Source organism: Marmoricola sp. URHB0036 (assembly GCF_000426045.1).
Taxonomy (GTDB): Bacteria; Actinomycetota; Actinomycetes; order Propionibacteriales; family Nocardioidaceae; genus Marmoricola.
Genome location: NZ_AUEP01000005.1, coordinates 114,252 through 343,155, shown reverse-complemented (window position 1 = coordinate 343,155; position 228,904 = coordinate 114,252). Strand labels below are relative to the sequence as shown.

General features: G+C 70.0%; 219 protein-coding genes, 4 tRNA genes and 1 other RNA gene (2 of these 224 only partly in view). 137 read left to right on the top strand and 87 right to left on the bottom strand.

Going from position 1 to position 228,904, the window contains the following annotated elements:
- On the top strand, positions 1-1,086 hold the 3' portion of the coding sequence (gene clpX, locus H976_RS0106595; protein ID WP_027860901.1) for an ATP-dependent Clp protease ATP-binding subunit ClpX. The gene continues 198 nt to the left of window position 1, outside the view; only the last 1,086 of its 1,284 coding nucleotides appear in the window; its start codon lies beyond the left edge, outside the window; it ends in the stop codon at positions 1,084-1,086.
- A 208-nt stretch (positions 1,087-1,294) separates the two neighbouring features.
- Positions 1,295-2,104: a hypothetical protein gene (locus H976_RS0106590; protein WP_027860900.1), complete on the top strand. Its 810-nt coding sequence runs from the start codon at positions 1,295-1,297 to the stop codon at positions 2,102-2,104.
- Between the two features lie 6 nt (positions 2,105-2,110).
- Here H976_RS0106590 and valS read toward each other — a convergent pair whose 3' ends face one another.
- Positions 2,111-4,726 carry a valine--tRNA ligase gene (valS, locus tag H976_RS0106585; protein ID WP_027860899.1) on the bottom strand — a complete coding sequence of 872 codons (2,616 nt, stop codon included), beginning with the start codon at positions 4,724-4,726 and terminating at the stop codon, positions 2,111-2,113.
- A gap of 68 nt (positions 4,727-4,794) precedes the next feature.
- Between valS and H976_RS0106580 the strand changes: the two genes are divergently transcribed.
- Entirely contained in the window at positions 4,795-6,180 is a 1,386-nt protein-coding gene (locus tag H976_RS0106580; RefSeq protein WP_081682708.1) for a folylpolyglutamate synthase/dihydrofolate synthase family protein, read from the top strand.
- A complete protein-coding gene (locus H976_RS24905) occupies positions 6,180-6,545 on the top strand; it encodes a DUF4233 domain-containing protein (protein ID WP_051276316.1) in 366 nt (121 codons plus the stop codon). Before H976_RS0106580 ends, H976_RS24905 begins: the two co-directional genes overlap by 1 nt.
- 3 nt (positions 6,546-6,548) lie before the next feature.
- Here H976_RS24905 and H976_RS0106570 read toward each other — a convergent pair whose 3' ends face one another.
- Positions 6,549-7,151, bottom strand: a complete 603-nt coding sequence (locus H976_RS0106570) for a TetR/AcrR family transcriptional regulator (RefSeq protein ID WP_051276314.1) — start codon at positions 7,149-7,151, stop codon at positions 6,549-6,551.
- 89 nt (positions 7,152-7,240) lie between these two features.
- Here H976_RS0106570 and H976_RS0106565 point away from each other — a divergent pair, with 89 nt between their 5' ends.
- From H976_RS0106565 to rodA, 7 genes are all read left to right on the top strand, one after another.
- Positions 7,241-8,770: an MFS transporter gene (locus H976_RS0106565; RefSeq protein WP_027860896.1), complete on the top strand. Its 1,530-nt coding sequence runs from the start codon at positions 7,241-7,243 to the stop codon at positions 8,768-8,770.
- 14 nt (positions 8,771-8,784) lie between these two features.
- Positions 8,785-9,195, top strand: a complete 411-nt coding sequence (gene ndk, locus H976_RS0106560) for a nucleoside-diphosphate kinase (protein WP_027860895.1) — start codon at positions 8,785-8,787, stop codon at positions 9,193-9,195.
- A gap of 273 nt (positions 9,196-9,468) precedes the next feature.
- On the top strand, positions 9,469-10,494 hold the full coding sequence (locus H976_RS0106555; RefSeq protein ID WP_027860894.1) for a rod shape-determining protein: 1,026 nt from the start codon (positions 9,469-9,471) through the stop codon (positions 10,492-10,494).
- Between the two features lie 3 nt (positions 10,495-10,497).
- Positions 10,498-11,463, top strand: a complete 966-nt coding sequence (gene mreC, locus H976_RS24900; RefSeq protein ID WP_231388807.1) for a rod shape-determining protein MreC — start codon at positions 10,498-10,500, stop codon at positions 11,461-11,463.
- A complete protein-coding gene (mreD, locus tag H976_RS0106545) occupies positions 11,460-11,972 on the top strand; it encodes a rod shape-determining protein MreD (RefSeq protein WP_027860893.1) in 513 nt (170 codons plus the stop codon). The genes mreC and mreD overlap by 4 nt, the downstream gene beginning before the upstream one ends.
- Positions 11,973-11,986: 14 nt before the next feature.
- Entirely contained in the window at positions 11,987-14,122 is a 2,136-nt protein-coding gene (mrdA, locus tag H976_RS0106540; RefSeq protein ID WP_027860892.1) for a penicillin-binding protein 2, read from the top strand.
- Positions 14,122-15,306: a rod shape-determining protein RodA gene (rodA, locus tag H976_RS24895; RefSeq protein ID WP_036224927.1), complete on the top strand. Its 1,185-nt coding sequence runs from the start codon at positions 14,122-14,124 to the stop codon at positions 15,304-15,306. The genes mrdA and rodA overlap by 1 nt, the downstream gene beginning before the upstream one ends.
- 6 nt (positions 15,307-15,312) lie before the next feature.
- Here the strand turns inward: rodA and H976_RS0106530 are convergent, their stop codons facing one another.
- The 3 genes from H976_RS0106530 to H976_RS0106520 all read right to left on the bottom strand — a co-directional run bounded on the left by H976_RS0106530 (position 15,313) and on the right by H976_RS0106520 (position 20,508).
- Complete coding sequence (locus H976_RS0106530) at positions 15,313-17,268, bottom strand: ATP-binding protein (protein ID WP_196803983.1); 1,956 nt, start codon at positions 17,266-17,268, stop codon at positions 15,313-15,315.
- A gap of 166 nt (positions 17,269-17,434) precedes the next feature.
- Positions 17,435-18,535, bottom strand: coding sequence for a calcium:proton antiporter (locus H976_RS0106525; protein ID WP_027860890.1), 1,101 nt, complete (start codon positions 18,533-18,535; stop codon positions 17,435-17,437).
- Positions 18,536-18,579: 44 nt separating this feature from the next.
- Positions 18,580-20,508 carry a HAMP domain-containing sensor histidine kinase gene (locus H976_RS0106520; protein WP_196803982.1) on the bottom strand — a complete coding sequence of 643 codons (1,929 nt, stop codon included), beginning with the start codon at positions 20,506-20,508 and terminating at the stop codon, positions 18,580-18,582.
- 113 nt (positions 20,509-20,621) lie between these two features.
- Here H976_RS0106520 and H976_RS0106515 point away from each other — a divergent pair, with 113 nt between their 5' ends.
- Entirely contained in the window at positions 20,622-22,559 is a 1,938-nt protein-coding gene (locus H976_RS0106515) for a TIGR03960 family B12-binding radical SAM protein (protein ID WP_027860888.1), read from the top strand.
- Positions 22,560-22,663: 104 nt separating this feature from the next.
- Here H976_RS0106515 and H976_RS28565 read toward each other — a convergent pair whose 3' ends face one another.
- The 4 genes from H976_RS28565 to H976_RS0106495 all read right to left on the bottom strand — a co-directional run bounded on the left by H976_RS28565 (position 22,664) and on the right by H976_RS0106495 (position 26,886).
- The gene (locus H976_RS28565; RefSeq protein ID WP_155918020.1) at positions 22,664-23,209 is read right to left on the bottom strand and encodes a hypothetical protein; all 546 of its coding nucleotides are present in this window, start codon (positions 23,207-23,209) and stop codon (positions 22,664-22,666) included.
- A complete protein-coding gene (locus tag H976_RS0106505; protein WP_155918018.1) occupies positions 23,209-23,460 on the bottom strand; it encodes a DUF4242 domain-containing protein in 252 nt (83 codons plus the stop codon). Before H976_RS0106505 ends, H976_RS28565 begins: the two co-directional genes overlap by 1 nt.
- 111 nt (positions 23,461-23,571) lie before the next feature.
- Positions 23,572-26,166: an AAA family ATPase gene (locus H976_RS0106500; RefSeq protein WP_027860886.1), complete on the bottom strand. Its 2,595-nt coding sequence runs from the start codon at positions 26,164-26,166 to the stop codon at positions 23,572-23,574.
- A 45-nt stretch (positions 26,167-26,211) separates the two neighbouring features.
- Entirely contained in the window at positions 26,212-26,886 is a 675-nt protein-coding gene (locus H976_RS0106495; protein ID WP_027860885.1) for a hypothetical protein, read from the bottom strand.
- Positions 26,887-27,028: 142 nt separating this feature from the next.
- On the opposite strand from H976_RS0106495, the gene H976_RS28560 reads away from it, so the two are divergent.
- The 3 genes from H976_RS28560 to H976_RS24875 all read left to right on the top strand — a co-directional run bounded on the left by H976_RS28560 (position 27,029) and on the right by H976_RS24875 (position 30,046).
- A complete protein-coding gene (locus tag H976_RS28560; protein WP_155918016.1) occupies positions 27,029-28,144 on the top strand; it encodes a sensor histidine kinase in 1,116 nt (371 codons plus the stop codon).
- On the top strand, positions 28,141-28,830 hold the full coding sequence (locus tag H976_RS24880) for a response regulator transcription factor (protein ID WP_036224924.1): 690 nt from the start codon (positions 28,141-28,143) through the stop codon (positions 28,828-28,830). The genes H976_RS28560 and H976_RS24880 overlap by 4 nt, the downstream gene beginning before the upstream one ends.
- 139 nt (positions 28,831-28,969) lie before the next feature.
- Positions 28,970-30,046, top strand: a complete 1,077-nt coding sequence (locus H976_RS24875; RefSeq protein WP_051276308.1) for a ScyD/ScyE family protein — start codon at positions 28,970-28,972, stop codon at positions 30,044-30,046.
- A gap of 41 nt (positions 30,047-30,087) precedes the next feature.
- Here the strand turns inward: H976_RS24875 and H976_RS0106475 are convergent, their stop codons facing one another.
- Positions 30,088-31,284, bottom strand: a complete 1,197-nt coding sequence (locus H976_RS0106475) for an MFS transporter (RefSeq protein ID WP_027860884.1) — start codon at positions 31,282-31,284, stop codon at positions 30,088-30,090.
- A 57-nt stretch (positions 31,285-31,341) separates the two neighbouring features.
- On the opposite strand from H976_RS0106475, the gene H976_RS0106470 reads away from it, so the two are divergent.
- The 3 genes from H976_RS0106470 to H976_RS28555 all read left to right on the top strand — a co-directional run bounded on the left by H976_RS0106470 (position 31,342) and on the right by H976_RS28555 (position 36,420).
- Positions 31,342-32,511: a winged helix DNA-binding domain-containing protein gene (locus H976_RS0106470; protein WP_027860883.1), complete on the top strand. Its 1,170-nt coding sequence runs from the start codon at positions 31,342-31,344 to the stop codon at positions 32,509-32,511.
- Positions 32,512-32,536: 25 nt separating this feature from the next.
- Complete coding sequence (locus H976_RS24870; protein WP_036224920.1) at positions 32,537-33,313, top strand: TIGR03936 family radical SAM-associated protein; 777 nt, start codon at positions 32,537-32,539, stop codon at positions 33,311-33,313.
- A 71-nt stretch (positions 33,314-33,384) separates the two neighbouring features.
- Positions 33,385-36,420, top strand: coding sequence for an Rne/Rng family ribonuclease (locus H976_RS28555; protein ID WP_081682705.1), 3,036 nt, complete (start codon positions 33,385-33,387; stop codon positions 36,418-36,420).
- Between the two features lie 4 nt (positions 36,421-36,424).
- On the opposite strand, the gene H976_RS24860 is transcribed toward H976_RS28555, so the two are convergent.
- Complete coding sequence (locus H976_RS24860; RefSeq protein WP_036224917.1) at positions 36,425-38,155, bottom strand: MFS transporter; 1,731 nt, start codon at positions 38,153-38,155, stop codon at positions 36,425-36,427.
- Between the two features lie 143 nt (positions 38,156-38,298).
- On the opposite strand from H976_RS24860, the gene rplU reads away from it, so the two are divergent.
- From rplU to H976_RS0106395, 12 genes are all read left to right on the top strand, one after another.
- Positions 38,299-38,601: a 50S ribosomal protein L21 gene (gene rplU / locus H976_RS0106450; RefSeq protein ID WP_027860882.1), complete on the top strand. Its 303-nt coding sequence runs from the start codon at positions 38,299-38,301 to the stop codon at positions 38,599-38,601.
- A gap of 31 nt (positions 38,602-38,632) precedes the next feature.
- Entirely contained in the window at positions 38,633-38,890 is a 258-nt protein-coding gene (gene rpmA / locus H976_RS0106445; RefSeq protein WP_027860881.1) for a 50S ribosomal protein L27, read from the top strand.
- An 88-nt stretch (positions 38,891-38,978) separates the two neighbouring features.
- Complete coding sequence (obgE, locus tag H976_RS0106440) at positions 38,979-40,490, top strand: GTPase ObgE (protein WP_027860880.1); 1,512 nt, start codon at positions 38,979-38,981, stop codon at positions 40,488-40,490.
- A complete protein-coding gene (gene proB, locus H976_RS0106435) occupies positions 40,487-41,599 on the top strand; it encodes a glutamate 5-kinase (protein ID WP_027860879.1) in 1,113 nt (370 codons plus the stop codon). Before obgE ends, proB begins: the two co-directional genes overlap by 4 nt.
- Before the next feature lie 106 nt (positions 41,600-41,705).
- Complete coding sequence (locus tag H976_RS24855; protein WP_155918013.1) at positions 41,706-42,023, top strand: hypothetical protein; 318 nt, start codon at positions 41,706-41,708, stop codon at positions 42,021-42,023.
- 42 nt (positions 42,024-42,065) lie between these two features.
- Positions 42,066-43,313 carry a glutamate-5-semialdehyde dehydrogenase gene (locus H976_RS0106425; protein ID WP_027860878.1) on the top strand — a complete coding sequence of 416 codons (1,248 nt, stop codon included), beginning with the start codon at positions 42,066-42,068 and terminating at the stop codon, positions 43,311-43,313.
- Positions 43,310-43,768: a hypothetical protein gene (locus H976_RS24850; protein WP_051276304.1), complete on the top strand. Its 459-nt coding sequence runs from the start codon at positions 43,310-43,312 to the stop codon at positions 43,766-43,768. The genes H976_RS0106425 and H976_RS24850 overlap by 4 nt, the downstream gene beginning before the upstream one ends.
- 26 nt (positions 43,769-43,794) lie before the next feature.
- The gene (locus H976_RS30300) at positions 43,795-43,938 is read left to right on the top strand and encodes a hypothetical protein (RefSeq protein ID WP_196803994.1); all 144 of its coding nucleotides are present in this window, start codon (positions 43,795-43,797) and stop codon (positions 43,936-43,938) included.
- 38 nt (positions 43,939-43,976) lie between these two features.
- Positions 43,977-44,579, top strand: coding sequence for a nicotinate-nucleotide adenylyltransferase (gene nadD, locus H976_RS0106410; RefSeq protein WP_027860877.1), 603 nt, complete (start codon positions 43,977-43,979; stop codon positions 44,577-44,579).
- Positions 44,576-44,956: a ribosome silencing factor gene (gene rsfS, locus H976_RS0106405; RefSeq protein WP_027860876.1), complete on the top strand. Its 381-nt coding sequence runs from the start codon at positions 44,576-44,578 to the stop codon at positions 44,954-44,956. The genes nadD and rsfS overlap by 4 nt, the downstream gene beginning before the upstream one ends.
- Positions 44,946-45,581 carry a histidine phosphatase family protein gene (locus H976_RS0106400; RefSeq protein ID WP_027860875.1) on the top strand — a complete coding sequence of 212 codons (636 nt, stop codon included), beginning with the start codon at positions 44,946-44,948 and terminating at the stop codon, positions 45,579-45,581. The genes rsfS and H976_RS0106400 overlap by 11 nt, the downstream gene beginning before the upstream one ends.
- 88 nt (positions 45,582-45,669) lie before the next feature.
- Positions 45,670-45,742: transfer RNA gene (locus tag H976_RS0106395), tRNA-Ala, on the top strand.
- A 267-nt stretch (positions 45,743-46,009) separates the two neighbouring features.
- Here the strand turns inward: H976_RS0106395 and H976_RS0106390 are convergent.
- Genes H976_RS0106390 through H976_RS0106360 form a run of 7 tightly spaced genes read right to left on the bottom strand, consistent with a single transcriptional unit; the run spans position 46,010 to position 51,139 of the window.
- The gene (locus tag H976_RS0106390) at positions 46,010-46,996 is read right to left on the bottom strand and encodes an LLM class F420-dependent oxidoreductase (RefSeq protein ID WP_027860874.1); all 987 of its coding nucleotides are present in this window, start codon (positions 46,994-46,996) and stop codon (positions 46,010-46,012) included.
- Positions 46,993-47,661 (bottom strand): HAD family hydrolase, encoded by a 669-nt coding sequence (locus H976_RS0106385; protein WP_196803981.1) that lies wholly within the window; start codon positions 47,659-47,661, stop codon positions 46,993-46,995. The genes H976_RS0106390 and H976_RS0106385 overlap by 4 nt, the downstream gene beginning before the upstream one ends.
- A 43-nt stretch (positions 47,662-47,704) precedes the next feature.
- Entirely contained in the window at positions 47,705-48,343 is a 639-nt protein-coding gene (locus H976_RS0106380) for a class I SAM-dependent methyltransferase (RefSeq protein WP_027860872.1), read from the bottom strand.
- A complete protein-coding gene (locus H976_RS0106375) occupies positions 48,340-48,534 on the bottom strand; it encodes a CDGSH iron-sulfur domain-containing protein (protein ID WP_027860871.1) in 195 nt (64 codons plus the stop codon). The genes H976_RS0106380 and H976_RS0106375 overlap by 4 nt, the downstream gene beginning before the upstream one ends.
- Positions 48,531-49,508 carry an iron-containing redox enzyme family protein gene (locus H976_RS0106370; RefSeq protein ID WP_036224911.1) on the bottom strand — a complete coding sequence of 326 codons (978 nt, stop codon included), beginning with the start codon at positions 49,506-49,508 and terminating at the stop codon, positions 48,531-48,533. Before H976_RS0106370 ends, H976_RS0106375 begins: the two co-directional genes overlap by 4 nt.
- Before the next feature lie 55 nt (positions 49,509-49,563).
- A complete protein-coding gene (locus H976_RS0106365) occupies positions 49,564-50,268 on the bottom strand; it encodes a GAF and ANTAR domain-containing protein (RefSeq protein WP_027860869.1) in 705 nt (234 codons plus the stop codon).
- Positions 50,269-50,305: 37 nt separating this feature from the next.
- Positions 50,306-51,139, bottom strand: coding sequence for a sigma-70 family RNA polymerase sigma factor (locus H976_RS0106360; protein ID WP_027860868.1), 834 nt, complete (start codon positions 51,137-51,139; stop codon positions 50,306-50,308).
- Between the two features lie 234 nt (positions 51,140-51,373).
- On the opposite strand from H976_RS0106360, the gene H976_RS24845 reads away from it, so the two are divergent.
- On the top strand, positions 51,374-53,275 hold the full coding sequence (locus H976_RS24845) for a SpoIIE family protein phosphatase (protein ID WP_051276300.1): 1,902 nt from the start codon (positions 51,374-51,376) through the stop codon (positions 53,273-53,275).
- Here H976_RS24845 and H976_RS0106350 read toward each other — a convergent pair.
- Together H976_RS0106350 and H976_RS0106345 are read right to left on the bottom strand one after the other, a co-directional pair.
- Complete coding sequence (locus H976_RS0106350; RefSeq protein WP_027860867.1) at positions 53,265-54,713, bottom strand: NAD(P)/FAD-dependent oxidoreductase; 1,449 nt, start codon at positions 54,711-54,713, stop codon at positions 53,265-53,267. The genes H976_RS24845 and H976_RS0106350 overlap by 11 nt on opposite strands.
- Positions 54,714-54,728: 15 nt before the next feature.
- Positions 54,729-55,214 carry a general stress protein gene (locus H976_RS0106345; protein WP_027860866.1) on the bottom strand — a complete coding sequence of 162 codons (486 nt, stop codon included), beginning with the start codon at positions 55,212-55,214 and terminating at the stop codon, positions 54,729-54,731.
- A gap of 47 nt (positions 55,215-55,261) precedes the next feature.
- Here H976_RS0106345 and H976_RS0106340 point away from each other — a divergent pair, with 47 nt between their 5' ends.
- Entirely contained in the window at positions 55,262-55,645 is a 384-nt protein-coding gene (locus H976_RS0106340; RefSeq protein WP_027860865.1) for a DUF1304 domain-containing protein, read from the top strand.
- A 260-nt stretch (positions 55,646-55,905) separates the two neighbouring features.
- Here the strand turns inward: H976_RS0106340 and H976_RS0106335 are convergent, their stop codons facing one another.
- Entirely contained in the window at positions 55,906-57,198 is a 1,293-nt protein-coding gene (locus H976_RS0106335) for an HNH endonuclease signature motif containing protein (RefSeq protein ID WP_027860864.1), read from the bottom strand.
- A gap of 405 nt (positions 57,199-57,603) precedes the next feature.
- On the opposite strand from H976_RS0106335, the gene H976_RS0106330 reads away from it, so the two are divergent.
- Positions 57,604-57,795 carry a hypothetical protein gene (locus H976_RS0106330; protein ID WP_027860863.1) on the top strand — a complete coding sequence of 64 codons (192 nt, stop codon included), beginning with the start codon at positions 57,604-57,606 and terminating at the stop codon, positions 57,793-57,795.
- On the opposite strand, the gene H976_RS0106325 is transcribed toward H976_RS0106330, so the two are convergent.
- The gene (locus tag H976_RS0106325) at positions 57,788-58,552 is read right to left on the bottom strand and encodes an SDR family NAD(P)-dependent oxidoreductase (protein WP_027860862.1); all 765 of its coding nucleotides are present in this window, start codon (positions 58,550-58,552) and stop codon (positions 57,788-57,790) included. The genes H976_RS0106330 and H976_RS0106325 overlap by 8 nt on opposite strands.
- 20 nt (positions 58,553-58,572) lie before the next feature.
- Positions 58,573-59,535, bottom strand: a complete 963-nt coding sequence (gene galE / locus H976_RS0106320; protein WP_027860861.1) for a UDP-glucose 4-epimerase GalE — start codon at positions 59,533-59,535, stop codon at positions 58,573-58,575.
- A 109-nt stretch (positions 59,536-59,644) separates the two neighbouring features.
- On the opposite strand from galE, the gene H976_RS0106315 reads away from it, so the two are divergent.
- The 3 genes from H976_RS0106315 (at position 59,645) to H976_RS0106305 (ending at position 62,448) form a co-directional block, all read left to right on the top strand.
- Complete coding sequence (locus H976_RS0106315) at positions 59,645-61,333, top strand: sodium:solute symporter family protein (RefSeq protein ID WP_369759002.1); 1,689 nt, start codon at positions 59,645-59,647, stop codon at positions 61,331-61,333.
- 9 nt (positions 61,334-61,342) lie between these two features.
- Positions 61,343-61,612, top strand: coding sequence for a hypothetical protein (locus H976_RS0106310; protein WP_027860859.1), 270 nt, complete (start codon positions 61,343-61,345; stop codon positions 61,610-61,612).
- Between the two features lie 89 nt (positions 61,613-61,701).
- Entirely contained in the window at positions 61,702-62,448 is a 747-nt protein-coding gene (locus H976_RS0106305) for a triacylglycerol lipase (RefSeq protein ID WP_036224908.1), read from the top strand.
- Here the strand turns inward: H976_RS0106305 and H976_RS0106300 are convergent.
- From H976_RS0106300 to H976_RS0106290, 3 genes are read right to left on the bottom strand one after another with little or no spacing between them, the layout of a single operon-like run.
- Positions 62,438-63,250, bottom strand: a complete 813-nt coding sequence (locus H976_RS0106300; protein WP_027860857.1) for an ABC transporter permease — start codon at positions 63,248-63,250, stop codon at positions 62,438-62,440. The genes H976_RS0106305 and H976_RS0106300 overlap by 11 nt on opposite strands.
- Positions 63,247-64,134 (bottom strand): ABC transporter ATP-binding protein, encoded by an 888-nt coding sequence (locus tag H976_RS0106295; RefSeq protein WP_027860856.1) that lies wholly within the window; start codon positions 64,132-64,134, stop codon positions 63,247-63,249. The genes H976_RS0106300 and H976_RS0106295 overlap by 4 nt, the downstream gene beginning before the upstream one ends.
- Positions 64,131-65,258, bottom strand: a complete 1,128-nt coding sequence (locus tag H976_RS0106290) for a hypothetical protein (protein ID WP_027860855.1) — start codon at positions 65,256-65,258, stop codon at positions 64,131-64,133. The genes H976_RS0106295 and H976_RS0106290 overlap by 4 nt, the downstream gene beginning before the upstream one ends.
- A 199-nt stretch (positions 65,259-65,457) precedes the next feature.
- Between H976_RS0106290 and leuS the strand changes: the two genes are divergently transcribed.
- The gene (gene leuS / locus H976_RS0106285; RefSeq protein WP_155918010.1) at positions 65,458-67,956 is read left to right on the top strand and encodes a leucine--tRNA ligase; all 2,499 of its coding nucleotides are present in this window, start codon (positions 65,458-65,460) and stop codon (positions 67,954-67,956) included.
- 7 nt (positions 67,957-67,963) lie between these two features.
- Here leuS and H976_RS0106280 read toward each other — a convergent pair whose 3' ends face one another.
- Positions 67,964-68,608, bottom strand: a complete 645-nt coding sequence (locus H976_RS0106280; RefSeq protein WP_027860853.1) for an SDR family oxidoreductase — start codon at positions 68,606-68,608, stop codon at positions 67,964-67,966.
- Between the two features lie 58 nt (positions 68,609-68,666).
- Here H976_RS0106280 and H976_RS0106275 point away from each other — a divergent pair, with 58 nt between their 5' ends.
- The 5 genes from H976_RS0106275 (at position 68,667) to holA (ending at position 74,670) form a co-directional block, all read left to right on the top strand.
- Entirely contained in the window at positions 68,667-69,536 is an 870-nt protein-coding gene (locus H976_RS0106275) for a DegV family protein (protein WP_027860852.1), read from the top strand.
- Positions 69,537-69,623: 87 nt separating this feature from the next.
- Positions 69,624-70,502, top strand: a complete 879-nt coding sequence (locus H976_RS29870) for a ComEA family DNA-binding protein (protein WP_051276298.1) — start codon at positions 69,624-69,626, stop codon at positions 70,500-70,502.
- On the top strand, positions 70,499-72,775 hold the full coding sequence (locus tag H976_RS0106260) for a ComEC/Rec2 family competence protein (RefSeq protein WP_027860851.1): 2,277 nt from the start codon (positions 70,499-70,501) through the stop codon (positions 72,773-72,775). Before H976_RS29870 ends, H976_RS0106260 begins: the two co-directional genes overlap by 4 nt.
- A 22-nt stretch (positions 72,776-72,797) precedes the next feature.
- Complete coding sequence (locus H976_RS0106255; RefSeq protein WP_027860850.1) at positions 72,798-73,646, top strand: PhzF family phenazine biosynthesis protein; 849 nt, start codon at positions 72,798-72,800, stop codon at positions 73,644-73,646.
- Positions 73,647-73,689: 43 nt separating this feature from the next.
- Positions 73,690-74,670, top strand: a complete 981-nt coding sequence (gene holA, locus H976_RS0106250) for a DNA polymerase III subunit delta (protein ID WP_027860849.1) — start codon at positions 73,690-73,692, stop codon at positions 74,668-74,670.
- 78 nt (positions 74,671-74,748) lie between these two features.
- Here holA and rpsT read toward each other — a convergent pair whose 3' ends face one another.
- Positions 74,749-75,006: a 30S ribosomal protein S20 gene (gene rpsT, locus H976_RS0106245; RefSeq protein ID WP_027860848.1), complete on the bottom strand. Its 258-nt coding sequence runs from the start codon at positions 75,004-75,006 to the stop codon at positions 74,749-74,751.
- Between the two features lie 191 nt (positions 75,007-75,197).
- Between rpsT and H976_RS0106240 the strand changes: the two genes are divergently transcribed.
- Entirely contained in the window at positions 75,198-76,781 is a 1,584-nt protein-coding gene (locus tag H976_RS0106240) for an FMN-binding glutamate synthase family protein (RefSeq protein ID WP_027860847.1), read from the top strand.
- A 33-nt stretch (positions 76,782-76,814) separates the two neighbouring features.
- The gene (locus H976_RS0106235; RefSeq protein WP_027860846.1) at positions 76,815-78,539 is read left to right on the top strand and encodes a thiamine pyrophosphate-dependent enzyme; all 1,725 of its coding nucleotides are present in this window, start codon (positions 76,815-76,817) and stop codon (positions 78,537-78,539) included.
- Between the two features lie 3 nt (positions 78,540-78,542).
- Here H976_RS0106235 and H976_RS0106230 read toward each other — a convergent pair whose 3' ends face one another.
- On the bottom strand, positions 78,543-79,178 hold the full coding sequence (locus H976_RS0106230) for an NAD-dependent epimerase/dehydratase family protein (RefSeq protein ID WP_027860845.1): 636 nt from the start codon (positions 79,176-79,178) through the stop codon (positions 78,543-78,545).
- Between the two features lie 59 nt (positions 79,179-79,237).
- Here H976_RS0106230 and H976_RS0106225 point away from each other — a divergent pair, with 59 nt between their 5' ends.
- Genes H976_RS0106225 through H976_RS0106215 form a run of 3 tightly spaced genes read left to right on the top strand, consistent with a single transcriptional unit; the run spans position 79,238 to position 82,626 of the window.
- Positions 79,238-79,768 carry a GNAT family N-acetyltransferase gene (locus H976_RS0106225; RefSeq protein ID WP_027860844.1) on the top strand — a complete coding sequence of 177 codons (531 nt, stop codon included), beginning with the start codon at positions 79,238-79,240 and terminating at the stop codon, positions 79,766-79,768.
- 15 nt (positions 79,769-79,783) lie between these two features.
- Positions 79,784-81,697 carry a translation elongation factor 4 gene (gene lepA, locus H976_RS0106220; RefSeq protein WP_051276296.1) on the top strand — a complete coding sequence of 638 codons (1,914 nt, stop codon included), beginning with the start codon at positions 79,784-79,786 and terminating at the stop codon, positions 81,695-81,697.
- A gap of 23 nt (positions 81,698-81,720) precedes the next feature.
- Positions 81,721-82,626, top strand: coding sequence for an aminoglycoside phosphotransferase family protein (locus H976_RS0106215; RefSeq protein WP_027860842.1), 906 nt, complete (start codon positions 81,721-81,723; stop codon positions 82,624-82,626).
- Here the strand turns inward: H976_RS0106215 and H976_RS0106210 are convergent.
- Positions 82,623-83,843 (bottom strand): RNA polymerase sigma factor, encoded by a 1,221-nt coding sequence (locus H976_RS0106210; RefSeq protein ID WP_027860841.1) that lies wholly within the window; start codon positions 83,841-83,843, stop codon positions 82,623-82,625. The two genes, H976_RS0106215 and H976_RS0106210, sit on opposite strands and share 4 nt — an antisense overlap.
- Positions 83,840-84,187, bottom strand: coding sequence for a YciI family protein (locus H976_RS30575; protein WP_027860840.1), 348 nt, complete (start codon positions 84,185-84,187; stop codon positions 83,840-83,842). Before H976_RS30575 ends, H976_RS0106210 begins: the two co-directional genes overlap by 4 nt.
- 172 nt (positions 84,188-84,359) lie before the next feature.
- On the opposite strand from H976_RS30575, the gene H976_RS30295 reads away from it, so the two are divergent.
- The 5 genes from H976_RS30295 to H976_RS0106175 all read left to right on the top strand — a co-directional run bounded on the left by H976_RS30295 (position 84,360) and on the right by H976_RS0106175 (position 90,412).
- Positions 84,360-85,145 carry a DUF4328 domain-containing protein gene (locus H976_RS30295; protein WP_027860839.1) on the top strand — a complete coding sequence of 262 codons (786 nt, stop codon included), beginning with the start codon at positions 84,360-84,362 and terminating at the stop codon, positions 85,143-85,145.
- 67 nt (positions 85,146-85,212) lie between these two features.
- The gene (locus H976_RS0106195) at positions 85,213-85,893 is read left to right on the top strand and encodes a DUF4328 domain-containing protein (protein ID WP_231388806.1); all 681 of its coding nucleotides are present in this window, start codon (positions 85,213-85,215) and stop codon (positions 85,891-85,893) included.
- Between the two features lie 123 nt (positions 85,894-86,016).
- The gene (locus H976_RS28550; RefSeq protein ID WP_155918008.1) at positions 86,017-88,722 is read left to right on the top strand and encodes a phytase; all 2,706 of its coding nucleotides are present in this window, start codon (positions 86,017-86,019) and stop codon (positions 88,720-88,722) included.
- Between the two features lie 32 nt (positions 88,723-88,754).
- The gene (locus H976_RS0106180) at positions 88,755-89,393 is read left to right on the top strand and encodes an MOSC domain-containing protein (RefSeq protein WP_027860837.1); all 639 of its coding nucleotides are present in this window, start codon (positions 88,755-88,757) and stop codon (positions 89,391-89,393) included.
- 41 nt (positions 89,394-89,434) lie between these two features.
- Positions 89,435-90,412, top strand: a complete 978-nt coding sequence (locus H976_RS0106175) for a sulfotransferase (RefSeq protein ID WP_027860836.1) — start codon at positions 89,435-89,437, stop codon at positions 90,410-90,412.
- Here the strand turns inward: H976_RS0106175 and H976_RS0106170 are convergent.
- Positions 90,390-91,286: a hypothetical protein gene (locus tag H976_RS0106170; RefSeq protein ID WP_027860835.1), complete on the bottom strand. Its 897-nt coding sequence runs from the start codon at positions 91,284-91,286 to the stop codon at positions 90,390-90,392. The genes H976_RS0106175 and H976_RS0106170 overlap by 23 nt on opposite strands.
- Before the next feature lie 139 nt (positions 91,287-91,425).
- Here H976_RS0106170 and H976_RS0106165 point away from each other — a divergent pair, with 139 nt between their 5' ends.
- The 4 genes from H976_RS0106165 to H976_RS0106150 all read left to right on the top strand — a co-directional run bounded on the left by H976_RS0106165 (position 91,426) and on the right by H976_RS0106150 (position 95,335).
- On the top strand, positions 91,426-93,252 hold the full coding sequence (locus H976_RS0106165) for a long-chain fatty acid--CoA ligase (RefSeq protein ID WP_036224903.1): 1,827 nt from the start codon (positions 91,426-91,428) through the stop codon (positions 93,250-93,252).
- A 10-nt stretch (positions 93,253-93,262) separates the two neighbouring features.
- Positions 93,263-94,402, top strand: coding sequence for a radical SAM family heme chaperone HemW (gene hemW, locus H976_RS0106160; protein WP_231388805.1), 1,140 nt, complete (start codon positions 93,263-93,265; stop codon positions 94,400-94,402).
- Positions 94,403-94,557: 155 nt separating this feature from the next.
- Positions 94,558-94,767, top strand: a complete 210-nt coding sequence (locus H976_RS0106155) for a hypothetical protein (RefSeq protein WP_027860832.1) — start codon at positions 94,558-94,560, stop codon at positions 94,765-94,767.
- Positions 94,768-94,789: 22 nt separating this feature from the next.
- Positions 94,790-95,335, top strand: coding sequence for a Clp protease N-terminal domain-containing protein (locus H976_RS0106150; RefSeq protein WP_027860831.1), 546 nt, complete (start codon positions 94,790-94,792; stop codon positions 95,333-95,335).
- Here H976_RS0106150 and H976_RS0106145 read toward each other — a convergent pair.
- A complete protein-coding gene (locus H976_RS0106145) occupies positions 95,332-96,195 on the bottom strand; it encodes a DUF3097 domain-containing protein (RefSeq protein ID WP_027860830.1) in 864 nt (287 codons plus the stop codon). The genes H976_RS0106150 and H976_RS0106145 overlap by 4 nt on opposite strands.
- Positions 96,196-96,478: 283 nt before the next feature.
- Here H976_RS0106145 and H976_RS24820 point away from each other — a divergent pair, with 283 nt between their 5' ends.
- Positions 96,479-97,048 (top strand): PadR family transcriptional regulator, encoded by a 570-nt coding sequence (locus tag H976_RS24820; RefSeq protein ID WP_196803979.1) that lies wholly within the window; start codon positions 96,479-96,481, stop codon positions 97,046-97,048.
- Entirely contained in the window at positions 97,048-97,416 is a 369-nt protein-coding gene (locus H976_RS0106135; protein ID WP_036224897.1) for a DUF1707 domain-containing protein, read from the top strand. The genes H976_RS24820 and H976_RS0106135 overlap by 1 nt, the downstream gene beginning before the upstream one ends.
- Here the strand turns inward: H976_RS0106135 and H976_RS0106130 are convergent.
- Positions 97,413-97,973, bottom strand: coding sequence for a GNAT family N-acetyltransferase (locus H976_RS0106130; RefSeq protein WP_027860828.1), 561 nt, complete (start codon positions 97,971-97,973; stop codon positions 97,413-97,415). The two genes, H976_RS0106135 and H976_RS0106130, sit on opposite strands and share 4 nt — an antisense overlap.
- Positions 97,970-98,743: an MBL fold metallo-hydrolase gene (locus tag H976_RS24815; protein ID WP_036224894.1), complete on the bottom strand. Its 774-nt coding sequence runs from the start codon at positions 98,741-98,743 to the stop codon at positions 97,970-97,972. Before H976_RS24815 ends, H976_RS0106130 begins: the two co-directional genes overlap by 4 nt.
- 61 nt (positions 98,744-98,804) lie before the next feature.
- Here H976_RS24815 and H976_RS0106120 point away from each other — a divergent pair, with 61 nt between their 5' ends.
- The 4 genes from H976_RS0106120 (at position 98,805) to H976_RS0106105 (ending at position 103,200) form a co-directional block, all read left to right on the top strand.
- On the top strand, positions 98,805-100,175 hold the full coding sequence (locus H976_RS0106120; RefSeq protein ID WP_196803978.1) for an MFS transporter: 1,371 nt from the start codon (positions 98,805-98,807) through the stop codon (positions 100,173-100,175).
- A 67-nt stretch (positions 100,176-100,242) separates the two neighbouring features.
- On the top strand, positions 100,243-101,265 hold the full coding sequence (gene hrcA, locus H976_RS0106115; RefSeq protein ID WP_027860826.1) for a heat-inducible transcriptional repressor HrcA: 1,023 nt from the start codon (positions 100,243-100,245) through the stop codon (positions 101,263-101,265).
- Positions 101,266-101,301: 36 nt separating this feature from the next.
- Positions 101,302-102,465, top strand: a complete 1,164-nt coding sequence (gene dnaJ / locus H976_RS0106110; RefSeq protein ID WP_027860825.1) for a molecular chaperone DnaJ — start codon at positions 101,302-101,304, stop codon at positions 102,463-102,465.
- Between the two features lie 3 nt (positions 102,466-102,468).
- Entirely contained in the window at positions 102,469-103,200 is a 732-nt protein-coding gene (locus tag H976_RS0106105) for a 16S rRNA (uracil(1498)-N(3))-methyltransferase (RefSeq protein ID WP_027860824.1), read from the top strand.
- Here H976_RS0106105 and H976_RS0106100 read toward each other — a convergent pair.
- Complete coding sequence (locus H976_RS0106100) at positions 103,186-103,440, bottom strand: peptide methionine sulfoxide reductase (RefSeq protein ID WP_196803977.1); 255 nt, start codon at positions 103,438-103,440, stop codon at positions 103,186-103,188. The two genes, H976_RS0106105 and H976_RS0106100, sit on opposite strands and share 15 nt — an antisense overlap.
- 36 nt (positions 103,441-103,476) lie before the next feature.
- Between H976_RS0106100 and H976_RS24810 the strand changes: the two genes are divergently transcribed.
- Positions 103,477-104,190 (top strand): hypothetical protein, encoded by a 714-nt coding sequence (locus H976_RS24810; protein WP_196803976.1) that lies wholly within the window; start codon positions 103,477-103,479, stop codon positions 104,188-104,190.
- 41 nt (positions 104,191-104,231) lie between these two features.
- Here the strand turns inward: H976_RS24810 and H976_RS0106090 are convergent, their stop codons facing one another.
- Together H976_RS0106090 and H976_RS0106085 are read right to left on the bottom strand one after the other, a co-directional pair.
- A complete protein-coding gene (locus H976_RS0106090) occupies positions 104,232-105,197 on the bottom strand; it encodes a Gmad2 immunoglobulin-like domain-containing protein (protein WP_027860822.1) in 966 nt (321 codons plus the stop codon).
- Positions 105,194-105,730, bottom strand: a complete 537-nt coding sequence (locus tag H976_RS0106085) for a SigE family RNA polymerase sigma factor (protein WP_036224892.1) — start codon at positions 105,728-105,730, stop codon at positions 105,194-105,196. The genes H976_RS0106090 and H976_RS0106085 overlap by 4 nt, the downstream gene beginning before the upstream one ends.
- Positions 105,731-105,799: 69 nt before the next feature.
- Here H976_RS0106085 and H976_RS0106080 point away from each other — a divergent pair, with 69 nt between their 5' ends.
- The 17 genes from H976_RS0106080 to H976_RS0106000 all read left to right on the top strand — a co-directional run bounded on the left by H976_RS0106080 (position 105,800) and on the right by H976_RS0106000 (position 122,356).
- Positions 105,800-106,162 carry an HIT domain-containing protein gene (locus tag H976_RS0106080; protein ID WP_027860820.1) on the top strand — a complete coding sequence of 121 codons (363 nt, stop codon included), beginning with the start codon at positions 105,800-105,802 and terminating at the stop codon, positions 106,160-106,162.
- Complete coding sequence (locus H976_RS0106075) at positions 106,159-107,370, top strand: hypothetical protein (RefSeq protein WP_036224888.1); 1,212 nt, start codon at positions 106,159-106,161, stop codon at positions 107,368-107,370. The genes H976_RS0106080 and H976_RS0106075 overlap by 4 nt, the downstream gene beginning before the upstream one ends.
- Positions 107,371-107,569: 199 nt before the next feature.
- Entirely contained in the window at positions 107,570-108,523 is a 954-nt protein-coding gene (locus H976_RS24805) for a PhoH family protein (RefSeq protein WP_231388816.1), read from the top strand.
- A complete protein-coding gene (gene ybeY / locus H976_RS0106065; protein ID WP_027860818.1) occupies positions 108,520-108,999 on the top strand; it encodes an rRNA maturation RNase YbeY in 480 nt (159 codons plus the stop codon). The genes H976_RS24805 and ybeY overlap by 4 nt, the downstream gene beginning before the upstream one ends.
- 23 nt (positions 109,000-109,022) lie before the next feature.
- The gene (locus H976_RS24800) at positions 109,023-110,360 is read left to right on the top strand and encodes a hemolysin family protein (protein WP_051276290.1); all 1,338 of its coding nucleotides are present in this window, start codon (positions 109,023-109,025) and stop codon (positions 110,358-110,360) included.
- Between the two features lie 10 nt (positions 110,361-110,370).
- A complete protein-coding gene (locus H976_RS0106055) occupies positions 110,371-110,709 on the top strand; it encodes a cytidine deaminase (protein WP_027860817.1) in 339 nt (112 codons plus the stop codon).
- A 102-nt stretch (positions 110,710-110,811) separates the two neighbouring features.
- On the top strand, positions 110,812-112,188 hold the full coding sequence (locus H976_RS0106050) for an FAD-binding oxidoreductase (protein WP_231388804.1): 1,377 nt from the start codon (positions 110,812-110,814) through the stop codon (positions 112,186-112,188).
- Positions 112,185-113,489 (top strand): class I SAM-dependent methyltransferase, encoded by a 1,305-nt coding sequence (locus H976_RS0106045; RefSeq protein ID WP_051276288.1) that lies wholly within the window; start codon positions 112,185-112,187, stop codon positions 113,487-113,489. Before H976_RS0106050 ends, H976_RS0106045 begins: the two co-directional genes overlap by 4 nt.
- Before the next feature lie 100 nt (positions 113,490-113,589).
- Positions 113,590-114,681: a glycoside hydrolase family 43 protein gene (locus H976_RS0106040; protein ID WP_081682700.1), complete on the top strand. Its 1,092-nt coding sequence runs from the start codon at positions 113,590-113,592 to the stop codon at positions 114,679-114,681.
- 31 nt (positions 114,682-114,712) lie between these two features.
- Positions 114,713-115,471, top strand: a complete 759-nt coding sequence (locus tag H976_RS0106035; RefSeq protein WP_027860813.1) for a siderophore-interacting protein — start codon at positions 114,713-114,715, stop codon at positions 115,469-115,471.
- Positions 115,468-116,391, top strand: a complete 924-nt coding sequence (gene era, locus H976_RS0106030; RefSeq protein ID WP_027860812.1) for a GTPase Era — start codon at positions 115,468-115,470, stop codon at positions 116,389-116,391. The genes H976_RS0106035 and era overlap by 4 nt, the downstream gene beginning before the upstream one ends.
- A gap of 262 nt (positions 116,392-116,653) precedes the next feature.
- Entirely contained in the window at positions 116,654-117,622 is a 969-nt protein-coding gene (locus tag H976_RS0106025; RefSeq protein WP_027860811.1) for an ABC transporter ATP-binding protein, read from the top strand.
- Positions 117,619-118,407, top strand: a complete 789-nt coding sequence (locus H976_RS0106020; protein WP_027860810.1) for an ABC transporter permease — start codon at positions 117,619-117,621, stop codon at positions 118,405-118,407. The genes H976_RS0106025 and H976_RS0106020 overlap by 4 nt, the downstream gene beginning before the upstream one ends.
- 20 nt (positions 118,408-118,427) lie before the next feature.
- Positions 118,428-119,540, top strand: a complete 1,113-nt coding sequence (locus tag H976_RS0106015) for a sensor histidine kinase (RefSeq protein ID WP_051276355.1) — start codon at positions 118,428-118,430, stop codon at positions 119,538-119,540.
- Positions 119,537-120,154, top strand: a complete 618-nt coding sequence (locus H976_RS0106010) for a response regulator transcription factor (protein ID WP_027860808.1) — start codon at positions 119,537-119,539, stop codon at positions 120,152-120,154. Before H976_RS0106015 ends, H976_RS0106010 begins: the two co-directional genes overlap by 4 nt.
- A gap of 16 nt (positions 120,155-120,170) precedes the next feature.
- Positions 120,171-121,445 (top strand): deoxyguanosinetriphosphate triphosphohydrolase, encoded by a 1,275-nt coding sequence (locus H976_RS0106005; RefSeq protein WP_027860807.1) that lies wholly within the window; start codon positions 120,171-120,173, stop codon positions 121,443-121,445.
- Complete coding sequence (locus tag H976_RS0106000) at positions 121,442-122,356, top strand: 2-hydroxyacid dehydrogenase (protein ID WP_027860806.1); 915 nt, start codon at positions 121,442-121,444, stop codon at positions 122,354-122,356. Before H976_RS0106005 ends, H976_RS0106000 begins: the two co-directional genes overlap by 4 nt.
- 4 nt (positions 122,357-122,360) lie before the next feature.
- On the opposite strand, the gene H976_RS24795 is transcribed toward H976_RS0106000, so the two are convergent.
- From H976_RS24795 to H976_RS0105980, 4 genes are all read right to left on the bottom strand, one after another.
- Positions 122,361-122,684 carry a YtxH domain-containing protein gene (locus H976_RS24795; RefSeq protein WP_155918006.1) on the bottom strand — a complete coding sequence of 108 codons (324 nt, stop codon included), beginning with the start codon at positions 122,682-122,684 and terminating at the stop codon, positions 122,361-122,363.
- Positions 122,681-123,790, bottom strand: coding sequence for a YihY/virulence factor BrkB family protein (locus tag H976_RS24790; RefSeq protein ID WP_051276286.1), 1,110 nt, complete (start codon positions 123,788-123,790; stop codon positions 122,681-122,683). Before H976_RS24790 ends, H976_RS24795 begins: the two co-directional genes overlap by 4 nt.
- A complete protein-coding gene (locus tag H976_RS0105985) occupies positions 123,787-124,023 on the bottom strand; it encodes a DUF3618 domain-containing protein (protein ID WP_027860805.1) in 237 nt (78 codons plus the stop codon). The genes H976_RS24790 and H976_RS0105985 overlap by 4 nt, the downstream gene beginning before the upstream one ends.
- A gap of 67 nt (positions 124,024-124,090) precedes the next feature.
- Positions 124,091-124,504 (bottom strand): phage holin family protein, encoded by a 414-nt coding sequence (locus H976_RS0105980; protein WP_027860804.1) that lies wholly within the window; start codon positions 124,502-124,504, stop codon positions 124,091-124,093.
- Positions 124,505-124,591: 87 nt separating this feature from the next.
- Between H976_RS0105980 and dnaG the strand changes: the two genes are divergently transcribed.
- The 4 genes from dnaG to H976_RS0105960 all read left to right on the top strand — a co-directional run bounded on the left by dnaG (position 124,592) and on the right by H976_RS0105960 (position 127,546).
- On the top strand, positions 124,592-126,445 hold the full coding sequence (gene dnaG / locus H976_RS0105975; protein WP_027860803.1) for a DNA primase: 1,854 nt from the start codon (positions 124,592-124,594) through the stop codon (positions 126,443-126,445).
- A complete protein-coding gene (locus H976_RS24785; RefSeq protein WP_036224880.1) occupies positions 126,442-126,966 on the top strand; it encodes a hypothetical protein in 525 nt (174 codons plus the stop codon). The genes dnaG and H976_RS24785 overlap by 4 nt, the downstream gene beginning before the upstream one ends.
- 48 nt (positions 126,967-127,014) lie before the next feature.
- Positions 127,015-127,087 (top strand) — tRNA-Asn (locus H976_RS0105965).
- Positions 127,088-127,183: 96 nt separating this feature from the next.
- A complete protein-coding gene (locus H976_RS0105960) occupies positions 127,184-127,546 on the top strand; it encodes a VOC family protein (RefSeq protein ID WP_027860802.1) in 363 nt (120 codons plus the stop codon).
- A 6-nt stretch (positions 127,547-127,552) separates the two neighbouring features.
- Here H976_RS0105960 and H976_RS0105955 read toward each other — a convergent pair whose 3' ends face one another.
- On the bottom strand, positions 127,553-128,302 hold the full coding sequence (locus H976_RS0105955) for a PIG-L deacetylase family protein (RefSeq protein ID WP_231388803.1): 750 nt from the start codon (positions 128,300-128,302) through the stop codon (positions 127,553-127,555).
- Positions 128,303-128,345: 43 nt separating this feature from the next.
- Positions 128,346-129,455 (bottom strand): PAS domain S-box protein, encoded by a 1,110-nt coding sequence (locus H976_RS0105950; RefSeq protein ID WP_027860800.1) that lies wholly within the window; start codon positions 129,453-129,455, stop codon positions 128,346-128,348.
- A 126-nt stretch (positions 129,456-129,581) separates the two neighbouring features.
- On the opposite strand from H976_RS0105950, the gene H976_RS0105945 reads away from it, so the two are divergent.
- The 3 genes from H976_RS0105945 (at position 129,582) to H976_RS0105935 (ending at position 132,404) form a co-directional block, all read left to right on the top strand.
- The gene (locus H976_RS0105945) at positions 129,582-131,282 is read left to right on the top strand and encodes a DEAD/DEAH box helicase (protein WP_027860799.1); all 1,701 of its coding nucleotides are present in this window, start codon (positions 129,582-129,584) and stop codon (positions 131,280-131,282) included.
- Positions 131,283-131,345: 63 nt separating this feature from the next.
- Positions 131,346-132,293, top strand: coding sequence for a triacylglycerol lipase (locus H976_RS24780; RefSeq protein ID WP_036224878.1), 948 nt, complete (start codon positions 131,346-131,348; stop codon positions 132,291-132,293).
- Positions 132,294-132,330: 37 nt separating this feature from the next.
- Positions 132,331-132,404, top strand: a tRNA-Met gene (locus H976_RS0105935).
- Here H976_RS0105935 and H976_RS28545 read toward each other — a convergent pair.
- A complete protein-coding gene (locus H976_RS28545) occupies positions 132,402-134,030 on the bottom strand; it encodes a CHAP domain-containing protein (protein WP_155918004.1) in 1,629 nt (542 codons plus the stop codon). The genes H976_RS0105935 and H976_RS28545 overlap by 3 nt on opposite strands.
- Before the next feature lie 141 nt (positions 134,031-134,171).
- On the opposite strand from H976_RS28545, the gene H976_RS0105925 reads away from it, so the two are divergent.
- Positions 134,172-134,972, top strand: coding sequence for an HAD-IIA family hydrolase (locus H976_RS0105925; protein ID WP_036224875.1), 801 nt, complete (start codon positions 134,172-134,174; stop codon positions 134,970-134,972).
- 10 nt (positions 134,973-134,982) lie between these two features.
- Here the strand turns inward: H976_RS0105925 and H976_RS28540 are convergent, their stop codons facing one another.
- Positions 134,983-135,429, bottom strand: coding sequence for a DUF5994 family protein (locus tag H976_RS28540; RefSeq protein ID WP_051276282.1), 447 nt, complete (start codon positions 135,427-135,429; stop codon positions 134,983-134,985).
- A gap of 131 nt (positions 135,430-135,560) precedes the next feature.
- Here H976_RS28540 and H976_RS24765 point away from each other — a divergent pair, with 131 nt between their 5' ends.
- Positions 135,561-136,628 (top strand): DNA adenine methylase, encoded by a 1,068-nt coding sequence (locus H976_RS24765; RefSeq protein WP_036224872.1) that lies wholly within the window; start codon positions 135,561-135,563, stop codon positions 136,626-136,628.
- A 194-nt stretch (positions 136,629-136,822) separates the two neighbouring features.
- On the opposite strand, the gene H976_RS0105910 is transcribed toward H976_RS24765, so the two are convergent.
- Together H976_RS0105910 and H976_RS24760 are read right to left on the bottom strand one after the other, a co-directional pair.
- The gene (locus H976_RS0105910; protein WP_027860797.1) at positions 136,823-137,869 is read right to left on the bottom strand and encodes a hemolysin family protein; all 1,047 of its coding nucleotides are present in this window, start codon (positions 137,867-137,869) and stop codon (positions 136,823-136,825) included.
- Positions 137,866-139,254 (bottom strand): hemolysin family protein, encoded by a 1,389-nt coding sequence (locus H976_RS24760; RefSeq protein WP_051276280.1) that lies wholly within the window; start codon positions 139,252-139,254, stop codon positions 137,866-137,868. Before H976_RS24760 ends, H976_RS0105910 begins: the two co-directional genes overlap by 4 nt.
- A 101-nt stretch (positions 139,255-139,355) precedes the next feature.
- On the opposite strand from H976_RS24760, the gene H976_RS24755 reads away from it, so the two are divergent.
- The 3 genes from H976_RS24755 (at position 139,356) to H976_RS0105890 (ending at position 141,816) form a co-directional block, all read left to right on the top strand.
- Positions 139,356-140,165 (top strand): PP2C family serine/threonine-protein phosphatase, encoded by an 810-nt coding sequence (locus H976_RS24755; protein ID WP_196803975.1) that lies wholly within the window; start codon positions 139,356-139,358, stop codon positions 140,163-140,165.
- A 32-nt stretch (positions 140,166-140,197) separates the two neighbouring features.
- On the top strand, positions 140,198-141,133 hold the full coding sequence (locus tag H976_RS0105895) for an alpha/beta fold hydrolase (protein WP_027860796.1): 936 nt from the start codon (positions 140,198-140,200) through the stop codon (positions 141,131-141,133).
- A 179-nt stretch (positions 141,134-141,312) separates the two neighbouring features.
- Entirely contained in the window at positions 141,313-141,816 is a 504-nt protein-coding gene (locus H976_RS0105890; protein ID WP_027860795.1) for a DUF3145 domain-containing protein, read from the top strand.
- Here H976_RS0105890 and H976_RS0105885 read toward each other — a convergent pair.
- Entirely contained in the window at positions 141,813-142,082 is a 270-nt protein-coding gene (locus H976_RS0105885; RefSeq protein WP_051276277.1) for an acyl carrier protein, read from the bottom strand. The two genes, H976_RS0105890 and H976_RS0105885, sit on opposite strands and share 4 nt — an antisense overlap.
- A gap of 163 nt (positions 142,083-142,245) precedes the next feature.
- Between H976_RS0105885 and H976_RS24750 the strand changes: the two genes are divergently transcribed.
- Together H976_RS24750 and H976_RS0105875 are read left to right on the top strand one after the other, a co-directional pair.
- Entirely contained in the window at positions 142,246-143,229 is a 984-nt protein-coding gene (locus H976_RS24750) for an alpha/beta fold hydrolase (protein WP_231388802.1), read from the top strand.
- 309 nt (positions 143,230-143,538) lie between these two features.
- Positions 143,539-144,381, top strand: a complete 843-nt coding sequence (locus H976_RS0105875) for a hypothetical protein (protein ID WP_231388801.1) — start codon at positions 143,539-143,541, stop codon at positions 144,379-144,381.
- A gap of 42 nt (positions 144,382-144,423) precedes the next feature.
- Here H976_RS0105875 and H976_RS0105870 read toward each other — a convergent pair whose 3' ends face one another.
- Both H976_RS0105870 and aceE read right to left on the bottom strand, forming a co-directional pair.
- Entirely contained in the window at positions 144,424-144,672 is a 249-nt protein-coding gene (locus H976_RS0105870; protein ID WP_027860792.1) for a hypothetical protein, read from the bottom strand.
- Entirely contained in the window at positions 144,669-147,479 is a 2,811-nt protein-coding gene (gene aceE, locus H976_RS0105865; protein ID WP_051276275.1) for a pyruvate dehydrogenase (acetyl-transferring), homodimeric type, read from the bottom strand. The genes H976_RS0105870 and aceE overlap by 4 nt, the downstream gene beginning before the upstream one ends.
- Positions 147,480-147,701: 222 nt before the next feature.
- Here aceE and H976_RS0105860 point away from each other — a divergent pair, with 222 nt between their 5' ends.
- The 4 genes from H976_RS0105860 to H976_RS0105845 all read left to right on the top strand — a co-directional run bounded on the left by H976_RS0105860 (position 147,702) and on the right by H976_RS0105845 (position 150,541).
- The gene (locus H976_RS0105860; protein WP_027860790.1) at positions 147,702-148,121 is read left to right on the top strand and encodes a DUF3052 domain-containing protein; all 420 of its coding nucleotides are present in this window, start codon (positions 147,702-147,704) and stop codon (positions 148,119-148,121) included.
- Positions 148,122-148,148: 27 nt separating this feature from the next.
- Entirely contained in the window at positions 148,149-149,783 is a 1,635-nt protein-coding gene (locus H976_RS24745) for an AMP-binding protein (protein ID WP_036224868.1), read from the top strand.
- A gap of 34 nt (positions 149,784-149,817) precedes the next feature.
- Positions 149,818-150,279: a peroxiredoxin gene (locus tag H976_RS0105850; RefSeq protein ID WP_027860789.1), complete on the top strand. Its 462-nt coding sequence runs from the start codon at positions 149,818-149,820 to the stop codon at positions 150,277-150,279.
- A 190-nt stretch (positions 150,280-150,469) separates the two neighbouring features.
- A tRNA-Val gene (locus H976_RS0105845) sits at positions 150,470-150,541 on the top strand.
- A gap of 6 nt (positions 150,542-150,547) precedes the next feature.
- Here H976_RS0105845 and H976_RS0105840 read toward each other — a convergent pair.
- Complete coding sequence (locus H976_RS0105840; protein ID WP_027860788.1) at positions 150,548-152,035, bottom strand: PAS domain-containing sensor histidine kinase; 1,488 nt, start codon at positions 152,033-152,035, stop codon at positions 150,548-150,550.
- A gap of 141 nt (positions 152,036-152,176) precedes the next feature.
- Here H976_RS0105840 and H976_RS0105835 point away from each other — a divergent pair, with 141 nt between their 5' ends.
- From H976_RS0105835 to H976_RS0105810, 5 genes are all read left to right on the top strand, one after another.
- A complete protein-coding gene (locus H976_RS0105835) occupies positions 152,177-153,700 on the top strand; it encodes an AMP-binding protein (protein WP_231388800.1) in 1,524 nt (507 codons plus the stop codon).
- Between the two features lie 2 nt (positions 153,701-153,702).
- Positions 153,703-154,134 carry an NUDIX hydrolase gene (locus tag H976_RS24740; RefSeq protein ID WP_036224864.1) on the top strand — a complete coding sequence of 144 codons (432 nt, stop codon included), beginning with the start codon at positions 153,703-153,705 and terminating at the stop codon, positions 154,132-154,134.
- An 84-nt stretch (positions 154,135-154,218) separates the two neighbouring features.
- Positions 154,219-155,355 carry a Nif3-like dinuclear metal center hexameric protein gene (locus tag H976_RS0105825; RefSeq protein ID WP_027860786.1) on the top strand — a complete coding sequence of 379 codons (1,137 nt, stop codon included), beginning with the start codon at positions 154,219-154,221 and terminating at the stop codon, positions 155,353-155,355.
- Positions 155,356-155,629: 274 nt separating this feature from the next.
- Positions 155,630-156,121 carry a zinc ribbon domain-containing protein gene (locus H976_RS0105815; RefSeq protein ID WP_231388799.1) on the top strand — a complete coding sequence of 164 codons (492 nt, stop codon included), beginning with the start codon at positions 155,630-155,632 and terminating at the stop codon, positions 156,119-156,121.
- The gene (locus tag H976_RS0105810; RefSeq protein WP_027860783.1) at positions 156,118-157,287 is read left to right on the top strand and encodes a bifunctional RNase H/acid phosphatase; all 1,170 of its coding nucleotides are present in this window, start codon (positions 156,118-156,120) and stop codon (positions 157,285-157,287) included. The genes H976_RS0105815 and H976_RS0105810 overlap by 4 nt, the downstream gene beginning before the upstream one ends.
- Before the next feature lie 6 nt (positions 157,288-157,293).
- Here the strand turns inward: H976_RS0105810 and yaaA are convergent, their stop codons facing one another.
- Positions 157,294-158,073, bottom strand: a complete 780-nt coding sequence (yaaA, locus tag H976_RS0105805) for a peroxide stress protein YaaA (RefSeq protein ID WP_027860782.1) — start codon at positions 158,071-158,073, stop codon at positions 157,294-157,296.
- 42 nt (positions 158,074-158,115) lie between these two features.
- Between yaaA and H976_RS0105800 the strand changes: the two genes are divergently transcribed.
- The gene (locus H976_RS0105800) at positions 158,116-159,549 is read left to right on the top strand and encodes an RNB domain-containing ribonuclease (protein ID WP_051276271.1); all 1,434 of its coding nucleotides are present in this window, start codon (positions 158,116-158,118) and stop codon (positions 159,547-159,549) included.
- On the opposite strand, the gene H976_RS28535 is transcribed toward H976_RS0105800, so the two are convergent.
- Positions 159,536-161,332 (bottom strand): GAF domain-containing sensor histidine kinase, encoded by a 1,797-nt coding sequence (locus tag H976_RS28535; RefSeq protein ID WP_051276269.1) that lies wholly within the window; start codon positions 161,330-161,332, stop codon positions 159,536-159,538. The genes H976_RS0105800 and H976_RS28535 overlap by 14 nt on opposite strands.
- Positions 161,333-161,469: 137 nt before the next feature.
- Between H976_RS28535 and rnpB the strand changes: the two genes are divergently transcribed.
- Both rnpB and H976_RS0105790 read left to right on the top strand, forming a co-directional pair.
- Positions 161,470-161,873: RNase P RNA component class A (gene rnpB, locus H976_RS28585), an RNA gene on the top strand.
- A 1,290-nt stretch (positions 161,874-163,163) separates the two neighbouring features.
- On the top strand, positions 163,164-163,940 hold the full coding sequence (locus tag H976_RS0105790) for a hypothetical protein (RefSeq protein ID WP_027860780.1): 777 nt from the start codon (positions 163,164-163,166) through the stop codon (positions 163,938-163,940).
- Positions 163,941-164,210: 270 nt separating this feature from the next.
- Here the strand turns inward: H976_RS0105790 and H976_RS29855 are convergent, their stop codons facing one another.
- Positions 164,211-164,456, bottom strand: a complete 246-nt coding sequence (locus H976_RS29855; protein WP_155918000.1) for a hypothetical protein — start codon at positions 164,454-164,456, stop codon at positions 164,211-164,213.
- Positions 164,457-164,581: 125 nt separating this feature from the next.
- Here H976_RS29855 and H976_RS0105780 point away from each other — a divergent pair, with 125 nt between their 5' ends.
- Complete coding sequence (locus H976_RS0105780) at positions 164,582-164,953, top strand: VOC family protein (protein ID WP_036224859.1); 372 nt, start codon at positions 164,582-164,584, stop codon at positions 164,951-164,953.
- A gap of 3 nt (positions 164,954-164,956) precedes the next feature.
- Here the strand turns inward: H976_RS0105780 and H976_RS0105775 are convergent, their stop codons facing one another.
- From H976_RS0105775 to map, 4 genes are all read right to left on the bottom strand, one after another.
- Positions 164,957-165,802 (bottom strand): transglutaminase family protein, encoded by an 846-nt coding sequence (locus tag H976_RS0105775; RefSeq protein WP_027860777.1) that lies wholly within the window; start codon positions 165,800-165,802, stop codon positions 164,957-164,959.
- Positions 165,799-166,725 (bottom strand): alpha-E domain-containing protein, encoded by a 927-nt coding sequence (locus tag H976_RS0105770; protein ID WP_027860776.1) that lies wholly within the window; start codon positions 166,723-166,725, stop codon positions 165,799-165,801. The genes H976_RS0105775 and H976_RS0105770 overlap by 4 nt, the downstream gene beginning before the upstream one ends.
- Complete coding sequence (locus tag H976_RS24730) at positions 166,719-168,287, bottom strand: circularly permuted type 2 ATP-grasp protein (protein WP_036225039.1); 1,569 nt, start codon at positions 168,285-168,287, stop codon at positions 166,719-166,721. The genes H976_RS0105770 and H976_RS24730 overlap by 7 nt, the downstream gene beginning before the upstream one ends.
- A 64-nt stretch (positions 168,288-168,351) precedes the next feature.
- Positions 168,352-169,191, bottom strand: a complete 840-nt coding sequence (gene map, locus H976_RS0105760; RefSeq protein WP_027860775.1) for a type I methionyl aminopeptidase — start codon at positions 169,189-169,191, stop codon at positions 168,352-168,354.
- A gap of 33 nt (positions 169,192-169,224) precedes the next feature.
- On the opposite strand from map, the gene H976_RS0105755 reads away from it, so the two are divergent.
- The 3 genes from H976_RS0105755 (at position 169,225) to H976_RS24725 (ending at position 170,205) form a co-directional block, all read left to right on the top strand.
- A complete protein-coding gene (locus tag H976_RS0105755) occupies positions 169,225-169,404 on the top strand; it encodes a hypothetical protein (protein WP_027860774.1) in 180 nt (59 codons plus the stop codon).
- Positions 169,405-169,408: 4 nt separating this feature from the next.
- Positions 169,409-169,699: a DUF1330 domain-containing protein gene (locus H976_RS0105750; protein ID WP_027860773.1), complete on the top strand. Its 291-nt coding sequence runs from the start codon at positions 169,409-169,411 to the stop codon at positions 169,697-169,699.
- Positions 169,700-169,881: 182 nt separating this feature from the next.
- Positions 169,882-170,205, top strand: a complete 324-nt coding sequence (locus tag H976_RS24725; RefSeq protein ID WP_196803989.1) for a GNAT family N-acetyltransferase — start codon at positions 169,882-169,884, stop codon at positions 170,203-170,205.
- A gap of 73 nt (positions 170,206-170,278) precedes the next feature.
- On the opposite strand, the gene H976_RS0105740 is transcribed toward H976_RS24725, so the two are convergent.
- Positions 170,279-170,713, bottom strand: a complete 435-nt coding sequence (locus H976_RS0105740; RefSeq protein WP_027860772.1) for a VOC family protein — start codon at positions 170,711-170,713, stop codon at positions 170,279-170,281.
- A 48-nt stretch (positions 170,714-170,761) separates the two neighbouring features.
- Positions 170,762-171,571: a crotonase/enoyl-CoA hydratase family protein gene (locus H976_RS0105735; RefSeq protein WP_027860771.1), complete on the bottom strand. Its 810-nt coding sequence runs from the start codon at positions 171,569-171,571 to the stop codon at positions 170,762-170,764.
- A 47-nt stretch (positions 171,572-171,618) separates the two neighbouring features.
- Between H976_RS0105735 and H976_RS0105730 the strand changes: the two genes are divergently transcribed.
- Together H976_RS0105730 and H976_RS0105725 are read left to right on the top strand one after the other, a co-directional pair.
- Positions 171,619-173,277 (top strand): acyl-CoA synthetase, encoded by a 1,659-nt coding sequence (locus H976_RS0105730; RefSeq protein WP_027860770.1) that lies wholly within the window; start codon positions 171,619-171,621, stop codon positions 173,275-173,277.
- Positions 173,278-173,281: 4 nt separating this feature from the next.
- Entirely contained in the window at positions 173,282-174,388 is a 1,107-nt protein-coding gene (locus H976_RS0105725; RefSeq protein ID WP_027860769.1) for a nitronate monooxygenase family protein, read from the top strand.
- 24 nt (positions 174,389-174,412) lie between these two features.
- Here H976_RS0105725 and H976_RS29850 read toward each other — a convergent pair whose 3' ends face one another.
- From H976_RS29850 to H976_RS0105700, 5 genes are all read right to left on the bottom strand, one after another.
- A complete protein-coding gene (locus H976_RS29850) occupies positions 174,413-176,023 on the bottom strand; it encodes a hypothetical protein (RefSeq protein ID WP_027860768.1) in 1,611 nt (536 codons plus the stop codon).
- 221 nt (positions 176,024-176,244) lie between these two features.
- Positions 176,245-176,733 carry an isoprenylcysteine carboxylmethyltransferase family protein gene (locus tag H976_RS0105715; protein WP_027860767.1) on the bottom strand — a complete coding sequence of 163 codons (489 nt, stop codon included), beginning with the start codon at positions 176,731-176,733 and terminating at the stop codon, positions 176,245-176,247.
- Between the two features lie 14 nt (positions 176,734-176,747).
- Positions 176,748-178,307, bottom strand: coding sequence for an AMP-binding protein (locus H976_RS0105710; protein WP_027860766.1), 1,560 nt, complete (start codon positions 178,305-178,307; stop codon positions 176,748-176,750).
- 1 nt (position 178,308) lies between these two features.
- Positions 178,309-179,427: an acyl-CoA dehydrogenase family protein gene (locus H976_RS0105705; RefSeq protein ID WP_027860765.1), complete on the bottom strand. Its 1,119-nt coding sequence runs from the start codon at positions 179,425-179,427 to the stop codon at positions 178,309-178,311.
- A gap of 10 nt (positions 179,428-179,437) precedes the next feature.
- A complete protein-coding gene (locus H976_RS0105700) occupies positions 179,438-180,652 on the bottom strand; it encodes an acyl-CoA dehydrogenase family protein (protein ID WP_027860764.1) in 1,215 nt (404 codons plus the stop codon).
- A 96-nt stretch (positions 180,653-180,748) separates the two neighbouring features.
- On the opposite strand from H976_RS0105700, the gene H976_RS0105695 reads away from it, so the two are divergent.
- Genes H976_RS0105695 through H976_RS0105685 form a run of 3 tightly spaced genes read left to right on the top strand, consistent with a single transcriptional unit; the run spans position 180,749 to position 183,349 of the window.
- Entirely contained in the window at positions 180,749-181,975 is a 1,227-nt protein-coding gene (locus H976_RS0105695; protein ID WP_304412353.1) for a Rieske 2Fe-2S domain-containing protein, read from the top strand.
- A complete protein-coding gene (locus H976_RS0105690) occupies positions 181,975-182,277 on the top strand; it encodes a hypothetical protein (RefSeq protein WP_027860762.1) in 303 nt (100 codons plus the stop codon). Before H976_RS0105695 ends, H976_RS0105690 begins: the two co-directional genes overlap by 1 nt.
- Positions 182,267-183,349, top strand: a complete 1,083-nt coding sequence (locus H976_RS0105685; RefSeq protein WP_027860761.1) for a ferredoxin--NADP reductase — start codon at positions 182,267-182,269, stop codon at positions 183,347-183,349. The genes H976_RS0105690 and H976_RS0105685 overlap by 11 nt, the downstream gene beginning before the upstream one ends.
- A gap of 90 nt (positions 183,350-183,439) precedes the next feature.
- Here H976_RS0105685 and H976_RS0105680 read toward each other — a convergent pair whose 3' ends face one another.
- Complete coding sequence (locus H976_RS0105680) at positions 183,440-184,135, bottom strand: MBL fold metallo-hydrolase (protein ID WP_036224849.1); 696 nt, start codon at positions 184,133-184,135, stop codon at positions 183,440-183,442.
- A 47-nt stretch (positions 184,136-184,182) separates the two neighbouring features.
- On the opposite strand from H976_RS0105680, the gene H976_RS0105675 reads away from it, so the two are divergent.
- Entirely contained in the window at positions 184,183-184,656 is a 474-nt protein-coding gene (locus H976_RS0105675) for a DUF427 domain-containing protein (protein ID WP_196803973.1), read from the top strand.
- A gap of 1 nt (position 184,657) precedes the next feature.
- Here H976_RS0105675 and H976_RS24720 read toward each other — a convergent pair whose 3' ends face one another.
- On the bottom strand, positions 184,658-185,392 hold the full coding sequence (locus H976_RS24720) for a maleylpyruvate isomerase family mycothiol-dependent enzyme (RefSeq protein WP_051276266.1): 735 nt from the start codon (positions 185,390-185,392) through the stop codon (positions 184,658-184,660).
- Between the two features lie 71 nt (positions 185,393-185,463).
- Here H976_RS24720 and H976_RS0105665 point away from each other — a divergent pair, with 71 nt between their 5' ends.
- A complete protein-coding gene (locus tag H976_RS0105665; protein ID WP_027860758.1) occupies positions 185,464-186,024 on the top strand; it encodes a hypothetical protein in 561 nt (186 codons plus the stop codon).
- A 13-nt stretch (positions 186,025-186,037) separates the two neighbouring features.
- On the opposite strand, the gene pssA is transcribed toward H976_RS0105665, so the two are convergent.
- Together pssA and H976_RS24710 are read right to left on the bottom strand one after the other, a co-directional pair.
- Positions 186,038-186,961, bottom strand: coding sequence for a CDP-diacylglycerol--serine O-phosphatidyltransferase (gene pssA / locus H976_RS24715; RefSeq protein WP_196803972.1), 924 nt, complete (start codon positions 186,959-186,961; stop codon positions 186,038-186,040).
- Entirely contained in the window at positions 186,919-187,626 is a 708-nt protein-coding gene (locus H976_RS24710; protein ID WP_036224846.1) for a phosphatidylserine decarboxylase, read from the bottom strand. The genes pssA and H976_RS24710 overlap by 43 nt, the downstream gene beginning before the upstream one ends.
- A gap of 135 nt (positions 187,627-187,761) precedes the next feature.
- Here H976_RS24710 and uvrA point away from each other — a divergent pair, with 135 nt between their 5' ends.
- The 6 genes from uvrA (at position 187,762) to H976_RS0105625 (ending at position 197,023) form a co-directional block, all read left to right on the top strand.
- Complete coding sequence (gene uvrA, locus H976_RS24705; protein ID WP_036225017.1) at positions 187,762-190,620, top strand: excinuclease ABC subunit UvrA; 2,859 nt, start codon at positions 187,762-187,764, stop codon at positions 190,618-190,620.
- A gap of 25 nt (positions 190,621-190,645) precedes the next feature.
- Complete coding sequence (locus H976_RS0105645) at positions 190,646-192,796, top strand: LuxR C-terminal-related transcriptional regulator (RefSeq protein WP_027860756.1); 2,151 nt, start codon at positions 190,646-190,648, stop codon at positions 192,794-192,796.
- Between the two features lie 97 nt (positions 192,797-192,893).
- Positions 192,894-193,520 carry a DUF1326 domain-containing protein gene (locus H976_RS0105640; protein WP_027860755.1) on the top strand — a complete coding sequence of 209 codons (627 nt, stop codon included), beginning with the start codon at positions 192,894-192,896 and terminating at the stop codon, positions 193,518-193,520.
- Between the two features lie 14 nt (positions 193,521-193,534).
- The gene (locus H976_RS24700) at positions 193,535-194,308 is read left to right on the top strand and encodes a DUF2182 domain-containing protein (protein WP_051276264.1); all 774 of its coding nucleotides are present in this window, start codon (positions 193,535-193,537) and stop codon (positions 194,306-194,308) included.
- Positions 194,309-194,356: 48 nt separating this feature from the next.
- Positions 194,357-196,483 (top strand): alpha/beta hydrolase, encoded by a 2,127-nt coding sequence (locus H976_RS0105630; protein WP_027860754.1) that lies wholly within the window; start codon positions 194,357-194,359, stop codon positions 196,481-196,483.
- A 102-nt stretch (positions 196,484-196,585) separates the two neighbouring features.
- Positions 196,586-197,023, top strand: coding sequence for a Rieske (2Fe-2S) protein (locus tag H976_RS0105625; RefSeq protein WP_231388798.1), 438 nt, complete (start codon positions 196,586-196,588; stop codon positions 197,021-197,023).
- Positions 197,024-197,027: 4 nt separating this feature from the next.
- Here H976_RS0105625 and H976_RS0105620 read toward each other — a convergent pair whose 3' ends face one another.
- From H976_RS0105620 to H976_RS24690, 5 genes are all read right to left on the bottom strand, one after another.
- Entirely contained in the window at positions 197,028-197,435 is a 408-nt protein-coding gene (locus H976_RS0105620; protein WP_027860752.1) for a universal stress protein, read from the bottom strand.
- Positions 197,432-198,298 (bottom strand): ATP-binding cassette domain-containing protein, encoded by an 867-nt coding sequence (locus H976_RS24695; RefSeq protein ID WP_081682695.1) that lies wholly within the window; start codon positions 198,296-198,298, stop codon positions 197,432-197,434. Before H976_RS24695 ends, H976_RS0105620 begins: the two co-directional genes overlap by 4 nt.
- A gap of 67 nt (positions 198,299-198,365) precedes the next feature.
- Positions 198,366-199,403 (bottom strand): ABC transporter permease, encoded by a 1,038-nt coding sequence (locus H976_RS0105610; RefSeq protein ID WP_027860751.1) that lies wholly within the window; start codon positions 199,401-199,403, stop codon positions 198,366-198,368.
- A 25-nt stretch (positions 199,404-199,428) separates the two neighbouring features.
- Positions 199,429-200,523, bottom strand: a complete 1,095-nt coding sequence (locus tag H976_RS0105605) for a substrate-binding domain-containing protein (RefSeq protein WP_027860750.1) — start codon at positions 200,521-200,523, stop codon at positions 199,429-199,431.
- Between the two features lie 70 nt (positions 200,524-200,593).
- Positions 200,594-201,853: a DegT/DnrJ/EryC1/StrS aminotransferase family protein gene (locus tag H976_RS24690; RefSeq protein WP_051276259.1), complete on the bottom strand. Its 1,260-nt coding sequence runs from the start codon at positions 201,851-201,853 to the stop codon at positions 200,594-200,596.
- Positions 201,854-202,025: 172 nt separating this feature from the next.
- On the opposite strand from H976_RS24690, the gene uvrC reads away from it, so the two are divergent.
- The 10 genes from uvrC (at position 202,026) to H976_RS24685 (ending at position 211,801) form a co-directional block, all read left to right on the top strand.
- Entirely contained in the window at positions 202,026-204,002 is a 1,977-nt protein-coding gene (gene uvrC, locus H976_RS0105595; protein ID WP_027860749.1) for an excinuclease ABC subunit UvrC, read from the top strand.
- Positions 204,002-204,895 (top strand): RNase adapter RapZ, encoded by an 894-nt coding sequence (gene rapZ / locus H976_RS0105590; protein WP_027860748.1) that lies wholly within the window; start codon positions 204,002-204,004, stop codon positions 204,893-204,895. The genes uvrC and rapZ overlap by 1 nt, the downstream gene beginning before the upstream one ends.
- A 5-nt stretch (positions 204,896-204,900) precedes the next feature.
- Entirely contained in the window at positions 204,901-205,848 is a 948-nt protein-coding gene (yvcK, locus tag H976_RS0105585; RefSeq protein WP_027860747.1) for a uridine diphosphate-N-acetylglucosamine-binding protein YvcK, read from the top strand.
- Between the two features lie 9 nt (positions 205,849-205,857).
- Entirely contained in the window at positions 205,858-206,844 is a 987-nt protein-coding gene (gene whiA, locus H976_RS0105580; RefSeq protein ID WP_027860746.1) for a DNA-binding protein WhiA, read from the top strand.
- 147 nt (positions 206,845-206,991) lie between these two features.
- Complete coding sequence (gene gap, locus H976_RS0105575) at positions 206,992-207,999, top strand: type I glyceraldehyde-3-phosphate dehydrogenase (RefSeq protein WP_027860745.1); 1,008 nt, start codon at positions 206,992-206,994, stop codon at positions 207,997-207,999.
- 1 nt (position 208,000) lies between these two features.
- Entirely contained in the window at positions 208,001-209,191 is a 1,191-nt protein-coding gene (pgk, locus tag H976_RS0105570; RefSeq protein WP_027860744.1) for a phosphoglycerate kinase, read from the top strand.
- Complete coding sequence (gene tpiA, locus H976_RS0105565) at positions 209,191-209,985, top strand: triose-phosphate isomerase (RefSeq protein ID WP_027860743.1); 795 nt, start codon at positions 209,191-209,193, stop codon at positions 209,983-209,985. The genes pgk and tpiA overlap by 1 nt, the downstream gene beginning before the upstream one ends.
- Before the next feature lie 31 nt (positions 209,986-210,016).
- Positions 210,017-210,253 carry a preprotein translocase subunit SecG gene (secG, locus tag H976_RS0105560; protein ID WP_027860742.1) on the top strand — a complete coding sequence of 79 codons (237 nt, stop codon included), beginning with the start codon at positions 210,017-210,019 and terminating at the stop codon, positions 210,251-210,253.
- 28 nt (positions 210,254-210,281) lie between these two features.
- The gene (locus H976_RS0105555) at positions 210,282-210,641 is read left to right on the top strand and encodes an RNA polymerase-binding protein RbpA (RefSeq protein ID WP_081682692.1); all 360 of its coding nucleotides are present in this window, start codon (positions 210,282-210,284) and stop codon (positions 210,639-210,641) included.
- 182 nt (positions 210,642-210,823) lie between these two features.
- On the top strand, positions 210,824-211,801 hold the full coding sequence (locus H976_RS24685) for a type IV toxin-antitoxin system AbiEi family antitoxin domain-containing protein (protein ID WP_051276257.1): 978 nt from the start codon (positions 210,824-210,826) through the stop codon (positions 211,799-211,801).
- 87 nt (positions 211,802-211,888) lie between these two features.
- Here H976_RS24685 and pgl read toward each other — a convergent pair whose 3' ends face one another.
- Genes pgl through tkt form a run of 6 tightly spaced genes read right to left on the bottom strand, consistent with a single transcriptional unit; the run spans position 211,889 to position 219,977 of the window.
- Positions 211,889-212,617 (bottom strand): 6-phosphogluconolactonase, encoded by a 729-nt coding sequence (gene pgl / locus H976_RS0105545; RefSeq protein WP_027860740.1) that lies wholly within the window; start codon positions 212,615-212,617, stop codon positions 211,889-211,891.
- Positions 212,614-213,522 (bottom strand): glucose-6-phosphate dehydrogenase assembly protein OpcA, encoded by a 909-nt coding sequence (locus tag H976_RS0105540; protein WP_027860739.1) that lies wholly within the window; start codon positions 213,520-213,522, stop codon positions 212,614-212,616. Before H976_RS0105540 ends, pgl begins: the two co-directional genes overlap by 4 nt.
- A gap of 58 nt (positions 213,523-213,580) precedes the next feature.
- Entirely contained in the window at positions 213,581-215,143 is a 1,563-nt protein-coding gene (gene zwf, locus H976_RS0105535) for a glucose-6-phosphate dehydrogenase (RefSeq protein ID WP_027860738.1), read from the bottom strand.
- The gene (locus H976_RS0105530) at positions 215,140-216,777 is read right to left on the bottom strand and encodes a glucose-6-phosphate isomerase (protein ID WP_027860737.1); all 1,638 of its coding nucleotides are present in this window, start codon (positions 216,775-216,777) and stop codon (positions 215,140-215,142) included. The genes zwf and H976_RS0105530 overlap by 4 nt, the downstream gene beginning before the upstream one ends.
- Positions 216,774-217,892, bottom strand: a complete 1,119-nt coding sequence (gene tal / locus H976_RS0105525) for a transaldolase (protein WP_027860736.1) — start codon at positions 217,890-217,892, stop codon at positions 216,774-216,776. The genes H976_RS0105530 and tal overlap by 4 nt, the downstream gene beginning before the upstream one ends.
- Positions 217,893-217,946: 54 nt before the next feature.
- Positions 217,947-219,977 carry a transketolase gene (gene tkt / locus H976_RS0105520; RefSeq protein ID WP_231388814.1) on the bottom strand — a complete coding sequence of 677 codons (2,031 nt, stop codon included), beginning with the start codon at positions 219,975-219,977 and terminating at the stop codon, positions 217,947-217,949.
- Positions 219,978-220,197: 220 nt separating this feature from the next.
- On the opposite strand from tkt, the gene H976_RS0105515 reads away from it, so the two are divergent.
- The gene (locus H976_RS0105515) at positions 220,198-221,139 is read left to right on the top strand and encodes a heme o synthase (protein ID WP_081682690.1); all 942 of its coding nucleotides are present in this window, start codon (positions 220,198-220,200) and stop codon (positions 221,137-221,139) included.
- Here H976_RS0105515 and H976_RS24680 read toward each other — a convergent pair.
- The 6 genes from H976_RS24680 to H976_RS0105485 form a co-directional block, all read right to left on the bottom strand.
- Positions 221,129-222,313, bottom strand: a complete 1,185-nt coding sequence (locus tag H976_RS24680) for a low temperature requirement protein A (RefSeq protein ID WP_036224840.1) — start codon at positions 222,311-222,313, stop codon at positions 221,129-221,131. The genes H976_RS0105515 and H976_RS24680 overlap by 11 nt on opposite strands.
- Positions 222,314-222,326: 13 nt before the next feature.
- The gene (locus H976_RS0105505; RefSeq protein ID WP_027860733.1) at positions 222,327-222,878 is read right to left on the bottom strand and encodes a hypothetical protein; all 552 of its coding nucleotides are present in this window, start codon (positions 222,876-222,878) and stop codon (positions 222,327-222,329) included.
- 134 nt (positions 222,879-223,012) lie between these two features.
- A complete protein-coding gene (locus H976_RS24675) occupies positions 223,013-223,897 on the bottom strand; it encodes a heme A synthase (RefSeq protein WP_051276255.1) in 885 nt (294 codons plus the stop codon).
- Positions 223,888-224,661 (bottom strand): ABC transporter permease, encoded by a 774-nt coding sequence (locus H976_RS0105495; protein ID WP_027860732.1) that lies wholly within the window; start codon positions 224,659-224,661, stop codon positions 223,888-223,890. Before H976_RS0105495 ends, H976_RS24675 begins: the two co-directional genes overlap by 10 nt.
- On the bottom strand, positions 224,658-225,599 hold the full coding sequence (locus H976_RS0105490; RefSeq protein ID WP_027860731.1) for an ABC transporter ATP-binding protein: 942 nt from the start codon (positions 225,597-225,599) through the stop codon (positions 224,658-224,660). The genes H976_RS0105495 and H976_RS0105490 overlap by 4 nt, the downstream gene beginning before the upstream one ends.
- A gap of 9 nt (positions 225,600-225,608) precedes the next feature.
- Entirely contained in the window at positions 225,609-226,115 is a 507-nt protein-coding gene (locus H976_RS0105485; protein ID WP_036224835.1) for a DinB family protein, read from the bottom strand.
- A gap of 198 nt (positions 226,116-226,313) precedes the next feature.
- On the opposite strand from H976_RS0105485, the gene H976_RS0105480 reads away from it, so the two are divergent.
- The 3 genes in view from H976_RS0105480 to sufD are tightly spaced (at most 45 nt apart) and all read left to right on the top strand, a layout consistent with a single transcriptional unit that may run on beyond the window.
- A complete protein-coding gene (locus H976_RS0105480; protein ID WP_027860729.1) occupies positions 226,314-227,000 on the top strand; it encodes a metalloregulator ArsR/SmtB family transcription factor in 687 nt (228 codons plus the stop codon).
- The gene (gene sufB / locus H976_RS0105475; RefSeq protein ID WP_027860728.1) at positions 226,997-228,415 is read left to right on the top strand and encodes a Fe-S cluster assembly protein SufB; all 1,419 of its coding nucleotides are present in this window, start codon (positions 226,997-226,999) and stop codon (positions 228,413-228,415) included. The genes H976_RS0105480 and sufB overlap by 4 nt, the downstream gene beginning before the upstream one ends.
- A gap of 45 nt (positions 228,416-228,460) precedes the next feature.
- Positions 228,461-228,904, top strand: partial view of a Fe-S cluster assembly protein SufD gene (sufD, locus tag H976_RS0105470; protein ID WP_027860727.1) — the 5' end (the start) only. 765 nt of this gene lie beyond the right edge of the window; only the first 444 of its 1,209 coding nucleotides appear in the window; the start codon lies at positions 228,461-228,463; the stop codon falls past the right edge of the window.

The following is a 228,904-nucleotide window of genomic DNA, read 5'->3' as shown; positions in this document are numbered from 1 at the left end:
ATCTTCGAGTTCCTCAACTCCTACGTGATCGGCCAGGAGACGGCCAAGAAGTCGCTCGCCGTCGCCGTCTACAACCACTACAAGCGCGTGCAGAGCGGCGTCACCTCGACCGGCGCCAAGCACGCCAAGGACGACGCCGTCGAAGTCGCGAAGTCCAACATCCTGGTCATCGGGCCGACGGGCTGTGGCAAGACCTACCTCGCCCAGACCCTCGCCCGGATGCTCAACGTCCCGTTCGCCATCGCCGACGCCACCGCGCTGACCGAGGCCGGCTACGTCGGGGAGGACGTCGAGAACATCCTGCTCAAGCTGATCCAGGCCGCCGACTACGACGTGAAGAAGGCCGAGACCGGGATCATCTACATCGACGAGATCGACAAGGTGGCCCGCAAGGCCGAGAACCCCTCGATCACGCGCGACGTCTCCGGCGAGGGCGTGCAGCAGGCCCTGCTCAAGATCCTGGAAGGGACGACCGCTTCGGTGCCGCCCCAGGGGGGACGCAAGCACCCCCACCAGGAGTTCATCCAGATCGACACCACCAACATCCTCTTCGTGGTGGGTGGTGCGTTCGCCGGGCTCGAGCACATCGTCGAGCAGCGCGTGGGCAAGAAGACGCTCGGCTTCACCGCGGAGATGCGCCTGACCAAGGAGACCGAGTCGGACGAGATGTTCGCCCAGGTCCGCCCCGAGGACCTGGTGAAGTTCGGTCTGATCCCCGAGTTCATCGGCCGGCTGCCCCTGATCGCGAGCGTGAACAAGCTCGACCAGGCTGCCCTGGTGCAGATCCTCACCGAGCCCCGCAACGCCCTGATCAAGCAGTACCAGAAGCTCTTCGAGCTCGACGGGGTCGAGCTCGAGTTCACCGACGACGCCGTCGAGGCCATCGCCGACAAGGCCATGGAGCGGGGGACCGGCGCCCGCGGACTGCGGGCGATCATCGAGGAGGTCCTCCTCAACGTGATGTACGACGTGCCCTCCCGTGAGGACATCGGCAAGGTCGTGGTCACCGGCGAGGTCGTCTCCGACAACGTCAACCCGACCCTCGTGCCGCGCGAGGACGAGCCCAAGAAGAAGAAGTCGGCGTAGGTCACGTAGACCACCTCTGCCACGCTGACCACGCTGAACTGGGCCCCTGGGCGGTCTGAGTAGACCAGTAGGGCCCGTAAGTAGACCACCCCGGCAAATCGGGCGAAATGTCCGTATGCTGACATCGGACTTTCGGCCATCGTGGGGCCGATTCTGGTGGGGGAAATCAATGTTGAACGCGGAGCACCGGAGGCCCCTTGCGGCCTTCTTGCTGGTACTCGCATTCGCCAGCGTGGTGATGGCCAACGGACTGCGCGACCAGGTCGTGCGGGTCTTCGTCGACTCCGGCGCGCCGCGTCCCCTGATCAGCGCCGTCGTCCCCGACATCGTGCTCGGCCACGCGCTGCGTCACGACCCGGCCAAGGCGCCGGCGAGCGCCGCCGCCGAGGTGCCGGCCCCGACCGAGAGCCAGTCGATCCAGTCGCGACCGGTGACGCCGCTCGCCGCCAGCGTGGTCGTGACCACACCGACCCACGCCCAGCCGCACCACACCGGACACGTCAAGCACCACGCCGCCGCCGCGCAGCCGGTGCACCTGTCCACGCCGAAGGCCCCCGTCCACGTCGCCACTCCGTCGGCGCCCTCTGCTCCGTCCACTCCGTCGACTCCCGCCACCCCCACGCCGACCACGCCCGGCACCGGGTCCCACGGTGGTGGGCACGGGCACACGGGCGGCACCAACGGGCTCGTCGGCGGTGGCAGCACCCCGCACCACTCCTGGGGCTCCGGGCACCACTCGTCGCACCCCTCCCCGCAGCACTCCTCGCAGCACGGGGTCCGGGGCGGCTCGGGCGAGGTCCGCGGAGTGCAGGCCACAGCAGACAACCAGCACAGCGACCACGGGCACCACGGCGGCTACGGCCACCACGGTGACAACGGCACCCGCGGTGACCACGGCACCCGCGGTGACCACGGCGGGCCCGGCAACCGCGGCGACCACGGGGGCTACGGCAACCACGGGGGCAACGGCGACCGCGGCGACCGGGGTCACGGCGGCTACGGCCACCACCGCCACTGAGCCGGCTCAGCGCTTGGGCGGTGGCTCTCCCAGGACTGCCTCCACGACGATGTCGCTGTCCTCGGCCGCGACCAGCCGCAGCTCACCGGTGATCGAACCGACGGCACGCAGGTCGCGCTCGGCGCTGCGCACCGCCTCGAGAGCAGCAGTCGGACCGGTGATGGTGGCCAGCTCGACCGGAGTCCGCATGCCGACCTTCGCGGTCGACTTGGCGCCGCGGACGCCTGCCAGGACGGCGGCGACGGCCTCCAGGGCGTCGGGGTCGCTGGTCGCGGTGTCGCCGAGCTCCGAGCCGGTCGGCCAGGACTGTCGGTGGATCGACCCGGACTGCCACCACGACCAGACCTCCTCGGTCGCGTAGGGCAGGAACGGCGCGAACAGCCGCAGCTGGACGTGCAGGGCCGTCGCGAGGGCAGCCCGGGCGGACTCGGTCTCGGCGTCGGCGGCCTCGCCGTACGCCCGCTCCTTGACCAGCTCGACGTAGTCGTCGCAGAAGTCCCAGAAGAACCGCTCGCTCGCCTCGAGGGCCGAGGTGTAGTCGTAGGCCTCGAAGGCCCGGGTCGCCTCGGCGATCGTGCGGGCCAGCTTGCCGAGCAGGGCCCGGTCGACCGGCTCGGTGACGGCCGAGGGCTCGATGCGGCTGGCGCCGACGCTGCCGAGCACGAACTTCGAGACGTTGAGGACCTTCATCGCGAGCCGGCGCCCGACCTTCATCTGGGACTCGTCGAACGGGGAGTCCAGGCCGGGCCGTGCCATGGCGGCCCGCCAGCGCACGGCGTCGGCGCCGTACTGGTCCAGGATCTGGGTGGGCACGATGGCGTTGCCCTTGGACTTCGACATCTTCTTGCGGTCGGGGTCGACGATGAACCCCGAGATGAGCACGTGGCTCCAGGGCGCGTCGTGGTTCTCGAAGTGCGCCCGCACCACCCGGGAGAACAGCCAGGTGCGGATGATGTCGTGCGCGTGGGTGCACAGGTCCATCGGGAAGACCCGCTCGAAGAGGTCCTCGTCCTCCTCCCAGCCTCCGGCGATCTGCGGCGTCAGTGACGAGGTGGCCCAGGTGTCCATCACGTCGGGGTCGCCGATGAAGCCGCCCGCCTTGCCGCGCTGGTCCTCGGTGTAGCCGGAGGGCGCCTGGGTCGACGGGTCGATGGGCAGCTCGCCCTCGCGGGGGAGCAGTGGGTGCTGGTAGTCGGGTTCGCCCTCGTCGTCGAGGGCGTACCAGACGGGGAAGGGAATGCCGAAGAACCGCTGCCGGGAGATCAGCCAGTCGCCGTTCAGCCCACCCACCCAGTTGTCGTAGCGGTGCCTCATGTGGGTGGGGATCCACTGCATCTCGGCGCCGCGCGCGATCATCTCGGCGCGCAGGTGGGGGTCGCGGCCGCCGTTGGTGATGTACCACTGGCGGGTGGCGACGATCTCCAGCGGCTTGTCGCCCTTCTCGTAGAAGTTCGCCATCCGCTGGGTCGGCGTCGGCTCGCCCTCGAGATCACCGCTCTCCCGCAGCATCGCCACCATCGCCTCACGGGCGCTGAAGGCCGTCTTCCCCTTGAGCTCCTCGTACGCCGCCGCGGCGGGCGCGCTCGAGAGCCACTCGGGGGTCTCGCGCGACATCCGACCGTCGCGACCGATCAGCGTGCGCACCGGCAGCTGGAGCTCGCGCCACCAGGTGACGTCGGTGAGGTCGCCGAAGGTGCAGCACATCGCGATGCCGGCGCCCTTGTCGGGCTCGGCCGCCTCGTGCGCGAGCACCGGGATCTCCACACCGAAGACCGGTGAGGTGACCGTGGAGCCGAACAGCGCCTGGTAGCGCTCGTCGTCGGGATGGGCGATCAGGGCCACCACCGAGGGGATCAGCTCGGGCCGGGTGGTCTCGATCGGCACCGGGCCGTCGGCACCGTGGAAGTGCACCCGGTGGTAGTGCCCGGCGTACTCCCGCGCCTCGAGCTCGGCCTGGGCGACCGCGGTCTGGAAGGTGACGTCCCACAGGGTCGGCGCCTCCTGGAGGTAGGCCTCCCCACGCGCGAGGTTGCGCAGGAACGCGCGCTGGCTGACCTTCTGTGCCTTGGGCCCGATGGTCGTGTAGTGCTGCGACCAGTCGACCGAGAGGCCGAGGGTGCGCCACAGCTCCTCGAAGACCTGCTCGTCCTCGACCACCAGCCGCTCGCACAGCTCGATGAAGTTGGGTCGGCTGATCGGCACCTGGCGCTTCGGGTCGGGCTTGGCCGGCGGGGTGAAGTCCTCGTCGTACGGCAGGGAGGGGTCGCAGCGCACGCCGAAGTAGTTCTGCACACGGCGTTCGGTCGGCAACCCGTTGTCGTCCCAGCCCATCGGGTAGAACACCTCCTTGCCGCGCATCCGCTGGAAGCGGGCGACCAGGTCGGTGTGGGTGTAGGAGAAGACGTGCCCGACGTGCAGCGAACCGGACACCGTGGGCGGTGGGGTGTCGATCGAGTAGACCTGCGAGCGCGACTTCGTGCGGTCGAAGGCGTAGGTGTCGTCGGCCTTCCACTGCGCCGACCACTTGGCCTCCAGCCCCTCGAGCGCGGCCTTGTCCGGTACGACGGCCGCAGGAGCTGCGGTCGTCTCTTCGGACAGGTCGGTGTGGGGGGCGTCAGTCATGTGCCGAATCCTACGGAGCCATCTCCTCCTGCCGAAAACGAGTTCCCGCACGCCACTAGACTCGCCCAGTGACCCAGACCCCCGACAGCCCCGCCGGGCCAGGGCGCCTGGCCGAGACGTACGCCGAGGTCGAGGACGCGCTGCTGAGCCGGTGGCCCGAGACCAGGCTCGACCCGACCCTCGACCGCATCGAGGCGTTCATGGAGCTGCTGGGCGACCCACAGCGCACCTATCCGTCGATCCACCTCACCGGCACCAACGGCAAGACCTCGACGGCCCGGATGATCGAGACGATCATCGGTGCGCTCGGCCTGCGGGTGGGCCGCTTCACCAGCCCCCACCTGGAGTCGATGACCGAGCGCATCAGCCTCGACGGGGAGCCGATGAGCGAGGAGGCCTTCGTCCGCGCCTTCAACGACGTGGCGCCGTACACCCACCTCGTCGACGACGAGTACGACCACCCGTTGTCCTTCTTCGAGGCCGTCGTCGGGATGGCGTACGCCGCCTTCGCGGATGCGCCGGTCGACGCGGCCGTCGTCGAGGTCGGCATGGGTGGGACCTGGGACGCGACGAACGTGATCGACGCCAAGGTGGCGGTGCTGACCCCGATCGCCGTCGACCACGCGAAGTACCTCGGCGAGACGCCCGCCGCCATCGCCCTGGAGAAGGTCGGCATCATCAAGCCCGGCGCCACCGTCGTCACCGCCGTCCAGACCGAGGAGGTGATGGCTCTCATCGTCGAGCGCTGCGCCGAGGTCGGCGCGACCCTGGTCCGGGAGGGTGAGGACTTCGGCGTCACCAGCCGGGTGCCGGCCGTCGGTGGTCAGGTCATCGGACTGCAGGGCCTGCGCGGGAGCTACGAGGACGTCTTCGTCCCGCTCTACGGAGCCCACCAGGCACAGAACGCGGCGCTGGCCCTGGCGGCGGTCGAGGCGTTCGTCGGCGGCGACGACGCGCTCGATGCCGAGGTGGTGCTCGCGGCCTTCGCCGAGGTGACGTCGCCGGGACGTCTGGAGATCATCCGGCGCTCGCCGACGATCGTGCTCGACGCGGCCCACAACCCGCACGGCGCCGCCGCCACCGTCGCCGCACTTGAGGACTCCTTCACCTTCTCGCCGCTGATCGGAGTGCTCGCGGTGATGTCGGACAAGGACTACGAGGGACTGCTCGCGGAGTTCGAACCGGCGCTCGCGCACGTGGTCTGCACGCAGAACTCGAGCGACCGCTCGATGCCGGCCTCCGAGCTGGCCGAGGTCGCGCGCGGCATCTTCGGTCAGGACCGTGTCAGCGAGACGACCTCGCTCGCCGACGCCATCGACCAGGCGGCCGCGCTCGCCGAGGCCGGGGGTGTCTTCGGGGAGGCGATCGGGTCCGGGGGCGTACTCGTCACCGGGTCGGTCGTCACCGTGGGTGAGGCCCGAGCGATGCTGCGCTCGCGACGGGAGCACAGCTGATGCAGCGGCGGCTGTGCGCGGCGATCCTGCTGCTGGAGGCGATCGCGTTCGGCCTCAGCACACCGGTACTGACCTCGGTCGAGGACGTGGGCACGACCGGGCTCTGGATCGGGCTGGGCCTGACCGTGGCCTGCCTGCTCGCGGCCGGCCTGCTCCGGTTCGCCTGGGCCTACTGGCTCGGCTGGGCGGTGCAGGTGGCGGCGGTCGCGGTCGGCTTCGTCGCGCCCACGATGTTCTTCGTGGGAGCGATCTTCCTGGCGCTGTGGGCGACGGCCTACGTCCTCGGTCGCAAGATAGAGGTCGAGCGGGCGGAGTGGGAGGCGACGGGGGAGTACCCCGGAAAGCCGGGCCAGGTCGGATCCTGACGGTCAGGCCAGGCCGCGGGCGATGTGGTCGAGCATGACCTCGAGGGTGGCGTTGCGCTCCTCGACAGGTGCCGAGGCCCGGGGCCCGTGGACGTGCAGGGTCGCGAACCCGTGCACGGCCGCCCAGCAGATCACCTCGGCGCCCGGTCGGAGGTCGGCGGAGACGGCACCGGCGACCACGGCGTCGTCAAGCACGTGGGTGAGCAGGTCGTAGGGGTCGGTGTCGGCGTCGAGCCCGTCCTCGTCGGGGATGGCCGAGAAGGCGACGTCGAACAGCCCCGGCTCGGCGACGGCGAAGTCGACGTACGCCCGGCCGGTCGCCCGCAGCCGGGCCGCAGCCCGGGTCCGCTCGTCGGGGTGGTCCTCGGCGTCGGCGGTGTCGATCTCACGCTGCATGGCCGCGTGCAGCTCCCGCATCCCGTGCCGGGCGATCTCGGAGAGCAGTGCCTCACGGTCGGCGAAGTGCCGGTAGGCCGCGTTGTGGGAGACGCCGGCCCGCCGCGCGACCTCGCGCAGCACGACGCCGTCGGGGCCCTGAGCACGAGCCAGCTCGATGCCGGTCTCGACCAGGCTCTCCCGGAGGTTGCCGTGGTGGTAGCTGGTCACGGGCGGCAGTCTAGCCCGATGTTGACAGTGGCCACATTCGATGTCACGCTCATGTTGTCACTGTCCACATCGCACCGCTGGAGACCCGCATGAAGGGCAAGCTCGCCATCCTGGTCACGGTCTGCGCCGCCGTGCTCGCGATCAACCTCGACACCACGATCGTCAACGTGGCCCTCCCGACGATCTCCGACAGGCTCGATGCCGGCACCCGGCAGCTGCAGTGGATCGTCGACGGCTACAACCTCGCCTTCGCCGGGCTGGTGCTGGCCGCGGGCAGCCTCTCGGACAAGTTCGGTCGCCGGCCCGCCCTGATCATCGGGCTGCTCGGCTTCGCGGCCGCGAGTGCGGCCGGTGCGATCGTCACCGATGCCGGTGCGCTGGTGGCGGCGCGCTTCGGCATGGGCGCCTTCGCGGCCCTGATCTTCCCGACCACCCTGTCGATCATCAGCAACACCTTCCCCGAGCGCCGCGAGCGCGCCGCCGCCCTGGGCGTCTGGGGTGCCGTCGTCGGCATCGGCGTCGCCGCCGGACCGGTCGTCGGGGGGCTGCTGCTCGAGCACTTCGCCTGGGGCAGCGTCTTCTGGGCGCTGGTCCCGCTGGCCCTCGTGACGGCGGTCGCGGCCTACTTCCTGGTGCCCGAGTCCCGCGATCCCGGTGTGCCGAGGCTCGACCTGCCCGGACTGGCCGTCTCGGTGGTGATGCTCGGGACGCTGACCTGGACGATCATCGAGGCTCCCGAGCACGGCTGGAGCTCGGCGGCCACGCTCGCCGGGTTCGCGGTGAGTGCCCTCGCCCTGGTGGCGTTCGTGGTCCGCGAGCGTCGTACGTCGCACCCGATGCTGGACGTCAGCCTGTTCCGCGACCCGCGGTTCAGTGCGGCCAGTGGTGCGGTGACCATCACCTTCTTCGCGCTGTTCGGCTTCATCTTCCTGATCACGCAGTACTTCCAGTTCGTGCGCGGCTACGGCACCCTCTCCACCGGCGCCCGCATCCTGCCGGTGGCCCTGAGCATCGCCGTGGCCTCCGTCGTCGGCGCCGTGCTGGCGCCGCGCATCGGCACCAAGGCGGTCGTCACGACGGGTCTCGTCTTCTTCGGTACGGCGTTCTGGTGGATCTCGACGGTCTCGGTCGACGCGTCGTACGCCGGAGTGATCGTGCCCCAGATGGTGCTGATGGGGCTCGGCATGGGACTGATCTCGACCCCCGCGACCGAGTCAATCCTGCTGGTGCTGCCACCGGCCCGCGCCGGCGTCGGCTCGGCGGTCAACGACGCCACCCGTGAGCTCGGCGGCACGCTCGGTGTCGCGGTCGTGGGGTCGCTGTTCGCCTCGCTCTACGCCGACCACCTCGCGGACGGGGCCTTCGCCCGCCTGCCCGGGGCGGCACTCGCGCAGGCACAGGACTCGGTCGGTGCCGCGCTCGCGATCAGCGGTGGCGACCCGCGCCTGGTCGTCGCCATGCAGGACGCCTTCATGTCGGGGCTGAGCGTGTCCTGCATGGTGATCGGGACGCTGTGCCTGCTCGGTGCGGTCGGTGCGCTGAAGTTCCTGCCCGGCCGGGTGCCCACCGAGCCGCAGTCCGAGGAGCCCGCCCCCACGGTCGCGGTCGTCCCGGCCTGACTAGGGTGTGCGCCATGGCGCAGCGCACCCTGGTCCTCTTCAAGCCCGATGCCGTACGACGGGGGCTGGTCGGCACCATCTTGTCCCGCTTCGAGTCCAAGGGGCTGGATGTGGTCGCCCTCGAGCTGCGACACATCGACGCCGCCCAGGCCGACGCGCACTATGCCGAGCACGTGGACCGCGACTTCTACCCGCCCCTGCGCGACTTCGTGACCAGCGGGCCGCTCGTGGCCGCCGTGCTCGAGGGCGACGAGGCCATCGAGGTCGTGCGCGCGATCAACGGCGCCACCGACGGGCGCAAGGCCGCTCCCGGCACCATCCGCGGCGACCTCTCACTGTCCAACCGCGAGAACCTCGTGCACGGCTCTGACGGCGAGGAGTCCGCCGCCCGGGAGATCAAGCTCTGGTTCCCCGAGCTCAGCTGAGCGGGTGCAGTTTGGCCGGGCGCCCGGCCAAACTGTCACTGGTGGGGCGAAATTTCACCCCTCCACTGCCAGAACGGCCGGGCGCCCGGCCAAACCGCCGCCACCGCTCGTCCATCGCCCGGGGTAGCCGGAGGTCTCCCGGCGCAAACCGCAGCCCTGGCTGCGCCGCGTGTCGTCGCGGGAACTGGACGTTTCGCTCCTAGTCTGCTGTGACAGGTGAGGCGCATGTGTCGTACCTCTTCCCCCATCGATGCACCCTGCGAGGCGAACCGGATGGCCAACAGTCTCATCGGCCGCGACATGGCGGTGGATCTAGGTACGGCGAACACACTGGTCTACGTGCGTGGCAAGGGCGTGCTCGTCGACGAGCCCTCCGTGGTCGCCATGAACGAGCAGACCCACGAGATCCTGGCCGTCGGCCACGAGGCCAAACGCATGATCGGTCGTACGCCGGACGGCATCACCGCGATCCGTCCCCTCAAGGACGGCGTCATCGCGGACCTCGACGCGACCGAACACATGTTGCGTCACTTCATCCAGCAGGTGCACCGGCGCCGCTACTTCGCCAAGCCCCGGATGATCATCTGCGTGCCGAGCGGCGTGACCGCCGTGGAGCAGCGGGCGGTCAAGGAGGCCGGCTACCAGGCCGGTGGCCGCCGGGTCTACATCATCGAGGAGCCGATGGCCGCGGCCATCGGTGCCGGGCTGCCGGTCCACGAGGCCACCGGCAACATGGTCGTCGACATCGGTGGCGGCACCACCGAGGTCGCCGTGATCTCGCTCGGTGGCCTGGTCACGACCCTCTCGGTGCGCACCGCCGGCGACGAGCTCGACCAGGCCATCGTGGCGTGGATGAAGAAGGAGCACTCCCTGATGCTGGGGGAGCGCACCGCCGAGGAGATCAAGATGACCCTCGGTTCCGCCTTCCCGCTGCCCCAGGAGCGCCAGGCCGAGGTCCGCGGTCGCGACATGGTCTCCGGCCTGCCGCGCACCGTCACCGTCTCCAGCCCCGAGATCCGGCGGGCGATCGAGGAGCAGCTGCACGCGATCGTCGACGCCGTACGCACCACCCTCGACCAGACGCCACCCGAGCTGGCCGGCGACATCATGGACCGCGGCATCGTGCTCACCGGCGGAGGAGCGTTGCTCCTCGGCCTCGACGAGCGCATCCGCCACGAGACCGGCATGCCGGTCCACATCGCCTCCGACCCGCTGACGTCGGTCGCCCTGGGCGCCGGCAAGTGCGTCGAGGAGTTCGAGGCGCTGCAGCAGGTGCTCGTCGCGGACCACAGGCGGTAGCCGGTGGCCAACCAACGACTCCGCAACGTCAAGGGGCCCTCGCTGGGTCGCCCCGTCACCGATGACGGCGGCCGCGGCGGCTTCGGCCGTGACCGCGGACGCTCCTCGAAGGTGGTCATCGGGGTGCTCGTGGCTGCGTCCCTCGGGGTGATCACGATCGACGCTGCGAGCGGTGACTCCTCACCCGTCGACCCCGCGCGCTCGCTCGTGGGCAACGTCATCGGCCCGGTCGAGTCGGGCACCGCCAACGCCGTCCGACCCTTGCGCGAGACCTTCGCCTACTTCAGCTCCAACGACCGCCTGCGTGACGACGTGGCCAAGCTCGCGGCGCAGAACTCCAAGCTGCGCTCGCAGGTCGAGCAGGCACCGCTCGACCGCAACCGGCTGGCCGAGCTCGACGGGCTGACCACCACCGCCAACCAGACCGGCTACGCCCTGGTCGCGGCCCGCGTGGTCGGCATGGGGCCGATGCAGTCCTTCTCGCGCACCGTCACCATCGACGCCGGCACCTCCTCAGGCATCCACAAGGACATGACGGTGCTCAACAACGACGGCCTCGTCGGCCGGGTGATCAGCGTGACCCGCTCGACGGCCGACGTGCTGCTCATCGTCGACACCGACTCGGTCGTCGGCGGACGCCTCGGCTCCAACAACGAGATCGGCTTCCTGCGTGGCCGCGGCGTCACCAGCGAGCGCAGCCGGCTCGGGCTCGACCTCGTCGACCACTCGGTGACGCCGGCCGAGGGTGACGTGGTGGTGACGTGGGGCAGCCAGAACGGCGTGCCGTACGTCGCGGGCATCCCGATCGGCAAGGTCGAGTCGGTGTACTCCACGCCGCGCGAGCTCGCCAAGCACGCCGTCATCGACCCGTTCGTCGACTTCACCTCGCTCGATGTCGTCGGGGTCGTCGTACCCCGCAAGACCCAGGGAGACCGACTCGTGATCAATGGTCAGGGGGAGACCAGGTGAACGTCTCGCGCACCGGTCTCGTGGCCCTTCTCGTCGTACTCGCCGTGACCCTGCAGACAGCGGTATTCAGCCTCTTCTCGGTCAACGGAGTGGTTCCCAACCTCGCCCTGATCGTGGTGGTGGCTGCCGCCATCGCCCGCGGTCCTGCCTTCGGAGCAACTGTCGGCTTCTTCGCCGGCCTGCTGCTCGACCTCGCTCCGCCGGCCGACCACGTGGCCGGCCGCTGGGCGCTCGCCTTCGTGCTGATCGCCGTGCTCGCCGGACGGGTGCGCACCGACGCGCGACGCAGTCCGCTGGCCGGGTTGGCCACGGTGGCCGTCTGCTCGTTCGTGGCCACCTCGGTGTTCGCACTCACCGGCATCGTGCTCGGTGACCACGCCCTGCCGACGGGGGAGATGATGCAGGTCATCTGCATCGCCCTGCTCTGGGACGTGGTGATGACGCCGCTCCTGCTGCCGGGACTGATGGCGCTGTTCGAGCGGACCCGACCGGCTGAACTGGCCTACTGAGGTGACCGCCTGAGATGGCCGCCGTTCTCATCCGGCCCAACGCCTCGGAGAAGAGCCGTCTGCGGCTGTTCGTCGTCCAGGCCATGGTGCTCGCCCTGTTCCTCACTCTGTTCGCCCGGCTCTGGTACATGCAGGTGCTCACGGGCGAGGGCTACCGCGCCGCTGCCGCCGAGCAGTCGGTGCGCGACGTCGTCGTACAGCCGGCCCGTGGGCTGATCGTCGACGACATGGGTCGCCCGCTCGTCGCCAACCGCAGCAGCTGGGTGGTCAGCATCGACCGCACCCTCGTCAGCAAGCTCCCCGAGGCCAAGCGCGAGGCGACGCTGAAGGAGCTGGCGCGCGTGGTGAAGGTGCCCTACGCGAAGATCACCGCCCGCACCCTGCTCTGCGGCCAGCCGGACTCGAAGAAGGGCACCTGCTGGAACGGCTCGCCCTACCAGCCGGTGCCGGTGGCGCGAGACGTCCCGCAGAAGGTGGCGGTGAAGCTGCTCGAGCAGTCCGAGGACTACCCCGGGGTGCTGGCGCAGCAGGAGAGCGTGCGCGCCTATCCCTCGCCCTTCGACGTCAACGGTGCCCACGTGCTCGGCTACCTCAGCCCGATCACGGAGGGCGAGCTCGACGAGGCCAAGAAGAACGAAGACGACTCCGTCAACGGCGCCTCGGTGGTCGGCCGCGCTGGCGTCGAGAAGTCCTACGACGAGTGGTTGCGTGGCAAGCCCGGCTACAAGAAGGTCGCGGTCGACTCCATGGGCCGGGTGCTCGGCGACTCCGGCGAGATCAAGTCGACGCCGGGGGACACCCTGGTGACCTCGATCGACGCGGACGTCCAGTCCTACGTGGAGAAGCAGCTCCACCAGGCGATGATGACCGCCCGCGGGACGATGGACCCGGTGACCCATCGTCACTACGCCGCCGACAGCGGCGCCGCGGTCGTGATGGACCCCAAGACCGGCCGGATCGTCGCGATGGCCAGCCAGCCGACGTACGACCCCGAGGTCTGGTCCGGCGGCATCAGCACCAAGGAGCTGAAGAAGCTCTACAGCGACGCTGCCGGCGACCCGCTGCTCTCCCGCGCCACCCAGGGCCAGTTCGCACCCGGGTCGACGTGGAAGCCGATCATGACCGTCGGCGCGCTCAACAACGGCATGTCGGAGAACACCGAGCTGAACTGCTCCTCCGGGCTCCAGGTCGGCAACCGCTGGTTCAAGAACTACGAGTCCGCGGCCTACGGCAACATCACCTTCGCCAAGGCGCTGGAGCTCTCCTGCGACACCTTCTTCTACCGCGTCGGCCTGCACTTCTGGTCGAAGTACGGCACCGACCCCGACAACGTGAAGGCCAAGGACCCGCTCGTCGCGCAGGCCAAGGACTTCGGCTTCGGCTCCGACCCGGGCGGTGACGTCTCCGGCGCCGCCAGCGGTCGCATCGCCGACCGCAAGTGGAAGCTCGCCTACTGGAAGGCGATGAAGGGCTACTACTGCAAGGTCGACCGCAAGAACACGACCGGTCAGCGCGACTTCCTGCACGTCTTCGCCCACGAGTTCTGCCTCGAGGGCTTCAAGTACCACGAGGGCGACGCAGTCAACTTCGTCATCGGTCAGGGCGACACGATGGTCACCCCGCTCCAGCTCGCCCGCGCCTACTCCGCGCTGTCCAACGGGGGCAAGCTGATGGAGCCGCTGGTGGCCAAGGCGATCGTCAGCCCCGACGGCAAGCTGATCAAGAAGATCAAGCCGCAGGTCTCCCGCCGCATCGACTCCAAGAAGTCCGCGCTGCAGTACGTCGACAACGCGCTCAAGGGGACTCCCAAGGAGGGCACCCTGGCGTGGAAGTTCGGCGGCTTCCCGCTCGACAAGGTGCAGATCCGCGGCAAGACCGGCTCGGCCGAGGTCTACGGCAAGCAGACGACCTCGTGGGTCGCGACGTACACCAAGGACTACGTCGTGATCATGATGATCACCCAGGGCGGCACGGGCTCCGGTACGTCGGGCCCGGCCGTGCGCAAGATCTGGGAGCACCTCTACGGGATCAACGGCGAGAAGGTGAACCCGAAGAAGGCCGCCATCCCCGGCACCGTCCCGCCGTCCGGACTTCCGACCTTCGCCCGCGACGGCTCGATCCTGCCCCCCTCCCGGAAGGACGACGACTGATGACGGTCCTGCCGATCCGCGGCCTCTCGATCGCCCGCAGCCGGGTCACCGTCCCGCGCCTCGACTGGGTGCTGTTCGGCGCCGCCGGCCTGATCCTGGGCATCGGCACCCTGCTCGTCTGGTCGGCCACCTCGAGCAACGAGATCCTCACCCACGGCGACTCGACTGCCTACCTGCACAAGCACCTGGTCAACATCATGATCGGCCTGGTGCTCGCGGCGGCAGTGATGGCGACCGACCACCGCTGGGTGCGCATCGTGACGCCGCTCGTCTACGTCGGCTCCGTCATCGGGCTGCTGCTGGTCCTCGTCATGGGTACGACGATCAACGGCTCGCGCTCCTGGCTGATGCTCGGCGGACTCTCCATCCAGCCGGCCGAGTTCGCCAAGCTCGCCGTGGTCATCGGGATGGCAATGATCATCGCCGAGCGCGTCGAGAACTCCCGCCAGCGACGGGTGGGGGCGGTCGACGTCGCGCTGATGGGCGTCATCGCCGGCATCCCGGCGCTGCTGATCATCCTGCAGCCCGACCTCGGCACGATGCTGGTGCTCACCGCCACCGTGTTCGGCGTGCTCGCGGTCGCGGGCGTCCCGCGTCGCTGGCTGGTCTCGCTGTTCGTCGTCGGAAGCGCGGTGGCGACCATGGCGATCATGGCGGGGGTGCTCAAGCAGTACCAGATCAACCGGTTCATGGCCTTCACCGATCCGGCCCTCGACCCGCGCGGCGCCGGCTACAACACCACGCAGGCGCGGATCGCGATCGGCAACGGCGGCCTGTTCGGGCAGGGGCTGTTCGACGGCTCCCAGACCCGCTCGCGGTTCGTCCCCGAGCAGCACACCGACTTCATCTTCACCGTCGCCGGCGAGGAGCTCGGGCTGATCGGTGCCGGCGTGCTGATCCTGCTGTTCGCCGTACTCCTCTGGCGGGCGCTGCACATCTCGATGCACGCCGATGACATGTTCGGCCGGGTCGCGGCCGCGGGCATCGCCTGCTGGTTCGCCTTCCAGACCTTCCAGAACATCGGCATGTGCCTGGGCATCATGCCGGTCACCGGCGTACCCCTCCCGCTCGTGTCGTACGGCGGGTCCTCCATGTTCGCCTCGATGATGGCCGTCGGCCTGCTCCAGAACATCGCCATGCGCGGCAGCATGGTCTCGCGCGCGGTCAGGCCTCGCTCGAGGTAGCCGCGCTCATGCCTCGGGCAGGGTGAACAGGAACGTCGAGCCGCCTTCGGGGTTGCTACGCGCCAGCATGTGTCCGCCGTGCAGCGCGACGATGCGGCGGGTCAGCGCGAGACCGAGTCCGGTCCCCGCCGAACGACCCTCCTGCGGACCGCGGTGGAACTCCTCGAAGATCAGCTCTTCCTCACCCTCGGGGATCCCGATGCCGCGGTCGGTGACCTCGACGCGGACCCAGCCCGACTCGTCGTCAGGCCGGGAGCTGATCCGCACCCACGGCTGCTGGTCGGGGGCGGTGTACTTGATGGCGTTGCCGACCAGGTTGTCCAGGAGCTGGCGCAGCAGACCGGGATCGGCGAGCACGCTGTGCTCGAGGTCGAGGTCGAACTGAGGCTCGAGGTCGTCGGCCCAGCTGGCGCGGCGACCGTCGACGAGCTCGCTCGCGACGCCGAACAGCTTCACCGGCTCCGGACGCAGCTGTCCGTTCTGGACGACCGTGTAGTTCAGCCAGTCCTCGATCACCTGGCGCATGCGGCGGCTGGACTCCCGGGCCTTGCGGACGGCGTCGTCGACCAGCTCGCCGTCGGTAACCGGGTCGCCGTCCTCCACGACCTCGAGCCAGCCGTCGAGCACGGTCAGGGGCCCACGCAGGTCGTGGGCCACCATCCCGGCGAAGTTGCTGAGCTCGCGCATGCGCGCGCGCTGGGCGGTCGCGTCGTGCAGCAGCACCATGGTCGAACGCTCGTCGGTCGAGCCGATCGCCTGGGCGGTGATGTCGAGGGTGCGTGAGGAGCCGTCGTTCTCGACGAGCACCTGGAGGGTCTTCGCAGGGTCGCCGGCCTCGACCCAGAGGGCGTCGTGGAGCACCGTGTCGCTGAGCCGACCGCCGTCGGCGGCCGCCAGCCCGAAGTCGGCCGCCCACGAGACCGGGGTGCCGGCCGGTACCGGCCGGCCGAGCAGCTGCCGGGCGGCGGCGTTGTACATCGAGACCCGGGCGTTGTCGACGATGACGACGCCGTCGCTCATGGAGTCGAACACGGTCTCCAGCATCCGGCGCTGGTTCTCCGACTCGACCCCCTTGCGGTCGAGCTCGGCGATCAGTGCCGCCCGCTGCTCCCGCATCAGCGTCAGGAGCAGGAAGAAGGAGGTGCAGGCGATCACGAGCAGGTCCATGATCGACGACGCCGGGAAGGCGCCGTCGTACCCGAACTGGTTCTGGGGGAAGTAGGACATCGACGCCGAGGCGAGAGCGAGGGTGATGCACAGGTAGCCGGTGCCCCGGACGGTCAGGGTGAGCCCGCCCCACACGCTGGGGATGATCACCAGCCACGACAGGGGGAGGGAGGGGTCGTGGTAGCTGCCGAAGACGCAGACGAACGTCGTGACCACCAGACCGACGCGGTTGAGCCAGGACGTGGGCGGCAGGGCGCCGTGCCGGGGTCCGTAGAACATGACCATGAAGGTCACGCCCCCGACGAAGCAGAACACCGTGTTGCGCAGCACCCACCACCACAGGAACGCGGTGGGCAGGTCGTTGGGGTTCAGGGTCGGGAAGCCGCCCACGAGGGCCAGCAGCAGCGAGGAGCTGACGGCAGCGAACAGGAGTGCCGCGACGTCGTGCTGGTTCTCCGGCGCCCACCCGGCGTGGTTCAGGCGGCGGCGGTAGAGCCAGGCCATCAGGAACGGCTGGCCGGCCCCGACCAGCGCCATCCACAGGGCCGGTGGCAGGTCGTGCCACATCAGCGCTGCCGAGACGAAGAAGACCAGCGCCATGGCTCCGAGGGTCAGCGCGATCACCCGCCGCCCGGCCCACCAGACCGTGGTGAGCAGCACGAAGCCCACACCGCCGGGGGGCCAGACCTCCGCGATGCGGTGGTCGACGGTGAAGCTGCTCAGGCCGAGGTACGGCGCTGCGAGGTAGCAGACCGCGGCGAAGGTGACGTACGGCGCGGCCTGTGCCCAGGACATGGGTGTGAACGCGCCGGCACCGGTGTGCGAGGGCGCGTGCACTGGTGTCTCGGCTACACGTCGCATTTGTCCCTTTTCCCTGACAGTCAGTGTACGGAGCGGCAGCCTCAGCGTCTGGACATTGCGGCTATTTACGACACTGCGCAAAATGGTCGAAAAAGGGCTCTCAGGGCTGCAGCGTGAGCACCAGGAAGGCCGCCAGCACCACCAGGTGCACGCCGCCCTGGAGCCGGGTGGCCCGGCCCGGGACCACCGTCAGCACGCTCACCACCGAGGTCAGCGCCAGCAGCACGATGTGCGTCGGGTCCAGCCCCAGCCGCAGCGGCCCGTCGAGCCAGATGGAGGCCACGGCGATCGTCGGAATGGTCAGGCCGATGCTCGCCATGGCGGACCCCAAGGCCAGGTTGAGGCTGATCTGGGTGCGTCCCCGTCGGGCGGCGTTGAACGCGGCGATCGACTCCGGCAGCAGCACCAGCAGGGCGATGATGACCCCGACGACCGCCTGGGGGAGCCCGAGCGAGGCCACCGCGTCCTCGATGGGCGAGGACTCGACCTTGGCCAGCCCGACCACGGCCACGAGCGAGACGAGCAGCAGTCCGAGACTGGTCAGGGCGCGTCGGTCCGAAGGGCGCGCGGCGTGCTCGTCCTCCGCCAGCAGGTCTCCGCCGGAGGTCACGGGGAGGAAGAAGTCGCGATGCCTGACCGTCTGGGTGACCACGAACATCACGTACAGGGTCAGCGACGCCACGGCCACGAACGCCAGCTGGCTGCCCGAGAACTCGGGACCGGGCGTGGTCGTGGTGAAGTCCGGCAGCACCAGGCAGGTGGTGGCCAGGGTCACCACCGTGGCCAGGGCCGCGCCGGTGCCCTCGGCGTTGAAGTGGGTGGTGCCGAACCGGATGGCGCCGGTGAGCAGGCACAGGCCGACGATGCCGTTGCAGGTGATCATCACGGCCGCGAAGACCGTGTCGCGGGCCAGCACCGAGGTGTCCTTGCCGCCGCTGACCATCAGGGTGAGGATCAGCGCGACCTCGATGACCGTGACGGCCACCGCGAGCACGAGGGAGCCGTAGGGTTCGCCGACGCGGTGGGCCACCACCTCCGCGTGGTGGACCGCGGCGAGGACCGCGGCCGCGAGTACGACGGCCACGACGCTGAGGCCGACCACGCCGGGGTGTCGCCCCCACACCAGGACCAGCGCCAGCAACGACACCGGCGGCACCACCCGGGTCCAGCTGAGCCGTCGCGGGTGGGGGTCGGCGCTCATGCGCGCAGCCTACGCAGCGGTGGCTGGACGCCCGGCGGGCGCTGTCAGGCCCGGGGGAGCGTCACTGTGATCGTGGTGCCGGGTCCCTCGTTGCGCTGGGCGCTGATCAGTCCGCCGTGGCGGCGCACGATGCGCTTGCACAGCGCCAGACCCAGGCCGGAGCCCTCGTAGCTGTCCTTGACGGTCGAGGCCCGACGGAACGGTTCGAAGATGGTCGCCTCCTCGCCCTCCGGGATGCCGATCCCGGCGTCGACGATGTAGAGCCGGACCCAACCGCGGTCCCCGCCGGAGAAGCTGCGGATGGTGACCGACGGGCGTTCGCCGGGAAGGGTGTACTTCGCGGCGTTGCTGACCAGGTTGACCAGCAGGTGCTGGAGCAGCGTCCGGTCGGCCATCACCGAGTCGGGGGTGCGGATCACGAAGTCGACGTCCGGATAGTTCTTGACCAGCGCGTCCAGCACCGGCTGCAGCTCGACGGGCTCGGGCTGCAGCACGCCTTCCCGGGCGACGTTGTAGGTGAGCCAGTCCTCGATCTCCTGCGACATCCGGTCGGTGGCGTGCCGGCCGCGCTCGAGCGCCTCGGCGGCCATCGTCGGGTCGGTGGCCATCACGTCCTCGGCCACCTCCAACCATCCCTGGACGGCCGTGAGGGGGCTCTTCAGGTCGTGGGCCGCGACCGCGGCGAAGCTGGCCAGCTCCTCGATGCGACGCTGCTCGGTGGTCACGTCGCGGACGATGGCGACGACGCCGTCCGACCCGGCGTACGTCACCCGCGCCAGCTGGACGGCGAGCATCCGCAGGCCGTCCTCGGACCCGTCGCGGTTGAAGCCGTAGGTGAACGAGGGCGCCTCGGCCAGCCGGCGCAGCCAGCGTGAGGGCTCGGTGGTGAGCTTGTCCCGCCCCAGGATCTGCACCGCCGCCGCGTTGTGGAGCTGTACGACGCCCAGCGTGTCCATCAGCACCAGGGCCTCGTTGATCGACTCGAAGACGGTGCCCAGCAGGCCGGCCTGGTCCATCGCCTCCTGGCGTCGACGGACGACCTCGTTGGCGAGGTAGGCGCGCTGGTCGCGGACGAGCGACAGCAGCAGCGCCACGAACACGAAGGCCGTCATCAGGCTGTCCAGCACCAGGATGTTGTCGAGGTCGTACTGGCCCGACGGTGCGTTGATCACGGTGACCGTCTGGGCGAAGACGACCGCGAGGGTGCCTGTCAGGCTGTAGGCCGCCGAGGTCCACGGACCCATCGTCAGGCCGGCCCAGACGGCGGGGAGCAGCACGATCCAGGTCAGGGGCAGGTCGTTGAAGGTGAACACGACGCCCAGCGACGCGGCCGTCACCAGCAGCTGCACGTAGACGTCGAACAGCCGGGTGGGGATCGCCTCGCTCCGCGGCCGGCGCTGGACCAGCAGCATCACGCAGGCGCTGCCGACGAACATGTAGGCGGTGCTGAGCGTGCCCCAGGCGAAGATGTCGTAGCCGTCGCTGGTCAGCCAGATGCCGGGCGCCGGGCCGATCGGCAGTGCGGCGAGCACCCCGACCACGCTGGCCAGGAACAGCGCGACGATGTCGCTCGGCCGGTGCGGGGTGAGGTTGTCGTCACCGATGCGCCATCGGTAGAAGACGAGCGTGACCACCGCCTGCACCACGGCCGCCGCGCCGATACGAGAGGACTCGAGCCAGTCGAAGCCGAGGAGGTAGGTGGTGAGGACGTAGGTGACGACCGCGAGCACCAGGGTGAGCGCCAGGACGCGGCTGCGCTGGGGTCGGACCGGCCACAGCCAGGCCAGCATCAGCCACAGGAAGACGATCAGTGCGCCGGCCCGGATCCAGCCGACGCCGTCGACCTGCCGCGCGGTGAGGTCCTGCAGGATCAGCGCCACGGGAGTGAGCACCAGGCACACCAGCCACAGCACCCACATGGCTCGGGTGGAGAGGCGTCGGGAAGGACGCCATGACATGGCGATGTCGCGCACCCGACCCCCCTTGGACGCTCGGGCATGAGCAGCAGGCATGACAATGCTGGGCAGCACTGGTGTTCTGGGCAAACACGTACTCTGGGTCTCCCCCAAACCTGAAAGGTTCATGCATGCCCGTCTCAACTGGTGAGTCGATCTTCGCCACGCTCGAACCCCACCTCGGGGGAGTGAGCAAGCCGATCCAATACGTCGGCGGGGAGCTCAACTCCGTCCAGAAGTCGTGGCACGAGGCCGACGTCCGTTGGGTGTTGATGTACCCCGACGCGTACGAGGTTGGCCTGCCGAACCAGGGTGTGCAGATCCTCTATGAAATCCTCAACGAGCGCGAGGGTTTGCTCGCAGAACGGACGTATTCCGTGTGGCCCGACATGGAGTCGGTGATGCGAGAGCACGGAATACCCCAGTTCACGGTGGATGGGCACCGTCCAGTACGAGACTTCGACGTCTTCGGCGTCTCGTTTTCCACCGAGCTGGGCTACACCAACATGCTGAACGCGCTCGACCTCGCGGGTATCCCAATGCACTCCGTCGACCGCACCCCGGACGACCCGATCGTGCTGGCGGGTGGACACGCGGCCTTCAACCCCGAGCCGATCGCGGACTTCGTCGACGCCGTCGTCCTCGGTGACGGCGAGGAGATCGTGCTCGCCATCAGCGAGGTCGTCCGGGAGTGGAAGGGCGAGGGCTCGCCAGGTGGTCGCGACGAGCTGCTGTGGCGGTTGGCCGCCAGTGGTGGCGTCTACGTGCCCCGCTTCTACGACGTGTCGTACGACGACGACGGTGCTCTGCTCGCAGTGACGCCCAACCGTCCCGGCGTACCCGACCGCGTGCGCAAGCACACCCTGATGGACCTCGATGCCTGGCCCTACCCGCGCAGCCCGCTGGTGCCGCTCGCCGAGACCGTGCACGAGCGGTTCAGCGTGGAGATCTTCCGCGGCTGCACCCGTGGCTGCCGCTTCTGCCAGGCCGGGATGATCACCCGCCCGGTGCGGGAGCGGTCCATCTCGACCATCGGTGACATGGTCGAGAACGGCATCCGCAAGTCAGGCTTCGAGGAGGTCGGCCTGCTCTCGCTGTCCAGCGCCGACCACTCCGAGATCGGCGAGGTGGCCAAGGGGCTGGCCGACCGCTACGAGGGCACCAACGTCTCGTTGTCGCTGCCGAGCACGCGGGTGGACGCCTTCAACATCACCCTGGCCAACGAGTTCTCCCGCAACGGCCGTCGCTCTGGGTTGACGTTCGCCCCCGAGGGCGGCTCGGAGCGGATGCGCAAGGTGATCAACAAGATGGTCACCGAGGAGGACCTGATCCGCACGGTCTCCGCGGCGTACTCCCACGGCTGGCGGCAGGTGAAGCTCTACTTCATGTGCGGCCTGCCGACCGAGACCGACGAGGACGTCCTGGCGATCGCCGACCTGGCCAAGAAGGTCATCGCCGAGGGACGCAAGGTCGCGGGGCACAACGACATCCGGTGCACCGTCTCGATCGGCGGGTTCGTGCCCAAGCCGCACACCCCGTTCCAGTGGGCCTCCCAGCTCGACGTGGAGACGACCGACGAGCGGCTTCGCAAGCTCCGCGAGGAGGTGCGCTCCGACCGTCGCTACGGCCGCGCCATCGGCTTCCGCTACCACGACGGCAAGCCCGGGATCATCGAGGGACTCCTCTCGCGCGGCGACCGTCGGGTCGGCCGGGTCATCGAGCAGGTGTGGCGCGACGGCGGCCGCTTCGACGGCTGGAGCGAGCACTTCTCCTACGACCGGTGGATCGCTGCGGCCGAGCGCGTGCTGCCGACCCACGGCGTGACGCTGGAGTGGTTCACCACACGGGAGCGGACCTACGACGAGGTGCTGCCCTGGGACCACCTCGACTCCGGCCTCGACAAGGACTGGCTCTGGCAGGACTGGGAGGACGCCCTCGACCCCGACTCGATCGACGTCGAGGACTGCCGCTGGACCCCCTGCTACGACTGCGGCGTCTGCCCCGAGATGGGCACCGACATCCAGATCGGTCCCACCGGGCAGCAGCTGCTGCCGCTGTCGGTCGTCTGAGGGCGTGGGAATCCCCGGACGTCCGGGGAAACCACGGGCTGGCAGGCAAAGTTCTGCCTGCCAGCCCACAGAATCCCCGGACGTCCGGGGAAACCGCACCCCCCTCAGATCCCCGGCGGGCAGTAGACGCGCGGGTTCCACATCGTGAACTGACCCATCGGGTTGTGCTTCCACACCCAGGCGTGCAGGGAGTAGTACTCCGGAAGGCCGAACCGATTGCCCGCGAGGGTCCGGTTGAAGGTGTGGCCGAACAGCTTCGGCCGCGGTGCGTTGGCGCCGTGGACCTTCTCCCAGTCCGCGCGCAGCACGAGGTACTCCAGCGCGGCCAGGCGCAGGTGCCCGTTGCGGGCGAAGCGGTAGACCAGGGCCTCGGGCCGGCGCAGCTGGATGGTGCCGTCGAGGCGCGAGCCGAGCAGGTAGTGCACGCCCATCGCGCCCATGCCGGGCATGGCGATGCAGGCGATCCCCTTCTTGTCCCGCACCAGGCCGAAGCCCTGCTTGATCGCCGGGGCCGGCGTCTGGAAGTGCCGGGTGGCGACGCGAGCGGCGTGCACGTCGTGGCGTACGCCGGCCGTGGCCGGTGGAGCGAGCAGGACCCCCGAGAGGGCGACTCCGGCCGCCAGCGCCGTGGCGAACAGTCGTCCGCGCATCACGACCCCTCCTTGACTTCGAAGATCTCCTCGGCGACGAGCCCGTGCGCCTCCCGGTGCACGGTGGTCGCGGCGTCGGCCGACGGGGCCTCGACCAGGCAGAAGATGGCCCCCTCCTGCTCGTCGACCCAGTAGCGCTGGTAGTCGACGCCGTACTTGTCCTGCGTCTGCAGGTCGGCCATGTGGGCCTTGGCGACATCGTCGACGCTGACTCCGCCATCGAGGCGGTGGACGTCCATGTAGAGCGGCATGTCGCTCCTCCTTCGTTGGTGTTCTCGGACACCAACGACGCTAGGAGTGCGCGCTCCCGGGGGAATCCGGAGAACTCCCCATGTTGTGGGTGGCGGTTCCCTATCTCGGCTCTATCTGGGCAGGGCGTCGAGCCCGAGGCGCCGGGCCTCGCTGGCCGCGGCGCTGCGCGAGCCGACGCCGAGCTTGGCGAGCACTGCCGAGACGTGGTGGTCGACGGTCTTGACCGAGATGACCAGCCGCCCGGCGATCTCGTCGTTGCGGAGCCCTTCCACGAGGAGCTCGAGGACCTCGCTCTCACGAGGCGTCAGCCCGGCGGGGTGCTCGCGGGTGGTGGCCCGGGCACCAACCGGCACGGAACGTACGCCGAGCCGCCGCAGCCCTCGCCGGCACAGGCGTGCCGCTGCGTCGGCCCCGAGCGTCTCGAAGCCGGCCAACGCTTCGCGCAGGGACTCCTCGGTGCCGGCGTCGTAGCGCGCGAGGGCCGCCTCCCACGGGCAGAGCAGCGACTCCCAGGCTCGGGCGGCCGCCTCGTGGTCACCCTGCAGAGACAGCCGGGCCGGTTCGGGCAGGTCGTCGATGTCGAGGGCGACCGGCTGGCCCAGACGACGCAGCCAGACGGCCACCAGACCCCGCCGCCAGCCGTTCATCTTCTCGACGACCGGCCACGCGCCCTGGAAGTCCGCCAACGCCGCTGCGGAGTCGCCGAGCAACCAGTGCACCTCGGCGCGCTCGGGCAGCGTGATCCCGAGCCATCCCGCCTCGCCGGTCTCGGTCGCCGACCCGACGGCCGCGTCGAGGTGCTCCAGGGCGGCCGGGTCACCCCGCCGGCCGAGCAGCTGCCCGAGGGTCTTGTGGGGAGGGATCGCGTTGGCGGGGGAGAGGTAGGGCTTGGCGAGGACCTGTCGGCTCATCGACTCCGCGTCGTCCCAGTGCCCCAGGTCGAGCTCGACCGCCGCCTGCCCGGCGAGCAGGCAGCTGCCGTAGGTGGCGATGTCGTGGTCGTTGCAGTAGGCCATCCCCTCGCGGTACAGGCTGACCGCCTCCGGGAACCGGTGTGCCTTGGCCAGCAGGTCGTGCATGTTGGCGTAGCCGCGCCCGCTCTGGCTGTGCAACCCGTGGTCGCGGGCCATCTCGATGCTGGTGCGCATCACCTCGAACCAGCCGGGATCCTCCATCATCCCGAGCACGCAGGCCCGGGTGTTGAGGGCATCACTGAGCACGTCGGGCAGGTCGAGGCTCCGCGCCAGTCGCTCGGCGCGGTCGAGAACCGCCAGCACCTCCTCGTTGCGGACCTCCTCGCAGAGCAGGGCGGCGAGATCGGTGGTGGCGCGGGCGAGTGCGGGCGTGTCGCCGAGGCCCTCGACGGTGCGGACGGCCTGTTGGGCCAGGGCGAGACCCTCCTGGCCGCGGTTGAGTCGCCACATCACCCGGCACAGGAACGACTCGGTGCCGGAGCGAGCCTCGGCGTCGTCGGCCTCCTCCCAGAGGGCGAGGGCACGCTGGGCGTGCTCGGCGGCGATGTCCCAGCGATCGAGGAGGGAGATCTCGCGGGCGAGGGCGTCGTACAGCCTGGCGCGGGCGGTGACGGGTTCGTCGTCGGCGAACCGGAGGGCGCGCTCGAGCTGCAGGGCGGCCTCGCGGTGGGAGCGGAGGGAAGCGGCACGGCGAGCCGCCTCGGGCGCGTAGCGGAGCACTGCCGCGGCGTCGGCTGCTCCCTCCGCGTGGTAGGCGAGTCGGGCGTCGTCGGCGACGCCACGCTCGACGAGGGCCGCCAGGATCCGCTGGTGCAGGGGCTGACGACGGTGGGCCGCGGTCTCCTGCTCGACCGCGACCCGGGCCAGCTCGTGCTGGAAGCGGAGCCCGGTGCCGTCACTCACCAGCAGCCCGGTGACGACCAGCGCGTCGAGGGCCGAGGGGTCGTCCCCGCCCACCTCGACGAGCAGCGCGGGGTCGATCCGGGTGCCGAGCAGGGAGGCCGCCTCGGCGTACCGCAGGCCGGCGGGAGGCAGCTGCGCCAATCTGGCCAGCACCGCGTCCCGGGCCGAGGGAGGCACCTCGCCCGGAACGCCGCGAAGCACCTCACCGACGTAGAACGGGTTGCCCCGGGTGAGCCGGTAGAGCTCGTCGCCGGAGACCGGTCCGTCGACGGCGAGCTCGGCGACGGCGGCCCGCGTGAGGGGAGGTACGGCGATGCGGCGCGTGCCCGGCAGCGAGGACAGGTCACCCAGCGAGATCAGCAGGGGATCGTTGAACGGCAGGCCCTGGTCGCGGTAGGTCACCAACAGCAGGCAGCGCGCGTCCCGAAGCCGGCGCGCCAGGAAGCGGATCAGATCGAGGGTGGCCTCGTCGGCCCAGTGCACGTCCTCGACCACCGCGATGGTCAGCGGCCCGTCAGCGAGCTCGTCCCTGGCCGCCGCGAACAGGGACTCCCGCGGCGCCACCTCGGCCACCAGCCGACCGAGCGTGCCGCCCGCCTGGACCGCGATGTCGAGCAGCGGGCCCAGCGGCCGCGGCGTGAACTGTCCGTCGCAGGCGCCCGTCAGCACGCGGGCATACGCGCACTCCTCGACGAATGCCTCCACCAGGGCGGACTTGCCGACTCCCGCCTCACCGGACACCAGCACGAGACGGCCGCGGCCCTCGCGGGCCTCCCGGGCGTACTGCTGCAAGGCGGAGAGCTGCCCCTGGCGCTCCCTCAGCTCCATGCAGACAGTCTGACCCGGGACAGGGGGGTGCGTACATGGCCGCCCTCAACCGGAGTGCACCGGTCGGGTCGCCGACGACGTGGTGCTGGCGGTCTCCGATGCGCGGGCCAGTCGCCTCCCGGCGATGCCGAACGCGAACATCACCGGCAGGGCGGCACTGCCCATTGACGTGAGCTGCAGGATGCCGAAGGCCAGGGGAAGCGTCAGGGCCAGCAGCCATGCGGTCAGGCGCGGCACGAAGGCCCTGCGCAGCAGGACCACGCCCAGCAGTGTCGATCCGAGCAGTGTCAGCGCGAACCCGGGCAACGTGATCAGGAAGGCCACGTCGAAGAAGGCGTTGTAGGTGCTCCACTGGGTCCAGTAGTCGCAGAAGACACCCACGCAGGCGAGCACGTAGCCACTCAGCGCCAACCTCCAGGCCCACCTCTCGAAGCCGACGGGGCGCCGGCGACGCCGTACGACGAAGGCGCACAGCGTGAACGCCACGAAGACCGGGAGCCAGATCTTCCCGTAGGTGAGGTAGACCGCGTCGGGGTTCGCCCAGTCGAGAGCCGGGCCGAAGAATTCCCGTGCCGGGTCCGACCACACCCGGGTCGTCCAGATCTGCAGGTCTTCCTTGCCATCGACGGTGTTGTGGCGCGCCATCGCGTGGAACTGACCCGCGACCAAGCCGACCCAGGCCATCACCCAGGCGAGCCGTCCGATTGTCCTGTCCTTCATGTCGTTGCCTCCCGCGGTCGAGGTAGCTGGGGTGGCTCCGACGCTAGGAATTCCGGGCGCCACGGTCGTCAGCCCTCGGATGGGTCCGATCTCCACCCTCGGGTTGACGGACATGGCGCTGCACTCGCCGTAACCTGCGGTGGTGGGCAGGCCGATCCCGCCAGGACGCTTCGACGTTGTGCTCGCCGGCAGCATCTTCGTGCTGGGCGGCGTCGAGATGGCCATGCTGCGCCCCGAGCGCTGGGGCTGGGGAGTCGCCATCGAGCTCGTGACCGCCGTGCTGCTCGCGTTCAGGCGGAGCGCGCCCCTCCTCGTGGGCACGTTGGCGCCCTGCGTCCTCCTCGTGATGCCGTACGTCGGTCCGCAGCTCGACGAGCCCGCCGTGCCCCTGCTGTTCTGGGCCGTCTCGGTGTACACGCTGGCGCGGTGGGTCGCCGACCTCCGCGGCCTCGTCGGCGTGGCCGTGATCGCCCTGGTCACCTTCAGCGACTACGTCTTCGAGGATGCGCGGGACCACAACTTCTCCGATGTCGTGTTCGTCGCGACACTGCTGGTCCCGCCGTACGTCTTCGGCCGGTTGGTGCGACGGCTCGCCGCGCAGAAGGCACTGCTCGAGGAACGTGAGGAGCTGGTCACTCGCGAGGCCGTACGTGCTGAGCGCGACCGCATCGCCCGCGAGCTGCACGACGTCATCGCGCACTCGGTGAGCGCGATGGTGGTGCAGACTGCCGCAGCACAGGACCTTGTGCGCACCGATCCCGAGCGCGCCGAAGTGGTGCTGCGCGATGTCGCCGACACAGGTCGTCGGGCGCTGGCCGAGACGGGCCGGCTGCTGCACGTGATCCGCGACGACTCCGACGAGCTCGGTCTGAACCCGGCGCCGGGTGTGTCCGACCTCGAGCGACTGGTCCGCGAGTTCCGTGCCGAGGGCCTGCACGTGGAGCTGGTCATCGACGAGGAGCTCGTGCGACTGCCCGCAGGGATCGACGTCTCGGCCTACCGCATCGCTCAGGAGGCGCTGACCAACGCGCTGCGCTACGGGCAGGGGACAGCGAGTCTGGAGATCACCGCGACCGGGGCAGGGGTGGCCATCCGCGCCACCAACCCGACGGGACCCGCCCGGCCGTCGATGGGGTCGGGACTCGGTCTGCGCGGGTTGGCCGAGCGGGTCTCGCTGCTGGGTGGCACGCTCACGCACGGCGCCTCTGAGGGGTGCTTCGAGCTGGCCGCGACGCTTCCTGTGGAGCGACAGTCATGACCAGTGTCGTGATCGCCGACGACCAGGACCTGATCCGATCGGGGCTGCGCATGGTGCTGGAAGCGCGGGGGATCGAGGTGATCGGGGAGGCCGCCGACGGGCGCCAGGCGGTCGAGGCAGTCACGTCCCTGCGACCCGATGTCGTGCTGATGGACGTCAGGATGCCGGTCCTGGACGGCATCGCGGCCACGCGCGAGATCGCGGTTCGACGCCTGGAGACGCGTGTCCTGGTGCTGACGACGTACGACGTGGATTCCTACGTCTACGACGCACTGCGAGCCGGTGCCGCGGGCTTCCTGCTGAAGGCCACGGCCCCCGACCGTCTTGTCTCCGGGATCGAGACCGTCCACGCAGGCGAGGCGCTGCTGTCCCCTGCGCTCACCCAGCGGCTCATCGAGCAGCACGTGCGCGGCCCGGCACCGGTCGCAGGCGTGCCGGAGGCGCTCGTCTGCCTGACCGAGCGGGAGCGAGAGGTGCTGGCGCTCGTGGCCACGGGACTCGGCAACACCGAGATCGCGGCGACCCTGGTCGTCTCCGAGGCCACGGTGAAGACCCACATGAACCGGCTGTTCACCAAGCTCGGACGACGCTCCCGCGCTCAGCTCGTGGTGCTCGCCTACGAGAGCGGCTGGGTACGCCCCGGCCAGCCGGCGGTCCGGCAGGACACCGCGGGCGGGACGGCCTAGACCGCGACACGGACATTACGGAACGGGTAGAGACCGGATAGTTGCCCGTCGGTAGCGTCCCGAGGACGTCCGGCGACGGGGAGTTGCCGGGCCGCATCGGGGCCAGCCCGGTGCGGTGCTCACATCCCGGGGAGGACCCATGAGTCTGCGCAACAGGACCCTGATCACCACCACCGTCGCGGCCGTTTCCGCCGCACTGGCGCTGGCCGCATCAGCCGCGGCGCCGGCGTCGGCCAAGCCCACGTCCGAAGCCCGCACGCTCGACTCGTCCGTGCTCGCGCCGTTCCAGATCGCCGTACGCGGCGGCACGGTCTGGTGGACCGACGGCTTCAAGGGCACCGTGACCCGTCTGAAGAGCGGCAAGAAGTCGATCATCGTCAGTGGGGGAGCCGAGGGCGTCGCCGTGTCCGGCAAGAAGCTCGCCTACAGCGTCACCACCGACAAGACCAGTCGCGTGGTCGTGCGCCGTCCCGGGCGCAAGCCGCAGGTCATCAAGGTGCGCCGCTTCGAGGCCGTCCACAACCCTGACGGCAACGTGCACTACGGCATCATCAAGAACTACAACCAGTGCGCGGCGGACTTCTTGACCTCGGAGCCGGGAAGCCCGCCCGCGCGCTACACCGGCGTCGTCGACTCGCACCCCTACCAGCTCGCGTCCCTGCCCGGTGGCGCCTGGGCGGTGGCCGAGGCGGCCGGAAACGACATCCTGCGCATCAGCAGGACGGGCCGGATCTCCGTGGTGGCGCTGCTGCCGCGGCAGCCGATCACCTTCACGCAGGCCCAGGCCGACGCGTTGGGAGCCCCCGACTGCCTGGTCGGCGTGCGCTACGCCTTCGAGCCGGTGCCCACCGACGTCGAGCGCGACAGCCACGGCAACCTGTGGGTCTCCGTGCTGCCCGGCGGTCCGGAGGGTCCTGCCCTGGGCGCTCGTGGCGCGGTCTACAAGATCACCAGGCACGGCAAGGTGATCCGGATCCACGGCGGGTTCAACGGTGCCACCAACCTCGCGGTGTGGAACAACCAGGTGTACGTCGCCGAGCTCTTCGGCGGCCGCATCTCGACCATCCGCAACGGCAAGCTGGTGACCGTCCGGTCGCTCGCCCAGCCCGTTTCCGTCGAGGCGACGAAGTACAAGCTCTTCGTGGGTCAGCTCGCGCCGACCGACGACCAGGGCAACCCCACGGGTCCGGGGCACGTCCTCCGCTTCCCGCGCTGACCGGCTGAACCGTCGCCCCCAGGTCCTCGGGCCTGGGGGCTTCAGCCTGCGTCCAGCTCGTCCTCGACGTACGCCGGCCGCGAGACCGCCAGGCCGAGCAGCAGCTGGGGGATCGTCACGACCAGCAGCGCGATCAGCGGCACCGTCCAGCCGCCGGAGAGGTCGTTGAGCTGGCCGATCCCGAACGGCCCGATGCCCGCGATGAGGTAGCCGATCGACTGGGCGAACCCCGACAGCGCTGCCGTGCCGGCGGGTGTCCTGGCCCGCAGTCCGATCAGGGTCAGGATCAGCGGGAAGGTCGTCGTACCGATGCCGACCAGCACGGCCCAGGCCCACGCTCCCGAGGCCGGAGCGAAGATCAGGCCGAGGTAGCCGATCGGGTAGCAGCCCATCACCAGGCACATCAGCAGCGTCTGGTTGTGCATCCGGGAGACCAGCCAGGGGATCAGGAAGGACAACGGGATGCTGATCCCGGTGATCACGCCGAGCAGCAGTCCGGCCGTGTGGGCCGAGAACCCCGCGTCGCGGTAGAGCTCGGCGAACCAGCCGAAGATCGAGTACGCCTGCAGCGACTGGAGTCCGAAGAACAGCGCCATCAGCCAGCCGAGTCGGGTACGCGCCACGTCGAGCAGGCCGATGTTGCCCTTCACCTCCTCGGGCCGTCGGTCATGGCCGATCAGGCCCAGCCACGGGAGCACCGCGATCGCGGCGGTCAGCGACCACACGAACAGGCCGGAGCGCCATCCGTCGTACGCGTCGCTGATCGGGACGGTGAGCACGGACGCCGAGGTAAGTCCGATCGCCAGTGCGGTGGAGTAGACGGAGGTCATCAGCCCCACGTGGCGGGGGAAGTGCAGCTTGACCAGCGAGGGCAGCAGCACGTTGGCGGTCGCCATCCCGGCCAGGGCGAGCAGGGAGAGCAGCAGGAACACAAACGGTGAGTGCACCGAGGAGCGCACGCCCAGCCCGGCCACCACGCACAGCAGCGCCACCAGGGTCACCCGGTGCAGGCCGATCATCCGCGCCAGGCGTGGAGCCAGCGCGCCGAAGACGGCGAACGCCAGCACCGGCAGCGAGGTGAGTACGCCGGTCTCGGTGGTCGTCATGCCGAGCCCGGCGCTGACCTCACCGAGGACCGGGCCGACGCTGACCGCGGCCGGGCGCAGGTTGAAGGCCAGCACCACGATGCCGAGGATCACCAGCCCGCGCTGGAGGCGGCGGCGGGTCGGTGCGGACACCCGAGCATCGTGCCGGAGCCGGTCTCGCCTGTCGGCGGCGGGTGCGACGATCTCTCCATGCGCGAGATCTCCGACGGGCAACGGCGGGCGCGGCTGGGTGTCAGGCACGCCCTCGCGGTCCGGGTCGAGACGGTCGAGGAGGCGGTGGCGTCGATCGCCTGCCTGCACGCGACCGAGGCCCCGAGCGTCTACCTGTCGGTGGCGACCCGGTGCGACGCCACCCGCGAGGACATCGCCCGGGCGCTCTACTCCGACCGGTCGGTGGTCAAGCAGCTCGCGATGCGACGCACCCTGTTCACCTTCCCCCGCGACGTGCTGCCGCACGTGTGGGGCAGTGCCTCCGATCGGGTCGCCCAGGTGCTGCGCACCAGGCTCGCCAAGGAGATCGAGGCCAACGGGATCGCCAAGCGCGGCGACGTCTGGATCAACCGGATGTTCAACACCGTGCTCGAGGCGCTGGCCGACACCCCCTTGACCACCGCCGAGCTGCGTGAGCAGATCCCGCCCCTGTCTCGCCGGTTGCACATGTCGCCGGGCAAGTCCTACGGAGGGCACATGCCGATCGCGCCCCGCGTGCTGAGCACGCTCGGCGCCACCGGCGTGGTGCTGCGTGGCGACAACGAGGGCGACTGGCGCACCTCCAGACCGCGCTGGACGCTCACCGAGGAGTGGCTCGGCGAGGCCGTCACCAAGGCGCCGGCCGAGGCCGGCTACCGCGAGCTCGTCCGGCGCTGGCTGCAGCGCTTCGGGCCCGGCACCGAGGCCGACCTGGTCTGGTGGCTCGGGTCGACCAAGGCCGCCGTGCGGCAGGCGCTCCGGGACCTCGACGCGGTGGAGGTCTCGCTCGCCGAAGGGGTCGGCTACCTGCTGCCCGACGACGTCGACGACGTGCCCGAGCCCGAGCCGTGGGCCGCGCTGCTGCCGGTGCTCGACCCGACCACGATGGGCTGGAAGCAGCGCGACTTCTACCTCCACCCCGAGGACCGGCCCTTCCTCTTCGACACCAACGGCAACGGTGGCAGCACCGCGTGGTGGTGCGGACGGGTCGTGGGGTGCTGGGTCCAGGACCCCGACGGGGCCGTGGTCGTCGTACCCCGTGGCGACCCGGGTGCGGAGGCGCTCGCGGCCCTCCAGGACGAGGCCGAGCGGCTCACCAAATGGCTGGAGGGGCAGAAGGTCTCCACGGTCTACGCCTCGCGGCAGATGAAGTCGGCCCTGCTTCCCTGAGTCGGCGCGGGTAGGGTCACGCGACGTGCGTGAACAGCCCCAGCAACAGCCGCCGCCCGTCCAGCGCCTGCGGCTGCGCTACGCCAAGCGGGGACGGCTCCGGTTCACCAGCCACCGTGACTTCAGCCGGGCCTTCGAGCGGGCCGTCTTCAGGGCTCGCATCCCGATGGCCTACTCATCGGGGTTCAACCCGCACCCGCGCATCTCCTACGCCGGTGCGGCCCCCACCGGGTCGGCCAGCGAGGCCGAGTACCTCGAGATCGCGCTCGCCGAGGAGCTCGACCCGGCCCGTGCCCACGAGGACATCGACGCGGCCCTGCCCCCGGGTCTCGACGTGCTCGAGGTCGTCGCCAGCTCCGGCGGTGCCCTGGCCGACCGGCTCGAGGCCTCCTGGTGGCGACTCACCCTCGACGGTGTCTCAGCCGAGGAGGCGGCGGCCGCAGTCCGTGCGCTGCTCGCGACCGACGAGGTCGTGGTCGAGCGGATGACCAAGAAGGGGCTGCGCAGCTTCGACGCCCGCGCCGCCATCGCCTCGGTCGACCTGGTCGACCCGGTCGAGGAACCTGGGGGTGAGCCCGGCGATTCGCGTCCCGGTCCCGGGGCGTGTGCGATACTCGACGTGGTCTTGCGACACGGTTCGCCGTCCGTGAGACCCGACGACGTTCTCGCCGCTCTTCACCAGGCTTCCGGACTCCGGGTCACCGCCGTTTTGCAGCAGCGACTGGCCCAGGGACCGTTGGACGAGAAGAACGGCACGGTGGGTGATCCATTGGCACCCGACCGCGACGCGGCTGGGCAGTGAAGGTGACAGCTTCATTGCGCTAGGCAGCCCGGCGACCGCGGTTGGTGCGAGGGGATCACACATGTGACGCGATGCCGCGGAGGGTGTCGTCGCCGACCGAAGGCTTTGTCGTACGCCGCAGGGCTCGCCCCGACGCCGTACGCCGCGACCAGCACCGTCGCCTGGGTGACAGTCAGGTGAGGTGCACGAAGGGCTCATCAGTGCTCGACAACGACGACACCACCTCCGACATCACCACCCCGGAGACCACTTCGGAGACCACCCCGGAGACCACCGCAGCACCCCCCACCGATCCCGCGCCCGACGCGCCGGTGAAGAAGACCGCGGCCAAGAAGGCCGCGAAGGCGCCGGCCAAGAAGGCCGCCGCCAAGAAGTCCGGCGCCAAGAAGGCCGCCAAGGCGGCCGAGCCGCCCGCCGAGGGCACCGAGACCGACAGCGCGGCCCCTGCGGAGGAGGCTCCGGCCAAGCCCAAGAAGAAGGCCGCCTCCCGCAAGAAGGCGGCCGCCCCCGAGCCGGCCGAGGGCGAGTCGCCCGACGACGGGCCCGACGCCCCGGTCGCGCCGATGGTGCTGTTCCAGGCCCCGGAGAAGAAGACCGCCGCGCCCCGGAAGAAGGCGGCCAAGAAGTCAGCCGCCGCCAAGGCCGACGACTCCGACCAGGAGCAGTCCGAGACGCCTCGCAAGCGCGCCTCGAAGAAGGCCCAGGCGAGCGAGGACACCCCGGCCGACGACACCGCAGCCGAGGAGCCCGAGACCGACGAGCAGGGTGACTCCGACGACTCCGGCGACGGCGATGGTGCCGCTCGCCGCCGTCGCCGCCGTGGAGGCCGCAGGCGCCGCCGTCCCTCCGACGGCAGCGCGGACACCGACGACGACAGCGACGACTCCGAGGACGACAGCGACGAGTCCCGCGACTCGGGCGGCTCCGAGGGTGGTGACGGGGGCGAGGGGACCGGCGCCTCCCGCCGTCGCAGGCGTCGTCGCCGCTCGGGTGACGACTCCGGCGGGTCCGGCGACGACCCGGACAACACCGTCACCCGGGTACGCAAGCAGCGCAACCCCGAGGACGAGATCACCAGCATCGGCGGCTCCACCCGCCTCGAGGCCAAGAAGCAGCGCCGTCGCGAGGGCCGGGAGGCCGGGCGTCGCAGGGCGCCGATCGTCAGCGAGGCGGAGTTCCTCGCCCGCCGCGAGTCCGTCGACCGCGTCATGGTGATCCGTCAGAAGGACGACCTGACCCAGATCGGCGTCCTCGAGGACAAGGTGCTCGTCGAGCACTACGTCGCCCGCGAGTCGCAGACCTCGCTGATCGGCAACGTCTACCTCGGCCGCGTCCAGAACGTGCTGCCCTCGATGGAGGCGGCCTTCGTCGACATCGGTAAGGGCCGCAACGCCGTCCTCTACGCCGGTGAGGTCAACTGGGCGGCGGTCGGTCACAAGGAGGGTCAGCCCCGCAAGATCGAGTCGGTGCTCTCCTCGGGCCAGACCGTGCTCGTGCAGGTCACCAAGGACCCCGTCGGCCACAAGGGCGCCCGGTTGACCGGTCAGGTCAGCCTTCCGGGTCGCTTCCTGGTCTACGTGCCCGAGGGCAACACCTCCGGCATCTCCCGCAAGCTCCCCGACACCGAGCGCAACCGCCTCAAGACGCTGCTCAAGGAGATCGTCCCCGAGAGCGCCGGCGTGATCGTGCGCACCGCCGCCGAGGGCGCCTCGGAGGACGAGCTGACCCGCGACGTCGAGCGGCTCACCGCCCGCTGGAACGACATCGAGGAGAAGGTCAAGGCCGGCAAGTCCCCGCAGCTGCTGTACGGCGAGCCGGACCTCACCCTCAAGGTCGTCCGCGACCTGTTCACCGAGGACTTCGGCAAGCTCGTGGTGCAGGGTGATGACGCCTGGGACCTCGTCGAGAACTACGTCTCGCACGTCGCGCCCGATCTCCAGGAGCGGCTCGAGCGCTTCGAGCCCGGTGAGAACGGCAAGGACCTGTTCGCGACGTACCGCGTCGACGAGCAGATCGCCAAGGGTCTCGACCGCAAGGTGTGGCTGCCCTCCGGCGGCTCGCTGATCATCGACCGCACCGAGGCGATGACCGTCGTCGACGTGAACACCGGCAAGTTCACCGGCTCCGGCGGCAACCTCGAGGAGACGGTCACCAAGAACAACCTCGAGGCGGCCGAGGAGATCGTCCGGCAGCTCCGGCTCCGTGACATCGGCGGCATCATCGTCGTCGACTTCATCGACATGGTGCTCGAGTCCAACCGCGACCTCGTGCTCCGCCGGCTGGTGGAGTGCCTGGGTCGCGACCGCACCCGTCACCAGGTCGCCGAGGTCACCTCGCTCGGACTGGTGCAGATGACCCGCAAGCGCATCGGCACCGGCCTCCTCGAGGCGTTCAGCCACGAGTGCGAGCACTGCAAGGGCCGTGGTGTCGTGATCCAGGACCACCCGGTCGAGTCGGGCGGCAGGTCCGAGGACGACGAGCCCCGTGGCCGCCGCAGTCGCGGTGGCCGCAACCGAGGCGGCGGCCGCACGGGTGCGAGCAGCGGTGGCAACGGCGGCAACGGGAACGGCAACGGGGGAGCGCACGCGACGCCGTCCCCGGCCGACCTCGCCCGCTCCAAGCCGCCGGAGAAGACGACCGACGAGGACGAGTTCCCGGACGAGAGCCCTGACGAGGTCCAGAGCGACGTCACGGACGACACCACGGACGACACGGACGAGGTGCAGGACGAGGGACCCGAGAAGTCGGTGCTGGGCACGCCGTCGAGCACCCCGCCCGAGCCCCAGGACGTGCCGTCCTCTGCCGAGCCGGAGCAGCAGGAGGAGCCAGCCGAGCCGACTCCCGAGCCGAGTCCCGAGCCGCGGCTGGTGACCAGCACCCGCCGTCGTACGGCGCGACGCCCGGCCGGTCCGCCGGCGGCCAGCGATGCCTCGGCCGAGCCGGTCGCGGTGCCGGTCGAGCCGGCCGCTGCCGGACACGCCCCGTCCGCGGACTCCGACCAGGACCCCGATCTGGATCTCGACCAGGACTCCGAGCAGGACGACGACGAGTCCGGGTTCTCCCTGGTGCACGTGCCGATCAAGCGCAAGGGCTCACGCAAGCGCTGACCCGTCACTCGCGGCCGAGTGCCTCGCCCTCGGGCTCTTGGTGCACGAACTTGCCCCCGGCACTCCACGAGGCGGCGGCGCCGACCACGCTCATCACGGCGGCGGCGGTGAACACGATCACCAGGCCGTGGTGGAACGGCTGCGACATCAGGTGCGGGAAGAAGTCCTTGCCGGTGAGCACGTCCGCGTTGTGCTGCGGCAGGTGGTCCAGCGTGCCGGTCGGACCGAGCAACGACTTGATCGGGTTGTAGCCCAGGAACGACGCGAACAGCGAGCCGACCGGCGGCAGGTGCCCGATGTCCTGGGCGACGTTGCTCGGCACGCCCTGGCCGGTCAGTCCCTTGCTCATCGTGTCCGGCAGGACATTGGCCAGGCCGATGATCATCAGGGAGAAGAACACCCCGATGGACAGCGAGGTGCCGGAGTTGAAGACGGTGCCCCGGATGCCGGAGGCGGCCCCGCGCTCGTAGGCCGGGACGGAGTTCATGATCGCGGTCGTGTTCGGCGCGGTGAACAGGCCGCTGCCGATGCCGTTCACGAGCAGGATCAGGGCGAACAGCCAGTAGGCGAAGTCGACCGGGATCGCCAGCAGCCCGATGAAGCTGACCGCCACCACCAGCAGACCGCCGGTGGCGAACAGCCGTGCGCCGAAGCGGTCGGAGAGCCAGCCCGAGGCCGGTCCGGCCACCAGGAACCCGATCGTCAGCGGCAGCATGTAGATGCCCGCCCACAACGGCGTGGACTCGTAGTTGTAGCCGTGCAGCGGCAACCAGATGCCCTGCAGCCAGATGATCAGCATGAACTGCAGGCCACCGCGGCCGACCGAGGCCATCAGGCCGGCCAGGTTGCCCATCGAGAAGGCCCGGATCCGGAACAGGCTGATCGGCACCATCGGGTGCTCGACGTGCTGCTCGACGATGACGAAGGCCACGAGCAGGGCGATCCCCCCGATCATCCCGCCGAGCACCCACGGGTTGGTCCAGCCGGTGCTGTGCTCGCCGTACGGCTGGATGCCGTAGGTGATCGCCACCAGTAGTGCGGTGAGGCCCAGGCCGAAGGTCAGGTTGCCGGGTACGTCGACCTTCGACTCGCGTCGCTCCCCGAGCTCGACCAGGGACTTGTAGCCCCACACCGTGCCCAGGATGCCGATCGGCACGCTCACCCAGAACACCGCCCGCCAGTGCCACTCCGAGAGCAGACCGCCGATGACCAGCCCGAGGAAGGAGCCGGCGATGGCCGAGACCTGGTTGATGCCCAGGGCCATGCCCCGCTGCTCGGCCGGGAAGGCGTCGGTGAGGATCGCGGTGGAGTTGGCGAACAGCATCGCTCCGCCGACACCCTGACCGATGCGCATCACGATCAGCCACATCGCGCCGGAGCCACCCGTGAACGGGTCGACCGAGAGCAGCACGGAGAAGACCGAGAAGACCAGGAAGCCGAGGTTGTACATCTTCACCCGGCCGAACATGTCGCCGAGCCGACCGAGCGTGACCACCAGCACGGCCGAGACGACGAGGAAGCCCATGATGATCCAGAGCAGGTAGCTGACGTTCCCCGGCTCGAGCGGGTTCAGGTCGATGCCGCGGAAGATCGCCGGCAGCGAGATGATCACGATCGAGGAGTTGATCGTCGCCATCAGCACGCCGAGGGTGGTGTTGGACAGTGCCACCCACCGGTAGTGCGGGTGGTCCTTGTCGAAGCGGGAGACTCGGGGTTGCGTCGATGGTTGCGCCACGCAACGAAATCTACTCCAGGCCCCAGGCCGGCTCGTTTTGACCCTGCCACCGGCCAACCAGTAAAGTTGATCCTCGGTGTGCTGACGCGCGCCCATCGTCTTTTTCCCCAGGCATTCGCCAACCCAAGGAGAGTGAACCCGCCGTGTACGCAGTCGTGCGCGCTGGCAGCAAGCAGCAGAAGGTTGCCGTGGGCGACGTCATCGAGATCGACAAGGTCGAGACCGGTGTCGGCGAGTCGCTGACCCTCCCGGTGGTCATGGTCGTCGACGGTGACAAGGTCACTGCGTCCGGCCTGGACAAGGCCGGCGTCACGGTCGAGGTGCTCGCCGCCACCAAGGGCCCCAAGATCGTCATCCAGAAGTACAAGAACAAGACCGGCTACAAGAAGCGCCAGGGTCACCGCCAGAAGTACACCCAGGTCAAGGTCACCGACATCACCGTCTGACGTCAGTCAGCCATCACCTCAAGGACAGCTCATGGCTCACAAAAAGGGAGCAGCGTCGACCAAGAACGGTCGCGACTCCAACGCCCAGCGCCTCGGCGTGAAGCGCTACGGCGGTCAGCTCGTCAACGCCGGCGAGATCATCGTCCGCCAGCGCGGCACCCACTTCCACCCCGGCAGCGGCGTCGGTCGCGGCGGTGACGACACCTTGTTCGCACTCGTCGCCGGCAACGTCGAGTTCGGCACCAAGCGCGGCCGCCGCGTCGTCAACATCGTCCCGGCGGGGGAGTGAACTTCTCACCGGTTTCCTAGCACCACCAACCGAGGGCGTTCCTGAGAGCATCAGGGGCGCCCTTCGTGTTCTGAAAGAAGGAACTCACATGGCCGTCCCGACGTTCGTCGACCGGGTGACGTTGCACGTCGTCGCGGGGCGGGGCGGCAACGGCGTGGCGTCCGTGCACCGCGAGAAGTTCAAGCCGCTCGGCGGCCCCGACGGCGGCAACGGTGGCCCGGGCGGGTCGGTCATCCTGCGCGTCGACCCCGACGTGACGACGCTCATCGACTACCACCACAACCCCAGGCGCCAGGGTGAGCACGGCGGCCACGGTGCGGGGGACCACAAGAACGGCACTCACGGGCACGACGTGGTCCTGCCAGTCCCCGACGGCACCGTCGTCACCGACGAGAACGGCACCGTGCTCGCGGACCTGGTCGGGCCGGGCACCGAGATGGTGGTCGCCCAGGGTGGTCGCGGAGGTCTCGGCAACGCTGCCCTCGCCTCGACCAAGCGCAAGGCTCCCGGCTTCGCGCTCCTGGGCGAGCCCGGGGACGACCTGGTCGTCAACCTCGAGCTCAAGGTCGTGGCAGACATCGGACTGGTCGGCTTCCCCAGTGCGGGCAAGTCCAGCCTGATCGCTGCCCTCTCCCGGGCCCGGCCGAAGATCGCCGACTACCCCTTCACGACGCTGGTGCCCAACCTGGGTGTGGTCAAGGCCGGCGACACCACGTTCACCGTCGCCGACGTCCCCGGACTGATCGAGGGTGCCAGCGAGGGGCGCGGCCTCGGCCACGACTTCCTGCGCCACATCGAGCGCTGCGCCGCGATCGTGCACGTCATCGACCTCGCCACCATGGAGCCCGGGCGCGACCCGGTCGGTGACCTCGAGGTGATCGAGCAGGAGCTGCAGAAGTACGGCGGGCTCGAGGACCGGCCCCATCTGGTCGCCCTGAACAAGATCGACGTCCCCGACGGCCGTGACATGGCCGACATCGTCGCCGAGGACATCGGCAAGCGCGGCTGGCCGGTCTTCCCGGTCAGCGCCTCCAGCCACGAAGGGCTGCGGGAGCTGATGTTCGCGATGGCCGCTGTCGTCGCCGCGCGGCGGGCAGAGGCACCACGCGCGGAGCCGACCAGGATCGTGCTCCGGCCGACGTCCTCGCGGGGCGGCACCGAGTTCACCATCACCGAGACGGGGGAGGGCTGGCGGGTGCGGGGCGAGAAGCCCGAGCGCTGGATCCGGCAGACCGACTTCAGCAACGAGGAGGCCGTCGGCTTCCTCTCCGACCGGCTCAACCGACTCGGGGTGGAGACCCGGCTGGTCGAGCTCGGTGCGGTCGAGGGTGACCCGGTGCTGATCGGCGACCCGGACAACGCCGTGGTGTTCGACTTCAAGCCCGGCATCGACGCGGGGGCGCAGATGCTCGGCCGCCGCGGCGAGGACCAGCGGTTCAACCAGTCGCGGACCGCGGCCCATCGCCGCCGGGCGATCGACGCCGCGATGTCGGACCGGGCGGAGGGGGAGACCCGCGCCGACGTGGCCCGTCGCTACGACGAGGAGCACGGGCTGAGCCACATCGACTTCGAGGACGAGCCCGAGGAAGAGCTGGAATGACGCGCGCGTCGGTCTCCGGCGCGCAGCGCGTCGTGGTCAAGGTCGGGTCGTCGTCCCTGACGACAGCGGCCGGGGGGATCGATCCCGATCGGGTGCGCCTGCTGGTCGACAGCCTGGCCGGCGTACGCCGCAGGGGGGCCGACCTCGTCCTCGTCTCCTCCGGTGCCATCGCGGCCGGCTTGTCCCCGCTGGCCTTCAAGCGGCGTCCGCGCGACCTCGCCCGGCAGCAGGCCGCGGCCTCGGTGGGCCAGGTGCTGCTGGTGCACCGCTACAGCGAGGAGTTCGCTCGCCACGACCAGGTCACCGGGCAGGTGCTCCTGACCGTCGACGACGTGACCCGGCGCAGCCACTACCGCAATGCGCAGCGCACCTTCGCCAAGCTGCTCGAGCTCGGCGTGGTCCCGATCGTCAACGAGAACGACACGGTCGCGACCTCCGAGATCCGGTTCGGCGACAACGACCGCCTCGCGGCACTGGTGGCCCACCTCGTGCACGCCGACCTGCTGGTGCTGCTCTCCGACGTCGACGGGCTGTACGACGCACCGCCCAGCGTCGCGACGAGCCGGCTCATCCCCGAGGTCACCAACGGCGAGGACCTCGAGGGCATCCACCTCGGTCGTGCCTCGGGGGAGGGCCTCGGCACGGGAGGCATGCAGACCAAGCTGGAAGCGGCTCGGATCGCCACCGGCGCCGGCATCCCCGTGGTCCTCACGAGCATGGCGCACGCCCAGGCGGCCCTCGCCGGCGCCGACACCGGCACGTTGTTCCACCCGACCGGGCGCCGCCGGCCGACGCGCCTGCTCTGGCTGGCGCACGCCACCGAGCCCAAGGGCCGCATCGTCCTGGACGCCGGCGCCGTGCGGGCGGTGGCCGAGCGACGGGCCTCGCTGCTGCCGGCGGGAGTCACCGATGTCGTCGGCACGTTCGCGGCCGGTGACCCGGTCGACCTGGTCGACGAGGCCGGCGGAGTGGTGGCGCGCGGCCTGGTCAACTACGACTCCGAGGAGCTCCCCGGGTTGCTCGGTCGTTCCACCCGCGAGCTGGCGCGCGAGCTGGGGGCGGCGTACGAGCGAGAGGTCGTGCACCGCGACGACCTGGTCGTGTTCTGAGCACACTCGTACACCCAAGAATTTGCTTGATTCGGTGCGATCCGCGAGTTAAATCGGACAGACTGACCGCACCGGGTGCCGTGCCCGGATCTCCAAGGGGGAGCGCTTGAACACTCTCACGCGTCACTGGCACGTGACGCTGACCCTCGCGGGCGATCCAGTCGAACCACTGATCGTCCGTGCTGCCATGCAGCGGCTCAGCGAGCAGCACCAGTTCCTGGACTCCGTCTCCTCCACGGGAGACTCCGCGGAGATCCAGTTCTGGGACGAGGGCGAGAACATGCTCGACGTCGCCTCCCTGGCGATGCGGGTGTGGAACGAGCACCGCGAGTCGGCCAGCCTGCCTCCGTGGGAGGTCGTCGGCCTCGAGGTCCTGGAGAAGACCGTCCGCGAGAGCCGGACCTCGGTCGGCCAACGCGCCTGAGGCCGCAAGCGCGCAGCGGCTGCTGCTCGTTACGCTGACGCCATGTCCGAGTCCGCGTTTGGCGCCGTGGCCGTCCGTGCGCGTACGGCGGCCACGGAACTGGCACTGGCCACCCGGGCCACCAAGGACACCGCCCTGCTCGCGATGGCCGACGCCCTCGAGTCGGAGGCCGACGAGGTCCTGAGCGCCAACGCCGCCGACGTGCGGGCCGCCGAGGAGCGCGGGACACCGGCACACCTGGTCGACCGGCTCCGCCTCGACACCTCCCGCATCGACGGCATGGCCCACGGCCTGCGCGACGTCGCCGGCCTGCCCGACCCCGTTGGCGAGGTCGTCCGCGGCTCGACGCTGGCCAACGGCCTCCAGCTGCGTCAGGTCCGGGTGCCGTTCGGTGTCGTCGGCATCATCTACGAGGCGAGGCCCAACGTCACCGCCGACGCGGCGGGCATCTGCCTGAAGAGCGGCAACGCGGTGCTGCTCCGCGGCTCCTCCAGCGCCCGCCGGTCCAACGAGGCGATCGTCGCGATCCTCCGGTCAGCGGCCGCAGCGGCCGGTCTTCCCGAGGACGTCGTCCAGCTGGTGCCGGGGGACAGCCACGACTCGGTCAAGGAGCTGATGCGCGCCCGTGGCCTGGTCGACGTGCTGATCCCGCGCGGCGGGGCCGGGCTGATCCGCTCGGTCGTCGAGGAGTCGACGGTCCCGGTGATCGAGACCGGCGTCGGCAACTGCCACGTGTACGTCGACTCCGCCGCCGACCTCGACATGGCCGAGCGCATCGTGCTCAACGCGAAGACCCAGCGCACCTCGGTGTGCAACGCCGCCGAGTCGCTGCTGGTCCACCAGGACGTCGCCGAGGAGTTCGTCCCGCGGATCGTGCGGGCACTGCAGGCAGCCGGTGTGCGGGTCCACGGGGACGAGTGCTTCGCCGCCCACGACGGTGTCGAGCCGGCCACCGAGGAGGACTGGGCCACGGAGTACCTCGCGCTCGAGATGTCCGCGGCCGTCGTACCCACCCTCGACGCGGCGATCGAGCACATCCGCCGCTACTCCTCGGCGCACTCCGACGCGATCGTCACCGACTCCCAGCCGCACGCGCAGCGCTTCGTCGCGGCGGTGGACTCGGCCGCTGTGCTGGTCAACGCCTCCACCCGGTTCACCGACGGCGGTGAGTTCGGCTTCGGCGCGGAGATCGGCATCTCCACCCAGAAACTGCACGCGCGCGGCCCCATGGGCCTCCCCGAGATGACCTCGACGAAGTACGTCGTCACCGGGGACGGCCACATCCGGTGAGGCTGTTCCTGCTGACCTTCGGGTTCGGCGCCGTCTCGGCGGTCATCCCGATCTTCAACATGGAGGCCTACATCTCGGTGGTGTACGCCAGCACCGACCACTACCCGGCCCTGGCGCTCGCCTTCGTCGGCTCTCTGGGCCAGAACGTCGGCAAGCTGGTCTGGTACTTCATCTGCCGCGGTGCCCTGGACATCCCGTGGCTGAAACGCCAGATGGCCACCCCCAAGCGCCAGGCGCAGTACGAGCGCTGGCGCGACTTCATCCAGGGACGCCCGGTGATGAGCGGGCTGCTCACCTTCGTGTCGGCCGCGATCGGGTTCCCGCCCTTCTTCGCGATGGCGATGGTCGCCGGGACGCTGCGGATGAACGTGTTCGTGTTCTTCACCGCCGGACTGCTCGGCCGGACGTTCTTCTTCTGGGCCTGGCTGCTCGGCGTGGGCCTCATCTTCAACTGAGGCACGCAAAGGCTAGAGTTTGCGCCATGCCGATCCTCCAGATGGTTTCGTTGGCCGCCGAAGAAGGGGCCGGGGCCGGGCCCTTCCTCGTGGGCGGCGGCATCATGGTGCTGCTCGTCCTCGTCCTCCTCGGCATCCTGGCCTTCGGCAAGGGACGCGAGCACTCCTGAGCGCCACGTCCAGCTCCCGTCGCCGACGTGTCGGCGTGATGGGTGGCACCTTCGACCCGATCCACCACGGCCACCTGGTGGCGGCCAGCGAGGTCCAGGCCTGGTTCGACCTCGACCAGGTGGTGTTCGTGCCGACCGGGGAGCCGTGGCAGAAGTCCGACCGGGTCGTCTCTCCCGCGGAGCACCGCTACCTGATGACGGTGATCGCGACAGCCTCCAACCCGCGGTTCGAGGTGTCCCGCGTCGACATCGACCGCGGTGGTCCGACGTACACCATCGACACGCTGCGCGACCTGAGCGCGAGGATGCCCGATGCCGACCTCTATTTCATCACCGGCGCCGACGCGCTGACCGAGATCTTCACCTGGCGCGACGCCGACGAGCTCTTCGGGCTGGCCCGGTTCGTCGGGTGCACGCGGCCCGGTTACGAGATGACCGCGAGCACGCTGGGGGAGATCCCCAGCGACCGGGTGACCATCCTGGAGATCCCCGCCCTGGCCATCTCCTCGACCGAGTGCCGTGAGCGCCGGGCCAAGGGCGAGCCGGTCTGGTACCTCGTCCCCGACGGCGTCGTGCAGTACATCGCCAAGCACGACCTCTACGCGCCGTCGGACCCGACCCGACAGGAAGTTCCGCTGTGACTGCGACCGAACACGCCCTCGAGCTCGTGCACGCCGCCGCGAGTGCCGCCTCGGACAAGCTGGCCGAGAACATCCTCGCCTTCGACGTCAGCGACCAGCTGGTGATCACCGACGCCTTCGTGCTGTGCTCGGCGAGCAACGAGCGGCAGGTCAAGTCGATCGTCGACGAGATCGAGGACAAGCTCCGCGAGATCGGTGCCAAGCCCGTACGCCGGGAGGGCGAGCGCGACGGCCGCTGGGTGCTGATCGACTACGCCGAGATCGTGGTCCACGTGCAGCACACCGAGGAGCGCGAGTTCTACGCCCTCGAACGGCTCTGGCGCGACTGCCCGGTGATCCCGATGCCGGCCGACGTCACCTCGGGCCGTGGCCGCTGAGTCCGACACGGCCCCCGGTCGGCGCATCGTGCTGGTGCGGCACGGCCAGACGGCCTGGAACGCCGTCGGTCGGGCACAGGGCCACGCCGACATCAGTCTCGACGACACCGGGCGCCGGCAGGCCGAGTCGATGGCCGCCGTGCTCGCCGAGCTGGAGCCCGTGCTGCTGATCAGCAGCGACCTCGCACGCGCCCGGGAGACGGCTGCCTTCCTCGAGAAGGCCACCGGGCTGACCGCCGAGGAGGACCCTCGCCTGCGCGAGTACGACGTGGGTTCGCGCACCGGGCTGACCCGCGAGGAGTTCGCCGAGACACTCGGTGAGGACGCCTCGCTGGCCTTCGATGCCCACGCCCACGTCGAGGCTCCGGGCGCCGAGACCGTCAGCGAGGTCGCTGCCCGCATCGTCCCGGCCACCAGGGAGGCGGTCGAGCGCCTGGCACCGGGGGAGACCGCTCTGCTGGTGATGCACGGTGCCGCACTGCGCATCGCCCTGGCCGGCGTCCTCGGCTGGCCGCTGGAGAGCGCCGACACGCTCGAGGCGATGGCCAACTGCGGTTGGGCCGTGGTGGTCGAGCACGGAACAGGGCGACTGCGGCTCTCGGCGTACAACATGACGGCCGGGTGACCCTCCCGACCCTGCCCCCGATTGGCAATCGGTGCGACCCGCCCGCTAAGATTCCCGGCGTTGCCCAGACACGGGCGACACCCGATCTGGGGCTGTGGCGCAGTTGGTAGCGCACTTGCATGGCATGCAAGGGGTCAGGGGTTCGAATCCCCTCAGCTCCACCGAATTGTGACAGCAGTGGCGCCGTGGCGCAGTTGGTAGCGGCTCTGCCATGCAAGGCATGGCATGCAAGGGGTCAGGGGTTCGAATCCCCTCAGCTCCACCAAAATTCTGCCGCACGCGTTACCGTGGTGGCACAGGACGGAGACCCGCTAGCAGGTCACCTTCTTGAGGCTCCGGTCCATCCAAACCGGCGGTGGCCGGGCCGACCCGGGAAAGAATCCCTCCCGTGAGGCTGGTGCCCAGACCCTGCACCGGTCTCACCATCGTCAGCCCGACGCCTGGCGCAGCTTGGCGAGCAGGGGCTCGGCGGCCTCGGCCAGGAACTGCTCCTGGGATTCGCCCCCGACCTGGACCAGCGCGACGTCGGTGAAACCTGCCTCCCAGAACGGCTGCACGGCCTCGACGATCGCGTCGAGGTCAGGCCCGCAGGGGATGTTGTCGGCGACGTCCTCGGGACGGACGAACTGGGTGGCAGCTGCGAATCCGGCCGTGGTCGGCAGGTCGGCGTTGACCGACCAGCCGCCGGCGAACCAGCGGAACTGGTCGTGGGCACGCTCGACGGCCACCTTCTCCTCGGGATCCCAGCAGATCGGGATCTGGCCGACAGCCCGCGCCGAGCTGCCGATGGTCGGTGCGCCCTCGGTGGCGTTCCACTGCTGTACGACGTCGGGCAGCGGCTCGACGGCGATCAAGTGATCGGCCAGTGGCGCCAGCTCCTCGACCGCTCGTTCGCCGGCCACGGCGACCGCGATCTCGACCGGGTCCTCGGGCAGGTCCCAGATGCGCGCCGAGTCGACCTGGTAGTACTCGCCCTGGTGGTCGACGAGGTCACCGGTGTGCAGGCGGCGGATGATCTCGATGGCCTCGGTCAGCATCGCCTGCCGCTCCTGCAGGGCCGGCCAGCCCTGCCCGACGACGTGCTCGTTGAGGTTCTCGCCGCTGCCGAGACCGAGCGTGAAGCGCCCGTCCGCCAGCAGCTGCACCGTGGCCGCCTTCTGCGCCACGACTGCCGGATGGTAGCGGAGCGTCGGACAGGTCACGTAGGTCATCAGGTCGACGCGCTCGGTGGCGTGCGCGACGGCACCCAGCACCGACCAGGCGTACGGCGCATGGCCCTGCGCGCTCAACCAGGGGAAGTAGTGGTCGCTCATCACCTCGAACTCGAAGCCGACGCCCTCGGCGCGGACGGCGAAGTCCACGAGGTCCTTGGGGCCGGACTGCTCGGTCATCAGGGTGTAGCCGAAGCGGGTCATGCGTCTCCTCGCTGCTGCAGGTAGTCGTTCCAGTCCAGGTTCAAAAGGTCCTCGGGGGCATCCACCACCAGGACCGCGCCGGCCTTGGTCAGCTCCGCGTCGCTGTACCCGCCGGAGCGCAGCCCGATGCAGGGCAGCCCGGCGCGTTCGGCCGACTCCACGTCGTACGGCGTGTCACCGACCATCACGGCTCGTTCGACCTGGCCGAGCCGTTCGAGGGTCACGCCGATCAGGTCCGGCTCGGGCTTGGACTCGTCGGCGTCCTCGGAGGTGGTGAGCAGCTCGATGTCGTCACCGATGCCGAGGTGGTCGACGGCCTCGCGGGAGAACTCGGGGTCACCCGACGACGCCAGGGCGACCCGGTAGCCGTCGGATCTCAGCCGCCGGACCAGCTCGGCGGCGCCGGGAAGGGCATCGACCTCGGCCTTGAGCTCGACGTACTCCTCGCGCCAGGCCTTTCGCAGGGCGTCCCCGAGGCGGTCCTCGACGTCGTGGCCGGCCACCTCCGCCACGAGCTTGTCTCCGCCCATGCCCACGGTGCGGTGGATCCGCCAGAGGGGGACGGGCACCTCGTGGCGGTGGAAGGCGCGCTGCCAGGCGATGGCGTGGTGGTACGTCGAGTCGACCAGCGTGCCGTCGATGTCGAACAGGATCGCGTCGGTCATGCCTTCGCCCGTGCCCATTCGGAGGACACGCACACGTGCTGGCCTACGCGTGGTCGATCCGCAGCAGCACGCCGCGGTCGCCGTACTCCCGCAGCTCGCCGGCGACCAGACCGGAGCCGCCGAGCAGCGCGGCCACCGCCTCCGCCTGTTCCTGGGTGCCGAGCTGGAGGAGCGCGACTCCTCCGGGAGCCAGGTGGCCGGAGATCGCCCGGAGGCACTCGTGCACGACGTCCATCCCGCCGTCGCCGCCGTCGATCGCCAGCAGGGGGTCCTCGGGGAAGCGCACCGTCTCGGAGCGCCGCACCCACGGCGGGTCCGCGATGATCAGGGGGAACTGCTCGCCGCGCGGCAACACCTCGCTGATCAGTCCCGTGCGGATGCTCACGCGGTCGATGCACCCAGCGGCCTCGGCGTTGTGCAGGGTGTACGACGCCGCGACCGGGCTGACGTCGACGCAGACCAGGCGGCGTGCCGAGTCGGCCACCGCCAGCAGGCCGATCTGACCGGCTCCCGAGCACAGCTCGAGCACGTCGCCCGCGGGCAGGTCCCGCAACAGCGCGGCGGCCCACCAGGACTGGGCCGTCGTCCAGTCGCGCGGACGGAGGACCCGGGCGTCGAAGCTGATCTGCAGACCGCCGAAGTCCACGGTCTCGGTGCCGGCGGCGACCTCGGTACCGCTCATCGCGCCTGGGCCGGGACGGCCTTGTGGGTGCTGTCGCACCACGGCTTGCGCCCGGACATGCCGCAAGCACACACCGCGACCACCGGCCTCGTCACCGGATGGCGTTCGCCAGCGTCGTCGACGACGACCTCGGCCCCGCGCACCAGCAACGGGCCGCCGGGGCAGACCCGGACGCTGACCTCGCCCGTCACGAGGCCACCTCCAGCTCGCCGGACCAGCGCTCGAGCAGCTCGGCACCCGACAGCGCGGCCAGGTGCAGGCAGGTCGCGGCCCCGAAGAGGACGTCAGCACCGAGCGTCGGGTCCTCCTCGACCAGCCGGCCGCAGATGTCGTGCAGCGCCACCTGCTCGTGGACCGCATCTGCCTCGACGTGCTCGTGGAAGTACGCCGCGACGGCGTCGGGCAGCCCGACCCGTTCGATCCCGGCCGCGATCTTGCGCGCCGGGACCGAGCTGGTGGCCTCGAAGGCCGCCAGGTGACCCATCGCCGCCCCTCGGAGGCGGCGCTGCAGGCCGAACAGGGACATCGCGTTGGCATTGGCCAGGCTGAGTGCCGAGACATCGTCGGTGTAGGCGCCGTAGCTGTCGTCGAGACCCGCGGCGCGCAGCGCATCTGCGAAGAGGGTGGAGTGCAGTCGCTCGGGCCGGCCGCCGCCGTACTCGTCGTACTGCAGCTCGGCCAGGGCGGCCTTGGCGGCTCCGCCGATCCGTGGCAGCACGAACGACTGGGGGTCGGACTCCTTGAGCTGCTGCACGCTGCGTTCGCGCAAGAAGTCGACGATGTGCTCGCGCGAAGCGGTGCGGTGGAGGAAGGCCGCGACCGGAGGGCTGTCGTCAGCAGCGATCAGCTCGAGGAGCTGGGCCGACACGTCGCCGGTGCCCGATGCCACCGGCACCGATCCGACGGCCCGGCGCAGTTCGTGCTCGAAGCGCCGCTCGAGGGTCTTGCGCAGCCGGAGCAGGCCGAGGTCCCACTCGCGGTCCTCCGCGACCTCGTCGAAGCCGCGGTAGTGCAGCTCGTAGAGGATCCACAGCGCGAGCTGGGCGTCGCCGTCGTCGAGGACCTCGGCCGCTCCGATCGCGATGGGGCCGGCCTCGTCCTGGGTGCGGACGAGCGACCCGATGACGTGACGACTGATCGGTCCGCGTTCGCGGGGCAGCTGCATGGGGAAACCTCCGGTGAGTACGGGGGCTCCCAGTACCCCAATGGGCCCGGTGCGATCACCTCAGTTCGGGGTGGGAGTCCGGCAAGGCACCGTGGGTGACGACGTACTCCGCGACGTCGGCCAGCTTGGTGTTGGTATGGCTGGAGTAGCGGCGCAGCAGCTCGAAGGACTGCTCCATGGTCAGCTCGTAGGTCTGCATCAGGATGCCCTGGGCCACCCCGATCATGTGGCGGGAGTGCAGTGCCGTGCGCAGTCCGCTGGACATGCGTGCGGCGGTGAGGGCGTTGGTGGCGTGCGTGGCGTAGATGTCGGCCACGTCCAGGTCCTCGTGGCCGAAGGCGCCGGGCGTGCCGGAATAGAGGTTCAGCGCGCCGAGCACCTCCTCGGCGGTCGACAGCTGGATGCCGAGGATGGCGTGCACGCCGATGTCGGCGGCACGCGGCCCCCAGCGGGGCCAGTCCTGCGAGGTCGCGAGGTGGTTGGAGACTCGGGGTTGGCCGGTGACGGCTGCTTCGAGGCACGGTCCCTCGCCGAGGTCGTACTGCAGCTGGTCGACCTGCACGGCGACGTCGGAGGAGGCAGCGACCGTCTCGGTGCGGTTGCGCCGGCGGCGCAGGGTCACGCTCGCCCAGTCGCAGGCCGGGACCACCTCCACGGCGCGCTCGACCACGTTCTGCAGGGTCGGTGTCTCCTCACCGATCTGCATCAGGTCCTGGCTGACCTGGGCGAAGAACGACGCAGACGGCGGTGTGGTCTCCATGGGCCGCGCCCTCCCGTTGACTCGTGGTGATGCCACCTTAATCACGGACGCCGGGATCACCGACCGAGCCCAGGTCCTGACGGATGTCGCGGAAGATGCGGGTGAGCAGCCGGGAGACCTGCATCTGGGTGACCCCCAGGTCCTCGGCGATCTCGCGCTGGGTCAGTCCCTCGAAGAACCTCAGCTCCAGGATGCGCCGATCACGCTCACTCAGCCGTCGTACGACGGGGGCCAGCACGACTCGTGCTTCGGCGGCCGACTGGTCCCTGTCCTCGTCCCCGATGAGCTCGCCGAGCGAAGCGCCCTGCTCCTCACCGACCGGCTTGTCCAGTGACGTCGGGGTGAAGCAGCCGTGGCCGTCGAGAGCCTCGCGTACGTCGGCCGGCTGCTCGTCGAGGTGCTCGGAAAGCTCGTCGACGGTCGCTGGCCGTCCCAGCGTGATCGCGAGGTCGCGCTGTGCCTGGGAGAGGCGCGCCTGCAGCTCCTGGATGCGGCGTGGAGGACGAACCATCCAGCCCTTGTCGCGGAAGTAGCGGCGTACCTCCCCGCGGATCGTCGGCACGCAGAAGGAGAGGAAGTCGTGTCCGGCCTCCGGGTCGAACCGGCGTGCCGCCTTCGTCAGCGCGAGGTAGGCCACCTGTTGCAGGTCCTCGGTGGCGACACCGCGCGAGCGATAGCGGGAGACCACCGAGTCGGCGACCGGCATGTTGACCGCGGCCAGCTCGTTGGTCAGCTCATGTCGCTCGTCGTCATCCACGCAGTAGGCGAGCCGGGCGACGAGCTCGCGCGTCCGTTCGGTCCGGCCGTATCGTTCATCGGCGCGGTGGGTGTCGTGGGGGGTGCGGGAAAGAACAGCAGAGGGGGGATTCATGCCTCACCAGGCTTGGTCGACTCCCGAAAGAACCCGAGAGTGTCGAACCACCCGCCGTCGTTTCCAGCGAGCGCGGCCCCGAGCACCCTCGCCTCTGCTTCACGCGACTACCCGGCGTTTTCAACGTACACCCGTCACACCCGGACACAACAGCCGAGGTCCGTCCGTGTGTCCGCACCGGATCGGGGTACTGGCACCAACGTCCACGTGCACGCTGTCCACGGAAGGACACAGATGAGTCAAGGCGATGGAGACTCGGGCGACCTCGCCGCCGCACTCGACGCCTATGAGACGGCGCCGGCGATCATGCTGGCCTGTGAAGGCGACGACATGGTGCTCGCCAGTGCCAACGAGGCCGCACGAGAGGCGTTCGGAGATCGGTGCGAGTTCGGTCGCCCACTGCGTGAGATCGCGCCAGAGGTCGACCAGAGGACCAAGGACCTGATGGACGACATGGCCGGCACGGTGCTCGCGACCGGCCAGTCGGTGACCAGACCGGCCCACCGGGTGCAGGTGCAGTCCGACGACCAGGCGCCGTTCGAGGTCGTCTGGGACCTGACCTTCAGCCCGTGGTTCGCGGCTGACGGTTCGGTGCGCGGGGTGCTGGCTCACGGGCTCGACGTCACACAGGTGGCCCGAGCCGGACAGGATCCAGCGGACCACCTGCACGAGCTGATCGCCATGCAGGACGCGTTGCTGCCCGAGTTCCTGCCGGTGCTGCCGGGGGTCGAGATCGCCGGACGCTACCTCCTGGCAGAGGACGAGTTCTCCGCAGGCGGGGACTGGTACGACGCCGTCGCGCTGGCAGACGGTCGGGTCGCTCTGGTCGTCGGAGACGTGGTCGGCCACGGTGTGGCCGCAGCGGCGGCCATGGGTCGGCTCCGCTCTGTCTCGCACGAGCGCCTCCGCAGCGGCGCGGACCTCGTCCAGGTGATGGTGGCACTCGATGCCTTCGCGGCCTCGGTTCCCGACGCGAACGCCGCGACGATCTGCGCCTTGGTGCTGGACCCCGCGGCCGGTCAGCTGGAGTACTGCACGGCCGGGCACCCGCCGCCGCTCGTCGTACGCCCTGACGGCCGGTCGCGATACCTCCGTCACAGCGGCGCCGCCCCACTGGCGACCACCGGTGAGATGACGGTGGCGGTGGACCACCTCGAGCGCGGCGACCTCGTCGTCCTCTACACCGACGGCATCCTGGAACGGCCCGGGCGGACCCCCGCCGGGAGCACGGTGGAGCTCGGCCAGATGGCAGCCGATGCTGCGTCCGGGCCGCACCCCCCACGCTCGCCCGGACCCGCCGAACGGGTGTGCCAGCAGGCGCTCGAGGGGATGACCCGGCGCAGCGGGTACGCCGACGACATCGCGCTGCTCGTGGCCCAGGTGACCGGGCCGCTCGCTCCACTCCACCTGGACCTGGTCGCCGACCATCGGGCGCTGCCGACCGTGCTGGAGGCCCTGGCCACGTGGTTGGAGTCGATGCGGGTGCGCGAGCTCGACCACATCGTGGTCCAGCACGCCGTCGAGGAGCTGGTCACCAACGTGGTGGAGCACGCCTACCCGACCGCGGGAGCGCCCGGGTGGCTCACCGTCGACGCCGCACTGCTCCCTGCCGGCGACGTGGAGATCCGCTTCGCCGACGGCGGAGTCTGGGTGCCGCCGTACGCCGGTGATGGGCGTGGTCGCGGACTCGGCATGGTGCGGGGGATGGTCGACCGTCTCGTCGTCCGTGGCGGCGACGACGGCACCGTCGCCATCGTCCGGCACCGCCTCTCCCGGCCCGCGTGGATGCTCACCGGGACGAGCACACCGGGGGGTCGGCACCGATCGGAGCTGGACGAAGGGTTCACCTTCGCCGCTGATGCGGCCGGTCTGCACCTGACCGGGTCGCTCGACCACACCGCGCTCGACGACCTTCGTGGTGCGCTCGACGATGTCGCGCAGACCGGCCGCGTCGTCGTACTCGACCTCGAGGGCGTGACCAGGCTGCCGAGCTCGGCCGTCCAGGCGCTGCACGTGGCCAGTCGAGACGCAGCCGACCGGGGACAGGACCTCGTCCTCTACGCGCCGGCGGGTACGACGGCCCAGCAGGTGCTGGAGCTGGTCCGGCTGCCCTACGTGCTCACGCTCAACCGGTGACGAAGTCGGCCGGGTCGATCTGGGCGCAGCGCTGCTGGTACTCCGCGACCAGTCCCGGCCAGTTGGTGCTGATGCGCCCGCCGTCCTGGTGGTACCAGTTGTGGCAGGACGCCCAGACGCTGTTCCTGAGGCGGTCCTGGATCTCGGCGTCGAAGCGTTCCTCGACCTCGGGACGCACGGCGACCGAACGTGCCCCCTCGGCCTCGGTGTGGCGGAGCAGGGTGGTGATCGCTCGGGCCGCGGCCTCGAGCATGTTGATGATCGAGCTGCCACCGAGGTTGGTGTTGGGTCCGTAGACGACGAACAGGTTCGGGAAGTCCGGGACGCAGATCCCCAGGAAGGCCCGCGCGCCACCCTTCCACCGGGCGTGCAGGTCGGCTCCGTCGGAGCCGGTGATCTGCATCGGGGCCAGGAACTCGGTCGCGGCAAAGCCGGTGCCGTAGATGATCACGTCGACCTCGTGGACGGTGCCGTCACCGCTGCGCACTCCCTCCGGGAGCACCTCCACGACCGGCTCGGTCACGACGTGGACGTTGGGCTTCGCGAGCGTTGAGTACCAGTCGTTGGAGAACAGCACCCGCTTGCAGCCGAACTCGTAGTCGGGGATCAGCTTCGCCCGTAGCTCCGGGTCGCGCACCTGGGCGAACAGCTGAGCTCGCCAGCCGAGCTTCACCATCGACTTCAGGGGGGTGTCGTCGATCAGGGCCTTGTTGAACTGCTCGGTGATCCGCCAGGTAAGTCCGCGACCGAAGGCCTGGGTGCGGGGGAACCGCTCGAAGACCTTGCCGTGGGTGGCGGTGTACTCGCGGTCGGGCTTCGGGGCGACGTACGGCGCCGATCGCTGGAAGACGGTGATGTTCGCGGCGTCGGACTGGATGCCGGGCACGAACTGGATGGCGCTCGCTCCGGTGCCGAGGACCGCGACGCGCTTGCCGCGCAGGTCGACCGAGTGGTCCCACTCGGCGGAGTGGAAGGCCGGACCCTGGAACGTGCCGAGCCCGGGCAGCTCCGGGATCGACGGTCGGGACAGCTGCCCGACCGCGGTGACCAGCACGTCGGTGTCGATCCGCTCGCCGGCCGAGGTCTCCAGGTGCCAGCCGGCAGTGGTCTCGTCGTACGTCGCCGACGTGACCTCGACGCCGGTGCGGACCAGGTCGAGGACGCCGTACTCCCGGGCGGTCCGCTCGATGTAGCCGAGGATCTCGTCCTGCCGGGAGTAGCGGTGCGGCCACGCGGGGTTGGGTGCGAAGGACCACGAGTAGAGGGACGACGGCACGTCGCAGGCCGCGTTGGGATAGGTGTTCTCACGCCAGACCCCACCGACCCCCTCGGCCTTCTCGAGCACGGTGATGTCGCGGTATCCCGCCCGCTTCAGCTCGACGGCGGTGCCCAGCCCACCGAAACCGGCACCGATGATCGTGATCGAGGGTTGGCGCATGGCAGGACCCTAGTGCTACGTCATGGTGGCGAGGAGCTGACGGCCCTGCTCGGCGAACCTGTGCTCGACCAGCACCTCGTAGCGGGTGGCGACCACCTGGGTGACGGAGGTGAAGTCGCGACGGCCGCGGGTGGCGGCGTACCCCGCCAGCGCCCAGACCAGGCCGAAGACCGCACCGAAGAGCATCGTGCCGAGGATGATCGCGATGGTGCTGCTGCCGGTGCTGAACAGTGAGACGACCAGCCCGACGAACAGGCCCATCCAGATCCCGGAGAGAAGTCCTCCGGTCGCCACCTTGCCGTAGGTGAGGCGACCGGTGACGCGCTCGATCTGCTTGAGGTCGGTGCCGACGATCAGGCAGTTCTGCACCGGGAACTCGTTGTCGGAGAGGAAGTCGACGGCCTTCTGGGCCTGCTCGTACTTCTCGTAGACGCCGAGGGACAGCGGGAACTCGAGGGTGAGCGCCGACGTGGGGATGCGGAAGCTCTGGGACTGACTCATGCGCCCAGTGTCGCAAACGGATGGTCGAAACTGAGTAGCCTGAGCGCGTGCTCGTCGCCGCTTGCGTGTTCGCCGCCCTCGCAGCTCTCGTGCACGTCTACATCTTCGTGCTGGAGTCGCTGCGCTGGACCGAGCCGGCCACGCGGCGCGTGTTCGGTACGACGGAGGAAGCCGCCGCCCTCACCCGGCCGCTGGCCTACAACCAGGGCTTCTACAACCTGTTCCTCGCCATCGGCACCATCGTCGGCATCGCCCTGGTCGGCAGCAACCGCCCCGCGTCCATCGCCCTGATCGTCTTCGCCACCGGCTCGATGCTCGCCGCCGCCCTGGTGCTGATCACCTCCGACTCCTCCAAGGCACGGGCCGCCGTCGTCCAAGGCCTGTTCCCGGCCCTGGCACTGCTCTCGCTGCTCGTCTGGGCTCTCGTCTGACCCTCGGGCTCGACGGGTCGTGGTCGCCTGGGCCTGGGCTTGTTGCTATTGCTTCCGTGTCGGCTCGGGTCTGGTCGGGGATGCGGGTTGACGGGGTACGTGGTCGACGTCCGCGGTGGTTGCCGTGGCGTCCCGATGCCTTCGGTCGGCGTGCGGTCGCTTGGCTCGAGATCCTGTGGTTGCGGCTGCCGGTTGAGGTGGGTTTTCGCCTCAGGGCATGGCTGTGACCCCGGCTGGGGCTGGCCGGGGTGTCGGGGGCTTCAGATTCTTCGCGGTGGGCGGCGGCTGATGGGTGGGACCTCGTACTGGTGGCCGGTCGGGCTGGTCCAGATGTAGGTGCCGTCCTCGAGACGTTTGTAGTCCCAGGCGGTGAAGGTCTTCATCCGGTGATGCGTCCTGCACAACGGCGCAAGGTTCAGCGGGTTGGTCTGGCCGGGTGGGCCGCCGTCGGACATGGGGATGTAGGCGGTGATGTGGTCGAGGTCGCACGACCGGGAGTCGCGGATGCAGCCGGGGAAGACGCAGTAGGCGTCGCGCAGGGTGCAGAGCTCTCGCATCGCACTGGGTGGGTCGTGCTGGTCGACCGCCTGGGTCGAGGAGAGGTCGAGGACGGGTCGGATGATGACCTTGCCGCCGGCGGCGGCGTAGCCGGTGAGCCACTCGGTGAGGAGCTGGTCGGTGGCCGCACCGAGCTTCTCGATCGACACCGCGCCGGGCTGGTCCGGGTCGAGGTGCACGTACAGGTTCACTGCACCGAGACCGCGGCCAACGCTGGGTACTGCGTCGCGTCCGGACATGAGATCGAGGGCGTATTGGGGGTCGGCCAGGATCCCGACCGCCCGGGCTCGGCGGACGTCGACCGGTTCGGTGTCGCCGAGGTCGCGCAGTTCGCCGGCGATCCGGCCGACGGTCTGGTCGAACAACAATGCGTCGGGGGTGTCCAGGGTCATCACCACGTCGGTGGTGGCGGGGTTGCCGCGGTGCCGCAGCCACACGCCTCGGCGGGCGAGCTCTTCTTCTTCGTCGGCCACGGCGCGGTCGGGGTCGAAGTACAGCCGGGCCTCCTGGACCAGCCGGGCGGCGTCGACCAGCCCGATCTTCGAGGGCGTAGCGGAGATGAGCCGGTCGGCGAACGCGACCGCCTCTGGCGAGAGGTCGTGGGTCTCCCTGGAGATCGCCCGGGCTCGCCACACCGGGACCACTCCGGCCTCGACCAACTCCCAGAGCCGAGGAAGCCGATAGACCAGCTCCAGGGCATCGGCCATCCGCTGCTTGGCCGCCTCCAGCGAGATGCCCAGAGCGGCCGCGAACGAGGCCGGCGCGAACTCATCGACCAGCGGCGCACCCGCACCAGCCAACGGCGCGCGAGATGCGGTGGCGAAGATGCCGTGGTCGTCCTCCCAGCCGGCCGGGAACTCATCCCGGCACGGGTGGATCAGCGCCCAGTGGACCGCCATCTGGAGCTGCTCGACTGCACACTGGTGGGCCAGCGCGCGGGCTGCCTGGACACGCTCGATCACCTCAGTGGCGGTGAGGGTGGTGGTGGTGTCCATGCAGAAACTCTAGACGTCGGCACCGACAGTTTCGCCCAGAGATTCGAAGGTGTGGAGAACTCTTCTGACCCCCTCCATCGGGTGGTTTCGAGACGCTCGCTGGCGCTCGCTCCTCAACCACCGAACACCAAGCAAACCGCGACGGACCCACTTGCCAGAACCCTGACCGCCGCAACCACAGGTTCTGGACCCCCGCGGCCGGAAGCCGCACAAAGGCATCGGGACGCCACCGCAACCCCACGCCGACGGAAACCACGACTCTCGTTGGCTCTGACCGGTCGACCAGCCCCGAGTGGTCTCGACTATCCGCTCGCTCCGCTCGCTGCTCGACCACCTTGTCGTCACGGCCAACGGACTGGTCGATCAAGGCGGCTCGTCTCGTCGGCCGCCGCCTACGATGGCCGCATGAACACCGACGGGACGACGGAGAAGCGTGAGGGCATGAGCGTCACCACGCTGGTCCTCGGCTTGTTCGTGCTGCTGCTTCTGCCGACCGCGGGTGGGTTCGGTATCGGTGTGCCGGAGCTGGTCGTCTGGTTCGCGCTGGTGATCGCCTGGGTTGCCTTCTGGGTCCGGAAGCGGCGACCGGTCAGGTGATGGTCATGCCTCCGTCGACGGGCAGGGTCTGGCCGGTGATGTAGCCGGCGGCGGGGGAGGCGAGGAAGACGGCCGTCGCGGCCAGCTCGCGGGGGTCGCCCTTGCGGCCGGCGGGGATGCGGGCCTGCTGGGCCTCGAGGTAGCCGTCGGGGTACTGGTCGGTCATCTCGGACTCGAAGAACCCGGGCGCGATCGCGTTGACGCGGATGCCCTTGCGGCCGGTCCACTGCTGGGCGAGGTCGCGGGTCAGGCCGATCAGGCCGGCCTTGGAGGAGGCGTACGCCGCCTGCGGGAGTCCCGCTGTCGTGATGCCGAGGACCGAGGAGATGTTGATGATCGACGATCCGGGCTCCATCACCCGTCCGCACGACTGGGCCATCCAGTAGCAGCCGTTCAGGTTGACGTCGATGACCTGGCGGAAGTCTTCCGGCTTCTCGCGAGTGGCTGGTGCTGCGGTTCCGATCCCGGCGTTGTTGATGAGTACGTCGACCCGGCCGAAGGTGTCCATCGCGGAGTCGACGAGGTGCTGACAGGCGTCGGGGGAGGCGACATCGGTCTCGACGGCGATCGCACGTCGGCCGGCCGCCTCGACGAGGGCCGCAGTGTCGGCGAGCCGGTCGACCCGGCGGGCGCCCAGCACGACGTCGGCACCGGCCTCCGCGAACGCCTGCGCGAACGCGACGCCGAGACCGGAGGAGGCGCCGGTGACGATCGCCACCTTGCCGTCGAGCGAGAACAGATCGGTGATGGAGGTCATGAGCCGATCATGACAGGGGCTCACGCAGCGTGGCTGCGGGCCTCCCAGGCCGACCGGACCATGTCCTCGAGGTCGTGGCGCATCTTCCAGTCGAGGTCGCGGGCGGCGGCCTCGCCGGTGGCCACGATGCGCGCCGGGTCGCCGGGCCGGCGCGGGCCGATCGTCGGCGTGAAGTCGATCCCGGTGACCGTTCGGATGGCGGACATGATCTCGGCAACCGAGCAGCCGGTGCCGCTGCCGAGGTTGTAGACCGGCTGCAGCTCGTCACCGGCCGCCAGGTGTTGGGCCGCCACGACGTGCGAGAGCGCGAGGTCCGCGACGTGCACGTAGTCGCGCACGCACGTTCCGTCGGGCGTGGCGTAGTCGTCACCGTTGATCCGCGGGGTCTCGCCGGCCAGCAGCTTCTCGAACACGATCGGGAACAGGTTGTGTGGGCTGGTGTCGTAGAGGTCGTCGGCCCCGGAGCCGACCACGTTGAAGTAGCGCAGCGAGGTGTGCCGGAGGCCCTTGGCGCGGCCCTGGTCACGGATGACCCACTCGCCGATCAGCTTGCTCTCGCCGTACGGCGACTCGGGACGCGTCTCGGTCTCCTCGGTGACGAGGTCGACGTCGGGCGTCCCGAAGGTGGCCGCACTCGAGGAGAACACCATCTTGTCTGCCCCGGTGCGCTCCATCGCCTCCAGCAGGTTCACGGTGCCGGTGACGTTCTGCGTGTAGGTGTGCAGCGGCCGCTCCACCGAGACCCCGGCGTACTTGTAGCCGGCGAGGTGTACGACGCCCTCGACGTCGTGCTCGCGCATGGTGCGTTCCATCAGGTCGGTGTCGACGATGGTGCCGTTCACGAACGGGACCTCGTCGTGCACGAACTCGCGGTGCCCGCTGGACAGGTCGTCGACGACGACGACATCCAGCCCGACCTGCTCGAAGGCCCGAACCACGTGGGCGCCGATGTAGCCGGCTCCTCCGGTCACCAACCACGACATACGAGTCCTCCAGATCCGTGGTGTGTCGATTGCGAAGCCGTGGGGTACGGGGTCCGTCGAGGAGTAACGTGCCTCACGGTCCGATCCGATCCCGGGAGGCTCGATGGTACTGGCAGCTGATCTACGTCTCGACGCCAACTGGGTCGACTACCTGTTGGTTGCCCTCTACTTCGGCTTCGTCATCGGCATCGGCATCATCGCTCGGCGCTCGGTCTCCAGCAGCCTTGACTTCTTCCTCTCCGGTCGCTCGCTACCGGCCTGGGTCACCGGGCTGGCGTTCATCTCGGCCAACCTCGGCGCCGTCGAGATCATGGGCATGTCCGCCAACGGTGCGCAGTTCGGCATCCCGACGGTGCACTACTTCTGGGTCGGCGCCGTCCCGGCCATGCTGTTCCTCGGCGTCGTGATGATGCCCTTCTACTACGGCTCCAAGGTCCGCTCGGTCCCGGAGTTCATGCGCAAGCGGTTCGGCACCGGTGCCCACCTCGTCAACGCGCTCAGCTTCGCGCTGGCACAGCTGCTGATCGCGGGCATCAACCTGTTCCTGCTGGCCAAGATCGTCAACCTGCTGCTCGGCTGGAACCTCTACGTCTCGCTGCTCGTGGCCGCCGCCATCGTGCTCTCCTACATCACCCTCGGCGGGCTGTCGGCGGCGATCTACAACGAGGTGCTGCAGTTCTTCGTGATCGTCGCCGCGCTGGTCCCGCTCACCATCGTGGGGCTGCACCGGGTCGGCGGCTACGGCGGGCTCAAGGACAAGATCACGGCTGCCGGCGACGGCGCCGCCCAGCTCAACTCGTGGCCGGGGACCAACCTGACCGGCATCGCCGACCCCTTCTGGTCGGTCGTCGGCATCATCTTCGGGCTCGGCTTCGTGCTGTCCTTCGGCTACTGGACGACCAACTTCGTCGAGGTGCAGCGGGCGATGGCGTCGAGCTCGATGTCGGCCGCCCAGCGCTCGCCGATCATCGGCTCCTTCCCGAAGATGTTCGTGCCGTTCATGGTCATCGTGCCGGGCATGATCGCCGCTGTGCTCGTCTCCGAGGTCGCCAAGGCCAAGGCGAGCGGCGACCCCAAGTTCGACTACAACAACTCGTTGCTCTACCTGATCAACGACCTGCTGCCCAACGGCATGCTGGGCGTCGCGATCGCAGGTCTGCTGGCGTCGTTCATGGCCGGTATGGCGGCCAACATCTCCGCCTTCAACACGGTGTTCTCCTACGACCTCTGGGAGACCTACGTCGTGAAGGGCCGCAGCGACGACTACTACCTGCGGATCGGCCGGGTCGCCACCGTCGCGGCCACGGTCATCGCGATCGGTACGGCGTTGTTCGCCCGCAACTACCAGAACATCATGACCTACCTGCAGACCCTGTTCGGCTTCTTCAACGCACCACTGTTCGCCACCTTCATCCTCGGCATGTTCTGGAAGAAGATGACCCCGACGGCCGGCTGGACGGGCCTGGTCAGCGGCACGGCCGCCGCCGTGCTGGTCGGCATCCTCAGCAAGGACGCGCTCGGCAGTCTCTCGACCGGCGTACTCCCGCTGAAGAGCCAGGGCGCGGCGTTCGCGGCAGCGGGCGCGGCCTTCATCGTGGACATCGTGGTCAGTGTCGCGGTGACGATGGTGACCCGACCCAAACCGGTGTCCGAGCTGCGCGGCCTGGTCTGGTCGGAGACGCCACGCAGCGACTTCCACGACGCCAACGAGGGCACCCTGGCCTGGTGGCAGAACCCGAACAAGCTGGCAGCGGTCGCCGGCGTCATGGTCATCGTCCTCAACATCATCTTCTGGTAGGAGCGCGACATGGCTGAGAACACCAGCGAGACCGGCCACAAGGCGGGGCTGTTCGACATCCGGTTCGTGATCGGCGCCCTGATGGGGCTCTACGGCGTGATCCTGCTGATCACCGGCTTCTTCACCAGCCAGAGCGAGCTCGACCGGGCCGACGGGTTCAACGTCAACATCGTCGGCGGCATCGCCATGATCGTCACGTCGCTGCTGTTCGGGCTCTGGGCCCGGCTCCGGCCTATCGTCGTCCCCGAGCACATCGAGCAGGAGGACGAGCCCGCCTAGACCTGCGCGTCTAGGCTCGACCTCGTGCCGACCGAGGACACCCCAGCCTGAACCTGCGCTCGCTCCCGCGCGCGCGTCGTCGACTGGTGATGGTCGTCGGCGCGCTGGTGATCGTCCTCGTCGTCGGTCTGGTCGCGCTGGTGGTGGCGCGCTCGGTGTCCGGTGGTGGCGCCGCTGACCAGTCACAGCCGGGCGCAGTGATCGTGGTCCCCGGGTACGGCGGAACGGCGAGCGACGTCACCCCGATCGTGGACGAGCTCCGACGCGAGGGACGCACTGCGATCGCCTTCCAGCCGACCGGGGGAGGCACGGGCGACCTGCGGGTGCAGGCGAAGCGGCTGGCCGACCTCGCCCAGCGCACGATCGACCGCACCGGCATCGCGTCGGTCGACGTCGTGGGCTACTCGGCCGGTGGCGTGATCGCCCGTCTCTTCGTGCGCGACGACGGTGGTGACTCCGTCGTACGACGGGTGCTGACGCTGGGTTCGCCGCACCACGGCACCGACGTGGCCGCCATCGCTGCCGACGTGGGCGGTGGCTGTCCGACGGCGTGCGAGCAGATGGCCACCGGCAGCGACCTGGTACGCCGGCTCAACGCCGGTGACGAGACACCTGCTGGGCCCAGGTGGATCACGATCAGGACCCACGGTGACCGCACCGTCACGCCCACCGACTCGGCCGAGCTCGAGGGTGCGCTGAACATCGAGGTGCAGGAAGTCTGTCCGGGCGCGACGACGACGCACGGCGGCCTGCCGTCCGACCCGGTCGTGCTGGCCACGCTGGTCAGCGCCCTCGGCACCGGTCAGCCGCGGGCGCCGACCGGCGTCACTTGTTGATGTCGCGGGTGGCGAAGTTGGCCCAGGCCGCTCCCGCGAACACCACGAGGTAGGCGAGCTGGGCGAGTACGCCGTGCACCACGTCGGTCCACCGGATCGGGTCGCGGAACAGGTCGACGAAGGCGAGCCAGTAGCGCGTCAGCAGGTAGGGGCGCAGCGACTCTGCGGCGTCCAGCCCGAGCAGCACCGTCGAGGCGATCAGGAACCCGATCGTGCCGAGTGCCGCGGCCACCGCCGAGTCGGTCATCGTGCTCAGCAGGAGGGCGATGGCCGCGACCCCGAGCATGGCGAGCACGACGTAGCCGAAGGCGAGCACGGTGCGCTCGAGCATCTCGCCCGAGCTGAGCGTGGTGCCGGAGACGCTCACCACGCCGGTGGCCGGTGCGTTGCCGAGGAACAGTCGACCCTCGACGTAGGCGACCACCGCGACGACGAGCGTGGCGACGACCACGAACGCGACGATGCTGACCAGCTTCGCCACCAGCAGCCGCAGCCGGGAGACCGGACGCACGAGCAGGTAGCGCAAGGTGTCGCTCTGCACCTCACCGGCGATCGAGTCGCCGCCGACCACGGCGACCGCCACCGGCAGGAACAACGGCAGCACGATGCCGAGGGCAGCGAGGGGAAACAGGGTGCCATCGGTGAGCACAGCCGACAGGAACGGCGGCCCGCTGCCGGGACGCGGGCCGATGTCGGTCACTGCGAGCAGCACCGCGACCAGCGTCGGCAGTGCGTTGAGGGCGACGATGGTCACCCAGGTGCGCGGCCGTCGGAGCAGCTTGACCAGCTCGACCCGGATCACGGCGTGGTCGCTTCCAGGACGACCTGCTCCAGCGTGCGGCGTACCGGCTCGAGCCCGGTGACGCGGACACCTGCTGTCACGAGGCGGACGTTGAGGTCGGCGATGTCGTCGGCCCTGACCACGACCTCGCCGGCACCGCGCTCCTGGACGCGTCCGTCGAGGAGTGCGATGGCAGCGTCGGGGTCGGGAGTCCGGACTCGCACCAGACCGGTGACGGCGCGGATGGCGGACATGTCCTCCTGGAGCACGAGGCGGCCACGGTCGAGCACGCCGACCCGGGTGGACATCTGCTCGACCTCGGCCAGCAGGTGGCTGGACAGGAAGATCGTCGTGCCGGCCCGGTTCAGCCCGAGCAGCAGCTCGCGGATGTCCCGGATGCCCTGCGGGTCGAGGCCGTTGGTCGGTTCGTCGAGCACCAGCAAGGGAGGGCGTCGTACGAGGGCGGCGGCGAGTCCCAGGCGCTGCTTCATGCCGAGTGAGTAGGTCTTGGTCGGCCGCTTGTCCGAGGGGTCGAGCCCGACCTGCTCGAGCACCTCTGTGATCCGGGAACGCTGGTCGGCGCGGCGTGCGCGCGCGCCGGCGGCAGCGTCGAACAGCGCGAGGTTGGCGCGACCGGACAGGTGCGGGTAGGCGCCTGGTCCCTCGACCAGCGCGCCGATCCGTGGCAGCACCGACGCGGCCGACTTCGGCATCGGCTCCCCGAACAGCTCGGCCTCACCGGCGTTGGCCATCACCAGGCCGAGCAGCATCCGCACGGTGGTGGTCTTGCCGGAGCCGTTGGCGCCGAGGAAGCCGTAGACGTCACCCTCGCGGACGTCGAGGTGCACCTCGTCGACGGCGCGCACGTCGCCGTACGTCTTGGTGAGGCCGCGGGTCTGGATCATTGCGTCCTCAGCACCCCGTTCTGGAGCTCGACCGCCGCCTGGCGCAGAGCCGCCGGCGTGACGGTCCCCGTGAGCAGGAAGTTTCCCCCGTCGTGCAGACGCGGGTTGGGATAGGCCGGGAGGCCCTCCACGAGCAGCACCGACAGCGGACCGACCTCGAGGGCGACGCTCCGCTCGGTGGTGCGGGCGTTGTGGCTCCTGGCCAGCTGCTTGTGCAGGGGCTTGGCCGTGAAGTCGCGCAGCGGTATGACGAGGAGGGCGGTGGGCCCTCGGCCGTAGATGCCCACGGCTCCCAGCGCCGAGGGAGCACCTTGCCGTTCGAGCCCGATCGTCCGCATCGGCAGCAGGAACGGCGCGAAGGCGTTGGCGGCGGCCACCGAGTCGAGCGAGGCGCTCCGGTGGAAGTCGACGTCGCGGGAGAACTCGAAGCGCAGGGCGCGGTCGGAGGGCGGTTCGTCGTCGAAGGTCGTGACCTCGCTGCTGAGGATCGGGTGTCGCGCGTCGTCCTCGCCGTAGACGTCGATGCGCAGCGGCACGTTGGTCGACTCGTCGGCCCAGACGTCCACGCGCCCGATCGTCGAGACGGGGTCTGACGGCACCAGCCGCAGGCCCGCCGCGCTGCGGCCCGCCACCCGTCGCGGCGCGATCCGGGACAGCTCGCCCGGCTCGGCTCCGGCAAGCAGCCGTCGGGCCAGGGCGACCGGGACGAGGTCGTTGTCGTCGGGGAGGCGGATCGGAGACCAGTCGACCAGCCGCGCTGTGTCGTCCTCGTAGCGCCACCGGGTCGAGAAACCGCCCTGGCGCACCTGGTCGTTCTCGCCGGTGGGGCTGATCCGGTCGACCCGCCAGTCCTCGTCGTCCTGCCACCAGACACGCAGCTGGCTGCTCTCGCCGAGCAGCCTGGCCACGCCTCCGAAGGTCGAGCCGGTCAGCGGGACCGACAGCGAGCCTCGCGTGCGCACCTCGCCGGACCAGCCGGTGTCGATCGCCGCGCGTACGCGTTGGGCCAGGACCGGGGCCGTGACGTCGGTGTCCGAGGCGGGCAGCAGGCGCAGCACGGTCGGGGGCGCGCAGACGGCCAGCGCCAGCAGCGCCACCACCAGCCAGCGCGCCGCGGGGACCATCCTCACAACGTACGTCGGGGTGCCGTGCCGACGTACTGGACGAATGGGCTACGACCTGCGGCGACAGCGTGAGTACCATGTGCCCATGAGGCAGGTCCTGCTCCTTCTCTAGCCGCGTCGACCAGACGACGCGGCCGCCCCTCTGCGCGAGGGGCTTTTTCGTGCCCGAGACAGGACCGACCCGACAAGGATGAGCGAGATGACCGAGCCCCACCCAGAGTCCCACCGGGACGACAGGGAGCAGCAGAGCTACGACGTCCACGCGACGGAGGCCAAGTGGCAGCCCGTGTGGGAGGAGCTCGACCCGTTCCGTGCCGACGACGACAGCCCGCGCGAGAAGCGCTATGCGCTGACGATGTTTCCCTACCCCAGTGGCGACCTGCACATGGGTCACGCCGAGGTGACGGCGCTGCACGACGTGATCGCCCGCTACTGGTGGCAGCGGGGCTACGAGGTGCTGAACCCGATCGGGTGGGACTCCTTCGGGCTGCCGGCAGAGAACGCCGCCATCCAGCGCAACGAGCACCCTGCGACGTACACCTACGCCAACATCGAGACCCAGGCCGCGTCGTTCAAGAAGTACGCCGTGAGCTTCGACTGGTCCCGCCGGCTGCACACCTCCGACCCGGAGTACTACCGCTGGACGCAGTGGCTGTTCCTGAAGCTCCGCGAGCGCGGACTGGCCTACCGCAAGTCGAGCCCGGTGAACTGGTGCCCCAACGACCAGACGGTGCTGGCCAACGAGCAGGTCGTCGACGGCTTCTGCGAGCGCTGCGGTGCCGAGGTCACCAAGCGCGAGCTGACGCAGTGGTACTTCAAGGTCACCGACTACGCCCAGCGACTGCTGGACGACATGGAGGGCCTGGACTGGCCGGAGCGGGTGCTGACCCTGCAGCGCAACTGGATCGGCCGGTCGGAAGGTGCGCACGTCGACTTCGACGTCGCCACCGACGGTGGCGGGTCGCGCTCGGTCTCGGTCTACACGACCCGGCCGGACACGCTGTTCGGCGCCACGTTCATGGTGGTCGCGGCCGACGCGAAGCTGGCCGAGGAGATCGTCAGCGACGAGCAGCGGCCGACCTACGAGGACTACCTGGCCGAGACGCGCAAGGCCTCCGACATCGACCGGATGGCGACCGATCGGCCGAAGACCGGTGTCTTCCTGGGGGCCTATGCCGTCAACCCGGTCAACGGCGAGAGCGTGCCGGTGTGGGCCTCGGACTACGTGTTGGCCGACTACGGCACCGGCGCGATCATGGCGGTGCCCGGGCAGGACCAGCGCGACTGGGACTTCGCCGAGGAGTACGACCTGCCGGTGATCCGGACCGTGCAGCCACCGGAGGGCTGGGAGGGCGAGGCCTACACGGGCGCCGGCCCGGCGATCAACTCCGCCAACGAGTCGGTGTCGCTGGATGGGCTGGAGATCGACGACGCCAAGCGCGCGATCATCGACTACCTGGAGCAGCAGGGGACCGGTCGCGGTGCGGTGAACTTCCGGCTGCGCGACTGGCTGCTGTCCCGGCAGCGGTTCTGGGGCTGCCCGATCCCGGTCATCCACTGCCCGGTCGACGGGGAGGTCGACGTCCCGGAGGACCAGCTGCCCGTCGTACTGCCGGAGCTCAAGGGTGCCGACCTGAAGCCGAAGGGCGTCTCGCCGCTGGCGGCGGCCGAGGACTGGGTCAACGTCGAGTGCCCGAAGTGCGGGGGACCGGCCAAGCGCGACTCCGACACGATGGACACCTTCGTCGACTCCAGCTGGTACTTCCTGCGCTACTGCTCGCCGCACGACGACACCCAGGCCTTCGACGAGGACAAGGTGCGGCTGTGGATGCCGGTCGAGCAGTACGTCGGCGGCGTCGAGCACGCCGTGCTGCACCTGATGTACAGCCGCTTCTTCACCAAGGTCCTGTTCGACATGGGCATGGTCGACTTCACCGAGCCGTTCACCGCCCTGCTGAACCAGGGCGTGGTGATCAACCAGGGCAAGAAGATGAGCAAGTCGCTGGGCAACGGCGTCAGTCTGGGGGAGCAACTTGCCGACTTCGGAGTGGACGCGGTCCGACTGACCCTGGTCTTCGCAGGACCGCCCGAGGACAACATCGACTGGGCCGACATGTCGCCGGCGGGATCGTTGCGGTTCCTGCAGCGGGCGTGGCGCCTGTCCGGCGACGTCGCTTCGGCGCCGGGGACATCGCCCGAGGGCGGTGACGTGGCGCTGCGCAAGGTCACGCACCACACGCTGCACGACGCGGCCGAGCTGGTGGAGTCCCACCGGTTCAACGTGATGGTCGCGCGCACGATGGAGCTGGTGAACGCCACCCGCAAGGCCATCGACTCCGGATGCGGGCCCGAGGACCCTGCGGTGCGCGAGGCAGCGGAGGCCGTCGCGATCCTGCTGTCGTTGGTCGCGCCCTACACGGCCGAGGAGATGTGGGAACGGATGGGCCACCAGCCCACCGTCGCCCGGGCCGGCTGGCCGACGGTCGACGAGGCCCTGCTGGTCGAGGACTCCGTCACCGCGGTCGTGCAGGTGCAGGGCAAGCTGCGTGCCCGGCTGGAGGTGTCGCCCGACATCAGCGACGCCGACCTGGAGGCAGCCGCCCTGGCCGACGAGTCGGTGCAGCGGGCGCTCGAGGGCCGGCAGGTGCGCAAGGTGATCGTGCGCGCGCCGAAGCTGGTCAACGTGGTCGTGGGCTAGCGAGAGGCTAGAGCTTGCCGATGGCCTCTGCTATCGGCACGTCGCCGTTGAGCAGGTCGAAGGTCGTGCCGTGGGTGTTGGCCGACTCGAGCACCTCGGCCAGGACGTGGGCGACGTCGCCCCTGGTCACCGAGCCGCTCTCGAGCTGGCCCACCTGCACCAGGCCGGTCGGTACGTCGTCGGTCAGCCGGCCGGGCCGGACGATGGTCCAGTCGAGGTCGCTCGCCCGCAGGTGGTCGTCGGCAGCCTGCTTGGCGCGCAGGTAGACCTGGAAGACGTCGTCGGAGTCGGGGTCGGCGTTCTCGGTGCCCATGGCCGAGACCATCAGGTAGCGGCGTACGCCGGCGGCCGCGGCAGCGTCGGCCAGCATCACGGCGGCGCCCTTGTCCACGGTCTCCTTGCGGGCGGCGTTGCCGTCGGGTCCGCCGCCGGCGGCGAAGACCACGGCGTCTGCTCCGCGGACGACCTCGGTCAGCTCCTCGACGGTCGTCGCCTCGAGGTCGAGCAGGACGGGCTCGACGCCGTCGGACTGGAGGTCCGGCAGGTGTTCCGGCTTGCGGATGATGCCGGCCGGATCGTGCCCGGCCTGGGCGACGAGCCGCCCGAACTGCCGGGCGATCTGACCGTGTCCGCCTGCTGTGACTATGCGCATGCCTCGACCGTAACGAGCGCGGCAAGGGCACGGGTACCGCCCCGCTAACCTGTGCGCCATGCCCGTCGCCCTGGTCACCGACTCGACCGCGTCCCTGCCTGCGGAGACGGTTGCCGGACGTGGCATCACGGTGGTGCCGTTGCAGGTGGTCATCGGGGCCACGGCGTACGACGAGGGCGTGGATGCGGGTGACGGCCAGGGCGTCACGCCGCAGATGCTGGCCGACGCGCTCAAGGAGTGGGTCCCGGTCAGCACCTCCAGGCCCAACCCGGACGCGATGCTCGAGGTCTACGACAAGCTCGCCGCCGAGGGGTTCGACGAGATCGTCTCGGTGCACATCTCCGCCGAGCTGAGCGGCACCTTCGAGTCGGCCCAGCTCGCGGCACGGCGGGCGTCGGTGCCGGTGACGCCCGTGGACTCCCGCCAGGTCGGGATGGCCACCGGGTTCGCCGTACTCGCCGCGGCGGATGCGATCGACGGTGGCGCCGACGCCGCCACGGCCGCGGCGGCTGCCCGCACCCGGGCGCAGCAGACGACGTCGCTGTTCTACGTGGACACCCTCGAGTACCTCCGTCGCGGTGGCCGGATGGGCGCCGCGGCCGCCCTCGTCGGGTCGGCGCTGGCGGTCAAGCCGATCCTGACCGTGGCCGACGGGCGGGTCGGCCCCTTCGAGAAGGTGCGGACCTCGGCCAAGGCACTCTCACGGCTGGAGGAGCTGGCCGTAGAGGCGGCCGGTGACGCCGAGGTCGACGTGGCCGTCGCGCACCTGGCCAGCCCCGAGCGCGCCACCCAGCTGGCGGCGCGCCTGGGCGACCGGCTCGAGAAGGGCCTCCAGGACCGCGAGGTCTCCCTCGGTGAGATCGGTGCCGTCCTCGGTGCGCACGTCGGCCCAGGCATGGTGGCCGTGGCCGTCGCCCGGCGCAGCTGAACGTCCACAACGGGCGGGACGGCGTAGTTCTCCACAGGCAGGCAGATCGTCCTTCCTCATCCCCTCGGCCGTTCCTAGCGTCGAGGCATGCACAGGCAGTCACACGAGGAGGTCGCCGAGGCCGCGCGTCGGCGGCTCGAGCTCCTCGGCCGCGAGCTCGAGCAGGCGGGGCTGCGCCGGGTCGACGACGAGCCTGAGTCTCCTGATCCCGGTGGCCTTCCTGCGCCGGCCGTGGTGGCACCGGTCGGACGGCATGCACGCACCTCCCGTCCTGGTGTCGCGCAGGTGCTGGCGGCGTGGGTGCGACGACAGGTCCCCGACACACTGCGGGGGCGCACCGAGCTCGGGTCGGGTCCGGTGCTGCTGGTCGTGCTGCTGGTCGCGTTGGCCCTGGCCGGGACGGTGTTCGTGGTGCTGCGCATGCATTCCGACAGTCAGCCGGTCCCGGCGCGAACGGCCGTGGTGGCGCCGGGGACTGCCGCTCCCGCGCTGTCGTCGAGCCCTTCGCCCTCCATCTCCGGAGCACCGTCCGGCGGCAGCGTCACCGTCGACGTCTCCGGGAAGGTCCGGCATCCGGGCGTGGCCACCCTGCCCGTGGGGTCGCGGGTCGTGGACGCCGTGCGCAAGGCGGGCGGCGCTCGTCCGGGGGTCGACCTGGGGTCGCTCAACCTGGCCCGGGTGCTGGTCGACGGCGAGCAGATCCTCGTTGGTCGTGGCATGCCCGGCGGAGGGATCGCGGCCGGTGCGAGCACCACGGCCCCGGCCCCCAGTGCGTCGCTGGTCAACCTGAACACCGCGACCGCGGAACAGCTCGACACCCTTCCCGGGGTCGGGCCCGTCACCGCCCAGAAGATCCTCGAGTGGCGCGCGGCCCACGGCGCGTTCTCGTCGGTCGACGAGCTGCTCGAGGTCGACGGCATCGGGGACAAGACGCTGGCCGACCTGGCGCCTCTCGTCACGCTGTGACCGAGCGTTTCGACCTCCGTGCGCCGGCCCTGGCGGGCGTCGCCTGGCTGGCCGCGGTGGCGGCTCTTCGCGCACCCGTCTGGGTCCTGGGCGTCGCCCTCGGCGGTGCGGTGCTGCACGTGCTGCATCGCCGACGTCGTGGCCGCGAGGTGCTCAGCCGGGTCGCGTGGACCGTCGCCGGGTGCGGGGTGGCGGCGTCGGTGCTGCTGCGGGCCGAGGCGGTGCACGCGACTCCGGTCCAGGCGCTGGCGCGCCAACAGGCCTCGGTCGAGGCACGCGGCGTGGTCACCTCCGACCCGGTGCTGCGGCAGGGACGCTTCGAGCCGTATGTCGTCTACCGGATGCGTACCGAGACGGTGGTGGGGCGCGGCCAGCGACACTGGGTGCGCGCGCCGGTGCTCGTCATCGCTGACGCCAGGTCCGCGCATCTCGAGCTCGGATCCCGGCTGCTGCTCCGGGGCCGGCTCCAGGTCGCCCGCACCCGTGACCTCGCCGGGGTGCTGAGCACCCGCGGGCCACCGGAGGTGCTGGCCAGGCCCGGAGCCCTGCTCCGGGCGGCCGACCGGCTGCGCGACTCGATCCGGGCCGTGGTGGCCTCGCGACCAGAGGGTCCGCGCACACTCGTGCCGGCACTCGTCGACGGGGACGACGCCCGGATGCCCGAGGAGCTCACCGAGGCGTTCCGGACGTCGGGCCTGACGCACCTGCTCGCCGTTTCGGGGACCAACTTGACGCTCGTGGTCGGCTCCCTGCTCCTGCTGGCCCGATGGGCGGGTGTCCGGGCCAGGGGACTGGTCGTGGTGGGGGTGCTCGGGGTCGTCGGGTTCGTGCTCCTGGCCCGGCCGGAGCCCAGCGTCCTGCGGGCCGCGGTGATGGGGTCGGTGGCCCTGCTCGGCATGGGCACCCACGGTCGGCGACGCGGTCCGCGTGCCCTCGGGGCCGCCGTGCTGCTCCTTCTGCTGGTCGACCCGTGGCTTGCGGTCTCGGCCGGCTTCGCGCTCTCGGCGCTGGCCACCGCGGGCATCCTCTGGTTCGCCCCGGCGTGGCGTGACCGGTTGAGCCGCTGGCTGCCCCGGTGGGCGGCCGAGGCGATCGCCGTGCCGCTCGCGGCCCAGCTGGCCTGCACGCCGCTGGTGGCGGCCATCTCCGGGCAGGTCTCCTTGGTGGCGGTCGTGGCCAACCTGCTCGCCGCGCCGGCTGTCGGGCCGGCCACCGTGCTCGGGCTGGCCGGAGGTGTCGTCGGGCTGGTGTCGCGGACGCTCGGCCAGTGGGTCGCGCTCCCCGCCGCCTGGTGCGCCGCATGGATCATCACCGTGGCCGCGAGGAGCGCCGCGCTCCCGGTGGCGGCTGTCGCGTGGTCGTCGGGACCGGTCGGCATCGCCGTGCTCGGCGTGGCCTGTGCGGTGGCCACCCTGTTCCTCGGCGCCCTCCTGGCCAGGCGGGCCAGCACCCTCGCCCTGGGCGCGGTGATGGTGGGGGCATTGCTGGTGCCGCTGCCGAGCCCCGGGTGGCCTCCGCGCGGATGGGTGCTGGTCGCGTGCGACGTCGGCCAGGGCGACGGCATGGTCCTGAACGCCGGGTCCGGCGCCGCGCTGGTCGTGGACACCGGGCCGGAGCCGTCCGCGATGGACCGGTGCCTCCGCAGGCTGGGAGTGCGACGGATCCCGCTGCTGGTGCTGACGCACTTCCATGCCGACCATGTCGACGGGCTGGCCGGTGCGCTGCGCGGACGGGCCGTGGGCGGCATCGAGGTCACCTCGCTGGCCGACCCACCGGCCGGCGCCGAGGAGGTCCGCGCGTTGGCCGAGCGGGCCGGGGTGCCCGTCCGGGTGGCGGCGTACGGCGAGACGGGGCGGCTGGGTCCGCTGAGCTGGCAGGTGATCGCCCCCTCGCACCCGCCACCGGCCGGGTCGGACTCCCCGCCCAACGACTGCAGCGTGGTCCTGCTGGTGCAGACCCGGGGCATCCGGATCCTGATGATGGGCGACGAGGAGGACGACTCGCAGGCCCAGCTGCTCCGCGACACCGGCGGGGTGCGCGCCGACGTGCTCAAGGTGGCCCACCACGGCAGCGCCCGCCAGGATCCCGACCTCGTCCGGGCGACCGGGGCACGACTGGCGCTCATCTCGGTCGGGGTCGACAACGACTACGGACACCCGGCGCCGTCCCTGCTGGCGCTGCTGCGCGACGCTCGCATGCAGGTCGAGCGCACCGACCGCGACGGTGACGTGGCGGTCGTCGTCGACGGAGGCCTGCGCGTGGCCACCCGATGAGCAGCGGTGAGAGGCTGGCGTCGTGGCGACGTACACCTTCTCCCAGGTCGACGTGTTCGGCAGCCGGTCACTGGTCGGCAACCCGGTGGCGGTGGTGCACGACGCCACCGGTCTCGACGACGAGCGGATGGCCGAGCTCGCCCGTTGGACCAACCTGTCGGAGACGACGTTCCTGCTGCCGCCCGAGGATCCGGGGGCCGACTACCGGTTGCGCATCTTCACGCCGGGGGAGGAACTGCCGTTCGCGGGCCACCCCACCCTGGGCAGCGCGCACGCGTGGCTGGAGTCCGGCGGTGCGCCTGCGTTGACGGACCGGGTGGTGCAGGAGTGCGGGATCGGCCTGGTCGAGCTCCGTGGAGAGGGCGACGCGCTGGCCTTCCGGGCACCCGGCTTCCTGCGCACCGGCCCGGTCGACGAGGAGACCCTGGGACGCGTGATCGGGGCGCTGGGCGTGGAGCCCGGGCAGCTGGTGGGGGCGTGGTGGATCGACAACGGCCCCGGCTGGCTCGGGCTGGAGCTGGACAGCGCCGCCAGCGTGCTCTCGTTGCGGCCCGACTTCGGCGCCCTCGACGTGGACACCGGCGTCATCGGCCCCCTGGACGCCGACGAGCGCGCGTCGACCGGTGCCGACGTCGAGGTGCGCGCCTTCTGTCCGGGCATGGGCATCAACGAAGATCCGGTGACGGGCAGTCTCAACGCCGGCTTCGCGGTGTGGCTGACCGACGAGGGTCGGCTGCCACCGTCGTACGTCGCCAGACAGGGCACGGCGCTGGGCCGCGACGGACGCGTGCGGATCAGCACCGACGACGCGGGTGACGTCTGGGTCGGCGGCACGAGTCGCACCGTCGTACGCGGCACCGTGGACCTCTGACCGCATCGGTGTCGCTGTCGGACGCGCATGAGAGGCTGCCGCCATGACCACCCCGCAGGACGTGCTCGGTCGTCTGACGTTGGTGACCGGACCCGAGGAGTTCCTCGGTGAACGAGCCATCACGGGCGTGCGTTCAGCCGTGCGTTCCCACGACGCGGAGGCGGAGTTCTCCGACACCATGGCGGCCTCGCTGACCATGGCCGAGCTGGGCGACCTCGCCTCGCCGTCGTTGTTCTCGGCGACCAGGTGCATCGTCGTGCGGGGACTGGAGGACCTGCCCGAGGAGTCGGTCCCCGGGCTCCTCGAGTACGCCGCAGCGCCGGCCGAGGACGTCGCCCTGGTGCTGGCGCACGGTGGTGGCCCCAAGGGCAGCGGGCTGCTCGGCAAGCTGCGCAAGCTCCCGACCGTGACCGAGGTCAAGTCGGCCCCGCTGACCGCGCGCGAGTTCCCGGGCTTCGTCGTCAATGAGCTCCGCGCCCGCAAGGTGCGCATCGACCCCGACGCCGCCGACTTCCTGATCCAGGCCGTCGGTCAGGACCTGCGCTCCCTCTCGGCCGCGACCAGCCAGCTCGCCAACGACTTCGAGGGCCAACCGCTGAGCGTGGAGATGGTCAAGAAGTACTTCGGTGGCCGGGCCGAGGCCAAGTCGTTCGCGGTGGCCGACCACACGCTCTACGGGCAGACCGCCAAGGCGCTCGAGGAGCTGCGCTGGGCCCTGGACCGCGGCACGCCGCCGGTGCTGGTCACCAGCGCGATGGCAGGCGGTCTGCGCAGCCTGGCCAAGTTCATGTCGGCGCCGCGGGGCATGCGCAACAACGACCTGATGCGCGAGGTCGGCGTGCCCGGGTGGAAGTTGGACACCCTGCGCCGGCAGTCGCACGGCTGGGACGCCGACGGGGTCGGTCGGGCGATCCGCACGGTCGCCAGCGCGGACGCCGACATCAAGGGCCAGGCCAGCGATGCGGCGTACGCCCTGGAGAAGATGGTGCTCGACGTGGTGCGCGCCAGGCCGCGGCACTCCTAGACATCGCTGGTAGACATCGCTGGGGCATGCAAAAGGCGCCGTCCCCGGAGGGTACGGCGCCTCAGCTGAGCGGATGCCTCAGAGAGAGGCAGCCTTCTTCTGGATGGCCGACTTGCGGTTGGCGGCCTGGTTCTTGTGGATGACGCCCTTGGAGGCGGCCTTGTCGAGCTGCTTGCCCGCGGCCACGGCCAGGGTCTTGGCCTCCTCGGAGCCGGCCTCGGCAGCCTCGCGGAACTTGCGGACCGAGGTCTTCAGCGCGGACTTCACGGCCTTGTTGCGCTCGTGCGCAGCATCGTTCTGCCGGTTGCGCTTGATCTGGGACTTGATGTTCGCCACGTCAGGCTCGCCTCTTCGGTGTGGTGGTGCTGGTTCTGTGACAGTTCTGGGGGCGTCCGGAACGGTCCAGACACGAAGGGAAACGATATCAGCGGCGGTCGGAGCGCCCAAATCGGCGAACCGGCCGACGTGTCCGGGGGGTGCGCCGCCGTTCTCAGCATCACGTCAGGTTGGCGGGGTACTGATCGAGGGTGCTGAAGTTCTTCGTACTGGCTGTCCTCGTCGTCCTCGGTGCCTTGACCACACTGGCGGCGGCGATCGGCGGTCCGGGTTGGTGGGTGCTGCTCGCGATCGTGGTGCTGCTGCTCTGCCTCGCGGTGTACGACGTCACCCAGAAGCGCCACTCCATCCTGCGCAACTACCCCGTGCTCGGGCACTTCCGTTTCCTGCTCGAGGACATTCGCCCCGAGCTCCAGCAGTACTTCATCGAGCGCAACTGGGACGGCCGTCCGTTCGACCGCGACGTCCGCAGCTCCATCTATCAGCGGGCGAAGGACGTCAAGACCGAGCAGCCGTTCGGCACCGAGCGCGACGTCGACGAGCCCGGCTACGAGTACCTCGTGCACTCGACGCGGCCGGTCGACCCGGCCCCGGCGCCTCCGCGCGTGCGCATCGGCGGCCCCGACTGCACCCGCCCCTACGACATGGCCCTGATGAACGTCTCGGCGATGAGCTTCGGGGCGCTCAGCGGCAACGCCCTGGTGGCCCTCAACCGCGGAGCCGCCCGCGGCGGGTTCGCCCACGACACCGGCGAGGGCGGCCTGAGCAAGTACCACCAGCAGGGCGGTGACCTCGTCTGGGAGATCGGCAGCGGGTACTTCGGCGCGCGGACCAAGGACGGCGGCTTCGACCCGGGCAAGTTCGCCGACACCGCCACGGGTGACCAGGTCAAGATGGTCTCGCTCAAGCTCAGCCAGGGCGCCAAGCCCGGCATCGGTGGAGTGCTCCCCGGCGCGAAGGTGACCCAGGAGATCGCCGACGCCCGTGGCGTTCCCAAGGGCGAGAAGTGCGTGTCACCGCCTGCCCACAAGGTCTTCTCGACGCCACGTGAGCTGGTCCTGTTCATCGCGAAGATGCGTGAGCTCTCGGGCGGCAAGCCGGCCGGGTTCAAGCTCTGCCTCGGCTCGCGCTCCGACTTCCTGGCCATCTGCAAGGCCATGGTGGCCGAGGGCGTGACCCCCGACTTCGTGATCGTCGACGGGGGAGAGGGCGGCACCGGTGCGGCACCGCTGGAGTACGAGGACCACATCGGTACGCCGCTGACCGAGGGACTGCTCAACGTGCACAACGCCCTCGTCGGGGTGGGCCTGCGCGACCGGGTCAAGGTCGGTGCCAGCGGCAAGGTGGCCACCGGCATCGACATCGTCAAGCGACTCGTGCAGGGCGCCGACTACACCAACTCGGCGCGCTCGATGATGATGGCGGTCGGCTGCATCCAGGCCCAGCTGTGCCACACCAACACCTGCCCGGTGGGCGTCGCCACCCAGGACACCAAGCGCGCCCGCGCCCTGGATGTACCCAGCAAGACCGACCGGGTCTTCCACTACCAGAAGGCATGCGTCGAGCAGGCGCTGCAGGTGATGGGCTCGATGGGCGTGCACGGACCCGACGAGCTGCAGCCGCACATGCTGCGGCGCCGGGTCGACCACGACCGGGTCGCCAGCTACGCCGAGATGTTCCACCACCTGCAGCCGGGTGAGCTGCTCACTGCCGCCCCGCCGGGGAGCTGGGAGCGCGACTGGGCACTCGCCGATCCCGACCGTTTCACCCCCTGACCACCACGCACCGACCAGCCACGAGGAGACCGCATGTCCACTGTTGCCGAGCTGTTGATCGAGTCGATCGCCGACTACGGCGTCGCCAGTGTGTGGGGCGTGGTCGGCGACGCGCTGAACCCCGTCACCGACGCGATCCGTCGCGAGGAGCGCATCGAGTGGGTCGGCGTGCGCCACGAGGAGGCAGGCGCCTTCGCGGCCAGCGCGCAGGCCCAGCTGACCGGCCGGTTGTCGGTGTGCATGGGCACGGTCGGCCCGGGGGCCATCCACCTCCTCAACGGCCTGTACGACGCCAAGAAGTCGCACGCCCCGGTCCTGGCCATCTGCGGACAGGTCCCTCGCGAGGAGATCGGCAGCGAGTTCTTCCAGGAGGTCGACAACGACCGCATCTTCGCGGACGTCGCAGTGTTCAGCCGCACCGTCAGCAGCATCGACCAGCTGCCGTTGCTGATCGAGCAGGCCGGCAACGCCGCGATCCAGGAGTCGGGTGTCGCGGTGCTGACCCTGCCGGGCGACGTCGGTGGCCTCGACCTGCCGAAGGGCACCCCGGTGCCGCGCTTCGTCGAGACCCGGCCGAGCTCGATGCCGGCCCCGGACGCCGTGCAGCAGGCTGCCTCGTTGCTCAACCAGGCCGACAAGGTGACCCTGCTGGTGGGTCAGGGCGCCCGCGAGGCACGTGTGGAGGTGCTCCAGCTGGCCGAGCGCCTGGCCGCGCCGATGGTGCTGACCCTCAAGGCCAAGGAGGGGCTCGAGGACGCCAACGACTACGAGGTCGGCCAGTCGGGCCTGATCGGCAACCACGCCACCGCCAAGGCCTTCGAGGGGTGCGACGTGCTGTTCCTGGTCGGCACCGACTTCCCCTACCGCGACTTCCTGCCGACCGGCAAGAAGGTGATCCAGCTCGACGTCCGCGGCGCGCACATCGGCCGGCGAACACCGGTGGACCTCCCGCTGGTCGGCGACGCCGGTCTCGGTCTCCAGGCGCTGCTCCCGCTGATCGAGCAGAAGACCGACCGGGACCACCTCGACTCGGCCCGGAAGAGCTACCGGCACTGGCAGGAGCGGCAGCAGCAGTTCGTCGATCCGGCGTACGACCGGAAGCCGAAGGGACTGCTGCGACGCAAGGTCGACAACCCCGAGTCCCGGGTGCGACCTGAGCTGCTGGCCGCGGCCATCGACCGGCACGCGGCCTCCGATGCGGTGTTCACCACCGACACCGGGATGGCGACGGTCTGGCTCTCGCGGTTCGTGCGGATGACCGGGACACGTCGGCTGGTCGGCTCCTTCAACCTGGGCTCGATGGCCAACGCGATGCCGATGGCGCTCGGGGCCAGTGTGCTCGACCGGCGACGTCAGGTCATCGCCTTCTGCGGCGACGGCGGGATCTCGATGTTGCTGGGAGACCTGATCACAGCGGTGTCCCACGACCTCCCGGTCAAGCTGGTGGTCTTCGACAACGGCCGCCTCGGGATGGTCAAGCTGGAGATGGAGCAGGTCGGGCTCCCGGAGTTCGGGACCGTGCTGCACAACCCCGACTTCGCCAAGGTGGCCGAGGCCATCGGGATGCGCGGTCTGCGTGTCGAGCGCCCGGACGACGTGGACGCCGCGGTCAAGGAGGCGCTCGCGACCGACGGGCCGGTGCTGCTCGACGTGCTCACCAACCCCGACGAGATCGCAGTGCCGCCGACCCCCACGCTCGAGCAGGGCTGGGGCTTCGCGATCGCGAAGACGAAGGAGTTCGTCGACAGCGCCGAGTGAGGGCTACGACGCCCGCTTGGTGATCTCTCGGGCCGAGACGACGGTGGTGCCGGCGGGCGCCGCCTTGGCCTGCTGCACCATCGCGGACGCGATGTCCTCCGCCCGCGTGGGGCGGAAGGGTCCCAGAACAGGCGCGGAGACCCGCATCACGGACAGGCTCAGCTGCTCGCCGCGTCGCGCCTCGGCCCGGTCGCCGTCGATGATCGAGGGCCGGAACGCCACCGTCGTCGGGATCCCCAACGCCGCCACGTCTCGCTCGGTCTCGCCCTTGACCCGGTTGTAGAAGAGGCGCGAGCGAGCGTTGGCTCCCATGGCGGTCACGTGCAGGAAGCTCCGGGCGCCGGCCTGCTGTCCGGCGGCGGCCAGCGCGACGACGGCATCGTGGTCGACGGCCCGGAAGGCGTCCTGGCTGCCGGCCTGCTTGATGGTGGTGCCCAAGGCACAGAAGGCGTCGTCGACGGCCGGCAGCGCTGGTACGTCGGGCAGCTGCGTCACGAGCTGCTCGAGCCGGTCGTGGCGTACGTCGACCTCGCGGCGCCCGATGCTGACCACGCGGTCCCAGGTGCCGTCCTCGAGCAGGCGAGCCAGCAGGTGGCCGCCGACGAGCCCGGTGGCTCCGGCGAGCAGGGCGGTCCGCATCGCCTCAGCCTACGGAAACCCGCTTGAGAGGGCCGTACGACGATCGCCAGACTCGTGCCATGGCCCAGCTGACCCGCCCCGACACCCGCTTCCGGGTCTCGTTCCTGTCCGCGATGGAGGAGTTCCGTGCGGAGGGCCGGGCCGGCGAGGACAGCATGATCGGCTGGGACCTCACCCGGTTCGGCGACACGTGGGAGAGCGAGGAGGGCTTCGCGGCGTACGTCCGGGAGACGCTCGCCGAGGCCGACCGGCCCCGCGCCGAGGGCTTCGTCTGCCAGACCTCCTGGTGGTGGGTCGAGGGCGAGGAGTACGTCGGTCGCATCTCGCTGCGCCACGAGCTCAACGAGCGGCTGCGCGACTTCGGAGGCCACATCGGCTACGACGTACGCCGCAGCCGCCGCAGGGAGGGCCACGCGACCCGGATGCTGGCCGCCGTGCTCGTCGAGGCGCACGCCCGGGGCATCGACCCGGCACTCGTGACCTGCGACGCCGACAACGTGGCGTCGCGGAAGGTGATCGAGGCCAACGGCGGTGTTCTCGAGGACCGGCGCGGGCACAAGCTGCGGTTCTGGGTGCCGACGCGTGCCTAGCCCCTGCGTGGGAGGATGGGCGCTCGCCGAATCATCCCCTCTGGAAAGCAGTCCGTGTCCGTAGCAGCAGCCGCGCCCGTCCCCGGCGCGACCGACCCCGCGATCATCCGGAACTTCTGCATCATCGCGCACATCGACCACGGCAAGTCGACGCTGGCCGACCGGATGCTGCAGCTCACCGGCGTGGTCGACGAGCGTGCCGCCCGGGCGCAGTACCTCGACCGGATGGACATCGAGCGTGAGCGCGGCATCACCATCAAGAGCCAGGCCGTGCGGATGCCCTGGACGGTCCAGGAGGACAACGACGCGGCCGCCGAGCCCGGCACCTACGTCCTCAACATGATCGACACCCCGGGTCACGTCGACTTCACCTACGAGGTGTCGCGGTCGCTGGAGGCCTGTGAGGCCGCGGTGCTGCTGGTCGACGCCGCTCAGGGGATCGAGGCCCAGACGCTGGCCAACCTCTACCTCGCCCTCGGCGCCGACCTGCACATCATCCCGGTGCTGAACAAGATCGACCTGCCGAGCGCCCAACCGGAGAAGTACGCCGCCGAGCTGGCGGGCATCATCGGCTGCGACCCCTCCGACGTGCTCCAGGTGTCGGCCAAGACCGGCATGGGCGTCGAGCACCTGCTCAACGAGATCGTGGCGCAGACACCGGGCCCGGTGGGTGATGCCGACGCTCCGCCGCGGGCGCTGATCTTCGACTCGGTCTACGACACCTACCGCGGGGTCGTCACCTACGTCCGCGTGATCGACGGCAAGCTCACCCACCGCGACCGCATCAAGATGATGTCGACCGGTGTCGTCCACGAGATGCTCGAGGTCGGCGTGATCAGCCCCGAGCCGGTCAAGGCCGGCGACCTGGGGGTCGGTGAGGTGGGCTACCTGATCACCGGTGTGAAGGACGTGCGCCAGTCGCGGGTCGGCGACACCGTCACCTCGCAGCACCACGGCGCCACCACACCACTCGGCGGCTACAAGCACCCGAACCCGATGGTGTACTCCGGCCTCTACCCGATCGACGGAGACGACTACCCGACCCTCCGCGACGCGCTCGAGAGGCTGCAGCTCAACGACGCGGCGCTGGCCTACGAGCCGGAGACCTCGGGCGCCCTGGGCTTCGGCTTCCGCTGCGGGTTCCTCGGCCTGCTGCACATGGAGATCGTGCGTGAGCGGCTCGAGCGCGAGTTCGGCCTCGAGCTGATCTCGACCGCACCGAACGTGGTCTACAAGGTGGTGATGGAGGACGGCTCCGAGCAGGAGGTCACCAACCCCAGCGAGTACCCCAACGCCGGCAAGATCGCCGAGGTGCGCGAGCCCGTCGTCAAGGCGACGATCCTCAGCCCCAGCGACTACATCGGCGTGATCATGGAGCTCTGCCAGTCCAAGCGCGGCCAGCTCGAGGGGATGGACTACATCTCCGCCGACCGCGTGGAGATGCGCTACACGCTGCCGATGGGCGAGATCGTCTTCGACTTCTTCGACCAGCTGAAGTCCAGGACCAAGGGGTACGCCTCACTCGACTACGAACCCACCGGTGAGCAGGCCGCCGACCTGGTCAAGGTCGACATCCTGCTGCAGGGCGAGACGGTCGACGCCTTCAGCGCGATCGTGCACCGCGATGCGGCGTACTCCTACGGCGTGATGCTGGCCGGCAAGCTGCGCGAGCTCATCCCCAGGCAGCAGTTCGAGGTGCCGATCCAGGCCGCCATCGGCGCCCGGGTGATCGCACGGGAGACCATCCGGGCGATCCGCAAGGACGTGCTCGCGAAGTGCTACGGCGGTGACATCACCCGCAAGCGCAAGCTGCTGGAGAAGCAGAAGGAGGGCAAGAAGCGGATGAAGATGGTCGGCCGCGTCGAGGTCCCCCAGGAGGCGTTCATCGCCGCGCTGTCCACCAGCGGTCCCGGGGAGAAGAAGAAGTAGCCGAGGACGGATCGGGGACGCGGATGCGGTTGCCGGACGGTGTCCTCGGCATGGCTCGCCGGGGCGGTGCCTGGGCCGACTGGGTCGACGCCCTGCCCGGCCTGGTCGACGGCCTGCTGGAGGAGTGGCAGCTGACGACCGACGGCTGGATGATGCACGGCTTCGTGGCCCTCGTCGTCCCCGTGCGTACGACGTCGAACCGGCCGGCCGTGCTCAAGGTGTCCTTCCCGGACGACGAGTCCGAGCACGAGCACCTCGCGCTGCAGCACTGGCACGGGAACGGCGCCGTACAGCTGCTGAAGGCCGACCCGCACCGCTCGGCGATGTTGCTCGAGCGGCTGCACCCGGAGCGGCTCACCGAGCTGTGGGACCTCGAGGCGTGCGAGGTCGTGGCCGGGCTCTACGCGCAGCTGCACGTGCCAGCCATCCCGCAGCTGCGCACTCTGACGGCGTACGTCGACCGATGGGCCGACGAGCTGGCGGGACTGCCGCGCAGCGCACCGTTGCCGCCCCGGTTGGTCGAGCAGGCGGTGTCCCTGTCGCGGGACTTCGTCACCGATCCCGCCAGCACCGGCACCATGATCCACGGAGACCTGCACTACGAGAACGTGATGGCCGGCGACCGGCAGCCCTGGCTGGCCATCGACCCGAAGCCGATGAGCGGCGACCCGCACTACGAGCTGGCGCCGATGCTGTGGAACCGGTTCGAGGAGCTCGCGGGCGACGTGCGCAACGGGGTCCGGGCCCGCTTCCACGCCCTCGTCGACCACGCCGGGCTCGATGAGCACCGGGCGCGCGACTGGGTCGTCGTACGGATGATGGACAACGCCTGCTGGCGCCTGCAGGACGAGCCCGGCACCGAGCGGATCACGCCGGACGAGGAGTACCTCACGACGTGCATCGCGATCGCGAAGGCCGTTCAGGACTAGCCCCGAGGCAGCGCGTCTCGTCGCCCGAGCAGGAAGGACCTCTCCTCCTCGCTGCCGGCCAGCTCGATCGCGCGGTCGTAGGCGGCGCTCGCCTCGTCGTACCTCCTCAGGCGGCGGAGCAGGTCGGCCCGGGTCGCGTGCCAGGCGTGGTACGACGTGAGCTCGAGCGGCTCGACGAGGCCAAGCGCCACGTCGGGGCCGTCCACCTCCGCCACGGCCACCGCCCGGTTGAGCGCGACCACCGGACTCGGCGAGAGGACGAGCAGCTGGTCGAAGAGCGCGACCACCTGCCGCCAGTCGGTCATGGAGGCGTCGAGGGCGTCGGTGTGCACCGCGTTGATCGCTGCCTGCACCTGGTAGGGGCCGGGCCGGTTCAGGGCCAGGCAGGCCCGCACCAGCCGGTGCCCCTCGTCGATCATCGCCGCGTCCCACAGCGTGCGGTCCTGCTCGTCGAGCGGCACCAGCGTGCCGTCGCTGACCCGTGCCCGTGACCGCGACTCGATGAGCAGCATCAGGGCCAGCAGGCCGTCGACTTCTGGCAGTCGACCGAGCGACGGGGTGCCCGTCACCATCTCGCGCAGCTGGCGGGCCAAGCGGATGGCCTCGGCGGTCAGCTCACTGCGCTGCGCCTGGCCCGAGCTGCCCAGGTAGCCCTCGTTGAAGATCAGGTACAGCACCGCGAGCACGGCACCGAGCCGAGCGGGGAGGTCCTCGGCGCTCGGGATCCGGTAGGGGATGCCGGTGACCTTGATCTTGTGCTTCGAGCGGGTGATCCGCTGGGCCATCGTCGTCTCGGGCACGAGGAAGGCAGCAGCGATCTCGGCGACGGTGAGGCCACCGAGCAGCCGAAGGGTCAGTGCCACCCGGTTCTCGGGTGCCAGCGCGGGGTGGCAGCAGGTGAAGACCAGCCGGAGCCGGTCGTCCTCCACCGGTCCGGTGGGTTCGGGTGGGGTGTCAGCTGTGAGCATGACCGCCTCGGCGTACTTGTCCTGACGCCGCTTCTCGCGACGGATGCGGTCGAGCGCCTTGTGGGCGGCGACCGTGGTGAGCCAGCCGCCCGGGTTGGGCGGCACTCCTTCGGTGGGCCAGCGCTCGGCGGCGACCAGCAGGGCCTCGCCGGTGGCGTCCTCGGCCAGGTCGAGGTCGCCGAAGCGGCGGGCCAGGCCGGCCACCACCCGTCCGTGCTCGGCCCGGAAGACCGACGCGAGGTCGGTCACTCGGACTGGAAGGGCCGGACCTCGACCGGTTGCCGGCAGGCCGCCGAGCCGCGGCGGGCGATCTCGAGGGCGGCGTCGAGGTCGGGCGCCTCGACGACCCAGAACCCGCCGAGCTGCTCCTTGGTCTCGGCGAACGGGCCGTCGGTGACGACCGGCTCGGCTCGGGTGGCGTCGACCACGGTGGCGTCGCTCGGCTCGGTCAGGCCGCCGCCGAAGACCCAGCTGCCGTCGGCGATGATCTCCCGGTTGAAGGCGTCGGTGTCGGCGAAGGCCTGGTGCATGTCCTCGTCGCTGGCGTACGGCGTGCCCTCGGCGTGGTGGACGGCGAGTAGGTACTGCGTCATGGCGGTGCTCCTTGTCGTGAGTGTCGGGGCCGGCGTACCGCCCCATCATGTCGGCTCCTCCACGAACGAGCTCCCCTCGATACGACAGCCAACGGGCACCAGTTGTCGGCTGGACCGGGAATTCACAGGATTCGACGTCGAAAAATCGGCATTTCGCTCATAATTCCGAGCCATGAGCACTCCTGGCCTCCAGCCCCAGACCGCCGGCTGGTATCCGGACCCCGCCGGGTCAGGCGGGCAGCGCTGGCACGACGGACAGGGCTGGACCGGCCAGGTCAGCATGGGCATCACGAAGGCCCCGCTCGGCCCCGGGTTCGCCCGGCTGGGCGACTGGCTGGGGCGACTCCTCGGCGTGTGGGGAGTCCTCTACCTCGTGCTGGCGGCCGTACCGACCTGGCTGTGGCTGAACCCGCCGCACCTCGACCTGCCCACCCAGCCGACGCAGGCCGCCGCACCGGCGACGCCCGCTTCGGGGCAGCTCGACGGTGCGCCGGCGGCGATGTGGGTGGCCCTGGCAATCTGCGGGCTCTCGTTGCTGACCGGGGTGCTCTGGTTGATCTGGCAGTACCAGCTCGCCGAGGCCGCACCCGTCGCGTTGCGGCGCTCGCCGGGCAGCCACGTCTGGTGGTGGTTCGTGCCGTTCGCCAACTGGTGGATCCCGCGGAGCAACATCGGCAACCTGTGGCATGCCTACGGACACCAGCGTCGCGGTGAGGTGGCGGATCCCACGCCGGTCGTGTTCTCGCTGTGGTGGACGCTGTGGCTGGCACCGCTCCTGCTGGAACCGTTCTTCGTCCTCGGCCTGCTTCGGGCCTCCGGCGTCGACGAGGCGGTGCGCTCGGTCTTCCTGTACTGGGCGGCCAGCCTGGTGGCCGGCGGGCTCGCCGCGTTCGCGGCCCGGGTCGTGGTGCGCGAGCTCAGCTGGAGGGCGCTCGTCTTCTGGTCCCAAGTGGTGTGACGCGGGTGGTCTAGGGGGGATCGCGGCGTAACGGGCATACGAGATGGATTGTCCGCATAATCCCAGTGTGAGCACTTCCACGACGCAGCCGCACGCCCCGGGCTGGTATCCCGATCCGGCGGGCGGCACTGGCATGCGGTGGTGGGACGGCCAGGGGTGGACCGGCCGGCGGGCGATCGCCTCCACCGGCGCCGCGCTGCCACCCCTGGGTCCGCAGTTCGCGCGGCTCGGCGACCTGCTGGGGCGGCTGCTGCTGGCCAACGTTGCCCTGAGCCTGGGCACCGTGCTCGTCGAGCGCGTGGTGCACCGCGAGGTCGTCTTCCAGGCGCTGGCGGTGGCGGCCATCGTCCTGCTGCTGGTGACCGGCGCGGCCTGGTGCGCGTGGCAGTGGCGGATGGCGGTCTCGGCCCCCGACCGCCTGCGTCGCGAGCCGCACCTGCACATCGGGGCGTGGTTCATCCCCCTCGCCAACCTGTGGCTGCCCATCCAGAACATGAACGAGCTCTGGCACGCCTACGAGCCGCACGACGCGCGCGGCCGCGGGAGCAGCATCAACCTCGTCGTGCCCTGGTGGACCTGCTGGCTCGTCTCGGCCGTGGGCGGGGCGCTGGGCCTGCGCACGCTGCTGCAGGGTGAGGTCCCGGACAGCTACCTCGGCATCGCCTGGGGCCTCGCTGCCGTCCTCGCCTGGTTCGTCGTACGCCGTCTCAGCTGGCGCGCGCTGCTCTACCACGCCGAACTGGGCTGACGCTCTTCCGGTTCGGGTGGATCAGACCGGTTGCACTGATCCGTACCGAATTCGTGGACAACCGTTGCCACCCACGCCGGCCCGACATACGTTCCCGGCACGTCCAGAACGGGGGACCTGACGTTGTCGCTTGCCCGCAGGCGCCGCCTCGCCGGAGCCGTCGCCATCGCCACGATGGCGGCCTTTCTCGGCGTCCTGGCCATGGCCCCGACCTCCAGCGCCGCCGGGGCGCCCGTCCAGGTGCCGTCCACCGGCGAGACCGCCCCGGTGTTCCACTCCGGCGACGCGATGGACGACCCGTCGATCTGGGTCAACCCCACCGACTCCTCCCGCTCGCTGGTGATGGGCAACGACAAGGGCGGTGGCTTCGAGACCTATGACCTGGCGGGCAACCTGGTGCAGCGGCTGGCCTTCGGCACCGGTTTCTGGGGCAACAACGACGTGCGCCAGGGCGTCACCATCAACGGGATCACCCACGATCTCATCGGTGCCGTCCAGGGCAGCGGCATCCGGTTCTACAGCCCGGACCCCGAGACCCGACTGCTCAGCGCGGTCACCGAGGGTGCGGCCCCGATCGGGCCCAACGGCGAGGGCTTCTGCATGTACGTGAGCCCGACCAGCCACAAGGTCTACGGCATCGACGTGAGCATCCAGGGTGTCGTCAAGCAGATCGAGCTGACCGACACCGACGCCGACGGGCTGCTGGAGGCCACCGTCGTGCGCACCTTCTCGGTGGGGTCGGAGGCCGAGGGCTGCGTCGCCGACGACACGACCGGCGCGCTCTACATCAGCGAGGAGAACACCGCGCTGTGGCGCTACTCCGCGGAGCCCGACGGCGGCACGGCCCGTACGGCGGTCGACGTGCTCACCTCGGCCGGGGGACACCTGATCAACGACATCGAGGGCGTCACGCTCGTCGACCAGCCCGACGGCAAGGGCTTCGTCATCGTCTCGGCCCAGGGCAGCAGCGACCCCACCACGTCCTACTTCGGGGTCTACCGCCGCGAGGGCACCAACGACTTCGTGAAGACCGTGCGGATCTCCGACGGGACCAGCTCCGACGACTGCGACCACACCGACGGTGTCACCGCGACGACGGCGAACCTCGGGCCGGCGTACCCGCGGGGCATGTTCGTCTGCCAGGACAACAACAACGACGCCCCGGGCGCGGTCGGCCACCAGGACCTGAAGATGGTGCCGCTGGAGAACGTCGTGAACCTCGACGGCGGTGAGGAGCCCCCACCGCCACCGCCACCACCACCGCCGACGTCCATCAGCTGGGTCGGGCAGGCCACCCGCAACGCCAACGCGACCTCGTTCTCGGTGCAGGTGCCCTCGACGGTGAAGGCCGACGACACCCTGCTGCTGTTCGCCTCGGCAGGCAGTGACCGAGCCTTGACCGGTCCTGGGTCCGGCTGGGTCCAGGCCGGGCGGACGGTCGACGGCAGCCACTCGACGACGGTGTGGCGCCGGCGAGCCGTCCTCGGTGACGCCGGCTCCGCCGTGCAGGTGACGTCGGGGACGACCTTCACCAAGGTGGGGCTGACGCTCGCCGCCTACCGCGGTGTCGACCCGGCCAACCCGATCGTATCGATCAACGGGCTCGGCGAGCCCGCCACGACCGCGTCGCACACCACCCCGGTGGTGCCCAACTCGACGACCAGCGCGTGGCGCGTCTCGTACTGGTCCGACAAGTCCGGGGCGACCTCGAGCTGGACGGCGCCCGCTGGTGAGACGGTGCGCGCCACCACCTTCGGCTCGGGCGGCGGTCGGGTCGCGACGCTGCTCAGCGACCTCCCGTCGGGCCTGACGGCAGGATCCCCGGCAACCACCGGCGGCCTGACCGCGGTGGCCAGCTCCAGCAACAGCACGGCGACGATGTGGACGGTGCTGCTTCGGCCGGTCGACACCACGCCGCCGGCGAACCAACCACCGACAGCGGTCATCAAGCGCACCTGCAGCGGGCTGTCCTGCACCTTCGACGCCAGCGACTCCACCGATCCCGACGACGGCATCGACTCGTGGGTGTGGGACTTCGGTGACGGGGAGACCAGCACCAGCCCGGTCGTGGACCACACCTACGCGCAGGCCGACACCTACACGGCCACGCTCACGGTGACCGACGACAGCGACGCCACCGACGTCGACACCGAGACGTTCGCGGTGTCGACGGCGCCGCCACCGCCGCCGCCGATCACCTTCGTCGGGCAGGCCACCAGCAACCTCAACGCCACGGCCTTCACCGTCCAGGTGCCGGCCTCGGTCCACGCCGGCGACGCGTTGCTGCTGTTCGCCTCCCAGGGAGGCACGACTGCGCTGACCGGACCCGGAGCGGGCTGGGTCCAGATCGGTCGGGTGAGCGACGGCGAGATCACCACCATCTGGCGCAAGGTGGCGACGGCTGCCGACGCGGGATCGACGGTCCGGCTGGCCAGCGGGTCGACGTACACCAAGGTGGCGACGACCCTGGTGGCCTACCGCGGGACCGACGCCACCAATCCGGTGGCATCGGTCACGGGCGCGGGCGAGCCCGGGAGCACCGCCAGCCACGTGTCCCCGTCGGTGGCCAACGGCACCGGCGGTGCCTGGCGCGTGTCCTACTGGTCGGACAAGAACAGCGCGACCTCGACCTGGACGCCCCCCGGCGGGGAGACCTCGCGGGCGACGACCGTCGGCAGCGGTGGTGGCCGGGTGAGCAGCCTGCTCACCGACTCGGCCGCGCCGCTGACAGCCGGGGCGCCCGCCAGCACCGGCGGGCTCACCGCGCAGGCCAACGCCACCTCCAGCACGGCGACGATGTGGACGGTGCTGCTCAAGCCGGGTTCCTGATATCTGCTGGACCGGCCTGAGATGATCCCTCCATGCCCCAGGTGATCTCCGTGAACGTCGGTACGCCGCGCGAGGCGGACTGGGCCGGCATCGGTCGCACTGCCATCGAGAAGCACCCCGTCGCGGGAGTCGTCCCCGTGACGCGCACCGGCGTGGTGGGCGACCAGGTCGGGGACACCAAGTACCACGGTGGCATCGACCAGGCCGTCTACGCGTTCGCCCGCGAGGACCTCGACTGGTGGGAGGGCGAGCTGGGGCGGAGCATCCGCAACGGCCAGTTCGCCGAGAACCTCACCACCCTCGGCATCGACGTCAACGAGGCCGAGGTCGGGGAGCAGTGGCGGGTCGGCACCACGCTCCTGGAGGTCGCGATGGTGCGCATCCCCTGCAACGACTTCAAGAACTGGCAGCGGCTCAACGGCTACGACGACCGCGCCTGGGTGAAGCGCTTCGCTGCGCGGGGTCGTCCCGGCCCCTACCTGCGGGTGCTCGAGGAGGGCGAGGTCCAGGCTGGCGACGAGCTCGTCGTCGTGCACCGACCCGGCCACGGCGTCACCGTCTCGACGATGTTCCGTGCGCTGACCACCGAGCGCTCGTTGCTGCCGGAGCTCGCGCAGGTGGAGAACCTGGCCGCCGTCGCACGTCAGCAGCTGGACGCGTTCGTGGGCTGAACCAGTTTCGCCAATCAGCAGTAACTCGATAGACTTCTGGCATGAGTCGACGCCCTCCCGACTTCTTCCTGGTCGGGGCTCCGAAGGCGGGCACGAGTGCGCTGCACTCCGCGCTCGCCGCTCACCCCCACCTGTTCCTGAGCCGGGTCAAGGAGCCGAAGTACTACATGTGCGGCGACTCTCCGCCGCCGGCGTACAAGGGCCCGGGCGACGCCCACAGCAACCAGGAGTGGATCTGGCAGCGCGGTCGCTACCTCGCGCTGTTCGACGAGGCGCCCGAGGGCACCCTGCGTGGTGAGAGCACGCCGTTCTACCTCTACAACAGGGACGCCCGGCGCCGGATCGCCGTCGACAACCCCGACGCCAAGCTGATCGCCGTGCTGCGCGACCCGGTCGACCGGGCCTACTCCAACTGGATGCACCTGTGGATGGACGGGCTCGAGCCGCGCGCCGACATCGTCGAGGCGGTGGCGCACGAGCAGAAGCGCATCGACGCCGGGTGGGCGCCGTTCTGGCACTACCGGGGGCTGGGCATGTACGGCCGCCAGGTCAAGGACCTGTTCGACCACTTCCCCCGCGAGCAGGTGCTGCTGCTCCGCTACAAGACCCTGGTCGACGAGCCGGACCAGGCACTGAACCGGGTGTGCGACTTCCTCGGCGTGGAGGGGCAGGAGCTCGAGAGCATCCCCTCGGACAACTCGCGGCCCTTCGTCCGCGACGGGGTGCGGGTGCGGGCGCTGGGTCCCGTGATCCGCGCCGGCGCCGCCGCCGGACAGTTCCTGCCGCCGAAGGTGTGGCGCAAGGTCAGCAAGCCGCTGATCAGTCAGCTGCACAAGGGCGGCGACCCCTCGCGCCCCAGGTTGACCCCCGAGCAGCGAGAAACGCTGCTGGCGCCGCACCTCGAGGACATCGCGCTGCTCGAGGAGCTGACGGGGGAGTCGTTCGAGCAGTGGAAGACCTACCGCGAGGGGAGCTCCTTCGTGAGCCGACGCACCCTCAGGAGCGAGTCAGCGTCGTGACCAGGTCGTGCGCGCCGTCGGGGCGGGCCAGCTCGAAGTAGAAGCGGGTCGAGCCGTCCGGCTGGGGCACGGCGCTGGCATAGCGGAGGGCCCCGTCGGAGTCGGGGGAGCGCAGGACCGGTGCATCAGGGTCGGCGTGCAGCACGCCGGTCGCGTCGGCCCGCGCGATCGAGGTGGTCTCGTGCCAGTTGTCCTCGGCGGTCGGGCGTCCGTCGTACAGCACCACCAGCGGGTCGTGGGACAGCACCGTGGTCACCCGGGCGCCGCGCGCGTCCCAGGTGCCGGGCGTCGGCTCCAGGACGGTGCCGTGACGAGTCCACGCCAGGCCGTCGGTGCTGGTGAGGTACGACGTGGTCATCCGGTCCTCGTGGCCTGGCTCGGTCAGCGGGTGCTCGCACAGCCACATCTCCCACAGGCCGTCGCGCACCGTGATCACCGGGTCCTTCACTGCGACCTGCTCGTCACCGGGGAGTACGACGGTGCGGGTGCCCTCGGGGAGGTCCTCGGGCCGGTCGGCGTCGAGGGCCTCGATCCACCAGTGCTTGGAGTCGGGTGTCGCGCACGAGAGATAGAGACGCCAGCCGCCGTCGGGGCGCCGCAGCACCACGGGACGCTCGAAGGACTCGGCACCGAAGTCGTCGCGGAAGACCTCGCAGACCGGCTCGAAGTGGATCCCGTCCTCGGCCCGCACCACCACCGTGGCGACCCCGCGCCCGTCGGGCAGCGGGCGGCGTACGCGGTAGGCGAGGTAGGTCACGCCGTCGACCAGGACCGCCGACGCGGCGCCGGCCCAGTTGCCCGGACCCTCACCTGGCGCTGGTACGACGACGCGCGGCTCGTCCAGCGTGGGCAGCGGGGTCTCGAGCAGTTCCATGGCTTTAGTCTACTGAATGACTCGGGTTTTCGCTGCGGACGGCGCGTGCCCACGCTTGACCAGTGATCTAGGTTACTGCCAAGTCACCGCACTCCCAGGCCCTCCTCCGGGGCCGGTCCGAGCCCACCTTGGAGCACGCATGTCGCCCGTGAACACCGACACCTCCTTCATCGAGAACCGCGCGCCCAACGTCGCGGTGCAGTTCCGGGACCGGGTGCACACCAGCCCCAGCCGCACGGCGTACAGCTACCCGACGGTCGATGGCGAGCCGTGGACGACGATGACCTGGAAGGAGACCGGGGACCGGGTCGAGAAGCTGGCTGCCGGCCTGCTCGCACTGGGCCTGGAGTCCGAGCAGCGGGTCGGCATCGCGTCCGGCACCCGGGTCGAGTGGATCCTGGCCGACCTGGCCGTGATGTGCGCCGGCGGTGCGACCACCACGGTGTACCCCTCGACCATGTCCGAGGACGTCGCCTACATCGTGGCCGACTCCGAGTGCCGGGTCGTCTTCGCCGAGGACGAGAGCCAGGTGACCAAGCTCCGCGAGCACAGGTCCGAGCTCCCGCACCTCGACAAGGTGGTGCTGTTCGACGGGGCTGCTGACGGTGACTGGGTGATCACCCTCGAGGACCTGAGCACGCTCGGGGAGAAGCACCTCGCCGAGAAGGCCGACGCGGTGACGCAGGCCATCGACGCGATCCAGCCCGACCAGCTGGCCACCCTGATCTACACCTCCGGCACGACCGGCAAGCCCAAGGGCGTGCGGCTGCGCCACTCGTCGTGGACCTACGAGGGCGCGGCCATCCAGGCCCAGCAGATCCTCACCGAGGACGACGTCCAGTTCCTGTGGCTGCCGATGGCGCACTCGTTCGGCAAGGTGCTGCTCTCCACGCAGCTCGCGTGCGGCTTCGCGACCGCCGTCGACGGCCGCGTCGACAAGATCATCGACAACCTGGCCGTCGTGAAGCCGACCTTCATGGGGGCTGCTCCGCGGATCTTCGAGAAGGCGCACGCGCGCATCGTCACCATGCAGGCCAGCGAGGGTGGTGCGAAGGAGAAGATCTTCAACGCCGCCTTCTCGGTCGGCAAGAAGGTCGACGCGCTGAAGCGCGAGGGCAAGTCCGTGCCGCTCCCGCTGAAGCTGCAGCACGCCCTGTTCGACCGGCTGGTGTTCTCCAAGATCCGGGAGCGCTTCGGCGGACGCGTGCGGTTCTTCATCTCCGGCGCAGCCGCGCTCAACCGCGACATCGCCGAGTGGTTCCATGCCGCGGGCATCCTGATCCTCGAGGGGTACGGCCTGACGGAGTCCTCGGCCGGCTCGTTCGTCAACCACCCCGAGAGCTACAAGTTCGGCACCGTCGGCCCGGTCTTCCCGGGCAGCCGGGTGCGCCTCGGCGAGGGTGACGAGATCCAGATCGCCGGACCGGGCGTGATGGACGGCTACCACAACCTGCCCGACGAGACCGCCAAGACGCTGACCGAGGACGGCTGGCTGCGCAGCGGTGACAAGGGGGCGATCGACTCCGAGGGCTTCCTGACCATCACCGGCCGCATCAAGGAGCTGTTCAAGACCTCGGGCGGCAAGTACATCGCCCCGCCCGCGATCGAGGCCAAGTTCAAGGCTGTCTGCCCCTACGCCAGCCAGTTCATGGTGTTCGGCAACGAGCGCAACTACTGCGTCGCCCTGGTCACCCTCGACCCGGACGCCGTGGCCGACTGGGCCAAGGAGAACGGCGTCTCCGGCGACTACTCCGCGATCGTGGCCGACGCGAAGACGCGCCAGATGGTGCAGGGCTACGTCGACGAGCTGAACAACCAGCTCAACCGCTGGGAGACGATCAAGAAGTTCGAGCTCCTCGACCATGACCTCTCCGTCGAGTCCGGCGAGCTGACCCCGTCGATGAAGGTGAAGCGCAACGTGGTCGAGGACAACTACGGCGGCCTCATCGACAAGATGTACGCCTGATACTGGTCTGGTGCCTGCAGCTCCCTCCGGCGTCCCGTTCGGCTTCTACGTGCACGTGCCGTTCTGCGCGGTGCGGTGCGGCTACTGCGACTTCAACACCTACACGGCGACCGAGCTGGGCGGGGGCGGTTCGCAGGCGGCGTACGCCGGACACGCGGTCGCCGAGGTTGCGATGGCAGCGAGCGTGCTTGGTCCGGACCTGCCGTCGGTCGAGACCGTCTTCTTCGGCGGCGGCACGCCGACGCTGCTCGTCGCCGACGACCTGAACCGGATCCTGGCCGCGATCGACACCGAGCTCGGCCTCGCCCCCGGAGCCGAGGTGACGACCGAGGCCAACCCCGACAGCGTCACGCCGGAGAGCCTGGCCGCCCTGCGTGCGGGCGGTTTCAACCGCATCTCGTTCGGGATGCAGTCGGCGGTGCCCCACGTGCTGCAGGTGCTCGAGCGGACCCACGACCCGGCGCGGGTGGCCCAGGCGGTGGGCTGGGCCCGCGAGGCCGGCTTCGCCCAGGTGAGCCTCGACCTGATCTACGGCACGCCGGGGGAGAGCCTCAGCGACTGGCAGGCGTCGGTCGATGCCGCCCTGGCCTGCGAGCCGGACCACGTCTCGGCGTACTCCTTGATCGTCGAGGACGGCACCCGGCTCGCCCGCCAGGTGCGCACCGGAGTGATCCCCGCGCCCGACGACGACGACCTCGCCGACAAGTACGTCCTGGCCGACGACGCCTTCTCGGCGGCCGGGTTGGAGTGGTACGAGGTGTCCAACTGGGCCCGCGACGAGCAGGCGCGGTGCGGGCACAACGAGCTCTACTGGACGAGCGCGAGCTGGTGGGGCATCGGCCCCGGCGCGCACTCGCACGTCGCGGGGGAGCGGTGGTGGAACGTCAAGCACCCCAGCGCGTACGCCGCCCGCATCACCGCCGGTGAGTCGCCGGCCCAGGACGGCGAGGTGCTCGACGAGCAGACCCGCGCGATGGAGCGGGTGCTGCTCGAGATCCGCCTGCGCGACGGACTGCCGCTGTCGCTGGTCTCCGCCGCCCTGGTCGATGGGATCGTCTCCCGGGGCCTCGCCGAGCGCGAGGGCGACCGGCTCGTGCTCACCCGCCGGGGTCGGCTGCTCGGGGACGCGGTGGTGCGCGAGCTGGTGTGAGGTGGGGAGCGGTTTCCCCGGGCGCCCGGGGAAACTGCCACCGGTCGGCCGGAACTTCACCCCTCCGGGTACAGAGTTGCCCGTCCGCCCTGGTCGATTCGTCCCCCGCGTCAACTGATGTTGACAAAGGCGAACCGTCAACCTACATTGACACCATGACCACCGAGTCGGATCTCGCCACGGCTGCCAGTGCCTCGGACCCCCGGGTCGGGCTGCGCGCGGTGCGGGCCCTGCGTCGGTTGCTCGAGGAGCTCGAGCGCACGCAGGTACGACGGGCCAGGGCGCAGGGGTGGTCGTGGGCCGAGATCGGGGACGCGCTCGAGGTCAGCCGGCAGGCCGTGCACAAGAAGCACGGCAAGGACTGAGTGGAGAGGCAGGGGAGTGGCGATGCTGGAGAGGTTCACCAAGCGGGCGCGTGAGGTGGTCGAGCGGGCGCAGTCGATCGCGATGGAGTCGCGGGCGAGCCAGGTCCGTCCCGAGCACCTGTTCGCCGCGATCCTGTGGGACGACCAGTGCCTCGCCGTACGCGTCCTCGTCGCGCAGGGCGGCACGACCGACCGCCTGCACGCCGAGCTCGACCGTCGGCGGGCGCGCTACGTCGACGGGCTCGACGAGGAGGACGCCGCCGCCCTTGCCAGCATCGGCATCGACCTCGAGGAGGTCGTCCGCCGTCTGGGCGACGAGCCCCTGCAGCGCAAGCGGTCGCGGTTCACGCGCGTCTCCCGACGCTTCTCGCGCCCGGCCAAGAAGGTGCTCGAGCTCTCCCTGCGTGAGGCCGTCTCGCTGCGTCACAACTACATCGGCACCGAGCACCTCCTGCTCGGGCTGGTGCGCCAGGGTGACGTCATCGTGCGCGACACCCTGGTCGCAGCAGGCGTGGACACCAGCACCTTGCGCGAAGGAGTTCAGGAAGCGCTGCGCCAGGCCGGTTAGCGAGCGCCTTCCTGCGTCACGAAGTCGATCAGCTCCTCGACCCTGCCGAGCAGCGCCGGGTCGAGGTCCTGGAAGCCGCGGACGCCGCCCAGGATGTGTTTCCACGCGCGGGCGATGTCGGCCTGGTCGCGGTGCGGCCAGCCCCACTGCTGGCAGACGCCGTGCTTCCACTCGACGTCGCACGGGACCTTCGGCCACTCCTTCTTGCCCAGCCGCTCGGGCCGTACCGCCGCCCAGATGTCGATGAACGGGTGGCCGACGATCAGCACGTGCTTGCCGATCGGTGACTTCGCGACCGACTGGGCGATCCGGCTCTCCTTCGAGCCCGGCACCAGGTGGTCCACGAGTACGCCGACCCGCCGCTCAGGCCCGGGCTGGAAGTCGCGCAGCTTCTCGCCGAGGTCGTCGACGCCGTCGAGGTACTCGACCACCACACCCTCGATGCGCAGGTCGTCGCCCCACACCTTCTCGACCAGCTCCGCATCGTGCCGGCCCTCGACCAGGATCCGACTGGCCCGGGCGACCCGTGCCTTGACTCCCTGCACGGCCACCGAGCCCGAGGCGGTCCGCGTCGGCGCGGCGGGACCCGCACGGGTCGGCGCGACCAGCACGACCGGACGCCCCTCGAGCAGGAAGCCGGGCCCGAGCGGGAAGGTGCGCCGCTTGCGCCGGCGGTCCTCGAGGATGACCGTGCCGAGGTCACGCTCGACGCGCACGATCTCGCCGCACCAGTCGGTGGTCACCTCCTCGACGACCAGCCCGAGGTCGGCGTCGATCTCGGTGGCGCGGCCGTTCTTCGGCTGCCGCCAGTCGGTGGCGAGGACGTCACTGCCGTAGCGATCGTGTGGGGGAAGGGACACCCCGCCAACGCTAGGCAACCGCCCGGCTGAGCGTCCCGACGGCGCGCCAGAGATGTTGGCACTTGCGTGAGCGACCATCGCGATATATCGTCAACATATCGAGACAGTGTCGTGAGGTTCCGTGAACAGTCCGGACCCCGGCACCGCAGGAAAGGAGATCTCGATCATGAGACACCCAATGTGGACTGAAGATGCAGAACCGAACCGCCGCCAGCGCGGCGGGCGTGGAGGCCGTGGACGCCACGGCCATGGCGGCCCCTGGGGTGGACCCTGGGGTGGTCCGATGGGCGGTCCGCCGCCCTGGGTCGGCCAGATGTTCGGCCCCGACTTCGTCGGTGGACCGGGCGGACGCGGCGGACGGCGGCCACGGGTACGACGGGGCGACGTACGCTCCGCGATCCTGGACGTGCTGTCCACCACCGAGGAGCCGATCAACGGCTACCAGGTGATCCAGCAGATCGCCGACCGCACGGACGGTGTCTGGAAGCCGAGCCCCGGCTCGGTCTACCCGACCATCGCCCAGCTCCAGGACGAAGGACTCGTCGAGGACGCCCCGACCGGCCGCAAGGCCATCCAGCTCACCGCTGAGGGTCGGGCCTACGTCGAGGCCAACCCCGACGAGCTCGCCGCCGTCTGGGCGCCGTTCGCCGAGCAGGTGGACGACGACGAGGCGGTCAACTTCAAGCAGGTGATCGGGCAGACGGTCGGCGCCATCGTCCAGGTGGCCACCACCGGCACCCCCGACCAGCGACAGAAGGCCATCGAGATCCTCGGCGACACCCGCCGGCGTCTCTACGGCCTGCTGGCCGAGGGCCCGGACACCACCGAGGACGAGTCACTCGAGGAGGAGTGATGGACCAGCTGCGCATCAGTGACGCCGACCGCGAGGCGGCGGTGAACCAGCTCAGTGAGCAGTACGCCGTCGGCCGACTCACGCGCGACGAGTTCGACGAGCGCAGCGACGCGGTGTGGTCGGCGAAGACCCAGGGCGATCTCGCCCCGATCTTCGCCGACCTCCCGGTCGGGTCCCCTCGACCACGCCCGCTGCCGGCGGGGGCGCCTCACCGCCCCCGCTGGTGGCCGGTGCCGCTTGCCCCGGTGGTGGCCGCACTCGTCGTCCTGACGGTGCTGACCCATCTGCCGTTCGTGCTCCTGCTGGTGCTCGGCTTCTGCTGGTTCGGTCGCCGGCACCATCACGCCGGCTGGGCGACGCGGCGCTAGCCCCGAGCAGCCCAACGCTGTCGCGACAACCGGTGCAGCACGGCCGACCGAAGCGGGTCGCCGACGGGCTTGTGCTCCTGCTCGAAGTCATCGGCCGGGTCTCGCGTCATCCCCAGTCGTCGCATCACCGCCTGCGAACGCACGTTGCTCGCTGTCGTGATCGAGACGACCTCGTCGAGCTCCAGCACGCCGAAGGCGAAGTCGAGCGCCGCGTGCGCTGCTTCGGTGGCGTACCCGTGTCCCCAGGCCTCGCGAGCGAGGCGCCAGCCCACCTCGACCGAGGGGTTGAACGGCGCCTCAAACGTCTGCAGGGCGAGCCCGGTGAAGCCCACGAAGGCACTGGTCGCGCGCACCTCGACGGCCCACAGCCCGTAGTCGTCGTTCTCGAGGTGTTCCTCGATCCGAGCCGCGAAGGCATCGCTCTCCGCGCGCGAGAGCGGGTCCCGGATGTGCCCCATCACCTCCGGATCCGCGTTCAGCTCGGCGAACGGTGCGAGGTCTGACTCCCGCCACCGACGGAGCAGAAGGCGCTCCGTGGTCAGCGCTGGCGCGCTCATGCGAGCGGAAGTCGCTTCTCGGACCTCGGCAGCTGCTCGTACCCGCGGCGTACGGCGTCCGCCAGGTGCTCCTTCGGGTACGGCCACTCGGTCGTTCCCAGCGCCTGGTCGACCGGCACTCCGCGTGCCGCGAGGTCGCGGATCGTCTGGGCCACCACCCCGATGGCGGAGCGCTGGTCCTGCACGAAGTCGCGTCCGACCGGCGCGCCGTGCCCGGGCACGACGACCGTGTCCGGCCCGACGAGCTCGAGCACGAGGTCGAGCGACCAGGGCCACTCGAGCGGATAGCTGTCGTCGCCGTACGACGGCATCCCGGACTCCTCGACCAGGTCGCCGGCCAGCAGCACGTCCGCGTCCCCCAGTCGTACGACGAGGTCGCCGCCGGTGTGGCCGCGGCCGGGATGCACCAGCTCGACCGCACGGTCGCCGAGGTCGACGGCCGTGACCGAGGAGAAGGTGGTGTCGGCCGGGACCGAGGCCCTCATGTGGGCGGCCGCGGTCTCGTGGGCGATCACCGGGACGGCACGTTCCTCGACGAACGCCTCGTTGCCGAAAGTGTGGTCGAAGTGCTCGTGGGTGTTCACCACCGCGACCAGGGGCCGCGACGACAGCCGCCGCAGGTCGGCGAGCACCGCGCGTCCCTCGTCGAGCGAGGCGCGGGTGTCCACGACCAGCAGGCCGGCCTCGCCCTCGACGAGGGTGACGTTCACGTCGTACGCCTCGTAGCGGGCCACCCACACGCGGTCCGCGATCTCTCCGAACGGCTGCACCGCTCCACCCTAGGGACGTGGCGGATACGTGCTGTCGGTGGCACCGGGCACAGTGCCCGTCGTGACCTCTCGAGACCGCGGGATCGTGCTCGGCGTCATGTGCGTCGGCTACTTCCTCGTGCTCCTGGACGTGACGATCGTCAACGTCGCCCTGCCCTCGATCGACCGGGACCTCGACCCGGGGGTGTCGGGGCTCCAGTGGGTGGTGGACGGCTACGCCCTGCCGCTGGCGGCGCTGTTGCTCGCCGGTGGCACGACCGGCGATCGTCGTGGCCACAAGCAGGTGGCGCTGCTCGGCCTGGCCGTGTTCGGTGTCGGCTCGCTGGCCTGCGGGCTCGCACCCGGCACTGTGGCGCTCGTTGCCTCGCGCGCCGTCCAGGGAGTCGGCGCGGCCATGCTTCTGCCGACGACCCTGGCGGTCATCGGGCGCGCGTTCCCGGGTCGAGCCGAGCAGGCCCGTGCCATCGGCATCTGGGCGGCCGTCGGCAGCGCTGCCTTGCCGGCCGGCCCGTTGGTGGGCGGGGCGTTGGTGGAGTGGCTGGACTGGCGCGCAGTGTTCCTGGTCAACGTGCCCATCGTCATCGTGGCTGGCGTCGTGGCCCACCGAACGGTCGTCGAGAGCCGCGACCGCTCGACCCGGCCCCTCGACGTCCCTGGGGTGCTGTCCGGCGCCGGCTTCCTGGCGGCGTCGACCGCGGCTGTGATCGGGTCCGAGCGCGGTGGACTCAGCCCGCTCGTCACCGCGATGGCGGCGCTCTCCCTCGGACTCCTGGTCTGCTTCGTCCTCGTCGAGGGCCGCGCGGCCGATCCAGTCCTCCCGCTCGGGCTGCTGCGTCGCCCGGCCTTCACCGTCGCCAACGCCACGGCCGGGGTGATGAACTTCGGCACGCTCGGGCTGCTGTTCCTGCTGACGCAGTACCTCCAGTCGGTGCAGGGACGCCCTCCGCTCCAGTCGGGCGTCGCGCTGCTGCCGCTGTTCCTGCCGCTGACCCTGGTGGCGCCGTACGCCGGTCGCGTGGTCGCTCGCGTCGGACCCCGAGGTCCGGTGGTCGCGGGGCTGATCACGGCCGCGGTCGGCGTCTCCCTGTTCGGGGGACTGGGCAGCGACTCGTCGTACGCCAGGCTGCTCCCGGTACTGGTGCTCTGGGGTGTCGGCCTGGCAGTCCTCACCCCGGCGATCGTCGCGGCCGCGCTGGCTGCCGTCCCGGGCGATGCCGTGGGGCTGGCGTCGGGCGTCAACAACACCGCGCGTCAGGCCGGCGGGGTGCTGGGGATCGCGCTGTACGGCGTGGTGGCCGGAAGCCCCGACCAGGTTCACGAGTTCGTCCGAGGACTCGGTCGGACCGGTCTCGGCACCGCGGTGCTGTTCCTGCTGGTGGCCGGGCTCTGCCTGAGCTTCGTGCCGAGGCAGGTCTCGCCACCCGACTCCTAGTATCCTTGGCACTCTGGACAAGGGAGTGCCAAGAGGCCGGTGGGCCACGACGACGCGAGGAGGCGACATGCAGGAGGACCGCAGGCTCGCCGTGCTCCGGGCGATCGTGGAGGACTACGTCTCCACCCGCGAACCGGTCGGCAGCAAGGCCCTCGTCGAGCGGCACCGCCTCGGGGTCTCCCCGGCGACCGTGCGCAACGACATGGCAGCACTCGAGGAGGAGGGGCTGATCGCCCAGCCGCACACCAGCGCCGGCCGCATCCCCACCGACAAGGGCTATCGCTTCTTCGTCGACCGGCTGACCCAGGTCAAGCCGATGTCGGCCGCCGAGCGCCGCGCCATCGCCACCTTCCTCGAGGGTGCCCACGACCTCGACGACGTGATCGGTCGGTCGGTGCGCGTGCTGGCGCAGCTGACCCAGCAGGTCGCGATCGTGCAGTACCCCACCCTCGCCCGCTCCACCGTGCGCCACATCGAGCTCGTGGCGCTGAGCCCCGAGCGGCTGCTGGTGGTGCTCATCCTGTCCACCGGGCGCGTCGAGCAGCGGGTCGTCGAGATGGCCGGCGAGCTGGCGGCCGACACGCTCGCCGACCTGCGGGCCCGCATCCTCACCGCCGTGGTCGGTCAGCGGATCACCGACGCCGCCGCCGCGCTCGGTCAGCTGACCGAGCAGGTGGCCCACGACGACCGGACCCAGATGGCGGTGATCGCCGCGGCGCTGGTCGAGGCGATGTCCAACGAGCGCAACGACGAGCGCGTGGTCGTCGGTGGCACCGCCAACCTGGCCCGGTTCGGCGACGGGTTCGACCAGTCGATCAAGCCGATGCTCGAGGCGCTCGAGGAGCACGTCGTACTCCTCAAGCTGCTCGGTGAGGCGACCTCGCCCGACTCCCTGACCGTCCGCATCGGACACGAAGGGCCCTACCAGGAGCTCGCGACGACCTCCGTGATCGCCACCGGCTACGGCCCCGGCGAGGAGGCTGTGGGGTCCCTTGGCATCGTGGGTCCCACCCGCATGGACTACCCGGGCTCGATGGCCGCGGTCCGCGCGGTCGCCCGCTACGTCTCCACCATCCTCGACCAAGCCTGATTCCAACCACGTTCAGCGCAGGAGCAAAGACCACCAGTGAGCCAGGACCCCTACGAGATCCTCGGTGTCTCCCGGGACGCCGATGCCGACGAGATCAAGAAGGCCTACCGCCGCCTTGCCCGTCAGCTGCACCCCGACGTCAACCCCGATCCCGAGACCCAGGAGCGGTTCAAGGAGGTCTCGGCCGCCTACGAGGTGCTCTCGGACCCCGAGAAGCGCCGCATGTACGACCTCGGCGGCGACCCGTTCGGTCGTTCAGGCGCCGGCCAGGGCGCGGGCTTCTCCTTCACCGACATCATGGACGCCTTCTTCGGCGGCACCGGCGCGGCCGGGCAGGGCCGGGGTCCGCGTCCCCGCACCCGCCGCGGCCAGGACGCGCTCGTCCGACTCGAGGTCGAGCTCGCCGAGGCCGCCTTCGGCGTCACCCGCGAGCTCAAGGTCGACACCGCCGTGCTGTGCACGGTCTGCCACGGCAGCGGCGCGGCCGAGGGATCGCACCCGATCACCTGCGAGACCTGCCACGGACGTGGCGAGGTGCAGCACGTGCAGCGCTCGTTCCTCGGCGAGATCCGCACGCTGCGCCCGTGCAACGCCTGCCGCGGCTACGGCGAGATCATCCCCGAGCCCTGCCGGGAGTGCTCCGGCGACGGCCGGGTGCGCTCGCGCCGCTCGATCACGGTGAAGATCCCGCCGGGTGTCGACACCGGCACCCGCGTCCAGCTCGCCCACGAGGGCGAGGTCGGGCCCGGGGGTGGACCGGCCGGTGACCTCTACGTCGAGATCCACGTCGCACCCCACCCCGTGTTCACCCGCGATGGCACCGACCTGCGCTGCCACATCACGGTGCCGATGACGGCGGCCGCGCTCGGTACGACGATCAAGCTGCCCCTGCTCGAGGCCGACGTGGCCGAGGCAGAGTCCGACATGGAGCTGTGGATCGACGTCGAGGTCAAGCCCGGGACGCAGTCCGGCATGGAGCAGACCCTCCGCGGTCGCGGCGTACCCCACCTCCGCTCGCAGGTCCGTGGCGACATCGTCGTCACCATCGACGTCGAGACCCCGGGCCGGCTCGACGACCGGCAGGAAGAGCTGCTCCGCGAGCTGGCTGCGCTGCGCAACGAGGAGTCGCCGGACGGCCACATCCAGAACCCGCACAAGTCGGTGTTCGGTCGGCTGCGCGACGCGTTCAACCCGCGCTGACCCGTGTCGCTCCCCGTCTTCCTCGGCCCGGTGACCGGTGTCGCTGCCGGCGCGACGGTGGTCGTGGAAGGCGACGAGGCGCACCACGCCGTCGTCGTACGACGCACGCGGGTCGGTGAGCAGGTGGTGCTGGTCGACGGCAGTGGCACGTCGGCCACCGGTGTCGTGACCGAGACCTCGAAGTCGGCCCTGACCGTGTCGGTCTCGTCGGTCGAGGTCGCGGCGGCGCCGAGCCCGTCGCTGACCGTCGTGCAGGCGATCCCGAAGGGCGACCGAGCCGAGCTGGCCGTCGAGGTGCTCACCGAGATCGGCACCGACCGCATCGTCCCGTGGGCCGCGTCGCGCTCGGTCGGGGTGTGGCGCGGAGAGCGAGCCGCGAAGTCACTGGCGAAGTGGCGTGCCACCGCGCGCGAGGCCGGCAAGCAGTCGCGGCGCGCGTGGCTGCCCGAGGTGACCGAGATGGCGACGACGGCCGAGGTGGTCGCGCTGGTCGAGGCGGCCGACCTCGCGGCCGTGCTGCACGAGTCGGCGACGACCTCACTCGCCTCGGTCTCCCTCGACGGTGTCTCGTCGATCGTCGTCGTGGTCGGTCCCGAGGGCGGGATCACCCCCGAGGAGCTGGCCGCCTTCGGAGCCGGTCACGTCGTACGGATGGGGGAGCCGGTGCTGCGTACGTCGACCGCCGGGGTCGCGGCCGTCGCCGCGCTGCTCTCGCGCACCTCACGCTGGAGCTAGTCCTTCCAGGAAGTCGAGCACCTTCGCCTCGGGCATCTCGCACGGCTTGAGCACGGCTCGGCCGTCGAGACGGTAGAGGTTGGCGCTGACCAGATCGGTGCCACCGAGCTCCTCGGCGAGGACGGACTCGCTGCGTCCGTCGCCATGCACGGTCCGGGTGACGCCCCACCTGCGGCCGTCGTACTCCACCTCTGACCAGCCCTCGGGGAGGCGGGCGAAGAGGGCGCTGAGGTCGTTCACCCCCACATCGTCGCCGACGGGTCTAGCCTGTCGCGCGTGAGCACGGCCCAGGAGACCCCGCGGCTCGAGGCGTGGTACATCGCCAACGCGGCGGCCAAGCTCGAGGCGCGCATCCGGGCACGACTGCCCGGACGACGCCTCGCGGATGTCGCCGGGCGGCTCTCCACGATGGTGCCGGAGATCCACGACGGGTTCGACACCTCCTACCACCGCTACCAGGTGACCCGCTGGTGGTCGCGCGCGCTGAGCACGCTGATCGTGGTGGGCACGGTCGTCACCCTGGTCTTCGCCTTCCGGGACCAGGTCCGCAGCGGCACCCTGCACGCCCGTGACCTCGTGCCGCTGGCGGAGAGCACCATCAACGACGTCGTGTTCGCCGCGATCGCGGTCTTCTTCCTGTGGGCGCTGCCGGAGCGGCGCGAGCGTCGTACGCTCGTCGGCCTGCTGCACCAGCTCCGCACCCTCGCCCACGTCGTCGACATGCACCAGCTCGACAAGGACCCGGAGCAGGCTCGCGCCGACTACGTGCCGACCGACAAGAGTCCACCCAACCGGATGAACGCCGAGGAGCTGCACCACTACTTCGACTACTGCAGCGAGCTCGTCTCGTTGATCGCGAAGACCGCAGCACTCTGCGCCGAGCGCACCTCCGACCCCGTCGTGCTCGGCACGGTCAGCAACCTGGAGACCCTGGCCGCCCAGATGAGCCAGAAGATCTGGCAGAAGATCTCGCTGCTGCCGGACCACTGAGGGCTGCAGGGATACCCGGTTGACCGGGTACTCCGACACCCCTACTCCACGGTGATGTCCTTCGTGTCCTCGCTGGTGCCAATACCCTCACCGTCGGACTCATCCGTGTCGTGCACGACGAGGGTGTAGTCGCCGGGCGGAGCGTTCACGGTGAAGGAGTACGGCGCCAGGGTGCAGCACTCCTGCGCGGTGGTGAAGCCGTTGCGCACGGTCGCGTCACCCCGCTTGAGCTCCCAGACGACGTTGGCCTCGAAGGTCGCAGCACGTCCGGTGACGGTGAACTGGGTCGGCACGGTGGCGCCCTGGGCCGGTGCCTCGATGAGCACCGTGGCGAGCACGGAGTCGGCGCTCGCCTTCTCGATCGGGGCGGTGGCGTCGACGTCGAGCAGGTTGCCGGGCTGGCCGTCCACGGTGAACTGCACCGGCAGGTCCTTGCCCACAGCCGCGTCCGCGGTCCACACGAGGGCCTGCAGGGCTCGCTCGCCGGCGCCCTTCTCGAGATCGACCTGGGTCGAGGGGAGCGTGAGGTCCACCGTGATCAGCGTCGAGTCGGTGGTGACCTTGGCCGTCGTGCCGGGCAGCGGCCAGGCCGACTCGTAGTCGGGGTCCTTCGGAGTGCCTGTCAGGGCCTCGTCGACCGCCACCTGCACCTTGCTGTCGGTTGCGTCGGTCACGTGGCGAGCCTCGGGGTACAACCGCGGACCGGCCGCCGTGGCGCCGACGTAGTAGACGGTCGCGTCCACCGGGTGGCCGGCCGGAGCCTGGGAGGCGGACCGGTCGTCGTTGCCCGCTGCGGCGGCCGGAGCATCGCTGTTGGGCCCGCGCTGCGCCAACCAGGCACCGCCCGCGATGACGACCGCGGTCGCCGCGGCGGCGGCCACGGTGATCGGCAGCCAGCGCATCGCGGAGGGGCGGCGGGCGCGTGCCCGGATGTCCTCTGGCCCGCCCTCGGGGTGGACGTCGGACACGGCGTCGTCGAGCAGGCGACGGAGGTCGGAGTCGGTCATGAGGTCTCCTCCAGCAGTGGGGACAGGGAACGTCGCAGGGCGTCGGCGCCCCGGGACGCGTGACTCTTCACCGCGCCCTGGCTGATCCCCAGGGTCTCGGCGATCTCGCGCTCGGACAGGTCGAGGTAGTAGCGCAGTGCCAGGACCTCCCGCTGCCTCCGGGGGAGCCCGAGCATGGCGTCGATGACCGCCTGCCGCTGTGCGCCGCGCAGCACGTCGTGGTCGGCGCCGGGCTCGTCCACCGGAGCGTGCTCCGGGTGCTTGTGTACGACGGCGAGGTGGCGCAGCACCGATCGGGAGCGGTTGACGACGGTCTGCCGCAGGTATGCCGGGACGTTCGCCTCGGCCAGCTCGTCCCAGCGACGGTAGATCGCCACGAACGAGTCCTGCACGACCTCCTCGGCGCGACCGGCGTCGCCGAGCAGGAGCACGGCAAGCCGGACCAGCCGCACGTAGTGCTCGTCGTACAGCCGTTCCAGGGAGACATCGGCGTCGGTGTCGATGGACACCCCCTCGATCAGTTGACTTGTCACGTTAGTAGGACGTTCCGGTCATCCCGGGGGTTTACACGCCCTTTTCGGCTTCTGAGGCATGCTGGCCCCATGACTGCTGACGAGGTGTTGGACGACGACTGCCTGTTCTGCAAGATCGTCGCCGGAGACATCGAGGCCGACGTGGTGCACGAGTCCACCACGACACTGGCGTTCCGCGACCTCGACCCGCAGGCACCCACACACGTGCTGGTGATCCCCCGCAGCCACTACCCCAACGCCGCCGCGTTGGCCTCGGGCGAGCCCGAGACCGCCGCGCACCTGTTCGACGCCGCGGCGGCCATCGCGGAGAGCGAGGGGCTGGGCGAGGGCTACCGCCTGGTGTTCAACACCGGCGCGCAGGCCCACCAGAGCGTCTTCCACGCGCACATGCACCTCCTCGGTGGCCGCGCGATGACCTGGCCGCCGGGATGAGCCCCGCCCGGCGTACGACGGCCGCAGCGGTCACCGCCGTACTCGCTGTCCTGGCGCTGCTCCTCGCTGCCTGCGGCACGGGTGGCGACGGGGGAGGGGCGCAGTCCGCCCCGAAGGCGACGCCGAAGCCGACGCCGGCGCACACCGACCACTCGGAGCCGGCCCAGGCCGCTCCCGTCAAGGACAAGCCGCTCCGGCCCGGCGAGCATCGCGTGACCGTACGGATGCCCGAGGACTACACGCCGTCGGCCCCCACCGGCGTCGGTACCGACGACTACCGGTGCTTCCTGCTGGACCCCGGGGTCGCCAGCGACCAGATGATCACCGGCTTCAACGTGCTGCCGGGTAACCCCGACGTCGTGCACCACGTGATCCTGTTCCGGGTGCCGGCCGACCTCGTGGCCGAGGCCGAGCAGAAGGACGCCGACACCCCCGGCCAGGGCTGGACCTGCTTCGGCAACTCCGGCCTGCGCAGCAGCGGTGCCGAGATCGACGACGCGCCGTGGCTCGGGGCCTGGGCCCCCGGCGGCAGCGGCGAGCAGGTCTACGCCAAGGGCTACGGCGAGCAGCTCGGCAAGGGCTCGCGGGTGATCATGCAGGTGCACTACAACCTGCTCGCCGGCAAGGAGCCCGACCGCAGCGCCGCCGAGCTCCGCCTCGCGCCCGCCACGGGCAACATCAAGACGCTGCAGACGCAGCTTCTCCCGGCGCCGGTGGAGCTGCCGTGCCGGCCCGAGCACAGTGACGGCCCGCTCTGCGACCGGGCCGCCGCGCTCGCGGACGTGAAGAAGCGCTTCGGCGACGGTCCGGGATCGACGGCCGACCTGCTGCACTTCCTGTGCGGACCGGTCAGACCGGGGCCGGTCCAGTCGTGCCAGCGGACCATCAACCAGCCCGAGACCGTGCGCGGTGTGGCCGGCCACATGCACCTGCTCGGCAAGTCGATCAAGGTCGTGGCCAACGCCGGCCGGCCGGACGCCCGGACGCTGCTGGACATCCCGGTGTGGGACTTCGACAACCAGGGCAGCAAGCCGATCAAGCCCGCGGTCCTCAAGCCTGGGGACACCGTGACGGTCACCTGCCGCCACAGCCAGGAGCTGCGCGACCGGCTGCCGTCGTTCGAGGGCCAGCCCGACAAGTACATCGTCTGGGGCGAGGGCACCACCGACGAGATGTGCCTCGCGATCCTGCTGGTGACCCGCCCCTGAGGCGTCGGGTGAAACGTCGAGGCGTTCCCACCCGCCTCTCCCGTAGCATTGAGCGGTCAGCACCAACCGATAAGAAGGGGCGCCCCACACCGGGGCATCCATGACCGAGTCCAGCAAGACGGGCACCTTGGCCAGCACCGGCCACCGCGAGCCCCCGGACGCGACCCTGCACACGGTCGTCGTGCCCAACAGCATCAACATGGTCGCCCTCCTCGGCCCCCGTGACGAGCACCTCAAGATGATGGAGCAGGCCTTCGAGGCCGACATCCACGTGCGCGGCAACCAGGTCACCCTGCGGGGCGAGCCGGCCGAGGTGGCGCTGGCGGAGCGTGCCCTCGACGAGCTGGTGACGATCATCCGCACCGGCCAGGGCATCAGCCCCGAGACCGTCGAGCGGGTGATCTCGATGCTCCGGGCCGAGACGACCGAGCGCCCGGCCGACGTACTCTCGCTCAACATCCTGTCCAACCGCGGGCGCACCATCCGCCCGAAGACCCTCAACCAGAAGCGGTACGTCGACGCGATCGACAAGCACACCATCGTCTTCGGCATCGGACCTGCCGGCACCGGCAAGACCTATCTCGCGATGGCCAAGGCCGTGCAGGCGCTGCAGGCCAAGAAGGTCAACCGGATCATCCTGACCCGGCCGGCGGTCGAGGCCGGCGAACGGCTCGGCTTCCTGCCCGGCACGCTGAGCGAGAAGATCGACCCCTACCTGCGCCCGTTGTACGATGCCCTGCACGACATGCTCGATCCCGAGACGATCCCCAAGCTGCTCGCAGCCGGGACGATCGAGGTCGCCCCCCTGGCCTACATGCGCGGCCGCTCGCTCAACGACGCGTTCATCATCCTCGACGAGGCGCAGAACACCTCGCCCGAGCAGATGAAGATGTTCCTGACCCGCCTGGGCTTCGGTTCCAAGATCGTGGTCACCGGTGACGTCACCCAGGTCGACCTGCCCAGCGGCGTGAAGAGCGGGCTGCGCGTGGTGGAGGACATCCTCGACGGCGTCGAGGACCTGAGCTTCAACCGGCTCACCGCCCACGACGTCGTGCGACACCGGCTGGTCGGCAAGATCGTGGCGGCCTACGACGAGTTCGACGCCCGCCAGCAGTCGCGCGAGAACCGTGAGGGACGCGAGCGCCGGTCATGACCATCGAGGTGCAGAACGAGTCCGGGGTCGAGATCGACGAGCTCCGCACCCAGCGCCTGGCCCGGTTCGTGATGGATCGGATGCGGGTGCACCCGCTCGCCGAGCTGTGCGTGACCGCCGTCGACGAGGACACCATTGCCGAGCTCAACCAGCGGTGGATGGAGAAGGACGGCCCCACCGACGTGCTCGCCTTCCCGATGGACGAGCTGCGGCCCGGCCTGGTCAACGAGGAACCCGAGGAGGGTGTGCTCGGCGACCTCGTGCTGTGCCCGACCGTCGCGGAGAAGCAGGCGCGGACCGCTGGTCACTCCACGGCCGCCGAGCTCGACCTGCTCACCGTGCACGGCATCCTGCACCTGCTCGGCTACGACCACGCCGAGCCGGACGAGCACAAGGAGATGTTCGGCCTCCAGCACCAGCTCCTGGGCGAATGGGTCTCCCACGAGGCCGACCGGGTCTCGTCCGATCGGGCGTGAGCCAGAGATGAGCGGACCCTGAGATGAGCGGGCACAGTCCGGGCCTGATCCTGCTGGTGGTGGCGCTCGTCGTGCTCGCTGCCGTGCTGACCACCGTCGAGGCGGCGCTCTCGTCCTTCTCGCGAGCCCGCGCGCTGGAGTTGGCCCACGAGCAGCGGCCGGGCGCCGTACGACTGCTCCGCGTGCTCGACGACGCTGCCCACAACCTCAACGCCGTGCTCGTGCTGCGACTGCTGACCGAGACCTCGGCCGTGGTGCTGGCCACCGCGATGGTCTTCGACGTCGTCGGACAGCACCGCTGGGCCTCGGTGTTCGTCGCCATCGGCCTGATGTTCGTGGTGCTGTTCGTGGTGGTCGGGGTCGGACCGCGCACCATCGGCCGGCAGCGGGCCGAGGCGATCTCGCTGGCCTCGGCCGGCGCGGTGCTCGGTCTCGGTCGGGTGCTGGGACCGCTGCCGCGGCTGCTCATCCTGATCGGCAACGCGCTCACCCCGGGCAAGGGGTTCTCCGAGGGGCCGTTCTCCTCCGAGGCCGAGCTGCGCGAGATGGTCGACCTCGCCGAGGCCTCGAGCGTGATCGAGTCCGACGAGAGCAAGATGATCCACTCGGTCTTCGAGCTCGGCGACACCTTCGTGCGCGAGGTGATGGTGCCGCGGACCGACGTCGTCTACATCGAGCGGACCAAGACCCTGCGCCAGGCGATGTCGCTGTTCCTGCGCAGCGGTTTCTCGCGGATCCCGGTGGCGGGGGAGGACCTCGACGACATCGTCGGCTTCGTCTACCTCAAGGACGTGAGCAAGCGCGTCTTCGACCGCCAGGCCGCCGAGACCACCGAGCACGTCGACTCGGTGATGCGCCCGGTGTTCCACGTGCCCGACTCCAAACCGGTCGACGACCTGCTGCGCGAGATGCAGAAGCAGCGCCGCCACATCGCCGTCGTGGTCGACGAGTACGGCGGCACCGCCGGCATCGTCACGATCGAGGACATCCTCGAGGAGATCGTCGGCGAGATCACCGATGAGTTCGACACCGAGGAAGCCGGCATCGAGGAGCTGCCCGACGGCTCCAGGCGCGTCTCGGCCCGGTTCCCGGTCGACGACCTCGACGAGATCCTCGACGGTGACTTCGAGGACGACGAGGTCGACTCCGTCGGCGGGCTGATGGCCAAGCACCTCGGCAAGGTGCCGATCCCGGGCTCGACGGTCGAGGTCGACGGCTGGCTGTTCCTGGCCGAGGAGACCAAGGGCCGCCGCAACCGGATCGGCACGGTGCTGATCACCCCGGTCGTCCAGCCCGAGGCCTGGCCGCCCGTCCTCGACAAGGGCGACCGCGCGCTCCCGCAGAAGAAGCTGCAGCACTAGATTCCTCGCTGTGAGTTCGTTGCCACCGGAGGACACCAAGCTCGTCGTGCTCGCCAAGGCGACGCGCGCCCGCACCGGCGCGGCCGAGGGGGCCGCACTGCGCGACCTGGACGGCCGCACCTACGCCGGCGCCACCGTCGACCTGGCGTCGCTCCAGGTCTCCGCCCTCGGCGTCGCCATCGCGATGGCGGTGGCCAGTGGCGCGAAGGGCGCCGAGGCCGCGGTGGTGCTCACCGAGGGTGAGGTGTCGCCGGCCGATCTCGACGCGCTGCGCGACTTCGCGGGCACTGGCGTCACCGTCCACCAGGGGACGCCTGCAGGCGCGGTCGAGAACACGCTGACCTCCTAGGAATACCCCGACGACTTCTGTCGCTGGGAAGTGGCAGGATCATGGCTGTCGGATCTGGACTATGGTTGCCAAGAGCAACCAGCGCGGGAGGAGTACGCCGGCTTGACCGTCACAGTGACCGGCTCGACGCAGCACCAGGAAGCGGTGCGTCGCCTCCGTGCGTCGTACGCCGCGCTGGCTCCCGGGTCTCCCGTGCGGCTCGCCAAGCGCACCTCCAACCTGTTCCGCCCCCGTGACGCGATCGCGGTGGCCGGGCTCGACGTCTCCGGCCTCGACGGCGTGATCAGCGTCGACGTCGAGGCGTGCACCGCCGACGTGCAGGGGATGTGCACCTACGAGGACCTCGTCGACGCGACGCTGCCCCACGGGTTGATCCCGATGGTCGTGCCGCAGCTGCGCACGATCACCCTCGGCGGGGCCGTCACCGGCCTCGGCATCGAGTCCACGTCGTTCCGCAACGGCCTGCCGCACGAGTCAGTGCTCGAGATGGACGTGTTCACCGGCGCCGGCGAGGTCATCACCTGCACGCCCGACAACGAGCACGCCGACCTGTTCGCCACCTTCCCCAACTCCTACGGCTCGCTCGGCTACGCCACCCGGCTGCGCATCGAGCTGGAGCCCGTCCGCTCCCACGTCGCGGTGCGGCACGTCCGGTTCACCGACACCACGGCCCTCCAGGACGCGATCGCCGCCATCACCGAGACTCGCGAGTGGCACGGCGAGCGCGTCGACGCCCTCGACGGCACGGTCATCGAGCCGGGGGAGGTCTACCTCACGCTCGGGCGGTGGGAGGACGCGAGTGGGCCGGGCAGCGACTACGTCGGGCAGCAGGTCTACTGGCGATCGATCCAGCAGCGCGAGGTCGACCTGCTCACGACCTACGACTACCTGTGGCGCTGGGACACCGACTGGTTCTGGTGCTCGCGGGCGTTCGGTGCGCAGAACCCGCTCGTGCGTCGGTTCTGGCCCCGCCGCTTCAAGCGGTCCGACGTCTACCACAAGCTCGTCGGGCTCGACCTCCGCTACGGCATCGCCGACCGGCTCGACCGCCGCGCTGGGAGGCCCAAGCGTGAGCGGGTGATCCAGGACGTCGAGGTGCCGGTCGAGCGGCTCGGTGAGTTCCTCGAGTGGTTCGACGACGTCGTCGGCATGCGGCCGGTGTGGTTGTGCCCGCTGCGGCTGCGCGGCGAGACCTCGTGGCCGTCGTACCCCCTGGCGCCGGGACGCACCTACGTCAACGTCGGCTTCTGGGGCGCGGTCCCCGTCGGCGACGACGCCCCCACCAGTCCTCTCAACCGCGCCATCGAGCAGAAGGTCTCCGAGCTCGACGGTCACAAGTCGCTCTACTCGGAGTCGTTCTACGACCGCGAGACCTTCGACCGTCTCTACGACGGACCCCATCTCGCTGCGGTCAAGCAGCGTTACGACCCCGACGACCGGCTGACCAGCCTCTACGACAAGGCGGTGCGACAACGATGACCCAGACCAACAACCTGACGCAGAACAGGTCCGGCACCAAGCTCACCCTCGCCGAGGTGTTCGAGTCGCTCCTCGCCCGGCCCGTCCCGGTGCGCTTCGAGGCCTACGACGGCAGCAGCTACGGCCCCGAGGACGCCTCCATCGTCCTCGAGCTGAAGAACGAGCGCGGCCTGGCCTACCTCGTCACCGCGCCCGGAGACCTCGGCATGGGGCGCGCCTACGTCTCCGGCGACCTCGACATCCACGGCATCCACCCGGGCGACCCCTACGAGGGGATGGTCCTGCTGCTCCGGGCGATGCGCTTCCGCCGTCCGTCGCCCGCCCAGGTCGTCCAGCTGCTCCGCTCCATCGGCCTGAGCCACATGGTGCCGCCGGCCCCGCCGCCGCAGGAGCACCTGCCCCGCTGGCGCCGGATGGTCGAGGGCCTGCGGCACAGCCCCGAGCGCGACGGCAAGGTGATCCAGCACCACTACGACGTCTCCAACCGGTTCTACGAGATGGTCCTCGGGCCCTCGATGACCTACACGTGTGCGGTCTTCGAGAAGGAGGACGACACCCTCGAGCAGGCGCAGTGGAACAAGTACGACCTGGTCGCCCGCAAGCTCGACCTCCAGCAGGGCCAGCGGCTGCTCGACGTCGGCTGCGGCTGGGGCGGCATGGTGCGTCACGCGGCGCGCGAGTACGGCGTGCGCGCCCTCGGCGTCACGCTGTCGCGGGAGCAGGCGGTGTGGGCCCAGGAGAAGATCAAGGAGGAGGGCCTCGACCACCTCGCCGAGGTCCGCCACCTCGACTACCGCAAGGTCCCCGAGACCGGGTTCGACGCGGTCAGCTCGATCGGCCTGACCGAGCACATCGGCATCGACAACTACCGCTTCTACTTCAGCTACCTGCGCGACAAGCTCCTCCCGCACGGCCGGTTGCTCAACCACTGCATCACCCGCCCCGACAACAAGCCGACGGCGACCGGGGCGTTCATCGACCGCTACGTGTTCCCCGACGGCGAGCTGACCGGGTCCGGGAAGATCATCGTCGAGGCCCAGAACGCCGGTCTCGAGGTGCAGCACGAGGAGAACTTCCGGGTCCACTACGCCAAGACGCTGGCGGGCTGGTGCCACAACCTGGAGGAGAACTGGGACGAGTGTGTCGCCGAGGTCGGCGAGGGCACGGCCCGGGTCTGGGGCCTCTACATGGCCGGGTCGCGGATGGGCTTCGAGCGCAACGAGATCCAGCTCCATCACGTGCTGGCGACACGCACCGACGACGAGGGAGTGAGCGGCTACCCGCTGCGGCACACCTTCTGAGACGGGCGTCCGGGTGCTGACCCGGTTCGGCGGTTCGGCGTACGGGAGGCGACGGCTCGGGGGATAGTGCCTGCAGCCAACGAACCTCCCGGGAGCCACCATGTCCGCTGCGCCTGCTGTCCGCGCGCGACTCGTGGCGACCTGGTGCGGGATCGCACTGATCGCGCTCGTGACCGGTCTGCTTCCGGCCGACATCGCCAGCGCCCGGGACGCCGGCTCCACTCCAGCACGGATGGACCGCGGCAGGACGATGGGCAACCAGCCGTTCCGGCCCGGGACGCCGTACACCGGCAACTTCCCCGACCCCACGGTGCTCCGCGTCGGCAACGTCTTCTACGTGGCCTCGACCACGCTCGGTGGGCTGAGCCTGCCGATGATGACCTCGACCAACCTGCGTACCTGGATGCCGCACGACGACGCCATGCCGGCCGGTGCGGCGTGGGCCTCGACCAAGACCACCAAGTCTGGGCGCGCGTACTGGCCGACGTGGGCGCCGTCGATAGCCGGGGTGTCACCGGGCCACTACGTCGCTGCTTACGCCGTGCCCCAGGCAACCGACGGCCGCCGGTGCATCAGTGTCGCCCAGGCGGGAGGACCACTCGGGCCGTTCGTCGACCGGACGACCGGGCCGCTGACCTGTGGGATCCGCGCGGCGATCGACCCGCAGATCTTCCGTGACCGAGGCGTCACCTGGCTGCTGTACAAGTGGGCCGCGTCGCCCGACCGTCTCGTCGTACGTCGGATGACGTCGAGTGCCACCGCCTTCGCGCCGGGAAGCCGCAACTTCTCGTTGCTCGCGCCGCGGCTGGCCTGGGAGGGCGACACCGTCGAGAACCCGGCGATGATCCGGTTCCGCGGCCGGCTCTACCTGTTCTACTCGGCCAACAAGTTCGCAACCTCGAAGTACGCCACCGGCTACGCCATCTGCACGACGGTCACCGGACCGTGCCGGCGGATGGGCCGGTTGCTCGACACCGGTCCCTACCTCGCGGGTCAGGGCGGCGCCACCCCGTTCGTGGACCGGGCGGGACGACTGCGGCTGGTCTACCACGCCTGGCGCACCGGCAACGTCGGCTACCCGAGCGACGACAGCTGCCTGAGCACGTCGGCCGGATGCCCTCAACGCCGGATGTACGTCGCCTGGCTGGCCGTGGGCAAGAAGGGCAAGCTCGTCGTACGCCAGCGGTTCTGAGGGCGACGACCCTCACGGCTAGCCTTGGTCGGTGATCTCCCGGACCCCCTTCGACGCCGTCGTGCGCGAACGCAGGGTGCTCAGCGAGCACCTGGTCCGACTGGTGCTGGAGGCGCCCGACGGCCTGGTCTCGACCGGCATGCCCGACGAGTGGCTGGCGCTGACCGTGCCGGGGCAGTTCCAGACCCGCTACTACACGGTGCGAGCACTGGACGAGGCGCTGCTGACCATCGACGTGGTCGTGCACGAGCAGGGGCTGGTCACCGAGTGGGCGCAGACCGACTGCGTCGGCGACGTCGTCGGGATCGCGGCGCCCAAGGGGTCCTTCCAGCCCCCGCCCGACGCCGGCTGGGTGGTGCTGGCCGGTGACCTGACCGCGCTGCCCGCCATGGCGCGCATCAGCGAGACCGTGACCACCCTGCCGGTGACCGTGCACGCCGAGATCTCCGACGACCCGGTGCAGGACTACTTCGCCCGTCCGGTGGAGTGGCACCACGCCGAGCCGGGAGAGAGCGCGCTGGCCGACATCGTGCGTGGACTGGAGTGGCCGGCCGGCCCCGGCTACTTCTGGATGGGCGGCGAGTCGGCCCAGATGCGCGAGATCCGGCGCCACCTGCGCCACGACGTGGGCTGGGACACCCGGCACTACGACGTGATGGGCTACTGGAGCGGCAGCCGGGGCCGGCAGGTGCGTGCGGTCGACCCCGGTCCGATCTACGCCGCGGGGAAGGTGGCCGGGAAGTCCGACGAGCAGATCTGGGCCGACTACGACGAGGCGAGGAACACATGACCACACCCGAGCACCGCTCCGGGTTCGCCTGCTTCGTGGGACGACCCAATGCCGGGAAGTCGACGCTGACGAACGCGATCGTCGGCACCAAGGTGACGATCACCTCCTCGAAGCCGCAGACCACGCGGACCGTCGTACGCGGCATCGTGCACCGTCCGGACGCCCAGCTGGTGCTGGTCGACACTCCCGGGCTGCACCGACCGAGGACGTTGCTGGGCGAGCGGCTCAACGACCTCGTGACGACGACGTGGTCCGAGGTCGACGTCGTGGCGGTGTGCTTCCCGGCCGACCAGAAGCCGGGTCCGGGCGACCGGTTCCTGGTCAACGAGCTGGCCAAGGTGCGTCGTACGACCAAGATGGCGGTGGCCACCAAGACCGACCTCGTGTCCTCGGAGGCCCTCGGGGATCACCTGCTCGCGATCCAGGCGCTCGGCCAGGAGACCGGCACCGAGTGGGCCGAGATCGTGCCGGTGTCGGCGACCAGCGGCCACCAGATCGGGCTGCTCACCGACCACCTGGTCGCGCAGCTCCCCGAGGGACCGCAGCTCTACCCCGACGGCGAGCTCACCGACGCTCCCGAGGAGACCCTGATCGCCGAGCTGATCCGGGAGGCCGCCCTCGAGGGGGTCCGCGACGAGCTGCCCCACTCGATCGCCGTACTCGTCGAGGAGATGGGCCTGCGCGAGGGCCGCCCCGCCGACAAACCGCTGCTCGAGATCCACGCCAGCCTCTACGTCGAACGCGACTCCCAGAAGGGCATCGTCATCGGCCACAAGGGCTCCCGCCTGCGCGACGTCGGCATCGAGGCCCGCAAGCAGATCCAGGCCCTCCTCGGCACCCCCGTCCACCTCGACCTGCACGTGAAGATCGCCAAGGACTGGCAGCGCGACCCCCGCCAGCTCCGCAAGCTCGGTTTCTAGCCCCGCGACCGGGCACTTTTGGTGGTCCCGAGCACACCGAGAGGGCGCTTGTGGCCGCTCAGATGACGTCGAGCGGGCACTCTTGGTTGCTCTCCGGTCACCAGAACTGCCCTCTCGACGTACGACGATCAACCAGAACCGCCCGGTCAGCGAACTGCAAGCAACCAAAACTGCCCGGTCGGCGACTTGCCTGACAGATGTCACGGGTGAGTCGTGACGGGCGATCGGGGGGTGGGGGACGCGGCTCGACCATGCTGGTCGCATGACGACACAGAACACTCCCGCGGTGCGGCTGGGCGGAGTCACCAAGGACTTCGGGCGCGTGCACGCGGTTCGGGGCATCGACCTCGAGATCGAGCCTGGCGAGATGGTGGCGTTCCTGGGGCCCAACGGCGCCGGGAAGACGACCACGATCGACATGATCCTGGGCCTGTCCCGGCCCACCACCGGCGACGTCGAGGTCCTCGGGATGCAGCCGCGCCAGGCGATCGCCCGTGGGCTGGTGGCCGCGGTGATGCAGACCGGCGGCCTGCTCAAGGACCTCACGGTGCGGGAGACGGTGCAGTACACCGCGAGCCTGTTCGCGGACACCAAGCCGGTCGACGAGGTGCTGGAGAGCGCCGGCATCACCGGCATCGCCGACCGTCGGGTGGCCAAGTGCTCCGGCGGTGAGCAGCAGCGGCTCCGCTTCGCGATGGCGCTGCTCTCCGACCCCGCGCTGCTGCTCCTCGACGAGCCCACCACCGGCATGGACGTCGAGGGTCGCCGGTCGTTCTGGTCCGCCATCCGCGAGGACGCCCAGCAGGGCCGGTCGGTGCTGTTCGCGACGCACTACCTCGAGGAAGCCGACCAGTACGCCGACCGGATCATCCTGATCAGCAACGGGCTGGTCGTGGCCGACGGCACCGGCAGCGAGATCAAGGCGCTCGCCACCGGCCGGGTCGTCCGCGCCACTCTCCGCGACGCGGACACCGACACGCTGGCGGCCATCGGCGGGGTGGACACCGTCGAGGTCCGGGGCGAGCAGATCTACGTGCACGCCAAGGACAGCGACGCCGTCGCCCGCTACCTGCTCAACGAGACCGGCGCCCGTGATCTCGAGATCGTCGCCCGGGGCCTCGAGGACGCGTTCCTCAGCCTGACCGGTCGCACCGACACCGACGCCGAGACCGGGAACAGCCAGACCGACGACCCCACCACGAACCACGAGACCGAAGGAGCGCTGCGATGAGCGCCATCCAGGGCATCGACCCCACCGCCCGACGCGTCCCGCCCATGGGCGGCTTCAACCTGACCGTGCTGCGGATCGAGATGCGCCGGATGATGCGCAACCGCCGCACGATCATCTTCGCGCTGATCTTCCCGGCGGTGATGTTCCTCGTCTTCGGTTCCGGCGACCAGGGCGCCGAGAAGGTCGGCGACGGCAACGTCTCGGCGTACGTGATGGTCTCGATGGCGTTGTACGGCGGTGCGTTGATCGCCGCTGCCACCGGGGCCGGCGTGGCGGTCGAACGTGCCCTCGGCTGGTCGCGACAGCTGCGGCTGACCCCGCTCCACCCGACCGTCTACATCCTGATCAAGGCCTTCGTCGCCCTCGTGATGGGCGCCGTGGCGATCACCGCCGTCAACGTGGTCGGCCTGATCAAGGGTGACCCGCAGATGCCGACCGACACCTGGATCTACTGCGCGCTGGCCACCATGGCCTGCGTGATGACCTTCGCCGCCCTCGGGGTCTTCGCCGGGTACGTCGTGCCGGGAGAGAACGTGATGCAGATCCTCGGCCCCGGCCTCGCGCTGCTGTCCTTCCTCGGCGGCCTGTTCATCCCGCTGAGCCAGTACAGCGGGACCGTCCGCGACATCGCTTACTGGTCCCCGATGTACGGCGTCGCCGAGGTCGCCCGCGCACCCCTCACCCACGAGCTCCCGTGGTACGCCATCGTCAACGCGGTGGGCTGGTTCGCCATCTTCGTCCTCGGCGCGGCCTGGCGGATGAGCAAGGACACCGCGCGCGTGTGAGTGCCACTACCGTGGCGGACATGTCGGAGAAGCGGCTCCTGCCGGGTGAGCTGGACAGCCACCTCACCCGGCGGGGGCCGCTGTTCGCCGCCGTCTGGCTGTTCTTCCTGCTCGATCCGCTGCGGCACGGCTGGGCCGAGCGGGACACCCTCGCCGGAGTCCTCGGCATGCTCGCCACGGTCGCCTTCGGCGCCGTCTACATGCTGTCGTGGCTCCGGCTCCGTCGCGACCGGCAGCAGCTGGTCCCGCGACCGTCGATCCAGGCGGCGATCCTCTGGTTCCTCGGCCTCGTCGCACTGGGCGTGGTGATGGTGCTCTGCCTCGGCGAGGTGGGGACCGCGTCCACCGTGTACATCTCCGTGCTCGCGGTGATGCTGTTCCCGGCACGGGTGGCGCTGGCCCTGGTGCTGGCGGACGCGGTCCTGGTGGTGGTGCTGGGCGAGGTGATGGCTGGATGGGGCAGCGGCGCGGGGCTGGCCTTCGCGATCTGCGCCGCAGCGGTGGCGATGTTCGGCATCCAGCAGATGATGCTGCGCAACCTCGCGCTGATCTCGGCCCACGAGGAGAACGCCCGTCTCGCCGTCGACAACGAGCGCGGCCGCTTCGCCCGCGACCTGCACGACATTCTCGGCCACTCGCTCACCGTCATCACGGTGAAGGCCGAGCTGGCCAAGAAGCTGATGGACGTCGACGCTGTCCGGGCCCGGGCCGAGATCGACGACCTGGAGCGGCTGGCCCGCGACGCCCTGGCCGACGTACGCCGAGCCGTGGAGGGCTACCGCGAGCTGAGCCTCCCCGGAGAGCTGGCCCGGGCCCGTACGGCGCTCGCCGCCGCCGAGATCGAGGCCGAGCTGCCCAACTCGGCCGACGACGTGCCCTCGGAGTGGCGCGAGCTGTTCGCCTGGACCATCCGCGAAGGCATCACCAACGTGATCCGGCACAGCCACGCCACCCGCTGCACGGTCGTGCTCCAGCGCAACTGCGTCGAGATCCGGGACGACGGCCGGGGAGCCGCCGACCCGGGGGTCGGGCACGGCCTCACCGGACTGCGTGAGCGGGCGAGCACCCTGAACGGCACCGTGGTGACCCGCTCGCTCGACCCCGGCTTCTCGCTGTCCGTGGTGGTGCCGTGACCGAGCAGACCATCCGGCTGCTCCTGGCCGACGACCAGGCGCTGGTGCGCGGTGCGCTCTCCGCGCTGCTCGGGCTCGAGCGCGACCTCGAGGTGGTGGCCGAGGTGTCCTCCGGTGACCAGGTCGTCGAAGCGGTCCGGGAGCACCGACCTGACGTCGCCCTGCTCGACGTCGAGATGCCCGGACTCGACGGGATCGAGGCCACGGCCGCCCTCCGCAAGGCCTTCCCCGACGTACGCGTGCTGATCGTGACCACCTTCGGCCGTCCCGGGTTCCTGAGGCGCGCGATGCAGGCGGGGGCTTCCGGGTTCGTGGTCAAGGACACCCCGGCAGCCCAGCTCGCCGACGCCGTACGACGGGTGCATGCCGGCCTCCGTGTGGTCGACCCGGTGCTCGCGACGGAGAGCCTGTTCGCGGGAGAGTCGCCCCTGACCGCCCGCGAGACTGAGGTGCTCCGGTCCGCTCGCGGCGGCGCCGCTGTCTCGGCGATGGCCAAGGAGCTGTTCCTCTCCGAGGGCACCGTGCGCAACCACCTCTCGGCGGCCATCGGGAAGACCGGTGCGGCCAACCGGACCGAGGCGGTGACGATCGCCGAGGGAAACGGGTGGCTGTGACGACTAACGTTGCGGCGTGACCCGGGACGACCTCTACGCCGACGAAGCGCGCGAGCGGCTCGTCGAGGAGCCGGCCAAGCGGGTCGAGGCTCCGGAGCGCACCCCCTTCGAACGCGACAGGGCGCGCGTCGTGCACTCTGCCTCGCTGCGCCGGCTGGCCGCGAAGACGCAGGTGCTCGGCCCCCAGGCCGACGACTTCGTCCGCAACCGCCTCACCCACAGCCTCGAGGTCGCGCAGGTGGCCCGTGACCTCGCCCATCCACTGGGCTGCCATCCCGACCTGGCCGAGACGGCGGCGCTGGCCCACGACATGGGGCATCCGCCGTTCGGCCACAACGGCGAGGTGGCGCTCGACGAGATCGGCGCCGACTGCGGCGGCTTCGAGGGCAACGCCCAGACGCTGCGGATCCTGACCCGGCTCGAGGCGAAGTCGGCCGACGCCGACGGCCGCTCGGTCGGGCTCAACCTCACCCGGGCCACCCTCGACGCCTGCACCAAGTACCCCTGGCCACGCGCGACCGCTGCCTCCAAGTTCGGGGTGTACGACGACGACCGGCCGGTCTTCGACTGGATGCGTCGCGGCCTCGACGGGCCTCGGCGCTGCGTCGAGGCCCAGGTCATGGACTTCGCCGACGACGTGGCCTACTCGGTGCACGACCTCGAGGACGGCGTCGTCGGCGGCCGCATCGACCTGGCCGTGCTCGACCGACCCGGGGAGAGGGCGGCCACCTGGAGCACCGTCCAGGAGTGGTACCTGCCCGACGCCACCGACACCGACCTCGAGGAGGCGTTCGCGCGCGTCCGCTCGGTCGGCTCGTGGCCCGGCGCGTCGTACGACGGGAGCAGGCGTGCCCTGGCCTCCCTGAAGAACCTCACCAGCGACCTGATCGGCATCTTCTGCGGCAGCGTCCACCACGCCACCCAGCAGGCGTACGGCGACGCACCGCTCGTCCGCCACCGCGGTGACCTCGTCGTCCCGCTCGAGACGCAGCAGGAGATCGCCGTGCTCAAGGGGATCGCGGCCCACTACGTGATGCGTGCCCAGGACCGGCTCGACCTGATGGAGCGTCAGCGCACCCTGCTCCACGAGCTGTTCGAGGCGATCTGGAAGCGCGGCAGTGACGGGCTCGACGCGCCCTTCCGCGACGACTTCGCGCAGGCGGTCGACGACACCGCGCGCGTCCGGGTGGTGATCGACCAGATCGCGAGTCTGACCGACGCTTCCGCCCTCTCCCGCCACGCGGACCTGGTCTCCGGCGGCTCGGTGCGACGCGAGAGGCTGGCGCCATGAGCGACGCACCACTGGTCTGGCTGCCGTTCGAGCCCGAGCTGCTCGGCGAGCTGCCCGACAACCTGCGCTACGAACGCATCGACCCCGACCACCTGCCGGCGAGCGCCGACGAGGTCGAGTTCTACGTGCTGGCCTACCGCTTCCATCCCGAGGACGGCGAGGCCCTGGCTACGTTGCCGAAGCTGCGTGTGGTGCAGACGATGACTGCCGGGGTGGAGCACATCCGCGGCTACGTGCCCGAGGGCGTGCTGCTCTGCAACGGCCGGGGGATCCACGACACGTCGACGGCCGAGCTCGCCGTCACCCTCACGCTCGCCAGCCTGCGCGGCATCCCCGACTTCGTGTGCGCCCAGGAGCGCGCCGAGTGGGTGCCGGACACGCGACCCTCGTTGGCCGACAAGCAGGTGCTGATCGTCGGCTACGGCCAGATCGGCGAGGCGATCGAGGCGCGGGTGCGGCCCTTCGAGGCCTCGGTCGTGCGCGTGGCCCGCAGCGCCCGGGACGGCGTACACGCCATCGCGGACCTCCCCGACCTGCTGCCGGACGCCGACGTCGTCGTACTCATCGTGCCGGGGACCGAGGAGACGACCGGCCTCTTCGACGCCGCCATGCTCGCCCGGATGAAGGACGACGCCCTGCTGGTGAACGTCTCCCGCGGCCCGGTCGTCGACACCGACGCGTTGCTCGCCGAGCTGGAGAGCCGCCGCATCCACGCCGCCCTCGACGTGGTCGACCCCGAGCCGTTGCCGGAGGGCCACCCGCTGTGGCGGGCGCCCAACCTCCTGCTCGTGCCGCACGTGGGCGGCAACAGCACCGCGATGGAGCCGCGCGCCCACCGGCTGGTCCGCGAGCAGCTCGAGCGCTACGCCGCGGGCCAGCCGCTCGCCAACGTGATGACCGGCGACTACTGAAGGATCAGGGCAGGGTGCCCTGCGGGCCACTGTTGTCGGTGACCTTGATCCGGTCGGGGTTCAGCGAGTCCGAGGAGTCGTCGCCGCTCGTGGCCGACTTCACCTTCTCGGTCGCGGCACCAGCGGCCTCGGTCAGCTTGTCCTTGACCACCGGGGCCTTCTCCTTGGCCAGGTCGGTCGCCTGCTGGGCTTTCTCCTGCACCCGCGGGTCGTTCTTGATCTTGTCGAAGTGCGAGCGCAGCTGCTCGTAGCGCTCGCGCCCGGCCTTGGCGCCGAAGACGTAGCCGATGCCAGCGGCGATGAGCAGGGGCAGTCTCTTGATGATCATGACTTCTCCTTCTGTGAGTCCTTCGACTCGGGGTTGTCCGCGTCGGACGTCTCCGCCTGGCGGCGGATGCGACGACCGAGCGCGATGTCCTTGTCCCGCTTCTTGCGGGCCTTCTTGATGTTGCGGGTGTCGCGAGCGGGTAGCTGGATCTCTTCCTCGGCCGCGATGCCCGCCTGCAGCTGCCGTCCTCGCTCGAGCTCCGCGTCGAGCTCGCCTCCGAACAGCAACGCCAGGTTGGTGATCCACAGGAACAGCAGCGTGACGATGACGCCGGCCAGCGACCCGTAGGTCTTGTTGTAGCTGGAGAAGTTCCCGACATAGAAGGCGAAGCCGACCGAGGCGATCACCCACACCAGGATGGCCACTCCGGCGCCGACGGAGATCCAGCGGAACTTCGGCTGCTTCACGTTGGGCGTCGCGTAGTAGAGCAGGGCGACGACCACGACGACGATCACGGCCAGGATCGGCCACTTCGCGATCTTCCAGACGGTGAGCGCTGTGTCACCGAGCCCGATGGTGTTGCCGATCGACTGTGCGAGTGGCCCAGACACGATGAGCAGCAACAGCGCGATCGCGGCCAATGTCACCGCGATCAGGGTCAGCAGCAGCATGATCGGGCGCAGCTTCCAGAACGGCCGGCCCTCCTCGATCTCGTAGATCTTGTTCATGGCGCGACCGAAGGCTCCGACGTACCCGGAGGCCGACCACAGGGCCACCAGCACACCGAGGACCAGGGCCACACCGGCGCCCTGCGAATCCGCGACCTGGTTGAGGGCGTTCTCCACGATCGTCAGCGTCTGCGTGGAGAGCAGCGGCCGCAGGGTGTCCACGACCGTACTCACGGCCTTCGGGGCCTTGCCCAGCACGCCGAGCACCGAGATCAGCGCGAGCATGGCCGGGAAGATCGAGAGCACGGCGTAGTACGTGAGTGCCGCGGCGAGGTCGGTGCACTGGTCCTCACCGAACTCGTGGTAGGTCTTGCGCAGCACGTAGAACCACGAACGCTTGGTCAGGTCGCTCGGGTCCTCGGGCTTGCGGGGGTCGTCGGGACCTGGGGTCGGCGGATCGGTGCGTGCCTCGTCCTCGACCGCCTCGCGGTGGCTCATCGTCGCCTCCGCAGCCAGATCAGGAGGCCGAGCCCGAGCACGACGGCCGCTGCCGCGCCGAGCACCTCGGGCCGTGGCTTGCCGGTGTCGGTGGTGGCCCGGTCGCGGACCTCGGCCACCTTCTCCTTGGTCTGCGCCTTGACGTCGAGCTTGTGCCCGAGCTGGTCGACGGTCTGCGCCAGGTGTTCGCGCTGCCGCTCGATGTCGGCCTGGATGTCCTCGGGCGTGCTCATTTCGGGGTCCCCGCGGCTTTGTTCGGAGGAGCGAAGCGGGGGAGAAGAATGTCGTGGGGTGATGTCATCAGCGCTGTCCCTTCACGGTTGCGATGTCTTCCTTGAGGCCCTCGACCGCCCGTTCGGGCACCGGAGGTGTGGCCTGTTCCACCTGGTTCTTGCCCATCAGCGCCAGCACTCCGGCCCCGGCGAACAGCACCACCGCGACGATGAGGGCGGCGAGCCAGCCGTCCATCGCCAGCGACAGGGCCAGGACCACACCAGCGATGACGGTGGCGAGGCCGAAGAACGCCAGCAGGCCCGCACCGCTGAACATGCCGATCCCGATGCCGGCGCGCTTCCCCTTCTCGGCGGCCTCGGCCTGCGCCAGCCGGAGCTCCGAGCGGATCAGCTCGGGCACCTGGGTGGTCAGGTCGTGGACGAGGGCCCCCAGTGTCGGGTCGGCCCCGCCCGGGGTGTGGTTGACGGTCGGTTCGCTCATACGAGACGAGTAGCCATTCCGGGGTGTTTGAAACCCTTCCCGTCACGGCGGGTCGGTGCGTCGTACCCGCCCCGTAGACTCCGCACCGTGGCGGGCAGGATCAGGGAAGAAGACATCGCTGAGGTGCGCGAGAAGGCTCGCATCGACGACGTCATCTCGGCCTACGTCACCCTCCGCAACGCCGGTGGCGGCAACATGAAGGGCCTGTGCCCCTTCCACGACGAGAAGTCGCCCAGCTTCAACGTCACTCCGTCCCGCGGGCTCTTCCACTGCTTCGGCTGCGGAGTCGGCGGCGACGTCATCAAGTTCGTGATGGAGATGGACGGGCTCGGCTTCACCGAGACCGTCGAGCGGCTGGCCGAGAAGGTCGGCGTGCAGCTGCGCTACGAGGAGGGCGGCCCGGCCCGCCCCCGTGGAGGCCCGCAGCGGCCGCGACTGATCGACGCCCACCGGGTGACGGCGGAGTGGTACGCCGAGCAGCTGGCCACGCCCGAGGCACTCACCGCCCGTCAGTTCCTCGACTCGCGGGGCTTCGACGCCGATGCGGCCGCCCACTTCGGGGTCGGCTTCTCCCCGCGGGGTGGTGAGGTGCTCCTCAAGCACCTGCGGCAGAAGGGGTTCACCGATGAGGAGATGGTCACCTCGGGCCTGATCGGACAGGGGCGCGGGCTCTACGACCGCTTCCGGGGCCGGCTGATGTGGCCGATCCGCGACAGCAGCGGCGACACGATCGGCTTCGGCGCCCGGCGGATCTTCGACGACGACACCATCGAGGCGAAGTACCTCAACACCCCCGAGACCCCGATCTACCACAAGAGCCAGGTCCTCTACGGCATCGACCTCGCCCGGCGCGAGATCGCCCGCGCCAGCCAAGCCGTCATCGTCGAGGGCTACACCGACGTGATGGCCTGCCACCTGGCCGGCGTGAAGACAGCCGTCGCCACCTGCGGCACCTCGTTCGGCGACGACCACGCGCGGGTCATCCGCCGGCTGCTCCAGGACCACGACGAGTTCCGCGGCGAGGTGATCTTCACCTTCGACGGTGACGAGGCCGGCCAGAAGGCGGCCATCCGCGCCTTCGAGGGCGACCAGATGTTCGCCGGCCAGACCTACGTCGCTGTCGAGCCCAGCGGCCTCGACCCGTGTGACCTCCGGCTCAAGCAGGGTGACGCCGAGGTGCGCGAGCTGGTGGCCCGCCGGGTCCCGCTCTACCGCTTCGTGCTGGCCAACGTGGTGCAGCGCTACGACCTCGACCGGGCCGACGGCCGCATCGACGCGATGCGCGAGGCGGCCAAGCTGGTGACGAGCATCCGCGACCGGTCCAAGGTCGACGCCTTCGCGCGCGAGCTGGCCGGCATGATCGGCATCGAGCCGGCCGACGTGCAACGCGAGGTACGCCGCGCCGCTGCCCGGAGCTCCCAGCCGCACACCGTCGCCCCGGGGGGCCAGCGCCCGGCCGAGCTGCCCGACCCCCGCGATCCCCGGCTGATGCTCGAGCGCGAGACCCTCAAGCTGGTCATCCAGCACCCTGGCGTCGTCGGCCGCACCGCCCGTGACGTCGACGGTGACGACTTCACCCACGGCGCCTACCGGGCGCTGTGGGCCGGCATCCAGAAAGCCGGCGGTCCGACCGCGGCGGACGCCCAGTGGGCCTCGACGATCCGCGACTCCCAGGAGGACCAGCGGCTCCAGTCGCTGATCAGCGCCCTGGCCGTCGAGCCGCTCCACTCCGCCAAGGAGCCCGACGACGCCTACGTCAGCCAGCACGTCCTCCGGCTGCGGGAGCTCACCGCCATGCGGCGCATCGCCGACCTGAAGTCCCGGCTCCAGCGCACCAACCCGGTCGACCAGGCCACCGAGTACAACCGCATGTTCGGCGAGCTGGTCGCCCTCGAGCAGCACCGCCGCAGCCTGCGCGAACGGGCGCTGGAGAGCCAGTGAAGCTGTTCGAGCGCAGCGGGGGAGTCCCCGCCGAGGTGCTCTCCCGCGCCCAGCTCCCTCGCGGCGAGAAGCCGCTGGCCTGGGCACCCACCACCGACGGTTCGTGGCTGCTCGGGACGCGCCGGTCGCTCGTGCTCGTGCTTCCGACCGGCGTCGAGCACCTCGCCTGGGAGGAAGTCGAGGATGCCGCCTGGGACCAGGAGGCAGGTCGACTGCAGGTCACGGGAGTCGGGTCGTACGGCGAGCCGCGACCGTCGTACACCGTCACGATGGAGGACCCCGCCCTCCTGCTCCAGCTCGTCCGCGAGCGGGTGACCGCCAGCATCGTGCTGCAACGCCGCGTCCCCGTCCGCGACTCTCTCGGCCTGACGGTGATCGGCCGCCGCAGCCCGGTCGGCGGACCGGTGGCCTGGATGCACGCCTACGACCGCGGGCTCGACCCCGACGACCCCGAGGTGGTGGCCGTGGCCGACCTCGCGCTGGCCCAGGCCCAGGCCGAGGTCGGCGACGACCCGGCCTGAACCCGATTTAGCAGAGGCCGCCCTCCTTGCTAGGGTTTGCGGGCGCGATCCCCTGTAGCTCAATTGGCAGAGCATTCGGCTGTTAACCGGAGGGTTGTTGGTTCGAGTCCAACCGGGGGAGCAGAGATCGGAGCCTCTGGCCCTCATGGGTCAGAGGCTCTGCTGTTTTGTTGACCGAAGACCGAATGCTCCGGCGGCACCCGGGTAGTGCAGCCCCATGACCGCACGCATCGCACAGCTCACCCTCGACGTCCGTGACCTCGACGCGCAGGCCCGGTTCTGGTCCGAGGCGCTCGGCATGACCACCCAGGTGCACGACGACGGCGTGGTGAAGCTCTACCCCGCGGAGTCGGCCGGGGTGGTGATCTGGCTGCAGCCCATCGAGGAGGACAAGCAGGCCAAGCTCCCGCTGCACCTCGACCTGCGTCCCGCGGACGGCGATGTCGACGCCGAGATCGAGCGCCTGCTCGGCCTGGGAGCGACTCGTGCCGACGTGGGGCAGAGCGGGGACGAGGGATTCACCGTGCTCGCGGACCCCGAGGGCAACGAGTTCTGCGTGCTGCACGGCGACCCACGCTAGGACCTGCTAGTCCCCCCAGCCCATCGGGAAGACCTCGAACGGTGCGGCGAACGCCGTACCCAGGCGCTGGCCGGTGCCGCGCGCCATCCCCTCGAGGAACTCCCGCGGGTCCCAGTTCTCCCAGCCCAGCCCGTCGATGTACGCCGCGTGCGCCTTGAGCGACTCGACGCCCGCATCGAAGGTGTCGGTGGTGTCCACGCCGTGGGTGGACTCGGGGGAGCCGAACGCCCACACCTCCCGTACGCCGCCCCACGGCTCGAGCTCGCCGTCGAGCTGCTCGGGGAACACCCACCGGTTGCCCGCGTCCCGCACCGCGTCCAGCACCGCCTTGCCGACGGCTATGTGGTCGGCCTGGTTGAGGTTGCGCCCGCCCCAGGTGTCGCGGAAGTTCCCGGTGATCACGATGTCGGGGCGATGGCGGCGCACCTCGGCGGCCAGCAACCGGCGCATCGGGACGCCGTACTCGAGGACACCGTCGGGCTGGTGCAGGAAGTCCACGGTGTCGACGCCGACGATGCGGGCCGACTCGACCTGCTCGGCCTCGCGGACGGTGCGGCACTCGTCCGGCGCCATGCCGTCGATCCCGGCCTCGCCGCTCGTGACCATCGTGTAGCCGACCCACTTGCCCTGGCCGGTCCAGCGGGCGACAGCGGCGGCCGCCCCGAACTCCATGTCGTCGGGATGGGCGACGACGCAGAGGGCGCGCTCCCAGGTCTCGTCGAGCGGCTCGAGCGGCGGCGGCATCGGGGCGTCCATGGCCCGAACCTACGCCGCGAGCGCGCGTGCCGGGAGCGATCCGTCAGCGCGGGAGGGTGAAGCTGAACCGGCTGCCCTCGCCCGAGGGGGTGCCGTCGACCCAGATCGTGCCGCCGTGACGCTCCACGATCTGGCGGCAGGCAGCCAGCCCGATGCCGTGGCCCGGTGCGCCGCCGTCCACCTGCGCGTACATCGTGAAGATGCTGTCGCGGTGCTCGGCCGGGATGCCCAGGGCGTTGTCGACGACGGTGACCATCCAGTCGACCTCGCGCTCCTCGACGCCGATCTCGCACCGCGGCGCACGCTCGGGGTGCCGGTGCTTGAGGGAGTTCTGGATCAGGTTCTGCAGCACCTGGCGCATCCGGGAGCGGTCGGCCATCACGGCGGGTGCGTGCCGATCCACGACCACCTCGGCATGGGTCTCGGTGATCAGCTGGGTGAGGTCGTCGCGCACCTCCTCGACCAGCGCGGCGATGGAGACCGACTCGTGCGACTGGGTGGTGCCGGCGCGGGAGAAGTCGAGGAGTGAGCTGACCAGCTGGGACATCCGGTCGGTGGCCTGGCTGATCCGGCCGACCCACTCCAGGGCCCGTTCGTCGAAGACGCCGGCGTACGTCGCCTCCAGCAGCTCCATGTAGCCGCGAATGGTGGCCAGCGGCGCCTGCAGGTCGTGGCTGGCGAGCATGGCGAACGCCTCGAGGTCGGCGTTGGAGCGCTCGAGCAGGATCTGCTGCTCGTTCAGCTCGCGGTTGATCTCCTCGATCCGGTTGGCCGCCTTGACCTCCTCGGTGAGGTCGGCGACGTGGGAGACGAAATGGACCGGTTGGCCCTCCCCGTCGCGGACCAGGGAGACCGAGAGGTCGGCCCACACGTGGTGACCCTCGGCGTGCAGGTAGCGCTTGCGCATCCGGTAGCTGGAGATCTCCGCGGCCAGCAGCTGCTCGAGGAAGTGCAGATCGGTGTCGAGGTCGTCCTCGTGGGTCAGCTGCTGGAAGTCGAGGGCCAGCAGCTCCTCGGTCGAGTAGCCCAGGATCCGGCACAGCGCCTCGTTGACCCGCATGAAGTGGCCCTCGAGACTCACCAGGGCGATGCCCACGGGTGCGTTGTCGAGGGTGAGCCGCCAGCGTTCTTCTGCGGCCGCGAGGTCGGGCACGCCCCAACTGTAGGTGCCACTGCGGTACCTGTCGCTCATATCGGGTAGGCGCCCACTGCCGCCGCAGGCGGAAACCGGACCCTTCTCGAATAGGTCGGCACCCACCTCCGCCACTACCCTTGATCGGTGAGTGAGAGCAGTGCACCGACAGGCCCGACGTTCGAGGAGCTGGGACTCGACCCGCGGGTCGAGAAGGTCCTCCGGGAAGTCGGCTACGAGAGCCCGTCCGCGATCCAGGCCGAGGCGATCCCGCCCCTGCTCGAGGGCAAGCACGTCGTCGGCCTCGCCCAGACCGGCACCGGCAAGACCGCGGCCTTCGCGCTGCCGATCCTCTCGCGCATCGACCTGTCCCAGTCGACCCCGCAGGTGCTGGTCCTCGCACCGACCCGCGAGCTCGCCCTGCAGGTCTCCGAGGCGTTCGGCCGCTACGCCGCCCACCTCAAGGGCCTGCACGTCCTCCCCGTGTACGGCGGCCAGGGCTACGGCGTCCAGCTGTCGGCCCTCCGACGAGGCGTGCACGTCGTGGTCGGTACGCCGGGACGCGTCATGGACCACCTCGAGAAGGGCACCCTCGACCTGAGCGAGCTGCGGTTCGTGGTGCTGGACGAGGCCGACGAGATGCTCAACATGGGGTTCGCCGAGGACGTCGAGACGATCCTGGCCGGAACCCCCGACGACAAGCAGCTGGCCCTGTTCAGCGCGACGATCCCGCCGCAGATCCGGCGGATCATCAAGAAGTACGCCCCTGGCGCCACCGAGATCACCGTCAAGTCGAGCTCGAGCACGGCCACCAACGTCACACAGCGCTACCTCAAGGTCGCCCACCACCAGAAGCTGGACGCCCTCACGCGCATCCTCGAGGTGGAGAACTTCGACGGCATGATCGTCTTCGTCCGCACCAAGAACGCCACCGAGGAGCTGGCCGAGCGGTTGCGGGCCCGAGGTTTCGCGGCAGCGGCCATCAACGGCGACGTCGCGCAGGTGCAGCGCGAGCGCACCATCGACCAGCTGCGCAAGGGCAAGCTCGACATCCTCGTCGCCACCGACGTGGCGGCGCGCGGGCTCGACGTCGAGCGGATCAGCCACGTGATCAACCACGACATCCCCACCGACACCGAGTCCTACGTGCACCGCATCGGGCGCACCGGCCGCGCCGGCCGCAGTGGCCAGGCCATCTCCTTCGTCACGCCGCGCGAGAACTACCTGCTGCGCGCGATCGAGAAGGCCAACCGCACCACCCTCGAGCAGATGAACTTGCCGACGGTGGAGGACGTGAACGCCTTCCGCGTCGCCAAGTTCACCGAGGCGATCACCCAGGCCCTGAGCGACTCCCAGCACGGCTTGTTCAAGGAGCTCGTGCAGGCCTACGAGCAGGAGCACGACGTCCCGGCGGCCGACATCGCCGCTGCCATCGCCGTACTCTCCCAGGACGGCGAGCCGTTGTTCCTCGAGGACATGCCCGAGCCGAAGGCCCAGGAGCGCCGGGAGCGGCGCGAACCGGCTGGTGGGCTGGTGCGCTGGCGGATCTCGGTCGGCAAGCGCCACCGCGTCGAGCCGCGTCAGATCGTCGGCGCGCTCGCCAACGAGGGCGGTCTCAAGCGCGCCGACTTCGGCCGCATCGACATCAAGCCCAACTTCTCCCTGGTCGAGCTCCCACCCGACCTGTCCCGCGAGACCCTCGACAAGCTCGCGGACACCCGCATCTCCGGGATCCTCATCGACCTCCAGCGCGACAAGGGGCCGGCACCGAGATCGGGCCCGCCGAAGGGGTTCAACGACCGCCCGGGACGCCCCGGTGGCAAGAAACCGCGCCACCGCAACAGCTGAGCCGCGCGTTCCCTTTCCACTCGGTGCTCGTTGGGTCTGCTGACACCTGACCCAGGAGGACCCGTGCGCCGTGCGCTCATCGCCCTGCTCGCCCTGACCAGTGCTGCGGCTGCCGCGCTCGCCACCGCGCCCGCCTCGTCGGCGGCCGACCAGTACCCGGTCAGCTACAACTTCCTGAGCAGTGCGGTGCTCGCCGGCACGAAGGTCGACGCCGACCCGGCCGGCGCGAACAACTGGAACTGCAGGCCCACAGCCCGCCACCCGCGCCCGGTCGTCCTCGTGCACGGGACCGCCGGCAACAAGAACACCAACTGGCAGACCTACGCGCCGCTCCTGGCCAACAACGGCTACTGCGTGTTCGCGCTGACCTACGGCGTCGCAGCCGGTACGCCGAAGGGACTCGACCAGTTCGGTGGGCTCGACGCGATCGAGACCAGCGCCGAGCAGCTGAAGGCGTTCGTCACCAAGGTCCGCCAGGCCACCGGTGCCCGCCAGGTCGACATCCTCGGCCACTCGCAGGGCACCCTGATGCCGGACTACTACGCGAAGTTCCTCGGCGGCGCGCCGTACATCCACAGCTACGTGTCGCTCGCGCCACTCTGGCACGGCACCAGCCTGGGAGCACCGCAGCAGCTGAGCCAGTCGATGAGTGTCTACTCGCCGTCCTCCACCGAGACCCCCGGCTGCCCCGCCTGCAGCGAGATGAGCACCGGCTCGGCGTTCATGCAGAAGATGCGGGCCGGGGGAGTGGCGGTGAAGGGGATCAGCTACACCAACATCGTCACCACGCACGACGAGCTGGTCTCGCCGTACACCAGCGGCATCGAGCCGGGCATGAAGAACATCACCGTCCAGGACGGCTGTGCCACCGACTACACCGAGCACTTCGAGATCGCCGCCGACCCGGTCGCGGCCGGCTACGTGCTCAACGCCCTCGACCCGGCCCACCCGCGGCCCGTCCCGTGCATGGTGGTGCTGCCCTTCGAAGGCCCGGTGCCGTCGGCAGGCTGACCTGTCGGACATCGGGCCGGATAGGCTCGGCCGCTCCGGGGAGGTAGCTCAGTCGGTCAGAGCAGAGGACTCATAATCCTTGGGTCGTGGGTTCGAGCCCCACCCTCCCTACTTGCCGATCGCGATGCGGCGTACGACGACCTCGGCCGTGCTCCTGGCCGTGGACACCAGCACGAACCGGTAGGTCCTCGTGCCGACCGGCAGGCCGGTCACCGTGGCCGCGGCGATGCCGTCGCGCACAGGGATCTGGCGCAGGAGCTTGCCGGCGGAGCGGACCTGGAGGACGCCGTCGAAGCCCGGCAGCCACGTCGCTCGCACGGTGGCGCGCACGGCCAGGCGCTGGTGCCCCCGGGTGGTCGCGACCCGGAGGACCGGGATGGCCCGGACCACGCGGGTGAAGGCCGTCGGCACCACCATCTGCTTGTAGCCGCGGCGATCGAGGTAGACGACCGCACGGATGCGGTGACCGAGGTCGGCAGGCGTGAGCCGGTAGCTCGCGGCAGTCGCACCCGGCACGAGGGCGTAGTCGCGCGACCAGCGCACCTTCCTCGAGGCGGCGGGGTCACCGTTGATCGAGCCGAGCCGCAGGGTCGTCCCGGGGACCGGCTGGCCGTTGACAGCTGGGGCCGAGGCGGGACGCATCTGGCCGGGCGCGACGGGGTCGGTTGCCGCGGAGAGCGCCTTGACCGGGGTGTAGCCGGTCCTGGCCGCAGTCACCTCGACCTTGATCGCCTTGCCGACCAGGTCGGGACCCAGGGCGAGCGTGGGGGAGCTCTGTCCGGCGACGTACTGACCGTCGGCGAGCCAGCGGTAGCTGAGGGTCACCGGCCCGGGTGACCACGATCCCGGCTGGGCTGTCAGCGTCGAGTCGACGCGCGCGTCCCCAGAGATGGTCGGCGCCTCGGTGTTGGCGATGACGCCCGGCTGGACGGCCGAGGTCGCCGCGGAGTACGCCGCGGTGTTGGGGTAGCCGAGCTGCGAGGCGACGACACGCACGGTGATCGTCTTGTCCTTGACCGCGTTGGTCAGGGCCAGCGTCGACGACGTCGCGCCGTTGATCGCTGCTCCGTTCGCCATCCACTGGTAGGCGTACGACGAACCGGCCACGCTCCAGCTGCCTGCGGAGGCAGTCAGCGTGTTCCCGACCTTGGCAGTGCCGGTGATCTTCGGGACCGCGGTGTTCGCGATCTGCACGTCCTTGAAGTGCACGAAGCCGCTCGGCCAGCCCCTCGTGGTCTTGGTGACCCGGGCCCAGGAGAAGTCACCGTTCCAGCTGTCCATCGACACGATGATCTCGTTGGCGGAGACGACCTTCTCGACGTAGGCCACGTGCCCCGCCGAGCCGGCGGGGTAGACGTGCGCCTTCCACCAGGCCACGGCCCCGACGCGGGGCGTGCCGTTGGTGAGCGCCTTCATCGAGGTGCCCCAGTAGGTGGCGTTGCCGCCGCCCGACCAGGGGCGGGTGTTGGGCATGCCGGCCTTGACCATCCGGTACGCCGCGTAGTTGGTGCAGTTGTGGCCGCCGTACATCCGCCAGTACATGGTCTTGCTGACCTTTGAGTACCCGGCGTCGGACATCCCGAGCTTGGCGCACGCGGTGTACCCGACGCAGAGCGTCGTGACGGTGGCCGAGGCGGGGGGAGTGGTGACGGCCACGCCACCGGCCGCCAGGGCGGCAGCGCACAGGGCGGCTCCGGCCTTTCGGGCCAGTTTGGGCCGTTTGGAGAGGGCAGTCACTCGTGTGAGTGTAGGGACAGGAGTGACAGAAAGTAACTCAAATGACCAAACGTCAAGACGACACGCCGTCGAGTATGCAGGAATTTCAGGCTTGTCATTCAGACATTTGTCACATCCGTCGGCCGTGGCACGATGACGCCCATGGAGAACGTGCGCCCCATCGAGACCTGGCTCACCGACATGGACGGTGTGCTCGTGCACGAGGAGGACCCGATCCCCGGGGCCACCGAGTTCGTCGAGGCGCTCAAGTCGTCGGGCAAGAAGTTCCTGGTGCTCACCAACAACTCGATCTTCACGCCGCGCGACCTGCGGGCCCGCCTGCTCGGCAGCGGGATCGACGTACCCGAGGAGTCCATCTGGACCTCGGCGCTCGCCACGGCCGACTTCCTGGCCGACCAGCGACCCCACGGCACGGCGTACGTCGTGGGCGAGGCCGGCCTGACCACCGCGATGCACGACGTCGGCTACGTGATGACCGACCGCGATCCCGACTACGTGGTGCTGGGTGAGACCCGCACCTACTCCTTCGAGGCCATCACCCGCGCCATCCGGCTGATCGACGCCGGAGCCCGTTTCATCGCCACCAACCCCGACGCCAGCGGACCCAGTGCCGCCGGCAAGCTGCCGGCCTGCGGGTCGGTGGCGGCCCTGATCAGTACGGCGACCGGCCGGTCGCCCTACTTCGTCGGCAAGCCCAACCCGCTGATGATGCGCAGTGCGCTGAACCGTCTCGAGGCGCACTCCGAGACGACCGTCATGATCGGCGACCGGATGGACACCGACATCATCAGTGGGTTGGAGGCAGGTCTGCGCACCGTGCTGGTCACGACGGGCTCGACCCGTCCTGACCAGATCGAGACGTTTCCCTACCGTCCGACCCGGGTGATCGACTCGATCTCCGACCTCGTCGAGCTCGCCAGCCAGCCCAGCGGCGAGATGTGAGGCGCGGGCCTCAGACCGAGGAGCCCTCGATGATCGTCGCCAGGATCTGGGCCGGTGACGAGGCGAAGTACGGCGTGACGGCTGCCTCGAGGGCGGCCTCGCCCTGGTCGGCCGACAGTGAGGACGGGATCACGAGCAGGCACAGCTTCTGCCGGTTCGAGGTGGTCAGGATCATCACCGGGCTGAACTCGCGCGCGAAGGCGGCCGTCTCGATGTAGCCCCGGGCCGTGGTCACCCGCTTGGGTGTGTCGGCCCAGTCGGGCGGGGAGTAGAGCGCCCGGACGATCCGGCCGCGGTCGGCGGGGAAGCCGTCGACGAGGTCGGCCATCTCGACACTCAGGTCGTTGCTCTGCGGCCACCAGCCGCCGTCGAGGGGGTGCGGGCGCTCCGGGTCGGAGAGCCGGAGCCTCAGCGGTACCCGGCTGACGGGGGACGTGCTCGGGTCGGAACTTGTCATCTGCGCCTCTCGGCCGGCCCCGAGAGGCTCCACGCTGGAGGCTGCTTCACGAACGGTCTGGGACAAACCTACCCTCGGTTGCCACGGGCGCGGTACGCCGGAGTCCGCCGGATGGCCCCTACCATCACGAGGTGATCAAGTACCTCGGGTCCAAGCGCCTCCTCGTCCCGGTGCTGGGCGAGATCGCGGGGGCGGTCGCGGCGCGCACCGCCGTGGACCTGTTCACCGGGACAACGCGGGTGGCCCAGGAGTTCAAGAGCCGCGGGATCGAGGTCACGGCGACCGACCTGGCGTCGTACAGCGAGGTGCTCAGCGACTGCTACATCGCCACCGACGCGGCCGGTCTCGACCGCCGCAGCCTGGTCGCCGAGCTGGCCCGGCTCAACGGGCTGCCGGGGAAGGCGGGGTACGTCACCCGCACGTTCTGCGAGCAGGCGCGGTTCTTCCAGCCGCACAACGGCCGGCGCATCGACGCCATCCGGGAGGCGATCGAGGACGACCACCCGACCGGTCCGCTGCGGCCGATCCTGCTCACGGCGCTGCTGCTGGCGGCCGACCGCGTGGACTCCACGACGGGCTTGCAGATGGCCTACCTCAAGGCGTGGTCGCCACGCTCGCACCGCGACCTCGAGCTGCAGTTGCCTGACCTCCTTGACGGGGCCGGCCACACCGTCCGGGGCGACGCGATGCGCACGGTCGACTCGTTGCCGCAGGTCGACCTGATGTACCTCGACCCGCCGTACAACCAGCACCGCTACTTCACCAACTACCACGTCTGGGAGACCCTGGTCCGCTGGGACGAACCCGCTCACTACGGCATCGCCTGCAAGCGCCTGGACGCCCGCGACGACAGCACCCGCAGCATCTTCAACAGCAAGCACGACATGCCCGGCGCCATGGGCGACCTGCTCGCCCGGGCCCGCGCCGACGTGCTGGTGGTCTCCTACAACGACGAGTCGTGGATCAGTCCCGAGCAGATGACCCTGGCGCTGCGGGAGGCCGGGCGCGCGTCCGTCGAGGTGGTCGCCTTCGACTCCAAGCGGTACGTCGGTGCCCAGATCGGCGTCCACGGGCCCACCGGCGAGAAGGTCGGTGAGGTCAAGCGGCTGCGCAACGTGGAGTACCTGTTCCTCGCCGGCGACACCGACCGCGTGGCGGCGGCGTCGGCCTCGGTGGCGGCCGGGCGCAGCCCCACCTGAGCAGCGTCACGGGCGGGATTCACGCCCGATCCAAGACTGAGTGAAAAAACCTATTCGTAACGAATGGGTATAACGCCCTGCTTTAGGTACCTTTGCCACGTCGAGGATGCCCGCGGGGGGCTCCTCGGCACCTAGCCCGGCCGGGGGGCCCTCCCACCACGGCGCTGGTCTCCCGGCCGGGTCTCCCCGCACCGTCAGTGACCCTCGGCGTGAGCCGCGTCCCTGATCTCGCCGACCAGCTCCTCGATCACGTCCTCGAGGGTGATCACCCCGGCGACCGTCCCGGAGTCGTCGGTCACGCGCGCCATGTGCGCCCCCTTGGCCTGGAGCGTCTGCAGGGCGCTGACCAGGGTGTCGGAGGGGTGCACCTCGGCGAACTGGCGGATCCAGGTGTCCTCGACGACCCGCGCGCGACCGTGCGGGTCCGCGTGCAGGACGTCCTTGATGTGCAGGTAGCCGACCAGTGACCCGTCGTCGCCCACGACCGGGAAGCGGGAGTAGCCGGTCTGGCCGCACGCGGCCTCGACGTCGGTCACCCTGGCCCGCCGGGGGACGGTCTCGAGCTGGTCCAGCGGCAGCAGCACGGCGTCGACGGTGCGGGAGGTGAAACCGAGGGCGCCGGCCAGGCGCACGTACTCGCTCTCGTCCAGCACACCCTCGTCATGGGACTCGTCGACCATCGCCTCCACCTCCTCCAGGGTGAAGGTGGAGATCACCTCGGTGCGCGGCTCGACCTTCAACAGCCGTACGACGCCGTTGGCCACCGCGTCGAGCCCGTAGACGATCGGCTTGAGCAGCGTCACGATCGCCACCATCGGCGGCCCGAGCACGAACGCGGCCCGCTCCGGGCCGGCCAGGGCGAGGTTCTTGGGCACCATCTCGCCCAGCACGACGTGCAGGTAGACCACGCACACCATGGCCAACGTGAACGCGACCGGGTGCAGCCAGGCGTCGGGCAGGTTGACCGCCTCGGCCAGCGGCTCGATGAGGTGGGCGAGGGCCGGCTCCGCGACGGCGCCCAGGCCGAGCGAGCAGACCGTGATGCCGAGCTGGGCGGCGGCGATCATCTGGGAGAGGCCCTCCATCGCCCGCAACGTGGTGCGGGCGACCCGCGAGCCGGCCGCCGCCTTCGGCTCGACCTTGGTACGACGGGCCGAGACGAGTGCGAACTCCGCACCGACGAAGAAGGCGTTGCCGATCAGCAGCACCAGGCCGAGCCAGATCGCCGACTGGGTACTCATCGGGTGCTCTCACCCGACCCCGGCAGCGGGTCGGGCGGCGGCTCCGGGATGAGTCGCCTGATGGAGATCCGGTCGACCCGCAGTCCGTCCATCCGCTCCACCCGGAGCACGGCGTGCTCGTGCACCGGCTCCTCGTCGTCGTCCTCGGGCAGCACCACCGGCAGCGGGACGATCACCTCGTCGCCCCGGGCCGGGATCCGACCGAGCTCGCGGACGAGCAGGCCCGCCACGGTGTCGTAGGCCTCGTCCTCGGGCAGCGCCAGCCCGGTGGCGTCGGCCACCTCGTCGGGTCGCAGCAGTCCGGAGACGATCCACGAGCCGTCGGGTCGTTGGCGCAGCCGGGCGCCGAACTGGTCGTGCTCGTCGGAGATCTCGCCGACGATCTCCTCGACCACGTCCTCGAGGGTGACGACACCGGCCGTGCCGCCGTACTCGTCGGAGACGATCGCCATCTGGAAGCCCTCGCCGCGCAGCAGCGACAGGAGGGGGTCGAGCCGGAGCGACTCGGGCACGACCGTGGCCTCGACCATCACCTCGCGCACCAGCGTGTGGGCCCGCTCGGAGCGGGGCACGGCCACCGCCTGCTTGACGTGGATCGAGCCCACCACGTTGTCAGAGGTGCCCTTGATGACCGGGAACTTGGAGAAGCCGGTGGAACCGGACAGCTCGATGACGTCGCTGACCGGGTCGGTGGCGTCGACGCAGGCCATCTGCACCCGCGGCGTCATGATCTCGCCGGCGGTGCGGGGGCCGAAGGCCACCGAGCGCTGCACCAGGTGGGCTGTCTCGGTGTCCAACGTGCCCTCGCTCGCGGAGCGGTTGGCCAGCGACGCCAGCTCGTCGGAGGACCGGGCCGAGCGGAGCTCCTCCTGCGGCTCCACGCCCAGCGCCCGGACGACGGCGTTGGCCGACCCGTTGAGCACCCTGATCGGCCAGGTCATCACGGTGGTGAAGCCGCGCATGAACCCCTGCGTGCGCCGGGCGACGGCGAACGGGACGGCGATGCCCAGCTTCTTGGGCACCAGCTCGCCGAAGATCATGGTCGCGATGGTGGCCAGCACCAGGCCGAGCGTGACGGCGATCCCGGGCACGGCGCTGTCGGGTACGCCGAGGCTGGTGAGCGGGGTCTCGAGCAGCTTGGCGATGGCCGGCTCGGCGAGGAACCCGATCACCAGGTTGGTCAGGGTGACGCCGACCTGGGCACCGGAGAGCTGGGTCGACAGGCTGCGCAGCGCCGTACGCACCCCCTGCGCCTGGCGGTCGCCCTCGGAGGCCGCCTTCTCGACGGCGGCCCGGTCGACCGCCACGAAGCTGTACTCCGCCGCGCCGAAGACCCCGCACGCGAGCACCAGGGCCACGGAGATCCCGAGCAGCAGCCATTCCATGGGGTCCATTGTGTCGGGTGCGTCCTCCCGTGACCCCGGGACACCCAGCGGGGAACCGTGAGATGGTCGGAAAGCGTTGGACTTCTGAGGGGGTGATCAGGGTGTTGCGCTTCTCCGGCGTCGCGCTCAGCCACGTGGGTCTCGTGCGCAGCGACAACGAGGACTCCGGGTTCATGGGACCCAGCTGCATGCTCGTGGCCGACGGCGTCGGCGGTGCCGCGGCCGGTGAGGTCGCCTCGGCGACCACGGCGTACGTCGTCTCAGCCACTGCCCTGTCCGTCCCCGACAGCGATCCCGTCGCGATGCTCCGCGGCGCGATCCGGCTCGCCCAGGAGCAGGTGGCGCTCGGCGTCGCCCGCGACCCCCGCCGGGCCGGCATGGCCACCACCCTGACCGCCGTCGCCACCGACGGGAAACGCTTCGCCCTGGCCCACCTGGGCGACTCACGGGGCTACCTCTTCCGCGACGGGACGCTGACCCGGATCTCGCGCGACCACACCTGGGTGCAGCGCCTGGTCGACGAGGGCTCACTGGCCGAGGCGGACGTCCCCTACCACCGCTGGCGCAACGTGGTCACGCGCAGCGTCAACGGCGACCCGGCCGAGAACGGCGACGTCGCCGAGCTCGATCTCGTGCCGGGGGACCGGGTGCTGCTCGCCAGCGACGGGCTCACCGACCTGGTCGACGAGCGCGACATCGCGCACATCCTGACCGACCACACCGATGACGCGGCCGTGGAGCACCTGGTCGACGCGGCGCTGGCGGCCGGCGGCCGGGACAACGTGACCTGCCTGCTCGCGACCGTGATCGAGGGTCCGCCGGTCTCCGCCGACGGCGCCCTGCTCGGCGCCGTGCGGGACCCCTGGAACATCGTCGACGCATCGGCCGTCCGGATGCCGCACAGCGCCTGAGTGTTCCGCGTCCGCGTGCGAGAATCCGCCGCATGAATGAGCTCGATCGCCCACGGCTCGAGGGCTCGGTGGCCGTCCGGGACGGTCGTCGGCTCTCCTTCGCCGAGTTCGGCCGACCGCGGGGTGCGGCCGTCGTGTGGATGCACGGCACGCCGGGCGCGCGGCGCCAGATCCCGGTCGAGGCCAGGCTGTTCGCCGAGACCCACGACCTGCGCATCATCGGCATCGACCGCCCGGGCATCGGGTCCTCGACCCCGCACCTCTACCGCGACATCCTCGACTGGACGGGCGACCTTGCCGAGCTGTGCGACGTCCTCGACATCGACACCCTGCGGGTCATCGGCCTCTCCGGCGGTGGTCCCTATGCGCTGGCAGCGGGCGCGGCGATGCCGGATCGGGTCCACGGCGTCGGGGTGCTCGGGGGAGTGGCGCCCACCCAGGGCCCCGATGCCATCTCGAGCGGCCTGATGACGCTCGCGGCGTACGCCGCCCCAGTGCTGTCCGTGGCACGTCTGCCGCTCGGGTTCGTGCTCTCCCGCGCCATCCGGCTGGTGCGCCCGTTCGCGGGCACCTTCCTGGACACCTACGCGGCCGTCCAGCCGCGCGGTGACAAGGAGCTCCTGGCTCGCCCGGAGTTCCGGGCGATGTTCCTCGACGACCTGCTCAACGGGTCGCGCTCGCACTTCGGGGCGGTGCTCTCCGACATCATCCTGTTCACCCGCGACTGGGGCTTCGAGGCCGCCGACGTGCAGGTCCCCGTGCACTGGTGGCACGGGGACTCCGACCACATCGTCCCGTACGCACACGGCCAGCACCTGTCCGCGCGGTTGCCGCACGGACGGTTCACCACCATCGACGGCGAGTCCCACCTCGGCGGCCTGGGGGTGGCCACGGAGGTGCTCAGTCAGCTGATGGAGCTGGGGCCACGCTCCACCGCCGGCGCCACAGGCCGGTCATCTGCGACATAACAGACACGCCGAAACGGTACTTTCTGGCTGTCTGGCTGGCGTGAGGGCCTCCCGTGCGTCACAATGGGCTCACAAGTTCACACACGCACCATCACGCGACGGTGACCAACCGTGCTGCTCCACCATTCGAGACCGCTGGGGAAGGCGTATCTCGACGCCGGAGCAAGAGGAGGTCCGTCGTGACTCGAACAGCGACTCGTGGAGTGCTCTACATCCACTCGGCGCCGTCCGCGTTGTGCCCGCACATCGAGTGGGCCACCGGTGGCGTGCTCGGAGTTGCCCCACAGATGGAGTGGACCCCACAGCCGGCGCAGTCGGGCACCTACCGCACCGAGTACTCCTGGTCGGCCGACCCCGGCACCGCTGCCTCCCTCACCTCGGCCCTGCGTGGCTGGAACCACCTGCGCTTCGAGGTCACCGAGGAAGGCACCTCGAGCACCGAGGGGGCGCGGTTCTCGGCCACGCCCGACCTCGGCGTCTTCCACGCCGTCACCGGCCTGCACGGCGACATCATGATCCCCGAGGACCGACTCAAGGCCGCGGTCGTCAAGGCCTCACTGGGAGAGACGACGCTGGAGATCGAGATCGGCAAGCTCCTCGGCAAGCCCTGGGACGACGAGCTCGAGACGTTCCGGCACGCGGGCGACGGCGTCGCCGTGCGCTGGCTGCACCAGGTCGTCTAGCTGAGTCGTCGGGCGATGTAGTCGACGAGGTCCCCGACCCGTAAGAAGTGCTTGGCGTCCTCGTCCTCGATGCGCACGCCGAAGTGGCGGGCCGACCCCTCGAGGATCTCGACCATCGCCAGCGAGTCGATGCGCAGCTCGTCGACGAAGGTGCGGTCGAGCTGCACGTCCTCGACCGGTGTGGCGGTCACCACACGGATGATCTCGGCGAGCTGGGGGAGCACCCCGGTGGACCCCGTCGCCGGTCCGTCGTACTGCACAGACATGGGGTGAGCGTAGCCTCAGTGACCTCAACAGCCCCATGGCGCAAGGGAATTCCCGGCTTTCTCGGCGCGAGTGACCACATGTCGGTGCGTGGTAGTCAAATCTGGAACGAGTTCTGGTTGACTGCTGCCACTGGAGCCCCAGCCCCCGGCCCGAGGAGATCGAGTGCAGCAAGTGCCAGGCAGCGCCGTCGAGCTCCAGCGGATCACGATCCACGGACATGAGCGGGCCTTCCTGAAGCTGGGCGAGGGCCCTGCCCTCCTGCTCCTGCACGGGTTGGGGTGCGACCACACCACCTGGCTGCCGGTGATCCACGACCTGGCCCGGCACTACACGGTGATCGCTCCCGACCTGCTGGGACACGGCGTCAGCGCCAAGCCGCGGGCGGACTACTCCGTCGGTGGCTACGCCAACGGCATGCGTGACCTGCTGACGGTGCTCAACATCGACAAGGTCACCGTGGTCGGGCACAGCTTCGGCGGCGGCGTCGCGATGCAGTTCGCCTACCAGTTCCCCGAGCGCACCGAGCGGATGATCCTGATCGCCCCCGGCGGCCTCGGCCCCGAGGTGACGCCCTTCATCCGCGCCATCACCCTGCCCGGCTTCCACCAGGCGATGGGCGTGGCGACCCTGCCCGGCCTCCGCCACGTCGGCAAGGCCGGCCTGCGCGCGCTCTCCCGCACCCGGTTGCACGCCGCCCGCGACCTGGCCGAGGTCGCCGACATCTTCGAGTCCTTCCACGACCCCCACGCCCGCGCCGCGATCCGCCACGTCGTCCGGTCGGTGGTCGACCTCAAGGGCCAGATCGTCACGATGGTCGACCGCGCCTACCTGACCCAGGCCATGCCGATGCTCGTGGTGTGGGGCTCCGACGACGTCGTCATCCCGGTCAAGCACGCCGAGAACGCCGCCCGGATCGCCCCCGGCGCAGTCGTCGAGGTGCTCCCGAACAGCGGCCACTTCCCCCACAAGGACCACCCGGACCGCTTCGTCAAGATCGTCCAGGAGTTCGTCCGCGCGACCCAGCCCGCGTCGTACCACCGCGGGCGCTGGCGCCAGCTGCTCCGCAACGGCCCCTCCGAACCCATCAACCGCGCCGAGGCCGGTGACGCCCCGGTTGCGCTGGTGTCTCGGCGGCGGGGGGCTTAGGGGCTGTTGGTTTGGGCGCCGTTTGGCCGGGCGCCCGGCCAAACCGTCAGTGGAGGGTTGAAACTTCACCACTCCACTCACAGTTCTGGCCCCCCGCTCGACAGGCCCAGCTCCTGTGCACAGGCCGGGCCGAACGCACGGTTGTCCACACGACGTACGTCGGCGCGAGCGGCGCTCGGACAGGCGCTGCATGGTCCGGGTGTGGAGAACTTGCGATACCTGGCCGACGCCGACGGCATCATCCTGCGTCGCGACGTCATCGCGGCCGGAGGCACCGACACAGACCTGCGTCGTGCCTGCCGAACTCGCGTGCTCGTCCGGATCCGGCACGGTGCCTATTGCTTGAAAGAGCTCTGGGAGGCACGGACCCGCGAGGCACGGCATCTACTGCTGAGCGGGTTGGCCTATGAGTTCGCCCGCACCGACGTGGTGCTGTCGCACGTGTCTGCCGCGATCATCCACGATGCGCCGCTGTGGGACCTCTCTCTGGAGGAGGTCCACATGACGCGCACAGACGGAAGGGCCGGTCGGCGTGAGGTGGGCGTCGTCCAACATCGTGGGCAGCTGAGGAAGGGCGACGTGATGGTGGTCGATGGTCGCAAGGTCACGTCTCCGACGCGGACGGCGCTCGACCTCACGACCCTGACAGATCTGGAGCACGCACTCCCTGCGATGGACCACTTCTTGCGGACCGGGCGAACGTCGAAGGCCGAGTTGCGCGAAGGCGCGAAAGCGATGGCGCGTTGGGCCAACACGTTGGGCACCGATCTCGTCATCAACTTCGCGGATGGTCGACGCGAGTCACTCGCCGAGAGCCGAACGGCGGTGATGCTGTTGGGCACGGGGATGCCCGCCCCGGAGCCCAACTACAAGATCCGCGACCACCAGGGCAACGTCCTCTGGCGCGTGGACTTCGCCTGGCCCGAGCTGGGGGTGTTTCTCGAGTTCGACGGGAAGGTGAAGTACCAGAAGTTCCTGAAGGAGGGCGAGGACGTCACGGACGTCGTGCTCCGGGAGAAGAGGCGCGAAGAGCGGATCTGTCGTCGTACTGGCTGGCGATGCATCCGACTCACGTGGGCGGATCTGGAGCGACCCGCAGCAACGATTCGGTACATCATCTCGGTCCTTCAGGGCGGACCGGTCTACCTCTGAGGCGGAGCGGGCGGGCAATTCCTCCAGTGGAGGCGTGAAACTTCACCCCTCCACTGGAGGTTCGGCCGGGCGCCCGGCCAAACCGTCACCAGCCCCGACCCGCTTCTCCTCAGCGGCCACCGTCCGGGCGGTGGCGAGCACGATGACCAGGCCGAGCACGACCAGGATCACGCCGAGTCCCTTCAGCAGGGGGTCGAGGTCCTCGATCGCCGGGATGGACGCGACGAAGCAGAGGATCCCGAGCACGATCGGGATCGCTCCGCGGCGGAAGGCGGTCGCCCAGGTGGTCAAGCGTCGCCGCCCTCCTGCTTCACGTCGGCCACGGCGGTCGGGTCGTCGATGCGGTACTTCTTGAACGCCTCGGCCGCGAGCTCGGGCTTGACCTCGCCGCGCTCGGCGAGGGCGCGCAGGGTGGCGACCACGACGCTCTCGGCGTCGACCTGGAAGAAGCGGCGCGCGGCCGGTCGGGTGTCGGCGAAGCCGAAGCCGTCGGTGCCGAGCACGTGGTAGTCGCCGGGGACCCAGTGCGCGATCTGCATGGGTACGGCGCGCATGTAGTCGCTCACCGCGACGAACGGACCCTTCGCGTCGGCCAATGCCGTCGTCACGAAGGGCACCTTGGCGTCCTCGTCCGGGTGGTTGAGCGTCCACTTCTCGGCCTCGACCCCGTCGCGAGCCAGCTCGTTCCACGACGTCACCGACCACAGGTCCGCAGCGACGCCCCACTCGTCGGCGAGCAGCTGCTGCGCCTTCTGGATCCAGGGGAAGCCCACACCGGAGGCCAGCAGCTGGACCTGGGGAGCCGAGCCGTTGCCGGACACCTCGGGCGCGGCCGCGAAGCGGTAGATGCCCTTCAGCAGGGCGTCCACGTCGAGGTCCTCGGGCTCCTTCGGCATCACGATCGGCTCGTTGTAGACGGTGATGTAGAAGATGACGTTCTCACCCTGGGGGTGGTCGTCGGTCACGGTGTACATCCGTCGCAGGCCGTCCTGCATGATGTGCGCGACCTCGTGGGCGAACGCCGGGTCATAGTGCACGACCGCCGGGTTGGTCACCGCGAGCAGCGGCGAGTGGCCGTCGGCGTGCTGCAGTCCCTCACCGGTCAGCGTGGTGCGGCCGGCGGTGGCGCCGATCAGGAAGCCGCGGGCCAGCTGGTCGGCCATCGCCCAGATGGAGTCACCGGTGCGCTGGAACCCGAACATCGAGTAGAAGATGTAGAACGGGATCATCACCTCGCCGTGCGTGGAGTACGACGACCCGGCGGCCGTTGCGGAGGCCATCGCACCCGCCTCGGAGATGCCCTCGTGGAGCAGCTGGCCGGCCTTGTCCTCGCGCCACTTCAGCAGCAGCTTGCGGTCGACCGACTCGTAGCGCTGTCCGCCCGGGTTGTAGACCTTGGCGCTCGGGAACATCGAGTCCATCCCGAAGGTGCGGTACTCGTCGGGAGCGATCGGCACGATGCGGTGGCCGATCTCCTTGTCCTTCATCCAGTCGCGCAGCTGGCGTACGACGGCCATGGTGGTGGCGATCTTGGCCTTGCCCGACCCCTGCTTGAGCTCGGAGTACATCTCGTCGCCGGGCACCTTCAGCGGCTTGGCTCGCACGACGCGCTTGGGCAGCGAGCCGCCGAGTTGGCGACGGCGCTCCATCATGTACTCGATCTCGGGGGAGTCCTTGCCCGGGTGGAAGAACGGCGCGGTCCCGGAGGCGTCGTAGGCCTCGTCGATGTCGCGGTCGCTCATCGGCAGGTAGAGCCGGTCGCGGAACTTCTTGAGGTCGTCCTTCTTCAGCTTCTTCATCTGGTGGGTGGCGTTCTTGCCCTCGAGGGCCTCGATCGTCCAGCCCTTGATGGTGTGCGCCAGGATCACGGTCGGCTGGCCGACGTGCTTGGAGGCGGCATCGAAGGCGGCGTACACCTTGCGGTAGTCGTGACCACCGCGCGGCAGCTTCTCGATCTGCCGGTCGCTCATGTGCTCGACCATCTTGCGCAGCCGCGGGTCGGCACCGAAGAAGTGCTCGCGGTTGTAGGCGCCGTCCTCGACCGAGTACGTCTGGAAGGCGCCGTCGGGCGTGCTGTTCATCTGGTTGACGAGCACGCCGTCGACGTCGCGGGCGAGCAGCTCGTCCCACTCGCGGCCCCAGATCACCTTGATCACGTTCCAGCCGGCGCCGCGGAAGTTCGCCTCGAGCTCCTGGATGATCTTGCCGTTGCCGGTGACCGGGCCGTCGAGCTGCTGGAGGTTGCAGTTGATGACCCAGGTCAGGTTGTCGAGCTCCTCGCGAGCGGCCACGCGCAGCGCGCCCAGCGACTCGGGCTCGGCCATCTCGCCGTCGCCGAGGAACGCCCAGACGTGCTGCTGCGAGGTGTCCTTGATGCCGCGGTTGGCGAGGTAGCGGTTGAAACGGGCCTGGTAGATCGAGTTGATCGCGGTCAGGCCCATCGAGACCGTGGGGAACTCCCAGAACTCCGGCATCAGCCGCGGGTGGGGGTACGACGGAAGGCCCTTGCCGACGCCGTGCTGCACCTCCTGCCGGAAGCGCATCAGCTGCTGCTCGGTCAGCCGACCCTCGAGGTAGGCCCGGGCGTAGATGCCGGGGGAGCCGTGGCCCTGGATGTAGACCTGGTCGCCGCCGCCCGGGTGGTCCTTGCCGCGGAAGAAGTGGTTGAACCCGACCTCGTAGAGGCTGGCCGCCGACTGGTAGGTCGCGATGTGCCCGCCGACCTCGAGGCCGGGGCGGTTGGCGTCGGAGACCATCACGGCCGCGTTCCAGCGGATGAAGGCGCGGATGCGGCGCTCGGTCTCCTCGTCGCCGGGGAACCACGGCTCGCGCTCGGGAGGGATGGTGTTGATGTAGTCGGTGCTGCGCAGCGCGGGTACGCCGACGGCCTGCTCGCGGGCTCGTTCGAGCAGCCGGAGCATCAGGTAGCGGGCGCGGTCACGGCCGCGGTCGCTGACCAGCGCGTCGAAGGACTCCAGCCAGTCGTGGGTCTCGTCGGGGTCGATGTCCGGGAGCTGGGTCGGCAGCCCCTCGTGGATCACGGAGGTGCGCGGGGTCGCCGGGCGGGCCTCGGTGGAAGTGTTCTCGTCGTCGCTCACCGGTCAATCGTGTCACTTCTGCGAAGCACATGAAATCTACCGATGAGTACGTGAGCCCCCGACCCGCACGGTCCCCCGGATGATGGACCTGAGACGCGTGGGGTTGCGCCCGGATGGGTAACACGGTGGACTACGTCCCACCGGACCCCGGAGTCACACAGGTGAACCCCGGGCACCGTCCCGATGAACCAACCGAGTGGTGCAACGAGTGGAGGCAGACAGTTGAGCCCGAGCGCAGGCGGCGCTGACGTCCAGCTGGGGGAGCGGCTGGGCCTCAAGCCCGGCATGGTCGTGCAGGAGCTCGGCTGGGACGAGGACGTGGACGACGCGATCCGCGCGGAGATCGAGAACACGATCGATGCCGACCTCGTGGACGGTGACCACGGCGACGTCGTCGACGTCGTACTCCTCTGGTGGCGTGACGACGACGGCGACCTGGTGGACGCGCTCGTGGACTCCCTGACCGACCTCGTGCGCGGCGGAGCCATCTGGCTGCTGACCCCCAAGGTGGGTCGACCCGGTGCCGTGGACGCGGCCGACGTCGCGGAAGCCGGCCCGATCGCGGGACTTTCCACGACGACGACCGTTGCAGTGGGTAAGGAATGGACAGCGACGCGTCTCGTCGCGCCCAAGAACCGCTGACCCCGCTGCACAGGAGGCACTCACCGCATGTTGGAACAGCTCGGCAAGCAAGCCCTGCGCCAGGCCCGGATGGTGAAGGTGATGGCCACCTCCGGCGTGATCCGGCCCTACAACCCGATCACCCTCTACGGCGTCGGCAAGACGATCTTCGACTGGGGCATCGGCTTCGCCGGTGGGATGGGCGCCCTCGCGATCCGTTCACCGAAGGACGTCGGGCTGATCGACGAGCTGGGCGAGCTGACCTGGGCCGAGCTCGACGAGCGGTCCACGCGCCTGGCCCACGGCCTGCGCGACCTCGGCGTGGGCGAGGGCGACAGCGTCGCCGTGCTGTGCCGCAACCATCGCTACTTCGTCGACATCTCGACCGCCCTGTCCAAGCTCGGCGCGGACATCCTCTACCTGAACACCGCCTTCTCCGGCGCCCAGCTCGGTGAGGTCTGCAAGCGCGAGAAGCCGGCCGCGATCGTGTACGACGAGGAGTTCACCGAGCTCATCGAGAAGTCCGAGGTCGACCTGCCCAAGGTGATCGCCTGGCACGACGGCGAGGTCGACGACGTGCCGCTCGTCGAGGAGCTGATCTCCAAGGGCTCCACCGAGTCCCACCCCGTGCCCGAGCACACCACCCGGCCGGTCATCCTCACCTCCGGCACCACCGGTACGCCGAAGGGTGCCCCGCGTGGTGAGTCCGGACTCGACGGCGCTGTCGCATTGCTCTCGAAGATGCCGTTCCACACCGGTGGGACGACCTACATCGTGGCGCCGTTGTTCCACACCTGGGGCTGGGCCCACCTGAACATGGCCATGCTGCTCGGCTCGACGATCGTGCTGCGTCGCAAGTTCGACCCGGCCGACTGCCTGAAGACCATCCAGGAGCACGACGTCGACGCGCTCATCGTGATCCCCGTGATGATGCAGCGGATCATGAAACTTTCCGAGAAGGAGCGCGAGGGGGACTGGTCGAGGCTCAGGGTCGTCGCCGCCTCGGGTTCGGCGCTCCCCGGTGACCTGGCCACCGAGTGGATGGACGCGTTCGGCGACAACCTCTACAACACCTACGGGTCGACCGAGGTCGCCTGGGCCACCATCGCCCAGCCCCGAGACATGCGGGAGGCCCCCGGCACGGCCGGCAAGGCGCCGTACAACACCGTGGTCCGGATCTACGACGAGAAGGGCAATCCGGTCGAGCAGGGCGAGTCCGGCCGCATCTTCGTCGGCAACACCATGCTCTTCGGCGGCTACACCGGCGACGAGGACGAGAGCAAGGAGATGATCGACGGCCTGATGTCGAGCGGCGACATCGGCAAGCTCGACGAGGACGGACGGCTGTTCGTCGAGGGCCGTGACGACGAGATGATCGTCTCCGGTGGCGAGAACGTCTTCCCCAAGGAGGTCGAGGACTGCCTCCAGCGCCACCAGAACGTCCAGGACGTCGCCGCCATCGGTGTCGACGACGACGACTACGGCAAGCGGCTGCGGGCCTTCGTGGTCAAGGACGGCGAGGTCGACGAGGACTCCCTGAAGAAGCACGTCAAGGACAACCTCGCCCGCTACAAGGTGCCGCGCGAGATCATCTTCCTCGACGAGCTGCCGCGCAACGCGACCGGCAAGGTCCTGAAGAAGGATCTCAAGGACTACGACGCGGACGGCGAAGGGGACTCCTGACGGGTCTCGTCCCGGCTGCTGGCACCATGGCGCCATGACGTTGGCGATCGGCGACAAGGCTCCGGACTTCACGCTGCAGGACCAGCACGGCCAGGACGTCACGCTGTCGTCGTACGCGAGGGGCAAGGCGGTCCTGATCGTCTTCTACCCGTTCGCCTTCAGCGGGGTCTGCACCGGCGAGCTCACCGGCCTGCGCGACCGCCTCGGCGACTTCGAGACCGACCACTCGACGCTGGTCGCGGTGAGCTGCGACCCGATGTACACCCAGCGGGCGGTGGCCGACCGCGACGGCATCTTCTTCCCCCTGCTCAGTGACTTCTGGCCGCACGGCGACACGGCCAAGGCCTACGGCGTCTTCGACGAGATCGCGGGCGGTCCGAAGCGGTCGTCGTACGCCGTGGACCGGGACGGAATCGTGCGCTGGTCGGTGCACAACGCCCGTGGTGAGGCGCGCGATCTGGACGCCCATGCAGCGGCTCTCGCGGACCTGGTCTAGTCATTCCAGACCATTTTCCGGCAATCGCTTGGAAGCCGGTGTCCGGTGCGGCACTCTGTGGTTGTCGCGCCGCTGGTGACCCGAGACGCCAGCGGCGCGACTTCGCATTTCCGGACTCATGCGACACCGAATGTGCCGCTCCCGTAGTCTGTGCGCGCCCGGTTCGTCCCGGGCCCCGGAAACATCTCAGGGGCGTATAGCTCAGCGGTAGAGCACCTCGCTTACAACGAGGTGGTCGCAGGTTCGATCCCTGCTGCGCCCACTCGCTTCAGCCTGCGCTCGGGTCCGTGCCCGGCACAAGGAGACGGAAGCACGACCCGCCGGTCTCGGTGAGTTCGTAGGCGATCCGGCAGCGGTTGGCCTCGGCCAGCCGGCGCACCACGTAGAGGCCGAAGCCGCTGCCCGGTCGGCGGGTCGGAGTTGTTGTGTCGGTCGCCCGGGTGAACCGCTCGAACAGGTACGGCACGAACGCCTCCTGGACACCATCGCCGTGGTCGGTGACCTCGATGGTCGCCGAGTCGGCGGCGGTGCGCACGGTCACGACCACCGGCGGGGCGCCGTACCGGACGGCGTTGGTGACCAGGTTGGCGACCATCTGGCGCAGGTGGAAGGGATCGACGACGCCGACCGGGTCGCCGTCGCGGCGTACGTCCACCTCGACCCCGCCGTGCACGTCGGCCAGTGCCTGGGAGACGACGTCGGCGAGGGAGACCGGCCGCGGCCGGGTGGCGATCACGCCGGAGTCGAAGTTGGCCATCGCGAGGATGTCGTCGAGCAGCACCGAGAGCCGGCGTGCGGCACCGAGGCTCTTCTCGACGCGGGCGATGTTCGCCTCCGGTGAGGACTCCTGCCAGGTCTCGGTGAGCACCTCGAGCTGTCCCAGCACGAGCGCAAGAGGACCTCGTACGTCGTGCCCGACGACGCCGAGCACGTCGGCGTTGAGCTGGTTGACCTTCTGCAGCTCCTCGTTGACCCGGCCGACCTCGCGGGCCAGCCGGTTGGAGGAGGTGATGTCCTGGGTGACGCCGGTGAGCCGGGTGACCTCGCCGCCCTCGGCCACCTCGGTCCGGACCCGGCTGAGCACCTCGCGCACCTGGCCGTCGGGACGGATGATCTGGAAGGCCTGCTCGTAGCCGACGCCGCTCGTCCGCGCCTCCGTCACCGTGGCGAGCACCCGGTCGCGGTCATCGGGGTGCACCTGCAGGATCAGTGACTCCGGCTCCGGCACGAAGGTCTCGGGGTCGTGTCCGAGGATCCGGTACATCTGCGCCGACCAGACGATCTGGTTGGTCGAGGGGACCAGGCTCCAGCTGCCCAGCTCCGCGAGGTCCTGGGCCTCGTTCAGCTGCCGCTCGGCCTCGACCCGGGAGGTCACGTCGGTCACCAGCACGAAGAGGCCGCAGACCTCGCCGTCGACGACGTCCGGCACGTAGGAGACCTGGGAGTGGCGGGTCCGCCCCGAAGGGTCTAAGAGGGTGCGCTGGAACTGCTGCTCCTCGCCGGCCAGGGCCCTGGTCATGTAGGGCAGGTTCTTGTCGAAGACCGCGTCGCCGACGACCTCGCGGATGTGCATCCCGCGCATCTTCTCCGGCGAGACGCCGAACCAGTCGACGTACGCCTCGTTGGCGACCACGTTGCGCAGGTCGCGGTCCCAGTAGCCGATCAGGGCGGGCAGGCCGTCGAACAGCACCCGCAGCCGGCGTGCCTCGGAGACCGGGTCCTGTTCGTCGATGAGACCGGGCTCGGCGGGGGGCACAACCGACATTGTGGAGGGTGCGGAGTTGAACCATCAACACTCGGCGGCAATCTGGACGCGGCCCGAACTGAACGTGTCGAGGTCCGTACGACGTGGCTAGGGTGAACTGAACCGACTGTGAGGGGAGCCACACCCGTGATCGTGCCGTTCTCTGCCGCCGACTTCCTCGACCGTGCCCTGGCGGTGTACGCCGAGCGCATCGGCATCGTCGACGAGCCCGACCAGCCCGCACCGTCCCTCGGTGACCTGACCTACGCCCGGGTGGGTGAGCTCGCCCGGGCGCAGGCCGCGAAGCTCGACGACCTCGGCATCGGCTTCGGTGACCGGGTGGCCTACGTCTCGCACAACAGCGCCCGGCTGTTCACCGCCTTCTTCGGCGTCACCGGCTTCGGCCGCGTGCTGGTGCCGATCAACTTCCGACTCTCGGCCGACGAGGTGGCCTACATCGTCGAGCACTCCGGTGCCCGTGTGCTCTACGTCGACCCCGAGCTCGAGGACGCCCTGAAAGGTGTCGACTGCGAGCACAAGTTCATCATCGGCAACGACGAGGAGATGTACCTCGAGGGCAAGGACCCGGAGCCCTGGGAGCACGACGAGAACGCCACCGCGACGATCAACTACACCTCCGGCACCACGGCGCGCCCCAAGGGTGTGCAGATCACCCACCGCAACATCTGGACCAACGCCGTCACCTTCGCCCTGCACACCAGCGTCACCGACCGTGACGTCTACCTGCACACGCTGCCGATGTTCCACGCCAACGGGTGGGGGATGCCCTTCGCGATGACCGGCATGGGCGTCACGCAGGTGGCGATCCGCAAGATCGACGGGGCCGAGATCCTGCGCCGGGTCGAGAAGTACGGCGTGACGGTGATGTGCGCCGCCCCCGCCGTGGTGGCCTCGGTGCTCGAGGCCGCCGAGACCTGGGAGGGCGACATCCCCGGCCGCGACAGGGTGCGGATCATCGTCGCCGGAGCGCCGCCGCCCAGCAAGACGGTCGCCCGGGTCGAGGCGGAGCTGGGCTGGGAGTTCATCCAGATCTACGGCCTGACCGAGACCTCGCCGTTGCTGACCATCAACCGGGCGAGGTCGGAGTGGGACGACCTGTCCGGCGAGGACCGGGCCGCCAGGCTGGTGCGGGCCGGTCAGCCCGCCATCGGGGTGACGCTGCGGATCTCCGACGACGGCGAGGTGCTCGCGCGGTCCAACGTGGTGCTCGAGGGCTACTGGCAGCAGCCCGAGGAGACCGAGGCCGCGCTCGGTGACGGCTGGTTCCACACCGGCGACGGCGGTGTCCTGGGCGACGACGGCTACCTGACCATCCAGGACCGGAAGAAGGACGTCATCATCACCGGCGGTGAGAACGTCTCCTCGATCGAGGTCGAGGACGTGATCTTCTCCCACCCCGACGTCGCGGAGGTCGCCGTCATCGGCGTACCCAGCGACAAGTGGGGCGAGACCATCAAGGCACTGGTGGTCAGGACCGAGGGCTCCGAGCTGACCGAGCAGGAGCTGATCGACTACTGCAAGTCCAAGGTGGCGCGGTTCAAGGCGCCGTCGTCGGTCGAGTTCCGTGACGTGCTCGCCCGCACCGCCACCGGCAAGCTGCAGAAGTTCAAGCTGCGCCAGCCCTACTGGGAGGGCCGCGATCGGCAGGTCAACTGACGATGACCGACTACCCACGCATCGACGTCACCGTCGACGTCGTCGCACTGGCCACGGTCGGCGATGAGCAGCACCTGCTCGTCGTACGCCGTGGCAACCCGCCGTTCGAGGGACAGTGGGCCCTGCCCGGCGGCTATCTCGAGGTCGACGAGGACCTCGCGACCTCGGCGGCTCGCGAGCTGTCCGAGGAGACGGGTCTCGGCGTCGACGCCGCAGACCTGAGCCAGCTCGGCGCCTACGGCACTCCCGACCGCGACCCCCGCGGCCGCACGATCAGCGTCGCCCACGTCCTGCGCCTCGACTCGATGCCCGCGGTGAAGGGGGACGACGATGCCTCGGCTGCCCAGTGGGTGGAGGTCGGCCAGGCGCTGGACGACGGGCTCGCGTTCGACCACGAGCAGATCGTGAGGGACGCGCTGGTGAGGACTACGTAGACCTGCCAGCTGGCAGGTCTACGTAGTGCTGTCGATCGAGCGGCGGGTGCCCGGCTGAAACTCGAGTCCCGCTAGCCTCGGCCCATGCCGACCCTGGGTGACATCACGGCCCTGCTCGACGAGTGGTACCCCCCGCAGCACGCGGACGACTGGGACGCCGTCGGGCTCGTGCTCGGCGATCCGGCGCACGACGTACGCCGCATCCTGCTCGCCGTCGACCCGGTGACGGCCGTGGCGGACGAGGCGATCCTGATGGACGCCGATCTCCTGGTGACGCACCACCCGCTGTTCCTCAAGGGCGTGCACGGCTTCGCGGCCACCGATCCCAAGGGGCGGGTCGCGCACCGGCTGACCAGCAACGGCTGTGCGCTGTTCGCGGCGCACACCAACGCCGACTCGCCCGCTGGAGGCGTCTCGGAGTCGCTCGCGCTGGCACTCGGCCTCGAGGACGTCCGGCCGCTCGAGGCCGACCCGACCCCGCCGCTGGACAAGATCGTGGTGTTCGTCCCGGTCGACGCCGCCGAGCAGGTCCGGGCGGCGCTGGCAGCCGCCGGGGCCGGACGCGTCGGCGACTACGACCAGGCCTCGTTCAGCGCGCCCGGCCTGGGCCGGTTCCGGCCGCTGGAGGGCGCGAACCCCGCGATCGGTGAGGTGGGACGTCCCGAGGTCGTCGAGGAGGTGCGCATCGAGACCGTGTGCCCGCGTCACCGCCGCGGGTCGGCGGTGGCGGCCATGGTCGCGGCGCACCCCTACGAGGAGCCGGCGTACGACGTGATCGAGCTGGCTCCGCTGGACGAACCGTCGCGGGGCTCGGGACGCATCGGTCGGCTGGCCGCCCCGATGACCCTGCGCGACTTCGCCGCCCACGTCGACACCGCGCTGGCTCGGACGGCCCATGGCGTCCGCGTCGCCGGTGACCCCGACCAGCTGGTCGAGACGGTCGGACTGTGCGGCGGAGCCGGCGACTTCCTGCTCGACCGGGCTCGGTCTGCCGGCGTCGACGTCTACCTGACCTCCGACCTGCGACACCACCCGGCTTCCGAGCTGCGCGAGCACGGGGCGCCCGCGCTTGTCGACGTCGCGCACTGGGCGGCCGAGAGCACCTGGCTGCCGGTGCTCCGGGACCGACTGGTCGCGGCACTCAACGATCCTGGGCCGGGCGATACGGTGGAGGTGCGCGTCAGCGCGACCAACACCGACCCGTGGACCTTCCGCGTGTGAGCCCGACCTGTAGGAGACCGTCCTGAAAGCCGACCCGTTCGTCCAGCTCAAGCTGCTCGACGTCCAGGAGCTCGACTCCAGGATAGACACGCTCACCCATCAGCTGGGTTCGATCCCGGAGGCGACCCAGCTGCGTGAGCTCACGGCCCGTCGCAAGACGCTGGACAATGCGCTGCGCGACCTGCGCGTCCAGGTCGACGACCTCACCTCGGAGCAGAAGCGGGCCGACGCCGACGTCGAGCAGGTCAAGACCCGGCGAGCACGTGACCAGGGGATGATCGACGCCGGCCAGGTCAAGGACCCCAAGGCGCTCGAGCGGATGCTGGGCGAGCTGGAGTCGCTGCACCGCCGGATCAGTGACCTCGAGGACGTCGAGATCGAGGTGATGGAACGCCTCGAGGAGGCGCAGAACGCCGTCGGTCGCTACACCGACGACCTCGCCGCCCTCGAGACCGAGATCGCGACCGTGGAGGCGGCCCACGAGAAGACGTCGGGAGAGCTCCAGACCCAGCTGGCCGCGGTCAAGGACGAGCGCGCCACGGCGACCTCGGGGATGCCCGAGGACCTGATGGCGCTCTACGAGAAGCTGCGCGCACAGAAGGGTGGCGTCGGCGCGGCCGCGCTGCGTCGTCGCGAGTGCGGCGGCTGCCGGCTGACCCTGAACGCCTCCGACCTCGGCATCATCGCCAAGCAGCCCAGCGACGAGGTGATCCGTTGCGAGGAGTGCAACCGGATCCTGGTGCGCACGGGGGAGTCCGGACTGTGACCCATCGCTCCGTCATCGTCGAGGCCGACGGTGGCTCCCGGGGCAACCCCGGCCCGGCGGCGTACGGCGCCCTCCTCAAGGACGCCGAGACCGGTGAGCTGATCGCCGAGGTCGGGGAGACGATCGGCATCGCCACCAACAACGTCGCGGAGTACCGCGGCCTCATCGCCGGCCTGGAGCTGGCCGCCGAGCACGCGCCGGAGGCCGAGATCGAGGTCCGGATGGACTCCAAGCTGGTGGTCGAGCAGATGGCCGGCAACTGGAAGATCAAGCATCCCTCGATGAAGCCGCTGGCCATCGAGGCCAACCGGCTGGCGCCGATCGGGACCACGTTCACCTGGGTCCCGAGGGGCGAGAACGTGCACGCCGACCGGCTCGCCAACGAAGCCCTCGACGGCCTCCGCGACGCATCCGGCCCCCTGAACGAAGGTGGTCGAGCAGCGAGCGAAGCGAGCGATCAGTCGAGACCACCGACCGAAGAGGCGGCACCGAAGCGAGGCTGGGGTCCGCCCCACGACAAGCCGACCACCCTGATCCTGGTGCGCCACGGGGTCACCGACGCGACCAAGGGCAAGCTGTTCTCCGGCGGCCTGGCCAGCTCCAACCCGCCGCTGAACGACGAGGGCCGCGAGCAGGCCCGGGCGACGGGGGAGTGGCTGGCCCCTTTGTCGGGCACGTTCGACGCGCTGGTGAGCTCGCCGGTGCGTCGTACGCGGGAGACGGCCGAGATCCTCGCCGAGTTCTTCGACCTCGAGGTCGAGGAGGAGCCCGGCATCGCCGAGATGGAGTTCGGCACCTGGGACGGGATGAGCTTCACCGAGGTGCACGAGAAGTGGCCCGACGAGCTCGGTGCCTGGCTCGGCGACCTCGAGTCGGCCCCGCACGGCGGCGAGTCGTTCCGCGTGGTCGAGAAACGAGTGCTCGAGGGGCGCGACCGCATGGTGGCGTCGTACGACGGGCAGACCGTGGTCGTGGTCAGCCACGTCACGCCGATCAAGACCCTCGTCGCGGACGCTCTCGGCGCGCCGCTGGAGGCGGTCTACCGGATGGAGCTCGCCCCGGCCTCGGTGAGCGTCATCTCCTACTTCAGGGGCGGCCCCGACGCAGACACCCCGATGGCCAACCTCCGTCTCTACAACGCCCGGCCCACCGAGATCTTCGGTTAGCCGGCTCTAGAGCTCCTCGACGACGACGTCGAGCTGGTGGCCGTGCTTGCCGGGCTCGCCGAGCTCGACCTTCCAGCCCAGGTCGGTGATGGTGTCGGCCAGACGGGCCGGTGTTCCCGGCGTGGCGCCGCTCTCGAGCAGGGCGCGCACCAGCCGGCCCTTGGTGGCCTTGTTGAAGTGGCTGACCACGGTGCGCCTGGTCCCGACCTCGTGGAGCACACGCACCGTCGCCACCTTGCGCGCGGGGTCGGTGTCGGGGCGCCAGAAGCCTGCGTAGGTCGTGGAGCGCAGGTCGACGACCAGTCCGGAGCCGGCAGCCGCACGCACGGTGTCATCGAGGTGGACCCGCCAGTGCGCCGAGACGACGCCGAGCCCGGGCAGGTTGACCCCGCCGCCGAGCCGGTACGACGGGATCCGGTCACCGGGGCGCACCAGTCCGAACACCGACGAGGTCACCGCCAGCCACCGGGAGGCGCGGCGTCGGGCAGCCGCGTCCAGGGTCGCGAGGTCGAGGGACTCATAGAGCACGCCGGTGTAGATCGCGTCGGCCCGGGCCGTGGGTGCGTCGAGCAGGTCCGCGTTGCGCCGTACGTCGTCGGCCTGGGTGGGCCCGAGCCCAAGCACGTGCATGGCCCGGTCGGGATCGGTGCGGGACAGCTCGGTGAGTGCGCCGAGCACCTGCTCCCGGGCGGGGGTTAGCTCGGGTGCGCTGAGCCGGTCGAGATCGAGCTGCGCTCCGCGGCGCGGCGTGGCCTTGCCCTCGGACGGGGGAAGCAGGATCAGCACGCAACCACCCTAGGGTGGTTCCACGACTTCGAGGAGGTGCGGGTGGCTCAGCGAGTGCTGCAGGCTCGGGACGCGGCGTACGACCGGCTGCGGGCGGGGATCGAGGCCATCCAGCAGGAGCAGCACGTGCAGCCGGACTTCCCGGCGCCCGTGCAGGCGACCGCCGAGCAGGATGCCCGCACGCCGCGGCTGCCCGACCTGGACCTGACCCACCTCGAGCTCGTCACCGTCGACCCGGCCGGGGCCATGGACCTCGACCAGGCGATGCACCTGGAGACGGATGGTGACGGCTACGTCGTGCACTACGCGATCGCCGACGTCCATGCCTTCGTAGCTCCCGGCGACGCGGTGGACGTCGAGGCACACGCACGGGGGGAGTCGTTGTACGGCGCGAACAGCAAGATCCCGCTGCATCCACCGGTGCTCAGCGAGGGAGCAGCGTCCTTGCTGCCTGACCAGGTCAGGCCGGCCTTCGTGTGGACGATCTCGCTCGACGCCGACGGTGACGTGACCGAGGCGAAGGTGGAGCGGGCCCGCGTGCGGTCGCGGCAGAAGCTCGACTACGTCGGCGTGCAGCGCGAACTGGGTCAGGCGGCGCCCGGCTCGACGCTGGCCCTGCTGGAGGTGGTCGGCAAGCTGCGGATCGCCAAGGAGGCCGAGCGTGGCGGGGTCTCGCTGCCGATGCCGGCCCAGGAGATCGACGTCGAGGACGACCGGCTCCGGCTGGAGTACCGCGCCATGCTGCCTGTCGAGAACTGGAACGCCCAGCTGTCGCTGCTGACCGGTTTCGCGGCGGCCAGGCTGATGATCGACGGCAAGGTGGGCGTGCTGCGAACACTGCCTCCGGCTCCGGAGCACGAGGTGCGGGCGTTGCGTCGTACGGCGCGGGCCCTGGGGATCGACTGGCCCAACAGCATGGGTCATCCCGAGTTCATCCGGTCGCTCGACCCGTCGCGTCCGGCCGATGCCGCGATGGTGGTGGCGTGCACGCGGCTGCTGCGCGGAGCCGGGTACGCCTCCTTCCACGGACACGTTCCCGACCAGCCGGAGCACGCAGCACTGGCCTCGCCGTACGCCCATGTGACGGCGCCGCTGCGCCGGCTGGTCGACCGCTACGGCCTGGAGATCTGCGCGGCCCTGTGTGCAGGCGCCGAGATCCCGGCGTGGGTGCTCGACGGCATGGACGCGCTGCCCGACCTGATGCGCGACTCGGGGCGTCGTTCGCACGCCTACGAGAACGCGGTGGTGAACCTCGTCGAGGCGCTGACCCTCGAGAAGCGGGTGGGGGAGAGCTTCGAGGGCGTTATCCTCGAGGTGGAGGACGACGACGAGCGCGGGGGGACCGTGATGGTCCGGGAGCCGGCGGTCGAGGCACCCGTCGTGTCCACCCAGCCGCTGCCGGTCGGCGAGGACGTCACCGTGACGCTGACCGAGGCCGACCCGGCCACGCGCAAGGTGCGCTTCACGAAGCGTTGACGTCGGCCGGCGCGGGCAGGCTGACGCGGAACGTGCTGCCGACTCCGGGGGCCGACTCGACGTCGATCCAGCCACCGTGCCGTTCGACGATGCGGCGCACGATCGCGAGACCCAGGCCCGTCCCCGGCAGCGCCACCGCGACCGGGTTGGTGGAGCGGAAGAACTCCGTGAACAGGTGCTCCTGGTCCTCGGGTGAGATGCCGATGCCCTCGTCGCGGACCGTCAGCACGGCTCGGGACTCACCGGCCTCGGCACTGATCTGCACCCAGCCCCCGGCGGGGGAGTACTTCACCGCGTTGCTGACCAGGTTGTGCACCACCTTGTCGAGCTCCTCGGGCTCGCCGAGGGCGACGACCCGCGGTCCCCGTAGCTCGACCTGGACCTTGAGCCCCTTCTCCGCAGCGGCCAGGGCGGTCAGGGCGACGGCGTCGCGGACCAGCTCACCGAGGTCGACCGGGTCGAGCCGCAACGGCTTGTGGGCCTCGCCGACCTTGCGGAGGAGCAGCAGGTCCTCGATCACGCGGGTCATCCGCTGGGAGGCGCGGCCGATGGCGGCCAGTGACGCGCGTGCCTCCTCTTCGATGGTGATCGTGCCGGACTCGAGCATCTCGAGGTGCCCGGCCACGGTCGTGAGGGGGCTCTTCAGCTCGTGCGAGACGGTGGCGATCAGCTGGCTCTTGTAGCTGTCGAGAGCCTGCAGCTCCGCGACGAGAGCGTGCTCCCGGTCGAAGGTGCGGGCGTTGAGGGCGGCGCGCCCGAGGTCGTGGCCGATGTCCAGCAGCGCGGCACACTCGACGTCGGTCCACTCGCGGCTCGGGTCGGCGCGCATCAGCACGAGACTGCCCATGCACTCGGGGCCGGCGCCGAGGGGGACGAAGACCAGCGACGACATCGAGATGCTGCGCAGCAGTCCGACGACCTGGTGGAAGTGGTGCTCGTCCATCTTCGGCGGCACGGGGTACTGCGGACCGATCTTCATCACGACCTGGTGGCGCCAGCAGTACGCCGCCGAGCTCTCCGCGAACCTCACGATGTCGGGCGGGAGCGCGAGTGACAGGTCGCCCGGGAGGTACTCGCTGGGGGACTGGTCGTCGTCGGCGACGGTCTTGATCCAGAGCCGCTGGGCCGCGAACCCGTCGAGCAGGGTCTGCTCGCTCGCCTGGAGCAACCCGCTGAGGCTGAGCTGGGCGCTGGTGGTGCGCACGATGGCCTTGACGGTGTCGGCCATGGCAACCTGCTCGGCCAGCGACTCGCGCTCGACCGAGGCGAGCACGGCGCGGGCGGCCAGGACGGCGAACTTCTCGAGGACCCGGCGGCGTTCGAGGTCGGGGAGCCGCCCGTCGAGCGGCTCGTCGATGGCCAGCGTCCCGCGCAGCACGCCCTGGGCGTCGTACAGCGGGGCCACGAGCATGTCCATGGGGTGCCAGGCGTCGGGCTCGTCGGAGGCGACCACGCCGCTCGGCACGACCCAGCCCCCGGAGGTGGTGTCCCCGACTCCGTGGGGGACGAACTGCAGCAGCCCCCAGTCCTCGGCCAGGGCCAGCTCGTCGAGCATCAGCTGCACCGGGATGCTGGAGCCGATCTCCTCCGGCAGTCCGGTGTCGACGACCAGCTCGAGCTCGTCGCCGCGCCGGATCCTGATCGCGGCCACGGCAAAGCCGGCCATCGCGACCACGCCGTCGCCGATCAGCTGGAGGTTCTCGAGCAACGTGTCCGGGGCGCGCCACCGTGCCGGCGGCACCGTCGCTCCGGTGCCGCCAGTCTCGACGTCGATGACTGACATGGCTTACCCCCGCGGCACACCGTAGGTGAAACGGCGCCTGCCCGGAGGGCAAATGTCCGTTTTGGGGAGGTCCCCAATTCGTCGCAGCGCCGGGATCGCGGCGCGCCGGGCGGACTGCCCTATCCTTGGCAGGCGGATGGGCTGGCCGGGCGACCGCGTCACTGCTTCGGGTTGATCTCGAGGCGGTGTCGAGGAAGGTCCGGGCTCCACAGGACGAGGTGGTGGGTAACGCCCACCCGGGGTGACCCGCGGGATCAGTGCCACAGAGAACAGACCGCCACCGGCTCCGTCTTCGGATGGGGGCGGTGGTAAGGGTGAAACGGTGGTGCAAGAGACCACCAGCGCGACGGGCGACCGTCGTGGCTAGGCAAACCCCACCTGGAGCAAGACCAGACAGCGAGCGTTCGAGGGTGGTCCGCCCGAGCTCGTGGGTAGGTCGCTGGAGGGTGTCGGCAACGGCACCCGGAGATGGATGGTCGCCAACCGGGACGTCGTGAGGCGTCCCGGCGAACAGAACCCGGCCTATGAGCCAGCCCATCCGCACCCTTCCGAGAGGCTCGGTGAACTCGCCTCCCGAGCATCCGAGGCGTGGACGAACATCGGCATCTCCGCGCACCATCAGCGGCAGATGAGCCTCAGGTCCTCGAGCCGGTGAACGTCATACGAAACGGCTGCTACAGCGACCAGGACGCATGACGATGTCCGGGACGTCGTACGAAGTGGCCGTGATAGCGACCAGAACGTATGACGTCCTGAGCCCGTCATCGCGGACCTGGATCCGCATCGGCGGATCCGGCATGGAGGCATCACCTGCGCCTGAGGCGGCCCACCAGCTTTCGGCTCGCAGCCCGATAGTTCGGACCGATCCGCCGGCGAACAGCGTGCTCTCGCGTGCGGTTCGTTGCGAACTATCCGCAGAATCGGCATGTCCGCTCGGATCGCGCAGCTGCGTTGCGGACGCCTACGACACGCGAGGTGACTCGACAACCAACCTCGTGTCGGATCCTCTGCCTCGGGCAGTCAAGAACACACCGATCCCGAGGCCAACGAGGATCAGACCCGCGGCAGGGACTTGCCGACCTTCACGACGCTCGTTGCAATTGGCAAAAGCCAGAGATCCGGCATATCCACCGGAGTTGTCATAGTGGAAGGGCGTGCCGCACGTGAAGCTCTCGCTGTCAAAGGTTCCCGAAACTGGAAGCAGAGCCAGCGCCACCCCCGCCAACACCACCACCCCCGCCCCGACGAGCCAGCGCACTGTCCGAGCCATGACGACATGATGCCGCAGAGCGGCCACGCCCGTGGGCTTCAAGTTCTTCCTATCGCACGATCGGGTTCTGACAGAGGCAACCGAGTCACGCGCTGGCGCGGGGTCCGAGTCGTTGGACGCTTTCACGTCACATTGCAGCGCCTCCCCCTCCCCCCGTGAAGGGGGAGGCGCTGCACTATCAAGCGCCTCCCCCTCCCCCCCGTGGAGGGGGGAGGCGCTGGTTCATTGCGGCGTCGCCCCGTTGCAGTAGCCGCCTGTGTCACTCGAGGTCGAGCGGGTTGGCGGTTCGGCGTCAGGCGTGGACGCGCCCTGCGCCGGCGCACAGTGCCTGTCGTGGTCCCTGTGCCGCTTGCACCCGTCGATGGCGACGGGGCGCGCATGGGCGAGCCCGTGCCGGGAGGGTCAACCAGGCCAGGTGCGGAGCAGTGCGGCACGACTGTGCGGCACTGCGTCATCCCCAGCAGCGAATCGATCAGCGCTCAGCGTGGCGCCGACGTCAGGGTTGTCAAGGACCCCCAGGGAAGGCGCCAACCAATCCGATCCACTGACAGAGGCTGGTCCGTGTCCCGGGGCGTTGGGAGCGGTGGGAGCACTGGGAGCGCTGGGTGCGGTCGGCGCCTGCGCGGGGCTCTTGGGAAGAGCCCTCGGGCCCTCCATCATGGCGCCGCGACCAGCTCCGGCATCAGCGGCTACCCAACCAGTGACGGACTTGGTCCCTGTCACGTACCCACAGGCGCCCGGCGAGGCGAACTGAAGCGCGACAGGGGCGAAGGCACGAGGGCTTCGAGGTACGGCCAGCACGACGGCCGACTCGACCGGTTCGGTGACTGGTTCGGTGACCGGTTCGGTGACTGGTTCGGTGACCGGTTCGGTGACCGGATCGGTGACCGGTTCGGTGACCGGTTCGGTGACCGGTTCGGTGACCGGTTCAGTCGCCTGCTCGACCGGCTCTATGAACGGTTCGGTGACGGGGTCGGTGACGGGCTCGGTCACCGGGTCGGTGACCGGCTCAGTCGCCTGCTCGACCGGTTCGGTGACCGGTTCGGTGACCGGTTCGGTGACCGGCTCGGTGACCGGCTCGGTGACCGGCTCAGTGACCGGCTCAGTTGCCTGCGCGACCGGCCCGGAGGCGGGTTCGGTGACCGGCTGCGACTGGATCCCGCTGCTCACAGACACGTCGCCTGGCGGACCGGAGCCGTCATCGGCACTGGCGGCGCCGGTGGTGAGCAAGAAGGCGACGACGGCCGCCCCAAGGAGAAGCAACAGACGGACGAAGAACCTCAGGGACGGCGCAGCCGAGAGCCACCCGCGAGCTTCCGCCTGCGCGTCGACACGTAGCCGCCCTGAGAAGAGCATGGGTCAACTATCAGGCGTCAGCTCCTTGCGGGCACCCCTGCCGGAAACACGATCTAGTCCACCCTTTGACGGAGTGCGAAGTTTCGCAAACACTGCAAGTCAGCAGCCATCTCGGGTGTCTCGTCCCCCCGTCGATGTCACTCCGGGATGGCTGCCCCGAGCTATGAGGGGTCGGCCTTGGGTGCCAGGCCCTCTGCACCCAGGCGCTGAGTCGGCGCGAAGCAGCCATCACGACTCCGTTCAGGCGTAGAGTCAGCGCCTTGGGCAGCTCCATCTCCAGCCGGAGATGTCGTGCGCCTCGGAGAGAGTTGTCGCGATGTCGGTGGCCAACGAGCCCGCAGCACCGAAGCACACGGGTGAGCCCATGTTCTTGTGGCACCAGGTGCTGGAGGCGCGGCGCGTGGTCGCCTCGGAGAGGCTCGCGCCGGTTGGTGGATCGTCGTCGACCGCCCGGGCCGACCTGCTCTCGGCGTTGGAGGCGTACGCCGTGAGCCTCACCAACCACAGGCGACCGATTCCCTACGCCTTGCGCGACGAGCTGCGCATGAGGCGCCTGACGCGTTAGCACGGATGCACCTTGCTCGAGGTTGCTCCGGGCTGTCCGCCTCCGGTTGGCTGCGGGGATGACCACTGGGCCGATCGGCTGGATCCGCGAGATCGTGCTGAACTGTCGCGACCCGCACGCACTGGCTTCGTTCTGGGCCCGGGTCGTGGGTGGCACGCCGACGGAGTGGTACGACGGGTGGGTCACCCTCGAGCCGCCCCCGCGCGGTCAGCGGCTCTCCTTCCAGGGCAGCGATGACCCAGGGGAGGGCGGAGTCCATGTCGACGTACTCGTCGAGGACCTGCACGTCGCTCACGAGGCGGTGATCGCGGCCGGGGCGTCGTACGTCGAGGAGCGGTGGTCGCCCAAGCCGGGCCTAGGTGGTCAGCCGGTGCCGTGGCGGGTGTACGCCGACCCCGAGGGTCATCTGTTCTGCCTGGTGGTGCGCTGACCGCTACTGCAAGCGGGTGACCTGCACGTCGACGAACATCCGCGAGGTGCCGGTGCCCGAGAAGACACCGGCCAGCGGCTTGACGTCGTTGTAGTCGCGACCGGTGGCGACGATGACGTGCCGGTCGCCGGGCTCGGTGTCGTTGGTCGGGTCGAAGCCCCGCCAGCCGTCGTCCCACCACTCGACCCAGGCGTGCGACTCGCCCTTGGCCGGTACGCCGACCTCGGGGTCCTTCTGGGGGTGGAGGTAACCCGAGACGTAGCGGGCCGGGATGCCGATGGAGCGCAGGGCACCGATGGCGATGTGGGCCATGTCCTGGCAGACCCCGCTGCGCTCGGTCCACGAGTGGGCGGCGAAGGCGTCGACCGTGGTGGAGCCGGAAACGTACTTCACCTCGTTGTAGACCAGCGCGCACACCTCCCGGGCCGCCTCGCCGGGGGTCGCGTTTCGGTCCGCGATCTCCCTGGCCAGGGCGACGAGGTCCTCCTTCGGCCGCACCCGGTCGGGGAGGGTGAGGAACTCGGTGTGCAGGTCGGCGGTCTCGTCGCTGCGGATCTCCTCCCAGCTCATCGTGGTCGGGCCGGCCGGGCTGCGGTCGGTGTGCACCGTGGCCGACGCCGTGACGGTCAGGGACTGGTGCGGGTCGAGCACCTCGAAGGCGGTGACCTGGGCGCCCCAGTAGTCGCGGTAGGTGTACACCCACGGCGTCGGCGTGACCTCGACGCGCGAGTGCACGACGATCTGGCCCGGCAGGGTCAGCGGCGTGAGGCGGGCCTCGTTGAAGGAGGTGTTCGCCTTGCCGTCGTACTCGAAGCCCGTGGTGTGGGCGATCCGTAGCTGCATGCTCATGCGCGAACTCCGTGCCACTCGGTTGCCTCGGCGCCGGCGAAGTAGCGCCGACTGATCGCGTCGGTCGCCAGCGCACAGGTGCGCTGCAGACGCTCCATCTCGTTGGGCAGCTCGGCGACGACGTCGCTCAGCGAGCGGTACTCCAGCTCGGCCCGGGTCCGTCCGAGCAGCCGCTGCGCCTCGTTCTGGAAGCCGGCGCGGGTGCCGGCCGACTGCAGCCGCTCCAGGCAGCGTTCGGCCTCGCTGAGCCCGAAGACCACCGACCGCGGGAAGAGCCGGTCGAGCAGCAGGAACTCGGCGGCGCCGCGCTCGGTCTCGAGGCCCTTGTAGGTGCGCAGGAACGCCTCGTAGGCGCCGCACGCCCGCAGCGAGGTCCCCCACGCAGCCCCCGACGTGATCGCAGCGGTCGCGACCAGTCGCGAGGTCATGTCGGCGCGCTCGATCGACCGGCCCAGCACGAGGAACTGGTAGCCCTCGTCGCGGGTCATGGTCGCCTCGGCGATGCCGTTGATCTGCGCTGCGCGGTCGCGGACCCAGCGGAACGCGACCGGTGGGCGCATCGAGCGGAAATGGCCCGAGGGAACGGCGCGGTACGTCGTGTTCAGCGCCTCCCACATCGAGGTCGACAGGGTTTCCCGCGCGCGGCGGGCGCTCTCGCGAGCAGCCGCCAGGGTGGCGGCGATGGAGGCGGTCGAGCCGGTGTCGTAGGCCAGGATCCGCATCACCTCGGCGGTGTCGAATGTCGCATCGTCCTCGACCTCGACCCCCATGATCGAGAGCAGGCTGCGACAGGTCGTGGCCTCGTCGACGCCCGGGTCCTCCAGGATCAGCTGGGTCTGTACGTCGAGGATGCGGGCGGTGTCCTCGGCCCGCTCGACGTAGCGGCCGATCCAGAACAGCGACTCGGCGATCCGGCTCAGCATGCTCGGCCACCCGTCTGCTGTTGCTGCTGTTGCTGGTCCTTCTGTGAGGAGAAGGAGTCGAGTGCCGGGCCCACGTCCTGCCTAGTGGTGTGCAGCTCGATGCGCTCCGGCTCGGCGCGTACGCCGTGCCGGCCGTGACCGGCGAGCACCCAGGTGTCCTTCGAGCCACCGCCGCGCGAGGAGTTCACGATCAGCTCGCCCTCGCCCAGCGCCACGCGCGTCAGGCCGCCGGGGAGCACCCACACGCGGTTGCCGTCGTTGACCGCGAACGGTCGCAGGTCGACGTGCCGGGGACGCATCATGCCGTTGACGTACGTCGGCACGGTGCTCAGCTGGATCACCGGCTGGGCGATCCACGACCGCGGGTCCTGGAGCACCTTCTCGCGCAGCTCGTCGAGCTCGGCCTTCGAGGCCTGCGGGCCGATCACGATGCCCTTGCCGCCCGAGCCGTCGACCGGCTTGAGCACCAGCTCGTCGAGGCGGTCCATCACCTCCTCGCGGTGGTCGGCGTCACCGAGCCGCCAGGTGTCGACGTTCTTCAGCACCGGCTCCTCGCCGAGGTAGTAGCGGACGAGGTCGGGCAGGTAGGTGTAGATCAGCTTGTCGTCGGCGACCCCGTTGCCCACGGCATTGGCGATCGTCACGTTGCCGGCGCGGGCGGCGTTGATCAGGCCCGAGCAGCCGAGCAGCGAGTTGCTGCGGAAGTGCACCGGGTCGAGGAACTCGTCGTCGACGCGGCGGTAGATGACGTGCACGGGCTCGAGTCCCTGCGTCGTACGCATCATCACGCGGCCGCGACGGCACTCGAGGTCACGACCCTCGACCAGCTCGACGCCCATGGTGCGGGCGAGCAGCGCGTGCTCGAAGTAGGCGCCGTTGAACACACCGGGGGTGAGCACGACGACGTTGGGGTCGGTCACACCGGCGGGCGCGGCGGCACGCAGGGCGGTGAGCAGCTTCTGCGGATAGCCGGCGACCGGCCTGATGCGGTGCTCGGCGAAGGTCTCCGGCAGCGCGGCCGCGATCGCGCGGCGGTTGGTCATCACGTAGGACACGCCCGAGGGGACGCGCACGTTGTCCTCGAGGACGCGGAACTCGCCCTCGTCGTCGCGGATGAGGTCGATACCGCTGACGTGCACGCGGACACCGTTGGGCGGCTCGATCCCGGCGGCGGCGCGGTGGAAGTGCGAGGACGTGGTGACGACGCGACGGGGGACGATCCCGTCCTGGAGCACCCGGCCGGCGTCGTACAGGTCGTCGAGGAACTTCTCCAGGGTCTGCACCCGCTGCTGGACGCCGGTCTCGACCTTGGCCCACTGGTCCATCTCGATGACGCGGGGGAGCACGTCGAGCGGGAACGCGCGCTCCTCACCGCCGATGTCGAAGGTGACGCCCTGGTCGAGGTAGCTGGACTGCAGCGCCTCCACCCTGGTCTGCAGCTCGGCCGAGCCCATCTGCTGCAAGGAGGGCTGGAGCTGGCTGTATGGGGTGCGGAGCCCCTCACCGTCCTCGAACATCTCGTCGTAGGCCGCACCCATGCCGGTCGCGTAGTCCTCGAACATGCTGGTCACCCGAGCGACCATAGCGAGGACGTGTTGCCGGCGTGTGCCCCGGTCTCAGCCGTGGTCAGGGAAGGGTCAGGACCTCGGCTCCGTCGTCGGTGACGAGCAGGGTGTGCTCGAACTGCGCGCTGGCCTTCCCGTCGCGGGTGACGACGGTCCAGTTGTCGTCCCACATGTTCCACTCGCGGGTGCCGAGGTTGAGCATCGGCTCGATGGTGAACGTCATGCCGGTCTGGATGGGTTCGTCGTAGTGCAGGTCCTCGAAGTGCGGGATGACCAGCCCGGAGTGGAACGACGAGCCGATGCCGTGTCCGGTGAACTCGCGTACGACGCCGTACCCGAACCGCTTCGCGTAGGACTCGATGACGCGGCCGATGACGTTGATCTGCCGCCCCGGCTTGACTGCGTTGATGGCCCGGCGAAGGGCCTCGCGGGTGCGGTCGACCAGGTCACGCACCTCCTGCGAGACACCCGGTGTCAGGAACGTCGCGTTGGTGTCGCCGTGGACGCCGTGGATGAAGGCCGTGATGTCGATGTTCACGATGTCGCCGTCCTGGACGACGTAGCTGTCGGGGATGCCGTGGCAGATCACCTCGTTGACCGACGCGCACAGCGACTTGGGGAAGTTCCTGTAGCCGAGGGTCGAGGGGTAGGCGCCGTGGTCGCACAGGAACTCGTGGCCGATGCGGTCCAGCTCGTCGGTGGTGATGCCGGGGGCGACGTGGGAGCCGACCAGGTCGCGCGCCTCGGCGGCCAGCTTGCCGGCGAGGCGCATCCGCTCGATCGTGCCGGAGTCCTTGACCTCCGAGCCGGTGAAGGGAGCCGGTCCGGGCTTGTCGACGTACTCCGGCCGCGGGATGTTGGCGGGCACGGGTCGACGGGCGGAGATCCTTCCGGGGGTCATGACACTCACGCGGACGAGTGTAGTTTCAGCCGCATGAGCGACTACTGGTACTGCCTCAAGCACCACCGGGTCGAGCACGAGAACCTCTGCAGCTATGCCGACCGGCTCGGTCCCTACCCGTCGGAGGCGGAGGCTTCCCGGGCGTTGGAGAAGGTCAAGGAGCGCAACGAGGAATGGGACAACGACCCGCGCTGGAACGACAAGAAGGACTGACCGCGTGACTGCCTACTGGATCAGCACCTACGACGAGGTCCTCGACGAGGCCAAGGTGGCGGCGTACGCCGAGCTCGCCGGCCCGGCCCTCCGCGCCGCCGGCGGGACCTTCATCGCGCGCGGCCTGCCGCAACAGGTCTACGAGGCCGGGGCGAACACCCGCACGGTCCTCATCGAGTTCGACTCCGTCGAGGCCGCGACGGCAGCCCACGACAGTCCGGCGTACCAGGAAGCCCTGGCCGCGCTCGACGGCGGCGCCGTACGGGACCTGCGGATCGTCCCCGGCGTGCACTAGGCACCTGAGGTGGTCCTCGAGACGGGTCGCCTGCTGCTCAGGCCGTGGCGGGTGTCCGAGGCCCGCATCCAGCGGGAGCTGTGGACCGAGCGCGATCCGCGGGTGCCGCCCCACCGCCGCATCGACGCTGACGGACGCCCGACGGTCGGGGACATCGAGGAGCTGATCCGCGCCGGTACGTCATCGTCGACCGGGTTGCTGGCGATCGAACGACGGCCACCGAGGACGTCCTCGGCTACTGCGGACTGGTTGACAGCGGCCGAGGCACCGATCCGGAACTGGCGTTCGAGCTGCTCCGCCGGTTCTGGGGCCAGGGGTACGCAACCGAGGCGGGCCGCGCGGTGCTGGACTGGGCGAGATCCTCCGGGTACCGGCGCGTCTGGGCCACGGTCTGGGAGTGGAACAGCGCATCGCGCCGCGTGCTGGACAAGCTCGGGTTCACCGAGGTGGAGCGCTCCGAGGACGCGACCTACGGCACCAACCTGGTCACGATGAGACAGCTCTGATCCGTTCCGCGAATCGCGGAACTCCCTGTGCACACAGGTCCACCCGTGGCGGTGAGTGCCCGTTCGTCGACCCTCAGTCGAGACAGAACTCGTTGCCCTCGACGTCCTGCATCACCAGGCACGACTCGTTCTCTTCGTCCGCCAGCAGGAGCTGGAAGCGCGTCGCGCCGAGGGGGATCAGTCGTGCGCACTCGGCCTCGAGCGCGGCGAGGCGCTCCTCGCCCACCATCCCGGTGCCGACCCGCACGTCGAGGTGCACGCGGTTCTTGACCACCTTGCCCTCGGGGACGCGCTGGAAGAACAGCCGTGGGCCCACGCCTGTGGGATCGATGGCGGCGTACGCCGACCCTTGCTTGTCGGGCGGCAAGGAGCGATCGAAGTCGGCCCAGGTGTCGAAACCCGTCGGCGGTGGCGGTACGACGTACCCCAGCACCTCGCACCAGAAGCGGGCGACGCGCTCGGGTTCGGCGCAGTCGAAGGTGACCTGGAACTCCTTGACCGATGGCATCGGGCCAGCCTAGGAGCGCGAACCTCGACGACCCAGCGATTTTCGAGCTCAGGTCCCGGTGAAGTTCGGGGAGCGCTTCTCCGAGAACGCCCGCGGCCCCTCCTTGGCGTCGTTGGAGGCGAACACGGCGGCGCCGACCGCCGCGTCGTCCTTCCAGCACTCGTCCTCGTGCTTGCCCTCGGAGTCGCGGATCGTCTTGAGCACCGCCTGGACGGCGAGCGGTCCGTTGGCCGCGATCAGGGCCGCGATCTCGTGGGCCTTGGCCAGCGCCTCACCGTCGGGCACGACGTACCCGATCAGCCCGATCTCCTTGGCCTCCGGTGCCTTGATGTGCCGGCCGGTGAGCAGCAGGTCGGCCGCCACGGTGTAGGGCAGCTGCCGGACCAGGCGTACGGCGGAGCCGCCGAGCGGGTACAGCCCCCACTTGGGCTCCGACACACCGAAACGGGCCGACTCTCCGGCCACCCGGATGTCGGTGGCCTGGAGGATCTCGGTGCCACCGGCGATGGCGGGGCCCTCGACGGCGGCGATCAACGGCTTGGTCAGCCGGTAGCCCTTGAGCAGCGAGCGGATCACCGACGGGTCGAACTCGCCGGACTCGAAGCTGTCGGAGGGGGAGCGCTTCGACATCGCCTTGAGGTCGGCGCCGGCACAGAAGTAGCCACCCGCACCGGTCAGGATGACGACCCGCACCTCGGGGTCCTCGTTGGCCCGCACCCAGGCCTGCTCCATGATCGCGAGCATCTCCCCGGAGAGCGCGTTGCGCGCCTCGGGGCGGTTCATCGTGACCACGAGCACGTGGTCCTCAAGCTCCACGAGGGCGTGCGGCGGGTGCTCGTCAGAGGCGGTTTCCGTCATGGGGACCATGCTAGTCAGAAACAAGAACGTGTTCTAGTCTTGCGCCCATGGCCCTGAACATTGCAGACCTGTTCGAGCATGCCGTGGACGTGGTCCCGGACAACCCTGCGCTCAAGGTGTTGGACCGTGTGGTGACCTACGCCGAGCTGGAGCGGGAGTCCAACAAGCTCGCGCATTACCTGGCCTCGCAGGGCGTGCAGCCCGGCGACCACGTCGGCATCTACGCCAAGAACAGCGCCGAGCACGTCATCGCCGTCCTGGCCGTCGTGAAGATCCGTGCGGTGAACATCAACGTCAACTACCGCTACGTCGAGGGCGAGCTCAACTACCTGTTCGACAACGCCGACGTGAAGGCGCTTGTCTTCGAGCGGCCCTACGCGCCGATCGTGGCCAACTGCGCCCCCAAGCACGCGCAGCTGACCACCTTCGTCTCCATCCCCGACGTCACCGACCCCGACAACGACGCCGACATCTCGTCCTTCGGCGGAGTCACGCTGGAGGAGGCGACCGCAGACCAGAGCGCCGAGCGCGACTTCGGTGCGCGCAGCAACGACGACCTGCACATCATCTACACCGGCGGCACCACCGGCTTCCCGAAGGGCGTGATGTGGCGCCACGAGGACTTCTGGCGCGTGCTCGGTGGCGGCATCGACTTCTACACCGGCGAGCCGCTCGAGGAGTTCGACCAGTCCAAGCAGGCGACCGACCCGCGGATGGTCACCTTCCCGCTCAGCCCGCTGATGCACGGCGGTGCCCAGGCCGGCCTCCTCATGCACCTCTTCGCCGGCCACCTGACGATCCTCGAGCCCAAGTTCGACGCCCAGCGCACCTGGGAGATCATCGACGCCAACGGCGTCCAGCTGATCTTCATGACCGGTGACGCGATGGCCCGCCCGCTGATCGAGGAGTTCGAGCGCAAGGCCGCCACCGGGGCGCCGTACGACGGATCCAGCCTGTTCGCGATCTCCAGCAGCGCCGCGATCTTCAGCCCACCGGTGAAGCAGCGCTGGATGGAGGCGTTCCCGAACGCCGTGTTCACCGACTCGGTCGGCGCCTCCGAGACCGGCTTCCAGGGGATGGGCCTGCAGGACAAGAACCACATCAGCACCGACGGTCCGGTCGTCGGCCTCGGCCCCAACAGCGTGGTGATCGACGAGGACAACCGCGTCCTCGACGTCACCAAGGACATCGGCCAGATCGGCAGGCTCGGTCGCGGCGGGTCGGTGCCCGTCGGCTACTACAAGGACCCGGAGAAGTCGGCTGCGACCTTCCTCGAGATCGACGGCGAGCGCTACTCGGTGCCCGGCGACTTCGCCCGGATCGAGGAGGACGGCAAGGTCACCCTGCTCGGCCGCGGCTCCAACTGCATCAACACCGGTGGCGAGAAGGTCTACCCCGAAGAGGTGGAGATGGCGATCAAGGGCCACCCCGGGGTGTACGACGTGCTCGTGGTCGGCGTGCCCGACGAGAAGTACGGCCAGTCGGTGACCGCCGTGATCCAGCCGCGCGAGGAGGCCACCGTCGAGCTCGAGGACCTGCGCAGCTACCTGCGCGCACACCTCAGCGGCTACAAGCTGCCCCGCGCGATCACGTTGGTCGAGGAGATCCCGCGCAACGCCACCGGCAAGGCGCAGTACCCCAAGGCCAAGGAGCTGGCGATGGCCTCGTTCGCCGCCAAGGTCGCCACCTCACCGACAGGAGCCTGATCCCATGCGCACCAAACTCTGTGACCGGTTCGGGATCGAGTACCCGATCTTCGCCTTCACGCCCTCCGAGCACGTGGCCGCTGCGGTCTCCCGTGCCGGCGGGCTGGGCGTGCTCGGGGCGGTCCGCTTCAACGACGCCGAGGAGCTCGACGCGACGCTGACCTGGCTCGACGAGAACACCGACGGCAAGCCGTACGGCGTCGACGTGGTGATGCCGATGAAGATCCCCACCGAGGGCAAGTCGGTCGACCTCAAGGCGATGATCCCCGAGGAGCACATCAGCTTCGTGGAGAAGACGCTCCAGCAGCTCGGCGTACCTCCACTCCCGGAGGGTGAGGGGCGCGAGGGCGTCCTCGGTTGGCTGCACTCCACAGCGCGCTCGCACGTCGACGTCGCGCTGAAGCACCGGCCCGTGCTGATCGCCAACGCGCTGGGCTCCCCGCCGGTGGACGTCATCGAGAAGGCGCACGAGCACGGCGTCCAGGTGGCCGCTCTGGCCGGCGCCGCCAAGCACGCGCTGTCGCACGTCAAGAACGGCGTCGACATCATCATCGCCCAGGGCTACGAGGCCGGCGGCCACACCGGCGAGATCGCCAGCATGGTGCTGACCCCCGAGGTCGTGGACGCGGTCGGACCCGACGTTCCCGTGCTGGGCGCCGGTGGCATCGGTTCCGGCCGGCAGGTCGCCGCCTCCATCGCCCTGGGGGCCCAGGGGGTGTGGACCGGGTCGGTGTGGCTGACCACGGAGGAGTACTCCAACCTGAACACGAACAAGGGCATGACCGAGGCGTTCCTCCGGGCCAGCAGCTCCGACACGGTGCGCACCCGCGTCTACACCGGCAAGCCGGCCCGGCTGCTCAAGACCAAGTGGACCGACGCCTGGGCCGAGGAGGGTGCTCCCCAGCCGCTGCCGATGCCGCTGCAGAACCTGCTGGTCTCCGACGCGCACAACCGGATGAACGAGCACGGCGACCCCGACGTCATCTCGATGCCGGTCGGCCAGATCGTCGGCCGGATGAACGAGGTCCGGTCCGTCGCCGACGTGATGGCCGAGCTGGTCCGCGGGTACGACGAGGCCGTCGAGCGGCTGGACAAGATCAGCGCGAGCTGACCCTGCCCAGACCGCTCTGACGGCTCACATGGCCGGTGCGGACTTCAGGGCCGCGGTGTACTGGGTCTTCTTCGCGTCCGTGCTCAGCACCCAGTTGGCGGTGCTGTTCAGGCCGGAGTTGAAGTAGGTGAAGGCAGACCCACCGCGCGCCTTGAGCTGGTTGTAGGCAGTCCCGAGCCAGGTCGGGTCGTCCTCGGCAGCGGCGTCGGTGTAGCCGGTCTCCGCGACCCCCCAGGCCATGTCGTGAGCCTTGGCCCAGGCGCTGGTCGGCGCGTAGTAGTCGCGGTCGAAGTTGCTGTAGGTGGTCTTGATCTTCCCGTCGGTCGGGGCGCCGTACCGCTGGTAGATGTCGATGCCGAGCATGTCGATCTTCGTGTTCTTCGGCATGATGTTGTCCAGGCTGTACTGCGCCGGTCCGAAGAACTGGTTCCATCCGGTGACGATGATCGTGTAGGCCACGTTCGGCGCTGCGGACCGCACCATCGGCGCGAGCCGGGCCTGCATCGCGGTCCACTGGGTGATGTCGCCGTCGCCCTCGGGCTCGTGGTGGAAGGCCAGCCACACCGGGCCGTTGAGCTGGCTCAGCCTGGTGGCCAGGTCGAGCGTCCAGGCATCGCCCTTGCCGGCGACCATGTCGCCCCAGCTGTAGGGCATCTTGAAGCTGATCCACGGGATCCGGTGCTTGGCGAGGTCGGTCTTGGCGGTGTTGACCGCGCTGGTGACCTGGCTGGCACCCCAGTAGGTGCGGTGGATGCCGAGCTGGTGGCCCATCGTGGTCTCCCACGAAGCCGGGTCGGTGTTCGATCCGAAGGCGCTGCCGAGGAGGGCGGCGCAACCGGCGGGGATGCCGCGGGTGTTGTAGGCGCAGCCGTTGCTGAGCTGACCGGCCACAGGGGCGGGCGTCGGTGTGGGCGTCGGTGTGGGGGTGGGGGTCGGCGTCGGGGTGGGAGTCGGCGTCGGGGTGGGAGTCGGCGTCGGGGTGGGGGTCGGCGTCGGGGTGGGCTCAGGGGTGGGGGTGGGGGTCGGCGTCGGAGTGGGCTGCGGGGTGGGAGTCGGAATCGGGAGCGGGACGGGCAGCGGGGGGAACGTCGCGGCGGGTGCAGGCACCGGGACCACCGTGACGTTGTCGACGAAGAGGTACTGCTTGCCGCGCAGGCGGGTGGCCGTCACGCGGACGCCGAGGTTGCTGGCGGCCCGACGCGCGGTGGCGGTCATGGTGACCTTCTGCCAGGTGGGTGTCGGCCGGAAGGAGGTGCCGGTGGCGGCCACGAGGCGGCCGTTGGCGGTCTCCCGCAGGGCCATCCGGGCCAGCACGCCGGGACGGGTGGAGCGCACCAGCGCCGAGACGGTGTACTGCTGTCCCGCCCTGGAGGAGCGGACCAGGTTGGCCCGGCTCACGAGTACGGCGGTGGCGGCGCGACGCGCCGAGATCGCGACTGCGTGACCCGCTCCGCGCTTGATCAGGGCGACTCGGGTCGCGGCCGTGCCGGCGTGCCAGCCGGTGGCGCCCCTGTCGAAGCTGGCGGCTGCCCGCGATGCGGCACCCGCGCTGGTTGCGGTCAGTCCGACACCGAGAGTGGCCAGAAGGGAGAGCAGGGTGAAGCAGAGCGCGGTGTTCCTCAAGCGGGCGAGCATGCTGGTACTCCAGTAATGTCAGGGGGCTGGGACCGATCGACCGTTCCTCGCTCGCCCGAGCGATGAGGTTCAGGACGTGTTCTCAGTATACGGGCAAAACGGACATAAGGTAAGAATTCGCCCAAGAGTCGTCGTCATCACCGCAGGCTCGGCAGCGCACGTACAGGCGCGCCGTCCGCGCCCATCCGGCCCGGGGTCGTCCCCGGGGTGCGGCTAGCCCGTCACCCCTGGTAGGGCCGCAGTCGCGGCCACCAGCCCGGCACCGCGTCGCGGTAGCGCTGGTAGGAGTCCCCGTGCTGCCGCGCGAGCTCGGGCTCTTCGTAGCCGCGGACGAAGGCCCAGACGCTCACCAGGAACACCAGCAGCCACCAGAGCACCCCGGTGCTGCGGAAGATCAGCGCCTGACCGCCGATGATCGACGCGACGGCGAGGTACATCGGGTTGCGCACGTGGCGGTACAGTCCGCCGACCACGAGTGACTCCGTGGGGGCGACCGGCGCCGGCGTACCGAGCCCCTCGGTCACGAAGCGCCAGAAGCACGCCATCACGGCTGCCAGACCGAGCACGACCAGACCCGTGCCGAGCACGTCGAGCACGCCGACCCCACCGTCGGGACGCTCCCACTGCGTGATCAGCCAGGGCACGAGACCGGCCGTCGTCCCGGGTGCCAGGAAGAAGAAGACCACCGTGTACACGGCAGCGCGTTTCACCCGGCAAGGCTAGATCAGCCGGAGTACGACGTACCTCGCTCCGCCCGGTGCCAGGTGATCCCGCCTCCGAGCCCCTCGGCCCGGAGGTCCCGCTTGAGCACCTTGTTGGTCGCGGTGCGCGGCAGGGCGTCCAGGATCCGCACGTGGTGCGGCCACTGCTTAGGACCCAGGTCGGCCTGGTCGGACAGGAAGGCCTCGAGCCCCTCGGGGGTCAGCTCGTCCACGAGCACCAGGGCGACGACCAGCCGGTCACCCGAGGCAGGGTCGGGTACGGCGTACACGGCTGCCTCGGCGATCGCCGGGTGCCGGACGAGGATGCGCTCGATCGGGGCGGCGGCGAGGTTCTCTCCGTCGACCCGCAGCCAGTCGGCCGTACGCCCGGCGTAGTACACGAAGCCGGCCGCGTCGCGGTAGGCGAGGTCGCCGCTCCAGTACATCCCGTCGCGCATCCGCTCGGCCGTCGCAGCCTCGTCGTTGTAGTAGCCGGCGAACTGCCCGGTGCCGGCCGTGTTGACCAGCTCACCCGTCGCCTCGTCGAGGTTGGCCACCCGACCGTTGTCGTCGAAGACCGCCCTCGGGCACTCCTGGCCGGTCTCGGGATCGAGCACCGCGACGCCCTCGAGAGGCATGCCGAGCGAGCCGGGGGGCGTGCCCTCGATGCGGGAGACCACGACGGCGTTCTCGGTGGACCCGAAGCCGTCGACCACGCGACACCCGAAGCGCTCCGAGAAGGCCGCGATGTCGCGGTCGCCGGCCTCGTTGCCGAACGCCAGCCGCAGCGGATTGTCGGCGTCGTCGGGCCGGGCCGGTGTGGCCAGGACGTAGGAGAGCGGCTTGCCGACGTAGTTCAGGTACGTCGCGCCGTAGCGGCGTACGTCGGAGAGGAAGCCGCTCGCCGAGAACCGCTCCGCCAGCGCGATGCAGCCGCCGCACACCAGGGCCGGACCCCAGCCGGCCATCACGGCGTTGGAGTGGAACAGCGGCATCGAGGCGTAGAAGACGTCCTCGGCACCGAGCCCGAGGCGCTCGACGAGATAGGCGCCGGGGACGGTGACCTTCTCGTGGGTGATCCGCACCGCCTTCGGGTCGCCGCTCGTGCCGGAGGTGAAGATCAGCATGAACAGCGACGCCGCCTCGGGAGTCGCGTCCGGGGCCACCGTGGGTGCGGCACCGACGCGTTGGCTCCACGACGGGTCGTCACTCCGCTCGAGGCGTACGCCGGCCAGGTCGATGCCCTCGAGCAGCGGCAGCAGCCGCGGGTCGGCCACGATCACCTGGCAGTCGGCCTTGCGGATGTCGGCGAGCAGCGCCTCGCCACGACGGGTGGTATTCAGCCCGACGGCCGCGTGGCCGCCGAGACCGGCGGCGCCGAGCTGGAAGGCCATCTCGGGGGTGTTGTCCATCAGCAGCCCGACGTGTCGTGGCCGATCCTCCGCCAGCAGGTCGTCGAGCACGTGGGCGCGACGGGCGCACTGCTCGACGTACTCGCGCCACGACCAACGCTCGTCACCCGCGAGCAGGGCAGGGCGGTCGTCCGCCGAGCGCGCCAGCAGCGCGTCCCGGACCGTGCTCATCTCAGGACGGGTCGCCGGCCATCAGCGCGCCGATGAGGCGGGCCTGGTCGGTGGTGCCGCCGAGCGCGAACTCGAGCCGCTTGGCCGCGGTGAAGTAGCGGTGGGCCTCGCCGTCGAGGTCGATGCCCACCCCGCCGTGGACGTGCACCGTCGTGTGCGCGACCCGGTGGCCGGCGTCGGCGGCCCACAGCTTGGCGACCGCGATCTCCTGGGTGGCCGGGAGCGACTCGCTCAAGAGCCACGCCGCCTGCCACATCGTCAGCCGGGTGCCGAGCACGTCGATGTAGCCGTCGGCCAGCCGCTGCGAGACGGCCTGGAAGGTGCCGATCGGACGGCCGAACTGCTCCCGTGTCTTGGCGTACTCCGAGGTGAGCGACAGCGCACCCTCGAGCACTCCGAGCTGTTCTGCGCACACCGCGACGGTGAGGCGCTCGGTGAGCCACTCGACGATCGCGGCACCCTCGCCGATGGTGCCGAGCACGCGGTCGTGGGGGATGACCGCACGGTCGAGCTCGAGCCGTGCTGCCACCTCCTGGCCGCTGAGCTGCTGCGGGACCACAGCGACCCCGGGGTCGTCGCAATGCACGAGGAACACGGTGAGGCCGGAGGAAGTCTCGGCCGGGACGATGAACAGGTCGGCCAGCGGACCCGAGGGGACCGCCGCCTTGCTGCCGGTGATCAGCCAGCTGGACCCGTCGTTGTCCGCACGCGTCACCGGATGGGCGGGCGCGAACAACCGATCCTCGGAGAGCGCGGTGGTGAGCACGAACTCACCCATCCCGGCGACGTCCAGCCAGCGGGCCTGCTGCGTCTGGTTGCCGAACGCTGCCAGCGCCATCGCCGTCACGGCGTGAGCGCCCAGGGGCAGCGGGGCGACTCGGCGACCGATCTCGACCAGCACGCCGGCCAGCTCGAGGATGCCGAGTCCGCTGCCGTTGTGCTCCTCGGGAACGGTCAGGGCGATCAGTCCGGAGTCGGCGAAGCGCCGCCACAGGTCCTGGTCGAAGCGCACCGCCCCGGACTCGACCTCGCGGAGTCGCTCGGGGGTGCAGTGCTTGTCCAGGATGGTGCCGGCCAGCTCGCCCGCCTCGACGCCGTCGGGGGTCTGCTCGAAGTCCATGCCAGTCCCTCTATCGCTTGGCGGGCGGGAGCCCGAGGCCGACGTACCCGATGATGTCGCGCTGGATCTCGTTGGTGCCGCCGCCGAAGGTCATCACCAGCGAGGACCGGTAGAAGCGCTCGAGGCGGCCGCGCAGCACGGTGCCGCTGGAGCCGGCACTGACCAGTGCCTTGGGCCCGACGACCTCCATCAGCGACCGGTAGACCTCGGTGGCCATCTCGGAGCCGTAGACCTTGGTCGCGGACGCGTCGGCGGGGGAGAGGTCCTTGGTCGCGGAGGCCAGTTGCCAGTTGAGCAGCTTGAGCATGTCGGCACGGGCGTGGGCACGGCCGAGCAGCACCTGCACCCACTCGGAGTCGATCACGCGGCTCCCGTCGGGGTTGCGCGTCTGCTGGGCCCAGTCGGTGACCAGCTTGATGGAGTGGGTGACGGGGGCCGCGGACGTCAGCGCCACGCGCTCGTGGTTGAGCTGGTTGGTCATCAGCGCCCAGCCGCCGTTGAGCTCGCCGACGAGGTTGTCCTTCGGCACCCGGACGGCCTCGTAGTAGGTCGCACTCGTGCCGACTCCGGCGATGGTGTGCACCGGCGTGTAGGAGAACCCGTCCCTGTCGGCCGGCACCAGGATCATCGAGAGGCCCTTGTGGCGGGGCAGGTCGGGGTCGGTACGGCAGGCCAGCCAGATGTAGTCGGCGTACTGGATCAGCGAGGTCCACATCTTCTGCCCGTTGATCACCCACTCGTCGCCCTCGAGCCGCGCCTTCGTCTGCAGGCTGGCGAGGTCGGTGCCGGAGCCCGGCTCGGAGTAGCCGATCGAGAAGTGCATCTCGCCCTTGAGGATCTTGGGCAGGATCTCGCTCTTCTGCGCGTCGGTGCCGAACCGCATGATCGTCGGGCCGACGGTGTTCAGCGTCAGGTAGGGGATGGGTACGCCGGCGATGGCCGCCTCGTCAGTGAAGATCAGCTGGTCCATCATCGAGCGGTCCTGGCCGCCGTACTCCTCCGGCCAGCCGATGCCGAGCCAGCCGTCGTGCCCGATCTGGCGGATGACCTCCTTGTAGACGTCGGCGGCCCCGAACTCGCCGTCGCCGCCACCTGCGGCGTCATCACCGAAGGCGTTGGTGGAGGCGGCCAGGCCGGCCCGTCGCTCCGGAGTCACCAGCGCCTCGAAGTAGTCGCGGAGCTCGGCGCGCAGCTTGTCCTGCTCGGGGGTCAGAGCGATGTGCATGGGGCTCCTGAAAAGCGACTCGAGTCGGGCTCGGATTGGGCGTTGGACTGTCAATCTCCCGCGTAAAACTATAACCTGTTCTTGTTTCCGGCCACCATGACGGAGGAACCGATGAGCACCAGCACCACGTCAGCACCCGCCTCTGGGCCCAGCCAAGCACGTTCCATCGACCGCGGCACCCCGCCGCAGCGATTCGCGCGCGGCTGGCACTGCCTCGGCCCCGTGTCGCTCTTCGACGACGGGCTGCCGCACGCCGTCCAGGGGTTCGGCGGGAAGCTGGTCGTCTGGAAGGGCGCCAACGGTGACCTCAACGTGCTCGACGGCTACTGCCGGCACATGGGCGGCGACCTGACCCAGGGCACGGTGAAGGGCGACGAGATCGCCTGCCCGTTCCACGACTGGCGCTGGGGCGGCGACGGCAAGTGCAAGGCGATCCCCTACGCCCGGCGGATCCCGCTGCGTGCCCGCACCCAGAAGTACGAGACCGAGGTGCGCAACGGCCTGCTGATGGTGTGGCACGACACCGAGGGCGGCCCGGCCGACCGCGACGTGCTCCCGCCGGAGCTCGACGGCATCATGGACGACTCGAAGTACACCGACTGGAACTGGAACACCCTCGACGTCCCGTCGGCGCACTGCCGGGAGATCATCGACAACGTCGTCGACATGGCGCACTTCTTCTACATCCACTTCGCCTTCCCGACCAGCTTCCGCAACGTGTTCGAGGGCCACATGGCCACCCAGTTCATGGAGTCGACCGGTCGGCCGGACATGGCGGGCGAGGGGTACGGCGACGAGGACCTCGTGCTGAAGTCCGAGGCGACCTACTTCGGGCCGTCGTTCATGATCAACTGGATCAAGAACGACTACAAGGGTTTCGTCACCGACGTGGTGCTGATCAACTGCCACATCCCGACCGGCCCCAATTCCTTCGTCCTGCAGTACGGCCTGAAGGTGCTCAAGCCCGAAGGCACCGACGAGAAGACGACCGACTACATCGGCAAGCGCTACACCCAGATGTTCGGCGACGGGTTCATGCAGGACGTGCACATCTGGCTGAACAAGGCGCCGGTGCAGAACCCCTTGCTCTGCGAGGAGGACGGGCCCGTCTACCAGCTGCGTCGCTGGTACGAGCAGTTCTACGTCGACCAGGCCGACGTCACTCCCGAGATGACCGAGCGCTTCGAGTTCGAGGTCGACACCACCAAGGCCAACGAGTACTGGCACGAGGAGGTCGCCGAGAACCTGAAGAAGAAGGCGGCCGAGGACTCCGAGTCCGCTGAGGCGGGCGCCCCTGCTCCGACGGCGGCCGGCGGGGTCTGATGGTCTCCTTCGCCCCGACCAGCGAGGAGACGCTGGAGGACCAGCGTCTCTACACCCAGGCGCGCCTCACCAACGTGGCGTGCCTGGACTGTCTTGCCCAGGTGGGAGTGAAGAAGAACAGCGAGCACCACACCTCGATCCAGTGGAACGCCGAGGCGCTCGAGCACTGCGCCGAGTTCCGCAGGATGGACTCCGAGCCGGGGGGCCGCCACGTCTACCAAGGCTGCTCCCGGCTACGGTCCTCGATCGAACGTGCCGTCGCCGACGGCCAGATCGAGATCGGGGCCCTGGATGGCTACTGAGTCCTTCGTGCTGAAGGTGCTCGATGTCGTCGAGGAGACCGCCGACGCCCACTCGATCGTCTTCGAGGTGCCCGAGGATCTCCAGGAACAGTTCGGCTACACCCCGGGACAGTTCCTGACGGTCGCCGTACCCAGTGAGCAGACCGGCCTCGCCGCCCGCTGCTACTCGCTGTCGTCGGCGCCGCACTCGGGCCGGCACCAGATCACCGTCAAGCGCACCGTCGACGGCTACGCCTCGAACTGGATCTGCGACAACCTCCGCGAGGGCGACACCCTGCGGGTGCTGCCGCCGAGCGGGATCTTCACGCCGCGCGACATCGAGTCCGACCTGCTGCTGTTCGCCGGCGGCTCCGGTATCACGCCGATCATGTCGATCACCCGGACGGCGCTGGAGAAGGGGCACGGCAAAGTCGTGCTGTTCTACGCCAACCGCGACGAGAGCTCGGTGATCTTCGCCCGGGAGCTGGCCGAGATGGCGGGGGAGTACGCCGACCGGCTGGTCGTCGTGCACTGGCTCGAGTCGGTGCAGGGACTCCCGACGCAGGAGCAGCTGTTGTCGTTCGCGTCGTACTTCTCCAGCTACACGGCCTTCGTCTGCGGTCCAGCGCCGTACATGAAGGCCGTCAGCGACTCGCTCAAGGAGCTCGGCTTCCCCCGCGACCGACGCCACCAGGAGAAGTTCGTGTCGCTGGGTGGCAACCCGTTCGGCGACGTCGAGGAGATGCAGGCCGCCGCTCAAACGCTGGCTGACGCCGACGACCACGAGGACGACGACGAGCAGCCGATCGCCGGACCGATCGCCGTGGAGGTCGAGCTCGACGGCGAGCAGTTCTCCTTCGACGACTGGCAGGGCGACAAGGTGCTGCTGGAGTTCCTCGAGGAGAAGGGCGTCGACGCGCCGTTCTCCTGCCGCGAGGGCAACTGCAGCGCCTGCGCGTGCGTCGTGCTCGAGGGTGAGGTCAAGCTCAAGCACAACGAGGTCCTCGACGCCGACGACCTGGCCGACGGCATCCGCCTGGTCTGCCAGTCCCTCCCCGCCAGCGAGAAGCTCAAGATCACGTACAACGGCTGAGCGCAGCGAAGCCGTTCGAGCCGACCCACCCCCCGATGCGTCATCCGGATGGTGCGCTCCAGGCCACAGTTCGTATGACGCAAGCGACTCTCACCAGCCGCGCTGGCGCCACTCCTCGAGGTGGGGGCGTTCGTTGCCGAGGACCGAGTCGTTGCCGTGGCCGGGGTAGAACCAGGTCTCGTCGGGCAGTCGGTCGAAGATCTTGGTGCTGACGTCGTCGAGGAGGGACCTGAACGCGTCCTTGTCGCCGAAGGTGTTGCCGACGCCGCCCGGGAAGAGGCAGTCGCCGGTCCAGAGGTGGGGGGTGCCGCCAGGGTCGTCGTAGAGCAGGGCGATGGAGCCGGGAGTGTGGCCGACGAGGTGGATGACCTGGAGTACGACGTCGCCGAACTCGATCGTGTCGCCGTCCTGGACCTGGTCGTCGACGGTCACGCCGGTCTGCTCGGTGATCGCAGCTGCATCGGGCTGGCCGGCCACGGTGACGGCTCCGGTCGCGCCGACGATGTCAGCGAGCGCGCGATGGTGGTCCCAGTGCTGGTGGGTGGTGATGACCTTGGTCAGTCCCGAGGGCCCGATCAGCTGTCGCAGGTTCTCCGGTTCGGCCGCCGCGTCGATGAGCACCTGCTCGTCGGTGGCGCGGCACCGCAGCAGGTAGCAGTTGTTGGACATCTCCTTGTCCACCGCCAGCTTGGTGATGATCAGCCCCGCCAGCTCGCGGGTGTCCGGGGGACCGCCGGGGGCCACCTCGCCGGAGTAGGGACCGCTGTCGCCGATGCTCGCTGCCATGGGGCCCAGACTAGGGTCGAGTGGTGCGCCGACCCCAGCCCCTCCCCGTGACCGATGGACAGGAGTCGGTCTGGGACTACCCGCGCCCGCCGCGCCTCGAGACCACCACCGCACGGCTGGAGGTCGTGCTGGACGGCCGGGTCATCGCGCGTACGACGCACGGCTGGCGGGTCCTCGAGACCAGCCACCCGCCCACGTACTACCTCCCGGCGGACGCCTTCGACCCGGATGTCGTCGTGGCGGCCGACGACTCGAGCTGGTGTGAGTGGAAGGGCGCCGCGTCGTGGTTCGACCTGGTCGCGGGCGACACGGTGGCCAATAGGGCAGCGTGGACCTACCGCCAACCGGCGCCGGGCTTCGAGGCGATCGCGGGCGCGATGGCGGTGATGCCGGGTCGCGTGGAGCGGTGCCTCGTCGACGGTGAGATCGTGCGGCCGCAGCCCGGCGAGTTCTACGGCGGCTGGGTGACCGACAGCGTGGTCGGGCCGTTCAAGGGCGATCCCGGCACGCTGGGCTGGTAGCTCAGGAGACCGCGGTGCCGGACGCTCGTCGCCACGGCCCGATGGTCGGCAGCGCCCCGGAGTCGCAGGAGAGACCCTCGCCCGGGCCGCGCCCGGTGAGCCACCAGCCGAGCTCGGCGCCACGCCCCATGACCGTGGGTCCGCCGTCACCGCCGACGGCCCAGTGGCGACCGAGATCGGTGGCACGCAGCTGGAACGGTCCGGCGTCCGCCTGGTCGACGCAGACGGTGTCGAGCAGCTCCGCGACGAAGTCGTCGGGCCAGTCGTGCTGCGTGTACGACGTCCCGAGGTCGGCATGATGGATCTCGATCTCACGACGCCGGGTCGCCACGATCGTCACGGCCGGCCAGGCCGGGCCACCCGGCGTACGCGTGAACGCCCCGCCCCACCGATCCGGGTCGACTGCTGCGATGGCATCGCTGAACTGGGTCGTCGCGGCCAGCAGCCGGTCGCGCAGGTCGGTCGGGTCGGCCGTGGCCAGCTCCTCGATCTCTGCGTTGCGTTGCTCGTCTGACTCGTACATCGCCGGGGTCTGGCCCCGCGCGACCCCGTCCACGACCCCGGCCATGGCGACACCGTTGAGGGCCAGGTGGGCGACGACGTGGGCCCGCGACCAGCCGGGGAGGAGCGAGGGCTCCGCGAGCTCCTCGGCCGAGAGCCCGTCGACGGTGCGGTTCAGGGCGATCGTCGACGCCTCGAGACCGGACGGGTCGACGGCCGCGCGGGGAGTGTCCATGGCTCCATGAGTACCGCAGATGGCCCACGCAGACCATTCACCGGGCGCGGTGGGTCTGCGAAAGTCACTGCGTGAGCCTGAGCGACGTGACCGCGCCCCCGTCCGCTGCCCGTGCCGGGATCGTCGTGGGCTGCGTGGTCGTGCTCGGCCTCTCGCTGGCCTGGGCGTTCCTCAGCATGCGGGCGGTGATGGTGGTCGGTGGTTCGTGTGCCGACGGCGGCCCCTACGTGAGCGCGCAACCGTGTCCGTCCGGGGCCGGGTTCATCGGTCTCGCGATCCCGTTGATGCTCCTCGCGGCCTTCCTCGGCAGCTTCGCCGCCGCGTCGCTCTCGGCGCCCAACCTCCTGGTCCCGATGTGGGCCGGACTGTTCGGCTCGCTGGGCTGGAACTTCCTGGAGTACGGCATCACCACCACCGGCGGCCCGGTGGCCGGTTGGATCATCTGCGGCGTGGTGTTCTGGGTGATGGCGTTGCCGGCCGTCTACCTCATCGTGTTGGGGCTCCTGAACGCGATCGCCCCCCGTGCAGGCGCGACGAGCCGGCCCGAGGCGCGCAGGTGGTGGATGCTCTACCCCGTCCTGGGCGCGGTCGGCGCCGTCCTCGGCGTACTCAGCTTCAACGCGATGACCTGACCGCGGGCCGGCCTCATTCGTCGTCGCCCGTGATCGGCAGGAACACCGACTGCATCCGGCGTCGCGGCGGCGCCACGGCCTGGGGGCCGAACACCCTGGCCCGCGCCGAGGCGGTCACGACCCCGAGCGGCGCGGTCAGCAGGTAGGAGCAGGCGACCACGAGTCCCGTCGCGGCCGGGTCCAGCGCCAGCCCCACGACGAGGGCGACGGCCAGGACTGCGGTGGTGGCCCGCGCCTGGCGGGTCCGCGGGGAGAGGAGCCCGCGGAAGGAGCGGAAGCGCACCGTCGTGATCATCAGCAGCGCCGGGACGATGCTCACGCCGACCGGGACGAGCATGCCCGGCCCGTGGTGCGGGGTGCGCAAGGCGAGGATCGTGGCGATCACCACCAGCGTCGCGCCGGGGCTGGGCAGGCCGACGAAGTACTTCTTGTCCTCGAGCGGGTCCACCGTGACGTTGAACCGCGCCAGCCGGAACGCCGCGCAGGCCAGCCAGAAGAAGGCCGAGAGCCACGCCAGCACGGGGTTCTCCGGGAGCGCCCAGGTGTGCACGAGCACGGCCGGCGCGAGCCCGAAGGAGACGAGGTCGGCCAGCGAGTCGAGCTGTACGCCGAAGGGAGAGGTCGCCCCGACCAGACGGGCCACCGCCCCGTCGGCGATGTCGAGCACGATCGACCCGGCGAGCAGTGCGGCGGCCCAGGTGAACTTGTCGGCGAAGGCCAGCAGGATCGCCGAGAACCCGCAGGCCATGTTGCCGGTGGTGAACATGCTCGGCGCGGTGACGCGCAGCCGCTGGCGGGTGTTGAGCTGGCGCAGTGAGACGACGGCCGCGCCGGACGGAGACTTCAGCCGCCACCGGTCGAGCAGCCGGCGGCTGGGCTTCTCCGTCGCCGGGCTCAGGACGCGCTCGCGTCTCGGGCAGCCACGGTCGACGGCCACCGCGCGATCACCGTCTCGCCGGCCACCGTGCGGTCACCGACCGCCGCGGCCAGCTCGACGTGGGAGGGGACGAACACGTCCATCCGGGAGCCGAACTTCATCAGGCCGATGCGTTGCCCGGCCCGGAGCACGTCGCCCTTCTGCACCCGGGTCACGACCCGGCGGGCGACCAGGCCGACGATCTGGCGGAACACGACCAGCCGGAGCTCACCGTCGACGGTGTCGCTGACGGTGATCTCGCTGCGCTCGTTCTCGGTCGCGCTCTCGAAGCGGTAGGCGGCGTGCCAGCGGCCGGGCCGGTAGCTGACGTCCTCCACGGTCCCGCCGTACGGCGTCCGGTTGATGTGCACGTCGAAGAGCGAGAGGAAGATGCTCACCTGCTGCCAGTCACCCGGCGGTGCGACGCCGTCCTGGCCCGGGCCGGCGTACATCACCTTGCCGTCGGCGGGTGCCAGGACGAGGTCGCTGTGGACTTGTCGGTGGTCCGGCGTACGGTCTGGGTCGCGGAAGAACGCCGTCACCCCGGCGGGCAGGGCGAGCAGTGACAGGGCGCTTCGACGGTGTCCGGTCAACGCGGCCACGACTGCCGGGACGGCGCTCGCTGCCACGAACGGCGCAGCAGCCCGGTCGACGGCACCGCTGCTGGATGGTGGGAAGGAAAGCATGGGGTCACAGCCTAGATGGGCGCGGGCGTGGTGGGTCTCATGGCCGGGTGGTCGCCCGCGTGGCGCCTTGCCGGATCCGGTAGGATAGCGAACACTTGTTCGAACAGGTTCACAGACAGGTCAGGGGTCTCTTTCGTGGCTGATCAGCTCGTCATCCGGGGCGCGCGCGAGCACAATCTCAAGGACATCTCGCTCGACCTGCCGCGCGACTCCCTGATCGTGTTCACCGGGCTGTCCGGCTCCGGCAAGTCGAGCCTGGCCTTCGACACGATCTTCGCCGAGGGGCAGCGGCGCTACGTCGAGTCGTTGTCGGCGTACGCCCGCCAGTTCCTGGGCCAGATGGACAAGCCCGACGTCGACTTCATCGAGGGCCTGAGCCCTGCGGTCTCGATCGACCAGAAGTCGACCTCGAAGAACCCCCGTTCGACGGTCGGCACCATCACCGAGGTCTACGACTACCTCCGCCTGCTCTATGCCCGTGCCGGCCGGCCCCACTGCCCCGTCTGCGGCGCCCCCATCGAGCGCCAGACCCCGCAACAGATCGTCGACCGGGTGCTCCAGCTCGACGAGGGCACGCGCTTCCAGGTCCTGGCGCCGGTCATCCGTGGTCGCAAGGGGGAGTACGTCGAGCTCTTCCGCAGCCTCCAGTCACAGGGCTTCAGCCGGGCCCGCGTCGACGGCGAGACGATCCAGCTCGCCGAGCCGCCCAAGCTGGAGAAGCAGAAGAAGCACACCATCGAGGTGGTCGTCGACCGGCTCTCCGCCAAGGCGTCCTCCAAGCGTCGCCTCACCGACTCGGTCGAGACCGCGCTCAACCTCGCCTCCGGGCTGGTGGTCTTCGACCTCGTCGATGCGGACCCCAAGGATCCCCACAAGGAGATGAAGTTCTCCGAGCGGATGTCCTGCCCCAACGACCACGACATCGAGACCGACGACCTCGAGCCGCGCTCGTTCTCCTTCAACTCCCCGTTCGGGGCCTGCCCGACCTGCCACGGCCTCGGCACCCGGATGGAGGTCGACCCGGAGCTGGTGATCTCCGACCCGCAGGCCACCCTCGGCGAGGGCGTGATCGGGCCGTGGTCCGGCGCGCACGTGTCCGACTACTTCACCCGCCTGCTGGGTGCGCTGGGTGACGAGCTGGGCTTCGACCTGAACACCCCGTGGGAGGACCTGCCGGCCAAGGGCCGCAAGGCGATCCTCGAGGGGCATCCCACCAAGGTCCATGTCCGGCACACCAACCGCTACGGCCGCGAACGCTCCTACTACACCAACTTCGAGGGTGTGCGCCCCTACATCGAGCGCCGTCACCGCGAGGCCGAGAGCGACACCAGCCGGGAGCGTTTCGAGGGCTTCATGCGCGAGGTGCCGTGCCCGGCGTGCCAGGGGAGTCGCCTCAAGCCGGTGTCGATGGCGGTCACGCTCGGCGACAAGGACGCCGGCGGCATCAACATCGCCGACCTGTGCCACCTGCCGATCAACGAGACCGCGGAGTTCCTCGCCGAGCTCGAGCTGTCCACGCGTGAGCGCCAGATCGCCGAGCGCGTGCTCAAGGAGATCCAGGAGCGGCTGCGCTTCCTGCTCGACGTCGGTCTCGACTACCTCTCGCTCGACCGGCCGTCGGCCACCCTGTCAGGCGGGGAGGCCCAGCGCATCCGGCTGGCCACCCAGATCGGCGCGGGTCTGGTCGGGGTGCTCTACGTCCTCGACGAGCCGAGCATCGGCCTGCACCAGCGCGACAACCACCGGCTGATCCAGACGCTGGTGCGACTCAAGGACCTCGGCAACACCCTGATCGTCGTCGAGCACGACGAGGACACCATCAAGACCGCCGACTGGGTCGTCGACATCGGGCCCGGTGCGGGTGAGCACGGCGGCCAGGTGGTGCACTCCGGCACCGTCAAGCAGCTGCTCAAGCACCGCGACTCCGAGACCGGTCTCTATCTCTCGGGTCGCAAGAAGATCCCGGTTCCCGACGTACGCCGCCCGCCGTCGCCGGGCCGCGAGCTGACCGTGCACGGCGCCCGCGAGAACAACCTCAAGGACATCGACGTCTCGTTCCCGCTCGGGTGCTTCGTGGCCGTCACCGGCGTCTCCGGCTCCGGCAAGTCAACCCTGGTCAACGACATCCTCTACACCGCGCTGGCCAAGCAGATCTACAACGCCCGCACCGTGCCCGGCCGGCACACCAAGATCAGCGGGGTCGACCAGGTCGACAAGGTCATCCACGTCGACCAGTCGCCGATCGGCCGCACCCCGCGGTCCAACCCGGCCACCTACACCGGCGTCTTCGACCACGTCCGCAAGCTGTTCGCGTCGACCGCCGAGGCCAAGATGCGTGGCTACCTCCAGGGACGCTTCTCCTTCAACGTCAAGGGCGGGCGCTGCGAGGCGTGCTCGGGCGACGGCACCATCAAGATCGAGATGAACTTCCTGCCCGACGTCTACGTCCCGTGCGAGGTCTGCCACGGGGCGCGCTACAACCGCGAGACGCTCGAGGTGCACTACAAGGGCAAGACGATCGCCGACGTGCTCGACATGCCGATCGAGGAGGCGGTCGACTTCTTCGCCGCCATCCCGGCCATCTCGCGTCACCTGACCACGCTGGTCGAGGTCGGCCTCGGCTACGTCCGCCTCGGTCAGCCCGCCACCACCCTCTCCGGAGGCGAGGCCCAGCGCGTCAAGCTCGCCAGCGAGCTGCAGAAGCGGTCGACCGGCAGCACCGTCTACGTGCTCGACGAGCCGACCACCGGCCTGCACTTCGAGGACATCCGCAAGCTGCTCGGCGTGCTGTCCAGCCTGGTCGACAAGGGCAACACCGTGCTGGTGATCGAGCACAACCTCGACGTCATCAAGACCGCCGACTGGGTGATCGACATGGGTCCGGCCGGTGGCAACCGGGGCGGGACGGTGGTCGCGACCGGCACGCCCGAAGACGTCGCGGCTCACGCGGCGAGCTTCACCGGCGAGTTCCTGAAGCCGCTGCTCTCCGGCTGACCCCTTTCGCTCCTAGGATGGAGCGGTGGGCGCTGCCACGCTGCTCGGACGTCACCAGGAGCTCGGGGCACTCCGTCAAGCGCTGTTGTCCCCCGAGTGCCGCCTGCTGACCCTGACCGGCCCTCCGGGGGTCGGAAAGACACGGCTGGCCGCCACCTTCGCCGATGAGGTGAGCGATCGGTTCCCGGACGGCGTTGTCGAGGTCGACCTGCTCGGCAGCACCTCCGCAGAGGCCGTGGCCGCGCTCATCGGTGCCCGGTTCGGGATCGGCCGGGGCGCCACCGGCTCGGCCGTCGCCCGGCTGGCCGGACACCTGCAGGACCGGACCGTCCTGCTCGTCATGGACAGCTGTGAGGCCGTTCCCGACCTCGGCCCGATGGTGACGGCCGTGCTGGACGGGTCGCGACGGGTGAAGGTGCTGGCCACGTCGCAGGAGCGCGTCCGGGTCGCGACCGAACGGGAGTACGCCGTACCCCCCCTGGCCATGCCTGGCCCGGCTGGGGTCGGGCCGGAGGACCTGGAGCTGCTGGCCGCGGTGCCGGCCATGGAGATGTTGCTGGCCAGCATCCGGGCCGTCCGCCCCGACTTCAGCCTCGACGCCGGCAACGTGCGTGCGCTGGTGGGCATCTGTCGACGGCTCGAGGGGCTACCCCTGGCTCTGGAGGTGGCCGCCGCCCGGCTCGGGCAGTTCGAGCCAGCCGAGCTCGCCGTACGCCTGGAGAACCGGCACCGTCTCCTGGACGCCCAGCTCGCCCCGTCGGGTCGTCATCGCAGCCTGCACGCCGCCATCGCGTGGAGTCACGACCTGCTCGGCGAGGGCGAGCGGCTGGTGTTCCGGCGGGTGGCGGTGTTTCCCGGCGCATGGACCCTCGCCGCCGCGGCAGCGGTCGTCGCCGACTCGGACACCGACGTGGTGCAGGCCGTGGCCTCACTCGTCGCCAAGAACCTGCTCCGTAGCGTCACGACCAGTGACGGCACCGAGGCCTACGACCTCCTTGACACCTTGCGCCGCTACGGGCGCGAGGAGCTCGAGCGGACGGGGGAGTCGGCGGCGGTCGAGGTCCGGTTCCGCGCGCACTACGCCGCGCTGGCGGAGACGGCCGAGGCGGGGATGGGCACCCCCGACGAGGCGATCGCGGTGCACTGGAGCGACGACGACCTCACCAACCTCCGGGCGGCGCTGACGGCGAGCGTGGCCGCCGACGACCTGGCCAACGCGTTGCCGCTGGCAGCGGCCGCCGGGTGGTACTGGTACACCCGGGGCGGCCTCGGCGAGGCCGCCGTCGTCACCGACCTCGTCGACCGTGCCTTGGACCGTGACCTGTCCAGCCACGATCAGGACGCGTTGGGGGGTGCGGTGCTGATCGCCGGCATCATCGCGTGGGCCTGCGACGACCTGGAGGCAGCCCACACCTTGCTCCAGCGGGCCTGTGCGCTGGCCGAGGCCCTACCTTCGGTCCGGCGAGGTGCCATCGCGCGGGCCTTCCTCGGCCACCTCGCCCGCTCGGCCGGAGACCTCCCTCGTGCCCGGCGCGAGCATCTGACCGCTCAGGCGGCGTATGTCGAGCTGGGCAACCAGCGCGGCCGCGCCTGGGCCAGCCACGACCTGGCCCTGGTCGCCCTGGAGGAGGGCAAGGACGACGGGGCCGCGTCGCTGTTCGCCGACGCACTGTCGGTCTTCGAGAGCGACGGGGACGACTGGTCGTGCGCGTGGGGCTGGTCCGGGCTGGCCGAGGTGGCCCTGCGTCGTGCCCAGTGGCTGGAGGCCGGTGACCTGCTGGTGCGTGCGCTGGAGGTGTACGCCGCCAACGGCGACCAGCCACGGATCGCGCACTGCTGCCGGCTGTTGGCCGAGGTCGCCCGCGGGCGTGGACTCACCTCGCTGGCCGAGGACCTCACCCGGTCCGGCCTCTCGACGTCGAGACTGATCAGGCTGGCCCGATCGGTGCTGGAGTCGACGGCGGTGCCGACCAGCCCCCTGACGCCGCGCCAGCGCGAGGTGGCGGCCCTGGTGGCCGAGGGGGCCACCAACCGGCAGATCGCCCGGCGACTCGGCATCGCCGACAAGACGGTCGAGGTCCACCTGGCCCAGATCATGGCCCGCCTCGACGTGCACAACCGCGCGCAGGTGGCTACCCACGCCGTCCAGTCAGGCCTCGAGGCGCCGGCTCGCTGAGAAGTACTCAGGGATTTCCCCAATACCGGCGGACCATCCGGTCGCCGTAGACCTGTGGTGTCGCAGACCGCGACAGGGAGACATGAGGGAGCCCGTAATGAGCATCATGCAGGAGACGACGACCTACGACGTCGAGGGCAGGCTGTTGGAGGTGTGCAACTGCGAGGCCATCTGCCCGTGCTGGGTCGGACTCGACCCGGACAACGGCACCTGTGACTCGATCCTCGCGTGGGCCGTGGACAGCGGCACCGTCAAGGGGGTGGACGTGGGGGACCGCATCATCGGCCTGTCCGTGCACATCCCGGGCAACGTGCTCGCTGGCAACTGGAAGGCCGTCGTGTACGTCGACGAGCGGTGCGACGAGGCCCAGCAGGAGGCGTTGCTCGCCGTGTTCACCGGACAGCTCGGTGGGGCGATCGCCGACTTCGCTGCCCTGATCGGCGAGGTCGCTGCGGTCGAGCGGGTGCCGATCACCTGCACGGTGACCGACGGCCGCGGCAAGCTCTCCTTCGGGGACGTGGCCAACGCAGAGCTCGAGCCGTTCACGGGAGCCACCGGCCAGCCGACGACGCTGCAGGACACGGTGTTCAGCACCATCCCGGGATCCCCGGCCTACCCGGGTCGTGCCACGACGTTCACGCGCAGCGCCAGCGCCTACGGCATGGCCGACATGGCGGAGTCCGGGAAGAACGCCGTCCAGGGCGCCTTCCACTTCTCGGCCTGAGGATCGAGAGGGTCATGAGCGTCACCGATCCGGTCGCCGTACGACCGCCGCGCGATCCGGCACTGGCCCTGTGGCTCGTGACGGGTGCCTGCTGGCTGGCAATGGCGGGGCTGCTGGTCACTGCCGACATCAACATCGCGAACCACGACGTTGTCATCGAGCACTCGCACCTGTGGCTGCCCCTGCGGCTGCTCGCTTTCTCGGGGGCCTGGCTGGTGATGATCGGCGCGATGATGCTGCCGAGCACGGTGCCGATGGCACGGATGTTCTGGGCGGTGAGCAACCGTCAAGAGCACCCCGGTCCGGCCAGGACAGCCTTCATGGCGTCGTACCTGCTCGTCTGGATCGGCTTTGCACTGGTCGCGCTGGCGGGCGACACCAGGGTTCACTGGACGGTCGACCACTCGGCCTGGCTGCGTGACCGTGAGCCGCTGATCCTGGCGGCGACGCTGGTCCTGGCCGGGGTCTACCAGCTGACCCCGCTCAAGGACGCCTGTCTGCGCGCGTGCCGTTCGCCGCTCTCACTGGTGGGTCAGCACTATCGGACAGGCGCTGCGGGGGGGTGGCGGGTCGGGTTCGCGCACGCGCTGAACTGCCTTGGCTGCTGCTGGGCCCTGATGCTCCTCATGTTCGCCACGGGAGTCGGCAGCCTCCTCTGGATGCTTGGCCTGACCGCCGTGATGGTCGCCGAGAAGACCACCCGCGAGGGCGCCCGGCTGGTGCGACCCGTGGCTCTCGGGTTCATCGCCTCCGGGGTGCTGATCGCCGCACCTGTCTTCCTGGGGTGACCTGCGGGTGGACGTGGGAGCACAATCGATCCAGGTGAGGGGAACACCATGAGGGCACGACAACCGGACAGCTCGGGGTACGCCGTCAATGACGGAGTGCGCGTCTACTACGAGGTGCACGGGGAGGGCAGCCCGACCATCCTGCTGATGCCGAGCTGGGCGATCTCCCAGTCGCGGATGTGGAAGATGCAGGTGCCCTACCTGGCCCGGCACTTCCGCGTGGTCACCTTCGACCCGCGGGGCAACGGTCTGACCGACCGGCCCGACACCGACGCGGCGTACGACGCGGACCGGATCGTCGAGGACACCCTGGCTGTGATGGACGCGACCGACACCGACGCTGCGGTGTTCGTGGCGCTGTGCACCGGCACCATCTGGTCGACGCTGCTGCACGCGCGTCATCCCGAGCGGATGCTGGGCCTGGTCGCCATCTCGCCCAGCGTCATCAGCGACCCTCCTGTGCGTCAGGCACGCAGGACCCACGACTTCGAGATGGTCCTCGACACCGAGGAAGGCTGGGCCAAGGAGAACCGGGCCTACTGGAAGCGCGACTGGGAGGGCTACATCCGCTTCTTCGCGGAGCGGATGGTCACCGAGCCCTTCTCCACGAAGGTCTACGACGACATGGTGGGCTGGGGACTAGACACCGATGCCGAGACGATCCTGCACGACGAGGACTCCTCCAACTCGCTGATGCAGATGTCGATGGAGGAACGAACCGAGCTGTGCACCTCGATCCGCTGCCCGGTGCTGGCCATCGGCGGCACCGATGACGAGGTCATCCCGTCGGGACGGGCCACTCGGCTCGCCGAGGTGACGGGCGGCGACCTGCTGATGATCGGTGGTGGCGGCCACCTCCCGCACGCACGACACCCGGTCGTGGTCAACCATGCGATCAAGGACTTCGTGGACCGGATCATCCCGCCCCCGCCGCGCGCCACCCCGTGGCTGTTCGCCCGCGAGCGGAGGCGCAGGGCGCTCTGGGTCTCGTCGCCGATCGGGCTGGGTCACGTGCTGCGCGACCTTGCGATCGCCCGTGCGGTGAGGGAGCGGGTCCCCGACCTCCAGATCGAGTGGTGGGCGCAGCCGCCCGTGACGAACGTTCTCGCGGCCGCCGGCGAGATCATCCATCCGGTCAGCCAGGAGATGGCGTCGGAGACCGAGCACTGGGAGAGCGAGGCCTCCGACCACGATCTGCACGCCTTCCAGGCGTTCCGGAACATGGACGAGATCTTCTGTGCCAACTACCTGCTCTTCGACGAGGTCGTCCGCGAGACGCCGTACGACCTCTGGGTGGGGGATGAGTCCTGGGAGGTCGACCACTTCCTGCACGAGAACCCCGAGCGCAAGATCGCGCCGTACGTCTTCACCACCGACGTCGTGGGCTTCCTGCCGGTCGACCCGGAGGGCGACCTTCGTGAGGTGGAGGTCACCGCCGACTACAACGCGGAGATGATCGAGCACCGGGCGCGGCATCCCCGCGTGCGCGACCTCTCCCTCTTCCTCGGCTCGGCTGCCGAGCTGCCGACGAGCTCCATGGGACCGGGCCTGCCCGGTGTCCGCGAGTGGGCCGAGGACTGGTTCGAGATGGTCCCGTACGTACTGCCGTTCGACCCGCGCGACTACCGAGACCCGATCGCCCTGCGGAATCGGCTCGGCTACCCGCAGGACGTGCCGCTGCTCGCGGCCGCGGTCGGCGGTACGGCGGTGGGACGGCCACTCCTGGACCTCGTTGCCGAGGGGTTCGGCCATCTCCGCAAGGAAGTTCCAGAGGCCCGGATGGTGATGCTCACCGGTCCCCGGATCGCGCCGAGTGACATCAGCGACGTCGAGGGCCTGACCAAGCACGCCTACCTCGAGGAGGGTTTCGCGCACCTCGCCTGCGCTGACACCGCCGTCGTCCAGGGCGGCCTCTCCACCACGATGGAGCTGGTGGCGGCACAACGGCCGTTCCTCTACTTCCCGCTGGCACACCACTGGGAACAGCAACACTTCGTCACCCACCGCCTCGACCACTACCGGGCCGGAACCCGCATGGACTACGCGAGCACCAGCCCGCCCGACCTGGCGACTGCCATGCTCAGGTCGATGCAGCGCCGGCCGAGATATCGGGCCGTACGCCGCGACGGGGCCGACGTCGCCGCCGAGCGGATCGTCTCACTGCTGCGGCGCTGACGATGGAGTCCGGGCACAGTCCTACGACCAATGGACAACAGCAATTTCTCAGGGTCGCGCCGTAGGTTGGCGATTCAACTGCAGGCGATCCCGGGAGGGTCCGTGGCCGAGAACGTGAGTGCAAGGTCGGTCGGTGCGTCGCGTCGTGCCGTGGTCGGAGGCGTGGTGGGCCTCGGGGTCGGCGTACCCCTGCTCGCCGCGTGTGGCTCCGGCAGCGGCGACGGCGGAAGCGGCGGCACCAGCACCACCGCCTCGGGGCCGATCGGCAAGGCCGACGAGGTGCCGGTGGGCGGCGGCAAGATCTTCGCGGCCGACAAGGTCGTGGTGACCCAGCCGACCGAGGGGGCCTACAAGGCGTTCAGCGCCGTGTGCACCCACCAGGGCTGCGTGGTCGCCGAGATCAAGGGCCAGGACATCGACTGCACCTGCCACGGCAGCAAGTTCTCCATCACCGACGGCTCCGTCGTGCAGGGCCCGGCCACCAAGCCGCTCGAGGCACTCAAGGTGACCGTCAAGGGCGGGGAGATCAGCGTCGCCTGACGCCTCAGGCAGGTGCTTTCACGCTGAGCACAGGGCAGGGCGCGTCGAGCAGGATGTGCTGCGCGGTGCTCCCGGTGATCACCTTGCCCACCGGTGATCGACGGCGTACGCCGATCACGATCAGGTCGGCCGCGTTCTGCACGGCGACCCCGAGGATCGCCTCCGCAGCACTTGAGCCGTCGGTGGGCTGGTACACCTCGTGCTCGATCCCGGCCTCGGCGAGCTCGGCCTCGATGGCGTCGATGTCCTGCGACGTGGCGAAGTTGGGGTGGGCGTAGTCGCCGTTGCGACCCGTGTTGACGACCACGACGCGGGCCGACTCGGACCTGGCCCACGCCTTGGCGTGCTCGAGGGCGGCCACACCCTCGGGCGTCGGCAGGTAGCCCACGACGATGGTGCCGAGCAGGCTCATCTCAGGCTCTGCTCGTCCTCGGGCACCGTCATCGCGCCGGTCATGATGGCCACGGCGTCCTGCATCGAGTGTGTCTCCGGACTGATCACCGCAGCCCGGCCACCGAGCCGCTGCACGTGGATGCGGTCGGCGGTCTCGAACACGTTGGGCATGTTGTGGCTGATCAGGATGACGCCGAGACCCTGCTCGCGCAGGTCGCGGACGAGGCGCAGCACCTGCGCCGTCTCGCGTACGCCGAGAGCAGCAGTCGGCTCGTCGAGGATGGCCACCTTGCTGCCGAACGCTCCCGTGCGGGCCACGGCGACGATCTGCCGCTGACCTCCGGAGAGGGTCTCGACCGACTGGTTGATGTTCTGCAGGGTGGAGATGCCGAGGCTCTTGATGTGCTCCTCGGCGTGCGAGCGCATCGCCTTGGTGTCGAGCATCCGCAGCACCGAGCCGGCGAAGCCCGGACGTCGGATCTCGCGCGCGAGGTAGAGGTTGCTGGCGATGTCGAGGGCGGGCGCGACCGCGAGGGTCTGGTAGACGGTCTCGATCCCGGCCACGCGCGCCTCGGCTGTGGACTTGAAGGCGACCTGCTTGCCGTCGACCTTCAGGGTTCCGCGGTCGGGGATCATCGCCCCCGACAGGCACTTGATGAGGGTGGACTTGCCGGCGCCGTTGTCCCCGATCACCGCCAGCACCTCGCCCGGGAAGAGCCGCAGGTCGACGCCGCGCAGGCCGACGACCCGGCCGAACAGCTTGATCATCCCCTCGGCCTCGAGGATCGGCTGACCGGAGTAGTCGGGGGCGCTGCGCTTCTCGGTGGCGGCCTGGTCGGTGGCGGTCTGGTTCGTGGCGGTCTCGCTCTGGCTCTCGCTCATACGGAGTCCCCTCGGAATCGTGGGCTGGAGGAGCGCAGCGGGGGAAGCACTCGATGTCGTGGGGTGTTCATGCCTTGACCCTCCTGATCCACTGGTCGACCGAGACGGCGAGGATCACCAGGACGCCGGTGGCGAGCACCTGGTAGTTCGGGTCGACTCCGGCCAGCGCCAGCCCGCTGTTGAACACCTGCACGATCAGTGCACCGATCAGGCTGCCGATGACGAGTCCGCGGCCGCCGAAGAGGCTGGTGCCGCCGATCACGACGGCGGTGATGCTCTGCAGGTTGTAGTTCAGCCCGGCGTTGGGGTCCGCACCGCCGACACGTCCGCAGACGATCCAGGCGGCGATCCCGACGGTGAAGCCGGCCACGACGTAGGCACTGAGCAGCACCCGGTCGGTGGCGATACCGGCGAGCTGGGAGGCCTCACGGTCGTCACCGGTGGCGTAGAGATGTCGCCCCCAGGCGGTGTTGCGCAAGGCGAACCCGACGCCGGCGTACAGCAGCAGCATCAGGATGACGCCCCAGGTGATGCTGACGCTGCCGATGCTGATGGTCTTTCCCGTCCACACCAGGAAGGCGTCGGGACCGAGGGCGATCGTCTGGCCGGCGGCGTACAGCAGGGAGACGGCGGTGAAGATCGAGAAGGTGCCCAGGGTGACGATGAACGGCGGCAAGTTCAGCCTGGTGACGAGTGCGCCGTTGAGCAGTCCGGTGAGCAGCCCGACGCCGATGCCGATCAGCAGCGCGATCGGGCCCGGGACGCCGTGGTCGTTGTTCAGCTTCACCATCACCAGGCTCGAGAGCACCATCGCCATGCCGATGGAGAGATCGATGCCGGCCGTCAGGATGATCACCGTCTGTCCCACGGCAAGTGCGGCGACGACGGCGACCTGCTGCACGAGCAGGGAGAGGGCCTGGGGTCGCAGGAAGTTGTCGGCGAAGATCCCGAACACGATCACGGCCACGATCAGCACGATGAGCGGGCTCAGCGCCGGGTTGCCGTGCAGCAGGTGCTGGACCCGCTGCGCGGGCGTGTGCCGAGTGGGCAGCAGGTCCTCCGCCGACGCCGGTGTCTCGGCGGTCTGCGACGCGTCGTTGCTCACGATGTGCTCCTCTGCTCGTCCACTGTCATCCGCCGGCCGTGCCCCAGCACGCCTTCTTGCCCTCGGCAGGCGTCTGGCTCTCGATCCCGGGCAGCGGCTTCGCGGTGACCAGCTTGGTGCCGGTGTCGAGGTAGTCCTCCCCGGGCGGGAGTGAGGGCGCCTGCTGGCCCTTGCCGATCTTGGCGACCGCGTCGACACCGAGCTGCGCCATCTTGCCCGGGTACTGCGTTGCGTCGGCGGCGAAGATGCCGCTCTCGACGTCGGACATGCCCTGGCAGCTGCCGTCGATGGAGACGATGAACGTCTTGTCCTGGTGGTTGTCGGCCTTGAGGGCGGCGTAGGCACCCTCGCCGGCCGGCTCGTTGATCGTGTAGACGACGTTGATGTCGGGGTTGCGCGAGAGGCACTGCTCCATCGCCTTGCGACCGCCGTCGACCGCGCCCTGCGTCGCCTGGTGGCAGGCGATCGTGTAGCTGCCGCCCTTGCCGCCGGAGTACTTGCCCTTGCGGGCCTCCTTGGCGTTCAGCGTCTTGCTGCCCGGGTCGATGCCCATGCCGGTGAGGAAGCCGTGGTCGCGGTCGACGTCGACGGAGACGACCTGGTCGTCGTAGAGGTCCAGCATCGCGATCACTGCGGGCTTCCCGGCGAGCCGCGAGGCGGCGTACTGACCGATCAGCTTGCCGGCCTGGAAGTTGTTGGTCGCGTAGGTCACGTTGGCCGTCTTGGCCGGGTCGAGCGGAGTGTCGAGGGCGATCACGAACAGCCCGTAGGCCTTGGCCTGACGCAGTGCGGCGTTGACCGCGGGACCGTTCGACGTGATCAGGATGCCCTTGTCGCCGCGGGCGATCGCGGTGTCGATGGCGTTGATCTGCGACTGGGTGTCGCCGTCTGCCTGTCCGGAGGCGACCGACAGGTGGGTGCCGTTCTGGCCGGCGGCCTTCTGCGCGGCCTGCTTCATCGACACGAAGTAGGGGTTGGTCTGTGTCTTGATGATGAGGGAGACACCGGTCTTGTCGCCGTTGCCGCCACAGCTGGAGAGCAGGGCCACGAGGCAACCGACCACCACCACGCTGAGGACGCGACCGACTCGCGACACGTCGTTGCGGTGATGCCTGATCATCCGGACCTCCCCGAGCTCACGTTCAGGTCTAGTGCCCGGGACCACTGCACCGCAACCCTCGGCGGACTGGTCACGCTGTACGCCGCCGCCCGAGTGTGGTCTGCAGGACGTCGCTGACTCTCTCCACGACGGTGTCGCTGATCCGCGGGTAGATGGGCAGGGACACGACCTGGTCGACGAGTGCCTCGGCCCCCGGGAATCCGGACGGCGGGACCTCGCACACGTCGCGGCAGAAGGCGATCCGGTGCAGGGGAGGCACCGGATCGACCGTTCCCACCCCTGCGTCGGCCAGCGCCCGGACGACGGCGTCGCGCTCGGTCCGGGAGCGCCCGATGCGCACCGGGTACTGCTGCCAGGCGTGCTCGCCCGTGCCGGGTACCGGGCGATGCGGAAGCGTGAGATCGGGGATCTCGGCGAGCCGTTCGTCGTACCGCCGAGCCAGCCGCTGGCGTCTGAGCTGGCGCGAGACGAGGCGCTGCAGGTGGTCACGACCCATGGCGGCGCTCTGCTCGCTGAGGCCGGACTGCAGGCCTCCCTCGCGGAGCACGTGCGGCCCGACGTGGCCGTGCCGGACGTGGCGACGTGCGGCCGGGGAGATGCCGCGCTCCCTCGAGTACCGGAGCAGCGCCGCTCGGCCCGGGTCGTCGGTGGCGATCATGCCGCCTTCGCCGATCGGCAGGTTGGCCGTGGCGTAGAAGCTGAAGCAGGCGGAGCCCGCGGCACCCACGCGCTGCCCGTCGAGCCAGCCACCGACAGCGGGTCCCACGTCCTCGACCACGGCCCCGGCCGGCACCCCTGCTGCCTCGGCGAGGGGCGACACCTCCGACTGGTCTCCGGCCCAGTGCACCACCACGAGGGCGCGCATCGGACCCAAGCGGGCCGCCTCGCCGGCCTGCTCGACCGTCGACAGACCGGTGTCCGCGGCCACGTCGAGGAGCACCGGCCTCAGGCCGGCCCGGAGGACGGCCTGCACCACCGAGCACGGCGCCATCGTCGACACGGCCACCCGGGAACCGTGCGCGAGGCGCAGGGCACGCAAGGAGAGCTCGACCGCGGCTGCTCCCGAGGAGACACCCACTGCCTCCTCGGACCCGATGTAGGCGGCGAACTCGCGCTCGAACGCCGCGACCTCGTGGCCGTTGCTCCGCCAGCCCGACGGCAGCACCCGCTCCGGCGGCACCGGGCCGGGCAGCCAGCGCACGGCATCGACGGGCGCGATCCGCGGCGGATCCGGCTGGCTGCTGGGCAACGGGTGCCACCCGGTGCGGGGGCGGAACGGGAGTGCACGCGGCGGCGGCGTCTCGTCGCCCGGACGTGGAAAGTTGATCACGCAGCCCCCTGTCAGCAGTGCTCAATGCACGCAGCGGGGTCTGGGCTGCTCCCGAGTAGATCCAACCGTGGGCTGGACCTGACCTCGTGCCGAGTATTCCACGTGTGGCAGGGGTGATCCAGTGCGTGCACGTCGCCGTGATCCTGACACCGGGCCCTCGTAGGGTTGGGGCGTGGCCGACCCGTCGACGTACCGTCCGAAGCCCGGGTCGATCCCTACCCAGCCCGGTGTCTACCGGTTCCGCGACAAGGACGGTCGCGTGATCTACGTCGGGAAGGCCGTCAGCCTCCGGTCGCGGTTGTCGTCGTACTTCCAGGACCTGGCCAACCTGCACCCGCGCACCGCCACGATGGTGACGACCGCGGCTTCCGTGGAGTGGACGGTGGTCGCCACCGAGGTCGAGGCCCTGCAGCTGGAGTACTCCTGGATCAAGGAGTTCGACCCGCGGTTCAACGTGAAGTACCGCGACGACAAGTCCTACCCCTGGCTGGCGATCACCATGAACGAGGAGTTCCCGCGGGTGATGGTCGGCCGCGGAGCCAAGAAGAAGGGCGTCAAGTACTACGGCCCCTACAGCCACGCCTGGGCCATCCGCGACACCGTGGACACCCTGCTGCGTGTCTTCCCGATGCGCTCGTGCAGCAACGGGGTGTTCAAGCGGTCCGGGCAGATCGGCCGGCCATGCCTGCTCGGCTACATCGACAAGTGCTCCGCGCCGTGCGTGGGCCGGGTCGACGCCGACGAGCACCGTCGGATCGCGGAGGACTTCGCCGACTTCATGGGCGGTCGCACCGACGCCTTCGTGAAGCGCATCCAGCGGGAGATGTACGCCGCGTCGGAGGCCCAGGACTACGAGAAGGCCGCCCGCCTGCGAGACGACCTCGGCGCGCTGCACAAGGCGCTCGAGAAGCAGGCCGTCGTGTTCGGCGACGGCACCGACGCCGACGTCATCGCGCTGGCCGAGGACCCGCTCGAGGTCGCCGTGCAGATCTTCCACGTCCGCGCCGGACGCATCCGCGGCCAGCGCGGCTGGGTGGCCGACCGGGTCGAGGACCTCGACACCCGTGGACTGGTCAGCGAGTTCCTGCTCCAGCTCTACGCCGGCGAGGACGGCGACTCGATCCCGCGCGAGATCCTGGTGCCCGCCATGCCCGACGACGCCGAGACCTTCGAGCAGCTGCTCTCGGAGAGCCGGGGGAGCAAGGTCTCCATCCGGGTGCCCCAGCGCGGTGACAAGCGGACCCTGCAGGAGACGGTCGCCCGCAACGCCGGACAGTCGCTGGCCCTGCACAAGACCAAGCGGGCCAGCGACCTCACCGTGCGCAACCAGGCGCTCGAGGAGATCCAGGAGGCCCTCGACCTGCCCGGGGCACCGCTGCGCATCGAGTGCTACGACATCTCCAACCTCCAGGGCACCGAGGTGGTCGCCTCGATGGTGGTCTTCGAGGACGGCCTGCCGCGCAGGAGTGAGTACCGCCGGTTCGTCATCCGAGGGGTCGACGGACAGAACGACGTCGCCTCGATGCACGAGGTGATCACGCGACGGTTCCGCCGGCTCCTCGACGAGCGGATCGACACCCCCGAGCTGACCGGGGGAGAGGTCGACCCCGAGGACCGCGGGCCGATGCTGATCGACCCCGACACCGGCCGCCCGCGGAAGTTCGCCTACACCCCGGGCCTGGTCGTCGTCGACGGTGGTCCGCCCCAGGTGGCGGCGGCCAACCGCGCGCTCGACGAGCTCGGCATCGACGACATCCCACTGTGCGGCCTGGCCAAGCGGTTGGAGGAGGTCTGGGTGCCCGGTCAGGCAGACCCGGTGATCCTGCCCCGCTCCAGCGAGGGCCTCTACCTGCTCCAGCGCATCCGCGACGAGGCGCACCGGTTCGCGATCACCCACCACCGCTCGCGGCGCTCGAAGACGATGGTGGAGAGCCTCCTCGACGACGTCCCGGGGCTCGGAGAAGTGCGGCGCAAGACCCTGATCAAGCACTTCGGGTCGCTCAAGAAGCTCCGGGCTGCCACCATCGACGAGATCGCCGAGGTGCCGGGCATCGGCACGCGCACTGCCACGGCGATCGCGGACGCCGTCGCGGCGTCGCCGAGACCCACCTCCGTCAACACGGCCACCGGAGAGATTCAGGAGCACTGATGGCACCCGACAGCACCCCTGCCGGGCTCGAGGAGCACCAGGGTGAGCTCGTCATCGTGACGGGGATGACCGGTGCCGGGCGCAGCACGGCGGCCAAGGAGCTCGAGGACCTCGGCTACTTCGTGGTCGACAACCTGCCCCCCGAGCTGGTCGGCGACGTGGTGCGCCTGGTCGACGAGAAGCAGGGCGTGAGCCAGCCGGTGGCGGCAGTGGTCGACGTCCGTGCCGGCGTGTTCTTCGACTCCCTCCGCGCGCAGCTGGCGGCGAAGTTCCCGACCCGGCGCACGACGCTGCTCTTCCTCGAGGCCTCCGACGACATCCTGGTGCGTCGCCAGGAGGCGGCCCGGCGACCGCACCCGCTCCAGGGCACCGGGCGGCTGCTGGAGGGCATCAAGCAGGAGCGAGCAGTGATGGCGAGCCTGCGCGGCGACGCCGACCTGGTCATCGACACCACGCCGTTGAACGTGCACCAGCTCACCGACAAGGTGGCCAACGCCTTCGGCACTCCCGAGACGGTGAAGCTCCGGATCACCGTGGTCAGCTTCGGTTTCAAGTACGGCGTCCCGGTCGATGCCGACCTGATGGCGGACATGCGCTTCCTGCCGAACCCCCACTGGGTGCCCGAGCTGCGTCAGCGCACCGGCATGGACGCTGACGTCGCGACGTACGTTAAGGACCGGGGAGACGCCCAGGAGTTCCTCGAGCGCTACGTCCCGGTGATCCAGACGGTCGGCGCCGGCTACCTGCGCGAGGGCAAGCGGTTCATGACCGTGGCGATCGGCTGCACCGGCGGCAAGCACCGCAGCGTGGCGATGACCGAGGAGATCGTCGCCCGACTGCGTGCGGCCGGGCTGGAGGCCGAGGCCACCCACCGCGACCTCGGGCGGGAGTAGCCGGGGTGCGCTGGTCGACGGAACCCTCGGTCGTCGCCCTCGGCGGCGGCCACGGTCTGGCGGTGTCACTGACCGCCCTGCGCGGCGTGACCACCGACCTGACCGCGGTGGTCACGGTGGCCGACAACGGCGGCTCCTCGGGCCGGTTGCGCGACGAGTTCGGCGTACTGCCTCCCGGTGACCTGCGAATGGCGCTGGCCGCTCTGTGCGGCGACGACCGGTGGGGGCAGACCTGGGCCCGGGTGCTGCAGCACCGGTTCTCCTCGGACGGCGAGATGGACGGCCACTCGATGGGCAACCTGCTCATCGTCACCCTGTGGGACCTGCTGCACGACCACGTGGACGGCCTCGACTGGGTGGCCGGGCTGCTCGGTGCCCGCGGCCGAGTGCTGCCGATGGCGCTGTCACCACTGGACATCACGGCCGAGGTGAGGGGAGCCGGCGACGACCCCGAGGAGGTCACCACCGTCCGTGGCCAGGTGGAGGTGGCGACCACGCCCGGCAACGTCTTGTCGGTCGCACTGGACCCCGAGAACGCCGCGGCCTGCCCCCAGGCGATCGAGGCCATCGGCGAGGCCGACTGGGTGGTGCTGGGTCCGGGGTCCTGGTACTCCAGCGTCATCCCGCACCTGTTGGTGCCCGACCTGCGCGACGCCCTGTGCCGTACGCCGGGCAAGGTGGTGGTCTCGATGAACCTCGAGCCCCATCTCGACGAGACCCGGGGCTACGACCTGGCCGACCATCTCGACGTACTCCTCCGGCACGCGCCTGACCTGGCCCTCCACGCCGTCCTGGTCGACCCGAGCGCGGTGCACGACGGCGATCGTCTCCGGGCCACCGTCGAGGCCGCGGGAGCTCGTCTGGTGACCACCGATCTTGCCGCGGTACAGCCCGGTGTCCACGATCCGCAAAAACTTGGCTCTGCGTACACGCGTTTGTTCGATGGGAACTAAGGTGACGACATGGCGATGACGGCACAGGTAAAGGCAGAACTGGCCAGCACGACCGTGACAAAGACCTGTTGCCGAAAGGCCGAGGTGTCCTCGATGCTCCGGTTCGCCGACGCCCTCCACCTGGTCAACGGCGGCATCGTCGTCGAGGCCGAGCTGGACACCGGCGCCGCCGCCCGACGGATGCGCAAGGACATCGCAGAGGTCTTCGGGCACCATCCCGAGGTGGTGCTGCTCAAGGGAAGCGGGATCCGTCGTGGGTCCCGTTACATCGTCCGGGTCACCCGCGAGGGTGAGTCGCTGGCCCGCCAGACCGGGCTGATCGACCAACGCAACCGCCCGGTGCGTGGGCTGCCGCCGGTGGTCGTCAACGGCTCCGGCTGCGACGCCGTCGCTGCCTGGCGCGGCGCCTTCCTGGCCCACGGCTCACTGACCGAGCCCGGCCGCTCCAGCTCGCTCGAGGTCACCTGCCCCGGTCCGGAGGCCGCCCTGGCCCTGGTCGGCTCGGCTCGTCGGCTCGGCATCTCCGCCAAGGCCCGCGAGGTGCGCGGCATCGACCGGGTGGTCATCCGCGACGGCGACGCCATCGGCCAGCTGTTGACCCGCCTCGGCGCCCACGAGTCACTCCTCGCGTGGGAGGAGCGGCGGATGCGGCGCGAGGTCCGCGCCACCGCCAACCGACTCGCCAACTTCGACGACGCCAACCTGCGTCGCTCCGCCCGTGCCGCCGTTGCCGCCGGCGCCCGCGTCGAGCGAGCGCTGGAGATCCTCGGCCCCGAGATCCCCGACCACCTCGGCCAGGCCGGCCGGCTCCGGCTCGAGCACAAGCAGGCGTCGCTGGAGGAGCTCGGCCAGCTGAGCGAGCCGGTACTCACCAAGGACGCGATCGCCGGTCGCATCCGCCGCCTGCTGGCGATGGCCGACAAGCGGGCCGAAGAGCTCGGCATCCCCGACACCGAGTCGTCGCTGACCCCGGAGATGCTGGCCGAAGAGGCCTGAGCTCCCACCGGTCCTGGGACCGGTCCCCGGACCAATCCTGGGGTTACTCGCACGTACCCCGGACGGCGAGAGGGTGTCCCACCTCCCGCGATAGGGTCGTTGAACGAGCCTCCACCATCTGACCAGCCTCTTTCCAGGAGTACTGCTGTGACTGTCCGCGTAGGTATCAACGGATTCGGCCGCATCGGGCGCAACTTCTTCCGCGCCGTGCGTGCCCTCAACGCTGCGGGGGGCGCCGACATCGAGATCGTCGGTGTCAACGACCTCACCGACAACAACTCGCTCGCCCTCCTCCTCAAGTTCGACTCCATCCTCGGCCGCCTCGACGCCGACGTGACCTCCACCGACACCTCGATCAAGGTGGGCGACCAGGAGATCACCGCGTTCGCCGAGCGCGACCCGTCGGCCCTCAAGTGGGGCGACCTCGGTGTCGACGTCGTGGTCGAGTCGACCGGCTTCTTCACCGACGCCACCAAGGCCCGCGCCCACGTGGACGCCGGCGCCAAGAAGGTGATCATCTCCGCGCCCGCCTCCAACGAGGACTTCACCGTGGTGATGGGCGTCAACCACGACGACTACGACCCCGAGAAGCACACGGTCATCTCCAACGCCTCGTGCACGACCAACTGCCTCGCCCCGATGGCCAAGGCGCTCAACGACGAGTTCGGCATCGTCAAGGGCCTGATGACCACGATCCACGCCTACACCGCCGACCAGAACCTCCAGGACAACATCCACAAGGACCCGCGTCGTGCCCGCGCCGCCGCGATCAACCTGGTGCCGACCTCGACCGGTGCCGCCAAGGCGATCGGGCTGGTGCTGCCCGAGCTGAAGGGCAAGCTCGACGGGTTCGCCGTGCGTGTTCCCGTGCCGACCGGGTCGGCCACCGACCTCACCTTCGAGGCAGGTCGCGAGACCTCGGTCGAGGAGGTCAACGCGGCGATCGAGAAGGCGGCCGACGGTCGCTACCTGCGCTACTCCACCGACCCGCTGGTGTCCTCCGACATCGTCACCGACCCGGCGTCGTGCATCTTCGACGCCCCGCTCACCAAGGTGATCGGCAACCAGGTCAAGGTCATCGGCTGGTACGACAACGAGTGGGGCTACTCCAACCGCCTCGCCGACCTGATCACGCACATCGGTACCTCGCTCTGAGATGGGGGAGTTCGACTCACTGGGAGACGTCGCCGGCAAACGGATCCTGGTCCGCTCGGACCTGAACGTGCCCCTCGACGGCAGCACCATCACCGACGACGGCCGGATCCGGGCGAGCGTGCCGACCATCCGGACTCTCTCCGAGGCCGGTGCGCGCGTCGTCGTGATGGCGCATCTGGGTCGACCCAAGGGAGCACCGGAGGACAAGTACTCGCTGCGACCGGTCGCCGACCGTCTCGGCGAGCTCCTCGGCATCGAGGTGCACTTCGCGACCGACACGGTGGGGGAGTCGGCGCAGTCCACCGTCTCCTCGCTGGGCGACGGCGAGGTGGCCCTGCTCGAGAACGTGCGGTTCAACCGCGGCGAGACCAGCAAGGACGAGGTGGAGCGGGGTGCCTTCGCCGACGAGTTGGCGGCCCTCGGTGACGGGTTCGTCAGTGACGGGTTCGGCGTCGTACACCGCAAGCAGGCCAGTGTGTACGACGTCGCGAAGCGACTCCCGCACGCGATGGGCGGCCTCGTCCGGGCCGAGGTCGACGTGCTCCGCAAGCTGACCGAGGAGCCGCAGCGTCCCTACGTCGTGGTGCTCGGCGGCTCGAAGGTGAGCGACAAGCTCGCGGTCATCGACAACCTGCTCGGCAAGGCCGACACGCTGCTGATCGGCGGCGGGATGGTGTTCACCTTCCTCAAGGCCCAGGGCCACGAGGTCGGCCAGAGCCTCCTCGAGGAGGAGCAGGTCGAGACCTGCCGCGACTACCTGCAGCGCTCGAAGGACACCGGCGTGGAGATCGTGCTGCCCACCGACGTCGTGGTGGCGCCGGAGTTCAAGGCCGACGCGCCGCCGACGACGGTGCCGGTCGACTCCATCCCCGCTGACCAGATCGGGCTCGACATCGGACCCGACTCGGGGGCGGCGTTCGCGAAGGCGATCGTCAGCGCGCGCACGGTCTTCTGGAACGGCCCGATGGGTGTCTTCGAGTTCGACGCGTTCGCCGAGGGCACCCGCGCAGTCGCGCAGGCACTGACCGAGGTCGACGGGTTGTCCGTCGTTGGAGGGGGCGACTCCGCGGCCGCCGTACGTCAGCTCGGCTTCGCCGACGACGACTTCGGTCACATCTCCACCGGCGGCGGCGCCAGCCTGGAGTACCTCGAGGGCAAGGAACTGCCCGGCATTACGGTCTTGGAGGACTGATGGCAACCGCCCGCACCCCGCTGATGGCGGGGAACTGGAAGATGAACCTGAACCACCAGGAGGCAGTCGTCCTGGTGCAGAAGCTGGCCTGGACGCTGTCGGACAAGAAGCACGACTACGGCAAGGTCGAGGTGGTCGTGCTGCCTCCGTTCACCGACATCCGCAGCGTGCAGACGATGGTCGACGGAGACCGGCTGCAGCTCAAGTACGGCGCCCAGGACGTCTCGACGCACGACAACGGCGCCTACACCGGCGAGATCTCGGCAGCGATGCTCTCGAAGCTCGGCTGCTCCTACGTCGTGGTCGGTCACTCCGAGCGGCGTCAGTACCACGCCGAGGACGATGCCGAGGTCAACGCCAAGGCACACGCGGCGCTCGCTGCCGGGGTGACCCCGATCGTGTGTGTCGGCGAGGGGCTCGACGTACGCAAGGAGGAACGGCACGTCGACCACTGCGTGGCCCAGGTCCAAGGTTCGCTGGCCGGCTTCACACCCGAGCAGCTCGCCGGTCTGGTGGTGGCCTACGAACCAGTGTGGGCGATCGGCACCGGTGAGGTCGCGACCCCCGACGACGCGCAGGAGGTCTGTGGCGCGGTCCGCGCATGCATCGCCGAGTCCGCGGGAGACGAGGCCGCGGCCGGCGTACGCATTCTCTACGGCGGTTCGGTGAAGGCCGCCAACGTCGGCGGCATCATGCAGAAGCCGGACGTCGACGGGTGTCTGGTCGGCGGTGCCAGCCTGCAGGCCGATGAGTTCGGCGGGATCTGCCGTTTCTACGACATGCCCGTGCTCTGAACCGCGCGCCTGATCAGTTAGGCTCCCCACCGTGGTTATCGTCTTCGAGGTCTTGCTCGTGATCACGAGCTTGCTGATGATCCTGCTGGTGCTCCTCCACAAGGGGCGCGGCGGCGGGCTCTCCGACATGTTCGGGGGTGGCGTCTCGAGCGGCCTTGGCGGATCGTCCGTGGCCGAACGCAACCTCGACCGCATCACCGTCGGTATCGGCGTGGTGTGGTTCGCGACCGTTGTCGGGCTCGGGCTGCTGCTCAAGACCGGCAACTGATCCTCAACGATCTCTGAAGGAGACCACCGTGGCAGGCGGAGGAAACGCCATCCGGGGCAGCCGTGTCGGCGCAGGCCCCATGGGCGAGGCGGAGCGCGGTGAGGCTGCTCCGCGCCAGAGCGTCACCTACTTCTGCTCCAACGAGCACCGCACCCTGATCGCCTTCGCGGTCGAGGCCACCGTCCCCGACACCTGGGACTGCCCCCGCTGCGGACTGCCGGCCAGCATGGACTCCGACAACCCGCCCCCGGCCCCCAAGATCGAGCCCTACAAGACCCACCTCGCCTACGTGAAGGAGCGCCGCTCCGACGCCGAGGCCAAGGACATCCTCAATGAGGCCATCCAGACCCTCCGCCAACGCCGCAAGTCCGGCGAGGTCATCTTCTAACCCCCGACCGGGCACTTCTGGTTGGCAGCAGTCCGCTGTCAGGGCTGTTCTGGTTGGCTGCAGCTCGCTGACAGGGCTGGTCCGGTTGGCTTGAGTACGCCGACCGGGCGCAGATGGTTGCCGTCGGGGCGCCCCTGTGGATTGGTCCAGCAGCGATTCCGCATCCTCGGCATCCTGCCGCGATGGATCCCAACTGGCTCGATGACCGGCGGCTGTTTCTCACGTCACGGTGTCCGCTCCCGCTCGACGTACCTTTCACCGGAGCGGACGCCCTCGCGCTGGGCGTCTCCCGGCAGACCCTGCGCACGATGCTCGAACGCGGCCACGTCAGACGCATGCTGCAAGGCGTGTACGTCGCTGCCCAGGCACGCGACGACATGGATCTCCGCGCCATTGCGCTCTCTTTGGTCGTTCCCACCGGGGCAGTAGTCACCGATCGAACGGCCGCGTGGCTCCATGGCGTCGATCTCCTGCCGCGCAGCTCAGGGGTGACGCCCCCGCCGATCAATGTCTTCCACACGCGCGACACCCGCATGCGGCGCCCCGGAGTGGACGCCGGCCGACGCGGCTTGTTGCCCAACGACATCACGGTGGTCAAGGAGATTCGGGTCACCACCGCGCTCAGGACGGCGTTGGACCTGGGCCGCCTTCTGTGGAGGTACGACGCCCTCGCGGCGATCGACGGCTTCCTGCGGATCGGCGTACCTCATGACCTACTGATCGCCGAGATCGGGCGCTTCAAGGGTTACCGCGGCGTCCGCCAGCTGCGCGTCCTTGCTCTCCTGGGCGACGGTCGTGCCGAATCGCCCGGGGAGTCGGGACTCCGACTCAACTGGTACGACGCGGGCCTACCGCGACCCGACCTGCAGACCTGGGTGTACGACGACAACGGGGTCGGCATCTATCGCCTCGACATCACGCTCCCGGAGCTCCTGTTCGCCGCCGAGTACGACGGCGAGGAGCACCACACGGGCGAGGTCGATCGAGAAAACGACGAGGAGCGCCGGTCGTGGTGCGCCACCGAGCGACAGTGGCTGTTCGAGATCTTCACCAAGGTCGATGTCTACGACCGACGCCCTGATCCGTTGCCGCGATTGAGCGGTGCCTTCGACCAGGCCCGCAAGCGCACGCTGTGGACGCCGTACGGCCGAGCGAGCTAACCAGAACTGCCCGGTCGGCGCCGTCGAAGCAACCAGAACTGCCCTCTCGGCGTACTTCTGCCAACCAAAAGGGCCCTCTCGGCGAAACTACAAGGAACCTGCTGCTGCCTGGTCGAGCCACCAGGTGCGGTGGGGGGCGGTGATGCCGCGGGCGGGGGTGTCGTGGACCGAGCCGTCGTCGGCCAGGGCGCGGGCGACGGCGTCGGCCTTCCCCTCGCCCGAGACGAGGAACCACACCTCGCCGGCCTGGTTGAGGGCGGTGAAGGTGAGCGAGATGCGCTCGGGGGGTGGCTTGGGGGAGTCGGTGACCGCCACGGCGATGCGGTCGTCGACGTCGAGCTGCGGGAAGCCGGGGAACAGCGAGGCGACGTGGCCATCCGGACCGACCCCGAGGAGCACGAGGTCGAAGTCGCCGGGCTCGCGGGTACGCACCAGCTGGTCGTACGACGCAGCAGCGGCCTCGAGGTCGGGATGGACCTCGTCAGCCGCCGGCATCGCATGCACCCGAGCCGGGTCCACCGTCACCACGTCGAGCAGGTCGAGCCCGACCGCCCGGTCGTTCCGGTCGGAGGAGTCGGCCGGCACGTAGCGCTCGTCTCCCCACCAGAAGTCGACCTGCATCCAGTCGACCGACGGCTCGTCGGACTCCAGGGAGGCGATCGACCGGTAGATCGCGTCAGCGATCGTGCCGCCGGTCAGGGCGATCGACGGCACTCGTCCCTCGGCCTGTACGGCGACCAGCTTGGCCACGATCTCCGCCGCCACCCGCGTCGCCAGCGCCTCCGCGGACGGCAGCACCTCCACCCGTGGGCTCACCGCGAGGCCAGCCTCACGAGTCGCTTCGCCGCGGATGCGTAGGTGTCGTCCTCGTCCAGGCGCCGCAGCTCCTCGGCCAGCAGCTCGGGTACGTCGCGACGCTTCAGCGCCACGGGCCGGTCCGGCTGACCGGGGGAGGAGAACCTGGCCAGCTTGCCGTCACCACGGCTGATGGTGATGTCTCCCGACCTGGTGCTCATCACCACCTCGGTGATGCCCGGCCCCCCGGAGGTGTGCCGCGACACGTCCACGCGGAGCCGGTCGTTGAGCCAGGCGACGAGCAGGTCGGCGCTCGGGCTGATCCGCTCGGCGGTCACCGACGCCGACGTCACCTTCTCGGGGTACTGGTCGAGCGCGGCCGCGAGCAGCGCGCGCCACGGCGTGATCCGGGTCCAGGCCAGGTCGGTGTTGCCCATGGCGTACGACGAACACTGCCGGTGGATCGCCTTGGTCTTGCCGCGCGTGACCGCCGCGGAGTCGGTGATCCGCCGCTGCGCCAACGCACCCAGCGGGTCGGACGCCGGGTCCTCCGGAGCGTCGGTCGGCCACCAGATGGCGACCGGGGAGTCGGGCAGCAGCAAGGGGAGTACGACGGACTCGGCGTGCTTGACCACCTCACCCTTGAGCCGGATCAGCGCTGTCTCGCCGCTCCATCCCGAGCCGGTCCCCACCTGGGCGTTCACCTCGGCCTTGCCGCGGGCGTCCCCGAGGATGACCCCGAGCACGCGCGCCGGGTGCTCCTTCGAGGCGGCCCGGGCCGAAGCCATCGCCTCGTCGGAGGTGTCCTCGTCGACCACGATGATCAGGGTCATCACCATGCCCATCGCCGGCGAGCCTGCCTTGGTGCGCGCACGCACCAGCTCGGCGGCGATGCCGGCTGCGTTGGTGTCGGTCAGCTCGATCATCTCGGGGTCCCCGCCCGGTCGCGGAGCGCCAGCGGAGCGAGCTGGTGGGGTGAGATCATCAGGGTCGCCTCCAGACGCGGCCGTCGCGGGCCAACATGGCGTGCGCGGACTCCGGGCCCCAGTTGCCCGACTCGTACTGCTCGGGTTTCGCCTTCCCGGCAGCATCCTGCTTGGCCCAGTGCTCGAGCACGGGGTCGAGGATCTTCCAGGAGAGCTCGACCTCGTCCTGCTGGGGGAACAGCGGCGGGTCACCGAGGAGCACGTCGAGGATCAGTCGCTCGTAGGCCTCCGGACTGGCCTCGGTGAACGACCCGCCGTAGGCGAAGTCCATGTTCACGTCGCGGATCTCCATCGAGCTGCCGGGCACCTTCGACCCGAAGCGGATGGTCGCGCCCTCGTCGGGCTGGATGCGGAACACGATCGCGTTGTGGGTCAGGTCCTCGGTCGCGGTGGCGGTGAACGGCAGGTGCGGCGCCCGCTTGAACACCACGGCGACCTCGGTCACCCGACGACCGAGCCGCTTGCCGGTGCGCAGGTAGAACGGCACCCCGGCCCACCGCCTGGTCTCGACGTCGACCCGGATGGCAGCGAACGTCTCGGTGGTCGAGGTGTTCTTGATGTCGTCCTCGTCGAGGTACCCGTTGACCTGTTCACCCCCGGCCCAGCCGGCGGCGTACTGGCCGCGGGCCGTGTAGAGGTCCAGCCGCCGGGGGAGTACGACGGACGAGAGCACCTTCTGCTTCTCGATCCGGAGACTGGCGGCGTCGAAGGAGGTGGGCTCCTCCATCGCCACCAGCGCCATCAGCTGGAGCAGGTGGTTCTGGATGACGTCGCGGGCAGCACCGATGCCGTCGTAGTACCCCGCGCGCCCGCCGATGCCGATGTCCTCGGCCATGGTGATCTGCACGTGGTCGACGTAGTTGGCGTTCCAGATCGGCTCGAACAGGTTGTTGGCGAAGCGCATCGCCAGGATGTTCTGCACCGTCTCCTTGCCGAGGTAGTGGTCGATCCGGAAGACCGACTCAGGCGGAAACACCTTGTTGATGGTCGCGTTCAGCGCGCGGGCCGACTCGAGGTCGTGGCCGAACGGCTTCTCCACGACCACCCGTCGCCAGGAGTGCTCGCCACCGTCGGAGAGGCCGTGCTCCTCGAGCTGGTCGATGACCGGGCCGAAGAACTTCGGGGGGATGGAGAGGTAGAAGGCGTGGTTGCCGGCCGTGCCGCGCACCTCGTCGAGCTCCTCGATGGTGCGCCGGAGCTTGTCGAAGTCGGCGTCGTCACCGAAGTCGCCCGACACGAACCGGAACCCCTCGGCGAGCTGGCGCCACACCTCCTCGCGGAACTCGGTGCGGGCGTGCTGGCGCACCGAGTCGTGCACGATCTGGGCGAAGTCCTGGTGGGCCCAGTCACGTCGGGCGTAGCCGACCAGGCTGAAGCCAGGTGGCAGCAGGCCGCGGTTGGCCAGGTCGTAGATCGCCGGCATCACCTTCTTGCGGGCGAGGTCGCCGGTGACGCCGAAGAGCACCAGGCCGCACGGACCCGCGATGCGCGGCAACCGACGATCGTCGGGATCCCGCAGCGGGTTCGTCCATGAGGCCCGCTGGTTGCCAGTCGTCGTCACCTGAGGGTCTCCCGCAGCACGCCGAGGCCGGCTTGCTGGTCGGTGAGGTGCAACCGGAGGACGGGCCGCCCGTGGTCGGCGAGCACGGAGGCGTCACCGATCGCCTGGGCGCTGATGAAGCCGCCGAAGGTGAACGGGCGCCCGGGGATCTCGAGGTCCTGCAAGGGCTCGGCCGTGACCTGCAGGTAGACCCCGGTGGGTGGCCCGCCCTTGTGGTACTGCCCGGTCGAGTGCAGGAAGCGCGGACCCCAGCCGAACGTCGTCGGCCGCCCGGTCCGCTCCGCCAGGTGGTCGCGCACGTGGGCCAGGTGGGCCTGCCGGGCGCGGTCGAGGTAGGCCATCACGGCCAGGTAGCCGTGCTCGGGGTCGAGCTGCCCGAGCAGGGTGGCCACGGCGTCGGCCACGGTGCTCTCGCCGGAGAGCAGCCCGTCGGTGGCGTACACCTCGACGGGACCGTCGGTGAAGACCGGCGTCGGCTTGTCTCCGCCGCCCTCGAGCATGTCGCGGGCGGCCTGCTTCGCGCTCTCGACGTCGGGCTGGTCGAACGGGTTGATCCCGATGATGCGACCGGCGACGGCGGTGGCGTACTCCCACAGCAGCATCTGGGCGCCCAACGACGCGGACACGGCGGCGCCCCAGCCGGAGGACGGCAGTGCGTCCATGTGTACGCCGGAGCCGATCGTGACCAGGACCTCGTCCTTCGTGCTCGGCGAGAAGTTCGGCGCGTCCAGGGAGGGTACGACGACCGGCAGGATGCCCTTGCCGTTCTTCCCGGTCGACTCGGCGATCAGCTGCTCGGCCCAGTCGCCGAAGCCGACGATCCCGGAGTCCTTGTCGCCGAGCACCACCTTGTCGACGCCCTCCGTGTTGGCCGCCCCCAGCAGGGCACCTAGCCGCAGCGCCGGGTTGTCGGGGTCGTCGGCCTCGAGCCGCGGCTGGATGGCCGCTGCCTCGTCGAGCAGACGCCCGATGTCGGCGCCGGCCAGCCCACTGGGCACCAGCCCGAACGCGGTCAGCGCCGAGTAGCGCCCACCGACGTCGGGGTCGGCGTGGAAGACGCGGTAGCCCGCCTCGGTGGCGGACTCGTCGAGGGGTGAGCCCGGGTCGGTGACCACGATGATGTGGGCCGCCGGCTCGAGGTCGGCGTCGCGGAAGGCCTGTTCGTAGGCGCGCTTCTGGCTGTCGGTCTCGACCGTGCCGCCGGACTTGCTCGAGACCACGACGACCGTGCTCTCGAGGTTCTCTCCGATGGCGCCGCGGACGTAGTCAGGGTCGGAGGAGTCCAGCACGGTCAGCTCCACGCCGTGGGTGGCGCAGATGACCTCGGGCGCGAGCGAGGACCCGCCCATGCCGCACAGCACGATGCGGGAGCAGCCTCGGTCGGCCAGCACGTCGCGCAGGCCGACGATCTCGTCGACCAGCGGCCGCGACTCCTCCGCGAGGCCCACCCAGGCCAGCCGTTTGCCGGCCTCGGACTCGGCCTCCGGGCCCCACAGCGTCGCGTTGCGCTTGGCGATGCCGGACGCCACCCCGTCGGTGACCAGCTGCTCGACGGTCGAGGCGAAGGCGTTCTCGTCCCGGTAGCCGAAGAACAGCTCGAACCCGTCGCCCGACGTGGTGCTCCAGTCGGTCACTGGGCGCCGTCCTCGTTGCGGGCCCCGTCGAGGTTCGTCTTCACGGTGGCCAGGAGCTCGTTCCATGCCGCGAGGAACTTGTCGACGCCCTCCTGCTCGAGAGTGGCGATCACGTCGTCGTAGTCGATGCCGGCATCGGCCAGGGACTTCATCACCGCGCGGGCGTCGTCGTAGTTCGGCCGGACCTGGTCGCCGATGATCTCGCTGTGGTCCTTGACGGCCAGCAGGGTCTTCTCCGGCATCGTGTTCACGGTGTTCTCGACGACCAGGTCGTCGACGTACATGGTGTCCTTGTAGTCAGGGTTCTTGACGCCGGTCGAGGCCCAGAGCGGACGCTGGCGGTTGGCTCCCGCCGCGGCGAGCTTGTCCCACCGCTCGCCGGAGAAGAACTTCTCGTAGGCCTCGTAGGCGAGCCGGGCGTTGGCGACACCGGCCTTGCCGCGCAGGTCGTCCGGGGCGCCGGTCTTGTTCAGCCGGTTGTCGATCTCGGTGTCGACCCGCGAGACGAAGAACGACGCGACCGAGTGGATCTTGGAGAGGTCCAGCCCGGCGTCGAGCGCCTTCTCGAGGCCGGCGGCGTAGGCCTCCATGACCCCCTGGTAGCGGTCGAGGCCGAAGATCAGCGTGACGTTGATGCTGATCCCCTCCGCGAGCGCGTCGCTGATCGCTGGGGCGCCCTCGGTGGTGGCCGGGATCTTGATGAAGAGGTTCTCCCGGTCGACCTCCTTCCACAGCTCCTTGGCGGAGCCCAGGGTCTCGTCGGTGTCGAAGGCGAGATCAGGCGCGACCTCGATCGAGACCCGCCCGTCGACCCCGTTGGTGGCGTCGAACACCGGCTTGAGGACATCGCAGGCGTTGCGTACGTCGGTCGTCGTCAGGGCGAAGACCGTCCGGTCGACGTCGGCGCCCTCGGCGGCGAGCTGGCGGACCTGGTCGGTGTACCGCTCGCCGTCGGCGATGGCCGCGGCGAAGATCGAGGGGTTGGTGGTCACGCCCACGACGTGGTCGTCCTGGACCAGGTCGGCGAGGTTGCCGGTCTCGAGGCGCTCGCGTGAGAGGTCGTCGAGCCAGATGGAGACCCCAGCCTCCGTCAGCTCCTGCAGGTGGTCAGTCATGTGATGCACTCCCTGTCGTCGTTGATCGGTTGCCGGTGGTCCCGACCGTGCTGTTCAGCCGGTGGCCACCCGGATGCTGTCCTCGGCCGCGTCTGCGACGGCCTGTGCGGTGATCCCGAACTCCCGGTAGATCCGGGCGAAGTCAGCGGATGCGCCGTAGTGCTCCAGCGACACGATCTTGCCGTGGTCGCCGACGATCTCGCGCCAGCCCTGCGCCACCCCCGCCTCGACGGAGACGCGCGCCTTGATGTTCGGCGGGATCACGCTCTCCTTGTAGGAAGACTCCTGGGCGTCGAACCATTCCCGGCACGGCATCGAGACGACGCGGGCCTTGACGCCCTTCTCGGCGAGCATCGCCCGGGCCTGCACGGCGAGCTGTACCTCGGAGCCGGTGCCGACCAGGACGACGTCGGGGTTGCCGTCCTCGGCGTCGACGAGGACGTAGCCGCCCTTGTGGACATCGTCGGTGGTCGCGAAGCCGTCCTCGCCGCGGGGGAAGACCGGCACGTTCTGGCGGGTCAGGATCAGGCCGGTCGGGCGGTCGGTGTTCTCCATCACGGCCTGCCAGCAGGCGGCCGTCTCGTTGGCGTCCGCCGGGCGTACGACGTCGAGACCCGGGATCGCGCGCAACGCAGCCAGGTGCTCGACCGGCTGGTGCGTCGGCCCGTCCTCGCCGAGCCCGATGGAGTCGTGGGTCCAGACGTAGGTGACCGGCAGGCCCATCAGCGACGCCAGCCGCACCGCACCGCGCATGTAGTCGGAGAAGGTGAGGAAGGTGCCGCCGAAGACACGGGTGCCTCCGTGCACGGCGATGCCGTTCATGATCGAGCCCATGCCGTGCTCGCGGATGCCGAAGTGCAGCACCCGGCCGGCCAGCGGGTCGGCCTTCCACATCTTGGTGGCGCGGGCGTCGGGCAGGAACGAGGGAGCGTCCTCGATGGTGGTGTTGTTGGACTCGGCCAGGTCGGCGGAGCCGCCCCACAGCTCGGGCACGACCTTGGCCATCGCCTGGATCACGGCCCCGGAGGCCTTGCGGGTCGCCATCCCCTTCTCGTCGGCCGGGAAGGTGGGCAACGCGTCGGCCCAGCCCTCGGGCAGCCGGCGCTCCTTCATCCGGTGGAGCAGCTTCTCCTGGGTCGGGTGCTTCTTGGCCCAGGCGGCGTACTGCTCGTCCCAGAGGGCGCCGTTCTCGGCACCGCGCTCACGCAGGGCCCGGGTGTGCTCGATGACCGCGGGCGGCACCTCGAAGGTCTGCTCGGGGTCGAAGCCCAGGATCTCCTTGGTGGCGGCGACCTCCTCCGCACCGAGGGCCGAGCCGTGGGCGGTGCCGTGGCCCTGCTTGGTCGGTGCCGGCCAGGCGATGATCGTCTTCAGCCGGATGAAGCTGGGCCGGTCCTTGACCCGCTCGGCGGCCTTGATGGCGTCGTAGAGGGCGTGCACGTCCTCCTTGTACTCCTTGCCGCCGTTGGTCCAGTCGACGGTCTGCACGTGCCAGCCGTAGGCCTCGTAGCGCGCGGCGACGTCCTCGACCAGGGCGATGTTGGTGTCGTCCTCGATCGAGATCTGGTTGTCGTCGTAGATCAGGGTCAGGTTGCCGAGGGCCTGCACGCCGGCGATCGCGGACGCCTCGGCGCTGACGCCCTCCTCGATGTCACCATCGGAGCACAGGGCGTAGATGTGGTGGTCGAACAGCGACTCGCCCTCGGGGGTGTCGGGGTCGAAGAGTCCGCGCTCCTTGCGGGCCGCCATCGCCATGCCGACCGCGTTGCCGATGCCCTGGCCCAGGGGACCGGTCGTGGTCTCGACGCCGGCGGTGTGGCCGTACTCCGGGTGGCCCGGGGTCTTGCTGCCCCAGGTGCGCAGCGACTTGAGGTCCTCGAGCTCGAGGCCCCACCCGCCCAGGTAGAGCTGGATGTAGAGGGTCAGGCTCGTGTGGCCGCAGGAGAGCACGAAGCGGTCGCGGGAGATCCAGTCGGGATCCGCCGGATCGTGCTTCATCACCTTCTGGAACAGGAGGTACGCCGCGGGCGCCAGGCTCATCGCCGTGCCCGGGTGGCCGTTGCCCACCTTCTGCACGGCATCCATGGCCAGCACCCGCACGGTGTCGACCGCCTTGTCGTCGATCTCGGTCCAGTCCAGCTTGCGCTTCAGAGCCACGGAGAGAGCGTCCTTCCCAGGGGGTACGTCGACAGGATCGAGCCTAGTCCGCAGCGGGTACCCCGGTCACCCCGGTCGATGCGGGGTGGGCGGCAGCCCGGAGATAGACTCACTCGGTCTGTACCCCCAATCCCGAAGGCGAGGCGCAGTGACCGCCCTCGATTCCGAGGTGTCCGTCCGGGCACACCCCTCGGGTCGGTCGACGCTGCGTGACGTCATCGGGGCCTACGTCGGGCTCACCAAGCCCCGGGTCATCGAGCTGCTCCTGCTCACCACCGTGCCGGTGATGTTCTTCGCCCAGCGCGGAGTGCCGCCGCTGTGGCTGGTGGTCGCGACCGTCGTCGGTGGCACCCTCTCCGCGGGCAGCGCCAACGCGCTCAACTGCGTCTACGACCGCGACATCGACGAGCAGATGCGCCGCACGCGCCGTCGTGCGCTGCCCCGCCACATCGTCACCCCCCGGGCGGCCCTGGTCTTCGGGCTGGTGCTCGTCGTGGTCTCGACCCTGGTCCTCGGCTTCTGGGTCAACTGGCTCTCGTCGGGTCTGGCGCTCGCGGCGAGTGCCTTCTACCTCTTCGGCTACACGATGGTGCTCAAGCGTCGTACGACCCAGAACATCGTGTGGGGCGGCCTCGCCGGCTGCTTCCCGACGCTGATCGGCTGGACCGCCGTCACCAACGAGCTCGCCTGGCCGCCGGTGGTGCTGTTCCTGGTGGTGTTCTTCTGGACTCCGCCGCACACCTGGGCGCTGGCGATGCGCTACCGCGAGGACTACGCACGCGTCGATGTGCCGATGCTCCCGGTGGTCAAGGACGCCGAGGGCGTGGCCAAGCAGATCGTCGCCTACTCGTGGGTGATGGTGGCGGTCTCCCTGGCGCTCTGGCCGATCGCCGACACCCACCTGCTCTACCCGGTCGTCGCCGTCGTGCTCGGCGCCGGGTTCCTCGTCGAGGCGCACCTGATGTGGCAGCGGGCCAAGCGCAGCAACGAGCTGCGCGACGTACGCCCGATGCGGCTGTTCCACTGGTCCAACATGTATCTCTCGCTGTTGTTCGTGGCCGTCGCGCTGGACCCGCTCATCAAGCGGTGAGCACCGCGCGGTTCGTACGCCGTACGTGGTCGGCCAGGCTCGCCGCCAGGGCCACGCCGACGAGCAGCACGCTCGTGCCGGGCGCCAGCCCGAGCAGCCCGACCACCCACAGCGCGGCGACGACGAGCAGCGCCGGGAGCGCGTTGCGCAGTCCCGCGTCGGCCAGGGAGTGCAGGCCGGCGATCACCAGCAGGTAGATGCTGACGGCCCCCACGAGCAGGAGCACACCGGTCTGCGCGTGGATGTGGGCCTTGCCCTCGACGAGGTCGACCAGGGTCGCGAGGCAGGCGCCGACGGCCGCGATGCTGGCGAAGACGAAGCCGTGCACGTAGCCGAACACGAACGAGTCCTCCCGCGTGAGCGAGTCGACCATCGGCTGCTTGAAGTAGATCCACCACATCGAGAAGACCATGAGCAGCGCTCCGACGATCAGCAGGAGCAGCTGCGTGTCCAGCCCGTGGGTGTCGAGGGCACCGGAGATCGCCGTCGTGGTCGCGAGGATCACCTCGCCCAGCACGATGATCGTGAACAGCTCGTAGCGCTCGGCGATGTGGTGCCGGTGCCACGGTGTCGATCCGGTCCGCTCCGCCCACCATGGTCCGAGCATCTCCAGCCCTGCCAGCGCCACGAACGAGACCCAGCTGGCCGTGCCGTGGGCCAGGAAGATCGTCCGGAGCACCCACAGCAGCTGGATGAACGCCACCGCCCCGGCGTACCGCAGCGCCGTACGACGGACGTCCGCGTGCTCGCGGGCCACGCGCAGCCAGAGCGGGATCATCGCGACCCGCATGATCAGGTAGCCGATGACCACGACCCAGAAGTTGTGCTCCGCCCCAGCGGCACGGGGAGCCCCGGCGGCGAGCACGAGGACACCTGTCATCACCACGAAGGTGAGCAGCCGGAAGATGATGTCGTCGGTGTCGTAGGCGCTGGCGAACCACGAGTAGTTGACCCACGCCCACCAGATCGCGAAGAACACCATGGCGTAGCCGGCGATACCGGCCAGGTGACCGTGCGCGAGGTCGTGGTGGAGAGTCGCGGCCACGGCAGCGACTGCGACCACGAAGCAGAGGTCGAAGAACAGCTCGAGCGGCGTCGAGGCCCGATGTTCCTCTTCGGGGTCCCGGCCCGACATCGGCCGGTGCCACGGGACCGCGGGGAGACCGCCGCTCATGGGGAGCCGGTGGCTATCCGGCGACCGAGGAGAGCACGCCCTCCAGCATCTGCTGCGAACGCTGCAGCGCCGCGGGAGTGCCGGGCGGGTCCGAGGTGTAGCGCACCGTCACGACCTCGCGGTCCTTGACCGCCGCCATGGTGGCCGAGTCGGTGCCGGCGGCAGCGGCGCTCGCGGCGCAGGCCTTGTCGGCACCCTGCGCGGTGAAGCCGGCCTGCTCCTTGAACTCCGTGCGGTTGATCGCACGGCACTGGCTCGCCAGAACGTCCTCGGCGGTGACGTCGTCGTCGAGCTGCAGCCAGGTGATCACGGCCCGGACCTGCCCCTTGGAGCCGTCGGGCGAGCGGAGCGAGCAGGCTGCGATCGGGTTGCCGTCGGTGTCGGAGTCGGAGTTCGTCACCAGCCCCGCCTTGGCGGCCGCGGGCACCGTCGCGCAGAGGTCGGCGGGCACCTCGGGCTCCATCGGCTTGAGCGCCTCGGGCTCCGAGCCACCGCAGCCGGAGAGGAGCAGCAGACCGGCCGCGACGAGTCCGAGTCGAGTGCGGCTGGGTGCCGTCCGGGGCATCAGCTGCCCTCCTTCTGACTCGTCCTGGCTGATTCGACGGGCCACATTCCACCACAGGCGACGCCGGCCGGCGCGGGGCACGGCCGGCGCCGCGACCGTTCAACGACCCAGTCCGCGGAAGGACACTCTGGCCGTCAGCGGGGGAAGACGGCCGCTCGCACCTGCAGCAGCACCCAGGTGAGCGTCGCGGCGACCAGCGTGGCGCCGAGCAGGTGGAACTCGACCAGCACGATCGGCAGGTCGGTGACGTACTGCACGAAGCCGATCAGCCCCTGGCCGAGCTCCACGGCCACCAGCACGGCAGCGGCACGCACCACGACTGCCGGCGCCCCGAACCCGCGCAGCGCTAGCAGCAGGCCGAGCGAGAGCCCCACGAACAGGAAGACGGCGTCGGCATGGGCCTGGGAGAGCTGGAGCGGGTCGAGGCCGTTGCGGGGTGCAGTGGCGTCGCCGGCATGCGGGCCCGAGCCGGTCACGACGGTCCCGAGCGCGAGCACCAGCCATCCTGCGGCGTACGTCGCCCACGCGAGTGCGCCGAGCCGGGGCGGCAGCGCAGGGTCGCTGTGGGGATGGTCGATCCGCCAGAGGTAGAGCACCGCCAGGCTGATGATCGCCATCGAGAACAGCAGGTGGAAGGCCACCACCCAGGGGTTCAGGTCGGTGAGCACCGTGATGCCGCCCAGCACCGCCTGCGCCGGGACGCTCAGGCCCAGCCAGAGGGCGAGGCGCCGCAGCTCGGCCCGACCCGAGCGCCACGCGCTCACGAAGGTCGCGATCGCGATGGCGGTGAGGACGAACGTCAGGGTCCGGTTGCCGAACTCGATCACCGAGTGGGCGTCGAGGGCGCCGTGCGGCGTGAACGAGCTGCCGTGGCACCGCGGCCACGTCGGGCAACCGAGCCCGGATCCGGTCAAGCGCACCGCACCGCCGGTGAGCACGATGCCCATGTTGGCGAGCAGCGTGGCCCAGCCCAGACGACGCAGCCAGGTCCGGTCGCCCAGCCCCTGGCTCACTCCCACGTGAACGTCCTCGCAGTGAGCACGGCGCCGACGGCGGCCCACACGAGCAGCACCAGCATCGAGCTCCACGCGTAGCCGCCCGACCAGAGGGCGTGCCGCAGGGCGTTGCCGAGGGCACCCGACGGCAGCAGCTTGGCGACCGTGCCGAACCCGCCGTAGGCCGACGCGGGGAGTACGACGGCCCCACCCGCCAGCAGCAACAGGTAGACCAGGTTGGCCAGCGCGAGCGTCGCCTCGGCACGCATGACTCCGGCCACGAAGAGCCCGAGCGCCGCGAAGGCTGCGGTGCCCAGCACGATCGCGAGCAGGGCTGCGAGCAGCGAGGCATGCGGCTGCCAGTCGAGGGTGAGGGCGACGGCCGAGATGATCGCGATCTGGAGCAGCTCGACCAGCAGCAGGGCGCCGACCTTGCCGAGCAGCAGTCCCGAGCGCGGCAGGGGGGAGGACCCCAGTCGCTTGATCACGCCGTACCGCCGCTCGAAGCCGGTCGCGATGGCCAGTGAGGTGAACGCCGTGGACATCACCGCGAGCGCGAGGACGCCAGGGGTGAACTCATCGATCGGACGGTGCGAGAGACCGAGGTCGAGGTGGTCGGCCGCGGTGACGGCGCCGATGAGCACGATCACCGGGATCACCACGGCCAGCAGCAGCTGCTCGCCGTTGCGCAGCATCAGCCTCGACTCCATCGAGGCCTGGGCCAGCACCTGGCGGGCCAGGGGAGCGGCTCCGGGGCGGGGGGTGAAGGTGCCCGTCGGTTGATTCACGACAGCTCACGTCCGGTGATCTCCAGGAACGTGTCCTCGAGGGTCCGCTGCCCGAGGTTGAGCGACTCCGGAAGCACGCCCTGCTGCTCGCACCAGCCCGAGACCGTGGCCAGGGTGGTGCTGTCGGCGGGGCCCGTGATCAGCAGGCTGACGTCGCTGATGGTGGTCACCTCGAGGTGGTGGCCGAGGGCCTGCCTCAACGACTCGGGAGCGCCGTCAGGGAACGGCTTGGTGACGACCAGCCGGATCGTCGAGCTGCCGCCGCGGGTGAGCTCGAGCGGAGTGCCGGAGGCGATCATCCGCCCGCGGTCGATGATGTGGATGCGGTCGGCGAGGCGCTCGGCCTCGTCCATGTGGTGCGTGGTGAGTACGACGGTCACGCCGTCGGTGCGCAGCTGCTCGAGCAGCTCCCACGTCGTACGACGACCAGCCGGGTCCATCCCGGCGGTCGGCTCGTCGACGAACACCAGCTCAGGTCGGCCGACGATGGTCATCGCCAGCTTGAGCCGCTGCTGCTGCCCTCCGGAGAGCCGTCGGTAGGGGGTGCGTCCGCAGTCGCCGAGCCCGAGGCGTTCGCCGAGCACGTCGACGTCGAGCGGGTCGGCGTGCAGCCGGGAGATGTGCCGCAGCATCTCCATCGCGCGTACGCCGGACCAGGCACCGCCGTCCTGGAGCATCACGCCGATGCGGGGGAGCAGGTCACGTCGCTGCCGCTGGGGATCGAGACCGAGCACGGACACCGACCCCTGCTGCGCCTTGCGATAGCCCTCGCAGGTCTCCAGCGTGGTCGTCTTGCCGGCACCGTTGGGCCCCAGCACGGCGGTGATCGTGTTCCGGTCGACGACGAGGTCGAGGTCGTCGACGGCCACCTTCTCGCCGTACCTCATCACCAGCCCGCTGACCGCTACCGCGGGCGACGACGGAACGGGCGTGGGCACCCGCAGAGTCTACGAATCGGTGAGCAGCCCCCTCACGTAGGCTGCCTGACCCAGGTGCTGGAGGCAGTCACCCACCAGGCTGACGATGCGCACCCCGGCCGTCACGGGCGGGTCCCAGTTGCGGTCGATCACCCGGTCGAGCTCGTCGGCGTCGGCGGAGTCGAGGTACGCGAGGGTGAGCTGGTGGACCGCCGCGTGGTAGTCCACCAGGACCTGCGGGTCGTCGACCCGCACCGCGTCCACGTCGGCCGAGGAGTGGCCGTAGCCGATGTCGTGGTCGTCGAACGGAAAGCCGAACCGCTCGGCCCAGCCGTCCTGCCAGGCCTGCTGTCCGCCGCTGAGCCCGGCGATGTGGTCGTCCTGCACCCGGGCGGTGTGCCAGAGCAGCCAGGCGATCGGGTTGCCGGTGCCACCGAGGCGATGATGGGCGGTGTCCTGGTCGAGTCCTTCGGGCAGATCGGTGAAGAGCTCCCGGATCCGGCCGAACTGGTCCACCAGCAGGTTTCGTGCGTCCATGGAACTGACGGTACTCACGCTCCGCAGGCACCCGAAGGCTTGCTGTTTCTCGCTGGTTGAGGAGGTTGGGCTGCAACCGTCTCGAAACCACATGATCTGGTGGTTTCGAGACGCTCGCTGGCCCTCGCTACTCAACCACCGGGCAAGTAAGGGGAGCCTTATTTGAAAGGGCTGTGGCATTAAGGGCACACTGATGTTGTGGAAATCGAGCAGTCGTTGTCCGGGCACGACCAGCCCACGCGTGAGCGTGTGGTGCGGTCGGTCATGGTCAACGGTCCCTCGACGGCCGCCGCGCTGGCCGAACGCCTGCAGCTGACCCCGGCCGCCGTACGCCGCCACCTCGACCAGCTGATCGAGGACGGCACCCTCGAGGCCCGTGAGCCGCGCGCCACCGCGAGCCGTGGACGGGGCCGGCCGGCCAAGGTGTTCGTGCTGACCGACGCCGGTCGCGACAGCCTCGACCAGGCCTACGACGACCTGGCCGTCCAGGCGATCCGCTTCCTCGCCGAGACCGGCGGGGACGACGCCGTACGCCAGTTCGCCGACCGCCGCGCGGCCAAGATCGAGCAGCGCTTCGAGACCGTCGTCGCGGCCCATCCCGAGATCGACCGGGTCGAGGCGCTGGCGCAGGTCTTCACCGACGAGGGGTACGCCGCCGCGGTGCGCGACATCCCGGTCGGTGAGCAGCTGTGCCAGCAGCACTGCCCGGTCTCCCATGTGGCCCACGAGTTCCCCGAGCTGTGCGAGGCCGAGACGGCCGCCATCAGCCGGATGCTCGGTCGCCACGTCCAACGCCTTGCCACGATCGCGCACGGCGACGGTGTCTGCACCACCTGCATCCCCGACCTGAAGAGCCCCGAACCCAAGGAGACGGTCACCAGATGACTTCCATCGAAGAGCTCAACCCCACGATCAAGGGCATCGGTCGCTACGAGTTCGGGTGGGCCGACGAGACCGACGCCGGCGCCAACGCCACGCGCGGCCTCAACGAGGACGTCGTCCGCGACATCTCCTCGAAGAAGAGCGAGCCCCAGTGGATGCTCGACCTGCGCCTGAAGGGCCTCAAGCTGTTCGGTCGCAAGCCCATGCCCACCTGGGGTTCCGACCTCGGCGGCATCGACTTCGACAACATCAAGTACTTCGTGCGCTCGACCGAGAAGCAGGCCCAGACCTGGGACGACCTCCCGGCCGACATCAAGAACACCTACGACAAGCTCGGCATCCCCGAGGCCGAGAAGGCCCGTCTGGTCTCCGGTGTCGCGGCTCAGTACGAGTCCGAGGTCGTCTACCACAAGATCAACGAGGAGCTCGAGGCCCAGGGCGTCCTGTTCCTCGACACCGACACGGCGCTCAAGGAGCACCCGGAGATCTTCCAGGAGTACTTCGGCACCGTCATCCCGGTCGGCGACAACAAGTTCGCCGCGCTCAACTCCGCGGTGTGGTCGGGCGGCTCGTTCATCTACGTGCCCAAGGGCGTCCACGTCGAGATCCCGCTGCAGGCCTACTTCCGGATCAACACCGAGAACATGGGCCAGTTCGAGCGCACCCTGATCATCGTCGACGAGGGCGCCTACGTGCACTACGTCGAGGGCTGCACCGCGCCGATCTACAGCTCCGACTCGCTGCACTCCGCGGTCGTGGAGATCATCGTGAAGAAGGGCGGCCGGTGTCGCTACACGACCATCCAGAACTGGTCGAACAACGTCTACAACCTCGTCACCAAGCGTGCGACCTGTGAGGCCGGCGCGACGATGGAGTGGGTCGACGGCAACATCGGCTCCAAGGTGACGATGAAGTACCCCGCCGTCTACCTGATGGGCGAGCACGCCAAGGGCGAGACGCTCTCGATCGCGTTCGCGGGCGAGGGCCAACACCAGGACGCCGGCGCCAAGATGGTGCACGCGGCGCCCAACACGTCGAGCTCGATCCTGTCCAAGTCGGTGGCGCGCGGCGGTGGCCGTACGTCGTACCGCGGACTGATCCAGATCAACGAGGGCGCCCACGGCTCGAAGAGCAACGTGCTGTGCGACGCCCTGCTGGTCGACCAGATCAGCCGGTCGGACACCTATCCCTACGTCGACATCCGTGAGGACGACGTCTCGATGGGCCACGAGGCCAGCGTCTCCAAGGTCTCAGACGACCAGCTGTTCTACCTGATGTCGCGCGGCATGCAGGAGGACGAGGCGATGGCGATGATCGTGCGCGGCTTCGTCGAGCCGATCGCGAAGGAGCTGCCGATGGAGTACGCCCTCGAGCTCAACCGGCTCATCGAGCTGCAAATGGAAGGTGCTGTGGGCTGACGCCCGCCGTTCCCACGTTCCCGAGAACCAGAAGGTCCTGAATCTGTGACTGTTGCAACCGACAGCGTGCGAAACGCGCTCGAACAATCCCCCGAGAAGGTGGTCAGCCACCTGCACCCGGAGGGGTCGTTCGAGATCGCCGACCACGTCGTACCGACGGGCCGCGAAGAGGTCTGGCGGTTCACGCCGCTCAAGCGGCTCCGCGGGATCCACCAGGACGCGCCGCTGGACGGCCACTCCTTCACCGTCGAGGTGCACGCGGCTGACGGCGTGACGGCCGAGGCGGTGGGCGTCGACCACGAGTCGCGCGGCACGTCCGGCATCGTTCCGCCCGACCGGGTCAGCGCCCGGGCGTGGGCGGCCGCTGACTCGGTGTTCCTGGTCGACGTACCCAAGGAGCACGTCGGCGAAGAGGCCACCACCGTCACCCTGACCGGCACCGGCAACGACGTCGCCTCAGCAGGACACCTCGTGATCCGGGCCGGCGCC

Coding starts and splice junctions, on each gene's coding strand:
- valS (WP_027860899.1), bottom strand. CDS start 4,726: ATGACTGACGCCCCCCACACCGACCTGTCCGAAGAGACGACCGCAGCT.
- H976_RS24905 (WP_051276316.1), top strand. CDS start 6,180: ATGCAGCGGCGGCTGTGCGCGGCGATCCTGCTGCTGGAGGCGATCGCG.
- H976_RS0106565 (WP_027860896.1), top strand. CDS start 7,241: ATGAAGGGCAAGCTCGCCATCCTGGTCACGGTCTGCGCCGCCGTGCTC.
- ndk (WP_027860895.1), top strand. CDS start 8,785: ATGGCGCAGCGCACCCTGGTCCTCTTCAAGCCCGATGCCGTACGACGG.
- H976_RS0106555 (WP_027860894.1), top strand. CDS start 9,469: ATGGCCAACAGTCTCATCGGCCGCGACATGGCGGTGGATCTAGGTACG.
- mrdA (WP_027860892.1), top strand. CDS start 11,987: ATGGCCGCCGTTCTCATCCGGCCCAACGCCTCGGAGAAGAGCCGTCTG.
- rodA (WP_036224927.1), top strand. CDS start 14,122: ATGACGGTCCTGCCGATCCGCGGCCTCTCGATCGCCCGCAGCCGGGTC.
- H976_RS0106530 (WP_196803983.1), bottom strand. CDS start 17,268: ATGTCCTGGGCACAGGCCGCGCCGTACGTCACCTTCGCCGCGGTCTGC.
- H976_RS0106525 (WP_027860890.1), bottom strand. CDS start 18,535: ATGAGCGCCGACCCCCACCCGCGACGGCTCAGCTGGACCCGGGTGGTG.
- H976_RS0106515 (WP_027860888.1), top strand. CDS start 20,622: ATGCCCGTCTCAACTGGTGAGTCGATCTTCGCCACGCTCGAACCCCAC.
- H976_RS28565 (WP_155918020.1), bottom strand. CDS start 23,209: ATGCGCGGACGACTGTTCGCCACGGCGCTGGCGGCCGGAGTCGCCCTC.
- H976_RS0106505 (WP_155918018.1), bottom strand. CDS start 23,460: ATGCCGCTCTACATGGACGTCCACCGCCTCGATGGCGGAGTCAGCGTC.
- H976_RS0106500 (WP_027860886.1), bottom strand. CDS start 26,166: ATGGAGCTGAGGGAGCGCCAGGGGCAGCTCTCCGCCTTGCAGCAGTAC.
- H976_RS0106495 (WP_027860885.1), bottom strand. CDS start 26,886: ATGAAGGACAGGACAATCGGACGGCTCGCCTGGGTGATGGCCTGGGTC.
- H976_RS24880 (WP_036224924.1), top strand. CDS start 28,141: ATGACCAGTGTCGTGATCGCCGACGACCAGGACCTGATCCGATCGGGG.
- H976_RS24875 (WP_051276308.1), top strand. CDS start 28,970: ATGAGTCTGCGCAACAGGACCCTGATCACCACCACCGTCGCGGCCGTT.
- H976_RS0106470 (WP_027860883.1), top strand. CDS start 31,342: ATGCGCGAGATCTCCGACGGGCAACGGCGGGCGCGGCTGGGTGTCAGG.
- H976_RS28555 (WP_081682705.1), top strand. CDS start 33,385: ATGCCGCGGAGGGTGTCGTCGCCGACCGAAGGCTTTGTCGTACGCCGC.
- rpmA (WP_027860881.1), top strand. CDS start 38,633: ATGGCTCACAAAAAGGGAGCAGCGTCGACCAAGAACGGTCGCGACTCC.
- obgE (WP_027860880.1), top strand. CDS start 38,979: ATGGCCGTCCCGACGTTCGTCGACCGGGTGACGTTGCACGTCGTCGCG.
- proB (WP_027860879.1), top strand. CDS start 40,487: ATGACGCGCGCGTCGGTCTCCGGCGCGCAGCGCGTCGTGGTCAAGGTC.
- H976_RS0106425 (WP_027860878.1), top strand. CDS start 42,066: ATGTCCGAGTCCGCGTTTGGCGCCGTGGCCGTCCGTGCGCGTACGGCG.
- H976_RS30300 (WP_196803994.1), top strand. CDS start 43,795: ATGCCGATCCTCCAGATGGTTTCGTTGGCCGCCGAAGAAGGGGCCGGG.
- nadD (WP_027860877.1), top strand. CDS start 43,977: ATGGGTGGCACCTTCGACCCGATCCACCACGGCCACCTGGTGGCGGCC.
- H976_RS0106390 (WP_027860874.1), bottom strand. CDS start 46,996: ATGACCCGCTTCGGCTACACCCTGATGACCGAGCAGTCCGGCCCCAAG.
- H976_RS0106385 (WP_196803981.1), bottom strand. CDS start 47,661: ATGACCGACGCGATCCTGTTCGACATCGACGGCACGCTGGTCGACTCG.
- H976_RS0106380 (WP_027860872.1), bottom strand. CDS start 48,343: ATGAGCGGTACCGAGGTCGCCGCCGGCACCGAGACCGTGGACTTCGGC.
- H976_RS0106370 (WP_036224911.1), bottom strand. CDS start 49,508: ATGCAGCTGCCCCGCGAACGCGGACCGATCAGTCGTCACGTCATCGGG.
- H976_RS0106365 (WP_027860869.1), bottom strand. CDS start 50,268: ATGGAGACCACACCGCCGTCTGCGTCGTTCTTCGCCCAGGTCAGCCAG.
- H976_RS0106360 (WP_027860868.1), bottom strand. CDS start 51,139: ATGAATCCCCCCTCTGCTGTTCTTTCCCGCACCCCCCACGACACCCAC.
- H976_RS24845 (WP_051276300.1), top strand. CDS start 51,374: ATGAGTCAAGGCGATGGAGACTCGGGCGACCTCGCCGCCGCACTCGAC.
- H976_RS0106350 (WP_027860867.1), bottom strand. CDS start 54,713: ATGCGCCAACCCTCGATCACGATCATCGGTGCCGGTTTCGGTGGGCTG.
- H976_RS0106345 (WP_027860866.1), bottom strand. CDS start 55,214: ATGAGTCAGTCCCAGAGCTTCCGCATCCCCACGTCGGCGCTCACCCTC.
- H976_RS0106335 (WP_027860864.1), bottom strand. CDS start 57,198: ATGGACACCACCACCACCCTCACCGCCACTGAGGTGATCGAGCGTGTC.
- H976_RS0106330 (WP_027860863.1), top strand. CDS start 57,604: ATGAACACCGACGGGACGACGGAGAAGCGTGAGGGCATGAGCGTCACC.
- H976_RS0106325 (WP_027860862.1), bottom strand. CDS start 58,552: ATGACCTCCATCACCGATCTGTTCTCGCTCGACGGCAAGGTGGCGATC.
- galE (WP_027860861.1), bottom strand. CDS start 59,535: ATGTCGTGGTTGGTGACCGGAGGAGCCGGCTACATCGGCGCCCACGTG.
- H976_RS0106310 (WP_027860859.1), top strand. CDS start 61,343: ATGGCTGAGAACACCAGCGAGACCGGCCACAAGGCGGGGCTGTTCGAC.
- H976_RS0106305 (WP_036224908.1), top strand. CDS start 61,702: ATGGTCGTCGGCGCGCTGGTGATCGTCCTCGTCGTCGGTCTGGTCGCG.
- H976_RS0106295 (WP_027860856.1), bottom strand. CDS start 64,134: ATGATCCAGACCCGCGGCCTCACCAAGACGTACGGCGACGTGCGCGCC.
- H976_RS0106290 (WP_027860855.1), bottom strand. CDS start 65,258: ATGGTCCCCGCGGCGCGCTGGCTGGTGGTGGCGCTGCTGGCGCTGGCC.
- leuS (WP_155918010.1), top strand. CDS start 65,458: ATGACCGAGCCCCACCCAGAGTCCCACCGGGACGACAGGGAGCAGCAG.
- H976_RS0106280 (WP_027860853.1), bottom strand. CDS start 68,608: ATGCGCATAGTCACAGCAGGCGGACACGGTCAGATCGCCCGGCAGTTC.
- H976_RS0106275 (WP_027860852.1), top strand. CDS start 68,667: ATGCCCGTCGCCCTGGTCACCGACTCGACCGCGTCCCTGCCTGCGGAG.
- H976_RS29870 (WP_051276298.1), top strand. CDS start 69,624: ATGCACAGGCAGTCACACGAGGAGGTCGCCGAGGCCGCGCGTCGGCGG.
- holA (WP_027860849.1), top strand. CDS start 73,690: ATGACCACCCCGCAGGACGTGCTCGGTCGTCTGACGTTGGTGACCGGA.
- H976_RS0106235 (WP_027860846.1), top strand. CDS start 76,815: ATGTCCACTGTTGCCGAGCTGTTGATCGAGTCGATCGCCGACTACGGC.
- H976_RS0106230 (WP_027860845.1), bottom strand. CDS start 79,178: ATGCGGACCGCCCTGCTCGCCGGAGCCACCGGGCTCGTCGGCGGCCAC.
- H976_RS0106225 (WP_027860844.1), top strand. CDS start 79,238: ATGGCCCAGCTGACCCGCCCCGACACCCGCTTCCGGGTCTCGTTCCTG.
- lepA (WP_051276296.1), top strand. CDS start 79,784: ATGGGCGCTCGCCGAATCATCCCCTCTGGAAAGCAGTCCGTGTCCGTA.
- H976_RS0106215 (WP_027860842.1), top strand. CDS start 81,721: ATGCGGTTGCCGGACGGTGTCCTCGGCATGGCTCGCCGGGGCGGTGCC.
- H976_RS30575 (WP_027860840.1), bottom strand. CDS start 84,187: ATGACGCAGTACCTACTCGCCGTCCACCACGCCGAGGGCACGCCGTAC.
- H976_RS30295 (WP_027860839.1), top strand. CDS start 84,360: ATGAGCACTCCTGGCCTCCAGCCCCAGACCGCCGGCTGGTATCCGGAC.
- H976_RS0106180 (WP_027860837.1), top strand. CDS start 88,755: ATGCCCCAGGTGATCTCCGTGAACGTCGGTACGCCGCGCGAGGCGGAC.
- H976_RS0106175 (WP_027860836.1), top strand. CDS start 89,435: ATGAGTCGACGCCCTCCCGACTTCTTCCTGGTCGGGGCTCCGAAGGCG.
- H976_RS0106170 (WP_027860835.1), bottom strand. CDS start 91,286: ATGGAACTGCTCGAGACCCCGCTGCCCACGCTGGACGAGCCGCGCGTC.
- H976_RS0106165 (WP_036224903.1), top strand. CDS start 91,426: ATGTCGCCCGTGAACACCGACACCTCCTTCATCGAGAACCGCGCGCCC.
- H976_RS0106155 (WP_027860832.1), top strand. CDS start 94,558: ATGACCACCGAGTCGGATCTCGCCACGGCTGCCAGTGCCTCGGACCCC.
- H976_RS0106150 (WP_027860831.1), top strand. CDS start 94,790: ATGCTGGAGAGGTTCACCAAGCGGGCGCGTGAGGTGGTCGAGCGGGCG.
- H976_RS24820 (WP_196803979.1), top strand. CDS start 96,479: ATGGGCGGTCCGCCGCCCTGGGTCGGCCAGATGTTCGGCCCCGACTTC.
- H976_RS0106135 (WP_036224897.1), top strand. CDS start 97,048: ATGGACCAGCTGCGCATCAGTGACGCCGACCGCGAGGCGGCGGTGAAC.
- H976_RS0106130 (WP_027860828.1), bottom strand. CDS start 97,973: ATGAGCGCGCCAGCGCTGACCACGGAGCGCCTTCTGCTCCGTCGGTGG.
- hrcA (WP_027860826.1), top strand. CDS start 100,243: ATGCAGGAGGACCGCAGGCTCGCCGTGCTCCGGGCGATCGTGGAGGAC.
- H976_RS0106090 (WP_027860822.1), bottom strand. CDS start 105,197: ATGACCGACTCCGACCTCCGTCGCCTGCTCGACGACGCCGTGTCCGAC.
- H976_RS0106080 (WP_027860820.1), top strand. CDS start 105,800: ATGACTGCTGACGAGGTGTTGGACGACGACTGCCTGTTCTGCAAGATC.
- H976_RS0106075 (WP_036224888.1), top strand. CDS start 106,159: ATGAGCCCCGCCCGGCGTACGACGGCCGCAGCGGTCACCGCCGTACTC.
- H976_RS24805 (WP_231388816.1), top strand. CDS start 107,570: ATGGTCGCCCTCCTCGGCCCCCGTGACGAGCACCTCAAGATGATGGAG.
- ybeY (WP_027860818.1), top strand. CDS start 108,520: ATGACCATCGAGGTGCAGAACGAGTCCGGGGTCGAGATCGACGAGCTC.
- H976_RS24800 (WP_051276290.1), top strand. CDS start 109,023: ATGAGCGGGCACAGTCCGGGCCTGATCCTGCTGGTGGTGGCGCTCGTC.
- H976_RS0106045 (WP_051276288.1), top strand. CDS start 112,185: ATGACCCAGACCAACAACCTGACGCAGAACAGGTCCGGCACCAAGCTC.
- H976_RS0106040 (WP_081682700.1), top strand. CDS start 113,590: ATGTCCGCTGCGCCTGCTGTCCGCGCGCGACTCGTGGCGACCTGGTGC.
- era (WP_027860812.1), top strand. CDS start 115,468: ATGACCACACCCGAGCACCGCTCCGGGTTCGCCTGCTTCGTGGGACGA.
- H976_RS0106025 (WP_027860811.1), top strand. CDS start 116,654: ATGACGACACAGAACACTCCCGCGGTGCGGCTGGGCGGAGTCACCAAG.
- H976_RS0106020 (WP_027860810.1), top strand. CDS start 117,619: ATGAGCGCCATCCAGGGCATCGACCCCACCGCCCGACGCGTCCCGCCC.
- H976_RS0106015 (WP_051276355.1), top strand. CDS start 118,428: ATGTCGGAGAAGCGGCTCCTGCCGGGTGAGCTGGACAGCCACCTCACC.
- H976_RS0106000 (WP_027860806.1), top strand. CDS start 121,442: ATGAGCGACGCACCACTGGTCTGGCTGCCGTTCGAGCCCGAGCTGCTC.
- H976_RS24795 (WP_155918006.1), bottom strand. CDS start 122,684: ATGATCATCAAGAGACTGCCCCTGCTCATCGCCGCTGGCATCGGCTAC.
- H976_RS24790 (WP_051276286.1), bottom strand. CDS start 123,790: ATGAGCCACCGCGAGGCGGTCGAGGACGAGGCACGCACCGATCCGCCG.
- H976_RS0105985 (WP_027860805.1), bottom strand. CDS start 124,023: ATGAGCACGCCCGAGGACATCCAGGCCGACATCGAGCGGCAGCGCGAA.
- H976_RS0105980 (WP_027860804.1), bottom strand. CDS start 124,504: ATGAGCGAACCGACCGTCAACCACACCCCGGGCGGGGCCGACCCGACA.
- H976_RS0105960 (WP_027860802.1), top strand. CDS start 127,184: ATGACCGCACGCATCGCACAGCTCACCCTCGACGTCCGTGACCTCGAC.
- H976_RS0105955 (WP_231388803.1), bottom strand. CDS start 128,302: ATGGACGCCCCGATGCCGCCGCCGCTCGAGCCGCTCGACGAGACCTGG.
- H976_RS0105925 (WP_036224875.1), top strand. CDS start 134,172: ATGGAGAACGTGCGCCCCATCGAGACCTGGCTCACCGACATGGACGGT.
- H976_RS28540 (WP_051276282.1), bottom strand. CDS start 135,429: ATGACAAGTTCCGACCCGAGCACGTCCCCCGTCAGCCGGGTACCGCTG.
- H976_RS0105910 (WP_027860797.1), bottom strand. CDS start 137,869: ATGAGTACCCAGTCGGCGATCTGGCTCGGCCTGGTGCTGCTGATCGGC.
- H976_RS24760 (WP_051276280.1), bottom strand. CDS start 139,254: ATGGAATGGCTGCTGCTCGGGATCTCCGTGGCCCTGGTGCTCGCGTGC.
- H976_RS0105895 (WP_027860796.1), top strand. CDS start 140,198: ATGAATGAGCTCGATCGCCCACGGCTCGAGGGCTCGGTGGCCGTCCGG.
- H976_RS0105885 (WP_051276277.1), bottom strand. CDS start 142,082: ATGTCTGTGCAGTACGACGGACCGGCGACGGGGTCCACCGGGGTGCTC.
- H976_RS24745 (WP_036224868.1), top strand. CDS start 148,149: ATGTTGGAACAGCTCGGCAAGCAAGCCCTGCGCCAGGCCCGGATGGTG.
- H976_RS0105850 (WP_027860789.1), top strand. CDS start 149,818: ATGACGTTGGCGATCGGCGACAAGGCTCCGGACTTCACGCTGCAGGAC.
- H976_RS24740 (WP_036224864.1), top strand. CDS start 153,703: ATGACCGACTACCCACGCATCGACGTCACCGTCGACGTCGTCGCACTG.
- H976_RS0105825 (WP_027860786.1), top strand. CDS start 154,219: ATGCCGACCCTGGGTGACATCACGGCCCTGCTCGACGAGTGGTACCCC.
- H976_RS0105815 (WP_231388799.1), top strand. CDS start 155,630: ATGATCGACGCCGGCCAGGTCAAGGACCCCAAGGCGCTCGAGCGGATG.
- H976_RS28535 (WP_051276269.1), bottom strand. CDS start 161,332: ATGTCAGTCATCGACGTCGAGACTGGCGGCACCGGAGCGACGGTGCCG.
- H976_RS0105780 (WP_036224859.1), top strand. CDS start 164,582: ATGACCACTGGGCCGATCGGCTGGATCCGCGAGATCGTGCTGAACTGT.
- H976_RS0105775 (WP_027860777.1), bottom strand. CDS start 165,802: ATGAGCATGCAGCTACGGATCGCCCACACCACGGGCTTCGAGTACGAC.
- H976_RS0105770 (WP_027860776.1), bottom strand. CDS start 166,725: ATGCTGAGCCGGATCGCCGAGTCGCTGTTCTGGATCGGCCGCTACGTC.
- H976_RS24730 (WP_036225039.1), bottom strand. CDS start 168,287: ATGTTCGAGGACTACGCGACCGGCATGGGTGCGGCCTACGACGAGATG.
- map (WP_027860775.1), bottom strand. CDS start 169,191: ATGACCCCCGGAAGGATCTCCGCCCGTCGACCCGTGCCCGCCAACATC.
- H976_RS0105755 (WP_027860774.1), top strand. CDS start 169,225: ATGAGCGACTACTGGTACTGCCTCAAGCACCACCGGGTCGAGCACGAG.
- H976_RS0105740 (WP_027860772.1), bottom strand. CDS start 170,713: ATGCCATCGGTCAAGGAGTTCCAGGTCACCTTCGACTGCGCCGAACCC.
- H976_RS0105735 (WP_027860771.1), bottom strand. CDS start 171,571: ATGACGGAAACCGCCTCTGACGAGCACCCGCCGCACGCCCTCGTGGAG.
- H976_RS0105730 (WP_027860770.1), top strand. CDS start 171,619: ATGGCCCTGAACATTGCAGACCTGTTCGAGCATGCCGTGGACGTGGTC.
- H976_RS0105725 (WP_027860769.1), top strand. CDS start 173,282: ATGCGCACCAAACTCTGTGACCGGTTCGGGATCGAGTACCCGATCTTC.
- H976_RS29850 (WP_027860768.1), bottom strand. CDS start 176,023: ATGCTCGCCCGCTTGAGGAACACCGCGCTCTGCTTCACCCTGCTCTCC.
- H976_RS0105710 (WP_027860766.1), bottom strand. CDS start 178,307: ATGAGCACGGTCCGGGACGCGCTGCTGGCGCGCTCGGCGGACGACCGC.
- H976_RS0105705 (WP_027860765.1), bottom strand. CDS start 179,427: ATGGACTTCGAGCAGACCCCCGACGGCGTCGAGGCGGGCGAGCTGGCC.
- H976_RS0105700 (WP_027860764.1), bottom strand. CDS start 180,652: ATGCACATCGCTCTGACCCCCGAGCAGGACAAGCTGCGCGCCGAGCTC.
- H976_RS0105695 (WP_304412353.1), top strand. CDS start 180,749: ATGACGGAGGAACCGATGAGCACCAGCACCACGTCAGCACCCGCCTCT.
- H976_RS0105690 (WP_027860762.1), top strand. CDS start 181,975: ATGGTCTCCTTCGCCCCGACCAGCGAGGAGACGCTGGAGGACCAGCGT.
- H976_RS0105685 (WP_027860761.1), top strand. CDS start 182,267: ATGGCTACTGAGTCCTTCGTGCTGAAGGTGCTCGATGTCGTCGAGGAG.
- H976_RS0105680 (WP_036224849.1), bottom strand. CDS start 184,135: ATGGCAGCGAGCATCGGCGACAGCGGTCCCTACTCCGGCGAGGTGGCC.
- H976_RS24720 (WP_051276266.1), bottom strand. CDS start 185,392: ATGGACACTCCCCGCGCGGCCGTCGACCCGTCCGGTCTCGAGGCGTCG.
- H976_RS24710 (WP_036224846.1), bottom strand. CDS start 187,626: ATGCTTTCCTTCCCACCATCCAGCAGCGGTGCCGTCGACCGGGCTGCT.
- H976_RS0105640 (WP_027860755.1), top strand. CDS start 192,894: ATGAGCATCATGCAGGAGACGACGACCTACGACGTCGAGGGCAGGCTG.
- H976_RS24700 (WP_051276264.1), top strand. CDS start 193,535: ATGAGCGTCACCGATCCGGTCGCCGTACGACCGCCGCGCGATCCGGCA.
- H976_RS0105630 (WP_027860754.1), top strand. CDS start 194,357: ATGAGGGCACGACAACCGGACAGCTCGGGGTACGCCGTCAATGACGGA.
- H976_RS0105620 (WP_027860752.1), bottom strand. CDS start 197,435: ATGAGCCTGCTCGGCACCATCGTCGTGGGCTACCTGCCGACGCCCGAG.
- H976_RS24695 (WP_081682695.1), bottom strand. CDS start 198,298: ATGAGCGAGAGCCAGAGCGAGACCGCCACGAACCAGACCGCCACCGAC.
- H976_RS0105605 (WP_027860750.1), bottom strand. CDS start 200,523: ATGATCAGGCATCACCGCAACGACGTGTCGCGAGTCGGTCGCGTCCTC.
- rapZ (WP_027860748.1), top strand. CDS start 204,002: ATGGCACCCGACAGCACCCCTGCCGGGCTCGAGGAGCACCAGGGTGAG.
- whiA (WP_027860746.1), top strand. CDS start 205,858: ATGGCGATGACGGCACAGGTAAAGGCAGAACTGGCCAGCACGACCGTG.
- pgk (WP_027860744.1), top strand. CDS start 208,001: ATGGGGGAGTTCGACTCACTGGGAGACGTCGCCGGCAAACGGATCCTG.
- tpiA (WP_027860743.1), top strand. CDS start 209,191: ATGGCAACCGCCCGCACCCCGCTGATGGCGGGGAACTGGAAGATGAAC.
- H976_RS24685 (WP_051276257.1), top strand. CDS start 210,824: ATGGATCCCAACTGGCTCGATGACCGGCGGCTGTTTCTCACGTCACGG.
- H976_RS0105540 (WP_027860739.1), bottom strand. CDS start 213,522: ATGATCGAGCTGACCGACACCAACGCAGCCGGCATCGCCGCCGAGCTG.
- tal (WP_027860736.1), bottom strand. CDS start 217,892: ATGACTGACCACCTGCAGGAGCTGACGGAGGCTGGGGTCTCCATCTGG.
- tkt (WP_231388814.1), bottom strand. CDS start 219,977: ATGGATGCCGTGCAGAAGGTGGGCAACGGCCACCCGGGCACGGCGATG.
- H976_RS24680 (WP_036224840.1), bottom strand. CDS start 222,313: ATGAGCGGCGGTCTCCCCGCGGTCCCGTGGCACCGGCCGATGTCGGGC.
- H976_RS0105505 (WP_027860733.1), bottom strand. CDS start 222,878: ATGCCCCGGACGGCACCCAGCCGCACTCGACTCGGACTCGTCGCGGCC.
- H976_RS0105485 (WP_036224835.1), bottom strand. CDS start 226,115: ATGGACGCACGAAACCTGCTGGTGGACCAGTTCGGCCGGATCCGGGAG.
- sufB (WP_027860728.1), top strand. CDS start 226,997: ATGACTTCCATCGAAGAGCTCAACCCCACGATCAAGGGCATCGGTCGC.